Origin of the sequence: Streptomyces sp. NPDC058308 (genome assembly GCF_042880275.1) — a bacterium.
GTDB lineage: Bacteria > Actinomycetota > Actinomycetes > Streptomycetales > Streptomycetaceae > Streptomyces.
Map to the genome: position 1 here is coordinate 167065 of NZ_JBHVZA010000002.1, position 228329 is coordinate 395393.

The following is a 228329-nucleotide window of genomic DNA, read 5'->3' on the forward strand; positions in this document are numbered from 1 at the left end:
AGGCCCGTACCCCCCAGTAGGGGTACGGGCCGCCGGGACCTTGGTCCCGATTACGCACTGTCAGCTGCGCAGATGTGCCAGGGAGGCGCCCATAAGAGCAGCCCTGTCGGCCTTTCCGGGTACGTGCTCGAACCCGAAGCCCAGCAGCACGCTGTCACGCGCTGTGACGGCCGCGTAGGACTTGAAGAGCTCCCCGGTCCGCGCCCAGTCGCCTGTGATAGTGGGGCTTCCGGGCGGGGCGGGCGCGACGGTCCAGGAGCCGAGCGATGTCTCGAATCCCTCGCTCTCCACGACGTTGTCGCCGACGACCAGCTGCGCGTTGTCCGCGAAGAGGCCGCGGCCGCCGGTGGAGGGGTCGGTGACGGCGCTGAGCGACACCTCGATCTTCTTGCCCGCGTAGGCGCTGAGGTCGAAGGCGACGGGCTTCCAGCCGCCGGAGGATCCGGTGAAGCTGTTCCAGGCCCCGCTGGTGCCGGATGCCGTGCAGGCGCCGGCGCCGAGGGTCAGGTAGTGGCGCAGGAAGGGGTGGCCGTTGAGGAGGAAGCCCGCCTCGCACTCGGCGGGCACGGCGGCGGACGAGTTGCCGTTCTTGTCCGGCAGCGTGGTCCAGTCCTCGGCGCCGGTGGTGTGCGCCTCCAGGAGGCCGTGGTCGTAGCCGGTCTCCAGGTTCCAGTTGAGGGCGAGGCGCAGCTCGGGCGCGTCGGCGGCCGTGACGCCGGTCAGGTCGATGGTGTGGGTGAGCCGCTTGTAGTCCTGGTCCGCGTGGGTGGCCGAGGCCATGCCCTGGCCCTCGAAGGGCGCGAACGGGTTGGGCAGGTTGGGGTAGGAGCCCGCTGCCGCGCTCTTGAACTGCGGGAACTTGTCGGCGGGCAGGGTTTCGGAGGTGACGGTGAAGCGGCCCGCCTTGTCGAGCGGGTTGGTGTCGGCGGCGGCGAGCGGCGTGCTCACGCCGTCGAGTGCGCCCGCGCCCTTGAAGCTGCCCGCGCCGGCCGCGGTCAGGCGCTGGTAGGCGCCGAGGTAGTACTGCGCGAAGTCGTCGGTGAGGGCCTCGCCGAGGTCGACGTTGCCACCGGTGCGCTCACCGGACTCGATGAGCTTTCCACCCTCGTTGAGGTAGGCGCGCAGGGCGAGTTGGGTGGGTGCGCCGGGTACCGGGTCGCCGGTGTAGTGGACGACCGCGGAGAAGTGCGACAGGACGCCGAGCGGGTGCGGGGCGCCCTGCTTGGCGACGTCCCAGACGGCGGCGGAGCGGCCGTTGGCCTTCAGCGCGTCGACGTACTTCTGTGTCTGCGTGGCCGTCGCGCCCTCCTCGGCGACGACGAGCGTGTTCGCCTTCGGGCGTTCGGCGACGGTGTACGTGAAGTGCTCGCTCTGGGTGCGGCCCTTCTTCGTACGGCCGGTGAACCACACGTCGACCTTGTCGCCCACGCGCGCGCCCTCGATCCCGGCGCGGTACTGGTCGAAGTGGATGTTGTCCTCGCCGCCGTAGGTCTCGCCGCCCTTCCAGGCCTTGAGCTTCTCGTCGTGCGTACGGCCGCCGTTGATCCGGTAGTTGAGCTTCTTCTCGCGCACCGACTTGCGGACGGTGACGGCGACTTCCTGGTCGCCGCCGCGCGCGTAGGAGGTGGTGAAGGAGTCGGGGGTGAAGTCGGGGGCCTCGATGCCGGTGACGGAGACCGGCTGGTCGGGGTGGAGTGCGGTCTCGGCGACGGCGAGCGCGAAGGGCACGTTCTTCGCGAACTCCTGCTGGATCAGCTTCTCGTCGTCGGGGAAGGTGAAGATGGACGCGCAGTCCTCGGGCTTCCAGGCGTCGTTCGGGTCGATGTTCGACGCTGTCTGGCAGGTGGACATCTCCGGCGTGAACATCGAGATGCCGTTGACGTTGCCCGCGTGGCCGTCGGCCTCGCCGTTGGTGGTGTAGAGCTCGGAGGAGACCTGCGGGTGGTAGCCGGGGACCGCGGGCTTCTCCGGAGTGCCGTTCAGCGCCCTGTAGAGCACGTCGTCCGGGGTCGGCGTGGCGACCTGCCAGCCCACTCCGTAGAGGAGCAGTTCGGCCGCGGAGTGGTAGTTGACCCCGTACGTGAAGCCGATGCGCTTCTCGAAGCTGTCGATCGCCTTGGTCTCCGGCTCGGACATCGGGCCGGTGCCGCGGTAGGTCTCGGAGGAGGAGGCGGGGGACGAGCCCTCGTTGTCGTAGCCCCACTTGTAGGAGAAGTTGCGGTTGAGGTCGACGCCGTCGCCGGAGGCTATCTTGCCGTCGCCGTTGACGTCGCGGAGGTTCTTGCGCCACTGGCGCTCGCCGTCCGCGGCGTGGGTGAAGTCGTATCCGTCGGGGTTGGCGGAGAGCACGAACCACAGCTCGGTGGAGTCCACGAGCTTGGTGATGCGCTTGTCCTTGCCGTAGTTGTCCAGGTAGTGGTGCATCAGGCGGCGGGTCATCTCGGGGGTGATCCACTCGCGCGCGTGCTGGTTGGACATGTAGAGCGTGGCAGGCTTGGCGCCGTCCTTGGTCTTCTTGGCGCCCTTGGAGAGCTTGAGCGCGAGGATGTCCTGGCCCTTGAGGGTCTTGCCGATGGAGACGACCTTGGTCAGGCCGGGGTGGGCCTGCCCGGTTCTGACGATTTCTTCCTTGAGGCCGCCCCGCCCGCCGTACGGCCGGTAGACGCCGTCCCCCGCGGCCTCGAGCCGCTTCTGCGCCGCCGCCGACACCTTGTGCTCGCTGAGCTCGATGCCCTTGCGCTCGACCGCCTTGGCCTGGCCCTTCGTCAGGTACAGCTCGACGCGGCCGGTGCCGTGCTCGGGCGTCTGCCCGGCGAGTTCGTGGGCGTCCTGGCCGGCCTCGACCAGGGTCGGTATCTGTTTCTTGGTGACCTCTGCCTGGTAGACCTGCACGGTCGCCGGGTCGTCGGCGTCGGGTGCCGCGCCCGGCCCGCTGGCCTGAGCCTGCGGCGCGGCGGCGAGACCGCCGATGAGCAGTGCACTGGCCGCGAGAACGGATCTAGCGCTCGCTCTTCGTCTCATGAGCCCCCCTTGCGGTTGTCCGGCACAGATGTGCGGGATGCCAGGCTCGTGACGGTGCATGATCATGTCAATACAGCGGGTGAGGGTGACCGGAGCGGACATACGAAAGCCGCCGACGTCCCGTGGGACACCAGCGGCTTACGGGGTACAGGAGGCCTCTGTGACCTCGGGCGCGGGACCGGGCGTCAGACCGCCATGTTGTCCGCGAGCTCCTCGGTCAGATTGGACTCCGTACCCGGAATGCCCAGATCCTGGGCCCGCTTGTCGGCCATCGCGAGGAGGCGGCGGATGCGGCCCGCGACGGCGTCCTTGGTCAGCGGCGGGTCGGCGAGCGCGCCCAGCTCCTCCAGGGAGGCCTGCTTGTGCTCCATGCGCAGCCGGCCCGCGGCGGCGAGGTGCTCCGGCACCTCGTCGGCGAGGATCTCCAGGGCGCGCTGCACGCGGGCGCCCGCGGCGACGGCCGCGCGGGCCGAGCGGCGCAGGTTCGCGTCGTCGAAGTTGGCCAGGCGGTTGGCGGTGGCCCGCACCTCGCGCCGCATCCGCCGCTCCTCCCAGGCAAGGACCGACTCGTGCGCTCCGAGCCGGGTGAGCAGCGCGCCGATCGCGTCTCCGTCGCGCACGACGACCCGGTCCACGCCGCGCACCTCGCGCGCCTTGCTCGCGATCTGCAGCCGACGCGCCGCGCCGACCAGTGCGAGGGCGGCCTCCGGGCCCGGGCAGGTGACCTCCAGGGAGGAGGAGCGGCCGGGCTCGGTGAGCGAGCCGTGCGCGAGGAAGGCGCCGCGCCAGGCCGCCTCCGCGTCGCAGGTGGCCCCCGAGACCACCTGCGGCGGCAGACCACGGATGGGGCGGCCGCGGCCGTCGACGAGACCCGTCTGGCGGGCCAGCTGATCGCCGCCCGCAACCACCCGTACGACGTAGCGCGAGCCGCGCCGCAGGCCGCCGGGGGCCATCACGATCAGCTCCGAGCTGTGCCCGAAGATCTCCAGGATGTCCCGCTTGAGGCGGCGTGCCGCCATCGCGGTGTCCAGCTCCGCCTCGATCACGATGCGGCCGCTCACCAGGTGAAGGCCGCCCGCGAACCGCAGGATCGCCGAGACCTCTGCTTTTCTGCAGCAGGTCCGGGTGACGGGGAGCCGGGAGATCTCGTCCTTCACCGCTGCCGTCATCGCCATGGGCCGATCCTTCCATGCATCCGAAAAATACGGTCGTACGCGGCTGCCAGGAGCTCCGGGTCGTGCCGCGGAGTTCCGTCGGGCCGGGCCACCGGCGCCAGCTCGACCGTGGCGCCGAACCGCTTGGCGGCATCGGTGAGTGACTCACGGTCGGGCACGGCGGCCTCGTCGGCCAGCACCACGTCCAGGGCGAGTTTAGGGGCGTGTCGGGCCAAAACCTCCAAATGACGCTGCGGAGAGAAGCCTTCGGTTTCTCCCGGTTGCGGGGCGAGGTTGAGCGAGAGCACCTTGCGGGCCTTCGTCCCGGTGAGCGCGTCGAGCAGTTCCGGGACGAGCAGGTGCGGGATCACCGAGGAGAACCAGGAGCCCGGTCCGAGCACCACCCAGTCCGCGTCCAGGACGGCGGCGACCGCCTCCGGGACCGCCGGCGGGTCGTGCGGGACGACGTGCACGGACTGGACCTCGCCGGGCGTGAGCGCGACCGTGGCCTGCCCCCGCACCGTGTCCACGTCGTCGGGCCGGTCCGGGTCGTGGCCCTTGACGAGGGCCTGGAGCTCCAGCGGTACGGCCGACATGGGCAGGACCCTGCCCTGCGCCCCGAGCAGCCGGCCGACCAGGTCGAGTGCCTGGACATGGTCGCCGAGCTGCTCCCACAGGGCGACGATCAGCAGATTGCCGACCGCGTGCTCGTGCAGATCGCCCTTGGACTGGAAACGGTGCTGGATCACGCGCGACCACGTCTGGCCCCATTCGTCGTCGCCGCAGAGCGCGGCGAGGGCCTTGCGCAGGTCGCCGGGCGGCAGCACGCCCAGCTCGTCGCGGAGGCGGCCGCTGGAGCCGCCGTCGTCGGCGACCGTGACGACGGCGGTGAGGTCTCCGGCTCCGGTGATGCGGCGCAGCGCGGCGAGCGAGGCGGACAGGCCCATGCCCCCGCCGAGCGCGACCACCTTCGGCTGGGTGCCCCGCTTGCGGCCCAGTCGGCTCAGGCGGACGGTCCGGCGGTGGGGTTTCACTCGCGCCCCATGTCCCGGTGGACGATGACGGTCTCCACGCCCTCGGACGCCAGGCGCGCCGCGAGCTTCTCCGACATGGCGACGGAGCGGTGCTTGCCGCCCGTGCAGCCGACCGCGATCGTCACGTACCTCTTGCCCTCGCGGCGGTAGCCCGCGGCGATGAGCTGGAGCAGTTCGGCGTACCGGTCGAGGAACTCCTTGGCGCCGGGCTGGTTGAGGACGTACGCCGCGACCTCCTCGTTCTGGCCGGTGTACTGGCGCAGCTCGGGGACCCAGTGGGGGTTCGGCAGGAAGCGCATGTCCACGACCAGGTCGGCGTCGACCGGCAGGCCGTACTTGAAGCCGAAGGACATGACGGTGGCCCGCAGCTCGGGCTCCTCCTCGCCCGCGAACGAGGCGTCCATCTTGGCGCGCAGCTCGTGCACGTTCAGGCTGGAGGTGTCGATCACCAGGTCGGCGTCGCCGCGCAGCTCGCGCAGCAGGTCGCGCTCGGCCGCGATGCCGTCGACGATACGGCCGTCGCCCTGCAGGGGGTGCGGGCGGCGGACCGACTCGAAGCGGCGGACCAGGGCCTCGTCGGAGGACTCCAGGAAGACGATGCGCCGCGTGACGTTCTTCGACTCCAGCTCGGCGAGGGACTCGCGGAGGTTGTCGAAGAAGCGCCGGCCGCGGACGTCGACGACCACCGCGATACGGGCGACGTTGCCCTGCGAGCGGGCGCCGAGCTCCACCATGGTGGGGATCAGCGCGGGCGGCAGGTTGTCGACCACGAACCAGCCGAGGTCCTCCAGACACTTGGCCGCCGTACTGCGGCCGGCGCCCGACATCCCGGAGATGATCACCAGCTCGGGGATCGCGGCGTCCGGCACGCCCGGCGTCTCGGTCGGCGTGCCCGCACTCACTTGCTCTTCACCTTCGTCGTGCTCGCTCATGTCTCCTGCCCCCGTCGTTCTTCCGAGGGGCCCGCGGCCACGGGCTCCTCCTCTTCCATGATCTCTCCGGTCGCCGTGTTCACGGCGGGTGCGGCTGGTGCCGCCTGCGCGAGGGCCACGGCGATGGCCTCGGCCGTCTTGCGGCCCACGCCCGGTACCTCGCAGATCTGGTCGATTGTCGCGGATCGCAGCTTCTTCACCGAACCGAAGTGCTTGATCAGCGTCTGCTTGCGCGCGTCCCCGAGGCCGGGCACGGCGTCCAGCGGCCCCGCGCGAAAGCGCTTGGCCCGCTTGTTGCGCTGGTAGGTGATGGCGAAGCGGTGGGCTTCGTCACGTACCCGCTGAAGGAGGTAGAGACCCTCGCTGGTGCGCGGCAGGATCACCGGGTCGTCCTCACCGGGGACCCAGACCTCCTCCAGGCGCTTGGCCAGGCCGCACACCGCGATGTCGTCGATGCCGAGCTCGTCCAGCGCCCGCTTGGCGGCCGCGACCTGCGGCTGGCCGCCGTCCACGACGACGAGCTGCGGCGGGTACGCGAACCGCTTGGGGCGGCCGTCCTCCTCGGTCGGACCCAGATCGGAGACTTCGCCCGTCTCCTCGTCGACCCATTCACCGGTCCGCTCCTTCTCCGCGAGATAGCGCCTGAAGCGGCGCGTGATCACCTCGTGCATGGAACGGACGTCGTCCTGGCCCTCGAAGCCCTTGATCTGGAAGCGGCGGTACTCGCTCTTGCGGGCGAGGCCGTCCTCGAAGACGACCATCGAGGCGACCACGTCGTCGCCCTGGAGGTGCGAGATGTCGTAGCACTCGACCCGCAGGGGGACGCTGTCCAGCTCCAGGGCGGCGGCGATCTCCTCCAGGGCGCGGGAGCGGGTGGTGAGGTCGGAGGCGCGCTTGGTCTTGTGCAGGACGAGGGACTGCTGCGCGTTGCGCGCGACGGTCTCCATGAGGGCCTTCTTGTCGCCGCGCTGCGGGATGCGCAGCGAGACGTTCGCCCCGCGGCGCTCGGTCAGCCACGCCTGGACCGGCTCTATGGGGTCCGGCAGCGCGGGGACGAGCACCTCCTTGGGCACGGCGTCCCCGCTCTCCTCGCCGTACAGCTGCTGGAGGGCGTGCTCGACGAGGTCGCCGCTGGTGACCGCCTCGACCTTGTCGGTGACCCAGCCGCGCTGTCCGCGCACGCGTCCGCCCCGGACGTGGAAGATCTGGACGGCCGCCTCCAGCTCGTCCTCGGCGAGGGCGATGAGGTCGGCGTCGGTGGCGTCGGCGAGGACGACGGCGCTCTTGGCCATCGCCTTCTTGAGGGCCTCGATGTCGTCGCGCAGGCGGGCCGCGCGCTCGTACTCCATCTCCTCGGCCGCGTCCGCCATCTGACGCTCAAGGCGTCGGATGTACGTGCCGGTACGGCCGGCCATGAAGTCGCAGAAGTCCTCGGCGAGTTCACGGTGGACATCGGCGGTGACGCGCTCCACACAGGGCGCCGAGCACTTGCCGATGTAGCCGAGGAGGCAGGGGCGGCCGGTGCGGGTGGCGTTCTTGAACACGCCCGCGGAGCAGGTGCGCACGGGGAAGGCGCGCAGCAGGAGGTCCACCGTGTCGCGGATCGCCCAGGCGTGGCCGTACGGACCGAAGTAGCGCACGCCCTTCTTCTTCTGGCCGCGCATCACCTGCACGCGCGGGTACTGCTCGTTCATCGTGACCGCGAGGTACGGATAGCTCTTGTCGTCGCGGTACTTGACGTTGAACCGGGGGTCGAACTCCTTGATCCAGGTGTACTCCAGCTGCAGCGCCTCGACCTCGTTGGTGACCACCGTCCACTCGACGGAGGCCGCCGTCGTCACCATGGAACGGGTGCGCGGGTGGAGCCCGGCCAGGTCCTGGAAGTAGTTGGCCAGGCGCTGGCGCAGGCTCTTGGCCTTCCCGACGTAGATCACCCGGCGGTGCTCGTCGCGGAATTTGTAGACCCCCGGGGCGTCGGGGATCTGTCCCGGCTTGGGGCGGTAGCTGGAAGGGTCGGCCATGTCGGACAGCCTACTGGCGGGTGCTGACAGTCCGGCTCCGCGTCCGGGTCCGACGGCCGGGAGCGGCGATCGGGAGCGGCGATCGGGAGCGGTGGCCGGCGTCCCGGCCGCCGCTCCCCCGGGTCAGCCCTGCCGCCGGGCGGTGCGGCGCCGGACGAGCGCCGTACCGGAGAGGCCGAGGGCGACCAGGGCGCCCGCGCCCGCCAGCGAGGAGGCGACCGTCACAGGGCCCTGGGCGGGCGGCGGCGCGGACGCCTGCTCCGACGTCGCGCCGCCCTTCTCGTCCTGCGCCCTGTCCTGCTTCTTGTCCTTCTTCTCGTCCTGCTTCTTGTCCTGGTAGCCGCCTGCCTTGCCCGACTTCTCGTACGCGGAGCCCGGCAGCTTGTCGCCGTAGGCCTTCTGGACGCGCTTGCGGTAGGCGGCGACCGAGGTCCCCTCGGCTCCCACGGCGCGCACCGCGTCCTTGTCGAGGGGCAGCACGCGCGCGTGCTCCTCGTCCTGGACGTACCAGGCGTTGATCTGCGGCTCGTGGAAGACGGTGCCGCCGGGGAGCTTCTCGGCGCCCACGCGCGCGTAGTGGGTCTCGTCGTCCCCGGTGGCGATGTTCACGACCTGCCAGGAGCCGCCCTCGTCGACCATCCAGAGGGAGGCCTCCTGGCCGTCGGAGGAGACCGCCTTGCCGGCGAGGAACTCCACGCGGGCGACGGGCGCGCCCTTCTTGCCCGCGACGAAGTCCGGGGAGAGGTAGCGGACGGGCACGGCCCTGCCCTCGACCCGCGGGTCGGCCGCGGCCACGGTGACCGCCCCCTCCCGCGCGAAGAACCGGGAGAGCGTGTCGAGGGTCTTCGGCGCCTCGGCCGCCCGGAGCGCGGCGGCGCGGGAGGCGGCGGAGGGGGCCGCGGGACCGGGGTCGGCAGAGGCCGCCGGGGCCACGACGCCGAGGACCAGGGTGGCGGCCGCACCCGCGAGCGCGGCCTTGGTCAGGTGCCGGGCGTCCAGGTGGCGGGGAAGGCGGCGAGGAAGGTGACGGGTCATCGCTCTCACGCCCCGATCCGGTAGAGCGAGTGGGTCCAGGAGAAGGTGTTGTTGTCGACGTACCAGGCGTGCGAGGCCCAGTTGTAGCGGTCGTTGGAGGGCCAGGGATCGCCCCAGTAGACCCAGCTGCTGGCGTCGTCGTAGCCGTAGAGGACGTGCATGTGGCCGCCGCCGTTGGACCATTGGATGCGCGTCTCGACCGGGCGGCCCGCGTCGATCTCGGCCTTCACGGTCGGGTAGCGCAGCCAGCCGGTGACGTACGAGCCGGGGTTGATGCCGGCCCAGCGCAGACCGCTCTGCACATTGCCGAGCGTCGCCTGGTTGTTGGGGCACTCGGTGCTCTGGTTGCGGCCGAACGCGGCGTTGCAGAACTGGTTCTGGCTGTAGGTGCGGCCCAGATAGGTCGCGATGGTGTTGCCTCCCGCGGCCCAGCACCAGTTGGTCTTCTGCTGGGACTGCATGGTGATGTTCAGCCGCTTGGCGGCCAGTACGGACGGGTCCGCGGTGGTGGTGCCGCTCGCCGTGCGGGCCTCGGGCGCGGCCGACGCGGCGGGGGCGGAGTCGAGCGGAGCAGCCGTGGCCGTGGCCACGGGTGCGGCGAAGAGTGCTGCCGCGACGACGGCGAGTGCGGAGAGGCGTCTCCGTCTGCCGGCGCTGCTGCTCCTGGAGTGGGGTGGGCGCATCGCGTTCCTCCCGTGCGGGGTGGGGTGTGGAGGAGCGCGTCCGGACGCTGCGATTGAGCATCGAGTGTTGTCGAGTGCAGGTCAACACGCTTCAATGCGGAATTACTTGGGCCGTGAACGGCGGCGTACGGATGTGAACATCGGCCGTACGTCCACCTGGTGGCCCGCCCCCACCGGCGTGAACGCCGGAACGGCAGAAGTGAACGTTCACAGAAGGAGTCCGCCTTGCGGCACGGCACACGACGCGCGGACGAGCGCGACGAACAGCGCGCGGAGCACGGCGAGGCCGAGGACCACGAAGCGCCCGCGGAGCTGGAAGCCGCCCTGCGCACCGGCCCCTTCCACCTCGCGCTGCGCACCGCTATCGCCGCACGGCGCCTCCCTCTGCAGCGCATACGCCACCACCTGACCCAGCGCGGCGTCAACGTCGGTGTGACGAGCCTGAGTTACTGGCAGCAGGGCGCCCGGCGCCCCCAGCGCGCCGAGTCCCTGCGCGCCGTACGCGCCCTGGAGGAGATCCTGCAGCTGCCGGAGGAGTCGCTGGTCCGGCTGCTCGTCCAGCCGAACCAGCGCGCCGACCGGGCGCGGCCCGCCGCCCGCTCGTACCGCTCCCTGGTCGAGGCCTCCGACGTGCTGCGCTCGCTCCTGGCCGAGCTCGGCTCACCCGTCGACGGCGGGCTGCACACCATCGGCCACCACGAGCGGGTGCGGATCGGCGCGCTCCGCGAGATGGTCGGCCGCGAATCGCAGCACATCGTGCGCGCCCACCGGGACGGCGTGGACCGCTACGTGGCCATCCACCACGGGGACCCCGGGTGCGCCCCCGACCGGGTCCGCGTGCGCGCCCTGGAGAACTGCCGCACGGGGCGCGTGCGGTGGCACCAGGGCACGGGGGTGCTGGTCGCCGAGCTGCTCTTCGACGCGCGCCTGCGCGCGGGCGACACCCATCTGTTCGGCTACGGCTTCGAGGACGGCACGGCGGGCCCCGCCACCGAGTACATGCGCGGGTTCACGTACGCGGGCGGCCAGTACGCGCTGCAGATCCGCTACGACGACGCGGCCCTGCCCGTACGCTGCCACCGCTTCACACAGCACTCGGCCGCGGCCCCGCGCGGCGGCCGGCAGGAACTGACGCTGAGCGGCAGCCACCGCTCGGTGCATGTGGTCGAGCCGCAGGTGCGGGCGGGGATCCTGGGGATCGCGTGGGACTGGGAGTGAGCCGGGACGCGTCTCGCACGCCGGGCTCCAGGCCTGCTTCGCCCGACTCCAGGCCTTCTTCGTCGGGCTTCAGGCCTTCTTCGCCGGGCCCACGACGATCTTGCCGTCCGCCACCTTCACCGGCACCTCGGCGAGCGGCTCGACGGCCGGTTCGTGCAGCACCTTGCCGTTCGTGGCGTCGAACTGACTGCCGTGGCACTGGCAGACCAGCTTGTGCCCCTCCAGGTGGTTGATCGGGCAGCGCGCGTGGGTGCAGATCGTGCTGTATGCCTTGTACTCGTTCTCGGAGATCCGGCTGACGACGACGTTCTGGTCCGTGTACAGCTTCGAGGCGCCCACCTTCACGTCGTCGGACTTCCCGAGGTCCACCGGCGCGGTCGGCGCCGAACGGTTCGACCCGTCGCCGGACGAACAGGCGGTGAGCCCGAGCCCGACGGCCGGGGCGAGGGCGGCGGCCCGCAGCACGGTGCGGCGGGCGTGGGGCGTGCCGGACATGGTGTCTCCACAGGTCAGGGGCGTCGGTGACGGATCAGACCCTACCGGCGCGGGACGCCGCGACCGGGTCTGGCACGAGCCCGCCCGAGTGTTGCCCGCATCCGCCCGCCGCCCCGCGCACGGCCTAGCCTGAGCGGGACGCCGAGCCCGATCCGCATCCCGCGCCCGAGAGGAACCGCCCGTGATTGTCGTCGCAGGAGAGGCCCTGATCGACCTCGTGCCGCAGAGGGCGGAAGGTGGCCCCGGGCTGCCCGCGCTCGCACCGCGCCTCGGCGGTGGCCCGTACAACACCGCCGTGGCGCTCGGCCGGCTCGGCTCACCGGTCTCCTTCTGCTCACGCGTCTCGCGCGACGCCTTCGGCGAGGCGCTGCTCGACGGGCTGCGGGCGGCCGGCGTCGACGTCTCGTCCGTGCGGCGCGGCCCGGAGCCGACGACGCTCGCCGTCGCCTCGATCGGCGCGGACGGCTCGGCCGGATACTCCTTCTACGTCGAGGGCACGGCCGACCGGCTCTTCGAGGCTCCCGGGCAACTCCCCGAGGGCGTACGGGCGATGTCGTTCGGCACCTGCTCGCTCGTCCTGGAGCCGGGCGCGAGCGCGTACGAGGAGCTGATGCGCCGGGCGGCGGCGCGCGGGGTCTTCACCACGCTCGACCCGAACGTACGGGCCGGGCTGATCCCCGACGCGGACGCCTATCGCGCGCGGTTCAAGAGCTGGCTGCCCTCCGTCTCGCTGCTCAAGCTGTCGCGGGAGGACGGCGACTGGATCGGGGGCACTCCGCACGAGTGGCTGTCCGCGGGGCCCGCCGCCGTGGTGGTGACCCACGGCGGCGACGGCCTGTCGCTGTACACGCGGGACGGCACGGAACTGCGGGTGCCCGGCGAAACGGTCGACGTGGTGGACACGATCGGCGCGGGCGACACCGTCAACGCGGCGCTGCTGCACGGGCTTTCGGCACGCGACGCGCTGTCGCCCCGGGCACTTCAGGAGCTGGGCGCGCAGGGCTGGAGCGAGGTGCTGCGCTTCGCGGCGCGGGCGGCCGCGCTCACCTGCTCGCGGGCGGGGGCGGAACCGCCGTACGCGGCCGAACTCGCGTAGGGGCGGGCTCTTCGTATCCGCGGTCCGGCCGTTCCCGCCGTTCCGGCCGTTCCCGCCGCCTCAGCGGCCCGTGGACACGCCGTGCCGGCCGGCTCCCGCCGCGAAGCGTGCCGCGCCCGCGGCCGCCTCGGCCAGCGAGTGCAGTCCGTGGCTCAACTCGACCGCCATCGCCTCCTGTTCGGACAGGCCGCCCTGTTCGAGGAGGGCCAGTCGGTCGCGCCGCAGGCAGGTCTGCGGGAAACCGGCGATCTCGGCGGCGAGCTGCTCGGCCGCGGCGCGCGAGGTGCCGGTGGGCACGGTCCGGTTGACCAGGCCCATGCCGAGCGCCTCCGCGGCGCCCACGGGGCGGCCCGTCAGGATCAGGTCCAGGGCGCGGCCCTCGCCGATGAGCCGGGGCAGCCGCACCGTACCGCCGTCGATGAGCGGGACGCCCCAGCGGCGGCAGAACACCCCGAGGACGGCGTCGTCCTCGGCGACCCGCAGGTCGCACCAGAGGGCGAGTTCGAGGCCACCGGCCACGGCGTGGCCGGAGATCGCCGCGATCACCGGCTTGGACAGGCGCATCCGGGTGGGGCCCATGGGGCCGTCCCCGTCCTCGGCCACCACGTTGCCGTCAGGCGTGCCGATGGCCTTGAGGTCCGCGCCCGCGCAGAAGGTGCCGCCCTCGCCCCACAGGACGGCGACGGCGGCGTCCGGGTCGGTGTCGAAGGCGCGGAAGGCGTCGGCGAGGGCACGGGCGGTGTGCCCGTCGACGGCGTTCCGCGCGGCGGGGCGGGACAGCACGACGGTGGTGACGGGGCCTGCGCGTTCGCTGCGTACGGGCATGGGAGCAGCCGACCACGTGAACGGGGCGGCGGGCAAGGGGCATTCGGCCGCCCGGGACCGCCCCTCGGGCAAGGGGAAGCGCCCCGCCCCTGGTGAGGGGTGGGGCGCTTCGATCGGGTCCGCGCGTCGGCCCGAAGGCCGTGCACCGGGTCCCCGGGGGTGGCGGCCGTCAGGCCTTGCGGGCCCGCGTCGTCTTCTTGGCGGCGGCCGACTTCTTCGTGGCGGCAGCCGTCTTCTTCGGAGCGGCGGTCTTCTTCGTGCCGGCCGCCTTCTTGGCAGGGGTGCTCGCCTTGGCGGGCGCGTCCGTCCTGGCCGTGGCCGTCCGCTTCGTGGCCGTGGCGGTCGCCGCCACCGTCTTCTTGGCGGCGGTCTTCCTGGCGAGCGCCTTCTTGGCAGCCGTCTTCTTGGCCGACCGTCCCCGCGAGGGCACCGCATCGCTGATCCGGTCCGCCGAGATGATGTCCCGCAGGAACTTGCCGGTGTGGCTGGCCGGCACTCCCGCGACGTCCTCGGGCGTGCCTTCGGCGACGACCAGGCCGCCGCCGTTGCCACCCTCGGGGCCCATGTCGACGACCCAGTCCGCGGTCTTGATCACGTCGAGGTTGTGCTCGATGACGATGACCGTGTTGCCCTTGTCGACGAGGCCGGAGAGGACCGTGATCAGCTTGCTGATGTCCTCGAAGTGCAGACCGGTGGTCGGCTCGTCCAGGACGTACACGGTCCGGCCCGTGGACCGCTTCTGGAGCTCGGAGGCCAGCTTCACGCGCTGGGCCTCGCCTCCGGAGAGGGTGGGCGCCGACTGGCCGAGGCGTACGTACCCGAGGCCGACGTCGTTGAGGGTCTTCAGGTGCCGGGCGATGGCGGGCACGGCCCCGAAGAAGTCGAGCGCCTCCTCGATCGGCATGTCGAGGACCTCGGCGATGGACTTGCCCTTGTAGTGCACGTCCAGCGTCTCGCGGTTGTACCGCGCGCCGTGGCAGACCTCGCACGGGACGTACACGTCCGGGAGGAAGTTCATCTCGATCTTGATGGTGCCGTCGCCGGAGCAGTTCTCGCAGCGGCCGCCCTTGACGTTGAAGGAGAAGCGGCCGGGCAGATAGCCGCGGACCTTCGCCTCCGTGGTCTCCGCGAAGAGCCTGCGGACGTGGTCGAAGACGCCGGTGTACGTCGCCGGGTTCGAGCGCGGGGTGCGGCCGATGGGCGACTGGTCGACGTGCACGACCTTGTCGACCTGGTCGTCGCCGTCCACGCGCGTGTGGCGGCCCGGGACGGACCGGGCGCCGTTCAGCTCGCGGGCCAGGTGCGTGTACAGGATGTCGTTGACGAGCGTCGACTTGCCCGAACCCGAGACGCCCGTGACGGCCGTGAGGACGCCGAGCGGGAAGGAGACGTCGATGTCCTGCAGGTTGTTCTCACGGGCGCCGTGCACCGTGAGCTGCCGGGAAGGGTCGGCGGGGCGGCGCACGTCCGGGACCGGGATGGCCCGCTTGCCCGACAGATACTGGCCGGTGATCGACTTGTCGTTGGCGAGGAGCTCCTTCATGGAGCCGCTGTGCACGACCTTGCCGCCGTGCTCGCCCGCGCCGGGGCCGATGTCGACGACCCAGTCGGCGACCTTGATGGTGTCCTCGTCGTGCTCGACGACGATGAGCGTGTTGCCCATGTCGCGCAGGCGGACGAGGGTCTCGATCAGGCGGTGGTTGTCGCGCTGGTGGAGGCCGATGGACGGCTCGTCCAGGACGTAGAGCACGCCGACCAGGCCGGAGCCGATCTGGGTGGCCAGGCGGATGCGCTGGGCCTCGCCTCCGGAGAGGGTGCCCGCGGCGCGGTTCAGCGAGAGGTAGTCCAGGCCGACGTCGACCAGGAACCGCAGCCGTTCGTTGACCTCCTTGAGGACCCGCTCGGCGATCTTCTTGTCGCGGGCGCCGAGCTTCAGCATGGCGAGGAAGTCCGCGCAGTCGCTGATGGACATCGCGGAGACCTCGGCGATCGACTTCCCCATGACCGAGACGGCCAGGACGATCGGCTTGAGGCGGGTGCCCTCACAGGTGGGGCAGGGCACCTCGCGCATGTAGCCCTCGAAGCGCTCGCGGCTGGCGTCGCTCTCGGCCTCGCTGTGGCGGCGCTTGACGAAGGGGACGGCACCTTCGAAGGCGGTGGTGTAGACCCGCTCGCGGCCGTACCGGTTGCGGTAGCGCACCTCGATCTGCGTCTTGTGGCCGTTGAGCAGGGCCTTCTTGGCGCGCTGCGGAAGTCCGGCCCAGGGCATCTCGGTGGAGAAGCCGAGCGCGTCGGCGAGGGCGCCCACGAGCCGGCCGAAGTACTCCTTGGTGTGGCCGTGCGACCAGGGGTGGATGGCGCCCTCGTCGAGCGACTTGTCCGGGTCCGGAACGATCAGCTCCGGGTCGACCTCCATGCGCGTGCCGATGCCGGTGCAGTCCGGGCAGGCGCCGAAGGGCGAGTTGAAGGAGAAGGAGCGGGGCTCGAGCTCCTCGAAGGACAGGTCGTCGTACGGGCAGTAGAGGTGCTCCGAGTACATGCGCTCGCGCTCGGGGTCGTCCTCGGGGAGGTCGACGAAGTCGAGCACGACCATGCCCGCGGAGAGGCCGAGCGCGGTCTCCACGGAGTCGGTCAGGCGGCGCTTGGCGGAGTCCTTCACCGTGAGGCGGTCGACGACGACCTCGATGGTGTGCTTCTCCTGCTTCTTGAGCGTCGGCGGCTCGGAGAGCTGGATCGTCTCGCCGTCGACCCGCGCGCGGCTGTAGCCCTTGGTCTGGAGGTCGGCGAAGAGGTCGACGAACTCGCCCTTGCGCTCGCGCACCAGCGGCGACAGGACCTGGAAGCGGCTGCCCTCGGGCAGGTCAAGGACCTTGTCGACGATGGCCTGCGGCGACTGCCGGGAGATGGGGCGCCCGCACTCGGGACAGTGCGGCTTGCCGATGCGCGCGAAGAGCAGGCGCAGGTAGTCGTAGACCTCGGTGATGGTGCCGACCGTCGAGCGCGGGTTGCGCGAGGTCGACTTCTGGTCGATGGAGACCGCGGGCGAGAGGCCCTCGATGAAGTCGACGTCGGGCTTGTCCATCTGGCCGAGGAACTGGCGGGCGTACGAGGAGAGGGACTCCACGTACCGCCGCTGGCCCTCGGCGAAGATCGTGTCGAACGCGAGCGAGGACTTGCCCGACCCGGAGAGTCCGGTGAAGACGATGAGGGAGTCACGCGGGAGGTCGAGCGAGACGTTCTTGAGATTGTGCTCGCGCGCGCCACGGACGATGAGACGGTCGGCCACGCCGGTCCGCACCTTTCTAGAGAGAAGTGACAGGGGGCAGAACCCCCGTCGTTCACAGACTAGGGCGAGCCACTGACAACGCCGGGCCGCTTCCCTGGTTCCGCATGCACAACAAATCCGGACCTTCAAGAATGCCCGATGCCGCCTTCGACCATATAGGACGTACATTCGATTTGCGGCCTGTCCAGGCCTCTTCACCCGAACGTGTGACCCAGCTATCGTCGGCCGCATGATTGATCATGTGCGCGACCTGGCGTCTGTACGTGACGCGACCGATCGACTGCTCACCGCAGCCGCGAAACTGAACAACGATTCGACCGCCGCGCCGTCCCGGCTGCCGGGCTGGACCCGGGGCCACGTCCTCGCCCACCTCGCGCGAAACGCGGACGCGCTGGTGAACGTGCTGGCCGGCCGGCCGATGTACGTCAGCGCCGAGGCGCGGGACGCGGACATCGAGCGGGACGCCCCGCGGCCCCTGACCGAGCAGCTCGGCGACGTCCGGGAGAGCACGGCCCGCTTCGAGGCCCAGGCCGCGCTCCCCGCGGACTGGTCGCGCACCATCACCATGCGCAACGGCGTCACCGACTCCGCCTCCAGGGTGCCGTTTCGCCGGTGGGTCGAAGTGGAACTGCACCACGTCGACCTCGGCATCGGGTACGAACTCGAGGATCTGCCCGCGGAGTTCGTGCAGCGCGAGACCGTGTTCCTGACCGCGCGCTTCACCGGCGCCCCCGGCGTGCCGCCCACCCGGATCACGGACGGCACGCACACGTGGAGCACCGGCGGGGAGGGCACTCCGGAGGTGACCGTCTCCGGCCCGGCGCCGGACGTGGTCGGCTGGCTCTCCGGGCGCCGCGACGGCTCCGCGCTCACCGCCGAAGGCGGCCTGCTGCCCACCCTGCCCCCGCTATAGGCTGGCGTACATGACGTACAGCGGAGCGGTGAAGGTCGGCGGGCCCGCGGATGTGCACGAGCTGCCGGAGCTGATGATTTCGAAGGTCGCGGTCGGGCCGATGGACAACAACGCCTACCTGTTGCGCTGCCGGGCCACCGGCGAGCAGCTGTTGATCGACGCGGCGAACGACGCCGAGACGCTGCTGACGCTGATCGGTGACGACGGCATCGCGTCCGTCGTCACCACGCATCAGCACGGCGACCACTGGCAGGCCCTCGCCGCCGTCGTGGCGGCCACCGGCGCGCGGACGTACGCGGGCCGCGAGGACGCCACGGGCATCCCCGTCCCGACCGACGTCCTGGTCGACGACGGCGACACGGTCACGGTCGGCCGCGTCACGCTGACCGCGCGCCACCTGGTGGGCCACACCCCGGGTTCGATCGCGCTCGTCTACGACGACCCGCACGGCCACCCGCACGTGTTCACCGGCGACTGCCTCTTCCCGGGCGGCGTCGGCAACACGTGGAAGGACCCGAAGGCTTTCGCGAGCCTCATCGACGACGTCGAGACGAAGATCTTCGGGACGCTGCCGGACGAGACGTGGGTCTACCCGGGCCACGGCGGCGACACGACGCTCGGCGCCGAGCGGCCGCATCTCGCCGAGTGGCGCGCACGGGGCTGGTGAGACCCAGAGGTACCAGGGGTACGGGGGTACGCGTCACGCACCGGCGGCGACCAGCGCCGCCACCCGCTCCACCGCGAACGCGTACCCCTGCACCCCGCACCCCGCGATGACACCGTCGGCGCGCTGCGACACGTAGCTGTGGTGCCGGAACGCCTCGCGCTGATGGATGTTGGAGATGTGCACCTCCAACACCGGCATCCCGTCACAGGTGTTGAGGGCGTCCAGGATCGCGACGGACGTGTGCGAGTAGGCCGCGGGGTTGATGACGATGCCCACGTGATGCTCGCGCGCCTCGTGGATCCAGTCCACCAACTCGCCCTCGTGGTTACTCTGCCGCAGGTCCACGGTCCCGCCGTGCGCGGCGGCCGCCTTGGCGCACAGGGCCTCGACGTCGGCGAGGGTGTCGGTGCCGTAGATCTCGGGCTGGCGCCGGCCGAGGAGGTTCAGGTTCGGGCCGTTCAGGATCATGATCGGGGCGGTGGCGAGGCTACGCGTCATACGGGAGGTCTATCACGCCCCCCGCGCGCGGGAGACACCGGAAGAGCGTGATGCGCCGACAGCGGGATACGCCGGCAGCGTGATGCGCCGGAAGCGGGACGCACTCCCCCCAGCACCTCGCACCACCGCACGCCCCCCGCGACCCCACGTAACCGAGTGTCACTGTGGGTAGTTGACGTGGCATGCGCCCCACCGGACCACCCTCACTGCCGCGTCTCGCGGCCGCCTCCCTCGCCGGGACCGCCATCGAGTTCTACGACTTCTTCATCTACGGGACGGCCGCGGCGCTGGTCCTCGGACCGCTGTTCTTCCCCACCTTCTCCCCGCTCGCGGGCACCCTCGCCGCCTTCGCGACCTTCGGAGTGGGGTTCGTCGCGCGGCCCCTCGGCTCCGTCCTGTTCGGGCACATCGGCGACCGGCACGGGCGGCGGCCGGTGCTCGTCGGATCGCTGCTCCTGACCGGCGTCGCCACGGTCGCCGTCGGCTGCGTACCGGCGTACGGATCGATCGGGATCGGCGCCCCCCTGCTGCTCCTGGTGCTGCGGTTCCTGCAGGGACTCGGGCTCGGGGGTGAGTGGGGCGGCGCCGTGCTGCTCACCGCCGAGCACGCGCCGGCCGAGCGGCGCGGGCTGTGGGCGAGTTTCCCCCAGATCGGACCCCCGGTCGGCTTCCTGCTGGCCAACGGCATCATGCTGGCCCTCTCGGCGACGCTCACCGACGCGCAGTTCGCGGCCTGGGGCTGGCGCGTGCCGTTCTGGGCGGCGGGCCTGCTCGTCGCGGTGGGGCTCGCGCTGCGCACCTCGCTCGCGGAGAGCCCGGAATTCCTGCGGGTGCGCGAGCACGCGCGCGTGCCGCTCGTCGAGGTGGCGCGCGGGCACTGGAGGCTGGTGCTCCTGACCGCGGGCGCGCTCGCCTTCGGGTACGCGGTGTTCTACGCCGTGACGACGTGGTCCCTCTCCTACGGAGTGGAGCGGCTCGGCGTGAGCCGCACCGTCATGCTGGCCTGCATCATGGCCGCGGTGGTGGTGAAGGGCGTATTGACGCCGGTGGTGGCCGTGCTCGGCGACCGGTACGGGCGGCGGCCGCTGTGCCTGCTCGGCTGCGCCGCGTCGGCGCTCTGGATGTTCCCGATGATCGCTCTGTTCTCGACCGGGCAGCCGCTGCTGATGTTCCTCGCGTTCCTGGTGGCGATGCTCGCCTTCATCATGGTGTTCGCCGTGGTCGCCGCGTACCTGCCGGAGCTGTACGAGCCCCGGCTGCGCTGCACGGGCGCAGCGGTCGGCTACAACCTCGGCGGGGTCCTCGGGGGCGCACTCACCCCGATCGTGGCGACCGCGCTGGCGGCCGGGGACGGGACACCGTGGGGTGTGGCCGCGTATCTGACGGGCATCGCGCTGCTGAGCCTCGGCTGCTTCGCGCTGCTTCCGGAGACGCGTCCGGTGAAGGTGGCGGACGGCCCAGTGGCCACGGTGGGGTGATGGCTCTGTGAGGTGACGGCTCTGCGGCGTGATGGCTCTGTGGGGTGACGGCCATGACGACGTAATGGATGGATGGCTGGATGGCTGGCTACGGGTTGATCGCCAGCTCCAGGTACGCCGCGAACAGCACCAGATGGACGCCGCCCTGGAGCGGCGTGGCGCGCCCGGGGACGACCGTGAGCGTGCCGACCACCACCGTGAGGGCGAGCAGCACCATGTGCGTCGAGCCGAGTCCGAGCACGAGCGGCCCGGACAGCCACACGGAGGCGACAGCGACGGCCGGGATGGTCAGTCCGATGCTGGCCATCGCCGAACCGAGGGCGAGGTTGAGGCTCGTCTGCACGCGCTCGCGGCGGGTGGCGCGGACGGCCGCGATCGTCTCCGGGAGCAGCACGAGCAGCGCGATGATCACGCCGACGACGGCGTGCGGCATGCCGGCGCTCTCCACTCCCGACTCGATCGTCGGGGAGACGCCCTTGGCGAGGCCGACCACGCCGATCAGTGCGAGGGCGAGCAGCCCGAGGCTGGTCAGCGCCTTCCGGGCGGAGGGGCCCTCGGCGTGGGTGTCGGCGTCGATGACGTCGCCCTGCCGGGTGAGGGGCAGGAAGTAGTCGCGGTGGCGCACGGTCTGGGTCGTCACGAAGAGGCCGTACAGGGTGATCGAGGCGATCGCGGCGAAGGTCAGCTGGGAGGTGGTGAACTCGCCGCCCGGCTTGGTGGTGGTGAAGGTCGGCAGGACCAGGCAGAGCGTGGCCAGGGTGGCGACGGTCGCGAGGGCGGCGCCGGTGCCCTCGGGGTTGAAGACCGCGGTGCGGTGGCGCAGGGCGCCCACCAGGAGACAGAGCCCGACGATGCCGTTGCAGGTGATCATCACGGCGGCGAAGACGGTGTCCCGCGCGAGGGTGGCGCTCTTGTCGCCGCCGTCGGCCATGAGGGTGACGATCAGCGCCACCTCGATGATCGTCACCGCGACCGCGAGGACGAGGGACCCGAAGGGTTCGCCCACCCGGTGCGCGATCACCTCGGCGTGGTGGACGGCGGCGAGCACCGCCCCCGCGAGGATCAGCGTCACCAGGCCGACGACCGGGCCTGGCAGGTCCCGCCCCCAGGTGAACGCGAGGAGGACGATCGCGAGGATCGGCACCACGGCAGTCCACTGCATGCCGAGCGCCCGGAGCCGAGTGACCATGACTCGATGCTGCCCCGGGCGCTCGGGTGCCGCGACTCGGTACCGCCCGCCCGGTGCCGTGCGGGCGGCTCCGGGCGGGCGGCGTGAGAGTCAGGCCTCGATGCTGTCCTTGCGCTCGTCGCTGTCCTTGCGCTCGTCGTCCGCGGCTTCGGCCGCCGCCTGCCGCTCCTGCTTCCTGGTGGCGAGGAGGCTGGTGATCGTCGTGATCACCAGGACACCGCAGATGACGCCGAGCGAGACCGGGATGGAGATCTCGGGTACGTGCACCCCGTTCTCGTGCAGGGCGTGCAGGACGAGCTTCAAGCCGATGAAGCCGAGGATCACCGACAGGCCGTAGCTGAGGTGGACCAGCTTCCTGAGCAGGCCGCCGATGAGGAAGTACAGCTGCCGCAGACCCATCAGGGCGAAGGCGTTGGCGGTGAAGACGATGTACGGGTCCTGGGTGAGGCCGAAGATCGCCGGGATGGAGTCCATCGCGAAGAGCACGTCGGTGGTGCCGATGGCGAGCATGACGACCATGAGCGGCGTCATGATCTTCTTGCCGTTCTTCTTGATGAACAGCTTCGTGCCCTCGTACCGGTCCGAGACGCCGAACTTCTTCTCGATGGACTTCAGGAGGCGGTTCTCCTCCCAGTCCTCTTCCTCCTCGTCGGCGCGGGCCTCCTGGATGAGCTTCCAGGCGGTGTAGATCAGGAACGCGCCGAAGATGTAGAAGACCCACGAGAAGTTGGCGATGACCGCGGCGCCGGCGGCGATGAAGATCGCGCGCAGGACCAGGGCGATCAGCACACCGAACAGCAGCACCCGCTGCTGCAGGTGGGACGGGACCGAGAACTTCGCCATGATCAGGATGAAGACGAAGAGGTTGTCGACGGAGAGCGACTTCTCGGTGATGAAGCCCGCGAAGAACTCGCCGGACGCCTGGCTCTCACCGGCGACCAGCAGGCCGATGCCGAAGAGCGCCGCGAGGACGATCCAGACGACCGTCCATATTCCGGCTTCCTTGATCGACACGTCATGGGGCTTGCGCCCGATGAAGAAGTCGACCGCGATCAGGGCACACAGACCGAGAACGGTCGTCACCCACAGAGTCATTGAAACGTCCACTGCGCCTCCGGCGTCGTACGGCTACTGATCAGCGTCGTCGCTGCCGGAGGTCTCTTCCACCCGAGGCGTCTGCCGCCGTACGGGCCGACGCCCCGGGACCGATGGCGGTCCGTATTGACGGGTACGTCGCAGCCGGGAGTACTCCCCTCCGCAGGTAGAAGCGTACGCGAAGCACCAAGGTTTGGTAAAGGGAATGGTAAACAAGAGCCAAAAGCCCTGGTCAGGGCGGTACAAAAGTCGCTTTGCCGTCACGCTTCGACGTCAACGCCCGCCGTTGCGCCGGGCCGTCGCGACCTGGTCGAGGACCTGCCGCAGGACCTGGCTGCCCTGCGGCATCGCCGGCGGATCGTACGTCCAGGCGTGGCCGACCCAGGGGTCGGCGAGGTGGTCGTCGGGGACCGGCGTCAGCCGCAGCAGCGCGCGCCACAGGGGGTCGAGCAGCGGGCCGTACTCGGCGGCGTCCTCGCGGTCGGCGACCATCATGAGGTGGACGCCGACGGCCGGGCCCTCGTCCGCGAGGTAGCGCAGCCGGGTCACGGCGCGGTCGTCGAAGCCGTGCGGGAAGTCGTTGACGATCAGGAGCTGCTCGGCGGTGTCCACGTCCGGGGGCAGCGCGTCGGCCGCGCCGCCGCGGACCGCCATCTGCACCAGGTCGACGCGCTGGGTGAGCTTGGCGAGCACCTCGCAGACGCCTGCGGCGCCGGAGGCCGGGGGCCCGGCGAGCACACCGGCCGTCACGAGCGGCGCGAGGGCGGGCGCGGCGGCTCCCGCCGCGTCGATCACGTGCACCTGGAACTCGCCCGCCGGATAGGCCGCGAGCAGCCGGGCCGCATGTGCGACCGCGGTGTCGACGGCCAGCCTGCGCAGCTCGGCGGGGTCGGTGAAGGAGTTGGTGAGCGCCTTGCCGCTGTCGATCCACAGGCCGCGCTCCAAGGGCAGCCGGACGAGCATCGGAATCCGCAGGCCGACGCGCTCGGGGAGGTGGAGATCGCCGAGGCGCAGCGCCATCGGGATCTCCATCGGAGCGCGGTAGGCGTGCCAGACGGGGCTGCTCCACGCCGCGTACGCCGGGGGCAGGGCGGGCTCGACGACCTCGGACTCGGCGGCGAGCTGGGCGAGGTCGCGGTCGAGGGCTGCCCTGGCCCGGCCGACGAGGTCCGCGTGCCGGGCGCGGGCGGTCTCCCGCGCGGCGTCGCCCGTGCCGCCGATGCGGCTGCGCGGGTCGGACAGGACCTTGTCGAGCTCCTGCTCCATGCGCGAGTCGGCGAAGTCGACGGCGCTGCGGTACGCCGCGGTGGTGCGGGCCAGGTCCTCGAACATGCCCCACACCTGGTTGTAGAGCCGCTCCTCCATCGACCAGCCGGTGGCGTCGCCCGCGACGGGCCTCGCGGGCTCCCCGGGCCCGGCCGGGGGCGCGGTGGGCGGCGGCGTCGGGGGCGCGGACGTCCGGCGGCTCGGGTGGGTGTAGTCGACGGGGCCGCCGCCGCTCTGCGGGTCCGTGGACGCGGCGCAGGGGGCGGAGGCGGTGGGCGTGACGCCGGTGGCGGTGTCGTCGTCGCCCGGCTGCCGCGGGGGCGGGGCGGACTGCGGCTGACTCTGCGGCTGGCTCTGCGGCTGCCCGTGCGCGGGGGCGGGCAGGCCCTGGGCGGTCCGCCCCTGGGCCGTGGTGCGCACGCGGGTGTCGTCCGCGGTGCGGGGCGGCGGCGCGGCCACGGAGCGGGCCAGGCCCCGGGCCACCGCGTCGTCGATCGCGCGTGCCAGCTCGCGGGCCTCGGGCAGGCCCTGGTCGGTGAGCATCTCGGCGAGGCCGCCCGCGTACCCCTGGCCGACCGCGCGGACCTTCCAGGCACCCTGCCGGCGGTAGAGCTCCAGGGCGACGACCGCCGACTCGGCGTCCAGGTCGGTGATGGTGTAGCTGGCGACCTCGGCGCCGTCGAGCGTGGTGACCGCGACGAAGGGGGCGGCGAGCGCGCGGAAAGCGGCCGGGTCCCCGGCGCCGACGGGCAGCGCGAGCAGCACGCTGACCCGGTGGACGGTGTCCGGCAGGGCGCCGAGGTCCACGGCGAGGCGGTGGTCCGCCGCAGCCTGCTTGGACACTTCAAGGCCCGGCAGGGTGGGCGAGCCGGGATGGGCCACGCACTCCACGCCCCGGACCCGGCCCCGGTCGTCGCCGAGCGTGGCGCCGGCCACGACCGGGTTCCCCGCCGATACGCGGATCTCCAGGCGGGTCCCGGGTAGCGGGTGGTTCTGCCCTCGCACCAGCTCGGCCGTCATCGCGTTCGTTCCCCCTCGGGGGCTCCCGCGAGCCCCGTACCTCGTACGTACTGCGGACCGGCGTGCCGTCAGGCGCGGCCCATGGGCGCACTCACAGGTGCGGCAGGATCGACGGCATCAGGTCCTGGAAGGTGCGGCCGTTGGCGGGGTTGCCGATGGCCGTCATCTGCCAGCCCTTGCCCGCGCGGTGGACCTTCGCCATGATCTGCGCGGTGTACTGGCCGCCGCCGTCCAGGGTGTAGCGGGCGAGCTCCTGGCCGTTGGTCTCGTCGACCAGGCGGCAGAAGGCGTTCTGCACCTCCTGGAAGGTCTGGCCGGTGAAGGAGTTCACCGTGAAGACGATCTGGTCGATGTGTACGGGGACCCGCTGGAGGTCGACGAGGATCGCCTCGTCGTCGCCGCCCTTGCCGACGCCGCCCACGAGGTTGTCGCCGGTGTGCCGCACCGAGCCGTCGTCGCTGACCAGGTGACGGAAGAAGACGACGTCGAGCGGCTGCTTGTCCGCGAACAGCACCGCCGAGGCGTCCAGATCGACCTCGCGGGTGCGCGAGCCGAACAGACCGCGGCGCGGGGCCGCCTGCCACCCCAGTCCCATGCGCACCGCGGTCAGGGCGCCCCCGTCGTCCTTCTGCAGGCTGATGGCCTGACCCTTGGTCATGTTGACCGTCACGCGCTGTCCCCTCTCGAACTGCCTGGGCAGCCGCCTCTTGCGGCTGCCCAGCACCCTATGCAGCGCGACCTGCACAACCGCACTCCGGGCAGCACTTTGTGGCGGCTTTGCAACAGACCGGGCAGTACGCCGTTCCCCCCTGTCCCGAGGGGGTTTCTAGGCCCTGTCGTCAAACTCGCGTCGTTCGCCCGGAGGGCGGTCTCGCGGCGTCTGGTGCGTGCGATCGCAAGGCGGAGGGTCATCCCGGTACTGGGCGTACCGGGATGAGCCCGACAACGCGGCGAGCGTGCGTGCCAGGCGTCGCGAGGCAGACGGGAGTTTGACGACAGGGCCTAGGCCTGCCCCGCCTCCCTCATCTGACGGAGCTCCTTCTTCATCTCGGACACCTCGTCGCGCAGCCGTGCGGCGATCTCGAACTGCAGGTCGGCGGCGGCCGCGCGCATGCGCTCGGTCATCTCCTCGATCTGCCCGGCCAGTTCGGCCGCGGGGCGGTCGGTCGGGACGGTCCCGGCGCCCTTCTTGGCCTTGGCCTTGGTCTTGGCGGGCGCGGCCGCCTTGCCGGCCTTGGCCGTCTCGCCGCCGAGCGAGGGCACGGGGGCCTTGGCGCCCTTGCCCGCCTTCGGCTTGCGGTAGTCGGAGCCGAGGAGCTCCTCGGTGTCGACCTCTTCGCGCGCGATCGCCGACACGATGTCGTTGATCTTCTTACGGAGGGGCTGCGGGTCGATGCCACGCTCCGTGTTGTACGCGATCTGCTTCTCCCGGCGGCGGTTGGTCTCGTCGATGGCCTTCTCCATCGCCGGGGTGATCTTGTCCGCGTACATATGGACCTGGCCGGAGACGTTGCGCGCGGCGCGGCCGATGGTCTGGATCAGGGACGTACCGGAGCGCAGGAAGCCCTCCTTGTCGGCGTCGAGGATCGCCACCAGGGAGACCTCGGGCAGGTCGAGGCCCTCACGGAGGAGGTTGATGCCGACCAGGACGTCGTACTCACCGGCGCGCAGTTCGCGCAGGAGCTCGACGCGGCGCAGGGTGTCGACGTCGCTGTGGAGATAGCGGACCTGGATGCCCAGTTCGAGGAAGTAGTCGGTGAGGTCCTCGGCCATCTTCTTGGTGAGGGTGGTGACCAGGACGCGCTCGTCCTTCTCGGTGCGCGTGCGGATCTCGTGCACCAGGTCGTCGATCTGGCCCTCGGTGGGCTTGACGACGACCTCGGGGTCGATGAGGCCGGTGGGGCGGATGATCTGCTCGACGAAGCCGTCGCCGCGCGAGAGCTCGTACTTCCCCGGGGTCGCCGAGAGGTAGACCGTCTGCCCGATGCGGCCGAGGAACTCCTCCCACTTCAGCGGGCGGTTGTCCAGGGCGGACGGCAGCCGGAAGCCGTGGTCGACGAGGGTGCGCTTGCGGGAGGCGTCGCCCTCGTACATCGCGCCGATCTGGGGGACCGTGACGTGCGACTCGTCCAGGACCAGGAGGAAGTCCTCGGGGAAGTAGTCGATGAGGGTGTGGGGGGCGGTGCCGGGGGCGCGGTCGTCGAAGTGCATCGAGTAGTTCTCGATGCCGGAGCAGGAGCCGATCTGGCGGAGCATCTCCAGGTCGTACGTGGTGCGCATGCGCAGGCGCTGGGCCTCCAGCATCTTGCCCTGCTTCTCCAGCTCCGCGAGGCGCTCGGCGAGCTCCTTCTCGATGCCGTTGATCGCCTTCTCCATGCGCTCCGGGCCCGCCACGTAGTGCGAGGCCGGGAAGACGTACAGGTGGTCGTCGTCGCTGATGACCTCGCCGGTGAGCGGGTGGAGGGTGGAGAGCGCCTCGATCTCGTCACCGAACATCTCGATGCGGACTGCCAGCTCTTCATAGACCGGGAAGATCTCGATGGTGTCGCCGCGGACCCGGAAGGTGCCGCGGGTGAACGCCAGGTCGTTGCGCGTGTACTGGATGTCGACGAAGCGGCGCAGGAGCTGGTCGCGGTCGATCTCCTCACCGACCTTGAGCGACACCATGCGGTCCACGTACTCCTGGGGGGTGCCGAGGCCGTAGATGCAGGAGACGGAGGCGACCACGATCACGTCGCGCCGGGTGAGCAGCGAGTTCGTCGCGGAGTGGCGCAGGCGCTCGACCTCCTCGTTGATCGAGGAGTCCTTCTCGATGTAGGTGTCCGACTGCGGGACGTACGCCTCGGGCTGGTAGTAGTCGTAGTACGAGACGAAGTACTCCACCGCGTTGTTCGGCAGGAGCTCGCGGAACTCGTTCGCCAGCTGGGCGGCCAGCGTCTTGTTCGGCGCCATCACCAGGGTGGGGCGCTGGAGCTTCTCGATCATCCACGCGGTGGTGGCGGACTTGCCGGTGCCGGTCGCGCCGAGGAGGACGACATCCTTCTCACCGGCGCGGATACGTCGCTCCAGCTCGGCGATGGCCGCCGGCTGGTCACCGCTGGGCTGGTACGGACTGACGACCTCGAAGGGTGCCACCGTGCGTTCGATCTTGGATACGGGCCGCATGGAATCCACCGTACGACCCCCCACTGACAACCGGGCCGGATCGGCCGCTCAACGGCCCCCCGTGCCCGGTCCGTGGCTGCTCACCAGTTCTGCGGGGTGCGGGAGCCGGGGCGGGTGCGGGGGCGGGGCCGGCGGCGGGCGGGCGGCACGTGGCGGTCGCCGGAGCGGGGGACGGGGTAGGACTGCCGGGCGCGGGCGCCGTTCGCCGGGTTCCTGACGTCGGCCCGGCCGCCCATCACCATGAGCGGGTCGAACATCACGATCACGCCCGCGAGGAGCAGGAAGGCGAGCGGCCCGATCATCATGGGCGCGAGGATCTCGGCGGGCGAGTCGCCGGGCGGCGCGGCGCCGGACCCGTGCAGGTGGACGCTGAGCCCCGCCATGCCCATGTAGTGCATGCCGCTCACGGCCAGGCCCATGACGAGGCTGGCGCCCAGGCTCCACACGAAGCCCCTGACCTGCCCGGCCGCCCAGAGCGCGGCGGTCGCGGCGACCATGGCGATCACCACGGAGGCGGCGACGGTCAGGGTGTTGTACTCCAGCGTCCCGCGAAGACGCATACCGGCCATTCCCAGGTAGTGCATGGAGGCGACGCCGAGGCCCGTCACCGTTCCGCCGGTGAAGAGGGCGGTGCCCGTCGCGCCCCGGTAGCCGACGATGAAGATGCCGATGCCGACCATGAGGATGGCGACGGCGAGGCTCGCGAAGGTCAGCGCCTTGTCGTAGTGGACGGGGGCTTCCTCCACGGTGAAGCCCATCATCGCCACGAAGTGCATGGTCCAGATTCCGGACCCGATCGCGGCCGAGCCGAGCGCCAGCCAGCCGGGCCGCCAGGAGTGGGCGACGAGCAGCGATCTGGTCGTGCAGCGCAGGCCGAGCGCTCCTCCCAGACAGGCCATGAGGTAGGCCACCACCGGTGTGACGACTCCGTAGCTGAACCCGTCGACCGTGCCCTGCATGCGCGGCAGCCCTTCCGCCCGTTGTGCCCAAAAGCCCTGAAAACGTTCCACACACCCCCTGCTGACGGCCGTCCGAAAGGCCGTCGGCTGAGGCCGAGAGTAAAGCTCACGCCGGAACGCACGAACGATTTTCCGGCAAAGAATCGCGTTCCCCACGCGCGGGGTCCTCGACTTTGATGACTTCGTTCAACCTGTGGCCATCCTGCACCTGTCTCCCGTTGGCCGCTGACTGTCACTCTCGACCGGTCCGCGATCTCACGACGCGAGGAGTACCCGTGTACGCACGCGCTGCCGCCACCACCGTCGCCCTCCTCGGAGCAGGTGCGCTCGCCCTGCCCGCCGCCACCGCCACCGAGCAGCCCGGCGCGGCACCGAGCGCCACCAAGCATCACAGCCCCGTGGTCGTCGCCCACCGCGGCGCCTCCGCCTACGCGCCCGAGAACACGCTCGCGGCGATAGACAAGGCCCGCGACATGGGGTTCCGCTGGGTGGAGAACGACGTCCAGCGGACCAAGGACGGCGAGCTGGTGATCGTGCACGACGACACCCTGAAGCGGACGACGAACGTCGAGGAGGTCTATCCCGACCGGGCTCCCTGGAAGGTCGCGGACTTCACCGCCGCGGAGATCGCGAAGCTCGACGCGGGCAGCTGGTTCAGCCCGAAGTACGCCGGGCAGCGCGTCCCGACCCTGAAGCAGTACATGCGCAGGGTGTCGCACAACCACCAGAAGCTGGTCTTCGAGTTCAAGAAGCCCGAGCTGTACCCGGGCATCGAGAAGCAGGGCCTGCGGGTCCTGCGCGACACGGGCTGGCTCGACAAGCACCACGTCAAGAGCAAGCTGGTCATCCAGAGCTTCAGCGCGGACAGCGTGAAGACGGTGCACGCACTGCGGCCCGATGTGAAGACCGGCTTCCTCGGCACGCCCGCGGTCGCCGAGCTGCCCGCGTACGCGCGGTTCGCCGATCAGATCAACTCCTCGCACACCACCATCTCGGCCGGTTACGTCTCCGCGCTGCACGCCGTGAAGGGTCCGCACGGCAAGCCGCTGGAGATCTTCACGTGGACCGTCAACGACGCCCCGGGCACGGTGCGCGCGGCGGGCTTCGGCGTGGACGGGATCATCACCAACACGCCCGACGTCGTCCGCAAGGCGCTGCGGGACGACTGACGGACCTCCTGCGCGAGAGCACGGCCGGCCGCGTTGTCAGTGGCCGGCCGTACGGTGGTCGGCATGAACGCCACTGCGCAGGACCGGCGTGCCGCCGTGTGGGCCGTCGTCGACAGCGACATCGGGCCGCTGCTGCTCGCCGCGACCGGCGAAGGCCTGGTCACCGTGGTCTTCCACGCCACCGATGCGGTCCGGGTGAAGGCACTGGACCGGCTCGGCTCCCGGCTGGGCGCCGAGCCGGTCCACGCGCCGGACTCGCCCCTGCTCGCCGAGCCGATACGCCAGTTCGCGGAGTACTTCGCGGGCGGGCGGCACGACTTCGAGCTGCCGCTCGACTGGTCCCTGATCTCCGGATTCAACCGTCAGGTGCTGCGCGAGCTCCTCTCCGGCGTGCCGTACGGCTCGGTGGTGGGCTACGGCGACCTGGCCCATCGCGTCGGCCAGCCGGGCGCGGCCCAGGCCGTGGGCCTCGCGATGGGCGCCAACCCTCTGCCGGTCGTGGTGCCCTGCCACCGCGTGGTGGAGCGCGACGGCGGAATCGGCGGCTTCGGGGGCGGTCTGGAGACCAAGCGCCACCTGCTCGCCCTGGAGGGGGTGCTTCCTCAGCCGCTCTTCTGACCCGGCTCCCTGTTCTGACCCGGCTCCCTGTTCCGGGCGCGGACGCCCTGTTCCGCGCGCGGACGCCCTGGCACACTGCGTCAGTGACTTTGACCGTCGACGCTCCTGACATACCCGCGCCGGAGGCGCTGCCCGCCCTGCGACGCCGTACGAACGCGGTACTGATCGCCAGCCAGATACTGGGCGGGCTCGGGGTACCGATCGGCATCGCCCTGGCCCCGATGCTGGCGACCGACGTGAGCGGGACGGAGGCGCTGTCCGGCCTCGCGCCGACCGCTTCCGTGGCGGGCACGGCCCTGCTCTCGCTGCCGCTCGCCGCGCTCATGAACGCGCGCGGACGGCGGGCGGGGCTCGTCCTCGCCTATGTGATCGGCGCACTCGGCGCGGGGCTCGTCGTGCTCGCCTCGGTCGTCGAGAGCTTCGCCCTGCTGCTGCTCGGCATGGCGGCCTTCGGGGCGGGCTCACTGGCCACGCTGCAGGCGCGGTTCGCCGCGGCCGACCTCGTCGAGCCCGACCGGCGCGGCCGGGCCATCTCGCACGTCATCTGGGCCACGACCCTCGGCTCCGTCCTCGGCCCGAACATCTCCGCGCCGGCCAGCCGCGTCTTCACCGGCACCTCCATCCCCGAGGAGGCCGGCCCCTTCCTCTTCGCCGCCGGGATCTTCGCGGTCGCCGCGCTGGTGGTGGCGGTGCTGCTGCGGCCCGACCCGCTGCTCACCGCCCGCGCGCTGGCCCCGCAGGAGAGCGGGTCCGCGCAGAGCCGCTCGCTGAAGGCCGGTGTCGCCGCGGTCGCCGCCTCGCCGATGGCCCGCCTCGCCCTGGTGACGGTGGCCGCCTCGCACACGGTGATGGTCTCGATCATGGTGATGACCCCGGTCGACCTGGGGCACCACGGCGCGAGCCTGCAACTGGTCGGCCTGGTCATCAGCGGCCACATCGCGGGCATGTACGCGTTCTCCCCGGTCATGGGGTGGCTCGCCGACCGGTTCGGCCGGCTCTCGGTGATCGGCCTCGCGGTGGGGCTGCTGTGCTGCGCCGCGCTGCTCGCCGGCACGGCGGGGGCGAGCCACGGCCGGACGGCCGCGGGTCTCTTCCTGCTGGGCCTCGGCTGGTCCGCGGGCCTGGTCTCCGGGTCCGCGCTGCTCACCGACTCGGTGCCGCAGCCCGCGCGCGCCGCCGTGCAGGGCCTGTCGGACCTGACGATGAACGCGGCGGCGGGCATCGGCGGCGCCGCCGCGGGCCTGATCGTGGCGCGGGCGAGCTACGGCTGGCTCAACCTCGCCGGCGTCTGCGTGCTGCTGCCGATGGCCGCGCTCGCGGTCCGCAGGGCCGTCAGGAAGGCGTGAGCCGGACGTCGGCCGCCCGGCCGGGAACATGACACAGGCGCTCAGAGCCTGTCTTTGAACCCCCGTCGTCCGTGCGAAGCGCGGGCGCAGCGGCGGATTGGGGCCTCCCCTGCTCGAGCGGAGCCGAGAGCTTGGGGAAGCGTGCGATTGGTGTGCGGAGTTCCAGGTCATGTGGCGGAGCCACCTGTCCTGGGGTTCCGTGCGCCGAGCGTGCGTGCCGGGCGTCGGGGCGCAGGCGGGGGTTCAAAGACAGGCTCTCAGGGCAGCGTGATGTGGTACGCCTTGCGCAGCGTCTCGTGGACGGTCCAGGTCGTGCGGTCGCCCTCGCGCAGCACGGCGGCGTCGCCCGGACCGATCTCCAGGGTGTCGCCGCCCTCGACCTCGACGGTGGCGCGGCCGCTGACGACCACGAAGAGCTCGTTGGCCTCGGTGTCGGTGACCACCCCCGGCGTGATCTGCCAGATGCCGCGCAGCTGCTTGCCGTCGGCGGACTCCCAGAGCACCTTGCCGGTCACCACCGGGTCACCGGAGACGATCTGCGCCGGGTCGAGCGGCTCGGCCTCCAGCTCAACGTCCGGAATGTGCACGGCAAAAGACGCAACAGTCTGATCATTCGTGGTCATGGCCGGTCACCCTAGCCGGGGGCCGGGCGGCGCCTCGGCGGGGGTCGGGCGCCGCGGCGGCGGGGGTCGGCGTCCGTCTGCGCGCCCTCAGGGGTTTGGCGGGGCATGCGACCCGCCAGGGATGAGGGGGGCGGGGGCCCGAGAGGACCGAAGAGACCCGACAGGCAGGAGGCAGGCCCGTGCTGGTGGTGTCCGACGAGGTGCAGACGGCTGTCGCGGAGCGACGCCCCGTGGTGGCCCTGGAGTCCACGATCATCGCGCACGGCCTTCCGCGCCCGCGCAACCTCCAGGTGGCCGGGGAACTCGAAGCGCTCGTACGGGAGGAGGGCGCCGTACCCGCGACGATCGCCGTCCTGGACGGGCGCCCCCACGTCGGCCTGGACAAGGAGCAGTTGGACCGGGTCGCGAACGAGGACGGCATCCGCAAGCTGGGCCACCGCGACCTGCCGCTCGCCGTCGCGACGGGCGCGAGTGGGGCGACGACGGTCTCGGCGACGGCACTGCTCGCCGCGCGCGCGGGCGTACGGGTCTTCGCCACGGGCGGACTCGGCGGAGTGCACCGGCAGTGGACGCGGGCGCAGGACGAGTCGGCCGACCTGGGGCTGCTCGCCCGCACCAGGATCACGGTGGTCTGCGCGGGCGTGAAGTCGATACTGGACGTGCCGGCGACGCTGGAGCGCCTGGAGACGCTGGGCGTCGCGGTCGCGGGGTTCGGGACCGACCGCTTCCCCGGCTTCTATCTCGCCGACTCAGGCCACCCGGTGGACTGGACGCTGCGCACACCGGGCGAGGCGGCCGAGGTGATGCGCGGTCAGGACGCGCTCGGCGGGCCGGAGTCGGCGCTGATCGTGGCCAACCCGGTCCCCCGGGACGAGCAGCTCGATCCCGCCCTCCACGCGCGCGTGCTCGCCGAGGCGCTCGAGGAGTGCGCGGAGCGGGGCATCACGGGGCAGGCGATCACACCGTTCCTGCTGGAACAGCTGGTCGGGCGCACCGGGGGCGCGTCCCTTGAGGCCAACCTCGCCGCGGTCCGCGGCAACGCGCGCCTCGCTGGACGGATCGCGTCGGCGTGGGCCGCCGGGCGGTGAGGCCGCGGGGCGAGGGCCCGGCCGGGATTACGGGCGGGCGCCCCGGTGCCCTGCTGGTGGTCGGGGACGTCGTGACGGACATCGTGGCCCGGCACCGTAAGGCGCTCACACCCGGCACCGACACGGCCGCTGCCATCCGTACCGTGCCGGGTGGCGCGGGCGCCAACGTCGCCTGCTGGGCGGCGCACCGGGGCCGGGCGGACGTACGTCTCCTCGGCCGGGTCGGCGCCGACGCGGCGGCGTGGCACGAGGCCGCGCTCACGCGCGCGGGTGTGCGGCCGCGCCTCGTCGTCGATGCCGAGGCGCCGACGGGGATGGTGATCTGCCTGGTGGACGAGGGCGCCGGGGCCGAGCGCACGTTCCTCACGGACAGCGGCGCCGCGCTGCGGCTCTCCCCCGCCGACTTCTCGACCGACCTGCTCGACGGCGTGGCCCTGCTGCACCTGTCCGGCTACCTGTTCTTCACCGAGCCGAGCCGGGCGACCGCCCGTGCCGCACTGGCGGCGGCCCGCGCGCGTGGGGTGCCGGTGACCGTGGATCCCGCGTCCGCGGGGTTCCTCGCGGAGACGGGCGTGGAGCGTTTCCTCTCGGCGGTGGACGGGGTGTCCGTGCTGCTGCCGAGCCGGGACGAGGCGGAGCTGCTCACCGGGCTGGCCGACCCGGCGGACGCGGCGTCGAAGCTGAGTCACCGCTTCCCGGCGGTGGTGGTCAAGCTCGGCGCCGAGGGGGCGCTGGTGGCGCGGGACGGCGAGGTGCTCGGCCGGAGCCTCGCGGAGCCCGCGCGGGTGCGTGACTCGACGGGGGCGGGTGACGCGTTCACGGGCGCGTTCCTCGCCGCGCGGCTGGGCGGCGCGGGGCTCTGCGAGGCGGCTGCGCAGGGGTGCGGGGCGGGGGCGCGGGCCGTGGAGCGGATCGGCGGCAGGCCCCCGGACCCGCCCGCGGCGGCGTGACGCCCGCCCCGGCGCCGCCGCGCACCGGAGCTACGCCTTCCTCCCCCACGTGGAGATCAGGGGCGGAGCCGCCAGGTCCAGGGCGCCCGTCGCCGCGTTCGCCACGTGGTGGTCGATGTCCTCGGACGTGGCGAGGCCCGCCGCGACCAGGTCCGGCCTGAGCTCCTTGAGCGTCGCCGTCTCCAGGTCCGCGCAGGCCGGCGACGTGAGTGGGAAGTACACGTCGGACTCCACCCGGCGCAGGCCCGCCTCGCGCAGCAGCCGGGGCACGCTGCGCCCGTACGCGACGTCCGCCCCGCGCTCCGCGAGGAGCGAGCGCACCGCGTGGCGCAGCCGGTTCGCCAACTCCTGGGCCGGACCGTGCTCGTCGGGGCAGGCCAGCGACAGGAGCGCCAGGTCGGGCTCCTCGATGAGCAGTCTGCCGCCGGGCCGCAGCGCCCTGAGCATCGACGCGAGGGCCTGTTCCCGGTCGGACACGTCGGCGAGGACGAGGCGCGCGTGCACGAGGTCGAAGCCTCCGCCGGGGGGCGGCTCGGTGGCGACGTCGTGGATCCGGACTTCGAGGGGCGAGCGCGCGGCCCGCGTCTGCCATGAAATGTCGATGTCGGTCGCCAGGACCCGGCCGGTCGGGCCGACCCGCTTGGCGAGCCAGGAGATCACGGAGGTGCCGCCCGCCCCGACCTCCCAGCAGCGCCAGCCGGGGCCGATGCCGAGGCGTTCGACGTGCCCGAAGGTCGTGGGGTCGAAGAGGGCGGCGAACGCGTCGGAGCGCGATCGCGCCAGGGACTGCCGGGAGTCGGAGAGCTGCCGGTGGTCGGAGAGCTGGCGGGGCCCGGCGTACTGCCGGGGGTCGAGGAGATGACCGTCGATTTGCGTCATGCCCCGATCATCCCAGTTGTCCCGCTTGCTCCCGGGAGGCAGAACCGGGCAATCCGGAACGGAGTTCTCCGTTCCCCCAGGCCTTGGCGGGGCGTGCGAACCTCCTGGCAGACTGGCACGCCACGTCTTCGGTGCGAGGAGCCCCTATGTCGATGGCAGGCAATCTGCGCAAGGTCACAAGCCTGCGCAAGGTCGGTGGCCTGCGCCGGGTCGGCAGTCTGCGCAAGGTCGCCCGCCTGGGCCGCCGCGACACCCGCGTCGACCTGAGCCATCCGGCCCGCTCCCCACTGGGCTCCTCGGTGGTGAACTGCGTGACGTATCGGGAAGGGGTCCGTCAGCCGTCGCACCCCCACCTGGTCGAGGCGGTGGAGCGGGTCCGCAGGAGCGGCGACGGCTTCGTCTGGCTGGGGCTGCACGAGCCGACACAGGACGAGTTCGCCGACGTCGCCGACCTCTTCGGCCTGCACCCCCTCGCGGTGGAGGACGCGGTCCACGCCCACCAGCGCCCGAAGGTGGAGCGGTACGACCAGACGCTGTTCGCCGTGTTCAAGACCGTCTGCTACGTGGAACACGGCGAACTGACCGCGACCAGCGAGGTGGTGGACACCGGCGAGATCATGGTGTTCCTCGGCCGGGAGTTCGTCATCACCGTCCGGCACGGCCGGCACGGCTCGCTCGGCCCGCTGCGCGAGGAGCTGGAGGCGTCGCCCGAGCAGCTCGCCCAGGGCCCCGCCGCGGTGCTGCACGCCATCGCCGACCAGGTGGTCGACGACTATCTCGCGGCGACGGACGCGGTGCAGTCGGACATCGACCAGGTCGAGACCGAGGTGTTCGCCCCGGACGGCGAGCGGACCGACCCGGGCCGCATCTACCAGCTCAAGCGCGAACTCCTCGAACTGAAGCGGGCGGTGGTGCCGCTCGGCCGCCCGCTCCAGGTGCTCGCCACCCAGCCGATGTGGCTCATCGCCCCGCAGATACAGGCCTATTTCCGGGACGTCGACGACCACTTGAAGCGGACCACCGAACAGATCGCCGCCTTCGACGAGTTGCTGAACTCGATCCTCCAGGCGCACCTTGCGCAGGTGACCGTCGCGCAGAACGAGGACATGCGGAAGATCACCGCATGGGCGGCGGTCGTCGCGGTGCCGACGATGGTCTGCGGGATGTACGGCATGAACTTCGACCACATGCCCGAGCTGCACTGGCAGTTCGGCTATCCGATCGTCATGTCCCTGGTCGCGGCAGCCTGTTTCGCCCTGTACCGCGGCTTCCGGCGCAACGGCTGGCTGTGAGCCGTGAAGGCCTGTGGCCCGGCACGCCCGTAGCGCGAGCCTCAGCCCCGGCCCCGGGCGCCCTTGGCATAGACGCTCTCGACCCACCCGGCGAGCTGGTCGTCGGTGAGATGGGTGGCCAGGTCGGCCTCGCTGATCATGCCGACCAGCCGCTTGTTCTCGATCACCGGCAGCCGGCGGATCTGGTGGCCCTGCATCTCCCGCAGCACCTCGCCGACGTCGGCGTCCGCGTCGATCCAGCGCGGGGTGCCCTTGGCCAGGTCGCCCGCGGTGATGTGCGACGGGTCGTGCCCCATGGCCACACAGCCGACGACGATGTCGCGGTCGGTGAGGATGCCGCAGAGCCGTTCGTTCTCGTCGCTGATGGGCAGCGCGCCCACGTCGAGTTCGCGCATCAGCTGGGCGGCGCGGTCCAGGGTCTCGTGCTTGGGGATCCACTGGGCACCCCGGTGCATGATGTCTCCGGCGGTGGTCATCACTACCTCCCGTGGCCGGGCAGTGTCCGGAACGGCGCGGAGGCGCCGCTGGTCCCGGCGCCCCTCATTCTCGCGGCGCCCGCGACGGCACGCATCCGGAAGGCCGCTCCCGACTGTGGCGGGGCGCAGGCGGCGGGGCGCAGGTGGCGCGGAGCAGGGCTCAGCCGCTCCACGCCGGGTGGCGCGGGTCGTCCGCCCGCACCACCACGTCCGCCACGGCCGCGGGATCCACCTCGTCCTCGTAGCGCTCGAACGCCGGCAGGGTCCACCGCTCGCCGTCCGGTGTGCGCCGCCGCAGGGCGCCCGGTGAGAGCCGCACGTGCACGGTCAGGTCGAAAGGGAACCAGTGGCCGAGGAGCAGCGGGCCGTGCAGCAGCAGCGCTCCGCCGGGCGGCAGCTCGACGTACGGGCTGCGGGTCGCGCGGTCGGCCACCGGGTCCCACAGGTCGGGCAGGACCCTCCCCGTGCCGCCGGGGTCGAGCGGCCCGAGGACCTCGCGCCACAGCGCGCCCGTGTCGAACCACCCGCTGTAGTACGCCTCCACGTCCTCGCGGCCGTACTCGAGCCGCAGCGAAGCGGGCCGCAGGAACCCCTCCGTACCGATCACGAGCGCGTCGCGTCCCCGCAGGCGCAGGGCGTCCCCCACCCGGCGCGCCAGCTCGCCGGTGCCGCCGGCCGGCGCCCCGTCGAAGGCCACCCGCGGCCAGGCGCCGCCGTCGCCCGGCTTCAGGTCGAGCAGGCGGTCGGCGAGGGTGTCGGCCAGCCGTTCCCAGGTGATCGGTTCGAGTCGCACGGACCCATGATGCCGGGTGGCGGCCGCGGGCCGAGACGGCGGCGCAGGGGAGGGCGAGCGTCGCGGATGGCTGTCACGGGCCGGTGCGAATTGACTTGTGGTGAGGCGGCGGGGCGCTGCACGATCTATCGCTCGCGGCCCGCTGTCCGCCGCAGCTGTCCGCCACAACCGGCTCAGCCCTCACGGGAGTTGTCATGATCGACGGTCCGTACTTCGTGCTCACCGTGCTCGGGGCGCTGGCCTGCGGCCTCGTCGCCGGGGTGTTCGCCGCGTTCTCGGCCTTCGTCATGAAGGGCCTGGCGGCGCTGCCTCCGGCCCAGGGCATCGCCGCGATGAACCGGATCAACGTCGCGGCGGTCACCCCGGCGTTCATGGCCGTGTTCCTCGGGGCGACGGGGCTCTGTGCGGTGCTCGCCGTGGTGACGTTCGTGCTCTGGCCGCAGGAGGGCACCGCCGAGCTGCTGGTCGGCAGCGCGCTGTATCTCGTCGGCTCGTTCGGGGTGACCGTCGTGGCGAACGTGCCGCGCAACGACGACCTCGCCAAGGTCGATCCGGACAGTGCGGAGGGCGCCGCGTACTGGAATGCGTACGTGCGCCAGTGGACCGCGTGGAACCACGTCCGCGGTGTCGCCTCGCTCGCCGCGACGGCATGCTTCATCCTCGGGCTGACCTGAGCCGACGCCCTCGGGCCGACCCGAGCCCGCCCGCCCCGGGTGCCGGGCGCCGAAACCCGACGTATGGTGACAAAAAGCCTGCGCACGGTCGCAAGGGAGACGGCGATGGCCGACCCCAAGGGCTTCCTCACCACCCCCCGGCAGGACTGGCCGCGCCGCCCCGTCGAGGAGCGGGTACGGGACTGGGACGAGGTGTACGTCCCCGACGCGCTGCTGCCGCTCGCCGAACGGCAGGCGGACCGCTGCATGGACTGCGGGGTCCCGTTCTGCCACGAGGCGTGCCCACTCGGCAATCTGATCCCCGAGTGGAACGAGCTCGTCTCGCGCGCCGACTGGCACGCGGCGGCGGACCGGCTGCACGCCACGAACAACTTCCCGGAGTTCACCGGCCGGCTCTGCCCCGCTCCCTGCGAGGCGGGCTGCGTCCTCGCCATCAACCAGCCCGCCGTGACGATCAAGAACGTCGAGGCCGCCGTCGCCGACCGCATCTGGGCCGACGGCCTCGCCCCGCCGCGGGCCCCGGAGCGCCACTCCGGCAAGAGCGTCGCCGTCGTCGGCTCCGGGCCCGCGGGCCTCGCCGCCGCGCAGCAGCTGACCCGCGCGGGACACACCGTCGCGGTGTACGAGCGGGCGGACCGGCCGGGCGGACTGCTGCGGTACGGGATCCCCGCCTTCAAGATGGAGAAGCACCATCTGGAGCGCAGGCTCGGCCAGTTGACCGCGGAAGGCGTGCGCTTTTGCACGTCGACGGAGGTGGGCCGGGACGTGGGAGCGGCTCAGGTGCGGGCCCGCCACGACGCGGTGGTGCTCGCCGTCGGGGCCACGGCGTGGCGGGAGCTGGACGTGCCGGGGCGGGAGTTGGCCGGCATCGAGCAGGCCATGGCGTATCTGCCGCTCGCCAACCGGGTGTGCGCGGGGGATCTCGACGTCTCGCCGCTGAGCGCCGCGGGCCGGCACGTCGTCATCGTGGGCGGCGGCGACACGGGGGCCGACTGCCTGGGCACGGCGGTCCGCGAAGGGGCGGCGTCCGTCACCCAGCTGGACATCTACGCGCGCCCCGGCGAGGCGCGCGACGAGACGGCGGAGCCGTGGCCGACGTACCCGAAGATCTACCGGCTCACCCCGGCGCACGAGGAGGCCGGGCAGCTGCGGACCGCGCCCGCCGCGGACGCCGACGCACGGCTGTTCGCGGCGTCCACGCTCCGGTTCGGCGGCGACGCGGCGGGACGCGTGAGGGCGCTGCACCTGACGGAGGTCGATGCGGGGCGGCGCCCGGTGCACGGCACGGAACGGATACTTCCGGTCGACCTGGTGCTGCTCGCGCTCGGCTTCTCCGGGCCCGAGCGCCCGCCGGGCGGCCTGCTCGACCAGCTCGGCCTCGATCTCGACGGGCGGGGCGCGCTCGGCCGCGACGCGCGCTTCGCGACGGACACCCCCGGTGTCTTCGCGGCCGGCGACGCCGCGCGCGGCCAGTCGCTCGTCGTCTGGGCCATCGCGGAGGGCCGCGCGTGCGCCGCGGCGGTGGACCGCTGGCTGACCGGCTCCACCCAGCTCCCGTGCCCGATCTCGCCGCACGACCGCCCCATGACGCTGTGACGTCGAGGCGTCACGGTGGACACTCCCCCGTGGCCGGAATGAGAACGCCAACTCACCTGCGTACTACGGGAATACGCACGTCGATGGGATCGTTGGCGGAGATGGCGTGTCACCTGCCGAACCGAACCACGGCCCCGCGGGCGCCCCGCCGAGATCCTTCGTTCCGCCGTCAGGCGCAGGGCCACCCCCGCGCGTCCCCCCTGTAGGCGGCCGGTCCTGGAGGGTGCCCGATGACGACGTTGCATGAACACCCCTCATCCCGCGCCATGCCCCCCGCGCCCGCCCCGCTGCACCTGGACGACCCACGGGCCGCGCTCCCCCACGTCGCCGGCTCCAAGGCCGCGCACCTCGCCCGGGCCACCCGCGCCGGGCTCCCCGTCCTGCCCGGATTCGTCATCCCGTCCGGCTTCACCGCCACCGGCGAGGACGACGCGCTGCGCCGGGCCTGGGGCGAGCTGTCCGCCGAGGGCGCCCTCGCCCTGGTCGTGCGGTCGTCGTCCCCGCAGGAGGACACCCAGGAGTCGTCCCTGGCGGGGCAGTTCGCGTCCGTGCTCGACGTACGGGGCTGGGCGGACTTCCGTACGGCGGTACGCACCGTCCTCGACTCCGCGCGCGGGCCCGACGGCACGACCGCCCCGATGGCCGTCCTCGTCCAGCCGATGCTCGCCGCGCGCGTCGGCGGCGTGCTGTTCGGCGCCGACCCCGTCGAGGGGCGGGCCGACCGGATGCTGGTGAGCGCGGTGCGGGGCGGCCCCGACACGCTCGTCAGCGGCGAACAGCCCGGCACCAACCACACGTTGAGCCGCCGCGGGCGCGTCCTGCGCACCGAGCCGCCCGGCGCCGAGCAGGTCCTGACGGCGGCCGAGCTGCACCGCCTGGCCCGGCTCGCCCGGCGCGCCCGCAAGGTGTTCGGCGGGCCGCAGGACGTCGAGTTCGGGTTCGACGGGGCCGGCGGACGCCTGTGGCTGTTCCAGAGCCGCCCCATCACGGCCATGGCCGCCCGGCCGCGGCGCGGCGCCCGGCTCCTCGGCCCCGGCCCCGTGGCCGAGACGTTGCCCGGCCGGCTACAGCCGCTGGAGGAGGACTTGTGGATCACCCCGATGGCCCGCGGGCTCGCCGCCGCGCTCGACATCGGGGGCGCCGCACCGCGCCGCGTGCTGCGCAGGACGCCGGTGGTCACCGTGGTCGGCGGATACGCGGCGGCGGATCTGCGGCTGCTCGGCGCCGCAGCGCCACCGCACCCCTGGCTCGCGCTGCTCAATCCGGCGCCGAGCGCCCGCAGGCTCGCCGCGGCGTGGCGGATGGGGCGGCTGACCGCGGCCCTGCCGGGCCTCGCGCTCGACCTCGCCGCGGACGTCGACCGCCGCCTCACCGAGACGCCCGCCCCCACCGGGCTCTCCGCGCCCGCCCTCGCCACGACGCTCCGCTGGACCCGCGCCGCCCTCGTCTCCCTGCACGCCCAGGAGGCCCTGTGCGGGGCGCTGCTCCCGGACCCCGGGACCGTCACCGCGGCCGGCTCGGCGCTGGCCGCGCTCGCCCGCGGCCGGGCCGCGGGCCTGTCCGACGAGCGGGTCGTGGCGACGGACCCGGTGGTGCTCGCACTGCTTGTGCCCAGCCTCCACGAGGACGTGCGCCTGCCCGAGGCGGTCACGGCGCACGGCACGCCACCGCCCGCCACGACCGGCGCGCTGGGGCCGCGTGAGGCGCTGCGGCTGCGGATCCGCTGGACGCAGGAGCTGCAGGTACGGCTGGTCCGCGAGGCCGCGCGACGGCTCGTGGAGCAGGGCGCGCCGCTCGGCGACGCGGGCCGGATCGGGCTGCTGCGCTGGGACGAGCTGATGGGCGCGCTGGCCGGCCTGCCGCTCCCCGGTGACGTGGGGGAACGGCTGCCGCGGTCCGCGTCCGCGCCGCTGCCGGACGCGTTCCGGCTCGCGGAGGGCGGCACGGGGAGCGGCGCCGATGGCGGCACGGTGGTGGCCGAACGGCCGCCGCGCCGCCGCCGTTCAGCCAAGGGGGCCACAGGCGGCGAGGCGGCCGCCGGGTGCGGCGGCCGGGGCGTGTCCGGCGGCCGGGCGTCCGGCACCGCGTGGGACGGCACCGGCGTACGGCCCCCGGACGCCGTCCTCGTCGTCCGCACCCTCGACCCCGCACTCGCGCCCCTGCTGCCCGAACTCGCGGGCCTGATAGCACAGACCGGCAGCCCGCTGTCCCATCTGGCGCTGCTGGCAAGGGAGTTCGCCCTCCCCACCGTGGTCGGCGCCACGGACGCGGTACGGCGCATCCCGCCCGGCAGCCGCCTCACCCTCGACGGCACGACGGGCGACGTACGCCTGGCGGACGTCCCGCTGCCCGATGCGTCCGGGACCGGGCCCGAGGTGGCGCGATGAGGCGGCTCGTCTACCTCTTCGGCGGAGCGGCCGCCGCGGGCGCCGCCGTCTATCTGGTCGTCTACCTGTACCGCTGGCAGTGGCAACGGGCCATCCTGTGCGGGGTGCTGCTCCTGGTCGTCGAGGTACTGCTGCTCGGCGTGACCCTGCTCGGGCGCCTGTCGCGCCTGGAGGAGCGCATCGAGGCCCGGCCGTACGACAGCCGCCCGTACGACAGCCGCCCCCGCGAGCCCGGCGCCGACGAGGCGGACCGGCAGCCGCGGCAGGACCTCCTCGTGCGCCTGCGCCAGGACCCGGCCGGGGAGGGGGGCGGGCAGGCGGGCGGCGCCCGGTTCCGCTGGCTGGACGACCCGGGCAGCCGTACGTATGTCTTCGTGCCGGTGCTCATGGTGGCCGGGGTGCTCCTGTCGGGGCTGGCCTGGCTCGTGCAGCGGCTCGCCGCCGCGACCGCGCGGCCCGTCGCCGAACGGCGGCTCGCGGGGCGGCTCGCCGTTCTCGCGGCCCCGCCTCCCGGCACGGGGATCGAGGACCTGCCTCCGGTGCCCGGCGGCGACCGGCGCCGCACGGTCAGGGTCCTCGCCGTCGCCACCGTCGGCGCCGCGCTGCTCGCCGGGCTCGTCGTGGGCCTCGCCGAGCTCACCCAGACCCGCGAGGGCCATGCCGACGAGTCGGCGGCGACGTCCGTGCTCCTGCGCGTCCGGATGCGCGGCGGCGACGCCACGCCCGAGCGCCGCACCCTGGCCGCACACCAACTCTGGGAACGCTGCCGGGACTCCACCTCCGCCCCGCTGCGCCACGCGGCGCTCGGCACCCTGGACGACGACCTTTACGCGGGCGTCGTACGCCCCGCCCTCACCGACCACGACCGCATGCGGCTGCGCGGCTGCCTGGAGGACACGGAACTGGACAAGGCGCACCTGACGGTCCTCGGCATCGGCGACACCGACGCCGATGACGACGACCCCGCCGACAGCTGATCCCGCACCGCCGCGGCGGATCTTCAACTCCCTTTTACCCGGGGCCCGTTACGCTACGAGTACACCCGCCTCCTACCCCCGGGTCTCCCCATGGCTGCATTCCCCACCGCTCCGCCGCCCGCTCCCCCACCGCCGCTCCGGCGCCGTCTGCGCCGCATCTGTTGGCGCGTCCTCGCCGGGTGCGCGCTCGGGTATCTCGCGCTCTGGGCCACCGGGTCCCTCGGGATCCTCGCGCTCTCCGACTGGGCGCGGAGCACCGGCGCCCAGCCGCGCGGCTCGATCCGGGCGGAGGGGATCCACCACTTCCGGCCGGTGGACTCCGGCGGGAGGCTGTGGCGCGGGGCCGTGCCCTCGACCAAGGGGTACCGCAGCCTCGCGCGCCTGCACTTCACGACCGTCGTCGACCTGCGCGCCGAGGACCTGACCCCGGCGCAGCGCGACCAGCCGCGCCGGGCGGGACTGCGCGTCGTACGGCTGCCGATCCGGGACGGACAGACCCCGGAGCCCGCCCAGGTCGGGCGCTTCCTGCGGGTCGTGCGCACGGCGCCGGGGCCGGTGTTCGTGCACTGCGGCGCGGGCGTGGGGCGTACGGGGACGATGGCAGCGGCCTATCTCGTCCGTACGGGTGAGGACTCGTCGAGGGAGGCCGCGCTGCGCAACCTCGCGGTCGGCCCGCCCTCGGTCGAGCAGATCTACTACGCGCTGCGCCTCGACCGCGACCAGGTGCACCGGCCCCCGCTGCCGGTGATCGCGCTCAGCCGCCTCGTGGACGCGCCGCGCAGGATGTGGTCCTGGGTGTGAGCGGGACGTGACCTCGGCCGCAGGAGGGGTCAGGACAGCAGGAAGTCCGCCTCGCCCGCTTTCGCCCCCTGGATGAACGCGGTGATCTCACTACGCGTGTAGATGAGCGCGGGGCCGTCGGGGTCGGTGGACTGGCGCACGGCGACGCGGCCGTCGGCCAGCTTCATGGCCTCCAGACAGTTGCCGCCGTTGCCGCCGCTCCACGGCTTGTACCAGCCTTCGGTGCCGAGGTCGCGGGCGGGCATGCCGTTGTAGATCCGGGATTCCGTACGGGCCTCGCCCCGCGAGTCGGCGCGGCCGCCCGGTGAACGCGGACCGGCAGGGCGCGTTCCGGCTCGATGTCGGTCCATTGTCACTGCTCCTTGCGGAGGTCCCGCAGGATCTCCTTCGTGCGTTGTGCGGTGGCGGCCTGCGCCGCCATGCGGTCCATGACCTCCAGGTGAGTGGCCACCTCTTTGCGCGCGTCCAGGTAGACGGCGCCGGTCAGGTACTCGCTGTAGACCATGTCGGGCAGTTCCGCCATGGCGAAGCGGAAGAGCACGAACGGCCCGTACGTCCCGGGGTGCGGGCCCGCCGCGAAGGTCGCGATCTGCAGGGTGACGTGGGGCATTTCGGCCGTTTCGAGCAGCCGGTCGATCTGATCCCGCATCACCTGGGCGTCACCCACGGGCCTGCGCAGAGCGGTCTCGTCCATCACCACCCACAGCCGGGGCGCGTCCTCACGGGTGAGCAGCGACTGGCGCTCCATGCGCAGCGCCACGTACCGCTCGATGTCGGCGGGCCGGGTCTGGCCGATGGCGCCGGAGTGCATCACGCCGCGCGCGTACTCCTCGGTCTGCAGGAGCCCCGGTACGAAGTGGGGCTCGTACGACCTGATGAGGCTTGCGGCGCCCTCCAGGCTGACGTACATGCTGAACCAGCCCGGCAGGATGTCGTGGAACCGCTGCCACCAGCCAGGCCTGTTGGCCTCCTCGGCGAGCGTCACGAAGGCCTCGGCCTCGTCGTCCGCGACGCCGTAGGACTTCAGGAGCAGCTGGAGGTACGGGATCTTCAGCGCGACCTCGGCCGTCTCCATGCGCCGGACGGTGGCGGGGGCGACACGCAGGATCTTCGCGGCCTCCTCGCGCTTCAGGCCCGCGCTCTCACGCAGGTCCTGCAGGCGACGACCGAGAACGACCTGGCCGACGGTCGGCGCGGACCGCGGTTCGCTCACGTCTGCTACCTCCACCTGACTGGCGCGTTGCCTCGACCCACACCGCACCGCGAGCCGTAGCGAGCAGTGTGCCATGCGCCGTCACGGAGGAACACGCCACTGTGCACATTTCAGAGTGGCCCTTGCCAAGGTGTTCTGGGCGGGGCGATAGTGGAGAGCGTGACTCCGCCCGCGCCGTTACGAACCGAAGCCACCGAAGGCCGTCCTGGCGATCTCGCCGAGGCGTGGCCCGAGGACGCCGAGGTCTGCGTCAGTTTCGCCCTCGCACCACGTCCCGGCTCCGTCGCACAGGCCAGACGCCTGATGCTGGAACAGTTGGACGGGTGGGCGGTGCGCGACGACGACGCCTGCGACGCGGCGGCGCTCGTACTCTCCGAATTGGTCACCAACGCCGTGGTGCACACCGCGAGCAGGCGGATCATCTGCGAGCTCTGCGCAGATCCGGAGAAGCTGCGGATAGCCGTACGTGACGAAGGACGCGGGTCAGGCATGCCGCGTCCGGTGCACAGGGGGGCCGATGAGGAGCACGGGAGGGGACTGCTCCTTGTCGATGCGGTGAGCAGCGCGTGGGGCGTCCACGACGCAGGGCCCGGTATCGGGCTCACGGTGTGGGCGGAGTTGCCGAGGGAGACGTCGGTGTCGACGCCGGCGTGTGCGTAGAACGGAACGAACGAACGTGGCAGTGATGCGGGCGGGGGGCATGTGAGCGCGGGTACGGTACGGCCGTTGGACCTGAACACCTTGGTGCGTCTGTCGCGGCAACGACAGCGCACCGGACGGCCGTCACCGACCTCACCACTCCCGCGGCTCGATCTGCCCGAGGGCATGACCGAGCCGCTCGGCTGCGACGCGGTGGCGGTGCCCGCGGCCTTCGGGCCCCGGGTGATGGCACGGCTGCCCCGGGTCGGCTGCGTGTACGAGGACGAGGCGCGCTGGTGGTGGATCGTGCCCGCGGACTCCGACGTCGCCATGGAGTGGCCCGCTCCGGTCGCCTATTCGGCGGGAGCGGTGGTGCGGGACGCCGACTGTCGTCCGGTGCTGATCAACCGCCCTCCGGACGACGTTCCCTATACTCCGCCGATTCCGCTGTACCTGGCGCTGTGCCGGGTCACGGGGACCACTCCGGAGTGGTCCCGGGCCCTCAGCGCGTAGGCGCTCCGCGGGGGTGTGGGGGCTGGGCGCGCAGTTCCCCGCGCCCCTGGAGGGCCCTGGCGGGCCCTCAGGGGTGGCTCCTCATGCTGCGGTTGGCACGAGAGCGGGGATCGTCACCAAGAAGGTGTCCGAGGCCAAGTCCATGACCACCTCCGCGTCCTGACCCTCCTGGCGGCGGGCCCGCGCGAACTCCTCCGCGGGCCACGATCCGCGCGGCCCGCCCGCGGGAAAACGTTCCAGTACCGTTCGTCCGTTCATCATCGTCCCTGTCCCCCGTGTCGTTCCGTACGCAGTCCGAAGACTCTGTACCGAGGAGAACGCTCGGGACGGGCCTCAGGGATCGCAACGTGACCGAACTGAAACGGAGTTGGGGGATATCCCAGGGTTCTCCCCGGGGGGTGAGGAGAAGGGACGCCGAGCGGGTCAGTCCTCGTACTCGTCGTGGAACCGCACCCGCGCGCTGCCCGCGGGCGCCCCGAACACCGACGCCCGCCCCTCGGGCAGCTCCCACTCCTCCTGCCGGCCGAGCGCGGTGAGGTCGAGGAGGCTGGTGGTGGAGCCGAGGCCGTCCAGGCCGCGGGCGAACGTCGCGTACGTGTGGAAGACGCGGTCGCCGTACCGCAGGAAGCAGTTGACGGCGGGCACGTCGCGGGGCTCCTCGGGGAACGAGGCCAGGAAGTCGTAGTTGAAGTCGCCGCCGTTCGTCGAGTACCAGGGCACGGTCCAGCCCATCCGGGCCTTGAAGGCAAGCAGCTTGGTGAACGGGGCGCGCGACACGGCGACGAAGTTCGTGGCACGGGCCCGCAGGTGCGCGAGGTGCCCGATCTGGTCGAGGAACCCGGAGCAGCTGCGGCACCCCGCGTCCCACTCCGGGGCGAACATGAAGTGGTAGACGATCAGTTGGTCCTTGCCGTCGAAGAGGTCGAGCAAGGTCGCCTTCCCGTCGGAACCGTCGAAGTAGTACTCCTTGTCGACCTCGACCATCGGCATCCTGCGCCGCTCGGCGTTGAGCGCGTCACGGGCGCGGGTGGCGGCTTTCTCCTTGGCCAGCAGTTCCTCACGCGCGGCGAGCCACTCCTCGCGCGTGACGATCTCCGGAAGTCCCATGGCGTGTCTCCTCCACCCTTCGGGCACGTACGTCTGCGAAGGGTGGACCGGTGGGGTTCGCGGAACTCATCGCTCGCGGGCGAAGAACTTTCAGAGAATCACCGGGAGTTCGACGAGCCCCCTGGCCCGGATGGTGGGGCGCCACCTGAGCTCGCTTCGCGGCACGCCGAGCGCGAGGCGCGGAAAACGCTCGACGAGGACGCCGAGCGCGGTCTCCGCCTCAAGGCGGGCGAGGGGTGCGCCGAGGCAGTGGTGGATGCCGCGCCCGAGCGCGAGATGGCCCCCGGCGTCGCGGCCGAGGTCGAGCCGGTCCGGGGCGGGGAAGCGGTGGGGGTCGCGGTTGGCGGAGGCCAGGGAGAGCAGCACGGTCTCGCCGGCGGGAATGGTGACGCCCGCGATCGTGACGTCCCGCAGCGGGAAGCGGCGGATGGCGAGCGGGGCGGGGCCGTCGTAGCGCTGGAACTCCTCGACGGCGGCGGGGAGCAGAGCCGGGTCGGCCCGCAGCGCGGCGAACTGTTCCGGGTGGTCGAGGAGTGCGAGCACGGCGTTGCCGATGAGGTGCACGGCGTTCTCGTACCCGGCGAAGAGGATGAGGAAGGCGAGCGACATCAGCTCGTCCTCGCTGAGCCGGTCCCCCGCGTCCCGCACCGCGATCAGGTCGCAGAGGATGTCGTCGGTGGGGTTCTTCCGCTTGTCGGCGAGCAGCCGGGTGAAGAAGGCGAGCAGGGCGACGACGCCTTCCCGGGCCTTCTCCGGGCGTGCGGGGTCGGGCGCCACCAGGGCGTCGGTCCACTCCCGGAAGTCGGGCCGGGTGTCCTCCGGCACGCCGAGCAGGTCGCAGATGACGGTGATCGGCAGCGGCGCGGCGTACGCGGCGATCAGATCGGCGCGGCCGAGCGGTTCGACGGCGTCGAGGAGGGCTTCGGCGGCGCCGCGGACGGGGGCCCGCAGCTGGTCGACGCGGCGCCGGGTGAAGGCCCGGCCGACCAGGCTCCGGACGCGGGTGTGGTCCGGCGGGTCCATGTTCAGGAGGTTCGCGTCGAGGGCGGGCGGCAGCGTGAAGCCGCGGTAGTTGCCGGGCAGCGCGTGGCTCTTGTCCAGGGAGAGCAGGGGGTTTGCGAGGGCTTCGCGCACGTCGTCGTAGCGGGTGACGAGCCAGGCGGGGTTGCCGTCGGTGCCCGCGACGCGGTGCACGGGCGCGGTCTCGCGCAACCGCGCGTACACGCCGTACGGATCGTCGAGAAGGCCATCGGCGGGGTCCTGGTGCTGGGGGTTTTGGTGCTGGGGGTCCATAGAGGTGGTCGCCATGCTCCAACCCTAGGCAGCGCGTCACGGTGGCCGGGGCGCCGGCCCAGCTCACCCCTCGTACTCCTGGATCCGTCCGCCGTGGCTCCGGTCGGTCAGTTCGGGGAGCAGTTCGCTCAACTCCCCCACGATGTCCGGCACATCGAGGGTCAGCAGCCGCCGGTCGCGCATCAGGACCCGGCCGGCCACGATCGTGGTGCGCACGTCGGCGGAGCGCGCGCTGTGCACGAGTGTGGCGGCGAGGTCGTGCACGGGCTGGGTGTGCGGGCCCGTCACGTCGACGAGGACCAGGTCGGCCCGCCGGCCCGGGGCGAGACTGCCGATCTCGTCCCCGAGCCCGACGGCCCGCGCGCTCTGCAGGGTGGCGTGGTCCAGGGCCTGGCGGGCGGTCAGCCACGTGGGGTCGCGCTCCACGTACTTCTGGACGAGCGCGGTGAGCGTCATGGACTCCCACACGTCGAGGGTGTTGTTGGACGCGGCGCCGTCGGTCGCCAGGCCGACCGGGACGCCGGCCTCGCGCAGCGCCCGTACGGGCGTGGTGTCCCAGCCGAACTTCAGATAGCCGCGGGGCGCGGAGGCGACGGCGACGCGTCCGCGGGCGCGGCGCAGGACAGGCAGGTCGCGGTCGGTGTCGAGGCCGGTGGCGTGGGCGAGAAGCACGTCGGTGTCGAGGAGTCCCGCGCGCTCCAGGATCTCGATGGGGGTACGGCCGTGGCGGGCCAGGCTGTTGTCGGTCTGCTCGCGGTTCTCCGCGGCGTGGATGTGCACCAACAGGCCGTGTTCCATGGCCAGTTCCGCGGTCGCGGCCAGGTCTGCCCCGTCGACGGTGTACGGGGCGTGCGGGGCGAGGCAGGTGGTGATGCGGCCGTCGGCGGCGCCCCGCTGCCGGAGCGCGAAGTCGAGGGAGGCGGCCCGCCCCTCGGGCCCCTGCGAGCTGAAGTAGGCCTGGCCGAGGACGGCGCGCAGGCCGCTCTGCCGGGCGGCCGCGGCCACCTCGTCCATGGCGAAGTAGTGGTCGGCGAAGGTCGTGACGCCCCCGCGGATCATCTCGGCGCAGGCGAGCCGCGCGCCGAGCCCGACGACGCGCCCGGTCAGGTTGGACTCGACGGGCCAGATCCAGTCGTTGAACCACGCATGGGCCGGCAGGTCCTCGGCGAGGCCGCGCAGGGCCACCATCGGGGTGTGCGTATGGCAGTTGACGAGCCCGGGGAGCGCGACCGTGCCGCGGCCGTCGATGCGCTCGGCGGCCGCGGGGATGTGGTCGCCGGTGCCGCCCGCCGTGACCGAGGCGATGACGCCGTCGCGTACGACGACCGTGGCGTCGTCGACGAAGACGATCTCCCCTCGCGCATCGTGGGTCAGTGCCGTGCAGCCGGTCACGACGAGGTCGGCGGGGCCGTGGGTGATGAGTCCGGTGGGGCCGGGCGCGGGAGGCGGCGTCATCTCTTCAAGGTAGTGCGAGTGCGCATCCGGCGGCCCTGTCGCGGGGCCGGTTCTGCGGGCACGCTGACCTCACCCGCCGAGTGGACGGGGCCTACCGGGGATCGGGGCACAGGAGCAGGGCACGCGATCGGGACACGGGATCGGGATACGGGATCGGGACGAGGGAGTCGGTCATGATCATCGGCACGTGGAACCTGGAGAACCTCTACCGGCCCGGCGGAAAGTTCGGCCCCAGGGACAAGTCCGCGTACGAGGCGAAACTGGCCTCGCTCGCGGCGACGGTCAATGAGCTGCGGCCGAGCGTCCTGGGCGTGCAGGAGGTCGGCGACCCGGCCGCCCTGGAGGACCTGGCGGGCCTGCTGGAGGGCAGCTGGCACGTCACGCTCTCGCGGCACGCGGACGACCGCGGCATCCGGGTCGGCTTCCTCACCAGCCTGCCGGTCTCCGTCGTCACCGACGAGGACGGCTTCCCCGAACCGCTGCACCCGGTCCAGACCGACGACACCGGCCGCACGACCGCGCGGACGGGGCGCGGGATCCTCGCGGTGACGGTGTCGACGCGGGCGTTCTTCTTCGACGTGGTCGTCTGCCACCTCAAGTCCAAGCTCCTGTCCTACCCCGGCGGCCGCTTCAAGCCGCTCGACGAGGGCGAGCGGGCGCGGTACGGCGCGTACGCCCTCTACCGCCGCGCGGCCGAGGCGACCGCGGTGCGCGCGCTCGCCGACCGGCTGCTGTGGGGCGACGGCCGCGAGCACCGGGTCGCGGTGCTCGGGGACCTCAACGACGAGGTCGGCGCGGCGACCACGCAGATCCTGCTCGGCCCGCCCGGCTCCGAGATCGGCACGCCCGGCTTCGACCGCCCGGACAAGGGCGACGCGGCACGGCTGTGGGACGTGGCCCCGCTGATCCCACCCGAAGAGCGCTTCTCCCGCATCCACGCCGGCCGCCGCGAACTCATCGACCACGTCCTGGTGAGCCGGGGCCTCCTGGACCAGGTGCGGACGGCGGGCACGGGCGCGCCGGGCGCCGCGGCGGCCGCGCTGCCGTCCGTGGCGGACGAGGACCCGGCGGTACGGCGGGACGCGGCGGGGTCGGACCACGCGCCGGTGTGGATCCGGATCCAGCCCTGAGAGCCTGTGTCATATCCCCGGCCGGGCGGGCGCGGGCGGCGTCAGCCGCGCGGGAGCACGGTGGACAGGACGCCGGGCAGCGGGTACCAGTCGGCGGACACGATGCTGGCGTGCTTGCCCGCGAGCAGCGCGACCCGCTCCCGGGCCTGGGCCTCGGTCGGTCGCGTCCCGTCGATGGCGGGGGCGACGCTGTGGGCGTCGGTCATGACGACGAGGTAGCGCCGGTCGGCGTACCACCGGGTGTCGATGCCACCGCCCGCGTACGCGGAGGCGTCCCCGTCGAACAGCACGAACCACGGCCGGATCGACGCGTCCGCGTACCGCTCGCGCGGGTCACCGGCCTCCGCCCCGAGCACGGCGGGGAAGGCGGCGGCCTCGCCGAGCCGGCCCGCGGCGGCGAGATCGCGCAGGTGGGTGGCGTACTCGCGGTCCGTCCAGAGGGTGTCGGCGGGGTTGCCCTGCTCGACGGTGCCGGGGATCAGCTCGACCACGAACTTCCCCGCGAGCTCGGCGCGTGCGGGCCAGCCCTTCTCCCGTACGGCGTCGTCGAGCCCGGCGTGTCCTGCGGCGAGCCGACCGGGGCGGTAGACGGCGTCGCCGAGCGCGCCGGTGAGGAGCGCGTCGAGGTCGGCGGGCCCGCGCCCGCGCCGGCCCTGGAACCCGTCCTTCAACTCGACCTTCACCAGGATCGGCCGGTGCCCGGGGTGGGCGTCGTGCCAGCTGCGCATGTCCTTCAGGCACCCGGCGAGGCTCTGGTCGCGCGGCTTGGTGCGCAGCTCGGCCGGGCTCTGGGCGTTCTCGCAGTTGTTGTCGTTCCCGACGGGGTTGCTGTGGGACACCCGCCATCCACTGCCGAACGCATTGGTCCACACGTCGAGTTCGAGCATGCCGGCGCCGGAGTCGAGGGCGTCGGCGAAGTACGGGTACTTCGCCTTCTCGTAGGCGTTGTGGACGCCGACGCCGGTCGTGGCGGAATAGGCGGATCCGGGCGCGGATCCGGGCGCGGGACCGGCCGCGCCGCCGGGGTCCGCCGAGGCCTCCGCTCCGGCTCCGGCCCCGCCGAGTGCGCCCCAGCAGACGAGCGCCCCCACCAGCAGACTCCGCACGCCCTTGCGCCCCATCAGGCCCACCGCCTTCTCGTCATGCTCTGAACAAGTCCCGGGAAACGTAAGGGAATCGGGTGACGCTGGGGAAGACGGCGTCTTACGGGGTGCCTTACGGGGGTGTCTTGCGAGAGGGGGCGGGGCCTCTTGCGAGGGGGGGCCGGGCGTCTTACGAGGGGGGGCCGGGGTGCCTGTGCCGTCCGGGCCTCCGGGCGGCGCCCTAAGCTTCCTCCCGGCACCGCACACCGCACGGCACCACCGCGCACCGCCGCACCCCGCCCCAGACCCGCCCCCCCCCGACTCGCCCCGACCCCAGGAGCCCACCCCGTGTTCGACCTCACGCCGGAGCACCAGCTCCCGTACCCCGACAGCCACCACCCGCACGCGGCCCCCGCGCCGCACGCGCTGCTCTCGCCGGTGCTCGGCCTCCTGGGCACCTGGCACGGCCGGGGCCAGGGCGAATACCCGACGCTCCCCGCCGACTTCACCTACGCCCAGGAAGTCACCTTCAGCCACGACGGCCGCCCCTTCCTCCGCTACGAGGCCCGGGCCTGGCTGCTCGACGCCGACGGCGCGCCCCTTCGCCCCGCGGCGCGGGAGAGCGGCTGGTGGCGGTTGCAGCCGGAGGGCCGGGTGGAAGCGCTGGTCACCCAGCCCACCGGCATCGCGGAGATCTCGGTCGGGCACGCGGCCGACGGCACGGTCGATCTCTCCACCCACGAGGTGGCGCTCACCCCCACCGCGAAGGAGGTCACCGCCACCCGTCGCCGCTACACCCTGACCGACGACGGCACGCTCACGTTCACGCACGACCTGGCGGCGGTGGGCCGGCCCCTGCAGCATCACCTCTCGGCACGCCTGCGACGCGAGGACCGGGCCGCGCCCGACGCGTGACGCCATGAGCACCGGAACACGAGAAGTGACAGCACCCCCGGCGGAGGCCATGGCATCCGCGGCGGAGGCCATGACGTCCGCAGCGGACGACGACGCGGCGGGCGACGGCTGGCCGGACCGCCCGGGCGACACGGCCCTGACCATCCGTATCCCCGAGGCGAACTCCCTGGTGAGGGCGGGCTTCCCGGCCCACGTGACGGTGCTCTACCCCTTCCTCAACGCGTCCCGTCTCACCTCGTCCGCCCACGCGGACCTGAGGAACCTCTTCGCCGCCCGGGCCCCGTTCACGCTGACGTTCACGGAATTCCGCCGCTACCCGGGTGTCCTCTATCTCCCACCGACCCCAGACGCCCCCGTACGCGCCCTCACCGAGTCCCTCACGCGCCGCTGGCCCGAAGCCGTCCCCTACCGAGGCATCTTCGACCCGCCCCTGGCGCCCCACCTCACCCTCGCGAACCACGAGGGCCCCGAGACCCACCGTCAGGCCTACGACGCCCTGGAGTCGGAACTCGCCCCGCACCTGCCGCTCACCAGCCACGTGGACACCGTCCATCTGATCGTGACGGACGGGCCGGGAGGCGCCTGGCGGGACCTTGCGGCGTACCGGTTGGGCTGACCGGAACGCGACGACATCCGGTCGCCGCGGTGCGGGTGCCCCTCGCGGAGGAGGCGTGCGTGTCAGTCTCGTCGTGCTGCCGTTAGGGATCTATTAGGGATCTACGGACATGCAGAACCGGCAGAACAAGCAGCCCTGACAGAAAGGGATCCGCCCGTGCCCCGCACGCTTCCCCGCATCTCCAGGCCCCGCGTTTCCAGGACCCGCTTTTCCAGGACCCGCGCCTCCCGCACCCGACTCGCCGTGGCCGGTGCCGTCACCGCCGTGCTGGCCGCGGGGGCTCCTGCCGCGTACGCCTCGCTGGACGACGAGTCGCGACCGGCGCCCGCCACCTCGACGGTCGCCCGCGGCAAGCCCTTCAACGAGACCCGGCTCTTCTTCGGCACCGAACGGCCCGACGGCGGACCCGCCGTGACCGACAAGCAGTTCATGCGCTTCATCGACAAAGAGGTCACGCCGAGCTTCCCCGACGGGCTGACCGTCCAGGACGGGCGCGGGCAGTGGCGCGACTCCAACGGCAAGATCGAGCGCGAGCGTTCGTACGAACTGATCCTGCTGTATCCGACGGACGAGGCGCGCCGGCGGGACGTCCAGATCGAAGAGATCCGCAGCGACTACGAGAAGGCGTTCGCGCAGGACTCGGTGGCGCGGCTCGACGAGCGGACGCGGGTCGACTTCTGAACCCCGGTTCCGGACCTGGGCGGGTGGCGGCCGGGAACCCGGTCGCCACCCGGCCGTACTGCCGCCCCGGCCCCTACCGGTCGGTGCCGTTGTGCACGGTCCCGGCCTGGATCACCGTGGCGTGATACGTGCCGCCGTTGATCGTGTTGTTGTACGTGACACTGCCCGGCTGCGCGTCCGAGGCTGACCCGGGGGCCAACTCGTCCAGCAGGGCGCGCAGTTCGGCAGCGGCCGCCGGGTCCGCCGCGAGCCTGCGCCGAAGCCGTGAACGCCACTCCGTCCGCACCTCGTCCGCGGTGTCCTCGTCCCCGGCGTCGCGCGCGGCGACGAGCTCGGCACGTGCCTCCTCCAGCTCACCGGCGAGGACGTCCTCCGCACCGCCCCGGCCGCGCGAGAAGAACCCGGCGATCCGACCCCGCGCCTGCGTCCACCCGTCGGTCACCATCTGCTGCACGAGCGCCGTCGCCCCCGCCGCCGCGAGTGCCGTCAACTCCGCGTCCACAGGCCTCCCTTTCTCCGCGTATCCCCGCGTACAAGGCCTTCACCGTAGCGCGGCCCACCGACAACCCACCGGCAGTCGGCCCACGGAGCCTGCGAGCTGAACCTCTGGAGATCGGGGTTGCCGCGCGTCCGCTATGCCTCCGTCATGCCCGTCAACGCCCCCACCGGATCCCCGTCCGCCTCCCCCTCGGGCCACCAGTCGCCGCCGCCCGGCTCGCTCAGGTACGGGTACCAGCGGCCGTCTCTGCCGTAGCGGAGCTGGAGCGTTCCCTCCGCGTTCGTGAGGTGGTTGCGGTCGATCGTCATGCGGGGCAGGTCCGCCGCGACCAGGGCTCCCCTGGCCCGGTCGAACGGGCCCGCCGGGGGGTCCCAGGGCGATTCCAGGACCGTCAGGCCCTCCTCGCCGCCCTGGCGCCAGGCCGCGGCCGCCCGGGAGAGGTCCGCCGGGGTGCTCCCCACCGACCTGGCCAGTTCGGCGAATTGGCGGCTGAACGTGCGACGGCCCGTGAGGCCGGGGTGCGAGGCCGCGAGGCGGACCGCGTCGTGCCAGGGCGACGTGGCGGTGAAGGGATCCGTGCCGCTGGTGAGGTAGGCGTGTGCACGCGCTGCCGCGTCCGTGACCAGGAATTCCAGGGCGGTCGGGTCCGGGGCGCCGGGGACGGACGGGAGGACCGGCGGCTCGCCCGGGTGGGGTGGCGGAGACAGCGGGGCGGGGAGCGGGGAGCGGTACTCCGTGGCCAGGGCCTCGCGGGCCAGGACACCGGGGAGGACGGGGCCGTCCTGGGGCGCGGGGCTGGGGGGAGGGGTGGGGCTGGAGAGAGAGGTGGAGTTGTCCGGACGGGTGGGGCTGGCCGGAGGCGTGAGGCTGTCCGAAGACGTGGAGTCATCCGGAGAGGTGGAGTCGTCCGGCGGCACGGTGCCGTCCGGAAGCACGGAGCCGTGTGGTTGGCCGGAGCCGCCCGGTTGCCCGGAGCCGTGCGGGGGCGGAGTCTCACCGGACGACGACTGCCACCGGGCCGCCCGGTGTTCGTCCGCCGCGGCCTCCGCCGCCTCCACCGCCGACTTCTGCGCGTTCCTGCGCGCCAGCTCGTCCAGCAGGTCCTGTTCCTCCCCGCCCCGCAGCAGCAGGAGCACGAAGGGGTCGGCGTCCAGGAGGCGGGCCGTCTGGTAGGCCAGCGCGGCCGCGTGCTTGCAGGGGTGGCCGCGGTCCGGGCAGGTGCAGGAGGGAGCCAGTTCGCGTGCGCCGGGCAGGAGCGGGACGTCCGCCCGGGTCGCCGCGTCGGCCAAGGCGTGCGGCATCTCCTTGTCGAGCAGCGCCGCGATGTGCGCGGGGTCGGTGGCCACCGCGTCCAGGAAGCGGTCCCAGTGTTCGGGGAGCATCGTCCGCAGGCGGATCTCCGCGCGGTAGGGGCGGGGGCGGCTGCCGTGCACGTACGCGACGATGCGGCCCGGCGCGACGGTGATCGTGTCGACCGCGCCCTCGCGCGCGTACGTACGGCCGCGGGCCAGGCGGGCCTGGTCGAGGGCGCTCTCCTCCAGCGCGTCGGTCCAGGCGTTGCCCCACCAGGAGGTGGCGAAGGGGGTGTGGGGGTCGGGGCAGGCCGGCAGTGCGGGGAAGACGCGGCCGCTGCCCATGCGGCTCGTCTCGCTCATGCCACTGGCCCAGCCCAGACCGCCGCCCCGCCTGGGTCCGCCGCCCGCGCCGCCGCCCTGACGGGACCCGCCACCCGGTCCACCACCCCGAGAGGCCCTGCCCGACCCGTCGCTTCGCGTCGCCCCGCCCCGCGCCTTCACGCCATCCTCCTCCTCAGCACCCCGAGGCTTCATGCCGTCCTCCTCAGCGCCACCAGGTCGGCCAGTTCCGCGTCCGACAGTTCCGTGAACGCCGACTCGCCGCCCTCGCCGAGCACCGCGTCGGCCAACGCCTGCTTCGCGGCGAGGAGTTCGGCGATGCGGTCCTCGACGGTGCCCTCGGTGACCAGCCGGTGGACCTGCACCGGCTGCGTCTGGCCGATGCGGTACGCGCGGTCGGTGGCCTGCTCCTCGACCGCCGGGTTCCACCAGCGGTCGTAGTGGATCACGTGGCCCGCGCGGGTCAGGTTCAGGCCCGTGCCCGCCGCCTTCAAGGAGAGGAGGAAGACCGGGATCTCGCCCGACTGGAAGCGGTCCACCATCTCCTCGCGCCGCGGGACCGGCGTGCCGCCGTGCAGGAGCTGGGTCCGGATGCCCCTGGACGACAGGTGCTCCTCCAGGAGGCGGGCCATCTCCACGTACTGCGTGAAGACCAGGACCGCGCCCGCGCTCTCCGACTCCGCGAGGATCGTGTCGAGGAGCTCGTCGAGCAGTTCCAGCTTGCCCGAGCGGGGGCGGCCCGCCCGCGTCGTCAGGGCGCCGTCCTTCAGGTACTGCGCCGGGTGGTTGCAGATCTGCTTCAGCGCCATCAGCAGCTTCATGACCAGGCCGCGGCGGGCCATGCCGTCCGACGCCTCGATGCGGGCCAGCGTCTCGCGCACCACGGCCTCGTAGAGGGAGGTCTGTTCGCGGGTGAGCGTGACGGGGTGGTCCGTCTCCGTCTTCGGCGGGAGTTCGGGGGCGATTCCCGGGTCCGACTTCCTGCGGCGCAGCAGGAAGGGGCGGACCAGTCTGGCCAGCCGGTCGAGGGCCTCGTCGTTCTCGGCCGTCTCGCCGCCCTCCACCAGGCGCGCGTGGCGGGCGCGGAACGCCTTCAGGGGGCCGAGCAGGCCCGGGGTCGTCCAGTCGAGCAGGGCCCACAGCTCGGAGAGGTTGTTCTCCACGGGGGTGCCGGTGAGCGCGACGCGTGCCGGGGACGGGATCGTGCGCAGGGCCTTCGCCGTCGCCGCGTGCGGGTTCTTGACGTGCTGGGCCTCGTCCGCGACGACCAGTCCCCACTGCTGGGCGGCCAGTTCGGGCGCGCTGGTCCGCATCGTGCCGTAGGTGGTGAGGACGAAGCCGCCCTCGTCGTCCAGGCCCGCGAGGGTGCGGCCCGCCCCGTGGAAGCGGCGCACCGGCACGCCGGGGGCGAACCGCTCGATCTCCCGCTGCCAGTTGCCGAGGAGCGAGGCGGGGCAGACCACGAGCGTCGGGGCGGGGTGCGCCCGGTGGAGGTGCAGGGCGATGAGCGTGATCGTCTTGCCGAGGCCCATGTCGTCGGCGAGGCAGCCGCCGAGGCCCAGCGAGGTCATGCGGTCCAGCCAGGCCAGGCCCCTGAGTTGGTAGTCGCGCAGGGTGGCGTGCAGGCCGGGTGGCTGGGCGACCATGTCGAGGTCGCCCGTCACGCGCTCGCGCAGCCGGGCCAGGGCGCCGACGGGGACGGCGGGCACCCGCTCGCCGTCGACCTCCGCCGCGCCGGTGAGCGCGACCGACAGGGCGTCCACCGGGTCGAGCAGACCGAGGTCCCGCTTGCGCGCCTTGCGGACGAGCTCGGGGTCGACCAGGACCCACTGGTCCCGGAGGCGGACGACCGGACGGTGCGCCTCCGCGAGCACGTCGAGCTCCGCGTCGGTCAGCGGCGCGTCCTGGTCGCCGAACGCCACCTGCCAGCGGAACTCCAGGAGTTGCTCGGTCTTGAAGAAGTCGAAGTTGTCGGCCGCGGTGCCGGGGGCCGGGCGGACGACGGCGGTGGCGGTGAGGCCTCGGGTGAGCTCCCTCGGCCAGTGGACGGCGACTCCGGCCGCGGCGAGCCGGCCTGCCGCGGCGCCGAGCAGGTCGTACAACTCCTCCTCGCTCAGCGGCAGCACGTCGGGGCGCGGCCGCTGCAGGAGCCTGCCGAGCGGGGGCCAGACGCGGGCGGCGCGGCGCAGCGCGAGCAGCGTGTCGACGCGGGCGCGCGGCCCGAAGTGGTCGGTGCCCGCCCAGAGGCCGGGCACGTCCGTCACTAGGGCGGGGTCGGCGAGGCTGTGCACCTGGACGACGGCGGCTGCGGGGCTGGCCAGGGCGGAACGGGGGACGACCTCGGCGGAGCCTTCCCCGCTGCCCGCGGAGCCGGAGCCTGAGTCGGAGTCGGAGTCGGCGGAGCATTCCCCGCTGCCCGCCGAGCCGGTGTCGGAGCCTGAGCCTGAGTCGGAGCGTGAGTCGCCGAACCCCTCGCCTGCGTCCCTCTCGCCGCCGTCGAACACCTCGTGCGCCCGCAGGTCGAGCCGCAGGGACACCCGCACCCCGGCATCCATCCCGGCCGCGACCTCGGCCGCCCACTCCCGCGCCCCCGGCAGCCGCTGCGGCTCGCGCGCGGCGAAGGGGGCGCCGACCGCGTGCACGGCGGCCGGGGTACGTGGCAGGGCGTCGACCACCGCGTCGACGAAGGCTCTGACCAGGGCGAACGGCTGCGGCAGGCGCAGCGGCCCGGGGCCGGGCAGCGGTACGGCGTGCGCCTCGGCGGGCAGCGCGGCGGCGATGGCCCGCAGGTGGGCCACGTCGGCCTCGTCCAACGGTCCCGCCCGCCACGCGTCCAGGTCCCCGGTGGTCAGGCCGGGCAGCAGGCTGCCCCGCGCCGCGAGGTGCAGCGCGTGCCGGGCGGCCACGCTCCAGCAGGCCGTGGCGGGGTGTGGGCGGTCGGTGCGCAGCAGCAGCCGCACGGCATCGGCGACCGGCAGGAACAGTGCGGGGACCGGGCGGCCGCGGGCGCCCTCGCCGTGCTTGCGGGCGACGACGAGGTCGCCGCGCACGCCGTCGGGCCCGGCAGGCTCCGGGAGGTCGCCGCCGTCCGGCCGCCAGAAGGCCAGCCTGCCCTGGCGGGGTGGATCGGCGGGGAGGAACACGGCAGCGCAGGAGCGTACGAGGAAGGCGTCACCTGCCTCCGTCCCGCCCGCCGCCCGCGCGCCCGTCTCCGTCGTCACCGCCACCGCCGCCTCACTCAGCCCCAGCTCACGTCACCTGTCCCCGCGCTCGCCACCCTAGGCGAGACCACTGACAACACCGGCGCACCCGCTGCCTCCCCCGCGGCTGCCACCGCATCCCCCCGCGGCCGCCCACCGCACCCGCAGTGGATATCGCGCGGTCGGGATATCGCGCAGTCGCCGCCGCCACGGCAACCGCACCCCCGTACCCACCGCGTGAACACTGGAAGGAAAGTTTCCTAACAATAATTCACCCCACGTTATTGACGCGCACATGCCGCATCGCCAGGATTCCCCCAGACGGCCCGGCACCCCCACGCCAACCGAGGAGACGGACATGTCGCCCACCCCACGCGCCATGAACTCCCGCACCACCAAAGCCAGTAAGACCACCAAGGCCACCAAGGCCCGCATCGGCGTCCCCGTCGCAGCGGGCGCCGCGCTCGCCCTCGTCGGGGGCGTGCTGCTCTGGTCACCGGCCGACGAGGCCGACGCCTCCCCCGCCGCGCCCCGGGCCGGCTTCACCGCCGTCGCCGCGGGCGACATCGCCGAGCAGTGCACCGCGAGCAGCAGCAGCTGCAAGCACCCCAAGACCGCGGCCCTGGTCAAACAGATCAACCCGTCCTTCGTGATGACCATGGGCGACAACCAGTACGACGACGCCCGCCTGAAGGACTTCCAGAGGTACTACGACAAGACGTGGGGCGCCTTCAAGAGCAAGACGCACCCCGTCGCGGGCAACCACGAGACGTACGACCCGGCCGGGTCCCTCGCCGGCTACAAGTCCTACTTCGGGTCCGTCGCCTACCCCGACGGCGAGAGCTACTACAGCTACGACCAGGGCAACTGGCACTTCATCGCGCTCGACTCCAACAGCTTCGACGACGACACGCAGATCGACTGGCTCAAGGACGACCTCGCCGCCAACTCCAAGAAGTGCGTCGCCGCGTACTGGCACCACCCCCTCTTCTCCTCCGGCGAGCACGGCAACGACCCGGTGAGCCGCCCGGTCTGGAAGCTGCTCTACGACAACAAGGCCGAGCTGGTCCTCAACGGCCACGACCACCACTACGAGCGCTTCGCCCCGCAGAACGCGGACGGCAAGGCCGACGCCAACGGCCTCGTCGAACTGCTCGGCGGCATGGGCGGCGCCAACCCGTACAAGATCGAGGACGTCCAGCCCAACAGCCAGAAGCGGATCACCAACACCTTCGGCGTGGTCAAGCTGAACTTCACCGACACCGGCTTCTCGTGGAACCTCCTCGCCACGGACGGTTCGACGAAGGACACCAGCCCGTCCTACTCCTGTCACTGAGCCCGGCGGGAGCCCTGCGATGTACCTCGCCTCCACCGGCGCGGCCACCAAGGGCGACGCGGCCACCGGGACCCCGGAGCGGTCCGGGGCCCGGCGCGGCCGCGTCGCGGGACCCGTCCTCGCGCTGGGCGCGGTCAGCCTGGTCACGGACATCTCCTCCGAGATGGTCACCGCCGTCCTGCCGCTCTACTTCGTCCTCCAACTCGGGCTTTCCCCGCTGCAGTTCGGCTTCCTCGACGGTCTCTACAACGGCGTCACGGCGCTGGTGCGGCTGGCCGGCGGGTATGCCGCCGACCGCGGCGGGCGGCACAAACTGGTCGCGGGCGGCGGCTACGCCCTCTCCGCGCTGTCCCGGCTCGGACTGCTCCTCGCGGGCGGCGCCACCGCCGGGATCGGCGCGGCGCTCGCCGCCGACCGCATCGGCAAGGGCGTGCGCACCGCGCCGCGCGACGCGCTCATCTCGCTGAGCAGCCCGCCCGACGCGCTGGGCCGCGCCTTCGGTGTGCACCGCGCGATGGACACGACGGGCGCGCTGCTCGGGCCGCTCGCCGCGTTCGCGCTGCTGTGGGCGACCGCGGACGCGTACGACGCCGTGTTCGTGGTCAGCTTCTGCTTCGGGCTGCTCGGGGTGCTGATCCTGGTCGCGTTCGTGCCGGGTCACCTGGGTGGCCCCGCGCCCCTGCCAGGACCGCGCTCGGCACCCGCCGCAGGCACGGGCACGGGCACGGGCAAAGACACAGCCACTGCCACTGCCCCAGGCACAGGCACTGCCACTGCCCCAGGCACAGGCACAGGCACAGACACAGGCAGGGCGCTCGGACTCCTCCGGATCCTCGCCTTCCGGCGCGTCCTGGTCGCGGCCGCGCTGCTCGGCGCAGCCACCATCGGCGACTCCTTCCTCTACCTCCTGCTCCAGCGACGGCTCGACTTCGCCATCTCTTGGTTCCCGCTGCTTCCGCTGGGCTCCGCCGCCGTCTACCTGCTGCTCGCGGTTCCGGCGGGACGGCTCGCCGACCGCGCCGGACGGCGCGTGCCGTTCCTCGCCGGGCACGTGGCACTCCTCGGCGGCTACCTCCTCCTGCTCTCCCCCACCGATGGCTGGCCCCTGCTCATCGGCGTACTGCTCCTGCTCGGCATCTTCTACGCAGCCACCGACGGCGTCCTGATGGCCCTCGTCGCCCCGGTCGTCACCGAGAGACGGCGGGCCAGCGGCATGGCGGTCCTGCAGACCGGCCAGGCGCTGGCCCGGCTCCTCGCCGCCGCGGGGTTCGGGGCGGCCTGGACGCTGTGGGGCGTCGGGACCGCGCTGACCTGCGCGGTGCTCGCGCTGACCGTGGCGCTCGCCGGCGCGGCCGTCCTGCTTCCGCCCTCCGAAAGGCGCCCATGACCCCGCCCCCCGAAACCCGCAGCCCCCTCGCCTCCTCCCTCCGCTCCCTCCGCTCCCGGATCGTGGCGGTCTCCGCGGCCGCCGCCGTCCTCGCGGGCGTCGCCGTCACGTACACCCTGCACGCCGCGCAGCGCGCCGAATCGGCCGACGCCACCTCGGAGTTCGGCCTCGATCGGGGGCACCTCTACTTCCGCAGCACGGAGGGCGGCTCGGGCCGGGTCGCCCGCCTGCCCCTCACTGCCGCGGCGTCCCGCGAGCCGTCCCGCACGGCCGCCCGCACCGCCGGCGGCCCCTCCTGCGAGCGGTTCTACGCCGCCGCGGACACCGGCCTGTGCCTGCAGCGCCGCGCGGGGATCCCGCCGAAGTCGTACGCCGTCGTCCTGGACGGCAGGCTCCGCGAGAAGCGCCGCATCGCGCTCACCGGGATCCCCAACCGGGCGCGCGTCTCGGCGTCGGGCCGGATGCTGTCCTGGACGATGTTCGCCACCGGCGACTCCTACGCGGGCTCGTCCTTCTCCACCCGCACCTCGATCCTGGACACCCGCACCGGCTACCTGATCAAGAACATGGAGGAGATCCCCCTCACCATCGACGGCCGCCGCCACCACTCCCCCGACGTCAACTACTGGGGCGTGACCTTCGCGAAGGACGACAACCGCTTCTACGCGACCGTCTCGACCAAGGGCAAGACGTACCTCGTGCGCGGCGACATGAAGAAGTGGGCGGCGACCGCCCTGCGCTCGAACGTCGAGTGCCCCTCCCTCTCCCCCGACAACACCCGCATCGCCTTCAAGAAGCGGGTACGGAAGGGAACTCGGGACCCCTGGCGGCTGTACGTCCTCGACCTCCGCACGATGCGCGAGCACCCCGTCGCCGAACAGCACAGCGTCGACGACCAGGCCGCCTGGCTGGACGACGACACCCTCGCGTACGCCCTCCCGGGCAAGTCAGGCCGCAGACAGAACATCTGGTCCACCCCGGCCAACGGCTCGGCACGCCCCACCTTGCGGATACGGGGCGCAAGTTCCCCGACGGCGGTGCGCTGAGACGGCCCCGGACCGCGCACCGCCGCGCAATAGGGATGCGTACGCGGCCCCGATCCCGCACGCTCACCGCATGACCCCACCGGACCGGGCCTCGGACCTGCACGCGGGCCCGCACACCTCGACACTGCTCGACGCGGCCTGCCTCGGCTACCCCGGCCGGCTCGTGGAGATCACGGCCACCGCGGTCGTCCCCGGCCCGTCCGGGCCGGACGGCGGTCTCCCCCAAGCGACTTGAGAGCCCTGGGCTTCCTGTTGAGAGCCCTGGGCTTCCTGGACCCGCGTCCGACGCGCGAGGTCCAACGCGTATTCCGGCCACCACTGACCCGCCTTCGGCCCCCCGCGACACGTGCCGTCGGATTCGCCGGGGCGTTTGATCCACAGGTAGGCGTCGAGGGTGGGGTCACCGGTTTTGGACGTGGGTGGGCGGCCCAGGGCGCGGCCCGGTGGGTTGCACCAGGGCTGGTCGCCCGCGTAGGGGCCGTTGCCGTTGCGGCTGCTGTCGACGACGAAGTGTTTGTCGCCGCCCAGCGCCTTGGCGAGCCGGTGTCCGTAGGCGGAACTCACCTCGTCCGTATGGTGGTTGGAGACGTTCAGGGCGAAGCCGTCGGCTTCGGCGATGCCGGCGCGGCGCAGCGGGTCGACCAGCCGGCGCTCGTCGGGGATCCAGCCGGCGTTGCCCGCGTCGAGGTACACCTTGGTGTGCGGATTGCGCTTGAGGCGCTGGACCGCGTGGGCGAGCAGCGCGTACCGCTCGGTGGCGTCCGCGCTCGGACAGCCCGCCACCAGCTGGGCGACGGCGTCCGGTTCCACGATCACGTACGCCTCCCCGGTACCGAACTCCGAGGCCAACTCCTCGATCCAGCGGCGGTAGTCGGCGGCGTCGCGCGCGCCGCCCGAGGAGTACGCGCCGCAGTCGCGGTGCGGGATGAAGTAGGCGACGAAGACCGGCGTGCGCCCCGCCTTCGCGGCCGCCTCGACGTGGGTGCGCACGACGGGTCCTGAGCCGTCCCCGAACAGCCAGACGGCTTGCGGCTGCCCGGCGATGCGCTGGATGAGGTGGGCGTCGGCGGTCCGGCCCTCCCGCTGCCACTGCGCGACCTGACGGGCGGCGGCGCTGTCCGGGTCGACCCAGAAGGCGGGGGCGGCCGGGTCCGTGGGCGCCGCGTCGTCCGCCGCCGCGCCGCCCGTCGCCGCCGCGCTCAGCGCGCCCAGGAGGAGGCCGGCGGCAAGAACGGTCCGGGAGAGCGTGCGGCGAGGGCGGGGACGAGGGCCGAGGCTCCGAAGGGCGCGGCGGAAGAGCTGTAAAGACACCGGGCGGCTCCAGTCGTGCGACGTGACGGCGCCGGTGGTCTCCGGCGCGTTCCCGGAAGTGTGCGGTCGTCACGCCATGACGGGGGCCAGTTCCCGTCCAGGGCACGGCGGTTCGCCCGTAAGATCACTCGTACGGCGGTCTCCCGCCTCGTACCAAGATCGTCAAGTACGCGCCTGCCAAAGGGGTTTGACGAACAGGCCGACGTCGAACGCGCCGTGGCCTGATCAGTCCGCCGTCGCGTTCCGCATACGCCCGTACGCGTACACGCACCCCGCGAGCGCCAGGTCGGAGAGGAGCATGAAACCGATCGAGTACGAACCCTTCGCGCTGTAGATCGCGCCCATGACCAGTGGCGGGACGAAGCCGCCGAGACCGCCGACCGCGCCCACGATGCCGGTGACGGAGCCGACCTGCGGCTGCGGGGTGACCTGGGAGACGAGGGCGAAGACGCTGCCGCTCGCGGTGCCGAGGCCCGCCGCCATGGCCAGGAAGCAGAGGGTGCCCGTCGGGTTCAGCGTCGGGTCGAAGGCCTGCACGACGGCGAAGAGCGCGACCACCGCGAGGGCGATCGTGGTGACCGTCGCCGGGTGGATCCGGTCGGAGAGCCAGCCGCCGACGGGCCGGAAGACGACGGTGACCAGCGCGAAGCCGGCCGCCTTGGTCCCGGCGTCGGTGGGCGAGAGGTCGTACCAGGTCTTCAGGTACGTGGGCAGGTACACGCCGAAGGCGACGATCCCGCCGAAGCCGATCGCGTACAGGGCGGACAGCTCCCAGGTGACGCGCAGCCGGCCCGCCTGCCCGAGCCGGGTGGGGAGGGAGCTGGTGGGCACGGGCCGGTCGGGGCGGTCGGTGATGAGGAAGAAGGCGAGCACCGCGAAGGCGGCGAGCGCGCAGGCGACGACGACGAACGGCAGGTCCACGCCGTGCTTGGCGATGCGCGGGGTGAAGTAGCCGGAGAGCGCCACACCGCCCATGCCCATCCCGAAGACGCCGAGCGCGAAGCCCCTGCGGGCGGGCGGGAACCAGGAGTTGACCAGCGGGATGCCGATGGCGAACGTCGTGCCCCCGAGGCCGAGCAGGAAGCCGACCCCGAGCATCGCGAGGTAGCTGTTCCTGGCCGGGATGATCAGCAGTACCGGCACAATCGTGAGCGCCGAGACCAGCGGGAACATCAGCCGCGCGCCATAGCGGTCGGTGAGCGCGCCGACCGGGACGCGGCCCAGCGAGCCCACGATCACGGGCACGGCGACCAGCAGGGACTGCTCGAAGGAGCTGAGCCCGAGGCGGTCCTTGAAGTCGCTGCCGAGCGGGGCGACCAGATCCCAGGCCCAGAAGGTGAGCGTGAAACCGATCGTCGCCACGGCCAGATTGCGGTAAGCGGCGGCGGGCGGCTTGGCTGCGCGAGTCTCGTCCACGACCTCACGCTAGGAATCACCGGCGGGCGCGGCTCACTCAGCTGGGCCGTTCGGGTGCAGCCCCGCCTCGAACGCGGCGGCGCTCAGCACCTCCCGCAGCATCCCGGGCGTCAGCCGTCCCGTGAACGTGTTCCGCTGGCTGACGTGGAAGCAGCCGAAGACGTCGAGCGGCTCCCGGTCCCGGCCGCCCGCCAGGGTCACCCGCGCCCCGTGCCCGAACGCCGGGCGCGGCTTCGGGAGCTGCCAGCCCGTGGCCGCGAAGGCCGGCAGCGCGGCCTGCCAGCCGAAGCCGCCGAGGACGACCACCGACCTGAGCGTCGGGGCGAGCAGGTTCAGTTCGCTCACCAGCCAGGAGCGGCAGGTGTCGCGCTCGCCGACGGTGGGCTTGTTGTCCGGCGGGGCGCAGTGCACGGGCGAGGTGATGCGGGTGCCGTAGAGGGTGAGGCCGTCGTCGGCGCTCTCGGCGGTGGGCCGCGAGGCGAGCCCGACGTCGTACAGCGCCGGGTAGAGGAACTCGCCGGAGCGGTCGCCGGTGAACATCCGTCCCGTGCGGTTGGCGCCGTGCGCGGCGGGCGCGAGGCCGACGATCAGGAGCGCGGCGTCGGGCGGCCCGAAGCCGGGCACGGGCCGCCCCCAGTACTCCCAGTCGGCGAAGGCGGCGCGCTTGGTGCGCGCGACCTCCTCGCGCCACGCGACGAGGCGGGGGCAAGCCCGGCAGCCGGTGATCCGCTCGTCCAGTTCGCTCAGGCCGTCCATGCCCTCCACCGTACGTACGCCTCCGTCCGTGCCGCGTCCGGGGCCCCGGCCCCCGCTCAGGTCAGCACGGCGCCCAGCGCCACGAACCCGCAGATGAGCACCGCCAGGACGGCGAGGAGCGGCCACACGAACCGCAGGTACTTGTCGTAGCCGACCTTCGCGAGCGCCACACCGCCGATGGTCACGGCCGTGGTCGGCACCCACAGGTTCATCCAGCCGCTGGCCGCCTGCCAGGCTGTGACGACCACCGCGCGCGAGACGCCGGCGAAGTCGGCGAGCGGCGCGAGGATCGGCATGGCGAGCGTGGCGTGGCCGGAGGTGGAGGGGATCAGGAAGGCGAGCGGCAGGTTCACGAGGAAGACGATGACCGCGAAGAGCCCGGACGACGTGCCCTTCACGATCCCCTCGATGGAGTGGAGCACGGTGTCCGTGATCTTCGAGTTGTTCATGATCGTCGTGACGCCGCGGGCGAGCAGGATGACCAGGGCGGGCGAGACGAAGTCGGCCGCGCCCTGGATGACCGTCGAGCTGAGCTGCTGCTCGCCCATCCGCGCGACCAGACCGACGAGGACGGCCGCGCACAGGAAGAGGGCGGCCAACTGCGGGAAGGACCAGCCGAGTTCGAATCCGTACGGCTTCGCGTCGGCCTTGCCTGTGAGCGCGCTCGACCAGGGCACCACCGAGAAGATCATGAAGGCGAAGACCAGCGCCGTGGCGACGAGCACCGCCTTGTGCAGCCGGGTCAGCTCGGGCGCCGCACCGGTCTCGGCGGCCTGCTCGCGGTCCCGGTCGCCGGGCAGGAACCCGGACAGGGAGCGCTCCGGGTCTCTCCGTACGCGCTTGGCGTACCGGATGACGTACGCGACCGTGACGCCCGTCAGCACGATCCACATGGCGAAGCGCAGCACGATGCCGTCCCCGAGCGAGATGTCCGCCGCGGACGAGGCGACACCCGTCGCGAAGGGGTTCACGGTCGAGCAGAGCACCCCGACGCCCGCGCCGAGGATGATCGCACCGACGGCGGTCATGCGGTCGTAGCCGAGGGCGAGCATCAGCGGCACGATCAGGCCGTAGAAGCCGAGCGTCTCCTCGGCGAAGCCCTCGACCGTGCCGAGCACCGAGAAGACGACCATGACACCGGCGATGAGCAGCGCGCCCCGCTCGCGCAGCCGGTGGGCGAGCCGCCCGATGCCGCGGTCGAGCGCACCGGTCGCGAAGACGACGGTGATGAAGGCGCCGATGGCGAGCACGAACAGGAACACCCCCGCACTGCCGTACAGCGAGCCGGCGTTGTCGGGCGCGACCAGCGAGGTCTTCTCGTCCTGGATGCCGTAGAGGCCGTTGACGGGCGACAGGAAGAGGTCGTTGAGGCGGTCGACGAAGGACTGTCCGGAGTCGACGCGGTGGTAGGTGCCCTCGACGGGGGCGCCGGAGCCGTTGCGGTCGTACTGCCCCGAGGGGATGAGGAAGGCGAGCAGCCAGACGGCGACGGTGACGATCGCCAGGACGGTCAGGGCGCTGGGGAAGGTGAACTTGCGCTTTCCCGCGGGGTTTTCGGCCGGACTCCCGTTGTCCGCGCCGTCTCCGCCACCCTCACCGGCACCGCTGCCCCCGTTTCCCACGGGCGTCTCGGTCGTGCTCACGCGGCACCGCCACCCGGCCGACCGGAATTCGCCCGCTCGGAGTCCGCCCGCCCGGAGTCCGCCCGCTCGGAGTCCGCCCGCTCGAAGCCGTCGGCGTACTCCCGTACGAACGCGCACAGGGCGACGACCGTGTTGCGCAGCTCCGAGAAGAGGACGCGCTCGTTCGGGGCGTGCAGATTGCACATGCTGTCCTGCGCCCCGAAGAGCAGCACCTCGGCGCCGGGTGCCGCCTTCGCGAGCCCGTTGACCAGCGGAATGGACCCGCCGGTCGCCACGTACGAGGCGTCCCGTCCCCAGCCCTCCCGCAGCGCGTCGAGCGCGGCGCGGTAGGCGGGCCCGCCGGTGGTGGCCTCGTAGCCGGGACCGGTGTCGCCGGGTGTGACGGTGAGCGGGACCCCGAAGGGCCTGAGCGAACGCAGGTGCTCGACGAGCCTGTCCCGCGCCTCCGCCGGGTCCTGCCGCGGATGGAAGCGGAGATTCAACTTGGCCCGGGCGTACGGCACCACGGCGGACGCGGCGTGCTCCACGCTCGGCGCGTCCAGGCCGATGACAGTGATCGCGGGCCCGCTCCACAGCCGCTCGCCCAGGCTGCCGCTGCCGACGAGCGGCACCCCGTCGCGCACGCCGGCGAGGGAGCGGAACTCCTCCTCGGTGTACGACGTGCCGGCCCACTCCTCGCGCCTGAGCCCCTCGACGGCGACGTCCCCGTGGACGTCGTGCAGGGTGGCGAGGGCCTTGAGCAGGACGAGCAGCGCGTCGGGCGCGGCCCCGCCGAACTCCCCGCTGTGGCGCGGCTCGTCGAGGGTGCGGACCTCGACCGTCACCTCCGCCGCGCCGCGCAGACCGGTGGTGAGGGTGGGGGTGCCGGGGCGCAGGTTGCCGAGGTCGGCGATGACCATGGCGTCGCAGGCGAACCGCTCCGGGTCGGTGGGCGGGTAGCCGTCGAAGGCGCTGCCGTACTCCTCCTGCCCCTCGATGACGATCTTCACCCCGACCGGCGGCCGCCCCTCGAACGCCCGCACCATGCCGAGGTGCGCGATGACGTTGGACTTGTCGTCGGCGATGCCGCGGGCGCGCAGACCGCCCTCGACGGGTGTCGGCTCGAAGGGCGGGGACTTCCAGAGGGACTCGTCGCCGGGCGGCTGCACATCGTAGTGACCGTAGAGCAGGACGGTCGGCGCGTTGGGCGAAGGCGGTGGGATCTCGCCGTAGATCACCGGTGCGGTGTCGGGCAGGTCGAGCCGCTCGACGTGCGGCACCCCGGCGTCGCGCAACAGTCCGGCGAGCAGGTCGTGGGCCTCCTCCACCGGCTCGGCGGGGAACCCCGGGAACGCGATCGAGGGGATCGCGGCGAGCCGTTCCAGGTCGGCGCGGAGCCCGTCCATCAGAGCGTCGACGGTGGCTTCGAAAGACGTCATGGGCAGCACTCCTGGGAGTCGCGTGTCATGTCCTCATGTCCGGACCGTTTTATTGAGGTTGGTTTATTGAGGCTGGTTTGTTGTGATCGGTCCGAATTATCGGCGTCCCGGGTTGGCGGATTCCGGACGGCTCGCCGGGAGGCGGGGATGCCGCACCGAAGCCGGACTAAGGTCGATGTATGGCTTCGGAGACTTCAGGGGATGGCGGAACGGGCCGCGCGTCGGACGCCGCGCCGGAAACCGCGCCGGTGGGCAAAGGGACGGCGGGCTCCGGCCCGGTTGGCGGAGGCTCGGCGGGCGGGGGCTCGGCGGGCGGGGACGCGACGGGCGGGGGCTCGGTGCGCGTCGACAGCTGGATCTGGTCGGTGCGCCTCGCCAAGACCCGCTCGGCCGGGTCCGCGGCGTGCAAGGGCGGCCACGTCAGGGTCAACGGCGACCGCGTCAAGGCCGCGCACGGCGTGCACGTGGGCGACGAGGTGCGGGTCCGCCAGCCGGGCGGCCGGGAGCGCGTGGTCATCGTGAAGCGCCTCATCCGCAAGCGCGTCGGCGCACCGGTCGCGGTCGAGTGTTACGTGGACAACTCGCCGCCTCCCCCGCCCCGCGAGGCCGTCGCCCCCGCGGGCATCCGCGACCGGGGCACCGGCCGCCCCACGAAGCGGGACCGCCGCGAGATGGAACGGCTGCGGGGAGCGGAGGGCTAGGACCTCGCGTCTACTGGGCCCGGCGGGCTCGCGGGATACGGAAGAGCCTCAGCAACACGCCCTGGCAGAAGGCGTGTTGCTGAGGCTTTTCCGCGGTCCGCGGTCCGCGGTCGGCGGTCGGCGGTCGGCGGACGACCGGTCCGCCCGGCTGCCCGTCTCACCGCCGGAGGCGGGCGATCAGCTTCGTGGTCTCCGCGCGCCGCGCCCACGCGATCCACGCGAGCGGCAGGATCAGGATCAGCGGCGTGGCCGCGTTCTCACCGCCGAGCGCGGTGACGGTCACGATGAACGCGCCGATCATCAGCCCGATGAACGCCGTGGCGGCGACCGAGGAGAGCAGGGGGAGCAGCAGCGCGATGCCGCCGAGCAGTTCCAGCGCCCCGATGGTGTACATCCCCGGCGCGCCCCACCCGAGCTTGTCGAAGGCTTCGACGGCGGTCGGGTGCGCGATCAGCTTGGGCGCGCCGCTCGCCGCGGCGAAGAACACGCCGAGCAGCACTTGGAGAGCGCGCAGGGTGATCCGTACGCCACGGCGGCGGACGGGGGTGCCAGAGGTGGAGACGGGAGTGGCGGGAGCGGCGGAAGCTACGGCAGGGGCGGAAGGGACGGTGGTGGACATCGTGGTCTCCTCGGTGGGTGCGGCCCGTCAGGCTCCCGGGCCGTTGCGCTGTCACCGATACAGACCGGCCGCCCGCGCGGAACTCATCGCTGCGCACGCCGACTTGCCCGAGGACGTGGCGCGGCTTCGGCCCCTCCCCCGCCGCACCGTCAGCCCACCGGCACCGCCCGCACCCAGATCCCGTCGTCCGTGAGGTACTTGTCGACCTTCAGATCCGCTTCCGCGAGGGCCTCCTCGAACTGCTCCGTGGTGAGCGGCCGGGCCCGGAAGGTCTGGGTCCAGGTGGCGTCGGGGAAGACGTACTCCGCGCGCACCTCGTTCACACCGTCGCCGACCGGCGTCGCCGACACGATCCGGACCGTATAGCCGGCCGGGTCGACACGCTCCCTCGGCAGGTTCGTGTGGTAGTCCGCGCCCTCCCGCTGGATCAGTACGCAGCCGCCGTCCGTGACGTGCTTCCGGCAGGCCCGCAGTATGCCGCGCCGGACCGCCGTGTCGCCGTTGTGCACGAGGAACGACGCGAGCATCACCACGGAGAACTTCTCGTCCAGGTCGAGCTTCTCGATGGAGCTCCGCACCCTGCGCACCCCGCCGTCGAGCGCGGCGACCTTCTCCAGCATCTCCGGGGACTCGTCCACGGCGGTGACCCGGAAGCCCCGCTCGAGGAGCGGGCGCGTCACCCGGCCCGCGCCGCAGCCCAGTTCCAGGATGTGCGCCCCGGCCGGGACAGCGCTCTCGATGATCTCCGGCTCGTCCCCGACGGACAGGCGCGTGTACAGCTCGACCGCGCAGCCGTCCGGCGTGATCGCGCCGGGCCCCGTCCCCTCGTATCCCACACGCATCTCCAGGCTCATGCCCCGCCCAACGAAGCGCGCTCCGGCGCCGTTCCCACCGCCCGCATGGGCCCGCCGTCTACAGCGGGAACCAGCCATGCCCGCCGTACCAGTGGCCGCCCGCCCGCAAATGGTCCCCCACGGCCCTCTCCACCCTGGTCCGCCTGGGCAGCTCGGCCACGGGAAGGTCGCGGGCGCCGAAGACGAAGGCGACGGGGTCGCCATCCTCCGGCCTTCGCCCGTAACCGTCCGCGAGATGGAATCGCTCCTGGAAGCGGACGATGTTCGAGTCCGCGGGCAGCCGGTTTCTCAGCTGCGGATCGAGCAGCCAGGAGTGGCAGACGGCTGTCTCATATCGTTCCTCGGGGAAGTGCCGCGCGAAGAACTCCCGCGCCATGGCGAGGGACCGCTCACAGGCCGTCGGCGTCAACGGCCCTCCGAAGCCGGTGATGTGGAGGTTCAGGCAGGGGTCCCCCGGCCCCGCCGCGTGCCCGGCCGCACGCGTCGCGCCCCCCATGCGCGCGCCGAGCACGGCGCGCTGGAACTGCAGTCGGCCCACCTGGTAGAGCTCGCCCCGGAAGTGCAGACCGGGCCACTCCGGTACGACGAGGCCGCGGTTGCCGTACGCCCTGCGGTGCACCGCCATGTGGCGGCCGAGGTCGGCGAGGGTGCGGCGCGAGACGTCGTCGGGGATGCCGCGGCCGCGGTGGTACGCGCGCACGTGCGGCAACGCCGCCACGTACACGTATACGAAGAAGCAGCGCCCGAGCTCGCCCCACGCCTCGGGCAGCACGGGGGCCCGGCCCCCGCGGCCGACGGCCCCCATGCCGCGCACGACGGCGTCCACGCAGCGGTCGAGCAGCCACCGGGCCTCCGCGTCGGCCCACAGCCGCTCGCGCAGCGCCACGAGGGCGTTGATGTCCTCGTGCGGCACGGCGAGGTCGAGCAGCACCTCCGGAAGCTCGTCGGCGTCCGGCAGCACCGCCCCGGCCTCCGGCTCCCCGGCGTCCTCCAGCTCCCTGAGCCATGCGGCGAGCCGGGCATCGGCCCTGAGCGCTTCCAGCACGTTGCCACCCTCTTTATCCTGAAAGGAAGGAGATGACCTCTCATGATGCGTACAGGCAGTGAACCGCTGACCGCACGCAGTCCGCTGCGCATGCGCTTCTGGTTCAGCGTATGGGGACTGGTCTGGGCGGCCTTCGGCACCGTCGCCTTCGCGCTCGTCGGGCGGGCGGGGTGGGCGGCGGCGTGCGGGGTGCTGCTGGTGGTGGTCGCCGCCGACCTCGCGTGGGTCGCCCACCGCCTGCGCCAGGGCCCGCACTACCAGCCGGGCAAGGACGTCCCGCCGTACGAGCCGCCGGGCGCCCGCTAGCCGGCGGTCTGCCCGTCCTCGCCGTCGAACCGGGCCGCCGCCAGGTACTCCGGCTGCGGGTCCAGGGCGGCCGCGAGGCGGAAGTGACGGCGCGCCTGTTCGGGCTTGGCGGCGCGCTCATAGGTGCGGGCGAGCGCGAAGTGCGCGAAGGCGTTGTCCGGCTCGCGCTCCAGGACGATGCTGAACTCCAGCTCGGCGGCGCGCAGTTGCGCGGCGGCGAAGAAGGCACGCGCCCGCAGCAGACGGGCGGCCGTGTTCTCGGGGTGGGCGGCGATGACGGTGTCGAGCAGCTTCACCGCGCCCCGCGGATCCCGCGCGGCGAGGAGCTGCTCCGCCGCACGGAAATCGATGACATGAGTCTCTGGACTGCTTTCGGGCACACCGGACTCCTTCCCTCGCTCACCCGCCTCAACGCGCGCCACGCCCCCACCTATTCCGAACCCTCACGTGGGACACGACCACGCGCACCGTCCAGGCGCATGCGCAAGGAGCACGACCACGCACACCGTCCAGGCGCTTGTCCATGGGGCACGACCACGCGCATCGTCCAGGCCTATGCCCACGGAGCACGACCATGCGCACCCTCTAAGCGCGTGCCCTGCGCGCGAGCTCCGCCCAGACCTCGCCGACGCGCTCCGCGAGGCCGTCCAGCGGGCCGTCGTTGTCGATCACGATGTCCGCGATCTCCAGGCGCTTCGCGCGGGTGGCCTGCGCGGCCATCCGCGCGCGGGCGTCCTCCTCGCGCATGCCGCGGAGCCGTACCAGGCGGTCCAGCTGGGTCTCGGGGCTCGCGTCGACGACGACCACGAGGTCGTACAGCGGCGCGAGGCCGTTCTCGGCGAGCAGGGGCACGTCGTGGACGACGACCGCGTCGCCGGACGCGGACTCCTCGAGCTCGGCGGAGCGGGCGCCCACCAGGGGGTGCACGATCGAGTTCAGGGCGGCCAGCTTCTCGGCGTCGGCGAAGACGACCGCGCCGAGAGCGGGCCGGTCAAGGGAGCCGTCCGGGGCCAGGATCTCCGGCCCGAAGGCCTCGACGACGGCCGCCAGGCCGGGAGTTCCCGGCTCCACCACCTCACGCGCGATCTTGTCCGCGTCGATCAGGACGGCACCGGACGCGACCAACAGCCGCGAGACTTCACTCTTGCCGGCGCCGATTCCGCCGGTCAGGCCCACCTTCAGCATGACCGGCAGCTTAGGCCCTGTCCGGCGGACCTCGGCATGGTCCGTCGGCATGGCCCTGGTGTTACGCGTCGCCCTCCCGCTCGGCGAGGAAGCGTTCGAAGTCGCGGCCGATCTCGTCGGCGGACGGGATGTCCATCGGCTCGGCGAGCATGTTGCCCCGGTCCTGGGCGCCGGCCGCCGCGTCGTACTGGTGCTCCAGCCCCTGGACCAGCGCGACCAGCTCCTCGTCGCCCTCCTGGATCTGCCGGTCGATCTCTGTCTGGGTGCGGTGCGCCTCGGTGCGCAGGCCGTGCGCGACGCTCGGCAGCACCAGGCCGGTCGCGGCGGTGATCGCCTCCAGGACCGTGAGGGCCGCGTCCGGGTAGGCGGAGCGCGCGATGTAGTGCGGGACGTGCGCGGCCACGCCGAGCACGTCGTGCCCGGCCTCCAGGAGGCGGTACTCGACCAGCGAGGCTGCGCTGCCGGGGACCTGCGCCTCGTCGAAGGGGCTGCGGTGGCCGGGGACGAGGTCGGTGCGGTTGCCGTGCGGCGTGAGGCCCACGGGGCGGGTGTGCGGGACGCCCATGGGGATGCCGTGGAAGTTCACCGACAGGCGCACACCGAGCCGCTCCACGATCTGCTGGACGGCCGCGGCGAAGCGCTCCCACTCGACGTCGGGCTCGGGCCCGGAGAGCAGCAGGAAGGGCGCGCCGGTGGCGTCCTGGAGGAGGCGGACGTCGAGCGTCGGCACCTCGTAGTCGCTCCATCGGTCGCGCCGGAAGGTGAGCAGCGGGCGGCGGGCGCGGTAGTCGACGAGCCGGTCGTGGTCGAATCTCGCCACCACCTGCCCGGGAAGGCCGTCCGTGAGCCGCTCGACGATCTGATCGCCGGTTTCGCCCGCGTCGATGTAACCGTCGAAGTGGTAGAGCATGACCAGTCCGGCCGACTCCTGGGCGAGCGCCATGTCGACCACGGCGAGGCCCTTCGGCTCCCATGCGTACAAACCCTGCGGATCAAGCACTGTGACCGCTCCTCCTCGTGTTCGTAGGGAAGAACACGCGCGGGGACATGTGCATTCCCGGCCACGCCTCCTCGATGACGACTTCTCATCGCTTCCCGACCGCTTCCCGACGCCCTCAGGAGCCGCTGTTCGTATGCGTGAACTCCCGCAAGGGGAAGCCGAGTTGACGGCACCTATGGGCGATGCCCCCCTCAAGAGGCCGGGTCAGGCCTGTCCTGGTCCATACCTTGACGCGCACATGCCCCACCCATACGTTCAGATGCGCACCCGTAGTTCATGTACAGGAACTACAACTCCCTGCACTCCACTCTCCGAACCGACGGGAAGGCCACCCCCACATGCGCACCCGACGAACCCTGCCGACCGCCCTGATCGCCGCGACGGCCGCCTCCGGAGCCCTGACCGCGGCCACGACGGCGACCGCCTCCCCCGCACCCGCCCGCACCATCGAGGTCTCCACGGCCACCGACCTGAAGGCGGCACTCACCGACGCCTCCCCCGGCGACACGATCCACCTCGCCGACGGAACGTACTCCGGGAACTTCAAGGCCACCGTGGCGGCGAGCGCCAACTCCCGCATCACGCTGACCGGTTCCCCGAAGGCGGTGCTCAAGGCCGGCGGCGGCTACGGCCTGCACCTAAACGGCGCCGCCTACTGGACGGTGAAGGGACTCACCGTCACCGGCGGCCAGAAGGGCATCATGATCGATTCGGCGCGGGGCGTCGTCGTGGACACCGTCACGGTCCACGGCCTCGACATGGAGGGCGTCCACTTCCGCACGTCGAGCAGAGACGGCGTGATCAAGAACTCGCGGATCTACGACACCGGGAACGATGACCGCGGCATGGGAGAGGGCGTCTACGTAGGCACCGCTAACACGCTCTCCGACAAGAGCGACAACGTCCAGATCCTCGGCAACACCATCGGCCCCGACGTGGGCGGCGAGGCGATCGACCTCAAGGAGGGCACCACGGGCGGCAAGGTCTCCGGCAACACCTTCGACGGCAAGGGCCTGACCGGCAACCACTTCGACGACTCGTGGATCGACGTGAAGGGCAACGACTACGCCATCGAGAACAACACCGGCAAGAACACCCTGAACAACGGCTACGAGACCCACAGCCAGCAGTCCGGCTGGGGCTGCGGCACGGTCTTCCGCGGCAACAAGTCGACTTTGACGGGCGCGACGGGCGACAGGCAACTCGCCATCAACGTCACGAACCAGAGCGGCAGCTGCAAGACGACGGTGTACGCGGACAACACGGTGACCGGCGGCCGGGGCCTGACCAACATCCCGGTCACACCCTAGGCGCCGGCGCCCCCTCAGGGGCGCGGGGAACTGCGCGATCAGCCCAAAGACATGCCGCAGACGCGACGGGACAGCGACCGGGCAGACGCGTCTGCGGCACTTCCGTGGTTGCTCGCGCAGTTCCCCGCGCCCCTTTACGGGGCCCGCCCCGCGACGGGGGCAGCACAACGGGCCCGCACCCCCGAAGGGATGCGGGCCCGCAGCGTTCAGCTACCGCCTGGAGAGCGACGCGAGGTCAGCTCTGGCCGCCGGCGAGCTTCTCGCGAAGCGCGGCAAGCGCCTCGTCCGAAGCCAGGGCGCCGGAGTTGTCGTCCGACTCCGAGGAGTACGAACCGCCGCCGCCGCCACTGGACGCGGCCGGAGCGGCGCCGGCCGGAGCCGCCGCACCCTCGGCCTCGGCCTGGGCGTCCGCCTCGCGGGACTTGATGACCTGGGCCTGGTGCTGCTCGAAGCGCTGCTGCGCCTCGGCGTACTGACCCTCCCAAGCCTCGCGCTGGGTCTCGAAGCCCTCGAGCCAGTCGTTCGTCTCGGGGTCGAAGCCCTCGGGGTAGATGTAGTTGCCCTGGTCGTCGTAGGACGCGGCCATGCCGTACAGGGTCGGGTCGAACTCGACGGCCGACGGGTCGGCGCCGAAGGACTCGTTGGCCTGCTTCAGCGACAGCGAGATCCGGCGACGCTCAAGGTCGATGTCGATGACCTTGACGAAGATCTCGTCGTTGACCTGGACGACCTGCTCCGGGATCTCCACGTGGCGCTCGGCCAGCTCGGAGATGTGGACCAGGCCCTCGATGCCCTCGTCGACGCGCACGAACGCACCGAACGGAACGAGCTTGGTGACCTTACCGGGAACAACCTGCCCGATCTGGTGCGTGCGGGCGAACTGCTGCCACGGGTCTTCCTGCGTCGCCTTGAGCGACAGGGAGACACGCTCGCGGTCCATGTCCACGTCGAGAACCTCGACGGTGACTTCCTGGCCGACCTCGACAACCTCGGAGGGGTGGTCGATGTGCTTCCAGGAAAGCTCGGACACGTGGACGAGACCGTCGACGCCACCGAGGTCCACGAACGCACCGAAGTTGACGATCGAGGAAACGACGCCGGAGCGGACCTGGCCCTTCTGCAGGGTCGTGAGGAAGGTCTGGCGGACCTCGCTCTGGGTCTGCTCGAGCCAGGCACGGCGGGACAGGACCACGTTGTTGCGGTTCTTGTCCAGCTCGATGATCTTGGCCTCGAGCTCCTTGCCCACGTAGGGCTGAAGGTCGCGGACGCGGCGCATCTCGACGAGGGAGGCCGGAAGGAAGCCACGGAGGCCGATGTCGAGGATGAGTCCACCCTTGACGACCTCGATGACGGTACCGGTGACGATGCCGTCTTCTTCCTTGATCTTCTCGATCGTGCCCCAGGCACGCTCGTACTGAGCGCGCTTCTTGGACAGGATCAGACGGCCTTCCTTGTCCTCCTTCTGGAGAACCAGGGCCTCGATCTCGTCGCCGACCTTGACGACCTCGTTCGGGTCGACGTCGTGCTTGATCGAGAGCTCGCGGCTCGGGATGACGCCTTCGGTCTTGTAACCGATGTCGAGCAGGACCTCGTCCCGGTCGACCTTCACGATGACGCCGTCGACGATGTCGCCGTCGTTGAAATACTTGATCGTCTCGTCGATCGCGGCGAGGAAGGCTTCCTCGTTACCGATGTCGTTGACCGCTACCTGCGGGGTGGTGGCGGTGGTCTCGGTGCTGCTCGTCATGTGGGTTAGGGCTCCGGTACGGACATTGAAGTCGTAGGTACTGCAACGCCGGGAGCCGATTTCGCTCTGCAGAAGCCGGACAGCCTAGGAAGCGCGGCTTCCGGCAAGGGAAGGCGCCTCGACAACCGAGGGGACATACAACAGACGCGAGCGCAGCCTGCTATGTCTGAGGAGCGCAGGCTCGCAGCGCAACTTGTAGCATACGGGGGCAGTCGGACAGGGTCAATGCGCGAAGGCGCACACCCGGGGCGGATCGCCGCATACCCGGCACAAAACCTGTCGCATGAGGCCACACGGGCCGCATCACGCCCCCTCACGGCGGGTTCCGAGGAAGAGAACGACGATGGAGCCGATCATCCAAGAGTCCGAGCTGACCGAGCCGCCCGAGCCCGAGGCCACCAGGCGTGACGCCGACGTGACGGAGAGCAGTCGCGCGAACCGCACCTGGTGGGACCGGAACGCCGACGAGTACCAGATCGAGCATGGCACGTTCCTCGGGGACGACCGCTTCGTGTGGGGTCCCGAGGGGCTCGACGAGGTGGAGGCGGAGCTCCTCGGTCCGCCCGAGGAGCTGAAGGACAAGGACGTCCTGGAGATCGGTGCAGGTGCCGCGCAGTGCTCGCGCTGGCTCCTCTCGCAGGGCGCGCGGCCCGTGGCGCTCGACCTCTCCCACCGCCAGCTCCAGCACGCGCTGCGGATCGGCGGGGACGTACCCCTGGTGCAGGCCGACGCGGGAGTGCTGCCCTTCAAGGGCGGCGCCTTCGACCTCGTCTGCTCCGCCTACGGCGTGATGCCCTTCGTCGCCGACCCCGTCCTCGTCCTCAAGGAGGTGCGCCGCGTGCTGCGGCCCGGCGGCCGGTTCGTCTTCTCCGCGACGCATCCCGTCCGCTGGGCCTTCCCGGACGAGCCGGGTCCGGAGGGCCTCTCCGTAGCGGCCTCCTATTTCGACCGCACTCCTTATGTGGAGCAGGACGAACAGGGCAACGCCGTATATGTGGAGCACCACCGGACGATCGGCGACCGGGTGCGCGACATCGTGGCGGGCGGCTTCCGGCTCGTCGACATCGTGGAGCCGGAGTGGCCCGCCTGGAACACCCAGGAGTGGGGCGGCTGGTCCCCGCTGCGCGGAAACCTGATCCCGGGGACGGCGATCTACGTGTGCGTACGAGACTGAGCATGTGACCGGTCTCCGTAACGACGCCCTGGACCTGCCCGTACGCGACGCGCTGCCCGCCCTCCGGTCCGCTCTGGAGGGGCCGGGCAGCGCCGTGCTGTGCGCCCCGCCCGGAACCGGCAAGACGACGCTGGTGCCGCTGGCCCTCGCGGGCTTCCTCGACGGAGCACACGACGGTGCAGGAACGCACGACGGTGCACGTCGCGTCGTCGTCGCCGAGCCGCGCCGGATCGCCGCACGGGCCGCCGCACGGCGCATGGCGTGGCTGCTCGGCGAGAAGGTGGGCGACAGCGTCGGCTACACGGTGCGCGGGGAGCGTGTCGTGGGGCCGCGCACGCGCGTGGAGGTCGTCACGACGGGCGTCCTGCTGCAGCGGCTGCAGCGCGACCAGGAGCTGGCCGGCGTCGACGTGGTCATCCTCGACGAGTGCCACGAACGGCACCTGGACGCGGACACCGTGGCGGCGTTCCTGGTGGACGTGCGGGCGGCGCTGCGGCCCGAGCTGCGCCTTGTGGCGGCGTCCGCGACGACCGACGCCGAGGGGTGGGCGCGGATTCTCGGGGATGCGCCCGTGGTCGAGGCGCACGGCATCGCGCATCCCGTGGAGGTGGTGTGGGCGCCGCCCGCGCGGGCGGTGCGGCCGCCGCACGGCATGCGGGTGGACCCCGCCCTGCTGGCCCATGTGGCCTCGGTGATCCGGCGGGCGCTGGCCGAGCGCGCGGGGGACGTCCTGTGCTTCCTCCCCGGGGTCGGCGAGATCGCCCGGGTGGCCGGGCAGTTGACGGGGCTCGACGGCGTGGAGGTCCTTCAGGTGCACGGGCGGGCGCCCGCCGCGGTGCAGGACGCGGTGCTCGCCGGGTCGGAGGGCCGGCGGGTGGTGCTTGCCACGTCGGTGGCCGAGTCGTCCCTGACGGTGCCGGGAGTGCGGGTCGTCGTGGACTCGGGCCTCGCGCGGGAGCCGCGGGTGGACCACGCCCGCGGGCTGAGCGCGCTGGCGACCGTACGGGCCTCGCAGGCGGCGGGCAGGCAGCGGGCGGGGCGGGCCGGGCGTGAGGCGCCGGGGGCCGTGTACCGGTGCTGGGCGGAGGCGGAGGACGGGCGTCTGCCGCGCTTTCCCGCGCCGGAGATCAAGGTGGCCGACCTCGCCGCGTTCGCCCTGCAGACGGCGTGCTGGGGCGATCCCGACGCCACCGGGCTTGCACTGCTCGATCCCCCGCCGCGCGGCGCCATGGCGGCGGCGCGGGACGTCCTCGTGGCGGTCGGGGCGGTGGAGGCGGGCAGCGGCCGCGCCACGGAGCGCGGGACGCGGATGTCCCGGGTGGGTCTGCACCCCCGCCTGGCCCGGGCCCTCCTCGACGCGGCGCCGCGCGTCGGCACCCGGCGGGCGGCGGAGGCGGTGGCCCTGCTGAGCGAGGAGCCGCCCCGCGAGTACGGGGACGACCTCGCGGGGGCCTGGCGGTCGGCCCGGCGCGGAGCCGACGCCTATGCGGCGCGGTGGCGGGCCGAGGCCAGGCGCCTCGCCTCTGCGGCGCCCGGCGGCCCCGCGGAGGGGGGCGGCGCAGGCGACGAGTACGTCGCCGGTCTCGTGGCCGCGCTGGCCTTTCCCGAGCGGGTGGCCCGGAGCGTGGGCGACGGGGCGTACCTCATGGCGGGCGGGACCCGGGCCGAGGTGCGGCAGGGGTCCGCGCTCTCCGGGGGCCGCTGGATCGCCGTGGCCGTGGCCGACCGGCCGGTGGGCGCGGGGCACGCGCGCGTGCTGCTCGCCGGGCACATCGACGAGGACGTCGCAAGGGACGCCGCGGCCCCGCTGCACGCCGAGGGCGACGAGGTGGCCTGGAACGGCGGCGAGCTCGTGGCGCGGCATGTGGAGCGGCTGGGCGCCGTGGAGCTGGCGGTGCGCCCGCTGAAGGACCCCGATGCCCGGCTGGTGCGGGAGGCGCTGCTGACGGGGCTGCGGGAGGAGGGGACGGGGCTGTTGAAGTGGTCCCGGGGCGCGCGGGAGCTGCGGGAGCGGCTCGCGTTCCTGCACCGGCACCTCGGGGCGCCCTGGCCCGACGTGGCCGAGGAAGCCCTCCACGCGCGCGTGGAGGAGTGGCTGGAGCCCGAGCTCTCCCGGGCCCGGCGACGGGCCGATCTGGCGAGGATCGACGCCGGGCAGGGCCTCGCCCGGCTGCTGCCGTGGGCGACGGGTGAGGCCGCCCGTCTCGACGAGCTCGCCCCGGAGCGCCTGGAGGTGCCGAGCGGGTCCAGGATCCGGATCGACTACTCCGACCCCGGACAGCCGGTGCTCGCCGTCAAATTGCAGGAGATGTTCGGGCTCGCCGAGACCCCGGCGATCGCGGGCGGCTCCGTACCGGTGGTCGTGCATCTCCTGTCACCCGCGGGCCGCCCCGCCGCCGTCACCGCCGACCTCGCCTCCTTCTGGCGGACCGGCTACCGCGCGGTCCGCGCCGACCTGCGCGGCCGCTACCCCAAGCACCCGTGGCCCGAGGACCCCGCCATGGCCGAGCCGACCCGGTACACGAAGGCCCGGCAGGCGAGCCGGAGCGCGGGGACTTAGAAAGACAGGCTCTCAGGGCCCTGGGAGCCTCAGGCGTTGACCGGCTCCGGTTCGGGGTCGTTCTCCGCGGCCGGTGCCGGGGTGCCCGGCCTGCGGCTGCGGGCCTCCAGCCAGAGCGAGAGGGCGAGCAGGAGGATGCCGAGGGCGAGGAAGCCCCAGGGGAGGTACGAGGTGAGCAGGAGGACCAGGACGCGCTGGGACTTGACCAGGTCGACGGTGTCCTTGATGTAGTCCTCGCGCATCTTCACGTGCCCGGCGAAGACCGTGACCTTGTCGCGGTCGCCCAGGAGGGTGCCGCCGCGCAGTTCGTTCTTCTGGATCTCCTCTCCGTAGACGGGTGCTCCGGTGGTCGGGTCGACCCAGAATTTGCGGACGGTGGTGTACCAGCGGGTCGTTCCGGTCTTGGCGAGGGACTGTGCGGTGATGCCCTTGACCGGCATCGTCTTGGGGAAGGGGACCTTGGTCCAGGGGATGGTCTGCTCGAAGTAGTAGACCTTCAGACCGCGGAAGTCCTGGGTGCCCTTGTAGTGGATGGGCCGGGTGATGCGGGCCTGCGCGTCGAAGTACTCGTAGTCCCGCTTCTCGGTGAGGAAGGGCCACTTGAACTCGATGCCCTCGCGCTTGACCGGGTCCCCGTCGACCATCTCGCCGGTGGCGTGCACCGGTTCCTGGCTGTGTGCGTCGAAGATGTAGCGCTCGGGGATCTTGGAGACCATCTTGCCCTTGTCGTCCTGGACGTAGGAGAGGGCGTCCCAGACCACGACGTCGCGGTCCGCGCTCTTCTCGATCTTCCCGGATGCCTCCACGTTGCCCTTGAGGGTCTGCACGATGGTGACCTTGTCGATCTTCTTGGCCTTCATGGTGCCGTAGTCGATGAGGGTCGGGTTGTCCGCCTCGAGGACCGCCTCCTGGTACTGACTCGGCGGGATCTTCGCGAGCCGCGGGAAGGCGTACCAGCGCATGAGCGGGGACATGGCCGTGCAGAACACGGCGATGGCGAGCAGGACGAGGCTGGCCTTGCGGCGCATCGCGGCGGCCCTCCCTACGTCTATGGGTGCTTGGGGACAGTGGTGAGGAGCGGCTCGGGGGATGTCTCGCCCGGTGGGGCGCCGATCGCCGTGATGGTCAGGACCAGGGCGAGCGCGACGGCGAGACCGGTGGCGGCGGCGATGAGGGCGCGCATGCGGGGCCTCCCGATTCGGCTTGCGGCCGGAACTGATAGGTCGTCAGGCCGGGCACCGTAGCAACGGACGAGCGAGATGAGAACACGTCGCACAACACGGACCGCCCCTCCGCCGTGGTGGGCGGAGGGGCGGTCAGGAGGACTCGCGGCGGCCGGGCGGCCGTAGGGTCAGGCGCTCGGCGTCCCGCTCGGGGAAGCACTCGGCGAGGCGCTCGGGGACGCGCTGGAGGAGTCCGTCGGCGACGGCGTCGCGTCGGGCTCGGCGGCGGCCACCTTCAGTTCGACGGTGAGGGTGGCACCGCCGTCCGTGACGATCCGCAGGAGGTACGTGCCCGCCGCGTCGTCCGCGTACATCTTCGGGAGCTTCAGCCGGCCGTTCGCGTCCGTCCTGAGGCCCGTGAGCGTGCGGACCGGCTTGCCGTCCGCGCCCTTGAAGTAGGGGCCCTTGTCGTTGGCGGTCGCGTCCGTCGCCGACTTGACCATCGTGGCGGTGGCCGCGACGCCGTCGGCCGCCCTGCCCTTGTACGTCGCCTTGACCTCGACCCGGTCGGCGAACTCCTTGCCCGGCTCGCAGACCAGCGGCTTGTCGCCGGTCCTGGCGACCGCGTCGGCCAGACGCGCGGTGACCTCGGCGTCGAACTCGATGCCCGGCAGCGAGCGGCCTATGACGGTGGCAAGGACGGTGAACTTGCCCGCCTTCTCGCCCGCTTCGAGCCCGGGGGCGGTGGCCTTGCCGGTGGCGCCCGTGGTGACGACGACGCTCCTCGCGCCGCCCGCGAAGCGGGTGTCCGTGGCACCGACGACGCGGAACTTCACCTTGACCTTCGGCACGGAGGCACCCGACTCGGACTCCGCCCGCACCGCGACGCGCTCGGTGAAGGCGTCGCCCGTCTTCGCGACGAGGTCACCCGTCCCGGCGTTGGCCAGGACGTCGACCCGCTCGGTCGGCGAAGGGCCGGGCTTCTCGTGGCCGCCCCCGTGCGGCGGCTTGGAGTTGGTGTCGCCGGGGCGGGTGCCGGACTCCTGCCCGCCGGTCTTGTCGTTGCCGGGGTTCGGCTTGGGCTTGGGCGACGGGGAGAGCGGCACCGTCGGGCCCCGGGTGTCGCTGCGGTCGTCCGGCAGGGTGCCCGAACCGTCCGGGATCTCGTGGGTGCCCTTGCGGTAGAACTCCAGCCACGACAGGACCGTGTTCAGGTACTCCGTCGAGTGGTTGTAGCTCAGGATCGCCTGGTGCAGGTCGTCCTCGACGGACAGGTCGCGGTCGCCCCCGCAGAGGTAGTAACCGGCGGCGAGCGCCGCGTCGTAGATGTTGTTGGGGTCCTTCTTGCCGTCGCCGTTGCCGTCCCGGCCCGAGGTCGCCCACGTCGACGGGATGAACTGCATGGGGCCGACCGCGCGGTCGTGCGTGCTGTCCCCGTCGTACGCGCCCTTGTCGGTGTCGGTGATCTTCGCGAAGCCGTTGCCGTTCAGGACCGGACCCAGGATCGGCTTGACCGTGGTGCCGTCCGCGTCGACACGGCCGCCGCGAGCCTGGCCCGACTCGACCTTGCCGATGGCGGCGAGCAGCTGCCAGGGCAGGTTGCAGCCGGGCTTGTCGGCGTGGAGAGCGGCCTCGGCCTTCTTGTACGCGTCGAGCACGGTGGCCGGCAGGCCCGCCTCATGGCCGCCGGTCTTCGGCGGAACGGGGCTCTGCAGCGGTGGCAGGTCGGTGTAGTACGGGGAGTCACCCGTCGCGGAGCCGTCGGGCGACTCCGCGGTGTCCGAAGAGCCCGCCGCCCGCTCACCGCCGCGCGGTACGTCCGTCACGCCCGGAGCCTGCGACGCGGCGAGGGCCGCCACTGCCGCCGCGGCCACCGCTGCGGTCATCGTTCCTCTGCGCAGCCGCCTGCCGAATACCGGCGCCATGACCGAGCCACCCCTCCCCTTGTGGCGGCCGTTGCGCGCCGCCCCCACCTCCGTGCACGCGTTTTCCTGCGTACACGCCTGTTGTCGTAAGCCCGCACATTCCAGTGAGTCGACTCAGGCGACACTACGACAACTTCGGGTGCCCAGACACCCGTTCGTGCCCGGTTTTTACCAGTTGCCGTGTGGCCGCGACAAGTCTGTTACGCGGCGGGTTACGGAGTGGGCTCCCCGCCCTCGCCCTCCGCCGGAGCGGAGCCGTCCGGAACCTCGCTGATCTCGCTCTCCGGGGTGAAACCCTGACTGAGGGCGCGGCCCTTGTTGAGGCCCCGGTGCACCGCCTGGGCGATGCGCTCGATGGTACGCACTCCGTACGACATCGAGGGGTTGTCGTGCGAAAGGACGACGATCCGGTACGTGCGCCCGTCACCGGTGAACGCGCCGACGCTGTGCACGCGCCAGCCGTGCGCGGCCCGGGGCAGCCAGCCGTTCTTGAGATGCGCCCGGATGCCGAGCGGCACGCCCGCGGGCACGCCCCAGCGCTGGTCGCGCCGCACATCGGCCAGCTGCCGCAGCCCGTACGCACGCGAGCCGGGCCCGAGGACACCGCGGGCCTCCGTGAGCGCGCCCAGCAGCCGCAGCTGATCGACCGCGGTGGTGCGGGTCAGCCCCCAACGACCGTACGAACCCAGGGTGGTGGCGGTGGTCCCGACGCGGCGCAGGAACCGGGAGAGACGGGACCGGCCGAGGTCGCTCCAGAGCCGCCCGGTGGCGTTGTTGTCCGACACGGTGATCATCGGGCGGATCTTGCGGCGCTCCCAGTCGGTGAGGCCCCGCCCCCACTCCTGCGCGCGACGCAGGGCGGCCTCCATCACCAGCACCTTGACGACGCTGGCCGAGTCATAACGCCGCCGGCTCGCGAGATCACAGACCAGCCCGGTACGGGTGTCGCGCACGGACACGGAGACGGTGCCCCGCCGGGACGACAGCGCCGCCCGGATGTCCCTGGACATCCGGGCGGCGAGAGCACGGTCACGACCCGCCCTGCAGAGCGCTGCGCCCTGCCGCTGGCCGGCTTCGGCGGCGACGGCCGGTATAGGAGCAAGAAAAGCCGTAGTCAACGCCGCAGCGAGAGCCGCGCGGCACCTACGCAGGTAAGAACCCATACCCACATCCTGTCCCCCGCCTCACGCCGAGGGCCCTCCACCGGGGGCCACGCGAGTGAGACACCGCGACGCAGGGCACATGAGGTAGGGCCGCGCCCCCACAGGGGCGCGGGGAACTGCGCGCGCAACCACACCCAACCCGCAGGTCCGAAGCACCCCGGAAGGGGCGCGAGGAACTGCGCGCGCAACCACCCCCAACCCGCAGAGGCGAAACACCGGAACACCCCCGAAGGGGCGCGGGGAACTGCGCGCCCAGCCACCCCCAACCCGCAGGTCCAAAGCACCTGAACACCCCCGAAGGGGCACAAGGCGGTGGTGGGGCGCACCCCGGCGGGGGCGCACCCCACCCCCCGCTCCCCGGCCCGGGAGGGCTAGTGCGCTGCGGATTCCCAGTCCGCCCCCACCCCCACCGAAACATCCAACGGCGCCCGCAGCTCCACCGCTCCCGCCATCTCCCTGCGGACCAGCTCCTCCACCTTCGCCCGCTCGCCCGGCGCGATCTCCAGGACGATTTCGTCGTGGACCTGCAGCAGCATGCGGGAGTCGAGCTTCGCCGCGGTGAGCGCGCCGTGCACGTTCAGCATGGCGATCTTGACGATGTCCGCGGCCGTGCCCTGGATCGGCGCGTTCAGGGCCATCCGCTCGGCCATCTCGCGGCGCTGGCGGTTGTCGCTGTTGAGGTCGGGGAGGTACCGGCGGCGGCCGAGCATCGTCTCCGTGTAACCCGTCGCGCGGGCTTCGTCGACGGCGCGGCGCAGGTAGTCCCGTACACCGCCGAACCGCTCGAAGTACGTGTCCATCAGGGCGCGGGCCTCGCCCGCGTCGATGTTCAGCTGCTGGGAGAGGCCGAACGCGGACAGACCGTACGCCAAGCCGTACGACATCGCCTTGATCTTGCGGCGCATCTCCGCGTCGACCGCGGAACCGTCGACACCGAACACCTGCGAGGCGACCGTGGTGTGCAGGTCCTCGCCGGACGAGAACGCCTCCAGGAGGCCCTCGTCCTCGGAGAGATGGGCCATCACGCGCAGTTCGATCTGGCTGTAGTCCGCGGTCATGAGCGACTCGAAGCCCTCGCCCACGACGAAGCCGCGGCGGATCGCCCGGCCCTCGTCCGTGCGGACGGGGATGTTCTGCAGGTTCGGCTCCGTGGAGGAGAGCCGGCCCGTCGCCGCCACCGTCTGGTTGAAGGTGGTGTGGATGCGGCCGTCCGTGGCGATCGACTTGATCAGGCCCTCCACGGTGACGCGCAGCTTCGCCTGCTCGCGGTGGCGGAGCATGATGACCGGCAGTTCGTTCTCGGTCTGGGCCGCGAGCCAGGCCAGCGCGTCCGCGTCCGTGGTGTAACCGGTCTTCGTCTTCTTCGTCTTGGGGAGGTTCAGCTCGCCGAAGAGGACTTCCTGGAGCTGCTTGGGCGAGCCGAGGTTGAACTCGTGGCCCGCCGCGGCGTGCGCCTCCTTCACGGCCTGCTGCACCGCGCCCGCGAACTGCTGCTCCATGGCCTCCAGGTGGGCGCGGTCCGCCGCGATGCCGTGCCGCTCCAGGCGGGCCAGGAGCGTGGACGTCGGCAGCTCGATGTCGGCGAGCAGATCGCTCGCGCCGACCTCCGTCAGCTTCTCGCCGAAGGCCGTACCCAGATCGAGGATGGTGCGGGCCTGCGACATCAGGGAGTCGGCCTCGGCCCGGTCGTCCTCCTCCGTACCGAAGGCGAGCTGCCCGTCGGCGGCGGAGGCGGGCGCCAGCTCACGGCCCAGGTACTCCAGGGAGAGCGCGTCGAGGGCGAAGGAGCGCCGGCCCGGCTTCACCAGATACGCGGCGAGAGCCGTGTCCATGGTGACGCCGTCCACGCTCCACCCGTGCTCGGGGAAGACCCGCATCGCGCTCTTGGCGTTGTGCAGGACCTTGGGCTTGGTGGGGTCGCAGATCCAGGCCGCGAAGGCGTTCTCGTCGGCCTCGTCCAGGGTCGACGGGTCGAACCAGGCTGCCGCCCCGCCCGCCGCGGCCAGCGCGATCTCGGTGACCGTGCCCGTGCCGAGCGCCCAGGTGTCGACCGTGGCCAGGCCGAGGACCGCCTTGCCGTGCTCGGCCAGCCACGGGGCCAGCTCGCCCGCGCCGAGCACCGTGCCGTCCAGCTCCACGCCCGGCTCCGCGGGGGTCTGCTCGGCCTCCTCCGCGCCCGGGTCGACGGCGAGGAGCCGCTCCCGCAGCGAGGGGTTACGGATCTCCAGGGTGTCCAGGACCATCGCGAGCGCCGTACGGTCGTACGGAGCGCGCTCCAGGTCGGTGACCGTCTTGGGCAGTTCGACGTCGCGGACCATCTCGGTCAGACGGCGGTTGAGCTTGACCGCGTCCAGATGGTCGCGGAAGTTCTGCCCGGCCTTGCCCTTGACCTCATCGGCGCGCTCGACGAGGTCGGCGAACGAACCGAACTGATTGATCCACTTCGCGGCGGTCTTCTCACCGACACCAGGGATGCCCGGGAGGTTGTCCGACGGGTCGCCGCGCAGCGCCGCGAAGTCGGGGTACTGGGCGGGGGTCAGGCCGTACTTCTCGGTGACCTTCTCCGGGGTGAAGCGCGTCAGCTCCGAGACGCCCTTCGTGGGATACAGCACCGTCACGTGGTCGGTGATCAGCTGGAAGGAGTCACGGTCACCCGTGACGATCAGCACCTCGAAGCCGGCCGCCTCCGCCTGTGTGGCCAGGGTGGCGATGACGTCGTCCGCCTCGAAGCCGTCCACCGCGAAACGCACCGCGTGCATCGCGTCGAGCAGCTCGCCGATCAGCTCGACCTGACCCTTGAACTCGTCCGGGGTCTTGGAGCGGTTCGCCTTGTACTCCGAGAACTCCTCGGAACGCCACGTCTTGCGCGAGACGTCGAACGCCACCGCGAAATGCGTGGGCGCCTCGTCGCGCAGCGTGTTCGCCAGCATCGACGCGAAGCCGTAGATCGCATTCGTCGGCTGGCCCGTCGCGGTCGTGAAATTCTCCGCGGGCAGCGCGAAGAACGCCCGGTACGCCAGGGAGTGCCCGTCCATGAGGAGCAGGCGCGGACGCTGCTCGCCGCCCGCCTTGTGGGCCTTCGTCGCCGCGGTCTCGGACTTCTTCTTCGATGCTGTTTCTGCCACGTCCCCGATCCTGCCACGCCCCACTGACACTCCGGCCCCGTGCCGCCCCTGAGCCCGGCATTGTCACCGTCGCGTGGGAGGATCGAGAGAAGGCTCACGCAGCTGGGAGCCGTAGCCCACGCAGGTCCTCGAAGGGGAGCCGACCATGGCAAGCAAGCCGCCCAAGGGCGATCCGGTCCAGGACGCGCCGCAGGTCGCCGAGGCGCAGCACGCGGCCGCGGGCCTGCCCGCCATCGGTCACACGCTGCGGGTGGCACAGCAGCAGATGGGCGTGCGGCGCACGGCGCTGACGCTGCTGCGCGTCAATCAGAAGGACGGCTTCGACTGCCCCGGCTGCGCCTGGCCCGAGCCGGACCACCGCCACAAGGCGGAGTTCTGCGAGAACGGCGCGAAGGCGGTCGCCGAAGAGGCCACGCTGCGGCGCGTCACGCCCGACTTCTTCACCGCCCACCCGGTGGCGGACCTCGCCACCCGCAGTGGGTACTGGCTGGGACAGCAGGGCCGCCTCACCCACCCCATGTACCTCGCCGAGGGCGCCGAGCGGTACGAGCCCGTCTCCTGGGAGCGGGCCTTCGACATCGTCGCCGAGGAGATCGAGGCACTGGACTCCCCCGACGAGTCCGTCTTCTACACCTCGGGCCGCACCAGCAACGAAGCGGCGTTCCTGTACCAGCTGTTCGCCCGCGAGCTCGGCACGAACAACCTGCCCGACTGCTCGAACATGTGCCACGAGTCGTCGGGCTCCGCGCTCACCGAGACCATCGGCGTCGGCAAGGGCAGCGTCCTCCTGGAGGACCTCTACAAGTCGGACCTGATCATCGTCGCCGGGCAGAACCCGGGCACGAACCACCCGCGCATGCTCTCCGCCCTGGAGAAGGCCAAGAACAACGGCGCGAAGATCATCACGGTCAACCCGCTGCCCGAAGCCGGCCTGGAGCGCTTCAAGAACCCGCAGACCGCACAGGGCATGCTCAAGGGGACCGCCCTCACCGATCTCTTCCTGCAGATCCGCCTCGGCGGCGACCAGGCCCTCTTCCGCCTCCTCAACAAGCTCATCCTGGAGACGGAGGGAGCCGTCGACAAGGACTTCGTCCGCGAACACACCCACGGCTACGAAGAGTTCACCGAAGCCGCGCGGGCCGCCGACTGGGACGACACCCTCACGGCCACCGGCCTGGAGCGCGAGCGCATCGAGGAAGCGCTGCGCATGGTCCTCGCCTCCGAGCGCACCGTCGTGTGCTGGGCGATGGGACTCACCCAGCACAAGCACGCGGTGCCCACCATCCGCGAAATCGTCAACTTCCTCCTGCTGCGCGGCAACATCGGCCGCCCCGGAGCGGGCGTCTGCCCCGTGCGCGGCCACTCGAACGTGCAGGGCGACCGCACGATGGGCATCTTCGAACGCCCGGCCCCCGCCTTCCTCGACGCCCTGGAGAAGGAGTTCGGCTTCGCCCCGCCCCGCCACCACGGCCTGGACGTCGTCCGCGCCATCCGGGCCCTGCGCGACGGCAAGGCGAAGGTGTTCTTCGCGATGGGCGGCAACTTCGTCGCCGCCTCCCCCGACACAGAGGTCACCGAGGCGGCGATGCGCAAGGCCAGGCTCACCGTGCACGTGTCGACGAAACTGAACCGCTCGCACGCGGTCACCGGCGCGCGCGCCCTGATCCTGCCGACGCTGGGCCGCACCGAGCGCGACCTCCAGGGCAGCGGCGAGCAGTTCGTGACCGTCGAGGACTCCATGGGCATGGTGCACGCCTCACGCGGGCGCCTGGAGCCCGCGGGCAAGCACCTCCTGTCCGAGCCCGCCATCGTGTGCCGCCTCGCGCGCCGCGTCCTGGGCAGCGCGTCGCACACGCCCTGGGAGGAGTTCGAGAAGGACTACGCCACCGTGCGCGACCGCATCGCGCGCGTGGTCCCCGGCTTCGAGGACTTCAACGCGAAGGTGGCACACCCCGGCGGCTTCACCCTGCCGCACGCGCCCCGCGACGAGCGCCGCTTCCCCACCGCCACCGGCAAGGCCAACTTCACGGCGTCCCCCGTCGAGTACCCGGCGCTCCCGGAAGGCCGGCTGCTGCTGCAGACCCTGCGCTCCCACGACCAGTACAACACCACGATCTACGGCCTCGACGACCGCTACCGCGGCATCAAGAACGGCCGCCGCGTCGTCCTCGTCAACCCGCGGGACGCGGCCGACCTCGGCCTCGCCGAAGGGTCGTACGCCGACCTCGTCAGCGAGTGGCAGGACGGCGTGGAGCGCCGCGCGCCGGGCTTCCGGATCGTGCACTATCCGACGGCCCGGGGCTGCGCGGCCGCGTACTACCCCGAGACCAACGTCCTGGTGCCGCTGGACGCCACCGCGGACACCAGCAACACCCCTGCCAGCAAGTCCGTCGTCGTACGCCTGGAACAATCGGCGCTCGACTGAGCGTTCGCTCAGCGACAGGTGACGACGAACGGACGGAGCCGGGCCCATGGGCGAGCAGCACAGCGTGAAGTTCCCGCAAGAGGTCATCGACGAGTACGCCGCGCTCGGTGTCGACCTGCCCTCCCTGTTCTCGGCGGGGCACCTCGGCACCCGCATGGGCGTGCAGGTCCTGGAGGCCTCGGCGGAGCGCGTCGTCGGCACGATGCCCGTCGAGGGCAACACCCAGCCGTACGGGCTGCTGCACGGCGGGGCGTCCGCGGTCCTCGCGGAGACCCTCGGCTCGGTGGGCGCGATGCTGCACGGCGGCGTCGACAAGCTCGCCGTCGGCGTCGACCTGAACTGCACGCACCACCGCGGCGCCCGCTCCGGACTGGTCACGGGCGTGGCGACGCCCGTGCACCGGGGCCGCTCGACGGCCACGTACGAGATCGTGATCACCGACGACCAGGGCAAGCGCGTCTGCAGCGCCCGCCTGACCTGCATGCTGCGCGAGGCGACCCCCGAGACGGGCTCGGTCGCCTCGGCCGGCTGACGCCCGACGGAGGGCACGCCCCCCCCGCGACGCGCCCGGACTCGCCGCGGGGCTGCGTGGACAGCATGGGGGGCGACCGGCGCAGGGGGCGGACCGGGGCAGGCGGCAGACCGAAGCAGGAGGCAGGCGGCGGACCGGGGCAGGTGCAGCCCCGCCGCCGGCGGAGCGCAGCCCGGAAGGCCCGCCCAGCTCATTGTCGGAGCGGCCGCCGCGCACTAGCGTCTCCACATGAGGCACCGGATATCGCTCTGTGCGCTCGCCCTCACCGCCGTCCTCGCCGCCGGTTGCGGAAGCTCCGGCGCCGATGGCCCCGACGCGGCCTCCGGCCCCCGCACCTCACCCGCCTCCGCCGGCGCCACGCCTCCCGCCCGCCTCTGCGCCACGGTCATCACCAAGTGGGCCCGGCAGATTTACGACGCGGGCGACACGGGTTACGGCGACTACCAGTCGATGGGGCTGTCCAACGGGCAGTACATGATCCTGCGCGACATCCTGGACGCCGCACGCACCGAGCGGCGGCGTGAATCGAAGGACGCGGGACGGGAGTTGATCGCCCGTCAGGCACGGGAGAAGTGCGCCGCTCGCTATCGGCACGGCGGGCCGAGCGGCGGGCCGTGGGTGTGAACGCCATCGGACCGGTCGAGCCGGGCGAAGACACCTACGACCACGAGCGGGCCCTGCCGCGCCCGGCGGCCCGCACCGCACCGCACCGGCTGCGCCACCGCCGTACCGCACTCGCCGCCTGCGCGGCCGCGCTCGCGGGCGCCGCCGGAGTCACTCTCTACCTGACCCGACCGGAACCGCCGCCCGAACCGCCCCCGCCCTGGCCGTCGCAGAGCGTGGCGGTGACGTACGCGGGCCGGATGTCGCATCCCCGGCCCGGGGACCGGAACTTCACCTTCAGCGTCGCGTTCGCGCAGGAGTCCGGTCCGCCGACGACCGTCCGGCGGGTCTCCCAGCCGTCGGCGGCCCTTTCGGTGAGCACCTCCCCTCCCGCCCCTTTCACGCTCACATCCGGATCGCCCCGGAAGTTGATCATCACGATGCACATTCGCGAATGCGGAGAAGTGCCCCGGAATGCCAGCCTCCCTTTTCTGGAGGTAACGCTGCGTAATACCCGCGCAAACGAGAGGCAGAGTTACATCCTGGGTCCGGAATACGCGAATGATCTTTCCGGGGCTCTCACCGCCGCATGCCCACGAACACCGCTGTCATGAGTAAAAGGACTTTACAGTCCTGCCGGATGCCCTGGAGATTCTCAGCATGCGGATCCGTCGAGATCCACCGAACCAGGCCATATTCAGCCCCAACCGCCCCCCGTGTTCCAGCCCGGAATACTCCGTGGCATAACAAGAGCGTCACAGCCTTGGTCCGACCACTCCACCAGGAACAAAGCGGCCCTTAGAGTCACGGCCAGTCACCGCGCCCACCGGATTCCTGTCAGTTCGGTTCCGCGCTCGACTCGGCATCCCAACAAGGGACAGCCGTGCCAGGGGAAAGGACTGATCGTGCGTCAACGTTCGCTCATAGCCATCACCGCTGCACTCACCGCGGGGGCTCTCACCCTCACCGCCTGTGGCTCGCGCGACGACAAGGACGACGGAGACGAGGCCGGCGGGGGCGGCACCACCGTGGTCATCGGCGTCGACGCGCCACTGACCGGTGAACTCTCCGCACTGGGCCTCGGCATCCGCAACTCCGTCGACCTCGCCACCAAGCAGGCAAATGAGAAGAAGTACGTCGACGGCGTCACGTTCAAGATCCAGGCACTCGACGACCAGGGCCAGCCCTCGTCCGGCCAGACGAACGCCACCAAGTTCGTCGCCGACAAGAGCGTCCTCGGAGCCGTCGGCCCCCTGAACTCCTCCGTCGCCGAATCCATGCAGAAGGTCTTCGACGACGCCAAACTCGTCCAGGTCTCCCCCGCCAACACCAACCCCGCCCTCACCCAGGGCCCGGACTGGAACGGCGGCAAAAAGGCGCGCCCCTACAAGTCCTACTTCCGCACGGCCACCACCGACGCGATCCAAGGACCCTTCGCCGCCCAGTACCTGTACAACAAGGCCAAGAAGAAGAAGGTCTTCGTCGTCGACGACAAGAAGACCTACGGCGCCGGACTCGCCGCCACCTTCAAGGACGAGTTCACCAAGCTCGGCGGCAAAGTCGTCGGCACCGAACACATCAACCCCGACACCAAGGACTTCGGCGCCGTCGCCACCAAGATCCGCAATTCCGACGCGGACCTCGTCTACTACGGCGGCGAATACCCCCAGGCCGGACCCCTCAGCAAGCAGATGAAGCAGGCCGGCTCCAAAGCCCCCCTCGTCGGCGGCGACGGCATCTACAGCGCCGACTTCATCAAGCTCTCCGGCAAGCAGGGAGTCGGCGACTACGCCACCTCCGTCGGCCAGCCCGTCGAAGAACTCCCCTCCGCCAAGGAATTCATCGCCAACTACAAGAAGGCCGGTTTCAAGGAGGCCTACGAAGCCTACGGCGGCTACTCCTACGACAGCGCCTGGGCCATCATCGAAGCCGTCAAGAAGATCGTCGACGACAACGACGGCAAGCTGCCCGACGACGCCCGCACCAAGGTCATCGACGCCATGAAGGACGTCTCCTTCGACGGCGTCACCGGCAAGGTCTCCTTCGACCAGTACGGCGACGCGACCAACAAGCAGCTCACCGTCTACCAGGTCAAGACGACCGACCCCAAGACCGGCTGGAAGCCCGTCGAGTCCGGCACCTACGCCGGGTCCAACTGACGCACGACCCGCAGCCCACGACAGACCGCGCGGGGCGCTCGCACACCAGCGCCCCGCGCGGCGTCGCATCCGTCGCACCCGTCACCAGGAGCGTGCGACCGCGCGCAGGCCGCTGAGCCACCGCGAAACGGTCGTACGACATCGAAAGACTCGGAGGACCTGCGGTGCACGAACTGCCGCAACAGCTGGTCAACGGCCTGCTACTGGGATCCATGTACGGCCTGATCGCCATCGGCTACACAATGGTCTACGGCATCGTCCAGCTCATCAACTTCGCCCACGGCGAGATCTTCATGACCGGCGGATTCGGTGCCCTCACGGTCTGGCTCTGGCTCCCCGACGGCACCAGCATGTGGGCAGCCGTCCCCCTCATGCTCATCGGCGCCATCTTCGTCTCCACCACCATCGCCGTCGGCGCCGAACGCTTCGCCTACCGCCCCCTGCGCGAAGCACCCCGCCTCGCCCCGCTCATCACCGCCATCGGCCTCTCCCTCGCCCTCCAGCAAGCCGTCTGGGCCTGGTACCCCGAAGCCAAATCCGCCCGCTCCTTCCCCGAACTCCCCGGCGGCTCCATCCACATCGGCTCCGTCACCATGCAACCCGGCGACATCTTCCTGCTCGTCGCCGCACCCCTCTGCATGGTCGTCCTCGGCTACTTCGTCATGAAGACCCGCATCGGCCGCGGCATGCAAGCCACCGCACAAGACCCCGACACCGCCAAACTCATGGGGATCAACACCGACCGCGTCATCGTCGTCGCCTTCGCCATCGGCGCCGCCTTCGCCGGCATCGCCGCCGTCGCCCGCGGCCTCAAATACGGCCAGATCGACTTCCGCATGGGCTTCATCCTCGGCCTCAAAGCCTTCACCGCGGCCGTACTCGGCGGCATCGGCAACATCTACGGCGCCATGATCGGCGGCGTCGTCCTCGGCCTCGCCGAATCCATGGCCACCGCCTACATCAACGACGTCCCCGGCATGGACAAACTCGGCGGCCAGTCCTGGGCCGACGTCTGGGCGTTCGTACTCCTCATCATCGTCCTCCTCGTCAGGCCCCAGGGCCTGCTCGGCGAGCGCGTCGCGGACAGGGCGTGACAACCATGACCACACACACCACACCGGCCGACGGCCCCCGCCCGCAGAACCCGACCAAAGAGGCACCCGACACCGGACTCATCCCCCTCCCCGTCGGCCCCGCCCGCGCACTCGCCACCGGCGGCGGCATCCTCACCGTCATCTCCGCGTTCCTCGCCTGGACCTGGACCGCCGCGTTCCCCGGCGACCTCACCGTCTACGGCTACCCCGGCGGCCTCCAATGGCTCGTCCTCATCGCCGGCGCCCTCACCACCCTCTACGGACTCGCCTCCTACGGCACCAAGGGCCTGCGCGCCCTCGCCCCCGCCGGAGCCGACGCCGCCCTCAAATACGCCGCACTCGCCGCCTTCGCCACCGCCTGGTACACGCTCTTCGCCATAGCCAAGAAACTCGGCGGCCTCGCCAACCTCGAACCCGGCGGCTGGATCGCCGCCATCGCCACCCTCGCCGCCCTCACCGGCGCCCTCGCCCTGCCCTTCAAACGACCGCACACCTACCCGGTCGACGACGAAGACACCACCTGGGAACAGTACAAACACCGCGCCCGCAACGGCCGCATCATCATCAAGGGCGCCTTCGCCGCAGACACCCCGGCCCCGCCCCGCAAGCTCAACTCATACCTCGAAATCCTCATCATCATCGCGGCCCTCGCCACCGGCCTGCTCGTCTTCACCTACGGCATCGGCACCGAATACGACGAACTCTTCATCGGATTCCTCATCACCGTCGGCTTCGGCTTCGCCGCACTCACCAAAGCCGGACTCGTCGCACAGATCTCCACCTACACCGCACGCCACCGCAACATCACCCTCATCGGCGCCTTCCTCGCCGCCGCAGCCTTCCCCTTCACCCAGAACGACGACCAATACGCCACCATCGGCGTCTACATCCTCATCTTCGCCACCGTCGCCCTCGGCCTGAACATCGTCGTCGGACTCGCAGGCCTCCTCGACCTCGGATACGTCGCCTTCCTCGGCGTCGGCGCCTACGCCGCATCCATGGTCTCCGGAACCCCCTCCTCCCCCTTCGACATCCACCTCCCCTTCTGGGGAGCCATCCTCGTCGGCGCCGGCGCCTCACTCGTCTTCGGCGTCCTCATCGGCGCCCCCACCCTCCGCCTCCGCGGCGACTACCTCGCCATCGTCACCCTCGGCTTCGGAGAGATCTTCCGCCTCGCCGCCAACAACAGCGACGGCTCCTCCGGACCCGACATCACCAACGGCTCCAACGGAATCTCCTCCATCCCCAACCTCAAGATCCTCGGCTTCGACTTCGGCATCGAACACAGCATCGGCGGCTTCACCATCGGCCGCTTCGCCAACTACTTCTTCCTGATGCTGCTCATCACCCTCGTCGTCGTCCTCGTCTTCCGACGCAGCGGCGACTCCCGCATCGGACGCGCCTGGGTCGCCATCCGCGAAGACGAGACCGCGGCACTCGCCATGGGCATCAACGGCTTCCGCGTCAAACTCACCGCCTTCGCCCTCGGCGCCTCACTCGCCGGCCTCGCCGGCACCGTCCAGGCCCACGTCACCTACACCGTGACACCCGAGCAATACCAATTCGCCAACTCCGTACCACCCAACTCCGCATTCCTGCTCGCAGCCGTCGTCCTCGGCGGCATGGGCACCATCAGCGGACCCCTCGTCGGCGCCTCACTGCTCTACCTCATCCCCAACAAACTCCAATTCCTCGGCGACTACCAACTGTTCGCCTTCGGACTCGCCCTCGCACTCCTCATGCGCTTCCGCCCCGAAGGCCTCATCCCCAACCGCCGCCGCCAACTCGAATTCCACGAAGCCGACCTCAGCCCCGGCGAGACGCCGCCACCCGCAGCCCTCAGCAAGACAGGGGTCTGACCATGACCACCGACATGACCAAAGAGGACCACACCCCCGCCACCCCGGCCGGCCAGACCGTCCTCGACGCCCGCGGCGTCACCATGCGCTTCGGCGGCCTCACCGCCGTACGCTCCGTCGACCTCACCGTCAACAGCGGCGAGATCGTCGGACTCATCGGCCCCAACGGCGCCGGCAAAACCACCTTCTTCAACTGCCTCACCGGGCTCTACACCCCCACCGAAGGCGAAGTCCGCTACAAAGGCCAGATCCTCCCCGCCAAATCCTTCAAAGTCACCGCCGCAGGCATCGCCCGCACCTTCCAGAACATCCGCCTCTTCGCCAACATGACAGTCCTCGAAAACGTCCTCGTCGGCCGCCACACCCGAACCAAAGAAGGCCTCTGGTCGGCACTCCTGCGCGGACCCGGATTCCACAAGGCAGAAGCCGCATCCAAAGCCCGCGCCATGGAACTCCTCGAATTCGTCGGCCTCGCCCCCAAAGCGGACCACCTCTCGCGCAACCTCCCCTACGGAGAACAGCGCAAGCTCGAAATCGCCCGCGCCCTCGCCAGCGAACCCGGCCTGCTACTCCTCGACGAACCCACCGCGGGCATGAACCCCCAGGAAACCCGCGCCACCGAAGAACTCGTCCTCGCCATCCGGGACATGGGCATCGCCGTCCTCGTCATCGAGCACGACATGCGCTTCATCTTCAACCTCTGCGACCGCGTCGCCGTCCTCGTCCAAGGCGAAAAACTCGTCGAAGGCACCAGCGAAACCGTGCAACAGGACGACCGCGTCATCGCCGCATACCTCGGCGAACCCTTCGAGGAGAACAACTCATGACCACACTCCTCGAGGTCGAAGACCTCCGCGTCGCCTACGGCAAGATCGAAGCCGTCAAAGGCATCTCATTCACAGTCGAAGCCGGCGAAGTCGTCACCCTCATCGGCACCAACGGCGCGGGCAAGACCACCACACTGCGCACCCTGTCCGGACTGCTGAAGCCCGTCGGCGGCTCCATCAAGTTCAACGGCAAACCCCTGCGCAAATACCGCGCCGACCAAATCGTCGCCCAAGGCCTCGCCCACTCCCCCGAAGGCCGCCACATCTTCCCCCGCATGACCATCGAGAACAACCTCCGCCTCGGCGCCTATCTCCGCTCCGACAAGGCAGGCATCGAAAAGGACATCAAGCGGGCGTACGAACTCTTCCCCATCCTCGGGGAACGTAAGAAACAGGCCGCGGGCACCCTCTCCGGCGGCGAACAGCAAATGCTCGCCATGGGCCGCGCCCTCATGTCCCAGCCGAAACTGCTCATGCTCGACGAACCCTCCATGGGCCTCTCGCCGATCATGATGCAGAAGATCATGGCGACCATCACCGAGCTCAAGGCGAACGGCACGACGATCCTCCTCGTCGAGCAGAACGCCCAGGCGGCGCTCTCCCTCGCCGACCACGGCCACGTCATGGAAGTCGGCAGGATCGTCCTCTCCGGGACGGGCGGCGACCTGCTCCACGACGAGTCCGTGCGGAAGGCGTACCTGGGCGAGGACTGACCCTCTGCCCCGCATACGAGGAGGCCCGCACCCCGGCTGGGGGTGCGGGCCTCCTCGTATGGCACGTACTCCGGGCCGCTAGCCCTTGGACGCCTTCTTCTCCTCGGCGTCCTCGATGACCGCCTCCGCGACCTGCTGCATCGAAAGACGACGGTCCATCGACGTCTTCTGGATCCAACGGAACGCGGCGGGCTCCGTCAGGCCGTACTCCGTCTGCAGGATCGACTTCGCCCGGTCCACCAGCTTCCGCGTCTCCAGGCGCTGGGAGAGGTCGGCGACCTCCTTCTCCAGCGTCTTCAGCTCCGTGAAGCGCGAGACGGCCATCTCGATCGCCGGGACGACGTCCGTCTTGCTGAAGGGCTTCACGAGGTACGCCATCGCGCCCGCGTCCCTCGCGCGCTCGACGAGATCGCGCTGCGAGAACGCGGTCAGCATGAGCACCGGGGCGATGGACTCCTCGGCGATCTTCTCGGCCGCGGAGATGCCGTCCATGACGGGCATCTTCACGTCCAGGATCACCAGGTCCGGCTTGTGCTCGCGGGCCAGCTCCACGGCCGTCTGGCCGTCACCGGCCTCGCCCACGACGCTGTAGCCCTCTTCCTCGAGCATCTCTTTGAGGTCGAGCCGGATCAGGGCCTCGTCCTCGGCGATGACGACACGGGTCGTCAGCGGAGGCACGTGCGACTTGTCGTCGTCGGACGCGTCGGTGGGCTGGGGCGACTCGGGGGCGGTCACGGGGGGGCTCCTCGTTGCGGGCCGGGCAGGTACTGCTCCCCAGAGCCTACCTAGCTACGGTAAGGTGGTGGCGCGAGGGGCTAGACTACCCTTCCATTCCAAGGCCCCAGTACTCCAACTGGTTAGAGAGGCCGCTCTCAAACAGCGGACAGTGTGGGTTCGAATCCCACCTGGGGCACTTATCCTTCATTTCCAAGGTCGCGCAACAATCGGTCAACACCACTTGATCGTGTAGGCGATGCGCCTTTCTGTCACTAACGGCGGTCCGCCAAAGCATTCTCGTGCCTATGTACGACATGGCTACACGAAAACGAGCGATGGCCCTGGTGGGCGATGGGCGCAGCCTGAACTCCGTCAGCAAAGAGACTGGCGTCTCGCGGTCCGCAATCCACTCCTGGCAGACCTACGCCGACCCGCTCGACTCGGGCCGGGCCCCCTGCCCAAGATGTTGTGACGCCCCGAGCTCGCCCGATAACCCATACGCATACTCGTACTTACTCGGCCTCTACCTCGGCGACGGCTGCATCAGCCTCCAACGGCGCGGGGTCCATTCCCTGCGCATCGCCTGCGCCGATGCTTGGCCCGGCCTCATCGAGGCCTGCGCCGAAGCCATCCTGGCCGTCCGCCCGGACAACAAGGTCTGTCGTGTCCAGCGCGTGGGCTGCCAGTACGTGACTTCCTGGAGCAAGCACTGGCCCTGCCTCTTCCCCCAGCACGGCCCCGGCAAGAAGCACGACCGGAAGATCGCCCTCGAACCCTGGCAGCAGGAGATCGTCGACGCCCACCCGTGGGAGTTCGTCCGCGGGCTCATCCACTCCGACGGCTGCCGCATCACCAACTGGACGACCCGCATCGTCAGCGGCGTACGCAAGCGCTACGAATATCCCCGCTATTTCTTCACCAACAAGTCCGACGACATCAGGGACCTCTTCACCCGCACCCTCGACGCGCTCGGCGTCAGCTGGACGCACTGCACCCGCCACGGCAACCCGTACAACATCTCCGTGGCCCGTAAGGCCGACGTCGCCCTGATGGACGCCCACGTCGGCCCGAAACACTAACCCTCCGGGCTGTCGTCCTCGCCGATGTGGTGGATGCGGACCAGGTTCGTGGAACCGGGCACCCCGGGCGGGGAGCCCGCCGTGATGACGACGATGTCGCCCTTCTCGCAGCGGCCGATCTTGAGGAGGAGCTCGTCGACCTGGTCGACCATCGCGTCGGTGGAGTCGACGTGCGGGCCGAGGAGGGTCTCGACGCCCCAGGTGAGGTTGAGCTGGGAGCGGGTCGCCTTGTCGGGAGTGAAGGCGAGCAGCGGGATGGGTGAGCGGTAGCGGGAGAGTCGGCGGACCGTGTCGCCGGACTGCGTGAAGGCGACGAGGAATTTCGCGCCGAGGAAGTCGCCCATTTCGGCGGCGGCTCGGGCGACGGCGCCGCCCTGGGTGCGGGGCTTGCTGCGTTCGGTGAGCGGCGGCAGGCCCTTTTCGAGGATGTCTTCCTCTGCCGCCTCGACGATGCGGCCCATGGTCTTGACGGTTTCGATGGGGTATTTGCCGACGCTGGTCTCGCCGGAGAGCATGACCGCGTCGGTGCCGTCGATGACGGCGTTGGCGACGTCGCTCGCCTCGGCCCTGGTGGGGCGGGAGTTGTCGATCATCGAGTCGAGCATTTGGGTGGCGACGATGACCGGTTTGGCGTTGCGCTTGGCGAGTTTGATGGCGCGCTTCTGGACGATCGGGACTTGTTCGAGGGGCATTTCGACGCCGAGGTCGCCGCGGGCGACCATGATGCCGTCGAAGGCGGCGACGATGTCCTCGATGTTGTCGACGGCTTGGGGCTTCTCGACTTTGGCGATGACGGGGAGGCGGCGGCTGCCTTCTTCGTCCATGATGCGGTGGACGTCTTCGATGTCGCGTCCGCTGCGTACGAAGGAGAGGGCGATGACGTCGAAGCCTGAATGCAGGGCCCAGCGGAGGTCTGTTTCGTCCTTGTCGCTGAGGGCGGGGACGGAGACGGCGACGCCGGGGAGGTTGAGGCCTTTGTGGTCGGAGACCATGCCGCCTTCGACGACGGTGGTGGTGATGCGGGGGCCTTCGACGGCGGTGACTTCGAGGGTCACCTTGCCGTCGTCGACGAGGATGAGTTCGCCGGTGGTGACGTCGTCGGCGAGGCCGCTGTAGGTGGTGCCGCAGAGTTGGCGGTCACCTTCCACGCCGTCTTCGACGGTGATGGTGAACTCGTCGCCGCGTTCAAGGAGTACGGGTCCTTCGCGGAAGCGGCCGAGGCGGATCTTCGGGCCTTGAAGGTCGGCGAGGATGCCGACGCTGCGGCCGGTCTCTTCGGAGGCCTTTCGCACGCGCTGGTACCGCTCCTCGTGCTCGGCGTGGGTGCCGTGGCTGAGGTTGAAGCGGGCGACGTCCATTCCGGCTTCGACCAGTGCCTTGATCTGGTCGTAGGAGTCGGTGGCGGGTCCCAGGGTGCAGACGATTTTCGCTCGGCGCATGGTTCGACCCTAGGCCTTACCGGTCGGTAGAGAATTGGTCGGGGGTGACTACTCAACAACCTTTGCGTGAAGGGTTATTGACAAGTGTTGAATTGTGCGGGGAGCCGCTCCGATGAGCGGCTCCGGGGGTTTCTTGCGGTTCCAGGGGTGGCTCTGTGCTGATCAGTGGCGGGCGATCTCGTCGAGGCGGGTGTCGAGTTCGGCGAGGCCCGGGTGGTCGAGGAGTTCGTCGAGGGTGCGTTGTCGTATCTCGGCGGAGTAGGCCGCGGTGACCTGCTGGGGGGTTACGTCGAGGATGTGTGCCAGGTGGGCGGCCTGGTCGGGGGTGAGTCCCGCGTCGAGGGCGACGGCGGCGGTGACGACGATGCGGATGTGGGCTTCGGTGTCGTCCGCGTCGTGTCCCGCGAGCCGGTAGTGGCGGAGCAGCCAGCGGGCGAAGCTGCCCCTGGGGTGGCGGTCAGCCATGCTGCTGGATCCAGCGGGCGGCGAGGCTGACGAGGCCGGTGCCGAGGCCGTAGCAGGTGCCGCGCAGGAGGTGGGTGGCGGCGTCGCGGCGGCGGCTCTTGGCCGGTGGAACGCTGTTCGTGCGGGTGAGCTTCGGCTTACGCTTCGGCATGGGTGGCCCTCCTGGGGGCGTGCCTGTCGAGGAGCCTGTCGGCGGTCGGTGGCGTAGGAACCGGAAGGCCGCCGGTCAGGCTCTTTGCTGTGGGTGAGCTGTGGGTGATCAGTGGTCGCTGCACGGCGAGGGTGGGCCGCCGCGGGTCAGTGCTGTTGGGCGCAGTGCTGGAGGCGGTCGGCGATTTCCCGTTCGGGGCGGCAGACGAGTACGGCTTCGGTGTCGTCGCGGGCGGCGAGGCGGGCCACTTCGGCGGTGATGCCGGGTTCGCGGGTGCCGTGGGGCGGTTGGTCGGTGAGGGTGTCGTCGGGGTCGTCGTGGCAGTGCTGGAGCTGGCCGAGCCAGTGGGTGGCTTCGGGGTTTTCGCCGCGTCCGAGGTGGTGGAGGTAGAGGCAGTGGGCGGCGGTGCGGTTTCCGGCGCCGGCGGCGAGTTGCCACCAGAACTGGGCGCTTTCGGGGTGGTCGGCGAGGTGGAGCATGCAGGCGAATACGTGTGCGCCGCCGATGTCGAGGTCTTTGAGGGGTGCGCGGTTGCCGTCGGGGCCGTCTTCGCCGATTTCCTGTGCGAGACGTTCGATGTGGACGGCCGCGCCGGTCTGGTCGAGTGTGCCGCGTACCACTGCGGAGAGTTGTCGGCGGGCTCGTGCGACGGGTGGCATTTCTTTGGTGTGGGGTACGTAGCCGGCGTCCTCGGCGAGGCGGCGGAGTCCGGCTGCTACGTCGAACGGCCGCCGTCGGGTGCGCAGTTCTGTGCCGACCTGTGCCAGTAGTGTCTCCATCTTTGTCATTCCCGGTCCCCCTGGGTCTTGATGTGTGAGGCCACGGCGGGCTCCAGCCGCTCCTTCGCCTTGCGGCAGTGATAGTCGACGGTGCTGGGCGTGACGCCCATGTATCCGCTGATTCTGTTGGTGTCGTACTGCAGGACGTATCGCAGGACGATGACGTCGAACTGGCGTGGCGGCAGGTTGCACATGGCCCGGAAGAGGCCGATGTCGCTGGGCAGGAGTGCGAGGCGGTCGCGGAAGGCCTTGAGGGTCTGTGACATGACGACCCGTCGGAGGATCGCCCACATCTGCTGTTGGACGTCGCTCTCTTCGATCAGTGCGTTCCAGTGCTGCAGGATTTCCAGGAACGCGCGGTGCACCGCGCCTTCGGCAGCGCCGTTGGTGCCGAGTCGCAGCAACGCGTAGGAGTGAAACGCTTCCTGGTTGGTCAGGTAGAGCGTTTCGAATTCCAGCGGCAGTGGCAGCACGGACTCGGCTACCGGGCTGCTGCCGTCCTCCGCGTGGACATCTTCGGTCATGAGTCCTCTTCATGGAGGGCTTGAAGCGAAGGGCGACCGTCAACTTGCGTCCCGTCGCCCACTGGTGAGGGTTACTCAACCGCTCGAAGTGGACGAACACGCATGCGTGGTGGGGCGAATATTACGCAGTGATCATTGAATGCTGCACAACGTCACCACATACCCACGGGTAACGGAGTGTGACCATAGGGTTCACCGTTGCGCCTGGTGCGAGGTCTACGCCAATGCCGGGGGCTCGCGTGACCCAAGTCACACATGACGGCGGCACTTGCGACAGTGGCGACGACCCGTACGGGTGACGCCACTCGAACAAATCCCACTCGAACACCAGGCCAACCTGGTGCGTCAGCCGGGCACGTTCACGGTCTGGGTGCCGACGACCGACAGCAGGCGCATCGCCTCTTCCGACGGCGAGCCGGGCGCCGCGGTGTAGATGACGACGCGCTGGTCCCGGTCGGTGATGTCCAGGACGTCGCAGCGGAGGGTGACCGGGCCGACGAGGGGATGCTCGAAGGTCTTGCACAGGGTGGGCCGGTCGGCGACGTCGTGGGCGGCCCAGAGCCGGGCGAACTCCTCGCTGCCGGTGAGGAGTTCCTCGACGAGGCCGGTCACTTCCGGGTCGTCGGGGTAGCGGGCGGCGGCGCTGCGCAGGTGCTGGGCGGAGGTCCGGGCGAACTCGTCCGCGTCGGTGACGCCGTACAGCCGTCGGCCGTGCCGGTAGGGGGCGAGGAAGGTGCGACGGATGAGGTTGCGGGCCGGCCGCGGCAGGGCGGAGAAGTCCTCCATGAGGGCGGCGGCCAGCGGGTTCCAGGCGATGACCTCGTACGTGGCGGACAGGACGACGGCCGCGGCCGCGGGCAGCCCGTGCAGCAGGTCGACGATGCTCTGCCGTACTTCTCGGGAGGGTCCTGGCGGCGGGCCTGGCGGGAGTCCTGCCAGGTGGTGGAGGTGGTCGCGTTCGACGTCCGACAGGCGCAGGGCGCGGGTGACGTGGGCGAGGACTTCACGGGAGGGGTGCGGGGCGCGGGCCTGTTCCAGGCGGGTGTAGTACTCGGTGGAGATGTAGGCCAGCTGTGCCACTTCTTCGCGGCGCAGGCCGGGGGTGCGGCGGCGCGGTCCCGCGGGCAGTCCCACGTCGGCGGGGGTGATCCGCTCCCGTCGGCTGCGCAGGAAGTCACCGAGTTCTCGTTGCAGACGTCGTTCCACGTGCCCAGTGTGGACGAGCTGACCTGCGCGGACGTGCACCGGGGCGGGCTCAGCCAGGTACTGCTGGTGCCTGGCTGAAGTGGCTGGCGGGGCGCAGGCTCGGCTCCATGAACAACACGACGAACGACATGACGAGCAACACCACGTCCACCACGGGTTCCGGTCTCCTCGCCGGGAAGGTCGCCTTCGTCACGGGTGCCGGTCGTGGCATCGGTGCGGCGGCGGCCCGGCTGTTCGCCGGGGAGGGTGCGCGGGTGCTTCTGGCGGCGCGTACGGAGGGCCAGCTCAAGGCGGTGGCGGAGGAGGTCCGGGCGGGCGGGGGCAGCGCGGAGTACGTGGTGTGCGATCTGGCCGATCCGGTGAGTGTGCGGGCGGCGGTCGAGCGGTGCGTGGAGGTGTACGGCCGGTTGGACGTGGCGTTCAACAACGGTGCGACGGGGCAGTCTCCGGGCCCGATGGATCAGTTGTCGGGGACCGATTTCGACCATGTCTACGCCGTCAATGTGAAGGGGCCGTGGCTGGCGATGGCGGCGCAGGTCGCCGCCATGCGTGCGACGTCCGGGCGCGGGGCCATCGTCAACACGTCCAGTGTCGGCGCTCTGATGGCCAATCCGCAGTTGCCCGCGTACGGGGCGGCGAAGCGGGCGTTGAACAGTCTGACGGCGTCGGCGGCCGCGACGTACGGCCCCGAGGGCATCCGCGTGAACGCGGTGGCGCCCGGGACGACGCTCACCGAGATGCTGCTGGAGTGGGACGAGCGGTCGCCGGGCACCATCGAGCAGCTCAACTCCCGGACGCCGTTGGGCCGTGCCGCCGATCCGCGGGAGATCGCGGAGGCCGCCGCGTGGTTGCTGAGCGACCGTGCTTCCTATGTCACAGGTACGGTGCTGGCGGTCGACGGCGGCATGCTGGCCTGAGAGGGCCACAGCCCACCGGCTACCGCAGTTCCGGCGGCTGCATGGTGAAACGCGCGTTGACCTGCGCGTAGACGTGCTGGCGCTGTGGTTCGAGGTCGAGGGGGGCGGCGTCCTCGGCGAGGTCGGCCGCGCCGCCGTACGCGGCGGAGCGCATGGCTCCTGCGGGGCCGCCGTAGCCGTAGGCGGGGGTGGGGTTGTCGGCTCCGATGTCGGCGAGTTCGACGAGGGCGGCGAGGCCGGTGCCGAGGGCTTCGGCGTATTCGCGGGCGCGTTGCACGGCTTCGCGGACGGCTTGCTGCCGGGCGTCGCGGTGGGTGGGTGAGTCGGGGCGCAGGGCCCACCAGGGGCCTTCGACGCGGGTGAGGTCGAGGTCGGCGAGTCGGGTGGTGAGTTCGCCGAGTGCGGTGAAGTCGGTCAGTTCGGCGGTGAGGTGGACGCGGCCGTGGTAGGCACGGATGCGTTCGCCGCGGCCGTGTCGGGTGAGTTCGGGGCTGATGGAGAAGGTGCCGGTCTCCAGCTTTTCGACGGCGTCGCCGTAGGTCTTGATGAGGTCGAGGGCGGCTGTGTTGCGGCGGGTGAGGTCGGTGAGGGCGTCGCGGCGGTCGGTGCCGCGGGCGCTGACGGTGATGCTGATGCGGGCGATCTCGGGGTCGACTTCGAGGTGTGCTTCGCCGCGGACGGCGAGGCGGGGGGCGTCGGGGGTGGGGGCGGTGTCCATGGGGTCACTGTCGCATCGGGTGGGCGCACCGGACAGTCACCGGATCGAAACCTGGGGGGTCTGTTGCGGGGCCGGTGCCCGGGGTCAGAATCTACGCGCGTTACATCGGTCGACTGAGGAGTACGGAAATGCCGCTGAACCGCCGGAAGTTCCTGGGTACGTCTGCCGCGTCGGGCGTGGGGGTGGCGCTGACGGGTGCGGCCGTGGCGCCCGCCGCGGAGGCGGGTGAGTCCGGGCGGGGCGGTCGGCGCGCGAAGCGGTACTCGTTCACCGTGCTCGGCACGACGGACCTGCACGGCAATGTCTTCAACTGGGACTACTTCACGGACAAGGAGTTCGACGACAAGGACCACAACGACGTGGGCCTGGCGAAGATCTCCACGCTGGTGAACGAGGTGCGGAAGGCGAAGGGCCGCCGCAACACCCTCCTCATCGACGCGGGCGACACGATTCAGGGCACGCAGCTCTCGTACTACTACGCCAAGGTCGATCCGATCACCGCCCAGCACGGTCCGGTGCATCCGATGGCGCAGGCGATGAACGCGATCGGGTACGACGCGGCGGCGCTCGGCAATCACGAGTTCAATTACGGAATTCCGGTGCTGCGCAAGTTCGAGGAGCAGTGCGACTTTCCGCTGCTCGGCGCCAACGCCCTCGACGCGAAGACGCAGAAGCCCGCTTTCCCGCCGTATTTCATGAAGCGGCTTCGCACTCCGCACGGCCGTGATGTGAAGGTGGCGGTGCTCGGTCTGACGAATCCGGGTATCGCGATCTGGGACAAGGCGAACGTGCAGGGCAAGATGACGTTCCCGGGCCTGGAGGAGCAGGCGGCGAAGTGGGTGCCGAGGCTGCGGTCGATGGGCGCGGACGTGGTGATCGTGTCGGCGCACTCGGGGTCCAGCGGCACGTCGTCGTACGGGGATCAGCTGCCGTATGTCGAGAACGCGGCGGGTCTGGTGGCGGAGCAGGTGCCGGGGATCGACGCGATCCTGGTCGGGCACGCGCACACGGAGATCCCCGAGTACTTCGTGGAGAACAAGAAGACGGGGAAGAAGGTCGTGCTTTCCGAGCCGTTGAAGTGGGGGCAGCGTCTGACGCTGTTCGACTTCGATCTGGTGTGGGCGAAGGGCCGTTGGACGGTCGAGAAGGCCGGGGCGAAGGTCCTGAACTCCAATACGGCGGCGGAGGACAGGAAGGTCACGCGGCTGCTCGCGGACGAGCACAAGAAGGTCGTCGCGTACGTCAACCAGGTGATCGGTACGTCGACGGCGGCGATGAGCACGGCCGAGGGCCCGTACAAGGATGTCGCCATCATCGATCTGATCAACCTGGTGCAGACGGAGACGGTGGCGGCGGCGCTGAAGGGCGGCGCGTACGCGGCGCTGCCGGTGCTCTCGCAGGGTTCGTGCTTCTCGCGCACGGCGCAGATCCCGGCGGGCGAGGTGACGATCAGGGATGCGGCGGGCCTCTATCCGTTCGAGAACACGCTGGAGGCGCGGCTGCTCACGGGTGCGCAGCTGAAGGATTATCTGGAGTTCTCGGCGCGGTATTACGTGCGGACGCCGGCCGGTGTCCCGGTCGATCCCGCGAAGCTCACGAATGCCGAGAGCATCCCGGACTACAACTATGACGCGGTGCGGGGTGTGACGTACGAGGTGGATATCGCGAAGCCCGCGGGGTCCCGGATCGTGAAGCTGGCGTTCGAGGGCAAGGCGGTCGATCCGAAGGCGGAGTTCGTCCTCGCGGTGAACAACTACCGGGCGAGTGGTGGCGGGAACTTCCCGCACATCGCGGGTGCCAAGCAGTTGTGGGCGAATTCGGAGGAGATCCGGAACACGATCATCGGCTGGGTGAAGGCGAAGGGGACGGTCGACCCGGGCCAGTTCGCGTCGGTGGACTGGAAGCTGACCCGGGACGGCACGCCGGTGTTCTAGACCTTCTGAAGCCTCTGGAGCTTCAGGGTGGCCAGGTCGACGGCGTCGGCGAGGGCCTGGGCGCCGGCGTCGTTGACGTGGAGGCCGTCGCCGCTGTCGTAGTCGTCGCGGATCCGGTCGGGGTCGGCGGGGTCCGCGACGGCGGCGGCGAAGTCGGCGTAGGCGTCGAAGGGGCTGTCCCCGCTGCGGATCCAGTCGTTGACCTCGCGGGCGACGGCGACGCCTTCGGGGGTGGAGTAGCCCTCGTAGACCGTGTCCTTGTAGGGGCCGACGGTGGTGATGGTGGCGGTGAGGCCTGCCGCGTGGAGGCGGTCGGCGAGGGCGGTGAAGCCCGCGATGAGGTCGGCCGCGGTGGGGATGGGCGCGGGTTCGGGGTAGGCCTCCTGGCCGGGGATGCCGAGGTCGTTGAGGCCGAAGTGGATCAGGACGTGGGTGACGCCGGGCACGTCCAGGGCGTCGCGTTCCAGGCGGGCCAGGGCGCGTTCGCCGATCTCGTCGGTGAGCAGGCGGTTGGCGGACAGGCCCTGGTTGACGACCCAGCCGTCGCTGCCCGCGGCGCGAAGGCGGTCGTTGAGCAGGTCGGGGAAGCGGCGGTCGGTGTCCGTGGTGGTGCCGGTGCCTTCGAACCAGGAGTCCCCGAAGGCGACGGCGACGGGGGTGCCGGTGGGGGCGAGGACGTCGGCGCCGCTGATGAAGTGGCGGGTGACGAGCTCTTCGAGGCCTTCGGTGCCGTCGAGGGTGGGTGCGGTGAGGGCGTTGCCGGGTACGGCGTAGCCGGTGCGCAGGGGGACGGCGGAGTAGGTGGACAGGCCGGTGTCGTCGGGCAGCCAGAGGCTGAGGGCGAGCTCGTCGCCGGCGGTCACGGTGAGGTCGACCGGGTCGCTGACGGCTTCCTCTCCGACAGGGACGGTGAAGTCCTCGGCGCCGCCGAGGCGGACGGCTCTGTCGCTTCCCGCGTCGATGCCGCTTCCTTCGGTGCGTCTGGCGAGGCGGGCGCCGCCGATGTGGAGGGGCTGCTTGCCGTAGCGGTTGCTGAGGCGGATGCGCAGGGCGCTGCCGCCGCCGTCGAGGCGGATGATCTGGCGGACGGTCTGGCCTGCGAAGCCGCGGAGTTCGAAGAGGTCGATGCTCTCGTGAGGGCTGACGACGGCGGAGCGGAAGGCGGCGGCCCAGAAGGCTGTGGTGTCGGTGGTCATGCCCGTCTGAACCGGGCGGGTGGGGCAGGTATTTCGTGGCAGGGCGTTTTTCGCGCAGGAATATTGCGCGGCGCGGGAGCGCTTGGGCGGGGACATTTCCGCCCAAGGACACCGTCCTTGCCGCCGTCCGGACACCGTCCTTGCCGCCGCCGGGGCGCCTGCGGCAGGGAGCCTGCGGCGGGGGACGTCAGCCCTTGAGGCGTACGAGGTTTCCGCGTTGTTCGCCGACGCGGCCGGCGGCGCCGGTGTGCCGTTCGGGGGCCTGGAGTCCGAAGCTGGTGAACGCGGTGCGTTCGGGCAGCGGGTAAGGGGCCCTGCCGGAGAGCGAGTTGAGGATGGTGGCGCTGCGCCAGGCGGCGAGCCCGAGGTCGGGGGCGCCGACGCCGTGGGTGTGGCGCTCGCCGTTCTGTACGTAGACCGAGCCGGTGACGGAGGGGTCGAGGACGAGGCGGTACTGCTCGTCGATGCGGGGGCGGGCGGAGGAGTCCTTGCGGATGTAGGGGTCGAGGCCGGCGAGGAGTTGGTCGACGGGGCGTTCGCGGTAGCCGGTGGCGAGGACGACGGCGTCGGTGGTGAGCCGGGAGCGGGTGCCTTGTTGCAGGTGTTCGAGGTGGAGTTCGACGCGGGTGCTGGCGACGCGGCCCGCGGTGCGTACGGAGACGCCGGGGGTGAGGACGGCGTCGGGCCAGCCGCCGTGCAGGGTGCGCCGGTAGAGCTCGTCGTGGATGGCGGCGATGGTGTCGGCGTCGATGCCCTTGTGGAGCTGCCACTGGTGCGGGACGAGGCCGTCGCGTACGGCTTCGGGCAGGGCGTGGAAGTAGCGGGTGTAGTCGGGGGTGAAGTGTTCCAGGCCGAGTTTGGAGTACTCCATGGGGGCGAAGGCCTCGGTGCGGGCGAGCCAGTGGATCTTCTCGCGGCCGGGCGGGCGGGAGCGCAGCAGGTCGAGGAAGATCTCGGCGCCGGACTGTCCTGAGCCGACGACGGTGATGTGTTCGGCGGAGAGCAGCAGGTCGCGGTGGTGGAGGTAGTCGGCGGAGTGGATGACGGGGACGGTGGGGGCGTCGGCGAGGGGTTTGAGGGGGTCGGGGATGTGGGGGGTGGTGCCGATGCCGAGGGCGATGTTCTTCGTGTAGGCGCGGCCGAGGGCTTCGGCTTCGCCGTCGGTGTCGAGCTGGGTGAAGTCGACTTCGAAGACGCCGCGTTCGGGGTTCCAGCGGACGGCGTCGATCTGGTGTCCGAAGTGGAGTCCGGGCAGGTTCTCGCTGACCCAGCGGCAGTAGGCGTCGTATTCGGCGCGCTGGATGTGGAAGCGCTCGGCGAAGTAGAAGGGGAAGAGCCGTTCGCGTGTCTTGAGCCAGTTGAGGAAGGACCAGGGGCTTGCGGGGTCGGCCAGGGTGACGAGGTCGGCGAGGAAGGGGACTTGGAGGGTGGCGCCTTCGATGAGGAGCCCGGGGTGCCAGTGGAAGTCGGGGCGCTGTTCGTAGAAGGCGGTGTCGAGTTCGCCGAGGGGTTCGGCGAGGGCGGCCAGGGAGAGGTTGAACGGGCCGATGCCGATGCCGACCAGGTCGCGGGGGTCTTCGGGGGTGGTGAGCGGCCGGGGGCCGGGGTGGTCGGGTGTGCCGGTCATCGGGGGGTGGTTCCTTCCGGGTGGTCGGGGGCGGCTCCGGTGGTGGGTGCCGGGTCGGGCTCCTCGACGAGCTTGAGGAGCGCGGCGAGGTCGCCGGGCCGGGTGTGCGGGTTGAGGAGGGTGGCCTTGAGCCATCGGCGGCCGTCGAGGTCGGCGCGGCCGAGCACGGCGGTGCCTTCGGTGAGCAGTCGCCTGCGTACGTGGGCGATGTGGTCGTCGGTGGCGTTCGCGGGGCGGAACAGGACGGTGCTGATGGCGGGGGTGTCGTAGAGCTCGAAGCCGGGGTGTGCGTCGATGAGGCCGGCGAACTCCCGTGCCTGGTCGCAGACTTGGTCGACGAGGGCGCCGAGGCCGGTGCGGCCCAGGGCCTTGAGGGTGACGGCGATCTTGAGTACGTCGGGGCGTCGGGTGGTGCGCAGGGAGCGGCCGAGGAGGTCGGGCAGGCCGGCGTCGGTGTCGTCGTCGGCGTTGAGGTAGTCGGCGCGGTGGGTGAGGGCGTGCAGGTCGCGGGGGTCGCGTACGGCGATGAGGCCTGCTGCGGCGGGTTGCCAGCCGAGTTTGTGCAGGTCGAGGGCGACCGTGTCGGCGCGGTGGATTCCGCGCAGCTGTTCTCTGCGGGTGTCGCTGAAGAGGAGTCCGCCGCCGTACGCGGCGTCGATGTGCAGGCGGGCGCCGTGGGCCGCGCAGAGGTCCGCGATCTCGTCGAGGGGGTCGATGAGTCCGGCGTCGGTGGTGCCCGCGGTGGCGGCGACGAGGAACGTGCCGGGCGGGCCGCCGAGTTCGGTGAGGGCTTCGTCGAGGGCCGCGGGGTCGAGGGTGCCCGCGGGGGCGGGCACGGTGACGGGGTCGGGCAGGCCGAGGAGCCAGGCGGCGCGGGCGAGGGAGTGGTGGGCGTTCTCGCCGACCAGGAGGCGTACGGGGCCGGGGGTGGCCGGGGCCTCGCGGGCGAGGAGGAGGGCGAGCTGGTTGGCCTCGGTGCCGCCGGTGGTGACGAGGGCGTCGCCGCCGTCGTGGATCTCGGCGGCCAGCGCACGGGTGACGAGTGCTTCGAGCGCGGTCGCCGCGGGTGCCTGGTCCCAGGAGTCCATAGAGGGGTTGAGGGCGGAGGCGGCCAGGTCGGCGGCGGCCGCGACGGCGAGCGGCGGGCAGTGCAGGTGGGCGGCGCACAGCGGGTCGGCGGGGTCGGCGGCGCCTTCGGCGAGGGTGTGGACGAGCGTGCGCAGGGCGTCCTCGGGGCCCGCGCCCTGTTGCGGAAGGATCGGTTCGGCGGCGGCGCGGACGCGGTCGGCGACGGCTTCGGGCCCGCCCGCGGGGAGGGGGCCGCAGCGGGCGGCCGCCCCGGTGTACAGCCCTTCGAGGGCGGCGGCGAGCAACGGCCGCAGGGCGTCGGGCCCTTGGGCGCCTCCGGCGAGGGCTGGCGGGGTGCTCATGAGGCGGTCCTCCGGGTGCGCTCGTACAGGAGGACCAGCCTGTACGGCGGGTGGCCCGGTGCGCCCGGATACCGGGGCGAGGGAACCCGAAAGTGGTACTGCCGTGCGGAGAAAACGCGTTGGTGTGGGGTGGGGTGCTAGGCCCTGGCTCGCTGGCGTAGGCACACGTATGCACGGGGCGGGCGGGGCGGGCGGGGCGGGCCGGAGGGGACGCGCGGGCCCGCCGCGGTGCAGGTGCCGGTCCTGATGCCGGGGCCGATCCCGGCCCCGGCCCCGGCCCCGGTCAGGAGCTGAACGCGTCCCTGTGGTCCGTCGCCCACTCCTCGAACGTGCGGGCGGGCTGGCCGGTGACAGCCTTGACGGTGGTGGTGATCTCCGGTTCGACGCCGACCGCCTCGCCCCAGGTGCGGAGGATGGCGGGGAGCATGTGGGGCGGTACGTGCGGGAAGAGCTCGGGCCGCACGTCCTGCGGGGGTACCTCGACGAAGCGCAGGGTGCGGCCGAGCGCTGCGCCGATCGCGTGCACCTGCTCCTCGTTCGTGACCGGGTCGGGCCCGGTGAGGCGGTGGACGGCGCCCTGGTGGCCGTCGTCGAGGAGGGTGCGGACGGCGACCGCGGCGATGTCGGCCTCGTGGATGGGGGCGCTCACGGCGCCCGGGTAGGGGCCGCTGACGGTGTCGCCGGAGCGGATCTGGGGCGCCCACTGGAAGGCGTTGGTGGCGAAGGCGTTGGGCCGCAGGGCAGTCCAGGCGAGTCCACTCTCACGTACGTGGTCCTCCAGCCGGGCGTGCTGGACGTAGATGGGATGGGCGGTGTCGGCGCCGTCCTGGATGATGCCCGAGGAGAGGACGGTGACGTGTCGGACTCCGCGCGCGCGGGCCGCTTCGAGCAGGGCCGCGGTGTGTGCGCCCACGGCCTGAGCGTGCAGGAAGAGAGCGCTCGCGCCGTCGAACAGGGCGCCCAGGTCGGCCGGTTGGGGCAGATCGCCCCCGAGGTCGAGGCGGGCCACGTCCGCCGCGGCGGGAAGCGCCGCGCGTTCGGGATCGCGGGTGAGGGCACGTACGGAGGCGCCCTCGGCGAGGAGTTGGCTGACGAGGGCGCTGCCCACATTTCCGGTGGCACCGGTCACGACGATCACGAGTGGCTCCTTGCTGGCGCGGCCCGGCCGGTCTGTTCCGGTCCTGGTGCCGGGGAGCCGGCCCGGCGGTGCAGGACCGGCTCCGGACCACCCTAGGACGGGTCCGCGGGGCTCCGGGCCGCCGGGGGCCGGGGCCAGGGCCAGGGGCCAGAGCCAGGGCCGAGCCAGGGAGGCGCGGGCGCCGAACCCCGCGCCCCCGTACGCCTCCGTCAGCCCCTCTCCGCTCCTTGCCGCACCCGCAACGCACGCGCCAGGTCGTCGAGTTGGTCGACGAGCTTGCGGCGCAGCGCCGGGGTGGGATCGGCGTCGCTCAGGCACCGCTCCCCCAGCCGGAGCGTCTCCGCGTCCACGAACGGCAGGGGGAAGGCGTACCGTCCCACCGCCTCGGCCATGGCGGGTCCGCGGCGGGCGGCGAGGGCGACCGCGTCCTCGAAGTAGCGCGGGACGTACTCCCGTACGAGGTCGGCCTGTCCGGGCTGCCAGAAGCCCTGGGCGGTGGCGTTGAAGAGGTAGTTCGACAGGTTGTCCGTGGCGAACATGGATTCCCACGCGGCCCGCTTGGCGGCGGCGTCGGGCAGCGCGGCCCGGCAGCGTGCCGCGCCCTCGCGTCCGGTGGCGCTCGGGTCGCGGGCCAGCTCGGCCTCGATGGCGGCCTCGTCGGTCGCGTCGAGCGCGGCGAGCCGGCCGAGGGCGCGCCAGCGCAGCTCCGGATCGAGCTCGGGCCCGCCGGGCACGGTGCCTTCGCTGAGCCAGGCGTGCAGCGGCGCCGCCTGGGTGGCGACGTCGATGGCGCCGCGGACGGCGGTGAGGCGCAGGCCCGGGTCGGAGCCGTCCTCGGTGCGGCGGATCAGGTCGCGGCAGAGCTCGCCGAGGAGGGCGAGGGCGGCGGGGCGCTCGTCGGGAGTGGCGAAGCGGTCGGCGATGTGGGTGGTGGCGAAGGTGAGGACGCCCTGGACGATCGCGAGGTCGCTCTCCTCGGGGAGGTGCGCGCGGGCGGCCTCCAGGTAGGCGGCGCCCGCGAGCTCGCCGTCGCGGACCATGTCGCGCAGGCTGTTCCACAGGACGGCGCGGGTGAGGGCGTCGGGGACGCCGGAGAGGCCGTGCAGGACGGTCTCCAGGGAGGCCTCGTCGAGGCGGATCTTGGCGAAGGTGAGGTCCTGGTCGTTGAGGACGACCAGGGCGGGGCGGCCGCCGTCGCGCGTGATCTCCTCGTCGGCCGGGATGTCCGTCTCGAAGCGCTCGCGCAGGACGAGGCCGCGGCCGCCGGAGAGATCGCGGTCGTAGACGCCGACGGCGATGCGGTGGGGGCGGGCAGTGCTTGCGTGGGGGCGGGCAGTGCTTGCGTGCGGGCGCGCGCCACCGTCCGCGGGGCTTTCGCCGCCCCGGTCGACCGCGAGTGTCCAGGTGCGTCCGCTGTGCGTGACCTTCGAGGTGAGGGTGTCGACGCCCGTGGTGCGCAGCCAGGCCTCGGCCCAGCCGTGCACGTCGCGGTCGGTGGCGTGGGCGAGGGAGTCGATGAAGTCGGTGAGGGTGGCGTTGGCGAACTTGTGCCGCGCGAAGTGGGTGTTGATGCCCGCGAGGAAGTCCTTCTCGCCGAGCCAGGCGACGAGCTGGCGCAGGGCGCTGGCCCCCTTGGCGTACGAGATCCCGTCGAAGTTGAGCATCGCGGACGCCGTGTCGGGGACGGCGTCCGGGTCGGGGGCGACAGGATGGGTGGAGGGGCGCTGGTCGGCGTCGTACCCCCAGGACTTGCGGGCGACGCCGAAGTCGGTCCAGGGGTCCGCGAAGCAGGTGGCTTCGGCGGTGGTCTGGAAACCCATGTACTCGGCGAAGGACTCGTTCAGCCAGATGTCGTCCCACCAGGTGAGGGTGACGAGGTCGCCGAACCACATGTGGGCCATCTCGTGGGCGATGACCATGGCGCGGGTCTGCCGCTCGGTGTCGGTGACGGCGGAGCGGTAGATGAACTCGTCGCGGAAGGTGACGAGCCCGGGGTTCTCCATGGCGCCCGCGTTGAACTCGGGGACGAACGCCTGGTCGTAGGAGTCGAAGGGGTAGGGCTCGTCGAACTTCTCGTGGTAGCGGTCGTAACAGGCGCGCGTGACGTCGAGGATCTCCTCGGCGTCGGCGTCCATGAAGGGGGCGAGCGAACGCCGGCAGTGGAGGGCGAAGGGCAGCCCGCGGTGTTCGGTGCGCACCGAGTGCCAGGGGCCGGCGGCGACGGCGACGAGGTAGGTGGAGACGGGCGGGGTGGCGGCGGCCCGCCACGTCCCGCCGCCGACGTGCTCGGTGATGCCGTTGGCCAGGACGGTCCAGCCCTCGGGGGCGGTGGCGGACAGCTCGAAGACGGCCTTCAGGTCGGGCTGGTCGAAGGCGGCGAAGACGCGCTGCACGTCCTCCATGAAGAGCTGCGTGTAGGTGTACGTCTCACCGTCGCTGGGGTCGGTGAAGCGGTGCATGCCCTCGCCGGTGCGGGAGTAGCGCATCGCGGCGTCCACGCGCAGTTCGTGCTCGCCCGCGGTCAGTCCGTCGAGCGCGAATCGGTTGTCGGCCAGGCCCGTGGGGTCCAGGGGCCGTCCGTCGAGGGTGATGGAGCGCAGTTCGGCGGGCTTGAGCTCGACGAAGGTGGCGCCGTCGGTGCGGGCGCTGAACCGGATGACCGTCCGGGAGTCGAAGGTGTCGCGGGCGGGATCCGCCGCTCGGCTCAGGTCCAGCTCGACCGTGTAGTGGTGGACATCGATGAACTGGGCTCGGGTCTGCGCTTCGTCGCGCGTCAGTACGGGCATGGGCCCATGCTGCCCGATGGCACCGGGAGAGGCGTAGGAGTTGTGCCCGGCGGACCGTGCCGCCACGCCGGTACGCCGGGAGTGGTGGGGTGACCCGCTGAATGGGGGCGCCCCGCGTGCGGCCCGGCGTGCGGGGTCGGTGAATGGAGTGGGAGAACTGACGGAACCGCTTTGTTCAAGGGAGAACCATGCGTACACGTACCACCCTGGCCTGCATCGGTCTGGCCGCCGCCGCTCTCGGGTCGCTCGCGGTGGCGGGTCCCGCCGTCGCCGCGGAGCCGCCCCCGCCCACGGCTCCCACGGCTCCCACGGTTTCAGAAGCCAAGATCCTGGAGACCGTCTGCGCGAGCGTGCAGAAGATCGTCGAGCAGATCAACACGGCTCAGCTCGTCAAGGTCGACGGCCTGAACCTCGCCGCGGTCCACGACCAGTGCGTGCAGTCCGGGAAGGTCTCCCTGGCGGATCCCGCCAAGGAGACCGTGAAGCAGCCGGGGGCCATGTCCGGCCTCGGGAAGACCGCGGGCGGCAGCCTGGCGCCGGGCCTGGGCGGCCTGCACCTGGGCGGTATGGACCTCGGCGGCGTGCGCCTGAGCGACATGACGCTGAGCGACATGGGTCTGAGCAAGCTGAGCGACATGGGTCTGAGCAACGGCTGAGTGATCGACGGCGAGACCCGTCACGGCCGACCCCGGCGCCCGGCACCCGGACGCCCGGCACCCGGACGCCCGTCCGGCAACGGCGGCTGAGGACCCCGTCGGCGCACGGCTGACGGGGCCTTCGCCGGATCGCGCCCGGGCGGCGTTACGCCTTGGGGGCGTCGCCGCCGGTCAGGCTGCTGTCCGCGATGCTCTCGTGGTGGCGGATGACCTCCGCGATGATGAAGTTGAGCAGCTTCTCCGCGAAGGCCGGGTCGAGCTTGGCGCTCTCGGCGAGCTCGCGCAGGCGGGCGATCTGGCGGGATTCGCGGGTCGGATCGGCGGGCGGCAGATGGTGCTGGGCCTTGAGGTGGCCGACCTGCTGCGTGCACTTGAAGCGTTCGGCGAGCATGTGGACGACGGCGGCGTCGATGTTGTCGATGCTGTCGCGCAACCGGGACAGCTCGGTGCGCACGGCCTCGTCCGGGGCGGCGCCGCCCGCGGCCGGGGCGCCGGCCCCGGACGCGCTGTTCTCGTCACTGGTGTGGCTGGTGGTCATGGGGCACGAGCCTACGTTGCCGCTCCGGGGCCGCCACCGGCGGAAGAGCGCAGAACAGGTGGGTGGTCCGGGTCGGGTATCTGGTGCGACCAGCCGCCGGGTACGGCCCTTCCCTGCTGGTCGCGGAAGCGGACGGGGGCCGTACCCACCCGGCGGGTGAAAAGGCGGGAAAAGTACGCGGGGTCGTCGTAGCCGACGCGGCGGGCGACGGCGGCGACGGGCAGTTCGGTGGCGGCGAGGAGTTCCTTGGCGCGGCCGAGGCGGATGCCGAGGAGGTAGTCCTTGGGGCTGCAGCCGGCGCCGCGCCGCACGGCGGTGCGCAGTTCCGCGGGGGTCATGCCGTGCCGTGCGGCGTGCTCGGCGACGGACAGGGGCTGGAAGGCGTCGCGGGCCAGGGCCTGCAGGACGGGGTCGCCGTCGGGGGCGATGTCGGCGCGGGCGCGGCGCAGCGCGACGAGGAGTTCGTGGACGGCGGCGCCGGTCTCGACCTCCAGGAGGGGGTTGCCGCGGCGGGCGGCGCGGGCGATGCGGGCGACGGTGGCGCGGGCGCCCGCGGCGTCGGAGAGCGGGACGACGGGCCGGGTGGGTTCGATGTAGCCGAGTTCGGTGTACGTGGTGGTGGCGGGGCCCGTGAAGTCGACGAAGCACTCGTCCCAGCCGGTGTCGGGGTCGGGCCCGTAGTGGTGGCGCACGCCGGGGGTGAGCCAGATCAGGGCGGGTGCGGTGACGGTGGTCCTGCGCCCGTCGACGCCGCGGAACCAGCCGCCGCCCGAGCTGATGACGACGGCGACGTGGTGGTCGAGGGTGCGCGGGCCCACGGTCGGCAGGAGGCCGTGCTGCAGGCCGACGCCGAGGCAGGCGAGGCCGAGCCGGTGATGGGCCGGGCTCGGGGTGAAATACCGCATCCACGTGTGGTACATCCGCGTGCGTCCCTTCCGGTACGGGCCGGGCCCGACCCCGCTCACTGCCTCCGACCGCGCCGTGCCGCGCCGTCGCGCGCCGCGCCGCGTCTCGCTGCGTCTCGCTGCGTCTCGCTGCGTCCAACCGGACCCGATCTTTGTCCATGGACCCTGCTGCCCGCCAGAGGTGATCGTGGGCGAGCAGTACGTGAGCGAGAGGACACGATGAACGGGTTCAGGGTCGGCGAGGACGATTTCGAGCTGGACGGGCGGCCGGTACGGCTGCTCTCCGGCGCGCTGCACTACTTCCGGGTGCACGAGGCGCAGTGGGGTCACCGGCTTGCGATGCTGCGGGCGATGGGGCTCAACTGCGTGGAGACGTACGTGCCGTGGAACCTGCACGAGCCGCACCCGGGCACGTACCGCGACGTCGGGGCCCTCGGCCGTTTCCTGGACGCGGCGCGCGGCGCGGGCCTGTGGGCGATCGTGCGGCCGGGCCCCTACATCTGCGCGGAGTGGGAGAACGGCGGTCTGCCGCACTGGCTGACGGGCGCGGTGGGGGCACGCGTGCGGACCCGCGACGAGGAGTACCTGGGCCATGTGGAGAGGTGGTTCCGGCGGCTGCTGCCGCAGCTCGTCTCCCGTCAGCACGGGCGGGGCGACGGCGGCCCGGTGATCATGGTGCAGGTCGAGAACGAGTACGGCAGTTACGGCTCGGACCAGGTGTACCTGCGCCACCTGGCGGGCCTGCTGCGCGCCGAGGGCGTCACGGTTCCCCTGTTCACCTCGGACGGGCCGGAGGACCACATGCTGACCGGTGGTTCGATCCCGGGTGTCCTGGCGACGGCCAACTTCGGCTCGGGGGCGCGGGCGGGCTTCGACACGCTGCGCAGGCACCGGCCGACGGGCCCGTTGATGTGCATGGAGTTCTGGTGCGGCTGGTTCGACCACTGGGGCGCGGAGCACGTGGCGCGGGACGCCGGGGACGCGGCGAAGGCGCTGCGCGAGATCCTGGCGTGCGGGGCGTCGGTGAACCTGTACATGGCGCACGGCGGGACGAACTTCGCGGGCTGGGCCGGGGCCAACCGGGGCGGCGGTGCGCTGCACGACGGTGAGCTGCAGCCCGATGTCACGTCGTACGACTACGACGCGCCGGTCGACGAACGCGGCCGGGCCACGCCCAAGTTCTGGGCGTTCCGGGAGGTCCTCGCGGAGTACGCATCGGGCCCGCTGCCGCAGCCGCCTCCGCCGCTCCCCTCGCTCGGCGCCCCCGCCTCGGCGGCTCTCGCGCAGTGGTGCTCGCTGGAGACCGTCCTGGAAGCGCTGGGCACCCCGGAGGCGGAGCACGCCGTGCCGCCCACGTTCGAGGAGCTGGACGTGGACCGCGGCCTGGTGCGCTACGCCCTCACGGTGCCGGGTCCGCGCGAGCCGTACCCACTGAGTGTGCGGGGTCTTCGGGACCGGGCGGTGGTGTACGTCGACGGTGAGCGCGCCGGTGTCCTCACCGAGGGCACCCCGACCCTGGTCGCCCCGGTCGCCGGGCACGCGCGCGTGGAGCTGTGGGTGGAGTCCCTGGGGAGGGTCAACTACGGCCCGCGTACGGGCGAGCCCAAGGGCATCACCGGGGGCGTCCTGCACGAACGGCAGTACCTGCACGGGGTGCGGGCGCGCGGTCTGCGCCTCGACGCGTTCGATGCGCCGTCGGCGGTGCGTTCCCTCCCCGCGACCGGCCCCGGCGAGGGCCGCCCCGGCCTGTACCGGGGCTCGGTCGAGGTCTGCTCCCCCGGCGACGCCCGCCTCGAACTCCCGGGCTGGACGCGGGGGTTCGTGTGGGTGAACGGCTTCAACCTGGGCCGCTACTGGTCGGTGGGCCCGCAGACGGCGCTGTACGTGCCGGGGCCGGTGCTCCGGGACGGGGCGAACGAGGTGTGGGTGCTGGAGCTGGAGCGCGGCGGGGAGCGGGTCGCGCTGGCCTGAGGGCGCCGACGTCGAACGGACCCGCGGGTGACCCGCGGGCCCGCTCGGCGTCGGGTGGTCAGACCTCGCGGACCTCGAACGCGTCGAGCACGAACTCCGCCTTGCCGTCGTCGCCCGTCTTGCGCAGGCCGACCCACGCCTCGCCCTGGGCGGGGGCGGTGAACTCGTAGGTGAGCGTGGTGGGTCCGGTGGCGGCCGGGAGGTCCTTGCGGTCGGTCTCGCGGGGGGCTGGTTCGTCGACCGCGGTGACCCAGGCGTACTGGCCCGCCTTCTCGTTCTCGTAGCGGAAGGAGACGCGGTAGCGCTTGCCCGGCGCGAAGCGGACGGTGTGCGGGACCGTGCGGTACACGAGGCCGGTGTTCTCGCCGCGGGACTTCAGGGAGTTGGTGCCGTCGATGACGTCGTCGATCGCCTTGCCGTGCCAGCCGCGCTGGGTGAACGGGGCGTGGCGCTGGGCGATGTGGGTGCGCGGGTCGGTGACGTCGCCCGCGTCGCCCTTCACGAAGGGGCCCCAGCCCTGCGGGACGTGCTCGAAGTCCTCGTGGACGAGGGTGGCGCGGGGGCGCTTCGCGGGGCGCCCGGTGGCGGCGATCCGTACGTTGTCGAAGCGCACGCGCGCGTGGCCCGCCGCGGCGCGCAGCGTCAGCTCGGCGACGCCGCCGCCCTCGGGGACGGTGAAGTACGTGAACATGCGCTGGAAGCGGGTGCCGTGCTTGCGGTCGGCGGCGACGTAGTTGCCCGCCGTGGACGTCTCGGTGAAGTTGACGGCGGTGACGCCGTCGGCGGTGCGCACCTCCAGGGCCGCCCGGCGCCGCTCGCCCGGCTGTTCGCCGACCTCGACCTGCACGGAGGCGACGTACGTTCCGGCTTTGAGGCGGGCGAGCCGCTGTCCGACGGCTGCCGCGCCGCCCGCGCCGATGACCAGCTCGTGGTCGCCGAGGTCGCTGAGCCGCACGGTGGCGGGTCCGCTGACCTTCCAGCCCTTCAGGGAGCCGGAGTGGAATCCCGGGTCGTGCAGGGGCGTGCCCTGGCCCCACTTCGGGTCGGGCAGGGCCGCGGCGCGCTCGCGGTAGAGGACGTAGGGCTGCTTCGGGTCGGCCTCAAGGGTGACTTTTCCGCCCGCTACGGAGACGTACGACTCGAAGATGCGTCCCTGGTCGGTGAGCCGGTACAGCGCCACGCGGGAGCGCCGTGCCCACGCGCGCGGGAGCTGCCAGGTGCTGGCGCCGCCCGCCGGGTTGTAGTGGTACAGCTTGGCGGGATCGTGTGCCGTGCGGGGCTCCCAGGGCAGGAGGTACCGGCCGTCTTCGTAGACGACGTGTCCGTCGGTGGTGATGCGCCGCTTCCCCGAGGCGTCGGAGACGGTCGTGCCCGGCTTCCCGAAGAAGGCGATCTCGTGCTCGCCCCACGTCTTGACGGGGTACGCCTGGAGGTACTTGGCGGGCAGCGAGTGGGTCCAGATGAGGTCGTAGAAGGCGTGCCAGTCGGTCTTGCCGACCCAGCCCTCGAAGTTGCCCATGCGGGCGACGCCGAGCAGGGTGGGCCACTTGTCGGCGAAGACGTCCTTCTGGTGGTTGCGGACGAAGCGGATCAGCCGGGAGTTGATGCCGCGCGAGGTGTCGCCGCCGTAGTCGGTCTCGGTGGCCCAGTGCGACCAGATCGCGGAGCGTTCGAAGCCGTGGCCCCACTCCGTGGTGAGGGTCCAGCCCTGGTCACGGAGGGCCCGCTGGAGGCGGTCGGAGGTCCAGCCGGACTCGCGGAACACATCGATGTAGAGGGCGTTCAGGCCACGGTCGGTCTGGGCGCGCAGGGCGGCGAAGCGTTCGACGATGTCTCCGGAGACCAAGTCGCGGCGCTGGTCGATGCGGTAGCTCTGGTCGAGCCAGTCCCACTGTTCGTCGTTCTTGTCGACGAGCTTCTCGGAGAAGGCGTGGGCGACGGGGTAGGACTCGGTGGCGTTGACGTGCACGCTGAAGTCGCTGTTCCACTTCTTGCCCTCGTGGACCAGGGTGTTGAGGTCGTCGAGGCCGCCCGCGCGGGTGTTGTAGTTGTCCGCGTAGTCGGGGTGGGCGGAGTCGTGGCCCTCGGACTGATAGCCCTTGAGGAGCGTGTACTGGCGCAGGCCGTCGGTCGCGAGGTGGATCCGCTTGACGTTGTCGAGGGTGGCGAGGAACGGATTGGTGGCCTGCGAGGCGAAGTTGAACGGGATGTGCGGGACGACCCTCAGGTGCGTCTCGTCGGCGCCGAGCGGGGTCACCATGATGTCGCGGAAGGCGATCGCGGCGTCCTGCCAGTCGACCTTGCCGTCGCCGTTGCGGTCACCGGTGATGACGACGGTGGCGTACGGGAGGGGTTCGGTGGCGTGCACGGGCGCGGTCGCGGCGCGGTGCGTCCACTGTCCCGGCGCCAACCGGGCCTCTACGTAGTCTGCGTTCCCGGTGGGCCGCACCGTCTCGCGCCACAGGCGGCCGTTCTCCCAGGTGGTGCCCGCCGCGCTGGTGGGCTTGTCGTAGCCGGTGTTCGTCTCGATCGCGCCGCCGAGTCCGTCGTGCGCCAGGACGGCGTACGCGCATCCGGTGGGCGGCTCGGCGGGGCTGTCGGCGGCGAGGCGGACGAGGGTGTCGCCGCTCTTGGCCTTGTCCAGCTGCACCTTGGCGGCGAGGAGGGCGGCCCCTGGCTGGTCGCTGCGCACGGAGAGCAGGGTGAGGCCGGGGATCCGCAGGGTGCCGACCCGCAGCGCGTCGGTGTCCGCGATCTTCGTGACGCGCCAGTGGACCTGCCGTCCCTCGACCGCGATCTCGACGTCGATGCGGGTGCCGCCGTCGAAGGCGAGCCGGTACGCGATGCGGGTGTCGCCCGCCGTGGCGGTGACCGTGGGCGTGTGCTCGGCCTCGTCGATCAGGACCGTGGTGGCCGCGTCCGCCCGGCCGTGCAGCACGGCGCCGCTCGCCCGGTCCGTGTACGAGACGACGCAGGGGAAGGCGGTGGCGACGCGCACCTCCAGGTCGGCCGAGCGCAGCACCGCCTCGTCCGCCCCGCGCTTTCCGGGGGCGGGAGCGGGCCCTGCGAACGCGCTGCCGCCCGCTCCGAGGGCGACGCCCATTCCGGCGATCGCGCCCGTCGCGACCACGGCTCTGCGGCTCGGTCCGGACGTGTCTGACGGCAGCATGCGGCACCCCTCCATGGGACGGAATTCGTGCCGCTCACGATGCGCCGGGGGTGGCGAACGCGCCCATGGACAAAGGAGGGGCAGGTGTTGGACTAACCGTCGGGTGGCGCCGCGCGGCAGCTGGACGGGAGTGCCCTCATGCCGGGGCGGGGCGCCTGCGACTGCGAGCGCCCCGCCCCAGAACGTACGAAGTGCGGCTCAGTACCTCAGAGCTCCGAAGCCGCCTTCTCTATGTCGGCCGCGAAGGTCGACACCTCGGTGTAGACACCGGGGAACTTCGGCCGCGCGCAGCCGTTGCCCCAGCTGACGATGCCGACCTGGACGTACTCGCCGGCCTCGTCCTTGCGGAACATGGGGCCGCCGGAGTCGCCCTGGCAGGTGTCCGTGCCACCCTCGGCGAGCTTGCCCGCGCAGAGCTCCTCACCAGGGGTGAGGTCGTCGCCGTACGCGGCCTGACAGTCGGCGTCGCTGATGAACGGGACGGTCGCCTTCAGGAGATAGCGCTGCTGGTCGCCGCCTTCCTTGTCGGCGCCCCAGCCGGCGATGGTGAAGTCGCCCTCGTTGTACTTGGTGTCCTTGGCTATCTTCAGCGTGGGCTGGTCGATCGGCTTGGCGAGCTTGATGAGCGCCCAGTCCTTGCCCTTGCCGTTGTAGCCGGGCGCCTGCAGGACCTTGGTGGACTTCACGCTGACCGCGTCGGAGCTCTCCAGGTCCACGACGCCACCGGTGGCGGTGATGCCGGTGTTGTCTCCGGAGCCGTCCACGCAGTGGGCGGCGGTCAGGACGATGTCCTTGGCGTACAGAGCGCCGCCACAGCCCATCGAAAGACGGACCATGAACGGGAATTCGCCCTGCTCGGCGGGGGTTCCGCCGACGACGCGCTCACCCGGCCGGGGGCCCGGGTGGGGTGCCGCGGAGGCGGCCACGGGCTGAAGGCTGACGGCGGCCAGAGCGATCGCACCGAGGGTGGCGGCTCTCTTCACTCCACGCAGCGTGGTCTTCAACTTGCTTCCCTTCGTGGGGGGTTCGTGGGGGGACACGCGTGGCGGGCCCCGGCCGTCCCCACAGGTTGCGCGTGGATGGCATGAGCCCGCCAAAGCGTTGTTGCGGATTATGGAGATCGGTGTCCGCTCAGGACAAGGGGCGGTTTCCGGCCACGGAGTGTCGCGCGGGAGCGTTGCGGAGGCGACTCCCCCCGTACAGTGGTGCTGAGTTGCAGTGCCCGGTGAGTGACGTCAGGGGGTACGCACGTGACGGTCGGCGGCGGTCCAGTCGTGCACGGCTACCCTCATCTGGAGACCGTGCGCGCCGCCCTCACCGCGCTCTACAAACGCCTCTCGTACGACACCGTCCACACCTTCGAGACCAGCGTCGCCCCGGCCGACGTGGCCTTCCACGATCAGGACGACCTGTACCTCGGCGTGCAGCGGGTGGCCCGCGAGATGGTGCGGCATCTGCGCCTCCCCGACGCCCGGATGATCGTCGGCTTCCGCGAGATGGACCATGCCGCGTACGTCGAACTCGCCGCGGGGCCCGAGTACTTCATCGAGCTGAACGACCGCTTCCGCACCCACCGCAGGGACATCGGCGCGGCGCTCGCCCACGAGGTCATGCACGTCTATCTGCACCGACTCGGCCTGTCGTTCCCCGGCACGCGCGACAACGAGATCCTGACCGACACCGCCACCACCTACCTGGGCGCGGGCTGGCTGCTGCTCGACGCCTACCGCGAGGACGGCGCGACCTCGCAGAAGCTCGGCTACCTCACACCGGAGGAGTTCGGATACGTCCTGGCCAAGCGGGCGTCGGCGTTCGGCGAGGCCCCGGAGACCTGGTTCACCAGCGCGCAGGCGTACACGGCGTACACGAAGGGGCTCGCCCATGCCCGCCGCGACGAGCAGCAGCCGCCGCTGACGGCCGCGGGGTGGGCGGGGCGGCGGCGGTACGCGAAGGACCGGCGGTACGCACTGGACCACGGCGGCGCGGTCGCGGCGGGCGGTTCCTACTCCTTCTCCCTCGACCACGGCACCCTGCGGGTGACGTTCCCCTGCCCGACCTGCCACCAGCGGATCCGGGTACCGGCGCGGGGGCGGATGCGGGTGCGGTGCACGCTGTGCCGGACGGTGCTGGAGTGCGACGCGTAGCGGGCGTGGGGGTCAGGCGGCCGACCAGTGGCCGGGGCGGTCGAGGGCGTCGGAGAGCTTGGTGAGGTCGTCGCCCCTGGCCGCGTTCACCTGCGACTGGGTGAGAAAGAGCGCGCCGGTGAGGTCGGCGCCGCGCAGGTCCGCGTCGCGGAAGTCCACGCCGATCAGGTCGGCTCCCCGCAGGTCCGCGTCGCGCAGGTCGGCGCCGATGAGGTAGGCGCCGCGCAGGTCGGCGCCCGAGAGGTCGGCGCCCCTGAGCCGCGCGCCGATGAGGTCGGCGCCCCTGCGGTTCTTCTTGGCACCCTTACCGTTCTTGGCGCCCTTGCCGCCCTTGCCCCCCGCGCCGCGGTACTCGGCACGGACGAGCTCGCTGGCCCGCAGGAGGAGCTGGTTGACGTCCTGACGGTGGGCGGCCACGTCGGTCTCGACGACGGCCTCCGGGGTGCCCCGGGTCAGCCGCTCCGTCGCGGCGAGCGCGCGCTTCAGGTCGGCATGGATCGGCCGGGTCTGCGGGACGGCGAGCGCCTCGGTCACGTACCAGAGCAGCTCGTGGAGCTGCCGCATGACCGGGAACGCCTCGAACATCTGACGCGCGGTGGCCGGATCCTGACGCCAGTCACGCCCCTCGAAGGTGTTCTGCGAGACGTGCTGCCCCGCTCCGAAGCAGTCGTACACGGTGCAGCCCCGGTACCCCTTGTCGCGGAGGTCGCGGTGGATGCCGCACCGGGAGTCCGCCCGCAGGTTGGTGCAGGGCGTGCCCGCGGCCTTGTTCACCGCGAAGTCCGAGGACTTGGCGAAGGTGAGGGCCACACAGCACAGCCCGAAGCAGCTGCCGCAGTCGGCACGCAGGGCCGCGCGGTCGTCGTCGAGCAGGGGCAGGGCGACGGGTTCGCGCTCCGGTGTCATCGGGCGGGCTCCTTCCGGCCGGGCACTACAGGTGGTACGGCGCTACAGGTGGTACGGCACTACAAGTGATACGGCACTGCATTGTTCCGCCCGCAGCCTCGGCAGGGGCTGCGGGCGGAACTGGTACTGGCACTGGCACTGCTGGGAGCGGCGTCGGGCGCGGGGCAGGGGAAACCCGCCCGGGCACGGCGCCGACGTCACGCCGCGGAGCGGCGGCCTCCCTGCGCCCCGCCACCGGCGCGACCGCGGCGGGCACGACCGCCACCGGTGCCACCGGCCCCGGCGGAACCGCTCCTGGCCTGGCCACCCTGGCCGCCCTGACCCTGGCCCTGGCCCTGGCCCTGGCCGCTCTGACGGGGAACCCTGCGCTGCCCCTGACCTTGACTCTGGCCCTGGCCCTGACCGGCGGCGGCGCCTCCGCCGCTACGAGGACGCCGGCGCCGCTGCGCGCCACCCCGTGCGGCGGGCTGCTGCTGCTGCGGCTGCGGCACCTCGATGACCACCGGCACACCGGAGGGCTCCCGCGCCCCGGTGATCCGCGTCAGCTCCTCGTCGGAGGACGAGACGCGTGCCGTGTTCGGACGGATCTCCGCGTCGGACATCAGCCGCGTCATGTCGCGCTTCTCCTCGGGAAGCACGAGGGTGACGACGCTGCCCGACTCCCCCGCCCGCGCGGTGCGCCCGCCCCGGTGGAGGTAGTCCTTGTGGTCGGCGGGCGGGTCGATGTTCACGACGAGGTCGAGGTCGTCGACGTGGATGCCGCGCGCCGCCACGTTCGTCGCGATCAACGCGGTGACCTGGCCGGTCTTGAACTGGTCGAGGGTGCGGTTGCGCTGCGGCTGCGAGCGTCCGCCGTGCAGTCCGGAGGCGCGTACACCGTTGGCGAGCAGCCGCTTGGTGAAGCGGTCCACCGCGCGCTTGGTGTCCAGGAACATGATCACGCGGCCCTCACGGGCGGCGATCCGCATCGCGACGGCCTTCTTGTCCGTCTCGTCGGCGACGTAGAGCACGTGGTGCTCCATCGTCGTGACCGCGCCCGCGGACGGGTCGACGGAGTGCACGACGGGATCCGTGAGGAACATCCGTACGAGACGGTCGATGTTCTTGTCGAGCGTCGCCGAGAACAGCATCGTCTGGCCGCCCTGCGCCACCTGCTTGAGCAGCGCCGTGACCTGCGGCATGAAGCCCATGTCGGCCATCTGGTCGGCCTCGTCGAGGACCGTCGTGCGCACCTGCGACAGATCGCAGTCGCCGCGCTCGATCAGGTCCTTGAGGCGGCCGGGGGTGGCGACCAGGACCTCGGCGCCGCGGCGCAGCGTCCCGGACTGCCGGGTGATCGACATGCCGCCGACGACCGTGGCCATGCGGAGGTTCACCGACGTCGCGTACGGCGTGAGGGCGTCCGTCACCTGCTGGGCCAGCTCGCGCGTGGGGACCAGGACCATGGCGAGCGGGGACTTCGGCTCGGCGCGGTGCCCGGCCGTGCGGGCCAGGAGCGCGAGGCCGAAGGCCAGCGTCTTGCCGGAGCCGGTGCGCCCGCGGCCGAGGATGTCGCGGCCCGCGAGCGAGTTCGGGAGGGTGGCGGCCTGGATCGGGAAGGGCTCGGTGACGCCCTGGGCGGCCAGCGTCTTCAGGAGGGCCTCGGGCATGTCCAGATCAGCGAAGGCCTCGACGGACGGCAGCGCCGGCGTGATGCTCTCGGGCAGCGCGAATTCACCGCCCTGGACCGGCTTCGGCTTGCGGCCTCCGGACTTCTTCGCGGAGTGCGAAGAAGGCGTGGAGCCCTTCGCCTGGCCGTAGGGCCGGCCCTTTCCTGCTGCGTCGGCGGGACGCTTGCGGGCGGGGCGCGCCGGGCGTTCGGAGCGGTTCATGCAGTAGTGCCTTCCTGGTCGCTGGACTTCCGGACCTCTGAGCCGGTGCGGCTCTGGGCCCGGTCGGGCCCGATGACAGCGCAAGCCGAGGCCCGCACCTTCCGGTGCGGGCCTCGGCTCTGAGGTTCGCGCTGCGGCGATCAGGCAGGAACGATGTTCTCGGCCTGCAGGCCCTTCTGGCCCTGGGTCACCTCGAAGGAGACCTTCTGGCCCTCGAGGAGCTCACGGAAGCCCGAGGACGCGATGTTCGAGTAGTGGGCGAAGACGTCGGGGCCGCCGCCGTCCTGCTCGATGAAGCCGAATCCCTTTTCCGAGTTAAACCACTTAACGGTGCCGGTTGCCATGTCAATCTCCTCAACAGGGGCAGTGAATGGAGAATCACCGAATTGTGAATCTCCAGCGCTGCAATGACCCCCATACCGGAGAGAACCGGAAAAACAATTATGCGCCCTCGGAGCATTCCCGTCAGGCGCACATAAAGTTCATGGGTACCAAAACTGCAACACATAACCCTAACACGCTCGCGCGACCCCTTGTTCCCGGCCGGCGGAACCCCAAGCCCTCGACCCCGCGGAACCGCGCGCCCCACCCGTCCCACCTCGCCCCGCACCCCGCGCCCCATGCCCCGCACCCCGTGCCACCGTACGGCGCTCTACAGTTTTGACTTTTCGTCAGCCTTTCGCCCACGCCCCTTCCTCGCTCACCGGCCCCTCGCTACCTTCGCCCTCCAGCCAAACAATCGCTTGGTTGGGTCGAGCACCCCTGCCGATGGGAAGGCGGACCGATGCGCATCTCCCGTACCCGTACCGCGACCGGACTCGTGATCTCCGCGCTCGCCCTGGGCACCCTGCCCGCCTGGGCCGCCCCCGCCGAAACCGTCGCGCCCACGGCGCCCCGGCACGCCTCGCACGCCCCCGCCCACCAGGCCGCCCACCACGCGGCCGACACCGTCCGGCACATCCCGCTGCAGGGCGCGGTCAATGTGCGGGACGTGGGTGGCTACCGCACGTACGACGGCGAGCGCGTCGCCTACGGCCGGGTCTTCCGCGCCGACGCCCTCGGCAAGCTCACCGACGCCGACCTCGGGACGCTCGCCGGGCTCGGCCTGAAGAAGGTCATCGACTTCCGGGTGGCCGCCGAGGTGCAGTACGACGGCGCGGACCGGCTGCCCGCCGGGGCGTCCCCGGTCTCCCGGCCGATCACCGACAACGGCCTGTTCACCCAGCTCCTCACCGCGATCGGCTCGAAGGACCCGGTCAAGCAGGAGGAGATGCTGGGCAACGGCAGGGCGGCCGCGTTCATGCGGGAGGTCTACCGCACCTTCGTCACGGACTCCGTCAACCGCGCGCAGTTCGCGGCCACCCTGCGCGACATCGCGGACAGCCGCTCGCCGCTGCTCTACCACTGCACCGCGGGCAAGGACCGCACCGGCTGGACGACGTATCTCCTGCTGCGCCTGGTCGGCGTGCCGGACCGGACCGCGGTCGGTGACTATCTGGCGTCCAACACCTACCGGGCCGCGTACGACGCGCGGCTGCGCGAGGCGCTCAAGCAGGGCGGGTTCATGCAGAACCCGGACCTGATCATCCCGCTGCAGGAGGTGCGCACCGACTACCTCGGCACGGCGCTCGACGAGGCCGCGAAGCGGTACGGCGGCCTGCAGGGCTATCTGACCAAGGGGCTCGGGCTCGACGCGGGCACGATCCTGAAGCTGCGCGAGAGCCTCGTCGGCTGACCGGGGCCGGTCCCGACGGCAGCCCCTAAGCCACGATCCCGCCCGACCGCGCCGCCGCGAGCCACGCCGGGAACTCCCCCACCAGCCGGTCGTACAGCACGTCGTCCGGCACCGCCCGGGGGTCGTTCCCGGCGTGGAAGAAGCCCGCGTTGTCGACCGGGCGCTTGGCGGGGACGGCGAGTTCGTCGAGCCGCCGGAGGTAGTCGAACTGCTTGCTCGCCGGGTCGCCGAAGCCGATGAACTGCCAGAACAGGGGCAGCTTCGCCGCCTTGCAGAGGTAGCGCTCGGCGGCGAGCTTGTTGATGGGGCCGCCGTCGGTCTGGAAGATCACCAGAGCGGGCGCGGTGGAGCCGCTGTCCACGTAGTGGTCGATGACGGCGTCCATCGCCAGGTGGTAGCTGGTCTTCCCCATGTGTCCGAGGCCGGCCACGATGTCGTCGATCCGGCCGCGGTGGTTGTCGAGGGCGATGTCCGTGACCGCGTCGATGTCCGTGGAGAAGAAGACGGTGGGCACGTTCCCGTCGTCGTCCAGGTGCGCGGAGAGGCCGAGCACGCGGTCGGCGAGGGCCTGCACGCTGCCGTCCTTGTAGTACGGCCGCATGGAACCGGAGTAGTCGACGACGAGGTAGACCGCGGCCCGCGCCCCCGCCAGGCCGTGCTTGCGCAGCGAGACCCCGGCGCTCTTGTAGAGGCTGACCAGCGCGGGCGCCGAGTCCTCCACCTTGCGCAGACTGATGGCAGGTTCCATGCGCCGCTCCGTTCCGTTGGCCGGGCCGCCACCGTGCCGGCCCGTCAGCGGTCGAGGGTACGCGTCGCGCGCACGCCCTTCTCCCGTGCCCATATGACTGCTAGACATATGCCCTCCAGCCATATGACGCCCCGTCACATGACGGCGCGCGGACGGCCGAGGCGTACTGGAGGCGCGGCATGGGCTCCCGGGAGACTCCTTGCGGACTGGACGGCAGGACCGTCCTGATCACCGGTGCGGCCCGCGGTCAGGGGGCGGCGGAGGCACGGCTCTTCGCGGCGGCGGGGGCGCGGGTCGTGGTGACGGACGTGCGCGAGGAGGAGGGCCGCGCGGTCGCCGGGTCCCTGGGCGACCAGGGGCTCTTCGTACGCCATGACGTGACCGACGCGGCGAGCTGGGCGGCGGCCGTGGCGCGCGCCCTCGACGCCTTCGGGCGCCTTGACGCGCTGGTGAACAATGCCGCGCTGTGGCGCACGGCGTCGGTGGAGGACGAGACGTACGAGAACTTCGAGGCCCTGGTCCGGGTCAATCTCCTGGGGCCCTTCCTGGGCATCCAGGCGGTGCTGCCCGCACTGAAGGAGGCGGGCGGCGGTTCGGTGGTGAACGTGTCGTCGACGGCGGGCCTGGTCGGCATCCCCGGGCACGCGGCGTACGGGTCGACGAAGTTCGGGCTGCGGGGCCTGACCCGGTCCGCGGCGCTGGATCTGGCGAAGTACCGGGTGCGGGTCAACTCCGTCCATCCAGGGGCGATCGACACCCCGATGATCTCCGCGGCCTCCGCCGGGCGGGACTTCTCCCACCTGCCGCTCGGCAGGATGGGCCGCCCGGAGGAGGTCGGCTCTCTGGTGCTGTTCCTGGTGTCGGACGCGTCGTCGTACGTCACGGGGGCGGAGTTCAGCGTGGACGGCGGCTCGACGGCGGGGTGAGGACCGTGGGTCAGTGGCGGTCGGTGAAGCGCACCGAGCGGAGCTCCAGGCGATCCGTGGCCGGGCGCCCGTGCGGGCGCAGCATCCAGGAGTCGCCGGTGCAGTCCGGCTCGGTGAACACCCTCACCCAGGTGTCGGTGTCGTTGTGCGGGGCGAACGCGGGCCCGGAGGCGTCCGGGTCCGCGACCTCGGGGAGCGCGGCGCAAGCGGGGCTCTGGGGGTCGTGGAGCGTGGCCGACCGGGGCGAGCCGTCCAGGCCGACGAACTTGTAGGAGAAGTCGCCGGTGGCGGCGCCGGCGGAGGTCGGCAGGGCGACGACGAGGGTGAGCGCGCCGAGGGCGGCGGTGAGGGAGTGGCGCAGACGCATGGGGTCCGTTTCCGTCCGGCGCCGGACGTGGGGGTGTCCGGCGGAAGGGGGTGGCCGGACCCGTCCGGGAGTCGACGGGTCCGGCTGCGCCTTTCCCCGGCCCGCGGCCTCCGGATGCGCGGTGTCACCCGTACGCCGTCGCCGCATCGTTTCTTCGTACGCCGTGCGGGCTACCCTCCGGCCTGGTCCTGGAAGGCGGGCAGGGCGAAGATCCGGGTCTTCGCCGCGTCGTCCATGAGCTCGACGAGCGGCATGACCAGCTCCCAGAGGTCCTGTTTGCCGACCTCCCTGGCGAGCGCGTCCAGGTCGGGCTCGGGCAGCGCCCCCGCGGTGTCGGCGACGGCCTTGCGGGACTGAGCGGGCAGCACGTCCACGAGCGGCAGGAACTCCGCCCACAGCCCAGTGGCCACGACCGCGCGCACGACGCCGCCGAGCACCTCCGCGTCCCGCAGCGAGGGCAGTTCGGCGACGGTGTGCCGCTCGTCCTCGCCGAGGAGCGCGACCAGGGGCAGCAGGGACTCCCACAGGTCCTGTTCCGCCACCGTCGTGACCAGGGAGTCGAGGCGGTGCTGCGGCTGGCCCGCGGCGAGCGAGGCGATGCGGCCGCGCTGCTCCCCCGTCACCATGCCGGCGACGGCGAGCGCCTCGGGCCACAGGCCGTCGGCGGCCGCCGAGCCGATGACGGCCGCGAGGCGTTCGGCGCCCATCAACTCGATGATGTGGCCGAGCCGTTCGGGCACGTCGATCGCGAAGCCCGTCTTCAGGACGGCGGCGTCGTCGACCTGCGGCAGGATGCGGCGCAGCGCGGCGTCGGGCAGGTGGCCGACGAAGCGGCCCATCGTGAGGTGGTCGCCGCGTTCGGCGAGTGCGACGGCGATGCGGACGACCAGGTTCTCGTCGAGGCGGTCGACGATGCCCTTGATCCGGCGCGGGTCGAGGTGGGCGCAGGACTGTGCCGTGAAGGACACCGGCAGCTTCTCGATGATGTCGGCGGCGCGCGCGGGTTCGAGCCGTCCGGCGACGGCGGCGGCCAGGCGCGGGCCGAGGGCTTTCTGGGAGATGGCGGCGGCCACCCCGGCGGGCACGAGTTTGGTGGCGGACGCGATCCGGTCGAGCATGTCGGGCGCCCGGTCGAAGAGCGCCGCGACGCTCTGGGTGCGGAAGCGGCGTACGTCCTCGACGGGCAGGCCCTGGAGGAAGGCGAGCGTGTCCGGTTCGACGTCGAGCAGGTGGGCGATCTTGAGGGTCTCGGCCCTGCCGCGCAGCTTGTCCATGCTGACTCCTCGCTCCACTGGGCTATCGGAAGAGAATCCGGCGGACGGGGCCGCGGGCCAGCGCGGGGACGAGCTTCAGCGCTTCCTCGGCGGCCTCGTTGAGTCCCGCGGCGCGGCTCTCGCGCTGCCGCTCCAGCGCGTCCGCCAGCGCCGTGAGCTGGTCGGATGTCAACTGTCCGAAGGATTCCGGTGGTTGGTCGCGCAGCTCCGCGGCGAGTCGCTCGCGTCGCTCCCGTGTCTCGGTGTCCACGTCGCCTCCCTGGGCCGGCCGCACGGCCGGGTCACGGGACCAGAGACTGGCGCTGAATTGACTTTTAGTCAATAGAGTGGGGCGCGGAAGCCGCCGAGCGGGGACCACAGGACGGCGGGAACCACAGACGGCGGGAACCACAGGACGCCCCGCAAGTCATGCCCACGTAATCTTGGCCGGATGAAACGCGCCGGTCTCCTCCTCCTCGCCGTGGTCCCGCTCGCCGCCACGGCCGCCTGCCTCGCGGGCGGCGCCCCGGGCCGGAGCGACGCAAGCAACGGCGGGCGGGATCCGGGCCTCGCCGCGCCCGCGAAGAAGGAACTCGCGCAGCAGCTGGTGTCGAGCGCGGAGAACTCGACGCTGGACTGGCGCGGCCAGTACGGCTACATCGAGGACATCCACGACGGCCGCGGCTACACCGCGGGCCTCATCGGCTTCTGCACCGGCACGCACGACCTGCTGACCCTCGTCGAGCGCTATACGAAGGACCACCCGGACAACGGCCTGGCCGGCTATCTGCCCGCCCTGCGCGCGGTGGACGGCGGCGACTCACACAAGGGCCTTGGCCCCGGCTTCACCAAGGCCTGGAAGGCGGAGGCGGCCGAGCCCGCGTTCCGCGCGGCCCAGGACCGCGCACGCGACCGCGGCTACTTCGACCCGGCGGTGCGCAGGGCCGAGCGCGACGGCCTCGGCTCGCTCGGCCAGTTCATCTACTACGACGCGATGGTCATGCACGGCCCCGGCACCGGGCCCCGCTCCTTCCACGGCCTGCGCGAGGCGGCCATGAAGCGGGCGGACCCGCCGTCCCGGGGCGGCGGCGAGAAGGCGTACCTCGACGCCTTCCTGGACGTCCGCCGCACGGCGATGAAGCGGGAGACCGCCCACCGCGACACCTCACGCGTGGACACGGCGCAGCGGAGGTTCCTCGACGACGGCAATCTGGCCCTGAATACGCCGCTGACCTGGCAGGTGTACGGGGAGACGTACAAGGTGCCGTGACCCCGTGCACCCGCCGGGCGGCGTCAGCCCTTGACCGCGCCCGCCGCCAGGCCCGAGCCCAGCTTCCGGTGCACGATCACGAAGAAGATCATCACCGGCACCGTGACCAGCGTGGAGCTGGCCATGACCGGGCCCCAGGCCGTGGAGTTCTCCCCGAAGAACTGGTAAATGCCCACGGCCGCCGTGTACTTGTCGCTGCCCTTCATGAAGGTGTAAGCGAAGACGAACTCGTTCCACGCCGTGATGAAGGCGAAGATCGAGGTCGCCACGAGCCCCGGCGCGACCAGCGGGAGCAGCACCGACCAGAACATCCGCGGCCAGGACGCCCCGTCGATGTACGCCGCTTCCTCGACCTCCTTGGGGACGGTGGCGACGAAGCCGCGCAGCGTCCAGATGGCGAACGGGAGCGAGAGGGCGATGTAGACGATGCTCAGCCCGAGCAGCGAGTTGAGCAGGTCGTAGTCCCGCATCTGGATGAAGAGCGGGATGACCAGGGCTTCCAGCGGCACCATCTGCACGACCAGGATCATGATCAGTACGGAGGTGCGGAAGCGGAACTTGAACCGGGCCACCGCGACGGCCGCGAAGAGCGAGAGCAGCGCGGCCGCGACAATCGTGGCGAGGCCGACGAGCGCCGAGTTCAGCAGGTACGTACCGAAGTTGCCCTTGTCGAAGACGAACTCGAAGTGCTCGAAGCTGATGCCGCTCGGCAGCACGTCCGAGCCGCGCAGGGCGGCCTTCGGGTCCAGCGCCGTCGAGACCATCCAGTAGACGGGGAAGAGCGTGAAGAGCAGGAGGCCGACGACCGCGGCCGGCAGTCCGATGCGCGAGGCGAGCGTGGCGCGGCTGCGGGGTTTCCCCTGGTCGAGCGGCGCCGAGAGCTTGGTGGCGGTCACAGGTCCTCCTCCCCCTGCCGGAACAGCGTGCGGATGTAGACGACGGTGATGAGCAGGAGCAGCACGGTCAGCAGGACCGCGGCCGCCGCGCCCGTGCCGTAGTCGTTCTTGGCGAAGGCCTGGATGTAGGAGAAGACGCCGAGGTTGTAGACCTCTTCGTTGGAGCCGTCGCCGCCGGGTTGCAGATAGACCTGGGTGAAGACCTTGAAGTCCCAGATGGTGGAGAGGATGGTCACCACGAGGAAGACGGGCTTGATCGTCGGCACGGTGATGTTCCAGAACCGCTGCCAGGCGTTGGCGCCGTCCAACTCCCCCGCCTCGTACAGCTCCTTGGGGATCGTCATGAGTCCCGCGAGGACGGTGATGGCGACGAAGGGGAAGCCGTGGTGGACGACGTTGAGCGTGGCGATCGCGTAGAACGGGCCGCGCTCGGTGAACCAGTTGGTGGTCTCGGGGTCGATCAGGCCGATCGAGCCCGCGATCTGGCTGGCCATGCCGTCCTGCGGCTGGAAGAGCCAGATCCATACGTACGTGCCCGTGACCGCGGGCATGGCCCAGGCGGCGAGGATCGCGATCGAGCAGATCATCCGCCAGGTGGCGCCGAGCCGGTTGAGCAGCAGCGCCACGAGGGTGCCCAGCGCGACGGTGAGGCCGACGCAGGCGAAGGCGAAGAAGACGGTGTTGGGCAGGACCGTCTTCCACAGCAGACTGCTGGAGAGCAGGTCGCTGTAGTGGTCGAAGCCGGTGAACGTCCCTTTGCCGCCGCCGAACTTGACCTTGTAGTCCTGCAGGGAGAGCTTGCCGACCTGGATCAGCGGCCAGAGCAGCAGCCCCACGAGGACCACGAGGGAGGGGGCGAGCAGGAGCCAGGGACGGGTGAGGGTGGTCAGTTTCTTCCGGCGGCGAGCCGCCTCGGCCGCCCCGTCGTCCCGCGGCAGGGGGCCGGGACGGGCCGGGGACTCCGGCCCGTCGCTGACAAGCGTGTCTTTCACGGTGTCGCGTCCTTCACAGTGCCGAACCCGCCCTTGCCTACTCGTCCTTGGCGAAGATCGCGTCCATGTCCTTGGCCGCCTTGTCGGCCGCTTCCTGCACGGACGACTTGCCGGTGAGGATCGACTGGATCATGCCGGGGATGACCTTGGAGGCCTGGATCTCGCCGTACGACTTCGTCTTGGGGACGGTGGCGCCGGCCTCCAGCATCTGCTTGGCGAACGGCTCGACCAGCGGGTCCTTCTTGGCCTCGATCTTCTTCAGCTCGGAGTTCTGGCCGGGGAAGTAGTTGGTCTGCTCGGCCCACTTGGCGGCGAACTCACCGGTCGTCACGAGCTTCACGAACTCCCAGGCGAGGTCCTTCTTGTCCGTGTCGAACGTCGACAGGTAGGAGCCACCGAGGAAGGACTTGCTCATCCCGCCGGTCTGGCCGGGGATCGGCACGGCGCCGAGCTTGCCCTTGAGACCGGGGTTCTTGTCGATGATCGCCTTCGGGGTCCAGTTGCCGCCGATGGACATCGCGACCTCGCCCTTGTTCCAGGCGTCGCCGACCTCCTTCTCCGTCCAGGTGCTGACCTTGGCCGGGGAGACCTTGTCCTTCGTGGCGAGGCCCGTGTAGTACTCGATGCCCTTGACGGCCTCGGGCGAGTTGACGGCGGACTTCCACTTGCCGCCGGACTCGGTGGCGAGTTCACCGCCGGCGCCCCAGATGAAGGGGGCCGCGAACATCTCCGCGCCGCCCGCCACCGGGAAGGGAAGCATCTTCGGCTCCTTCTCCTTCAGCGCCTTGGCGGTCGCCTCGAGCTCCTTCCACGTGGTCGGGGGCTTGAGGTGGTGCTTCTCGAAGACGTCCTTGCGGTACACGATGGAGCGGACGCCCGCGTACCAGGGCATGCCGTACTGCTTGCCGTCCAGCGTGCCGGCGTCCTTGAGGCCCGCGACGAGGTCGTCGTTCAGGCCCGACTTCTTGACCTCGTCGGTGACGTCGACGAGCGCGTCGGTCTCGGCGAACTGCGGCACCCAGGTGGTGCCGACCTCGGCCACGTCGGGCACCTGGTCCGCGCCGCCCTCGATGGCGGTCGTGAACTTCTTCTGGGCGCTGGCCCACTGCTGGTACTCGACCTTGATCTTGGCGCCGGTCTTCTTGTGGAAGGCCTTCTCGACCTCCGCGAAGAAGGGCCGCGGGTCGGGGTTGGTCCCCTCCATGATCCATACGGTGAGGGTCTTGCCCTTGCCGTCGGTGGCTTTGCCGCCCTCGTCGTCGTCATCGCCACCGCACGCCGTGGCGGTCAGTCCGAGACTCATGGCGATACAACCAGCGGCGATGACACGTCGATTCATGCCGGCCCCCTCCAGGTTCCGATTGGTGGGAGCGATTGTGGTCACACAGGGGGTAGGCGGTCTAGACCCATTGGTATAAGCGGCCGAACCGTAATGAGGGTTGCGGGTGACGCAACATACGCTCATACCATTGCGCCCCATGCAACGCTCTGGTCGCACGACCGGGCCCGGACGCGACGACGCCCGCCCAGGTCCGGTCGGGGACGAGGCGGGCGCCGCTCAGTTCCGTACGCCGTTGTACGGGACGTGCAGGGGGTCGTACGGAAGCAACCGTACGGGCTAGACCGTCAGGGCACGGTCCGTCGGGCGGATCGGGGCGGGCAGATCACTCGCGCCGGTGAGGAAGGTGTCCACGCCGCGCGCCGCCGAGCGGCCCTCGGCGATCGCCCAGACGATGAGCGACTGGCCGCGGCCCGCGTCCCCTGCGACGAAGACGCCGGGCACGTTTGTCTGGAATTCGGCGTCCCGCGCGACGTTGCCGCGCTCGTCGAGCTCCAGGGCGAACTGGTCCACGAGGCCGTTCTCACGGTCCGTGCCCGTGAAGCCCATCGCGAGGGTGACGAGCTGCGCGGGGATCTTCCGCTCGGTGTCGGGCTTCGGGGTCAGCTCGCCCTCGATGAACTCCACCTCGACGAGGTGCAGGAACTGGACGTTGCCGTCCTCGTCGCCCTCGAAGTGCGTGGTGTTGACGGCGTAGACCCGCTCGCCGCCCTCCTCGTGCGCGGAGGTGACCTTGTACAGCATGGGGAAGGTCGGCCACGGCTGGTGCGGGGCACGCTCCTCGCCCGGCTTCGGCATGATCTCCAGCTGCGTCACGGACGCCGCGCCCTGGCGGTGGGCGGTGCCCACGCAGTCAGCGCCGGTGTCGCCGCCGCCGATGACGACGACGTGCTTGCCCTCGGCGGAGACGGGCGTGGTGACGTAGTCGCCCTCCTGGACCTTGTTGGCCAGGGGCAGGTACTCCATCGCCTGGTAGATGCCCTTGAGCTCACGGCCGGGGACGGGCAGGTCGCGGGCGGTGGTGGAGCCGGCGGCGATGACCACCGCGTCGTAGCGCCTGCGCAGCTTCGCCGCGTCGATGTCGCGGCCGATCTCCACGCCGGTGCGGAACTTGGTGCCCTCCGCGCGCATCTGCTCGATGCGGCGGTTGATGTGCCGCTTCTCCATCTTGAACTCGGGGATGCCGTAGCGGAGCAGGCCGCCGATGCGGTCGGCGCGCTCGTAGACGGCGACCGTGTGGCCGGCCCGGGTCAGCTGCTGGGCGGCGGCCAGGCCCGCCGGGCCCGAGCCGATGACGGCGACGGTCTTGCCGGAGAGGCGCTCCGGTGCCTGGGGCGCGACGTCGCCGCGGTCCCAGGCCTGGTCGATGATCGAGACCTCGACGTTCTTGATGGTGACGGCCGGCTGGTTGATGCCGAGCACGCACGCCGACTCGCACGGGGCCGGGCACAGGCGGCCCGTGAACTCCGGGAAGTTGTTGGTGGCGTGCAGCCGCTCCTGCGCGGCGGACCAGTCCTCGCGGTACGCGTAGTCGTTCCACTCGGGGATGAGGTTCCCCAGCGGACAGCCGTTGTGGCAGAACGGGATGCCGCAGTCCATGCAGCGCGAGGCCTGCTTGGAGATGATCGGGAGGAGCGAACCGGGAACGTAGACCTCGTTCCAGTCCTGGACGCGCTCACCGACCGGGCGGGTCTGCGCGACCTCGCGGCCGTGGTTCAGAAAGCCCTTGGGATCAGCCATTGGTCGCCGCCTCCATCATCTTCTCGGTGATCTCGGTCTCGGAGAGACCGGCTCGCTCGGCGGCGTCCTTGGCGGCGAGCACTGCCTTGTACGTGCTGGGGATGATCCTGCTGAAGCGCTCCACGGCCGTGTCCCACTCCGCAAGGAGCTTCTCGGCCACGGTCGAGGCCGTCTCCTCCTGGTGGCGGCGCACGACGTCGTGCAGCCACTGCTTGTCGGAGTCGTCGAGCGGCTCGACGGCGGCCTGGTTTCCGGCGTTGACGTTGTCGCGGTCGAGGTCGATCACGTACGCGATGCCGCCCGACATGCCGGCCGCGAAGTTGCGGCCCGTCTCGCCGAGGACCACCGCGTGACCGCCGGTCATGTACTCGCAGCCGTGGTCGCCCACGCCCTCGGAGACCACCGTCGCGCCGGAGTTGCGGACGCAGAACCGCTCGCCCGTGCGGCCGCGCAGGAACAGCTCGCCGCCGGTCGCGCCGTACGCGATGGTGTTGCCCGCGATCGTCGAGTACTCGGCGAGGTGGTCGGCGCCGCGGTCCGGGCGGACCACGATGCGGCCGCCGGAGAGGCCCTTGCCGACGTAGTCGTTGGCGTCGCCCTCCAGGCGCAGCGTCACACCGCGCGGCACGAAGGCGCCGAAGGACTGGCCCGCCGAGCCCGTGAAGGTGATGTCGATGGTGTCGTCGGGCAGACCCGCGCCGCCGAACTTCTTCGTCACCTCGTGGCCGAGCATGGTGCCGACCGTGCGGTTGATGTTGCGGATGGCGACCTGCGCGCGGACGGGGTGCGCGTCCGTCGCGCTGTTCGCGGCGAGCGCGTCGGCGGCGAGCTTGATCAGCTCGTTGTCGAGCGCCTTCTCCAGGCCGTGGTCCTGGGCGGCGATCTGGTGCCGGACGGCGCCCGCGGGCAGCGCCGGCACGTGGAACAGCGGCTCCAGGTCCAGGCCCTGCGCCTTCCAGTGCCTTACGGCCTTCTCGGTGTCGAGGAGCTCGGCGTGGCCGACGGCCTCCTCGATGGTGCGGAAGCCAAGATCGGCGAGGATCTCGCGGACCTCTTCGGCGATGAACTCGAAGAAGTTGACGATGTACTCGGCCTTGCCGGAGAAGCGCTCGCGCAGCGCCGGGTTCTGCGTGGCGATGCCGACCGGGCAGGTGTCCAGGTGGCAGACGCGCATCATGACGCAGCCGGAGACGACGAGCGGCGCGGTCGCGAAACCGAACTCCTCGGCGCCGAGCAGCGCGGCGATGACGACGTCGCGGCCGGTCTTGAGCTGGCCGTCGGTCTGCACGACGATGCGGTCGCGCAGGCCGTTGAGGAGCAGGGTCTGCTGGGTCTCGGCGAGGCCGAGCTCCCAGGGGCCGCCCGCGTGCTTCAGCGAGGTCAGCGGCGATGCGCCCGTGCCGCCGTCGTGGCCGGAGATGAGGACGACGTCCGCGTGGGCCTTGGAGACACCCGCGGCGACCGTGCCGACACCGACCTCGGAGACCAGCTTCACGTGAATCCGCGCCTGCGGGTTCGCGTTCTTCAGGTCGTGGATCAGCTGGGCCAGGTCCTCGATGGAGTAGATGTCGTGGTGCGGCGGCGGCGAGATGAGGCCGACGCCGGGCGTCGAGTGACGCGTCTTGGCGACCCACGGGTAGACCTTGTGGCCTGGCAGCTGGCCGCCCTCGCCGGGCTTGGCGCCCTGCGCCATCTTGATCTGGATGTCGTCGGCGTTGACGAGGTACTCGCTGGTCACGCCGAAGCGGCCGGAGGCGACCTGCTTGATGGAGGAGCGGCGCGCCGGGTCGTACAGGCGGTCCGCGTCCTCGCCGCCCTCACCGGTGTTGGACTTGCCGCCCAGCTGGTTCATGGCGATGGCGAGGGTCTCGTGCGCCTCGCGGGAGATCGAGCCGTACGACATGGCGCCGGTCGAGAACCGCTTGACGATCTCCGAGACGGGCTCGACCTCGTCGATGGAGATCGAGGGGCGGCCGGACTTGAAGCCGAACAGGCCGCGCAGCGTCATGAGGCGCTCGGACTGCTCGTTCACGCGGCCCGTGTACTGCTTGAAGATGTCGTAGCGGCGCCCGCGCGTGGAGTGCTGGAGGCGGAAGACCGTCTCGGGGTCGAACAGGTGCGGCTCGCCCTCCCGGCGCCACTGGTACTCGCCGCCGATGTCAAGGGCGCGGTGCGCGGAGGGGACGCCGGAGGCCGGGTAGGCCTTGGCGTGCCGGGCGGCGACCTCCTTGGCGATGACGTCGAGTCCGGCGCCGCCGATCTTCGTCGTCGTACCGCTGAAGTACCGCTCCACGAAGGCCGATTCGAGACCGACGGCCTCGAAGACCTGGGCGCCGCGGTAGGAGGCGACGGTGGAGATGCCCATCTTGGACATGACCTTCAGGACGCCCTTGCCAAGCGCGTAGATCAGGTTGCGGATGGCCTGCTCGGCCTCCATACCGGGCAGGAACGTGCCCGCGCGGACGAGGTCCTCGACGGACTCCATCGCCAGGTACGGGTTGACGGCCGCGGCGCCGAAGCCGATGAGGAGGGCCACGTGGTGGACCTCGCGCACGTCGCCCGCCTCGACGAGCAGGCCCACCTGGGTGCGCTGCTTGGTGCGGATGAGGTGGTGGTGGACGGCCGAGGTGAGCAGCAGCGAGGGGATCGGCGCGTGCTCGGCGTCGGAGTGCCGGTCGGAGAGCACGATCAGGCGGGCGCCGGCCTCTATGGCGGCGTCGGCCTCGGAGCAGATCTCCTCGATACGGGCGGCGAGGGCGTCGCCGCCGTCGCCCACGCGGTAGAGACCGGAGAGCGTCGCGGCCTTCATGCCGGGCATGTCGCCGTCGGCGTTGATGTGGATGAGCTTGGCGAGCTCGTCGTTGTCGATCACCGGGAAGGGCAGCGTCACGCTGCGACAGGTCGCGGCGGTCGGCTCCAGGATGTTGCCCTGCGGGCCGAGCGAGGAGTGCAGCGAGGTGACGAGTTCTTCACGGATGGCGTCCAGCGGCGGGTTGGTGACCTGCGCGAACAGCTGCGTGAAGTAGTCGAAGATCAGCCGCGGGCGCTCGGAGAGGGCCGCCATGGGGGTGTCCGTGCCCATGGAGCCGAGCGGCTCGCCGCCGGTCTTGGCCATCGGCGCGAGGATGAGGCGCAGCTCTTCCTCGGTGTAGCCGAAGGTCTGCTGGCGGCGCGTGACGGAGGCGTGCGTGTGCACGATGTGCTCGCGGTCGGGCAGGTCGGACAGCTCGATCTCGCCGGCCTCCAGCCACTCCTGGTACGGCTTCTCGGCGGCCAGCGACGCCTTGATCTCGTCGTCCTCGACGATGCGGTGCTCGGCGGTGTCGACGAGGAACATCCGGCCGGGCTGCAGGCGGCCCTTGCGGACGACCTTCGCGGGGTCGATGTCCAGGACGCCGACCTCGGAGCCGAGGACGACGAGGCCGTCGTCGGTGACCCAGTAGCGGCCCGGGCGCAGGCCGTTGCGGTCGAGGACGGCGCCCACCTGCGTGCCGTCGGTGAAGGTCACACACGCCGGGCCGTCCCAGGGCTCCATCATCGTGGAGTGGAACTGGTAGAAGGCGCGCCGGGCCGGGTCCATGGAGGCGTGGTTCTCCCAGGCCTCCGGGATCATCATCAGCACGGAGTGCGGCAGCGAGCGGCCGCCGAGGTGCAGGAGTTCGAGTACCTCGTCGAAGGAGGCCGAGTCGGAGGCGTCCGGCGTGCAGATCGGGAAGATCCGCTCCAGCTTGTCCGCCTTGCCGGGAGCGCCGAAGAGCTCGGAGGCGAGCTGCGACTCACGGGCCCGCATCCAGTTGCGGTTGCCCTTGACGGTGTTGATCTCACCGTTGTGCGCGACGAAGCGGTACGGGTGCGCGAGCGGCCAGCTCGGGAACGTGTTCGTCGAGAAGCGGGAGTGGACGAGCGCGATGGCCGTCGCGAAGCGGCGGTCGGACAGGTCCGGGAAGAAGGGCTCGAGCTGGCCGGTGGTCAGCATGCCCTTGTAGACGATCGTGCGGGACGAGAGCGAGGGGAAGTACGTCCCGGCCTCGCGCTCGGCGCGCTTGCGCAGCACGAAGGCCTTGCGGTCCAGCTCCAGGCCCTCGGTGTCGCCGTCGGCGACGAAGATCTGGCGGAACACGGGCATGGTCGAGCGGGCGGTGGTGCCGAGCAGCTCGGGGGCGACGGGCACGTCGCGCCAGCCGAGGACCGTCAGGCCCTCCTCGGAGGCGATCGTCTCGATCTGTGAGACGGCGCCCTCGGTCGTACCGGCGGTGTCGACCGGCAGGAAGGCGATGCCGACGGCGTAGGCACCGGCCGCGGGCAGCTGGAATCCGGCCACCTCGCGCAGGAAGGCGTCGGGGACCTGGAGCAGGATGCCCGCACCGTCACCCGAGTCCGGCTCGGAGCCGGTGGCGCCGCGGTGCTCGAGGTTGCGCAGTACGGTCAGCGCCTGTTCGACCAGTTCATGGCTGGCCACACCGGTGAGCGTGGCCACGAACCCGACACCGCAGGCATCGTGTTCGTTACGGGGGTCGTACATCCCCTGGGGGGCGGGGCGACCGTCCATGGGCGACCAGGCGTGGGTACGCATCGGCACTCCCGTCGTCGTCGAGGCAACTACAAAAGGCAAGGGACGACGTTGGCCCTGGCAAAATTTCGTGCAGATTACATGATGGAACGCTTCTCGAAAAGCGGATAGCTCATTCCACCATGTGGACACCGCTCGCTGAGGTGGGGAGCGGTTCGAAGGGGGCCTTTGCGGACAGATCGATGGCCGAAGGCCCAAAGCGACACAGGCCTCATTGCCCGCAGCGCTTACGGCTCATGCCCGGTGTTCCGCGACTCGAAACCGCCAGGTAACGGCTACTTATGCAAAGGCCCGCATAGGCCTGCAGCGGCTCATCCTACGGCCGTACCGAACAGGCTGCCCAGGGCGTACGTCACACCGGCCGCGGCGCCGCCGAGTGCGAGCTGCCGCAGACCGCTGAACCACCAGGACCGGGCGGTGACCTTGGCCACCACCGCGCCGCAGGCGAAGAGCCCGATCAGCGCGAGCAGCAGGGCGGGCCAGAGCACGGTGGCGCCGAGCAGGTACGGCAGGACGGGGAGCAGCGCGCCGAGCGCGAACGAGCCGAAGGACGAGACCGCGGCGACGGTCGGCGAGGGCAGGTCGCCGGGGTCGATGCCGAGCTCCTCGCGGGCGTGGATCTCCAGGGCCTGCTCGGGGTCCTGGGAGAGCTGGCGGGCGACCTCGCGGGCCAGCTCGGGCTCGACGCCGCGCGACGCGTACAGCTCGGCGAGCTCCCGCTCCTCGTCCTTGGGGTGCTTGCGCAACTCACGGCGCTCGACGTCCAGTTCCGCCTGCACGAGCTCGCGCTGCGAGGCCACGGAGGTGTACTCGCCCGCCGCCATGGAGAAGGCGCCTGCCGCGAGGCCCGCCAGGCCGGTGATGACGATGGTGTGCTGCGTGACGGAGCCGCCCGCCACACCGGTCATCAGGGCGAGGTTGGAGACCAGGCCGTCCATCGCCCCGAAGACCGCCGGGCGCAGCCAGCCGCCGTTCACGTCGCGGTGGGTGTGGTTGTCGCGGTGCGCCTCGTGCAGCGTCGCTTCGGTCTCGATGATCGCCATGGTGAGCCCCCTCGTGTGTGCGTGGACGATCTCGAAAGTACGCGCGAAAAAAATCTCCCGCCAGCAAGGAAGGCCGTACTTACCTGCGAAAACGCGCCGCGCGCGGTGGTCGGACGGCCACCGGGAACACCGCACATACGAGGGGGCCGCCGGATCGTCCGATCCGGCGGCCCCCTCGACGTACAGCCGAAGCCTCAGCTCTTGTCGACAGCCTCGGCTTCGCTCTTCGCCCCGCCCTTGCCGTCGGCCTTCGCTTCGGCCTTCGCTCCGGTTTTCGTCTCATCCTTGGCGTCGGCCTTGGTGGCGCCCGTCTCGCCCTCGGCCTTCGCGGGCTCCGCGGAGGGGGCGGCACCGTCGCCGTCCACCTCGCCGGGGTCCCCCGCCTCGACGATCTCCTCCCGCCCGGGGCGGATCTTCGAGGACACCACGAGGTAGACGACCGCCAGGACGAACACCACGACGGCGGTCCACACGTTCAGCCGCACGCCGAGCACGTGGTGCGCGTCGTCGACCCGCATGTACTCGATCCAGCCGCGCCCGGCGCAGTACGAGGCGACGTACAGCGCGAACGCCCGGCCGTGGCCGAGCTTGAAGCGGCGGTCGGCCCAGATGACCAGGAGGGCGACGCCGACGCACCACAGGGACTCGTACAGGAAGGTGGGGTGGTACGTGCCGGGGACCCGGCCGTCGTCGGCCGAAGTGATCTTCAGCGCCCAGGGCAGGTCCGTGGGCTTGCCGTACAGCTCCTGGTTGAACCAGTTGCCCCAGCGGCCGATGGCCTGGGCGAGGGCGATGCCCGGGGCCAGCGCGTCGGCCCAGGCGGGCAGCGGGATGCCGCGGCGGCGGCAGCCGATCCACGCGCCGACCGCGCCGAGCGCGATCGCTCCCCAGATGCCGAGGCCGCCCTCCCAGATCTTGAAGGCGTCCACCCAGTCGCGGCCCTCGCTGAAGTACAGCTGGTAGTCCGTGATCACGTGGTAGAGACGCCCGCCGACGAGCCCGAACGGCACGGCCCACACGGCGATGTCGGCCACGGTGCCGGGCCGGCCCCCGCGGTCGATCCACCGCTTGTTGCCGAGCCAGACGGCCACGAAGACGCCGATGATGATGCAGAACGCATAGCCGCGCAACGGAATGGGTCCGAGTTCGACCACACCGCGCGACGGACTGGGAATGAAGGCAAGGTCCATGACGCGTCCGACGCTACCGTGCCGGGCGTCGGGGGCGGCAACCGGTCCGGCTACGTATCCATAACAGGACCACCGCCCCCGCGCCCGCCGGAGGTCAGCTCCGGTTCGCCTCTTCCACCTTCTGCTTCAGCTTCTGCGGCGACAGCGGGTTGTTCTGGTCCGCGAAGATGTCCTTGCCGTCGAGCCGCACCGTGGGCGTGCCCCGCAGCTTCGCGTCCTGGAACGCCTTGTTGGACTTGTCGACCCAGCTGTCGTGCCTGCCGTCCTCGACGCACTTCTTGAAGGAATCGGTGTCCAGGCCGTCGACCTGCCCGGCGAGCTCGATCAGCTTGCCGTTCTTGCTGAACGCGTCGTCGGTCTCGGCGGGCTGGTTCTTGAAGAGCACGTCGTGGTACGGCGGGAACTTGCCCGCGTCCTGAGCGCAGGCCGCGGCATTGGCCGCGCGCTTGGAGCCGCTGCCGCCCATGTTCCCGTCGATGAGCGTGGCCAGGTGGTACTCGACCTTGAGCCCGCCCTTGTCGGTGAGCTCATGGATCGTCGAGCGATAACCGTCCTCGAATCCCTTGCAGGCCGGGCAGCGGAAGTCCTCCCAGACGGTGAGGGTCGACTTGGCGCTGTCCTTGCCGACGGGGATCGTCGGCCCGTCCTTGTCGCCCGCCCCCTTGGGCGCGACCACCGGGCCCGCCTTGTCGCTCTTGTCATCGCCGGAATTGGCGGCGAGCAGCCCCACCACGGCGGCGAGTCCGAGGACGCCGACCACCGCGGCACCCACGACCAGCGCCCTGCGCTGCTTGTCGCGGGCCTTCTGCCGCTCTCGCTCTTCGGCCATCCGGTCGCGGGCCGATCGTTTTCCCTCACGGTTCTTCTCGCTCACACCCCGCAAACGAACCGGGGAGGCACGAGCGTGCCTCCCCGGTCCGATGTCCACCCGTACGGGTTACGCCTTGCCGCGTACGCCGTTCGCGAGATCACCGGCGAGGGCGCGCACGGCGGCCAGGCCCGCGGCCTCGTCCGGGGCGTCCAGCATCCGCTGCACGAAGGCGGAGCCGACGATCACTCCGTCGGCGAATCCCGCGACCTCGGCGGCCTGGCGGGCGCTGGAGACGCCGAGGCCGACGCAGACCGGCAGTTCGGTGGTGGCCTTGGTGCGCCGCACCAGGTCCTGCGCCTGCTCGCCGACGGACTCGCGGGTGCCCGTGACGCCCATCAGCGACGCCGCGTAGACGAAGCCGGAGCCCGCCGCCGTGATGGTGGCGAGCCGCTCGTCCTTGCTGCTCGGCGCGACGACGAAGACGGTCGCGAGACCGTGCTTGTCGGCGTGCTCCCGCCAGAGCGCGGACTCCTGGACGGGCAGGTCGGGCAGGATGCAGCCCGCGCCGCCCGCCTCGGCGAGCTCGGCGGTGAAGCGCTCCACGCCGTAGCGGTCGATCGGGTTCCAGTACGTCATGACGAGCACCGGTTTGCCGGTCGCCTCGAAGGCCTCGCGGACGGTGCGCATGACGTCGCGGATCTTGAGGCCGCCGCGCAGCGCGATGTCGTCGGCGGTCTGGATGACCGGGCCGTCGAGCACCGGGTCGGAGTGCGGCAGGCCGACCTCGACCACGTCGGCGCCGCCGTCGAAGACGGCCTTGACCGCCGCGATGCCGCCGTCGACGGTCGGGAAACCCGCGGGCAGGTAGGCGATGAGGGCGGCACGGCCCTCGGCCTTCGCGCCCGCCAGGGTGTCTTCCAACAGCCGGATGTTGCCGCTCACTTGGCGTCCCCCTCGATCTCCGCGGTGGCCGCCGCGTCCGCCTCGACGGCGGCGTCCGTGTCGTACAGGCCGAAGTAGCGCGCGGCCGTGTCCATGTCCTTGTCGCCCCGCCCGGAGAGGTTGACGACGATCAGGCCGTCCTTGCCGAGCTCCTTGCCGACGTCGAGCGCCCCGGCGAGGGCGTGGGCGCTCTCGATGGCCGGGATGATGCCCTCGGTGCGCGAGAGCAGGCGCAGGGCCTGCATGGCGGCGTCGTCGGTGACCGCGCGGTACTCGCCGCGGCCGCTGTCCTTGAGGTAGGCGTGCTCGGGGCCGATGCCGGGATAGTCGAGTCCGGCGGAGATCGAGTAGGGCTCGGTGATCTGGCCCTCCTCGTCCTGGAGGACGTAGGAGCGCGAGCCGTGCAGGATGCCGGGCTCGCCCGCGGTCAGCGTGGCCGCGTGCTCGCCGGTCTCGACGCCGTGCCCGGCGGGCTCGCAGCCGATGAGGCGGACGTCCGCGTCCGGGATGAAGGCGTGGAAGAGACCGATGGCGTTGGAGCCGCCGCCGACGCAGGCGACGGCGGCGTCGGGCAGGCGTCCGGCGCGCTCCAGGATCTGCCGCCTGGCCTCGACGCCGATGACGCGGTGGAAGTCGCGGACCATGGCGGGGAAGGGGTGCGGGCCCGCGACGGTGCCGAACAGGTAGTGGGTGCGGTCCACATTGGCGACCCAGTCGCGGAACGCCTCGTTGATGGCGTCCTTGAGGGTGCGGCTGCCGGACTTCACTGCGACGACCTCGGCGCCGAGCATCCGCATCCGCGCCACGTTCAGGGCCTGGCGCTCGGTGTCGATCTCGCCCATGTAGATGGTGCATTCGAGGCCGAAGAGCGCGCACGCGGTGGCCGTCGCGACGCCGTGCTGGCCCGCGCCGGTCTCGGCGATGACACGGGTCTTGCCCATGCGCCTGGTGAGCAAGGCCTGGCCGAGCACGTTGTTGATCTTGTGCGAGCCGGTGTGGTTGAGGTCCTCGCGCTTGAGGAAGACGCGGGCGCCGCCGGCGTGCTCGGCGAACCGGGGGACCTCGGTGAGGCTGCTGGGGCGGCCGGTGTAGTTGACGAGCAGGTCGTCCAGCTCGGCGGCGAAGGCGGGGTCGCTCTTGGCCTTCTCGTACTCGACGGCGACCTCGTCCACGGCGGCGACGAGGGCCTCCGGGATGAATTTCCCGCCGTAGGCGCCGAAGTACCCCTCGGCGCTGGGGATGTGACCCTCCGGGTCGGGGATGAAGTATTCGCTGGGCATGGCAGATCCTTGTCAGAACTGGCGATGACGGCGGGTGCTTGCGCGCCCCTTCAGGGGCGCGGGGAACTGCGCGACAAGCCCACGACGGGCCGCGGTCGCGATGAAACCCTGGCCGGCAACGGCGCGAGGGCTCTTCAGCTCAGGCGCCGCCCTGCCATCGCATCCCGGGGATCTGGCCCGGCTCCGCACCGATGTGGTACCGCACCCGCCTGCCCCGCACGCGCCGCGCGGGCGCCCGGCAGCCGCGGGGGCGGCAGCCGGGTGCGAGGCGGGCGAAGGCGGACATCGGGTGGGGTCAGCTCCGTCCGTGCCGGAGCGCCGGGTGCGTGCCCGCGGCGACGAGGTCGGAGACCGCGGCCTTCGGGTCGCGCCCGGTGACCAGGGACTCGCCCACGAGCACCGCGTCGGCGCCCGCGTTGGCGAAGGCGATCAGGTCGTGCGGCCCGCGCACGCCGGACTCGGCGATCTTGACGACGTCGTCCGGGAGCTCCGGCGCGATGCGCTCGAAGGTGGAGCGGTCGACCTTGAGGGTCTTGAGGTCGCGGTTGTTGACACCGATGACCCGGGCGCCCGCGTCCACGGCGCGCTCGGCCTCGTCCTCGTCGTGCACCTCGACGATCGGTGTGAGGCCGATCGATTCGGCGCGCTCGATGAGGGACTCCAGGGCGGGCTGCTCCAGGGCGGCCACGATCAGCAGGGCGAGGTCGGCGCCGTACGCCCTGGCCTCCCACAGCTGGTAGGAGGTGACGATGAAGTCCTTGCGGAGCACCGGGATGTCGACCTTGGCCCGGACGGCCTCCAGGTCGGCGAGCGAGCCGCCGAAGCGACGCTCCTCGGTGAGCACGGAGATGACGGCGGCGCCGCCCGCCTCGTAGTCGGCGGCGAGGCCTGCCGGGTCGGCGATCGCGGCGAGCGCGCCCTTGGAGGGGCTGGAGCGCTTCACCTCGCAGATGACCTTGACGCCGTCGCCGCGCAGGGCCGCGGCGCCGTCCTTGACCGCGGGAGCCTTGGCCGCGCGCTCCTTGAGCTCGTCGAGGCTGACGCGCGCCTGCCGCTCCGCGAGGTCGGCACGGACTCCGTCGATGATCTCGTCGAGCACACTCACGCGAGCGGCCCCCTTCCCTGACGGTTGAGCTGACGTTCAAGCTGGTCACTGCGATGGTATCCGCAGGAGGGCGAAGCCCCCGCATCCGGTTGACGCCCGTCCCACGACCTGGACAGCTCTCACCCCTGCGGCCTGCGGTTTCAGGGATGCAGCCATGACCCGAACGGCAGATTGCGGACGAGGGTGAAGATCGCTGCCAGAAGGCCCGCTCCCCACAGCTGCACCGGTCCCAGCTCGATCCGCACGGGCCGCCCGCGCACCGTCCTGACCACCCATACGGTCCACAGCGCGGCGAAGAGCACGTACCCGGCGACGGCGAGCGCGTTGGCGCCGAGGGCCGCCGCGAAGTCACCGTGGATGAAGGCGTGGGCGCTGCGCAGGCCGCCGCAGCCCGGGCAGTAGACGCCGGTGAGCCGCAGCAGGGGGCAGGCGGGATAGTGGCCGGGCTCGTTCGGGTCGACGGCGCCGACGTAGGCGAAGGCGGCCGCGACCGAGGCGAGCAGACCGGCCGGTACGAGCAGGCGGGTCAGGACGGCGGGCGCGGCGCTCCCGGGTTCGGCGGTCACCCGTGCATTCTGCCGCGCGCCCGGGCGCGTCGCCCGGCGGCCCGGCCGTGCGCCCGGACCCGGACGCACGAAAAAGAGCCCGGCACACGAAAAGGGCCCGGCATACGAAAGAGGCGGCCCCGGCACCCGCCGGTCCGCCTCTTGTCGTACGTCGAGGTCAGCTCTCGGAGCTCACGGCCCGGCGCGGCGGGCGCTTCTCCGAGCCCAGGCCCGCCATGCGCATGGCACCGCCCACGAGGCCGCCGATGGCGATGACGGCCATGCCGGCCCAGAAGCCGGGGACGTTGGCCATCACCATGAAGGCACCCGCGACGCAGAAGCCGATGAAGGCGATGATGGAACCGGTCCAAGCGGCCGGGGTGTGTCCGTGGCTGCCCGCCATTGATGTGCTCCTCGTTGCTCTGTGCGTGGCGGTGGGTGGGAACCCCGCCACGTGTCCGACGCTCGGTCACATTGTCCCGTACTCACACGGGTGCCCCGAGCGCGGGGGGTCATGTTCCGCGCGTCGGGTCCTCGCCGCGGTCGAGGGCCTTCCACAGCTCCTCGGGCCGCTCCGGGTCGACGGCCCGGCGTGCCTTGCGGGGGCTCGGGGTGCCGTCGCGTTCGTAGCGCCCCGACATGGCGGGCCACGAGCGGCCGTACGTGAGCGCGAGCAGCCCCGCGAGCATGAGCAGCACCCCCGCGGCGGCCGCGGCGTAGGGCCAGCCGGTGTGGCTCAGGTCGCCGACGGTGGCCGCGGTGTTGCCGGCGGCCGTCGCGGCCTTCTCGTCGAGCGCGCCGCTGTCGTCGGCGCCGAGCAGGGCCGCGGCCACGATGCCGGCGCCGCTCAGCGTGAGCAGCAGGGAGACCAGGAAGCGTCCGGCGCGGCGGACCGCGAAGACCGCGACCAGGGCGGCGAGGCCCACTATCGCGAGGGCCGCGGGCACGCCCGTCACGTCGCTGCCCCTTGCGGAAAGCGGCAGCTCGCCACCGGCCACCGACGCGGTGCCGTGGGCCCAGTCCTGGCGGGACGCGAGCAGCGCGAGGGCGGCGCCGACGGCGCCGAGCAGCAGCGCGGCGGCGATACTGCGCCTGCTGCTGCGCTGGGCCGGGCTCTCGGCATCGGCCTCGGTACGGGGCGGAGGTACGGCAGAAGTCACCTGTCCACTATCCCTCACGGCCCGGACTGTCGTGCAGCCGGTTCGCCGTGTGGACGGCGCGCAGCACCGCGGCGGCCTTGTTGCGGCACTCGGTGTCCTCGGCGACGGGATCGGAGTCGGCGACGACCCCGGCTCCCGCCTGCACGTATGCCGTGCCGTCGCGGAGCAGGGCGGTGCGGATGGCGATGGCGGTGTCGGAGTCGCCCGCGAAGTCGAGGTAGCCGACGCAGCCGCCGTACAGGCCGCGGCGGGACGGCTCCAGCTCGTCGATGATCTGCATCGCGCGGGGCTTGGGCGCGCCCGAGAGGGTGCCCGCGGGGAAACACGCGGTGAGCACGTCGAAGGCGGTGCGGTCGTCGGCGACCCGGCCGGTGACCGTCGACACGATGTGCATGACGTGGGAGTACTTCTCGATCGACATGAAGTCGACGACCTCGACCGAGCCGGGTTCGCAGACCCGGCCCAGGTCGTTGCGGCCCAGGTCGACGAGCATCAGGTGCTCGGCGCGCTCCTTGGGGTCGGCGAGCAGTTCCTCGGCGAGCGCCTGGTCCTCCTGCGGGGTGGCGCCGCGGTGCCGGGTCCCGGCGATGGGATGGACCATGGCGCGCCCGTCCTCGACCTTGACGAGGGCCTCGGGGCTGGAACCCGCGACGTCGAACCCGTCGAAGCGGAACAGGTACATGTACGGCGAGGGGTTGGTGGCCCGCAGCACGCGGTAGACGTCGAGCGCGCTCGCCGTGCACGGCGTCTCGAACCGCTGCGAGGGCACCACCTGGAAGGCCTCGCCGGCCCGGATGCGCTCCTTGATGTCCTCGACGGCGTCCTGGTACTGGGGGCCGCCCCACAGGGCGGTGTACTCGGGGAGCTCGGAGGGCGGCAGGGCGGCGGGGGGCTGCGAGACGGGCCGGGAGAGGTCGGCCTCCATGACGTCGAGGCGGGCCACGGCGTCGGCGTAGGCCTCGTCGACGCCGGTGTCGAGGTCGTTGTGGTTGATCGCGTTGGCGATCAGCAGGACCGAGCCGTCCCAGTGGTCGAGGACCGCGAGGTCGCTGGTGAGGAGCATGGTCAGCTCGGGCAGGCGCAGGTCGTCCCGTTCGCCGGGGCCGATCTTCTCCAGGCGGCGCACGATGTCGTAGCCGAGGTAGCCGACCATGCCGCCGGTGAAGGGCGGCAGTCCGGCGGCGCCGGCCACGTCGCGCGGGGTGTGCAGTATGCCGACGGTGGCGCGCAGCGCTTCGAGCGGGTCGCCGGAGGTGGGGACGCCGACGGGCGGGGTGCCCAGCCAGTGGGCCTCGCCGTCGCGGACGGTGAGGGTGGCGGCGCTGCGGACGCCCACGAAGGAGTAGCGGGACCAGGAGTGGCCGTTCTCCGCGGACTCCAGGAGGAAGGTGCCGGGGCGCTCCGCGGCGAGTTTGCGGTAGAGGCCCACGGGGGTGTCGCCGTCCGCGAGGAGCTTGCGGCTGACGGGGATCACGCGGCGGTCGGCCGCCAGCTTGCGGAAGGTCTCGAGATCCATGGCAGCAGACCCTACTGACCGGGCGCGGGCGCGCCGGGCACGGACGTCACGGGCAGCACGTCGGTGTCGAAGCAGGTGCGGGTGCCGGTGTGGCAGGCCGCGCCGACCTGGTCGACCTGGACGAGGACGGTGTCCGCGTCGCAGTCGAGCGCGACCTCCTTGACGTACTGGAAGTGCCCGGAGGTGTCGCCCTTGACCCAGTACTCCTGGCGGCTGCGGGACCAGTAGGTGCAGCGGCCCGTGGTGAGGGTGCGGTGCAGCGCCTCGTCGTCCATCCAGCCGAGCATCAGCACCTCACCTGTGTCGTACTGCTGGGCGATGGCGGGCACGAGGCCGTCGGCGCTGCGCCTGAGGCGCGCGGCGATCTCCGGGTCGAGGTTGCTGCTGGGCGGCGGGACGCTGGTCATGAGCCCATTGTGCCGCCCGTCGGCGGGCCTCCCGACGGCCGTCCACTGGGCGGAAGGGCGGCTCGGCCGTAGGCTGGCTGACATGTCGACCCATGCGAAGCGTGAACGACTTCTCCTCGCCGACCTGTTGGAGGCGGAGGGCCCCGAGGCGCCCACCCTGTGCGAGGGCTGGAAGACCCGTGACCTGGCGGCCCACGTCGTGGTGCGCGAGCGCCGCGCGGACGCGGCGGGCGGGCTCCTGGTCAAGCAGCTTGCGGGGCGCCTGGAGCGGGTGCAGGGCGAGTTCGCCGCGAAGCCGTACGACGAGCTGATCCAGCTCATCAGAACGGGGCCGCCGAGGTTCTCGCCCTTCTCGCTCAAGCAGATCGACGAGGCGTCGAACGTCGTCGAGTTCTACATCCACACCGAGGACGTGCGCCGCGCGCGGCCCGGCTGGACGCCGCGCGAGCTCGACCCGGTCTTCGCGGAGACCCTGTGGTCCCGCCTTGAGCGCACGGCCCGTCTGGTGGGCCGCAAGGCGCCGGTGGGCCTGGTCCTGCGCCGCCCGGACGGCCGGACGGCGGTGGCGCACCGGGGTACGCCGGTGGTGACGGTGACCGGCGAGCCTTCGGAGCTGCTGATGTTCGCGTACAACCGGCAGGACGCCGCCGATGTCGATCTCGAGGGCGACAAGGCGGCGATCGCCACGCTGCACGAGACGAAGCAGCTGGGGCTCTGAACCCGCCCTCGCCCTCGCAGCACGGGAGTTCGACCCCCGAACCCGCCCTCTCAGTACGGGAGTTCGGCGCGGCGCAGGGCGCGTGAGCAGAGGCCGACGACGCCGCCTGCCGCGCTCAGCGCCGCGCAGGCCGTGTACACCGGTTCGACGCCCCACGCGCCGATCGCGGCGCCGACAGCCGGGTAGCAGAGCGGGGCCACGCCCAGGCTGAACAGGCCGGCCACGGAGGTGACGCGGCCCAGGTAGGCGGGGTCCGTGACGGTCTGCGTCAGGGCGCCGATCAGGGCGCCGCCGAGCCCGGTGCACAGGCCGGCGCAGAGCCCGGCGGCGGTGGCCGTCGCCACCGAGGGCGCGTAGCCGATCCCGGCCAGGGCGACCGCGCCGGCCATGACGCCCAGGGCCTGTACCGCCCCGGCCCGCGGTATCCGCCCGCGCACGGCGAGCAGCAGCGCGGAGAGCCCCGCGCCGGTGCCGAAGCCCGCGACGATCCACCCCATGCCGGTGGCGCCCCAGCCGCGCTCGTCGGCGAGCAGCACCAGGCCGATGTTGGCGGGGCCCGCGAAGCCGAGCTCCAGGACCGCCGACACGAGGGTCAGCGGGGCGAGCACGCGGTGGCCGCGGATGTACCGCAGCCCGTCGGCCAGTGGGCGGCAGGGCGGGCCACCGCGCACCGCCTCCGCCTCCGCCGCGGCGGGCAGCGGGCGCAGGCGTACGGCCGTCAGCAGCACCAGGGAGAGGGCGAACAGCGCGCCCGCGGCACCGAACGCGCCCGCCGGGCCGCCGAGCGCCACCGCGAGGCCGCCCAGGGGCGCCGCGACCACCGTGGCGACCCGCTGGGCGAGCGCGCGCATGCCCTGGACCCGGCCCAGCTGACCGCGCCGGGTCAGGCGCGGTGGCAGCGCGCCGACGCTCGGCAGGAAGAGTGCGTCGACGGAGCCGAAGATCAGCGCGAGGGCGGCGAGGAGCCAGACCCCGGGCGCGGTCACGAGCAGCAGCACGGCGGCGGCGAGCATCACCGCGCAGCGCACCGCATCGCTCCCGATGACCACGCGCCGCGGCCCGAAGCGGTCGGCGACGACTCCCCCGCCGAGCATCAGGGCGGCGCGGGGGACGGCTCCGACGGCGAGGACAAGGCCCGCCTGTCCGGGGCTGCCGCTGCGGGCGGCGGCCCAGGAGAGGGCGATGAAGTAGATGCCGTCGCCGACCATGGATGCGGTGTAGGCGCTCAGCCAGCGCAGGACGTTGCCGTCGCGGTGGGCGGGGCGGCCGGTCGCGGGCGGGGCGGATATCGCGGCGGTCACGGGGCCCTCAGAGCCGGAAGGGGAAGCTGGCCAGGTGGAGGGCGACGTTCTCGCGGTCCTCGGTGTCGCCCGCCGCCTCAGCGGCCCTGCCCCGCTCCTCGTACGTCTTGATGAGTGCGTGGATCTCGGCGTTGAGGCGGGTGAGTTCGGCCGGATTCAGCCGGGCGAGGAAGTCCGACTGGTCCGCCGCCGTGCGCCACTGCTCGCCCCATGCCGCCTGCTGGTCGAGGTAGGTCTCGTACTGCTCCCTGCGGTGGGCGATCAGGCCGCGGATGACGGCCGCGTGCGCCGCCGCTCCTTCCGGTGAGTCCTTGAAGTCCTCGTGCCGGAAGCTGAGGGTGTCCTGCGCGGCCCGCCACCAGCGCTCCCGCCCGTCCTCGCGCTGGGCCCGCGCCTCCTCGATGAGGCCGTGCTCCGCGAGCTTGCGCAGGTGGTAGCTGACCAGCGAGACGGCCTCGTCGACCTGCGCGGCGAGCTGCGAAGCGGTCGCGGGGCCGGCCACGCGCAGGGTGCTGTACAGCTTCATGCGCAGCGGGTGCCCGAAGGCCTTGAGGGTGCCGAGATCGGTGATGCGGCGGCGGTTCTCCATGCCTCCACGCTAGGTACGAAGGGAAAGTTGCGCAATATGCGTTGCGCAATTTCTCTTTCGCATCTGGTCAACGGAATGCCGCCACGGCCCGCGGGCCGTGGCGGCAACAGTCGTACTCGTCCTACCTGACCGGGTACCCGGCCTCCCGCAGCGTCCCCTTGACCTCGCCGATCCGCAGATCGCCGAAGTGGAAGACCGAGGCGGCGAGGACCGCGTCCGCGCCCGCCCCGACGGCCGGCGGGAAGTGCTCCAGCCTGCCCGCGCCGCCGGAGGCGATGACCGGGACCGTGACGTGCTCGCGCACCGCTTCGATCATCTCGATGTCGTAGCCGTCCTTCGTGCCGTCGGCGTCCATCGAGTTGAGGAGGATCTCGCCCGCGCCCAGCTCGGCCGCCCGGTGCACCCATTCGACGGCGTCGATCCCGGCGGACCTGCGGCCCCCGTGGGTGGTCACCTCGAAGGAGCCGGACGGGGTGCGCCGCGCGTCGACCGAGAGCACGAGCACCTGGCGGCCGAACCGTTCGGCGATCTCGCGGATCAGCTCGGGGCGGGCGATGGCGGCCGTGTTCACGCCCACCTTGTCCGCGCCGGCCCGAAGCAGCTTGTCGACGTCCTCGGCGGTGCGGACGCCGCCGCCCACCGTGAGCGGGATGAAGACCTGCTCGGCGGTGCGGCGGACCACGTCGTACGTGGTCTCGCGGTCGCCGGACGAGGCGGTGATGTCGAGGAAGGTCAGCTCGTCGGCGCCCTCGGCGTCGTACACCTTGGCCATCTCGACGGGGTCGCCCGCGTCGCGCAGGTTCTGGAAGTTGACGCCCTTGACGACCCTGCCGTTGTCGACGTCCAGGCAGGGGATGACGCGGACCGCGAGGGTCATGCGGCACCTCCCCGGTAGGCCTCGACCTCGACCTCGACGACCAGGCTGGGGTCTATGAAGCCGGAGACGATCAGCATGGAGGCGGCGGGGCGCACGTCGTCGAAGAGCTCCTTGTGGGCGCGGCCCACCTCCTCGACGTCCCGCGCGTGGGTGAGGTACATGCGGGTGCGGACGACGTGCTCGCGGCCGAGGCCCAGCTTCTTGAGGGCGTCGATCGCCGTCCGGAAGGCGTTGATCGCCTGCTCGTACGGGGTGCCCGCGTCGATGACGCCGTTCACCACGGACGTGCAGCCGGAGACCAGGACGAGACCGTTCGGCAGCTCGACGGCGCGGGAGTAGCCGATGGCGTCCTCCCAGGGGCCGCCCGAGCCCACCCTGCGCACGGCGTCACTCATGACGACGCCACCGCCGCGAGGGCCTCTTCGAGGGTGAAGGCCTTGGCGTACAGCGCCTTGCCGACGATCGAGCCCTCGACGCCGAGCGGCCCGAGCTCGGCGATGGCGCGCAGGTCGTCCAGGCTGCTCACGCCGCCGGAGGCGACCACGGGGCGGTCCGTCGCCGCGCAGACGTTGCGCAGGAGCTCCAGGTTCGGGCCCTGCAGCGTGCCGTCCTTGGCGATGTCGGTGACCACGTACCGCGCGCAGCCCTCGGAGTCGAGGCGCTCCAGGGTCTCGTAGAGGTCGCCGCCGTCGCGGGTCCAGCCGCGGCCGCGCAGCGTCGTGCCGCGCACGTCGAGGCCGACCGCGATCCTGTCGCCGTACTCGGCGATGACCTTGGCGACCCACTCCGGGGTCTCCAGGGCGGCCGTGCCGAGGTTGACGCGGGTGCAGCCGGTGGCGAGGGCGGCGGCCAGCGAGGTGTCGTCGCGGATGCCGCCGGACAGCTCGACCTTGATGTCCATCGCGCCCGCGACCTCGGCGATCAGCTCGCGGTTGTCACCGGTGCCGAACGCGGCGTCCAGGTCGACCAGGTGCAGCCACTCGGCGCCCGACCGCTGCCAGGCGAGGGCGGCCTCCAGCGGGGAGCCGTAGGAGGTCTCCGAGCCGGACTCGCCGTGGACGAGGCGTACGGCCTGGCCGTCGCGGACGTCGACGGCGGGAAGGAGTTCGAGGGTGCTCACAGGGTTCCGATCCAGTTGGTGAGGAGCTGGGCGCCGGCGTCGCCGGACTTCTCGGGGTGGAACTGGGTGGCGCTCAGGGGCCCGTTCTCGACGGCCGCGACGAACGGCTCGCCGTGCGTGGACCAGTGCACGTACGGGGCGCGCATCGCGGGGTTGGCCACTTCGAGGGACCAGTCGTGCACGGCGTAGGAGTGCACGAAGTAGAAGCGGGCGTCGTCGTCGAGGCCCTTGAAGAGCGGCGACCCGGCGGATGCCTGCACGGTGTTCCAGCCCATGTGCGGGACGATCTCGGCCTTCAGCGGCTCGACCGTGCCCGGCCACTCGTCCAGGCCCTCGGTCTCGACGCCGTGCTCGATGCCGCGCTCGAAGAGGATCTGCATGCCCACGCAGATGCCCATGACCGGGCGCCCGCCGGCGAGACGCCGTCCGACGATCCAGTCGCCGCGCACCTCCCTGAGCCCCTTCATGCAGGCGGCGAACGCGCCGACGCCGGGTACCAGCAGGCCGTCGGCGTTCATGGCCGTGTCGTAGTCGCGGGTGATCTCCACGTCGGCGCCCGCGCGCGCGAGGGCACGCTCGGCGGAACGGACGTTGCCGAAGCCGTAGTCGAAGACGACGACCTTCTTGGGAGTGCTCATGTCGGTGACGCCTCCCGTCAGTTCCAGTAGTCGAGCCGCATGATGCCCGCCACCAGGCACATCGCGGCTCCGATGGAGAGCAGCGTGATGAGGCTCTTCGGCATGCCCTGCTTGACGAAGGAGATGATGCCGCCGATCAGGAAGAGCCCGACGACGATGAGGATGGTGTTGAGACCGGTCATGGCTTTACAGCGCGCCCTTCGTGGAGGGGAGGATCCCGGCGGCGCGCGGGTCGCGCTCGGAGGCGTAACGCAGCGCGCGGGCCAGGGCCTTGAACTGGCACTCCACGATGTGGTGGGCGTTGCGGCCGTACGGCACGTGGACGTGCAGGGCGATCTGCGCCTGCGCGACGAAGGACTCCAGGATGTGCCGGGTCATCGTCGTGTCGTACGAGCCGATCATCGGCGCCATGTTCTCGGGCTCGGTGTGCACGAGGTACGGGCGGCCGCTCAGGTCGACCGTCACCTGGGCGAGGGACTCGTCGAGCGGGACCGTGCAGTTGCCGAAGCGGTAGATGCCCACCTTGTCGCCGAGCGCCTGCTTGAAGGCGGCGCCGAGCGCGAGCGCCGTGTCCTCGATGGTGTGGTGGGTGTCGATGTGCAGGTCGCCCTCGGTCTTGACCGTGAGGTCGAAGAGGCCGTGGCGCCCGAGCTGGTCGAGCATGTGGTCGTAGAAGCCGACCCCGGTGGATACCGCCACCTCGCCCGTGCCGTCGAGATCGATCTCGACGAGGACCGACGTCTCCTTCGTGGTTCTTTCGACCCGTCCTACGCGGCTCATGCGCCCTGCTCCTTCTTGAGTTCGCGTACCGCATCGAGGAACGCGTCGTTTTCGTCGGGGGTTCCCGCGGAGACCCGCAGCCAGCCCGGTACCCCGTTGTCCCGGACCAGGACGCCCCGGTCGAGGATCCGCTGCCAGACCGCGTGGGCGTCTTCGAATCGCCCGAACTGCACGAAGTTGGCGTCGGAGTCGGTCACTTCGTAGCCGATCGCACGCAGCTCGTTCACCAGCCGGTCGCGCTCCCGCTTCAGCTGCTCCACGTACTTCAGGAGCGTGTCGGTGTGCTCCAGGGCGGCGAGCGCGGTGGCCTGGGTGACGGCCGACAGGTGGTACGGCAGGCGTACGAGCTGCACGGCGTCGACGACCGCGGGGTCGGCGGCGAGGTAGCCGAGGCGGAGCCCGGCCGCTCCGAAGGCCTTCGACATGGTGCGCGAGACGACGAGGTGCGGCCGCCCCTCGAGCAGCGGGAGCAGCGAGTCGCCGTGGCTGAACTCGACGTAGGCCTCGTCGACCACCACCATCGAGGGCTTCGCGGCCTGCGCGGCTTCGTAGAGCGCGAGGACCGTGTCGCCGGAGACGGCGTTGCCCGTGGGGTTGTTGGGCGTGGTGATGAAGACGACGTCGGGCCGGTTCTCGGCGATGGTCTTCGTCGCCGCTTCGACGTCGATCGTGAAGTCCTCGCCGCGCGGACCCGAGATCCAGCCCGTGCCGGTGCCGCGCGCGATGAGGCCGTGCATCGAGTACGAGGGCTCGAAGCCGATGGCCGTACGCCCCGGGCCGCCGAAGGTCTGCAGGAGCTGCTGGATGACTTCGTTCGAGCCGTTGGCCGCCCAGACATTGGCGAGGGTGACCTCGTGGCCGCCGGTGCGGGTGAGGTAGCGCGCGAGCTCGGTGCGCAGCTCGACCGCGTCCCGGTCGGGGTAGCGGTTGAGGTCGCGGGCCGCCTCGCGCACCCGCATGGCGATGCGCTCGACGAGCGGCTCGGGCAGCGGGTAGGGGTTCTCGTTCGTATTCAGGCGTACGGGCACGTCGAGCTGGGGCGCGCCGTAGGGGGACTTGCCGCGCAGTTCGTCGCGTACGGGAAGGTCGTCGATGTTGGTCACTTGCCGGGCACCTTCCACCCGAACCGCGCTTTGACGGCCGCGCCGTGCGCGGGCAGGTCCTCCGCCTCGGCGAGCGTCACCACGTGGTGGGCGACGTCCGCGAGGGCCTCGCGGGAGTAGTCCACGATGTGGATGCCGCGCAGGAAGGACTGGACGCTGAGCCCCGAGGAGTGGCAGGCGCAGCCGCCGGTCGGCAGCACGTGGTTGGAGCCCGCGCAGTAGTCGCCGAGGGAGACCGGGGACCACGGGCCGACGAAGATCGCGCCCGCGTTCTTCACGAGCTGCGCCACGGCGGCGGCGTCGGCGGTCTGGATCTCCAGGTGCTCGGCGCCGTACGCGTCGACGACCTTGAGCCCCTCCGCCAGGCCGTCGACCAGGACGATCGCGGACTGGCGGCCGTTCAGCGCGGGGACGATCCGGTCCTCGACGTGCTTGGTCGCGGCGACCTGCGGCTCCAGCTCCCTGACGACCGCGTCGGCCAGGGCCACGGAGTCGGTGACGAGGACGGCGGCCGCGAGCGGGTCGTGCTCGGCCTGGCTGATCAGGTCGGAGGCGACGTGCGCGGCGTCGGCGGTGTCGTCGGCGAGGACCGCGATCTCGGTCGGGCCCGCCTCGGTGTCGATGCCGATGCGCCCGGTGAAGTACCGCTTGGCGGCGGCGACCCAGATGTTGCCGGGGCCCGTGACCATGTTGGCCGGGGCGCAGGTCTCGGTGCCGTACGCGAACATGGCGACGGCCTGAGCACCGCCGACCGCGTACACCTCGTCGATGCCGAGGAGCGCGCAGGCGGCGAGGATCGTCGGGTGCGGCAGCCCGCCGAAGTCGGCCTGCGGCGGCGACGCGAGCGCCATCGACTCGACGCCCGCTTCCTGCGCCGGGACCGCGTTCATGATCACGGACGAGGGGTAGACCGACCGGCCGCCCGGGGCGTAGAGCCCGACGCGCTCGACGGGCACCCACTTCTCGGTGACCGTGCCGCCCGGCGCGACCTGCGTGGTGTGCGGGGCGCGGCGCTGCTCGCGGTGGACGGCGCGGGCGCGGCGGATCGACTCCTCCAGGGCCTCGCGCACGACCGGGTCGAGCCCGGCGAGGGCCTCGGTGAGGGCGGCCGCGGGGACCCGGACCCGGTCCAGGCGCACGCCGTCGAACTTCTCCGCGTACTCGATCAGCGCCGCGTCGCCACGATGATGCACGTCCTCGCAGATGGGCCGCACCTTCTCCAGGGCGGCCGCGACGTCGAAGTCGGCACGGGGCAGCAGGGCGCGAAGGGCGGACCCCGACGGAAACTCCGTGAGGGCATCGCCGCGCAGATCGATTCGAGAGATCACATGGCCAATTCTCTCAGACCTTCTTTCGGCTCCGGTCGCCCGTATCACTGGCTGATATGAACCCCGGAAGACGGCGTTCACCACTAGCGTTCAGCCGGTCACGGAGCGGGCATGAAACAGGTGTGCGAGGGACGTGCACCCAGATCGGAGGGCGAAAGCAGTGGTCGACGACGCCGGCACCGGGGATCCGCCGGACGGGCTGACCGCCGCGGAGATCGGCATGTGGCAGGCCTTCCGCAACGGCAGCGTCTACGACCTCAGGTCCGGCGATCCCGCCGTCGACGATCCGCACGGCGGGCACCCCTGGGGCCCCGAGCGCAGCGTGCGGGCGCGCATCGTCTGCTGGCTGCTGCTGGACGGGCCGCCCGCGCTTGCGGGCCGGGTCTCCTCGCTGAAGCTCGCGGGCGTGCAGATCACCGATGCGCTCGATCTCGCGGGCGGCACGATCATCCCGTACACCGAGATGAAGCACTGCCGCTTCGAGAAGGAGGTGCTGCTGCCCGAGACCCGCTTCACCACGCTGCGGCTGGTCGACTGCTCGATCCCGCGCGTGGAGGCCGCCCGGCTGCACACCGAGGGCGACCTGCACCTGCCGCGCTGCCGGATCCACAACGGCATCCGCCTGACCGACGCCCACATCGGCACCGACCTGCTCCTGAACCAGGCCGTGGTCTACCGCGACCGGCGCAGCCGCTCCATCACCGGCGACGGCCTCACCGTCGGGCAGGACCTGCAGGCCGAGATGATGGAGTCGCACGGCGAGCTGAGCCTGCGCGGCGCGAAGATCGGCGTCTCGCTCAGCCTGCGCGGCAGCAAGCTCATCAACCAGTACGGGCGGCACGCCCTCAACGCCCCGCAGCTGACCGTCGAGCGCACCCTGTACCTGACCCCGGCGGCCGTCGGCAATCCGCCGCAGACCAGCGGCACGACACCGGCCCGCGGCACCCGCGTGCAGCGCTTCGAGTGCGAGGGCGGCATCCGCCTCGACGACGGCCGCTTCGGCGACGCCATCGACTTCGCGCAGGCCCGCTTCACCCTCCACAGCGACCAGGAGCTCTCGCTGCGCCGCGTCCAGACGCCCGAGCTCCGCTTCCTCGGCGAGGCGCCGCAGCGCGGGAAGGTGGTGCTCTCCGGCTCCAAGGTCGTCAACCTCATCGACCGGGCGTCGAGCTGGCCGGGCCCCGGCGGCCTCCAGATGGGCGGGTTCTCGTACGAGAACCTCGTCCCGCAGGGCACCTTCCCGCTCGCCCGGCGGCTGAGCTGGGTGGCGGCCGCGACGGCCGAGTACAACCCCGAGCCGTACGAGAAACTGGCCGCCGTCCTGCGCAACGGCGGCGAGGACGCGGACGCCCGCGAGGTCCTCCTCGCCAAGCAGCGCCGGCGCCGCGAGACGCTGCCGCTGGCGGCGAAGCTGTGGGGGTACGCCCAGGACTGGACCGTCGCCTACGGCTACCGGCCGGGCCGGGCCGCCGTCTGGATGGCCGTGCTGTGGGCGGTGAGCGCGGTGGCGTTCTCGCGCGCCGAACACCCGGCGATCAAACCGGGCGAGCACCCGAACTGGGACCCCGCCCTGTTCTCCCTCGACCTCCTGCTGCCCGTCATCAACCTCGGCCAGGACACCTACTGGCAGCTGAACGGCGGCTGGCAGTGGTTCTCGACCGTGCTGATCCTGCTCGGCTGGATCCTGGCCACGACCGTGGCGGCGGGCGCCACCCGGCTCCTGCGCCGCAGCTGAGCGCCCGGGCGGCCGAACCGTTACGCGTGGCCGGGCAACCATCCCCGTCCTGCGACCGTCATCCCAGCGACCGACAAACGAGCAACCACGACGGTGACCGGCGAGCCCGCGCGAGCGGCGCCGGTTGAGGCGCAAAGGAGGGCACGGTGCTGCGTGCCTTCATCCGTACCGCCCGCATGGTCCGGCACACCCCGCGGCTCGCCGCCGGGCTGCCGCCGGACGACGAGGTACTCCTCGACGTGCCCGACGAGCGGCTCGCCCCCGCCCTGGTCGCGGCGGGACGCGGCGACTACGGTCCGGCCTCGAAGGTCCTCGCCACCACCCGCGAGGCCGCCGAGTGGGAGAACCGCGACCGCTACACCACCCGGCTCGCCGCGTTCGCCCGCTCCCGCCCCGAGTGGTTCGACGACTGGCTGAACGCCTCCCCGCACGACCCGGACGCCCTGCTCGTCAAGGCCGAGCTCGCGGTCGTGCGCGGCTGGGAATCGCCGGCCCGCGCCGAGCTGCTGCGCGAGATGGGCCCGCTGCTGACCGCCGCCGCCGAGGCCGCCCCGCGCGACCCGGTGCCCTGGCGGATCGCCCTCGACCACGCCCGCGGCACGCACGCCCCGCACACCGTCTTCGAGCAGCTGTGGGAGGAGGCGGTGCGCCGCTCCTCGTACCACTACGGCTGCCACGCCTCCGCCCTGCAGTATTTGTCGGCCGCCTGGTACGGCTCGCATCGCGAGTGCTTCGACTTCGCCGAGCGTGCCGCCGCCGACGCGCTGCCCGGCTCGCTGATCCAGGTCCTGCCGGCGCGGGCCGCCTTCGCCTACCTCACCAGCCCCTCGGGCAAGGTGCCGCGCGAGCGCCTGGACGCGGCGGCGGACCTCGCCATCGCCCTGTCGCACGAGTACGAGGCCGGGGACCCCTGGCCCGCCGAGGTCCGCAACCTCCTCACGTACGTCCTGACCCGCCTGGAGCGCTGGGACGACGCGCTGGCGCAGCTGCGCCTGATCGGGCCGTACGCGACGTCCTTCCCGTGGGACCGGATGTCCGACGATCCGCTGGGACAGTTCCTGGAGCTGCGCGACGGCGTGCGCATCGAAGTGGCGTCGATGACGCCGCTGCGCACTCCGCGCGGACCGAGCCGCTCCGGCGACCATTAGGCTTGCCGGTCGTGACCACCCGGCTTCCGCTCTTTCCGCTCAACTCGGTGCTGTTCCCCGGGCTCGTGCTGCCGCTGAACGTCTTCGAGGAGCGATATCGCGCCATGATGCGCGAGCTGCTCAAGACCCCCGAGGAGGAGCAGCGCCAGTTCGCCGTCGTCGCGATCCGCGACGGCCTGGAGGTGGCGCCGAGCGCGCCCGGCCTCCCCGACCCGACGGCGCTGCCCGAGCACGGCCCCGCCGCGGGCTTCGGCGGCGACCCGCTCAAGGCCTTCCACGCCATGGGCTGTGTGGCGGACGCGGCGACCATCAGGGAGCGCGCCGACGGCGGCTTCGAGGTCCTCGCGACCGGCACCACCCGGGTGCGGATCCACTCCGTCGACGCCTCCGGCGCCTTCCTCACCGCGGAGGTCGAGGAGGTGCCCGAGGAGCTCGGCGACGGCGCGGGCACGCTGGCCGAGGGGGTGCTGCGGGCCTTCCGCTCCTACCAGAAACGGCTGGCCGGGGCGCGCGAGCGCTCGCTGTCGACGGGGGCCGAGCTGCCCGACGACCCGTCCGTCGTGTCGTACCTGGTGGCCGCGGCCGCCGTCCTGGACACCGGCACCAAGCAGCGGCTCCTGGAGGCGCCGGACGCCGTCTCGCGGCTGCGGGACGAGCTGAAACTGCTGCGCTCCGAGACCGCGATCATCCGTAACCTGCCGTCCCTGCCCGCGACGGACCTCACGCGCGGGACGACCAGTCTGAACTGACGTAAGGCACGAGGACCTTGGCGAAGAAACAGAAGAAGCAGCAGGCGGGAGGCACGCCGGCGACGGTGGCGCTCACCGCGGCGGGCACCGCCTTCACCGTGCACGCCTACGAGCACGACCCGGCCCACCCCTCGTACGGCGAGGAGGCCGCCGAGGCCATGGGCGTCCCCCCCGACCGGGTCTTCAAGACGCTGGTCGCCGAGGTCGACGGCGAGCTCACCGTGGCCGTCGTACCCGTCGCGGGCTCCCTCGACCTGAAGGCGCTGGCCGCCGCGGTCTCCGGCAAGCGTGCCGTGATGGCCGACCCGGCGGCCGCCGAGCGCACCACGGGGTACGTGCGGGGCGGCATCTCGCCGCTCGGCCAGCGCAAGAGGCTGCGCACGGTCCTGGACGACTCGGCGTCGGCGCACGCCACGATCTGCGTCTCTGCCGGGCGCCGCGGCCTGGAGGTCGAACTGGCACCGGGCGACCTGGCGGGGCTCACCGGCGCGGTGCTCGCGCCGATCGGCCGGACCTAGGCCCCGCGCCGCTTACGACGCGAAAGTGCCCTCGACACGTGTCCCGCCCGGGACTAGTACCGAGGGCATGTCGAAGAAGACGCGCATGCGGAAATGGCGGGCGAAGAAGCGCAAGGCCAACCACGGGAAGCGCCCCGCGTAGGGGCCCGCCCGGCCGGTCTACGAGCCCGAGCGCGTTCCCTCGGGGTAGTCGTCGTCCCTGGGGCCCGCGTACGCCACCGGCGCCGGATACGGCTCCGGGTCCCGGGGGCCGAACAGCCCGGTGAGGCCGAGGTGCACGGCCAGCGCTGCCACCGGCCAGGCGAGGAGCGTGCCCTTGGCCTTGAGTTCGAGCGGCGCGTCGAAGACCACACCGGTGCCGACGGCCTTGGCGTGCGCCACGACGTCCGTCTCGGGGCCGAGCCAGATGCCGGCCCGCCACGCGAGCAGCGCGCCGAGCAGACTGCCGAGGGCGAGCCCGGCCACCAGGGGGACGCCGCCGCGCCGGTGCAGCAGGAACACGATGACGCCGCAGACGACGCCGAAGCCGAGCGCAAGCAGCGTGAACGTGCCGTCCACGCCCATCGCCTGCTCGCCCTCGGTGTCCTTGAGGTACACCGTCCTGCCGTCCGAGATGAGCGGCACCCGCGGCGCGAGCCACATCCACAGCGCGCCGAGCAGCAGGCCGCTGACGGCCACCGCGACCAGGATCACTGCGGACTGCCGCACTTCGGTCTTCATACCGGGGCCGTCCTCCTCGTACCGTTGAGGAGACGTCGCTCCCGACGGCTGCGCGGCTGCCTGCCAGGGGTCGTGCGGGGGTTGGTGGTGCGGCGGTTGGGAGGGTGTCAGCGGTGCGGTCACCCTCACATCGTGCCAGGCCCACCCGTCTCCCGGCCGCCGCCCCTCACAGAAGCGCCGCGCGCTCCCCCTATTTGTCGGTGCGGCGCGTCACCGGACGGCCGCCCGGCGGAACGCCCACGTCGCCACGGCGAGCGAGACCACGCCGACCCCCGCGCAGACCCCCAGGTCGAGCGCGACCACGGCCCAGTCCGGATCCGGCCCGAACGTACGGGCGAAGGCCTCCACGCCGTACGTCGAGGGCAGCAGGTCCCGCGCCCACTGCAGCACCGTGGGCATCCGGTCGGCGGGGAGCACACCCAGCAGCAGCGCCGCCGACATGCCCATCTGCCCCAGGAGCGTGGCCAGTTCGGGCCGCGGCGCGAGCAGGCCGAGGGCCGCGCCGAGTCCAGCGAGCGCGGCGCCGGCGAGCGGGATCACCGCGACGAGCACCCACAGGTGGGTGAGCGGCAGGCCGAAGAGTCCACAGCCGACGATCGCCGTGACGAAGGTGCCGGGCACCGTGAAGGAGGCGTACGCGGCGGCGGCGCCCAGGACCACGGCGGCGGGCGGCACGGGCAGCGTGGCGTAGTGGTCGAGCCCTCCGTCGGAGCGGAGCTGCCCGAAGTACTGCGCGAGCAGGTTGAGCGCGACGAACGCGACGACGAGCACCGAGGAGCCGGCGACCACGGCCCGCGCCTCACCGCCCCCCTCGACGACGCCACGCATCAGGATCATGATCCCGACGGACTGGAAGGTCGCCACGAACAGCAGCGGTATCCGGGCGACCCGGGCCCGGGACAGCTGGGCCCGGTACACGGCCGAGAGCGCCGGGAACAGCCGCGCCGCAGGGGCGAGGGGCGCGGGCCCGCCGGCCTCCTGCGCCGCCCGGGCGCTCTCGGCCCGCACGGCGGCTTCCAAGGGAACCGCACTCACCGAACGCCCCTCCTGCTCAGATACCTGTCAGCCCTCACGATTTCACCAGCCCCCGCCCGCTCCCGCCCAGCGCGAGATAGACGTCCTCCAGGCTGGGCGTGGCCAGCGTGAAGTCGTCGAGCGCGGCGAAGGCCGCCCCGCCGGTCACCGCGGCGACGGCCGCCCGCGCCGCGTCGGGCGCCAGACGCAGGGACCACCGGCGGCCCGACTCGACGGCGAGCGCGCGGAGCGCGGCCACCTCGGGGACGTTCAGCGGCGCCCGCTCCCGCCAGACGAGCTCCACCCGGACCTCGTCGGCGACCTGCTCCTTGAGCCCGGCCGGGCTGTCGCAGGCGATGACCTTGCCCTGGTCCAGGACGGCGACCCGGTCGAGGACGGTCTCGGCCTCGATGACGTTGTGGGTGACGAGGACGACCGTCGTGCCGTGTTCGGCCCGCCGCCGGTCGATCGCCGCCCAGACGGCACGGCGCGCGACGGGGTCCATTCCGGTGGTCGGCTCGTCCAGGACGAGCAGGGGCCGCTCCCCCACCAGCGCGGTGGCGAAGCAGGCGAGCCGCCGCTGCCCGCCGGAAAGCTTCTTCAGCGGCCGCGAGGCCAGCGCGGTGAGGCCCAGTTCCGCGAGGACCGCGTCCCGCTCGGCCCGTGCCCGCGGCAGGTCGAGGCCGCGCAGCCGGCCCGTCGTCTCGACGGCGAGCGACACGGTCAGCTCGTCGAGGGCGGTGGACTCCTGCCCCAGGTAGGCGAGGATCCGGGCGGCCCGCTCGGGGTGGCGCACGATGTCGTGGCCGAGGATCTCGACGCTCCCGCTGTCGGGCCGCATCAGGCCGGTCAGCTGGCGTACGAGGGTGGACTTGCCCGCGCCGTTGGGGCCGAGCAGGCCGAAGATCTCGCCGCGTTCCACCGTCAGGCGGATGCCGTCGGTGGCGCGGATCTCGGGGGTCGCGGGCCTGCCGCGCCGGGCGCGGGCGGCCGGGTAGGTCTTCACCAGGTCGCGCACCGCGCAGACGGCGTCGCTGCCGTGTTCCTGACGGAGTCCCTGTCGGACTGCCGGTGCCGGGCGCGTACTCACGAAGGACGAGCCTACGGGGTCGGTGGGCGCGCGCGACGTCCGGGGCGCCCCGTACGTCCCGTGTCAGTCACCGGTCCGGTCCCCCGCGGGCGCGTGCTCGGCGGCCGTCCGCACGTCGATCTCGCGCCAGAAGCCCGCCCTGATCGCGTACCGGTCGTGCTCGTCGATCTGGTCGTCCTTGTGGGCGAGCAGCCCGAACCGTGCCGCGTAGCGGAGCAGCTCCCCGTCGACGCGGTGCGGGATGCGCGGGTACATCGTCGACAGCTTCTGCAGGTTGTGCTGTTCCGGGAGCCGCGCCATCCAGCGCCGTGCGAACACCTGGCCCACCTCGAAGGGGTCGCCGCCGACGGTGGTGATGTCCTCCTCGCGGTCGGCCCAGCGCTGCTCGGCGGTCGTCAGCTGGGCGAGGGTGGGCAGGGCGGCGGCCTCGGGGCCCTCGGCCGCGCCGCCGGGGCGCTCGACCCAGCCCTTGTCGGAGGACCAGCGCAGTGTCGCGTTCGTGGGGTGCTGCGCGGCCTGGGTGCCGGGACCGCGCAGGGCGGCCAGGTCCTTGGGGGTGGGCACGCCCTTGGCCGTGGCGATGCGGTGCTCGCCGCCGTCCGGGCGGCCGTTGGCGGCGGGCTCGGCGTGCCGGTCGGGGGCGTCCGTCCCGGCGTGCTGTGCGGCGGCGGCGAGCGCGGACTCCGGCAGCGGCGCGGAGAGGATCGCGGCGATCTCGGGGCGCGGCACGGGCGGCGGGGCGCAGCTGCCGGTGAGCTCCTTGGGGCGGACGGCCTGGGTGATCCAGGCCCGGTCGAGGACGCGCCGCTCGTCGGCCTCGGCGACCAGGTCCTCGGACTGGTTGTAGTCGCCGTCGGCGGCCTGCACGGCCCACAGGTGGACGGCGACGCCGTGCTCCTTGGCGGCCATCATGCCGGGGAGCAGGTCGCCGTCGCCGGTGACGAGCACGACGTCGGAGCAGGCGCGGTTGCGGGCCAGCTCGGTCAGCTCGGCGTGCATCGCGGCGTCCACGCCCTTCTGCGCCCACCGGCCGTCGCTGCGGGTCAGGGCGCCGAGCCGGACCGTCACCCGGGGCATGACGCGCAACCGCCGGTGCTCGGGCTGCGGCACGCGGTCAGGGGCCCCGTCGAACCAGTAGATGCGCAGCAGGGGGCGCTCGGTGTCCGATTCCGCGCGCTCGCGCAGGCCCTGGATCAGGGCGGTGTGATCGACGGTGATCCGGGACCTGGACGGTTCGCCCGCGAGGAGGCTCGCGGCGGCACCCAGCAGATACCCGGCGTCCACCAGGACGATGCAGCGATCCACGCGGTCCACCCTCTTTCCCTGGAGGTTCCCTGGCGTGCCTGGAGGTTCCAGAACAGTGCGACGTGCCTGGTGGTTCCAGAACAGTGCCCGGAGGTCTCTGGACGTTCCCTCGAAGGCCCACGAAGACACCCTGTAAGGGCAACGAATCAGGGGTGCGGGTCCGCGTCGGGTTCCCTTCGAGTCTGCCCGACCGGGCGAAGGTTAACGGCCGGAACTCGATCTTCGGCGTGGCGCATCGGCGGATCGTTCGCCGACAGGCCGTATTACGCACGGTAATTCCCCGAAATGCACACCTTGCCGCCATATGTGAATCTGGTCGCGTCTGGCCCCCCGATCCCCCCAGGAGGAAGATCACTATGGCCAAGAACAAGAATCGCAAGCAGGGCAGCCCGCAGGACCGCGCCTCGCAGGCCGAGCAGGCGCAGGAGCAGGCCAAGTCGACGGCGACGGAGGCCCAGTCGCCGATGCAGTCGCAGGCTCAGGGCAGCCCGGCGGATGTTGCGCGTAAGCACCAGCGTCGCTTCGGCCACAACTGAGGCAACTGACGCGTATTGAGGCACACATGAGGGGCGCACCCGGTGACGGGTGCGCCCCTCATGACACAGGCTCTCAGACCGCCCTGGCGCGTGCGGGCGGACCGGTCCGCGGGCCCGGGCGCCTCACCCCGTGAGGCAGGACGGGCCGAGGAGCACCTTCAGATCGCCGAAGAGCGCCGGGTCCGGCTTCACGCGGTGCCGGTCGAGCCGCAGCACGGTGGTCTTCTGCGCGCCCTGGAGCTTGATCCGCACCTCGCTGTTGCCCCGGTGGTGGCTGAGGACCTCGCCGAGGCGGGTGACCATCGGCGGGCTCACCTTGACGGTCGGAATGGTGATCACCACGGGCGCGTTGGTGCCCGCGTTCGACAGGTCGGGGACCTGCATCTCCATCGCGACGAGCCGCGGCACGTCCTCGCGCTTGTCGAGGCGTCCCTTGACGAACACCACGGCGTCCTCGACCAGCTGGGTCGACACCAGCTGGTAGGTCGCCGGGAAGAACATGCACTCGATGGATCCCGCGAGGTCCTCCACCGTGGCGATCGCCCAGGCGTTGCCCTGCTTGGTCATCTTGCGCTGCAGGCCCGAGATGATGCCGCCGATGGTCACGACCGAGCCGTCGGAGAAGTCACCGCCGGTGAGCTGGCCGATGCCCGCGTCCGCCTTGTCGGAGAGCACGTGCTCCAGGCCGAACAGCGGGTGGTCGGAGACGTACAGGCCGAGCATCTCCCGCTCCTGGGCGAGCAGGTAGGTCTTCTCCCACTCGTCCTCGGAGAACTCCACGTCGAGTCCGAAGCCCGGCTCGTCGCCGCCGGACTCGTCGCCCATCCCTCCGAAGAGGTCGAACTGGCCCTCGGCCTCCTTGCGCTTGACCGCGACGACGTTGTCGATCATCGGCTCGTACTGCGCGGTCAGGCCCTTGCGGGTGTGCCCCATGGTGTCGAAGGCGCCCGCCTTGATCAGCGACTCCGTGGTGCGCTTGTTGCAGGCGGTGGCCTCGACCTTGTCGAGGTAGTCGGGGAAGGAGGTGAACTTCCCCTTCGCCTTGCGCGAGCGGATGATCGACTCCACCACGTTCGTACCGACGTTGCGGACGGCCTCCAGGCCGAACAGGATCACGTCGTCACCCTGGGCGGCGAAGTTGTGCACGGACTCGTTCACGTTCGGCGGGAGGACCTTGATCCCCATGCGGCGGCACTCGTTGAGGTAGACGGCCGACTTGTCCTTGTCGTCCTTGACCGAGGTGAGCAGCGCCGCCATGTACTCGGCCGGGTAGTTCGCCTTCAGGTAGGCGGTCCAGTAGGTGACCAGGCCGTACGCGGAGGAGTGCGCCTTGTTGAACGCGTATCCGGCGAAGGGGACCAGGACGTCCCACAGGGCCTGGATCGCGGCGTCCGAGTAGCCGTTCTTCCGGGCGCCGGCCTGGAAGAGGACGAAGTTCTTCTCCAGCTCCTCGGGCTTCTTCTTGCCCATCACGCGGCGCAGGATGTCGGCTTCACCGAGCGAGTAGCCGGCGATGATCTGCGCGGCCTTCTGCACCTGCTCCTGGTACACGATGAGGCCGTAGGTCAGACCGAGCGTCTCCTTCAGGGGCTCTTCGAGCTCCGGGTGGATCGGCGTGATCTCCTGGCGGCCGTTCTTGCGCTCGGCGTAGTTGATGTGCGAGTTCATGCCCATCGGGCCCGGCCGGTACAGGGCCGAGACGGCGGAAATGTCCTCGAAGTTGTCGGGCTGCATCTGGCGGAGCAGCGAACGCATCGGGCCGCCGTCGAACTGGAAGACGCCGAGCGTCTCACCGCGGCAGAGCAGTTCGAAGGTCTTCGGGTCGTCGAGCGGGAGCGAGAGCATCTCCAGGTCGATGCCCTTGTCGTTGCGCACCATCTTGACGGCGTCGTCCATGATGGTGAGGTTGCGCAGGCCCAGGAAGTCCATCTTGAGCAGGCCGAGCGACTCGCACTGGGGATAGTCCCACTGCGTGATCGTCACGCCGTCGGTGTGCCTCGTCCAGAGCGGGGCGTGGTCCACGATCGGCTCGCTGGACATGATCACGCCGGCCGCGTGCACGCCCATCTGCCGGACCAGGCCCTCGACGCCCTTGGCGGTGTCGATGACCTTCTTCACGTCCGGCTCGTTCTCGTACATCCCCCGGATCTCGCCCGCCTCGCTGTAGCGCGGGTGCTTGGGGTCGGTGATGCCGGAGAGGTCGATGCCCTTGCCGAGGACGTCGGCGGGCATGGCCTTGGTGAGGCGGTCGCCCATCGCGTACGGATATCCGAGCACGCGCGCGGAGTCCTTGATGGCGTTCTTCGCCTTGATCTTGCCGTACGTGCCGATCATGGCGACCTTGTCGGCGCCGTACTTCTCGGTCACGTACCTGATCACCTCGACGCGCCTGCGCTCGTCGAAGTCGATGTCGACGTCGGGCATGGAGACGCGCTCCGGGTTGAGGAACCGCTCGAAGATCAGGCCGTGCGTGATCGGGTCGAGGTCGGTGATGCCCATCGCGTACGCGACGATCGAGCCGGCCGCGGAGCCTCGGCCGGGGCCGACCGCGATGCCGTTGTTCTTGGCCCACATGATGAAGTCGGCGACCACGAGGAAGTACCCGGGGAAGCCCATCTGGATGATGATGTCCATCTCGTACTGGGCCTGCTGCTGGCGGTCCTCCGGGACGCCGCCCGGGTAGCGGCGCTCCATGCCGCGGCGGACCTCCTCCTGGAACCAGGTGACTTCGGTGAAGCCCTCCGGGATCTCGAACTTCGGCATCAGGTCGCGCTTCTCGAACATCCCCGTGGTGTCGATCTGCTCGGCCACCAGGAGCGTGTTCCTGCACCCCTCCTGCCAGGCGTCGGAGGAGTCGATGGCGTACATCTCGTCCGTCGACTTCAGGTAGTAACCGGTGCCGTCGAAGCGGAAGCGGTCCGGGTCGGAGAGGTTCTTGCCGGTCTGGATGCACAGCAGGGCGTCGTGCGCCGTCGACTCGTGCGCGTAGGTGTAGTGCGAGTCGTTGGTGACCAGCGGCGGGATGCCCAGCTTCTTGCCGACCTCCAGGAGACCGTCCCGGACCCGGCGCTCGATCTCGATGCCGTGGTCCATCAGCTCCAGGAAATACCGGTCCTTGCCGAAGATGTCCTGGTAGTCGGAAGCCGCCTGCAACGCCTCGTCGAACTGCCCGAGCCGAAGACGCGTCTGCAGCTCGCCCGAGGGACAGCCGGTCGAGGCGATCAGCCCCTCCGACCACTGGGAGATCGTCTCCTTGTCCATGCGGGGCCACTTCTGCAGCCAGCCCTCGGCATAGGCGTCCGAGGAGAGCTTGAACAGGTTGTGCAGTCCCGTCTGGTTCGCCGCCCAGATCGTTTTGTGCGTATAACCACCCGAACCCGAGACGTCGTCGCGCTTCTGGTGCGGCTGGCCCCACTGGATCTTCCGCTTGTTGCGCCGCGACTCCGGCGCCACATACGCCTCGATCCCGATGATCGGCGTCACGCCCGCCTTCTGCGCCGAGTGGAAGAAGTCGTACGCCCCGTGCAGGTTGCCGTGGTCGGACATCGCGATGTGCGACATGCCCATTTCATTGCACGCGGCGAACATGTCCTTGAGCCGCGCGGCACCGTCCAGAAGCGAGTACTGCGTGTGGACGTGCAGGTGCGTGAAGGGCGGCTTGGTCACGGCGGAAGGCCTCCGGAGAACGCTGGGCGACAGGCTGCGGACAGTCTGGGGGGACAGCGTGGAAGTCTAATCCGGGGCACTGACAGCCGTCGGGCACTCGGGAGTACGGTCAACCGTTGAAGGGGCGGAACATCTGTCCCGCCGGGGGCGGAGCATCCGTCCCCATGTCACGCACCACCCTGTACCAGGAGGCACCCAGCGATGTCGGTCCCGCAGCCCACTGCTGAGCAGCGCGGCGAGCAGATCCTCGCCGTCTTCGACACCGCGTTCGGCGAGCTGCTCGCCGCGGACCCCGCCGCGTTCCGGGTGAAGTTCCGGAAGATGGCCGCCTCCGCCTTCGCGTTCTACCGCGGCACGGCCTGCCTCTTCTACGCCGACCAGGAGCGCGAACAGCACGGCGGTCCCTACCTGGACGAGCGCACCGGCCGGGTGTGGATCCACGGCGACCTGCACGCGGAGAACTTCGGCACGTACATGGACGCCCAGGGCCGCCTGATCTTCAACGTGAACGACTTCGACGAGGCGTACGTCGGCCCCTTCACCTGGGACCTGAAGCGCTTCGCCGCCTCCGTGGCCCTGATCGGCTACACCAAGGCGCTCGGCGACGACCAGATCACCGCCCTCGTGCGGACCTACGCCGCGGCCTACCGGGAGCGGATCCACGACCTGGCGACGGGCGCCAAGAGCGACGAGGTGCCGCCCTTCACGCTGGACACGGCCGAGGGCCCCCTCCTGGACGCGCTGCGCGACGCCCGCTCCCTGACCCGCTTCGGCCTCCTGGACTCGATGACGGAGATCCGTGACTTCGAGCGCCGCTTCGCGCCGGGCGGCGGCTCCATCGAGCTCGACGCCGCCACGCGGTACAAGGTGCTCGCCGCCTTCGACGGCTATCTGGAGACGCTGCCGGAGTCCTCGCTCACCCGCCCCGACTCCTATCGCGTGAAGGACGTCGTCGGCCGGCGCGGCATCGGCATCGGCTCCGCGGGCCTGCCGTCGTACAACATCCTCCTGGAGGGCAACAGCGACGCCCTGGAGAACGACGTCGTGATCTATCTCAAGCAGGCGCAGACCCCCGCCGTCTCGCGCCACATCACGGATCCGGCCATCCGCGGCTACTTCCAGCACGAGGGGCACCGCACGGTCATCTCGCAGCGCGCGCTGCAGGCGCACGCCGACCCGTGGCTGGGCTGGACCGAGCTGAACGGCACCGGCCAGCTGGTCGCCGAAGTGTCCCCGTACGCGGTGGACCTGGACTGGTCGGACATCGACGACCTGGAGGAGATCTCCTCGGTCGTCGCCGACCTCGGCCGCGCCACGGCCACGATGCACGCCGCGGCGGACGACGAGAGCGGCCACTCGGACCTGGTGCCGTTCTCCACCGAGCGCGCCATCGACGCGGCCATCGCGGCCGACGAGGACGGCTTCGGGGAGCTGCTCGTGGACTTCGCGCACACCTACGGGGCACGCGCGCGGGCGGACCACCAGATCTTCGTCGACCTCTTCCGCAACGGCCGGATCCCGGGCCTGTAGACGCCCGGGGGCCATGGGGGCCTGGCCCCCTTCAGGGACCTCCCACAGGAACACATGGCACACTCCTCGGCGATGGACATGTCCGGGATACAGCTCAGAGCCGTGCGCGCGGCACTCTTCACGGCGCTCGTCGTGACGCTCTCCGCCGCGTCCCACGTGCTGCTGTCCCGTGCCCCCTTGCCGCCGGCCACCGTCGCGGCGATCACCGCCGCCGTCTTCGCCGTCGCGTACGCGACGGCGGGGGCGGAGCGCGGCTACGGACGGATCGCCGCCCTGCTCATCCCCCTGGAGCTGGCCGCCGACACGGTCTTCACCGCGGGCCAGCACGTCTGTTACGGCGAGGCCGGCGGCCCCGTCGCGGGCCCGCTGCGCGCCGTCGGCTTCGACGTGCTGTGCGGCGGGGCGCCCGTGGGGACCCCGCTGGCCCGGATGACCGCCGAGGGGCACGGCGCCGCCGCGCTGCTCGCCGACGCGGACCCGGGCGCCGCCTGGCTGCTGCTCGCGGCGCACGTCGGCGTGGGCCTCCTCGCGGCGGCCTGGCTGCGCAGGGGCGAGCGGGCCCTGGCCCAGCTGCTGCGCGCGGTCGGCGCCGCCACGTTCCGGCCCCTGCTGATCGCGGTCGCCGCGGTCACCACGTCCCGGCTGCCCGTACGCCGCCTGTCGCGCCCCGAGCGCCGGGTCCCGGCGGCGCGCACGCGGCTGCTCGTGCACTTCGTGGGGCGGCGTGGACCGCCGTGCTCGGCCGTCCACGCCTGAGCACAGCACCCCCACGCAGTCATCCACACGGAGAAAAGATCATGAGCAAGCGCAACAGCCAGGCCGCCAAGTCCGCCGCCCGCGAGCGGATCCGCGCCCAGCAGGAAGCCGAGCGCAAGCGGGAGAAGCGCAAGCGCGCCGCCATCGTCGGCGCCGCCATCGTCGGTGTCCTCGCGATAGCCGGCGGCGTCGGCTACGCCGTGATGCAGTCCAACAAGCCCGGTTACTGGGAAGAGGCCGCCGACGCGAAGGTGGTCGCCCCGGCCAACTCCTCGGGCAAGGACGGCACCACGGTCACGATCGGCAAGTCCGCCGGCAAGAACACGGTGCACCTGTACGAGGACCCGCGCTGCCCCGGCTGCGCGGCCATGGAGCAGTCCATCGGCAGCGCGGTCGAGAAGGGCATGAAGGACGGCGACTACAAGCTGACCTTCACGATCGGGACGTTCCTCGACAACAACCTCCCGGGCGAAGGCTCGAAGAACGCCCTCAGCGCTCTCGGTGCCGCCCTGGACATCAGCCCCGACGCGTTCCTGGAGTACAAGTCCGCCCTGTACTCGGCGAAGTATCACCCCCAGGAGTCCAACGATGACTTCGCGAAGGACGAGTACCTGATCAAGGTGGCGAACACGGTGGACGCCCTCAAGAACAACAAGAAGTTCCAGAGCGCCGTCAAGAAGGGCACGTTCGACCCCTGGGCCATGAAGATGAGTGACTCCTTCCAGTCGGCCAAGGGCGTGGAGTCCACTCCCACCATCAAGATCAACGACAAGGTGGTCGATACGCCGAAGACCGCCGACGCCTGGAAGGCCGCGCTGAAGAAGGCGGGCGTCACGAAGTAGCGGGCTGATCACCCCGACAGGGGGGGCGGACTTATCGGGTTCGCCCCCCTCGCGCGATTACCGCTCAGTATCGTGATCGCCCGTGACCAGTCGAAACGATCTTCAGTCGTCGCTCAACTCCCCGGCGCCCAGCCGCCGTACGGTCGTCAAGGCCGCGGCCGCCGGCGCCGCGCTCGCCGCGCCGCTCGCCTCCCTACCCGCGCACGCCGCCGACAGACCCGCCTTCCACCACGGAGTCGCCTCGGGCGACCCCCTGCCCGACGGCGTCCTCCTGTGGACCCGCGTGACGCCCACCTCCGAAGCCGCGCCGGGCTCGGGCGAGGGGCCCGACACCGAGGTGAGCTGGGAGATAGCCGAGGACAAGGGCTTCACCCGGGTCGTCGGCCGCGGCAGCACCACCGCGCGGGCGGAGTCGGACCACACCGTCAAGGCCGACGTAAGGGGCCTTCACCAGGCGACCACCTATTACTTCCGCTTCTCCGTAGGGGAGGTGCACTCCCCCGTGGGCCGCACCCGCACCACCCCCGCGCACGACGCCTCCGCGCACGGCGTCCGCTTCGGCGTGGTGTCCTGCGCCAACTGGGAGGCCGGCCACTTCTCCCCCTACCGCCACCTCGCGGCCCGCGCCGAACTCGACGCGGTCCTCCACCTCGGCGACTACATCTACGAGTACCGGAGCGGCGAGTACCCCTCCGCCGAGAACGTCGTACGTCAGCACGAGCCGAAGCACGAGATCAGGACGCTCGCCGACTACCGCACCCGGCACGGCGTCCACAAGACCGACCCGGACGCGCAGGCGATGCACGCCACGCACCCGGTCGTCGCGATCTGGGACGACCACGAGTTCGCCGACAACGCCTGGTCGGGCGGCGCGGTGAACCACTCGCCCGAGACCGAGGGCGACTGGGCCCGGCGCGTGGCCGCGGCGAAGCAGGCGTACTTCGAGTGGATGCCCGTACGCCCCTCGACCGAGGGCACCGTCTACCGCCGCGTCCGCTACGGCAAGCTCGCCGACCTGCACCTGCTCGACCTGCGGTCCTTCCGCTCCGAGCAGGCGGGGTTCGGCAGCGGCGAGGTCGACGACCCGGACCGCACGATCACGGGCCGGGCCCAGCTCGACTGGCTGAAGGCGGGCCTGGCCGCCTCGGACGCGGCCTGGAAGCTGGTCGGCACCTCGGTGATGATCTCGCCGGTCGCCTTCGGCTCGCTGCCCGCCCACCTCCTTGAGCCCCTCGCCGAGCTGCTCGGCCTGCCCAAGGAGGGCCTGGCCATCAACGCGGACCAGTGGGACGGGTACACGGACGACCGCAAGGAACTCATCGCCCACCTGCGCGACAACAAGATCCAGAACACCGTCTTCCTCACCGGCGACATCCACATGGCCTGGGCGAACGACGTGCCGGTCAAGGCCGCCACGTACCCCTTCTCGGCGTCCGCCGCGACCGAGTTCGTCGTCACGTCGGTGAGCTCCGACAACATCGACGACATGCTTCATGTCGCCCCGCACACGGTGTCCCTCGTGGCCGCGGGCGCCATCAAGGCCGCCAACCGCCACGTGAAGTGGCTGGACATGGACTCGCACGGCTACGGGGTCCTCGACGTCACCGCCGAGCGCTCGCAGATGGACTACTACGCGGTCTCCGACCGGACCGACCCCGAGGCGACCTCGTCCTGGCTCCGCTCGTACCGCACCCGCAGCGGCACGCAGAAGACCGAGCGGGCGGACGCCCCGGTCCGCTGACGCGCGGCGACGGCCAGGGCCCTTCTGACGGATCCTAGAGCGTCTCCAGGAAGCCGAGCGCCGTGCGCCACGTCGCCTCCGTGGCCTCGGCGTCGTAGTCGTCGAGGTCCGGGTCGGTGTAGAGGTGCCCGGCGCCCGCGTAGCGGTAGACCTCCACGTCGGCACCGGCCCGGCCCATCCGCAGGTACCAGGCGCTCAGCCAGTCGTCGGACTCGAACGGGTCGGGCTCGGCGACGTGCAGCTGCACCGGCAGCTCGTCCACGGCCGCGTTCTCCGCGATGTCGGAGGTGCCGTGCAGGAGCAGCAGGCCGCGCGCCTTCGCGTCGCCGAGGGCGAGGGTCTGGGCGGTGGCGGCGCCGAGTGCGAAGCCGGCGTAGACCAGACCGCGCTCGGAGTAGGGCGCGGCGGCGAGGATCGCCCGCTTCAGGATCTCGTCCTTGCCGAGCTCCTCCTGGAAGGCCCTTCCTTCCTCGACGTCGTCGAAGACGCGGCCCTCGAAGAGATCGGGGGTCCACACCTCGTGCCCCGCGGCGCGCAGGCGCTCCGCCGCCGCGTGCACCGCGGGCCGCAGCCCGTACGTCGAGTGGAAAAGCATGATGTTCATGGGGCCATCGTGCCATTTGGCGCGTACCCCTACGCTCGGAGGCATGGAGAACGTACTGCGTCCGTTGATCGTGGTCGGCGGCTCGGTCGTGCTCACGGTGATCGTCGGCTGGCTGGTCGACGTCCTGTTGCGCCGGGCCGACGAACGGCACCACGAGACCCCGCTCTGGGGCCTGCTGCGCCGTGGCCGCGTCCCCCTGCAAGTCGTCCTGTGCGCCGCGCTGCTGAGAGGGTCCTATGCCCAGGCAGAGCTCGCCAAGGACCACTCGGCGCTGATCGGCCGGGCCCTCGGCCTCGTCCTCATCGGCTCCACCGCCTGGCTGGTGGTGCGGATCGCGGCGGCCGTCGTCGAGTCGTCCTACGCGCGCTACGCCGCCATGCACCGGGACCCGGCCCGGGTCCGCCGGGTGCGTACGCAGGTGACCCTCATCCAGCGGGTGGTCACCGCGATCGTCGGCGTCGTGGCCGCGGCCGCGATGCTCCTGACCTTCCCCGCCATGCAGGCGGCCGGGGCCTCGCTGCTCGCCTCCGCGGGCATTCTCGGCATCGTCGCCGGTGTCGCCGCCCAGTCCACCCTCGGCAACCTCTTCGCCGGGCTGCAGATCGCCTTCGGCGACATGGTGCGGCTCGGGGACACGGTGGTGGTGGACGGCGAGTGGGGCACGGTCGACGAGATCACCCTGACCTTCCTGACCGTCCGCACCTGGGACGAGCGCCGGATCACCATGCCGGTCTCGTACTTCACCGCGAAGCCGTTCGAGAACTGGTCGCGGGGCGGCGCCGAGATGACCGGCACCGTCTTCTTCCAGCTGGACCACACGGCCCCGATCGCGCTGATGCGCGAACATCTCCACGACATCCTGCGCGACTGCGCGGCGTGGGACGGCCGGGACTGGGGCCTCGCGGTCACGGACACCACGACGAGCACGATCCAGGTCCGTGCCCTGGTCACCGCGAAGGACGCGGACGACATATGGACGGTGCGGGTCACGGTGCGCGAGCAGATGGTCCGCTGGCTCACCGAGCACCATTCCTACGCGCTGCCGCGGGTCACCACCGTCTCGGCCGTCGAACCCCTGAACAACGGCCACCGTCCGCGGCACGATCCGTTCTCGCCGGACGTGCCGCGGACGGGGCGCGGCTGACGTCCGCGGGCCCGCCGCTCACCGCAGGCTGCGTACGTCGAGGTGGCGCAGGACCCGGTCGACGACCTCGGGGTCGGCGCCGGGTTCGCTGCGCGCCGAGAGGACCTCGTGGCGGGCGGCCGACATCATCTCGCGCTGGATGCGCTGGACCGCCTTCAGCCGGTCGACGCGCTTGGCGTACCGTGCGCGCCGCTCGTCGTCGAGGAGATCCGGGCTGATCCTGGCGCCGATGTCGAGCGCGCCGCGCTGCAGCCGCTCGGAGAGGTCCTCCGGGAGCTCCTCGACGTCCTCGATCTCCTTGAGGCGCCGTTTGGCGGCCTTGGCCGCGCGGAGCGCGAGCGTGCGTTCCAGCTCGCGCTCCGCGCCGGCGTCGGCCTGCACGTTGAGCTTGCGCACCAGCCAGGGCAGCGTGAGCCCCTGAACGACGAGGGTCGCCATGATCACGCAGAACGCGATGAAGATGATCTCCTCACGGGCGGGGAACGGAGACCCGTCGTCCGTCTTGAGCGGGATGGCGAGCGCGAGCGCGACCGATGCCACTCCGCGCATCCCCGACCACCACATGACGACGGTCTCGCGCCAGGTGGTCGGGATCTCCTCGTCGACGTCCCGCCGCTTGTGCAGCCGCTTGGCCAGCCAGGTCGCGGGCAGCAGCCAGAGCAGTCGTACGCCGACCACGACGGCGACGATCGCCGCGCCCCAGCCGTACATCTGCCACTGGTGGCCCTTCGCGATGCCGAAGACGTTGTGCAGTTCGAGGCCGATGAGCCCGAACGCGATTCCCGTGACCAGGGTGTCGACGATCTGCCAGAAGGTCTGCCCGGTGATCCGCCCGAGCACGTCGTCGGCGTCGACGGCGTTCTCCGCGAGGTAGAGCGCGGTGGTCAGGACGGCGAGCACGCCGGAGCCGAGCAGCTCCTCGGCGAGCACATAGCTGACGAACGGCACGAGGAGCGTCAGGCCGGTCTGCAGGGTGGCGTCGCCGAGCAGCCCCATGAGCTTGTTGGTGAGCCAGCCGAGCACGAGGCCGACGGCGACGGCGACCACGCCGGACAGCACCAGCAGGCCCGCGGCGGACGGCAGGGAGAAGGTGCCGCTCATCGCCGCCGCGATCGCCACGTGGTAGAGCACGATGGCCGTGACGTCGTTGAAGAGCCCCTCGCCCTCCAGGATCGACACGAGCCTGCGCGGCAGCCCGAGGGATCCGGCGACCGCCGTCGCGGCGACGGGGTCGGGCGGCGCCACCAGCGCCCCCAGCGCCACGGCCGCCGCGATCGGCAGCCCCGGCACTATGGCGTTGGCCATCGCGGCGACCGCCGCCGTGGTGACGAAGACCAGCGCCACGGCGAGCAGGAGGATGGGCCGGATGTTGGCCGTGAACTGCCGCCAGGAGGTGCGCTGCACGGAGGCGTAGAGCAGCGGCGGCAGCACCAGCGGCAGGATGAAGTCGGGCGGGATCTCGACGTTGGGCACGAACGGCAGCAGTGCCATGCCGATCCCCGCCAGCGTCATCAGGACCGGCGCGGGCAGTCCGAGCCGGTCGCCCAGCGGCACGGTGATGACGGCACCGAGCAGCAGGATGAGCACCAGTGCCAGTTGATCCACGGGTTGCGCCCTCCGGCGGTCGAGACTTGAACGATCAAGACCTCAACCCTGCCACGCCTTCCCCGCCAACCGGATCAATGCCTGTCGTCGTCCTGTACGCGGCGGCGCCGGCGCTAGACAGGGCCCTGGCTCACCAGCGGCTTGCGCATGGCCCGGTGCGGGATGCCCGCGTCGGGGAACTCCGGCCCGTACACCTCGTAGCCGAGGCGCTCGTAGAAGCCCAGGGCGTGGGTCTGCGCGTGCAGGTCCACGGCGGTCAGGCCGCGCGCGCGTGCCGCGTCCTCGATGGCCCGGACCAGGCAGGCCCCGACGCCGAGTCCGCGCGCGGCCCGCGTCACCGCGAGCCGGCCGAGCGCGCCCACCGTGGCGTCCCCGCCGTTCTTCACGGCGGCGGCGGCGCCGGTCAGGAGCCGGCCCGTGCCCACGGGGACACCGTCCTCACGCACGGCCAGGACGTGCACCGCCCCCGCGTCGTACGCGTCGTACTCCAGCTCTTCCGGCACCTGCTGCTCGGCCACGAAGACGTCCTTGCGGACCGCGAAACAGGACTCCAGGTCGTCGGTGCTCTCCGCGACCCGGATCGTCACGCCGGTCACACCGGTCACGAGCTCTCCGCCCGCACCCGGTCGAGCGCCTGCTGCAGGTCGTCGGGGTACTGGCTCTCGAACTCCACCCACTGGCCGTCGCCCGGGTGCTCGAAGCCGAGCCGGACGGCGTGCAGCCACTGGCGCGTGAGGCCGAGGCGCTTGGCGAGCGTCGGGTCCGCGCCGTACGTCAGGTCGCCCACGCAGGGGTGGCGGTGCGCCGCCATGTGCACGCGGATCTGGTGCGTGCGGCCCGTCTCCAGCTTGATGTCGAGCAGCGAGGCCGCCCGGAACGCCTCGATGAGGTCGTAGTGCGTGACGGAGGGCTTGCCCTCGGCCGTGACCGCCCACTTGTAGTCGTGGTTCGGGTGGCGGCCGATGGGGGCGTCGATGGTGCCGCTCATCGGGTCGGGGTGGCCCTGCACCAGCGCGTTGTAGCGCTTGTCGACCGTGCGCTCCTTGAACTGACGCTTCAGCGAGGTGTACGCGCGCTCCGACTTGGCGACCGCCATCAGGCCGGACGTGCCCACGTCCAGACGGTGCACGATGCCCTGGCGCTCGGCGGCACCGGAGGTGGAGATGCGGTAACCGGCTGCCGCGAGGCCGCCGATCACGGTCGTCCCGGTCCAGCCCGGGCTCGGGTGCGCGGCGACGCCGACGGGCTTGACGATCACGACGATGTCGTCGTCGTCATGCACGATCTCCATGCCCTCGACGGGCTCGGCGACGATCTGCACCGGAGCGGGCGCCTGCGGCATCTCCACTTCCAGCCAGGCGCCGCCGTGCACCCGCTCGGACTTGCCGACCACCGAGCCGTCGACCGAGACCTTCCCCGCCGCGGCGAGCTCGGCGGCCTTCGTACGGGAGAACCCGAACATGCGCGAGATGGCGGCGTCGACGCGCTCGCCTTCCAGGCCGTCCGGCACGGGCAGGGTTCGGATCTCGGGAATCGTGCTCACCCATTGAGTATGCAGGAGCGCACCGACACTCCCGCACCACAGGCTCCCGCAGGGGGCCCGGACTCCGGGCGCCCCAAGGGATCAGTCCTTGTGGACGGTGCCGTCCGGGTCGAGGCCGCGGAAGGAGAGCAGCACGATCAGGAAGCCGCCGCAGACGATCGCCGAGTCCGCGAGGTTGAAGACCGCGAAGCCCTTCGGGGCGATGAAGTCGACCACCGCACCCTCGAAGACGCCGGGCGCCCGGAACAGGCGGTCGGTGAGGTTGCCCAGCGCGCCGCCGAGCAGCAGGCCGAGCGCGATGGCCCACGGCAGGCTGTACAGCTTGCGGGCGAGGCGGGCGATGACCACGATGACCGCCGCCGCGATACAGGTGAAGATCACCGTGAAGGCCTCGCCGAAGCCGAAGGCGGCGCCGGCGTTCCGGATGGCGGAGAGGCGCAGCCAGTCGCCGACGAGCTCGATCGGCTCGTGGTGCTCCAGCTTCGCCACCACGATCATCTTGCTGATCAGGTCCAGGGCGTACGCGAAGACGGCCACCGCGAAGAGCACGGCGATCCTGCGCCCGCCCTTGGCCTGCTGCCCGTCCTGATCCGCGACGGCACCGGACTCGCCGGGCTTCTCCGCCGCCGCCCCGGAGTCCTCCGGCTCCGCCCCTGCCGCCTCAGGAATGTCCGGCGTACCGATGATGCGCTCCGCCTCTGCCACGTGAGTCCCTCAACCTAGGTACCTGACTGGGGACGAGGGTACGGCACACGTGTACGCCTCCCGGCGCCCAGGCTGTGCTCAGTAGCGCCGTTCCTCCTTCTGCTTGCACTCCACGCACAGCGTCGCGCGCGGGAACGCCTGCATCCGCGCCTTGCCGATCGGATTGCCGCAGTTCTCGCAGAGACCGTACGTCCCCGCGTCCAGGCGCTCCAGGGCGCGCTCGGTCTGCAGGAGCATCTCGCGCGCGTTGGCGGCCAGCGCCATCTCGTGCTCCCGCGTGATGTTCTTCGTGCCGGTGTCCGCGTCGTCGTCGCCCGCACCGTCTCCGGAGTCCCGCATCAGCCCGGCGAGGGAGTCCTCGGAGGCCACGATCTCGCTGCGCAGCCGCAGCACCTCGCTCTGGAGTTCGGTCCGGGCCTCCGCGACCTCCGCGGGGGTCCAGGGGTCCTCGCCGGGCCGCACCGCGAGCTCGCCCGGCGCCGCCGCGTCCGCCCGTGCCTTGGGCACCGCCGTCGGCGTCTTCGCTGCTGTCGCCGTGCCCGGAGTCTTCTTCGCAACCACCGTCGTGGCTCCCGTCGTCTCCGCGGCCTCAGCCGCATCCTCGGCCGCGGACGCGGCCGTCTCCTTGGCCGTGCTCTTCTTGGCCGTGCTCTTCTTGGCCGTGCTCTTCTTCGCCGCGCTCTTCCTGGGGGCCGCCTTCTTGGCCGGGGCGGCCTTCTTGGCAGCGCTCTGAGAGGCCGCGTCGGCGACCTCGGTGTCCACCGCCTCGGCAGCAGCCTCGTGGGCGGCGGCCTTCTTGGCAGTGGTCTTCTTGGTGCTGGTCTTCTTGGCAGTCGCTTTCTTGGCGGTGGTCTTCTTGGCCGGTGGCTTCTTCGCCGCCGCCTTCTTCGCCGCGGCCTTCTTCCCCGCGCCTTCGGGTGCTGCCTCCGCCTCCCCCGCGTCCGCCTTCCCGACGGCCTTCGCCGCCTTCGCCGCCTTCGCCCCGTGCGTGCTCTTCTTTCCGCTCACATCCTTGGCCGTCGCCGCGGCCGCGCCTGTGGATCTGCCGGACGCCGACTGCTGTACGGCGGTCTTCTTCGCCACCATGGCCGCGGCCCCTTCACATATTGTGATCTTGCTCGCGAATCGTGCTGGGACGATAAATCGACTCCAGGCCCGCGGCAACGGGGCACGCCGCCCGATCCGCCCGCCCCGCGGCCACCGCGCGACGAGCATGCATGCGTCTTTCCCAGCTCCCGGCCCGGTAATCCGCCGGGCACGGCGGGCCAGGATCCCGACGCTCCGCATGTCGCCATTCGGGTCAGTCCCCCGTGGCCCCGACGGCACCGGATATGAGCCCGCTCCGAGGCCCGAAACCGGCATAAAATGGTGCGTAATCAAAGAAGGTGCATCATGCGCAAGACAGCCGACTGCCGAGAATTCCCGAGCGAGACCCACTGCACCCTCGCCATCTCCGGAGAAGAGGAGGAAGTGGTCCGCGCCGCCAGCGAGCACGCCGTGTCCGTGCACGGGCACACCGACAGCCCGGAACTGCGGAAGATGGTCCGCGACTCCCTCCGGGACGAGGTCCCCCAGCACGCCTGAGAGCCTGTGTCATATCCCCAGACGACCGGGCCGGGCCCGGATAACCGGTCGGCCGCGTCCGCCCCGGCCCCGTACACTGGGCCCAGCGAGAAGCGTGGATGGGGACGAGTAGCGGCGTACGCGGCCATGAGCGACCCGGGGACGGTGTGAGCCCGGGGGCCAGCGCGACGTGAAGATCACCCCGGAGCCGCCGGAAGAACCACCCGCGGCGGGCCTCGGCCCGGAGCGGACCAGTAGACCCGGCTTCGCAACCCCAATGAGGGGGCTTTCCCGTGCGCCACCCGCGCAGCAGGAAGGCCAAGGAGGGTGGTACCGCGGGAGCGCGACAAGTGGCTCTCGTCCCTCCGACGGAACGGAATCGTCCGCCGGAGGAAGCGCGTTGAACACGCAACCGCAGTACCGCCAGGTGCCCGCCCAGGTCGACCTGCCCGCCCTTGAGCACGCCGTGCTCGACTTCTGGCGCGAGCAGAAGATCTTCGCCAAGAGCCTCGAGCAGTCCGAGGGCCGCCCCGAATGGGTGTTCTACGAGGGACCGCCGACCGCCAACGGCATGCCGGGCGCCCACCACATCGAGGCCCGCGTCTTCAAGGACGTCTTCCCGCGCTTCCGCACCATGCGGGGCTACCACGTCGCCCGCAAGGCCGGCTGGGACTGCCACGGCCTCCCGGTCGAGCTCGCGGTCGAGAAGGAGCTCGGGTTCAACGGCAAGAAGGACATCGAGGCGTACGGCATCGCCGAGTTCAACGCCAAGTGCCGCGAGTCCGTGACCCGGCACACCGACGCCTTCGCCGACCTCACGACCCGCATGGGCTACTGGGTCGACCTCGACGACGCATACCGGACGATGAACCCGGAGTACGTCGATTCGGTCTGGTGGTCCCTGAAGGAGATCTTCAACAAGGACCTCCTCGTCCAGGACCACCGCGTCGCCCCCTGGTGCCCGCGCTGCGGCACGGGCCTCTCCGACCACGAGCTCGCGCAGGGCTACGAGACGGTCGTCGACCCTTCCGTCTACGTCCGTTTCCCGCTCACCGGCGGCCCGCTGGCGGACGAGGCGGCCCTCCTGGTGTGGACGACCACTCCGTGGACCCTCGTCTCCAACACCGCGGTCGCCGCGCACCCCGACGTCACGTACGTCGTCGCGACGAACGGTGAAGAGAAGCTGGTCGTCGCCCAGCCACTCGTCGAGAAGGCACTCGGCGAGGGCTGGGAGGTCACCGGCCAGACGTTCACCGGCGCCGAGATGGAGCGCTGGACCTACCAGCGCCCCTTCGACCTCGTGGAGTTCCCCGCCCCCGCGCACTACGTCGTCAACGCCGACTACGTCACCACCGAGGACGGCACCGGCCTCGTCCACCAGTCCCCCGCCTTCGGTGAGGACGACCTCAAGGTCTGCCGCTCGTACGGCCTGCCGGTGGTGAACCCGGTCCGCCCGGACGGCACCTTCGAAGAGGACGTCCCCCTCGTGGGCGGTGTCTTCTTCAAGAAGGCCGACGAAACGCTCACCAAGGACCTCGACGACCGCGGCCTGCTCTTCCGGCACATCGCGTACGAGCACAGCTACCCGCACTGCTGGCGCTGCCACACGGCGCTCCTCTACTACGCGCAGCCCTCCTGGTACATCCGCACCACGGCCATCAAGGACCGCCTCCTCCAGGAGAACGAGAAGACCAACTGGTTCCCGGACTCGGTCAAGCACGGCCGCTTCGGCGACTGGCTGACCAACAACGTCGACTGGGCGCTCTCCCGCAACCGTTACTGGGGCACCCCGCTGCCCATCTGGCGCTGCGAGGAGGACCACCTCACCTGCGTCGGCTCGCGCGCCGAGCTCTCCGACCTGACGGGCACCGACCAGTCGGACCTCGACCCGCACCGCCCGTTCATCGACGAGGTCACCTTCACCTGCCCGCAGGAGGGCTGCGGATCGACGGCCACGCGCGTGCCGGAGGTCATCGACGCCTGGTACGACTCGGGCTCGATGCCGTTCGCGCAGTGGGGCTACCCGTACAAGAACAAGGAGCTCTTCGAGAGCCGCTACCCGGCGCAGTTCATCTCGGAGGCCATCGACCAGACGCGCGGCTGGTTCTACACGCTGATGGCGGTGGGCACCCTCGTCTTCGACAAGTCGTCCTACGAGAACGTGGTCTGCCTTGGCCACATCCTCGCCGAGGACGGCCGCAAGATGTCCAAGCACCTGGGCAACATCCTCCAGCCCATCCCGCTCATGGACCAGCACGGCGCCGACGCCGTGCGCTGGTTCATGGCAGCCGGCGGCTCCCCCTGGGCGGCCCGGCGCGTGGGCCACGGCACCATCCAGGAGGTCGTCCGCAAGACGCTCCTCACGTACTGGAACACGGTCGCCTTCCAGGCGCTGTACGCCCGTACCGCCGAGTGGGCGCCCAGCGAAGCCGACCCGGCGCCCGCCGACCGCCCGCTCCTGGACCGCTGGCTGCTCAGCGAGCTGCACGCACTGACCGACCAGGTCACCCAGGCCCTGGAGAGCTACGACACCCAGCGCGCGGGCAAGCTCCTTTCGGTCTTCGTGGACAACCTCTCCAACTGGTACGTCCGCCGCTCGCGCCGCCGCTTCTGGCAGGGCGACAAGGCGGCGCTGCGCACCCTGCACGAGGTCGTCGAGACGGTCACGCGCCTGATGGCCCCGCTGACGCCGTTCATCACGGAGCGTGTCTGGCAGGACCTGATCGTGCCCGTCACCCCGGATGCCCCGGAGTCGGTGCACCTGACCTCGTGGCCCGAGGCCGACCTCTCGGCGATCGACCCCGAGCTCTCCAAGCAAATGCTCCTCGTACGCCGCCTGGTCGAGCTCGGCCGTGCCACGCGCGCGGAGTCGGGCGTCAAGACCCGTCAGCCGCTGTCCCGCGCGCTCGTCGCCGCGAGCGGCTTCGAGACGCTCGGTCCCGAGCTGCGCGCGCAGATCACCGAGGAGCTCAACGTCTCCTCGCTGGCGTCACTCTCCGAAGTCGGCGGTTCCCTGGTGGACACGACCGCCAAGGCGAACTTCCGGGCCCTCGGCAAGCGCTTCGGCAAGGGCGTCCAAGCGGTCGCCAAGGCCGTCGCCGAGGCGGACGCGGCCGCGCTGTCCCTGGCCCTGCGCGAGGGCACGGCCTCCGTCGAGGTCGACGGCGAGACGGTGACGCTCGCCCCGGACGAGGTCATCATCACGGAGACCCCGCGCGAGGGCTGGTCGGTGGCGTCCGAGTCCGGTGCCACGGTCGCCCTGGACCTGGAGATCACCGAGGAGCTGCGCCGGGCGGGCCTGGCCCGTGACGCGATCCGGCTCATCCAGGAGGCCCGCAAGAACAGCGGCCTGGACGTCGCGGACCGGATCGTCCTGCGCTGGACCTCCCCGGACGCGGAGGTCGTCACGGCCCTGTCCGACCACTCCGGGCTCATCTCCGATGAAGTCCTCGCCACGGAGTTCGCCTCGGGTGAGGCGGACGACACGTTCGGGGAGCCGTTCACGGACGACTCCCTGAAGCTGACGTTCCGCCTCCGCAAGGCGTAAGCGCTCGCGCGACGGGCCCAGCGCTGCTCGCACGAAAGCCCGTACGAAGGCCCCCGTAAAAAGGCCCGGCCCCGCCAAAGATCTTGGCGGGGCCGGGCCTTCGGCGTTGCGTACCCACGTACAGATGAACGTTTCTGCACCCATGCGCCGGGCGCACAAAGGGCCGGGCCCCCGGAAAGATCCGGGGGCCCGGCCCTGAACGCTGCCGACGCCTATGGCGTGCTCACGCCCGTCAGTTGTCGTCCTCGTCGATGAGGAAGCCGCGCATCGGCGACGGGGCCTGCTGCATCGGCTGCTGGCCCTGCGGCCGCACCGGCGCCATCGGCTGGGTCATCGCCGGGGACATCTGCTGCTGGCCACCGCCGTAGGACGGGCCGCCGCCCTGCTGGTTGCCGCCCATCGACTGGTTGCCGCCGTAGGACGGGGCACCCGCACCGGCCGGAGCCATCGACGGCGCCGGGGACGGCGGCAGCGAGGCGGTGGCCGGAGTGCGCGGCGGAGCCAGCGAGTCGTCGGCCTGGGTCTCCAGCTGGCGCAGCTGCGACTCCAGGTAGGACTTCAGACGCGTGCGGTACTCGCGCTCGAAGCCACGCAGGTCCTCGACCTTGCGCTCCAGCGTGGCGCGAGCGGACTCCAGGGAGCCCATCGCGACGCGGTGCTTCTCCTGCGCGTCCCGCTCCAGGGCGTCGGCCTTGGCACGGGCGTCGCGCTCGAGGCCCTCGGCGCGCGAGCGCGCCTCACCGACGATCTTGTTGGCCTCGGAACGGGCCTCCGCGATCGCCTGGTCAGCGGTCTGCTGCGCGAGGGAGAGGACACGGGCGGCGCTGTCGCCACCGGGGCCCTGACCGGGCTGCGGCATCTGCGGACCGTGGCCGCCCATGGGACCGCCCATGGGGCCGCCCATCGGACCCTGACCCATCGGTCCTGGACCCTGCGGACCGCCCTGCGGGCCGTGCCCGCTGGGGCCTGCGGGCAGCTGCGGCGCACCGCCCGGCAGCTGCGGCGGGCCGCCCATGGGGCCGCCCATCTGCTGCTGCTGCGGCGGGACCGGCTGCGGACCAGATATTGCGGCAGGCACGGGGGCACCCGGACCGCGCTGGTCCTGGGGCCCGTCGGGACCCTTGCGCATTCCGCCCTGCTGCTGGTTCTGCGCGGCGGCACGGGTGGCCGCGGCGAGCTTGGCGCGCAGGTCCTCGTTCTCGCGGAGCAGGCGGGTCAGTTCGGCTTCGACCTCATCGAGGAAGGCATCGACCTCGTCCTCGTCATAGCCTTCTCGGAGGCGGACGGTCGTGAACTGTTTGTTCCGCACGTCCTCGGGGGTCAACGGCATCTCTTCACCTCAACGTAGTCGTCGGCATTCGGCAAGACCGTATTAGACATCGCACTCACAGCTGACTCACGATGTGGATCAGGATGTAGACGATGATCATCAGTACGAAGAAGGACAGGTCGAGCGCCACGCCCCCGAGACGCAGCGGCGGAATGAACCGCCGCAGAAGCTTGAGCGGTGGATCAGTGACAGTGTAGGTGGCCTCCAGAACGACCACCATCGGCTTGCCGGGTTGCCATGAGCGGGCGAACTGGAAGACGTAGTCCATGACCAGCCGGAAGATCAGCACGATGAGGAAGCACATCAGCGCGATGTAAAGCACCTGCACGACCACGCTCATGTTCGCGGTTCCCTCTCCCCTGTTACTCGTACTTCGTCGTTCCGGTACTGCGTCTACGGCAACTACTGCATCACTGCGTCTCAGCTCTGGTTGAAGAACCCGCCCTCTGCGATGCGAGCCTTGTCCTCCGCCGTTACATCGACGTTAGCAGGCGACAACAGGAACACCTTCTGCGTCACTCGTTCAATGCTGCCATGCAGACCGAAGACCAGACCGGCCGCAAAGTCGACAAGTCGCTTCGCGTCCGTGTCGTCCATCTCGGTCAGATTCATGATCACCGGAGTGCCTTCACGGAAGTGTTCCCCGATGGTACGGGCCTCGTTGTAGGTCCGCGGGTGCAATGTGGTGATGCGGTAAGGCTCCCGCTCGGACACGACCTTGGGCATGATCACCGGCGCGTTCTTCTCCAGGCTCTGGCGTTCAGGTGTGATGGATGCCACGGGGGCGATTCGTGCCGGACGTCCGGATTCCGCGGCTAGCGAAGCGGAATGGGGCGCCGGTTCACGCTGGGCGGGTGGCTGCACCACTCGTACCGATTCGTCCCGTTGCGACTGGTGGGACTGGTGCGACTGATGCGACGGTTCGTGCCTTCTGCGGTCGCGCTCGGGCTCCGGCTCGGGCTCGAACTCGTCATCGGGGTCGAACCCCGGACCGTCGTACCCATCGTCCTCCACGAGGCCGAGGTAGACCGCCATCTTGCGCATCGCGCCGGCCATGCTCTGAGTCCTCCGCTCTGTGGTGGATCGGCTGTCGTCACCAACTGCCCGCGATCCACGAGGCCTCCCCGCCCAACAGCGAGAATGACCATATTTTCTGCTGTGGTCCGACTTCTTGGCGACGTTACCCGAGCCCGGGTCGGACTCCGAGTACCGCCGTACCGACGCGCACATGTGTCGCCCCGGCCGAAACGGCCTGCTCGAGGTCCGCACTCATCCCTGCCGACACCATGTTCGCAGCAGGATGAGCCGCGCGCATGAGGGTTGAGAATTCCATCAACCGCTCGAACGCCGCCTGTTGCCGCCCCGCATACGGCCCGGTGAGCGGCGCGACGGTCATCAGACCATCGAGCCGCAGTCCCGGCGCCCCGGCCACGAGACCGGCCAACTCCTCGATTCCGCCGGGGCCCACGCCCCCGCGCTCGCCCCTGCCGTTCTCCTCGGCGTCGAGCGCCACCTGGATGAGGCACCCCAGCTCGCGCTCCGCACCCGCGGCGGCCGCCGAGAGAGCTGTGACGAGCTTGGGACGATCCACCGACTGCACCAGATCGGCATAACCGACCACGGAACGCACCTTGTTGGTCTGCAATTGACCGACGAAGTGCCACGTCAGGGGAAGATCCGCGCATTCCGCCGCCTTCGGCGCCGCGTCCTGGTCGCGGTTCTCCGCGACGTGCCGCACGCCGAGTTCGGACAGGATCCGCACATCGCTCGCGGGATAGGTCTTCGTGACCACGATGAGGGTCACTTCTTCCCGCTTGCGCCCGGCCGCCGCGCACGCCGCGGCGATGCGCTCCTCGACCTTCGCCAGATTTGCCGCGAGTTGAGACTTACGCTCCGTCATGCCCTATCAGTCCAGCCAGACATAGCCCGCGAGACGACCGGTGGTCCGGTCGCGGCGGTACGAGAAGTGGTCACCGGATTCCAGGGTGCACACCGGCGACCGCTCCCGGTCGCGCACCCCGAGCCGCTCCAGCTGGGCGTGCACCCCGGCGCTCACGTCGACCGCGGGCGTGCCCCAGCTCGTTTCGGCGTACGCCGTGGGTTCGACGGCGGCGACATCGGCGCGCATCGCTTCCGGCACTTCGTAGCAGCGCCCGCAGACCGCGGGTCCGGTGCGGGCGACGATGCGGCCGGCGTCCGCGCCGAGCCGCACCATGGCCTCGACGGCGGCGGGAACGACCCCCGCCAGCATGCCGGGCCGGCCCGCGTGCGCCGCGGCCACCACCCCCGCCACCGGATCGGCGAGCAGGACGGGCGTGCAGTCGGCGGTGAGGACCGCGAGGGCGAGACCCTCGCGGGCGGTCACCACCGCGTCGACGGCCGGGATCTCGGCGTCGGCGCCCCAGGGCCCGTCGACCACCGCGACGTCGCGGCCGTGCACCTGGCGCATCCAGACCACCCGGTCCGGGTCGATGTCGAGGGACTTGGCGGCGAGGGCGCGGTTGGTGCGCACGGCCTCCGGGTCGTCGCCGACCGCGCCGCCGAGGTTGAGCTCTTCGTACGGAACGGCGCTCACCCCGCCCCACCTGTCGGTGAAGGCGAAGTGCGCGCCGCTCGCGGTGCTGTGCTCGCTTATCACTTCAAGAAGTCCGGCACGTCCAGCTCTTCGGCCTGGCTGTCCTGGTAGGGACGGGCCGGCGGAACCTGCGGCGGGGCCGAGGGCGCGGAGGGCGTCTCGCTCACCGGGGCCGACTCGGCCGGCTCCGGGGTCGAGGGCTCATCGCGCGAAGTGACGCTGCCGAGGCCGCCGAAGGACGGGCGGGACGATTCAGCGGGACGGGACGGCGCCGGGGACGGCGCCGCGGGCTCCTCGCGCTTGGCGGAGCCGGATGCCGAGCCGAGGACGGTGTCCCGCTTGGACGGTGGCTGTCCGCCGTCGAAGCCCGCCGCGATGACGGTCACCCTGACCTCGTCGCCCAGGGCGTCGTCGATGACGGCGCCGAAGATGATGTTGGCCTCGGGGTGCGCGGCCTCGCTGACCAGCTGGGCCGCTTCGTTGATCTCGAAGAGGCCGAGGTCGGACCCGCCGGAGATGGAGAGCAGCACGCCGCGGGCGCCGTCGATGGACGCCTCGAGCAGCGGCGAGGAGATCGCCATCTCGGCGGCGGCCACCGCGCGGTCGTCGCCGCGGGCCGAGCCGATGCCCATGAGCGCCGAACCGGCCTCGGACATGACCGACTTGACGTCGGCGAAGTCGAGGTTGATCAGGCCGGGCGTGGTGATGAGGTCGGTGATGCCCTGGACACCGGAGAGCAGGACCTGGTCCGCCGACTTGAAGGCGTCGAGGACGGAGACCTGGCGGTCCGAGATGGACAGGAGCCGGTCGTTGGGGATGACGATGAGGGTGTCGACCTCTTCGCGCAGCTCCGCGATGCCGTCCTCGGCCTGGTTGGCGCGACGACGGCCCTCGAAGGTGAACGGCCGGGTGACCACACCGATGGTGAGGGCGCCGAGCGAGCGCGCGATGTTGGCGACGACGGGTGCGCCGCCGGTGCCGGTGCCACCGCCTTCGCCGGCGGTGACGAAGACCATGTCGGCCCCCTTGAGGACCTCCTCGATCTCCTCGCGGTGGTCCTCTGCGGCCTTGCGGCCGACGGCCGGATTGGCGCCGGCGCCGAGGCCGCGGGTGAGTTCACGGCCGACGTCGAGCTTGACGTCGGCGTCGCTCATCAACAGGGCTTGCGCGTCGGTGTTGATGGCGATGAACTCGACGCCCTTGAGACCGACCTCGATCATCCGGTTGATGGCATTGACACCACCGCCGCCGACACCGATGACTTTGATGACTGCGAGGTAGTTCTGCGGTGCTGCCACGTCGAAGGCCTCTCGCCTCGAGTTACGTGTCGCCGTTTCGCATCGATGCGAGGCGGCGACTGATGCCGAATGGGACGGTCCGAACGCCGACCCGAACCCTAACGCTGAAGTTTAGGGTTACCAGTGTGTCTGTTCCCTGGACTCTTCCGAACAGGACACTAAGTCGACAAGTGGCGCACGTTCAACGAACACGCCGAACCTCCCGTTTTTCTTTTCACCCTATGTGATCAGCCGTAGCGCTGCCGAACCAGGGTGCTGGCCTGCGTGGATATGCGTCAACTCGCCGCTGACGCGGGGGCGGTGGGGACACTCACATCGAAGTGCCCTGCCTTGGGCGCCGCTTTCATGAGCGCGGTGAGGGTCCGGGCTTTCGTGTGCCCCTCCTCGCCACTGCCCCAGTCGACGGTGCGGCCGCCGCTCAACTCCAGCGAGATGGAGTCGAACGAGCGGACCTTGACGTTCCGGGTATCGCGGGCGACCGCTTCGGGCAGGTCACCGGCGACCCGCACCGCTTCGCGCAGCAGCCGGCCGGTGCCGAAGCGGCGCAGGCTCGCGGCGCCGCTCTCCCGGTCCGGCGCCAATTCGAAGCGCGGCACCGCCTTCGGCGCCTGCTCGACCGTGGCGAATCGCACTCCTTTGGCGTCCACTTCGACGAACTTTCCGCCCTTTTCGATGAGCAGAACCGGCTTACGTTCCGTCACTTCGAGTCGGATTCCGTGCGGCCAGGACCGGACGACGTCAACCGCGTCAATTCGGGGCAATTTCGAGCGCAGCCGGTCTTCGAGAGCCGCCGTATCGACCGAAATCAGTGGTGCTCCGAGGGGGGCGTCCGCCGCCTCCCGCACCTCTCGCGGCGTCAGCACCCGGGTGCCCGACGTCTGCACGCGCTCCAGCCGGAGCCACTGCGAGCCGTAGAGCACCCAGACGCCACCGGCGCCGAGCAGCACGACGAGGACCAGAATGACAATCAGAGTGCGCGAACGCGGCAGCCTGACGCGGCGGACGCGCGGCGGGCGGGCCGGGCCGGACTTCTTCTGCTGCCGTTCGGCGGTGGTCGGTCCGGCCACGGTCCCCTGCCTTCTCACGCGTTGCGGCGTGACGCAATCGCCTCGTACACCATGCCGACGAGCAGCTCGTCGGCGTCCCTGCGGCCGAACTCCGAGGCGGCGCGGGACATCTCGTACAGCCGGTGCGGATCGGCAAGCACGGGCAGGACATTGGCCTGGACCCACTCGGGGGTCAGTTCCGCGTCGTCGACAAGCAGTCCGCCGCCCGCCTTGACCACCGGCTGGGCGTTCAGCCGCTGTTCGCCGTTGCCGATCGGCAACGGGACGTACGCGGCGGGCAGCCCGACGGCGGAGAGTTCGGCCACGGTCATCGCGCCCGCGCGGCAGAGCATCATGTCCGCCGCGGCGTACGCGAGGTCCATCCGGTCCACGTACGGTACCGGGATGTACGGGGGCATCCCCGGCATCTGCTGCACCTGCGGCAATTCGTTCTTCGGGCCGACCGCGTGCAGGATCTGGATGCCCGCGCGCTGCAGGACCGGAGCGGCCTGCTGGACGACCTCGTTGAGCCGCCGGGCGCCCTGCGAGCCGCCGGAGACCAGCAGCGTCGGCAGGTTGGGGTCGAGACCGAAGGCGGCGCGCGCCTCCGGGCGGACCCGGGCCCGGTCGAGCGTGGCGATGGTGTGCCGCAACGGGATGCCGATGTAGCGGGAGTTGCGCAGCTTGCTGTCGGGGGTGGCGACGGCCACCCCGTGGGCGTACCGCGAGCCGATCTTGTTGGCGAGGCCGGGCCGCGCGTTGGCCTCGTGCACGACGATCGGCGTCCCGGTCCGCTTGGCCGCGAGGTAGCCCGGCAGGGCGACATAGCCGCCGAAGCCGACCACGCAGTCCGCCTTGGTGCGCTCCAGGATCTGCTCGGCCGCCTTGATGGTGCCGCGCAGCCGCCCCGGGACGGTGATCAGCTCAGGGGTGGGCTTGCGCGGCAGGGGTACGGCCGGGATCAGCGCCAGTTCGTAGCCCCGCTCGGGTACGAGTCGGGTCTCGAGTCCGCGCTCCGTGCCCAGGGCCGTGATGCCCACGGTCGGGTCCTGCCTCCGCAGGGCGTCCGCGAGGGCGAGCGCGGGCTCGATGTGGCCGGCGGTCCCCCCACCGGCGAGTACGACATGCACCGAAATTCACCGCTCTCCGGACGAACGCGCCTTGACGCGCCGTCTCATCGTGTTCCATCTCACCCGAGGTTGCCGCATGGCCAGGGCCGCCTTCGCCGCGGGGTCCGATCGCGCGAAGGCGATGAGGAGTCCGATGGCGAACATGGTCGGCAGCAGGGCCGAACCCCCGTAGGAGAACAGCGGGAGCGGGACACCGGCGATCGGCAGCAGACCGAGCACCGCACCGACATTGATCACGGCCTGGGCCGTGATCCAGGTGGTCACGCCTCCCGCGGCATACCTCACGAAGGGGTCCTCCGTGCGTCCGGCCACGCGGATACCCGCATAGCCTAGAGCCGCGAACAGGGCGAGCACCGACAGTGTCCCTGCCAGGCCGAGTTCCTCCCCCGTGATGGCGAAGATGAAGTCGGTGTGCGGTTCGGGCAGTTGACCCCATTTTTCCACACTCGCGCCGAGCCCGGAACCGAAGAGTCCGCCGCTGGCCAGGGCATAGATCCCGTGCACGGCCTGCCAGCACTGGTCGCCGGGCCCGGGATCCGTGGCGCCGATGCAGGCGAGCCTGGCCATGCGGTTGGGGCTGGTCTTGATGAGAATCACACCGAGCACGGCCGCGATGCTGAGCACACCGGCGAAGAGCCGGGTGGGTGCGCCCGCGAGCCACAGCAGTCCGAAAAGGATCGCCGTGAGAATGATCGCCGTGCCCATGTCGCCGCCGAGCATGATGAGTCCGAGCAGCATGAAGGCGACCGGCACGAGCGGCACCAGCATGTGTTTCCACTGGGTCAGGAGCCGCTTGTCGTGCTTGCGTGCGAGCAGGTCGGCGCCCCACAGGACCAGGGCGAGCTTGCCGAACTCACTGGGCTGCAGCTGGAAGGGGCCGCCCAGGTAGATCCAGTTCTGGTTGCCGTTGACGCTGCGCCCTATCCCCGGGATCTGCACGAGGACCATCAGGAAGACGGTCACCGCGAGGATCGGGTAGGCGAGCGCCCGGTGCAGCTTGACGGGCATCCGCATGGCGATCAGCAGCAGGACCGTGCCGAGGACGGCGGCCACGAACTGCTTGCGGAAGAAGTACGAGGCGGGCAGGTTCAGCTGCAGCGCCTGGATCATCGAGGCCGAGTAGACCATCACCAGGCCGAGCACGGTGATCAGCAGGCTGCTGCCGAAGATCAGGTAGTACGCGGTGAGGGGCCGGTCCCACGCCCGGCGGGCCCGGGCGCGCAGCCGCCGGAGCCCGCTCTCGCCCGGAGGGTGGGAGGCTCCTCTGGCGCGTACCGGAGCCGGCCGTCTGGCGACCCGCACGGAAGACCTGGCCACGTTCCCCTCCCAAGGGTGTGCCCGGCGCCCCGCCGGGACAGGGGCCCGGTCAGGCGCGCGCGGAGCCGAGTCCGCGGACGGCGTCCGCGAACGCTTCCCCACGCTTGTTGTAGTTGGTGAACATGTCCATCGACGCACAGGCCGGAGCCATCAGCACGGTGTCCCCCGGCTGAGCCAGCTCCGCCGCCCGCCGTACCGCCTCGGACATCGCCCCAGTGTCGGTCCGGTCGAGGTCGACGACCGGGACCTCGGGGGCGTGTCGCGCGAGGGCTTCGCGGATCAGCTCGCGGTCGGCGCCGATGAGGACGGCACCGCGCAGACGCTTCGCGGCGGCGCCCACGAGCTCGTCGAAGGTGGCCCCCTTGGCGAGGCCGCCGGCGATCCAGACGATCGACTCGTACGCCGCCAACGACGCCTGCGCGGCGTGGGTGTTGGTGGCCTTGGAGTCGTCGACGTAGGCCACGCCGTCGACGTCGGCGACGTGCTCGATGCGGTGGGCGTCCGGGCGGAAGGCGCGCAGCCCGTCGCGCACGGCCGTGGCCTCGACGCCGAAGGCGCGCGCGAGGGCCGCCGCGGCCAGCGCGTTGGCGATGTTGTGCGGCGCGGGCGGCTGGACGTCGGAGATCTCGGCGAGCTCCTGGGCCTGCTTCTGGCGGTCCGGCACGAAGGCACGGTCGACCAGGATGCCGTCCACGACGCCCAGTTGCGAGGGCGCGGGCGCGTTCAGCGTGAAACCGATGGCGCGGCAGCCCTCTTCGACGTCGGCCTCGCGGACCAGGTCCTCGGTGGACGGCTTGTCGCGGGCGTCGGCGTTGTAGACGCAGGCGACCTGATTGCCCTCGTAGACACGGCCCTTGTCGGCGGCGTACGCCGCCATGGAGCCGTGCCAGTCGAGGTGGTCGGGTGCGAGGTTCAGGACGGCCGCGGAGTGGGCGCGCAGCGAGGGCGCCCAGTGCAGCTGGTACGAGGAGAGCTCGACGGCGAACACGTCGTACGCCTCGTCGCCCTCAAGGACCACGTCCACGATCGGGGTGCCGATGTTGCCGACGGCGGCCGTGCGCAGGCCCGCCGCGTGCAGGATCGAGGCGAGCATCTGCGTGGTCGTGGTCTTGCCGTTGGTGCCCGTGACGGCGAGCCAGGGGGCCGCGTCGGGCCCGCGCAGGCGCCAGGCGACCTCGACGTCGCCGATGACGTCCACGCCCGCCTGGGCGGCCGCGGCGAACAGCGGCGACGACGGCTGCCAGCCCGGCGAGGTGACCACCAGGTCGGTGCCCTCGGGCAGCGTCTCGGCGTCTCCCAGGCGTACGGAGACACCCGTGCTCTCCAGAGAGGCGGCACGCTCCTGATGCGCCTGCCCGGAGCCGCCGTCCACGACGGTCACCGACGCGCCGAGGCCGGCCAGGGCGCGGGCGGCACTGATGCCGCTCACGCCGAGACCGGCGACGGTGATGTTCTTGCCCTGCCAGTCGGACGCAGAGGTCACTTTTCGGCTGCCCATCCCGCGTAGAAGAGACCGAGGCCGACGATCACGCACATGCCCTGGATGATCCAGAAGCGGACCACCACAAGGACCTCGGACCACCCCTTGAGTTCGAAGTGGTGCTGCAGCGGAGCCATCTTGAAGACCCGCTTGCCGGTCAGCTTGAAGGAGCCGACCTGGATCACGACGGACATGGTGATCAGGACGAAGAGGCCGCCGAGGAGCGCGATGAGGAGCTCCGTGCGGGAGCAGATCGCGAGACCCGCGAGCGCGCCGCCGAGGGCGAGCGAGCCGGTGTCACCCATGAAGATCTTGGCGGGCGAGGTGTTCCACCACAGGAAGCCGAAGCAGGCGCCCATGAGCGCGGAGGCCACGACCGCGAGGTCGAGCGGGTCTCTGACCTCGAAGCAGGCCTGCGGGTTGGTCAGCGTGACCGCGTTGGCGCAGGACTCCTGGTACTGCCAGACACCGATGAAGGTGTAGGCGCCGAAGACCATCACGGAGGCGCCGGTGGCGAGACCGTCGAGGCCGTCGGTGAGGTTCACGCCGTTCGACATCGCGAGGATCATGAACAGCGCCCAGACCACGAAGAGCACCGGGCCGATCGACCAGCCGAAGTCCGTGACGAACGACAGCTTGGTGGAGGCCGGGGTCTGGTTGCGGTTGTCCGGCCAGTTCAGCGCGAGCACGGCGAAGCCGATGCCGACGATCAGCTGGCCGGCCATCTTCGCCTTGGCGCGCAGACCGAGCGAGCGCTGCTTGACGATCTTGATGTAGTCGTCGAGGAAGCCGACGAGGCCCATGCCCGCCATCAGGAAGAGCACCAGGAGGCCGGAGAGCGTGGTCTCCGTGCCGGTGATGACCTTCGTGAGGAAGTACGCGATGAGCGTGGCCAGGATGAAGGCGATACCGCCCATCGTCGGCGTACCGCGCTTGCTGTGGTGCTCGCGCGGGCCGTCGTCCCGGATGAACTGGCCATAGCCCTTGCGGGCCAGGAGCTTGATCAGCAGCGGGGTGCCGACCAGGGTCAGGAAGAGCCCGATCACACCCGCGAAGAGGATCTGCCTCATCGGCCGGAGACCTGCCCCTCAGAAGACACCGCGGTGTCGTCGAGCAGCGCCGTGGCGACCCGCTCGAGACCCACCGACCTGGACGCCTTCACCAGCACGACGTCTCCCGGGCGCAGCTCGCTGCGCAGCAGGTCGATCGCCGCCTGTGCGTCGGACACGTGCACCGACTCCTCACCCCACGAACCCTCGTTGTATGCGCCCAGTTGGAGCCAGGACGCTTCCCTGCCCCCGACTGCCACGAGCTTGCTCACGTTGAGCCGGACGGCAAGGCGTCCGACCGCGTCGTGCTCGGCGAGACCCTCGTCCCCGAGCTCGGCCATGTGACCGAGCACCGCCCACGTACGACGTCCCTTGCCCATGGCCGCGAGCGCGCGCAGGGCCGCTCGCATGGACTCGGGGTTCGCGTTGTAGGCGTCGTTGACGACCGTCACGCCGTCCGGGCGCTCGGTGACCTCCATCCGCCAGCGGGACAGCGTGCCCGCCTCGGAGAGCGCGAGGGCGATCTCGTCCACGGACATGCCCAGCTCATGGGCGACGGCGGCCGCGGCAAGCGCGTTCGACACGTGGTGCTCACCGTACAGCCGCAAGGTCACGTCGCTGCACCCGGAGGGTGTGTGCAGCGTAAAAGCGGGCTGTCCGTTCTCCGTGAGCCGGACATTTTCCGCGCGTACGTCGGCGTCGTCGGCCTCTCCGAAGAGCAGGACGCGGGCCTTCGTGCGCGAAGCCATCGCGCGGACGAGGGGGTCGTCGGCGTTGAGGACCGCGGCGCCGTCCGCGGGCAGCGACTCGACCAGCTCACCCTTCGCTTGTGCGATCTGCTCGCGGCCGCCGAACTCGCCGATGTGGGCGGTGCCGACGTTCAGGACGAGGCCGATCTTCGGCGGGGTGAGGCCGGTGAGGTACTGGATGTGGCCGATTCCGCGCGCCCCCATCTCCAGGACGAGGAACTTCGTCCCCTCGGTGGCGCTCAGCGCGGTCAGCGGCAGACCGATCTCGTTGTTGAACGAGCCGGGCGTGAAGACCGTGGGCGCCTTGCGCCGCAGCACCTGCGCGAGGAGGTCCTTGGAGCTGGTCTTGCCGACGGATCCGGTCAGCGCCACCAGGGTCGCGCCGAGCCGCTTCACCACGTGGCGGGCGAGGGCGCCGAGGGCCGCCTGGACGTCGTCGACGACGATGGCGGGCACGCCGACGGGCCGCGAGGCGAGCACGGCGACCGCGCCCGCGGCGACCACGTCGGCCGCGTAGTCGTGGCCGTCGACGCGCTCGCCGACGAAGGCGACGAAGAGGCTGCCGGGCTCCACCTCACGGGAGTCCCGGACGACGGGTCCGGTGACCTGGATGGCCGGATCCGGTATGTCGTACGTCTGCCCGCCGATGACGGTGGCGATCTCGGCGAGGGAGAGGGCGATCACAACTTCATCCCTGGGTTTGCTGGATAGCTTCGCGAAGCACCTGGCGGTCGTCGAAGGGACGCACCACCCCGGCGATGTCCTGTCCCTGCTCGTGGCCCTTGCCCGCGACGAGGACGGTGTCGCCCGGCCGCGCGCGGACGACGGCCGCGCGGATGGCGGCGGCCCGGTCCTCGAACACGGCGACGTCGCCGCGCTCGTGGGCCGGTACGTCGGCGGCGCCGGCGAGCATCGTGGCGAGGATCGCGAGGGGGTCCTCGCCACGGGGGTTGTCGGCGGTCAGTACGGCGGTGTCGGCGAGGCGGGCCGCGGCCGCGCCCATCGGCATCCGCTTGGTCTTGTCGCGGTCGCCGCCGCAGCCGAGCACGATGTGCAGCTTGCCCTCGGTGACCTTGCGCAGGGCGCGCAGGACCGATTCGACGGCGTCCGTCTTGTGGGCGTAGTCGACGACGGCGAGGTAGGGCTGGCCCGCGTCGATGCGCTCCAAGCGGCCGGGCACGCCGGGCACCGCGGCGACGCCGTCGGCGGCCTGCTGCGGGTCGATCCCCGCGACGGCCAGCGTGACGATCGCGGCGAGGGTGTTGGCGACGTTGAAGGGGCCCGCGAGCGGCGACTTGGCGGTGATCCGCTCGCCCCGGGGGCCGACCGCGACGAACGTCGAGTCGAGCGGACCGACCTCGACGTCCTCGGCGCGCCAGTCGGCGTCGGGGTGCCCCTCGGCGGAGAAGGTGGTGACGGGCACCTCCGACTCGGTGATGAGCCGGCGCCCGTACTCGTCGTCGAAGTTGACCACGCCGAGCCGGGAGCGCTGCTTGGTGAACAGCTGCGCCTTGGCCTGGAAGTAGTCCTCCATACCGGAGTGGAACTCCATGTGCTCCGGGCTGAGGTTGTTGAAGATGGCGACGTCGAAGACGCAGCCGTCCACCCGCCCAAGGACCAGTGCGTGGCTGGAGACCTCCATGGCGACCGCCTCGACGCCGCGCTCGCGCATCACCGCGAACAGCGCCTGCAGGTCGGTGGCTTCGGGGGTCGTGCGCTCCGACTTGATGCGCTCGTCACCGATGCGCATCTCGACCGTGCCGATGAGACCGGTCGAGCGGACGCCCTTGAGGCCGCCCTCGATCAGGTACGCGGTGGTGGTCTTGCCGGACGTGCCGGTGATACCGATCTGGAGCAGGTCGCGGCCGGGGTGGCCGTAGACCGTCGCGGCCAGTTCGCCCATGCAGGCGCGCGGGCTCTCGACGACCAGGACCGGCAGGCCGGTCGCCTCCGCGCGCTCGGCGCCGGTCGGGTCGGTGAGGATGGCCGCGGCGCCGAGGTCGGCGGCCTGGGCGACGAAGTCGGCGCCGTGCATGCGGGCGCCGGGCAGTGCGGCGTAGATGTCGCCGGGGCGCACCGCGCGGGAGTCGTGCGTGATGCCCGTGATCTCCGTGCTGTCGGCACGTGCCGGGGTGCCCGGGGTTCCCGGGTCCCCTGGTTCGGCGACGCCCAGCTGCGCTGCGAGCTCCGTCAGTGCGGCCGGGGAGACCTGGACGGGCCGCGGCGGTCCCGGATATGTCACGGGAGCGCCTTTCTGGGTGATTGGGGACTGATCAGCGTGTGGCACGGCGGTGAGCGTACCGGGCGCACCCCCCGTGGGGCGAAGTGAGGGGCGTGGCGCGGGGTGGTTCCCCGGGTCCGGGGTGATCGTTGTCACGGGCGGTTCCTGGTCGTTCTGGCGGTCTCAGGGCTTGAAGGTCACCGGGAGGCGGGCCGGGCCGCTTCCGGTGGGCGGGACTTGGAGCGTCTTGAGGGCGAACTCCATGACTTCCTTGTAGATGGGGCCGCAGATCTGGCCGCCGAAGTAACTGCCCTTGGTGGCGTTCTGGATCGCGCAGTAGACCGTGACGCGCGGCTTGTCGGCGGGCGCGAAACCGGCGAAGGACGAGGTGTAGCCCTTGTAGCGGCCGGTCGCAGGGTCGACCCGGTTGGCCGTACCGGTCTTGCCCGCGACGCGGTAGCCGGGGATGCGGGCCTTGGCCCCGGTGCCCTCTTCGTCGTCGACGACGGATTCGAGCATCTGCGACACGGTCTTCGCCGTCTTCTCGCTCACCACCCGGGTCTTCTTCGGCCTGGGCGCGGGCGTGAAGCGGCCGTCGGGGCCCTTGGTGCCGCGCACCAGCGAGGGTTCGATGCGTACGCCGCCGTTGGCGATGGTCGAGTAGACCGAGGCCGCCTGCATGGCGTTGATCGAGAAGCCCTGGCCGAACGGGATGGTGAACTGCTGCGAGGTGGACCACTTGTCGGCGGGCGCGAAGATGCCGGACGTCTCGCCGGGGAAACCGAGCCCGGTCTCCTTGCCGATGCCGAACTTGCGCAGATACGAGTAGAGGACCTGGTTGGCCTCCTTCTGCGTCCTGCCCAGCTCGCCGGTGGCGAGGATCGTGCCGATGTTGGAGGACTTGGCGAGCACGCCGTTGAGCGTCAGCTGCCAGGTCGGGTGGTCGATGTCGTCCTGGAAGAGCCGGTCGCCGCGGTGCAGCCGGTTGGGGACCGTGACGTGGGTGCCCGGGGTGGCCGCGTTCTCCTCAAGGACGGCGGCCATCGACATGACCTTGGCGGTGGAGCCGGGCTCGAAGGCGTCCTGCAGGGAGGCGTTGCCGAGCGCGGCGCCGTTGGCCTGGGAGAGGTCGTTCGGGTCGAAGCCGGGGGCGTTGGCCATCGCCAGGACCTCACCGGTCTGCGTGTCCTGCACTATCACGTAGCCGCGGTCGGCCCTGGACTTCCTGACCTGCTCGGTGATGGCGCTCTGCGCGGCCCACTGGATGTCGCGGTCGATGGTGAGCTCGACGTCGGAGCCGGGCACGGCGGGCGTCTCCGTGGAGCCCGCGGTGGGCACGCGGCGGCCGCCCGACTGGGCGTACTTGATCTTGCCGTCCTCGCCCGCGAGCTGCTTGTCGAGCTGCTGTTCCAGGCCGCCCGCGCCCTTGCCGTCGGCATTGACCCAGCCCAGTATCCCGGCGGCCAGTTCGTCGTTCGGGTAGACCCTCTTGCTGCTCGGGTCCGCGAGGACGCCGGCCAGCACATTCGGGGAGGCAGGATCGGCGGCGGCCCGCTCGGCGAGCGCGCCGCGCAGGTCCTTGATCTGCTTCCACACCTGGGGGGTCTGGCGGCGGGCGAGCAGCACGTACCGCGTGTCCGGCTTCTTGAGCTTCGCGGTCAGCTCGGCGGCGTCCTTGCCGAGGATCGGAGCGAGGAGCGCGGCCGCCTGTTCGGGCGCGTCCTTGGTCTTCATCTCCTTCGGCGTGAACAGCGTGGGGTCCGCCGTGATGTCGTACGCGTCCACGCTGGCGGCCAGTTCGACGCCGCCGCGGTCGGTGACGCGGCCGCGCTCGGCGGCCAGGGTGTGCGTGAAGTAGCGGTTCTTCTCGGCCTTGGCGGCGTACGCGCTCGCGTCGACCGCCTGCACCTGCAGCAGCCGTACGACGAAGGCCAGCATCACCAGGGTCAGGCCGAGGCTGACCATGCGTAGCCGGGGCCGGGGGCTGCCCAGGCGGATGGTGCGGCCCTTGCCCTTGGCCGCGGGGCGGCGGGTGCCGGGGCGGCCGCCCGGCGCGGGGCGGCGGGGTGCGCCGGGGCGTGCGGGGCGCACGGGCCTCGCGGGTCGTGGCACCCGGCGCCGCGGGGGTTCCCTGTCGGACACTTGCGTCACCTGCCGGAGGTCGTCGTGGGGCCGGGGTACGTGGGCTGGGGCGCCGGGGGCGCCGGGGCGGGGGTGGCCCGGACGGGCGGCTGGGCCGTGGGGGCCGCCGCGTCCGGGGCCGGCGTTCCGGGCGGGGGCGTGGCAGGGACGGAGACGGTGGCGGCCGGGGAGGCCACCTCCTGCGGGCGGGGCGCGGGGTAACTCAGCGAGGAGGGCCGGGTCGCGGCGCCCGGCACGCCGCGCACGGCGCCGTCGGGGCCGAGGAAGGCCGGGTCGCCGCCGGGGACCATGCCGAGCTCCCTGGCCCGGCGCTGGAGCGCCTCGGGGGCGGCGTAGCCGTCCACCTCGCGCTGGAGCTCCTGCTCCTCCTCGGTGAGGTCCTTCGTCTCCTTCTTCAGCTCGCTCAGCCGGAACGAGCCTTCGTTGAGGGAGGAGTTCAGGATGAGCAGGGTGATCAGACCGCCGCCGAGGAGCAGCACGACGAGGAGGACGAAGGGGGTGCGCGCGGCCTGGCTCGGACCCTGTGGCAGCAGCCGCGCGAGGCGGGCGGCCCTCCCCCGCAGCTCGGGCTTCTTGGTCATGGAGCCTCCTCGCGGACTCTGATCAGCGGGTTCTGCTCAGCGGGCGATGCTCGGGGGCCGGGTGCGCGGGGACCGGGTGCGCGGGCGAGGCCTCACCCGACGTCCTCGCGGATGCGCTGTGCGCCCCGCAGCCGCGCCGGGGCCGCCCGGCGGTTCTCGGCGATCTCTTCCTCTGTGGGGAGTTCGGCACCGCGCGTCAGGAGCTTGAGCCGCGGCTGGTAGCGCTCGGGGACGACGGGCAGCCCGGGGGGCGCGGTCGTCGCTGCGCCGGCCGCGAGCACCTGCTTGACCAGCCGGTCCTCAAGGGACTGGTACGACAGGACGGCGATCCGCCCGCCGACGGCGAGCGCCCGCACAGCCGCGGGAACGGCCCGCTCCAGGACGCTCAGCTCGCCGTTGACCTCGATGCGCAGGGCCTGGAAGGTGCGCTTGGCGGGGTTGCCGCCGGTGCGCTTGGCGGCCTGCGGCAGGGAGTCGCGGATGAGCTCGACGAGCCGCGCGCTGTTGCTGAACGGCTCCTTCTCGCGCTCGCGCACGACGGCGCCGACGATGCGCTTGGCCTGCTTCTCCTCGCCGTACGCCCGCAGGATCCGCACCAGTTCGCCGGGCGCGTACGTGTTGAGGACCTCGGCCGCGCTGATGCCGGTCGTCTGGTCCATGCGCATGTCCAGGGGGGCGTCCTGGGCGTACGCGAACCCCCGGTCCGCCTCGTCCAGTTGCATGGAGGAGACGCCGAGGTCGAAGAGGACGCCCTGGACGCGCGGGATGCCGAGGCGGTCGAGCACGTCGGGGAGTTCGTCGTAGACCGCGTGCACCAGGGTGGCGCGGTCGCCGTAGGGGGCGAGGCGCTCGCCGGACAGGCGCAGCGCCTCCTTGTCGCGGTCCAGCGCGACGAGGCGGGCGGACGGGAAGGTGGCGAGGAGGGCCTCGCTGTGGCCGCCGAGGCCCAGGGTGCAGTCGACGACGACGGCGCCCGGCTCGGCGAGCGCGGGGGCCAGCATGTCCAGGCACCGCTGGAGCATCACCGGGACGTGTCGGCTGTTGTCGCTCAAGGGGCCCTCTCAGGTCCGGCGCGGCGTGCGTACGCACCGCCGGGTCCCCACCCGCTCCGTGAAGGGGAATGGACTGCTGGCGCCGGGGAAGTGGCGTCAGCCGACCGGGAGCGGGAGGAGGCCGAGCCGTACGTACGCGCCGCGCACGTGGGGAGATCCGGGGAATCTCCGGGATGTGCGGTCCAGCAGGGAGCAGGTCACGTCTCCCGCTTCGCGTCACTTTAGTCCACCGTGTCGCCCGGTCAATCAACCGGCCTGCGCGTCGCGGACCGGCCGCCGACGGTGGCCCGGATCCGCCGGAGTCACCCGTTCAGCCGCAGGCCAGGCACCCTTGTGGGGTAGCTCACAACAAGAGTCTTTGGTGTTCTTTGTCCCTTCTCACAGCGGGCCCGGACGATCAGGGGCCACTAACGTTTTGCCTATGTCGACTTCCGCAGCCTCCTCGGACCGCATTCCCGCCGAGCCCACCGGCGACATAGCCGTCGGTTCGGTCACCGACCGCCTCGTCGAGGCGAACCAGAGGTACGCCTCGACGTTCACCGACCCCGGCATGGACGCCCGCCCCGTTCAGCAGGTCGCCGTCGTGGCCTGTATGGACGCCCGTATCGACCTGCACCGCGCGCTCGGCCTGGAGCTGGGCGACTGCCACACCATCCGCAACGCGGGCGGCGTGGTCACCGACGACGTGATCCGCTCCCTGGCCATCAGCCAGCGGGCGCTCGGCACGCGCCGGGTCGTGCTGATCCATCACACCAACTGCGGCATGGAGACCCTCACCGAAGGCTTCCGGCACGACCTGGAGATGGAGGTCGGCCAGCGCCCGTCGTGGGCGGTGGAGTCCTTCGCCGACGTCGAGCAGGACGTGCGGCAGTCGATGGCGCGCGTGCGGACCTCGCCCTTCCTGCCGCACACCGACGACGTCCGCGGCTTCGTGTTCGACGTGACCTCCGGCCTGCTGCGGGAGATCGACCCTGCGTGACTGACAAAGCGTCGTAAGACCCGACAAATCGGCGCCAGTTATCCACAGGCGAGTGACACGACACGGTATGCCCAACAACAATGCGGGGGTGACATCACGCGGAGGCTTGTCCGCGTGATGTCGATGAATTCGGGGTGTACCGGGCTCGCGCGCGCGTGTCGGTCCGGAAATGGGGAATTCCCCGCTCCGCAGGAGCGTGGGGAAGGGCCGAGGAGGGCCGGGTGACGACCTATGACGATCGAGCGAGCCTCACAGATCTGACCACCACAGCGGAGCGTGTCCGCAGGTCGGTGGAGAGCGTGATCGAGGGCAAGCCAGAGGTCGTACGGCTTTCGCTGACCGTGCTCCTGGCGGAGGGGCATCTGCTCATCGAGGATGTGCCGGGCGTGGGCAAGACCATGCTCGCCAAGGCACTCGCGCGGTCCATCGACTGCTCCGTGCGACGGATCCAGTTCACGCCGGACCTGCTGCCTTCGGACATCACCGGTGTCTCGATCTTCGATCAGCAGCGCAGGGACTTCGAGTTCAAGCCGGGCGCGATCTTCGCGCAGATCGTGATCGGCGACGAGATCAACCGCGCGTCTCCGAAGACGCAGTCCGCGCTGCTCGAGTCCATGGAGGAGCGCCAGGTCACCATCGACGGGCAGACCTACGAACTGCCCAGCCCGTTCATGGTGGTGGCCACCCAGAACCCCGTCGAGATGGAGGGGACCTACCCGCTGCCCGAGGCCCAGCGCGACCGCTTCATGGCGCGGGTCTCGATCGGCTATCCGGGCCCCGAGGCCGAGCTGCAGATGCTCGACATCCACGGCGGCGTCTCCCCCCTGGACGACCTCCAGCCGGTGGCGCACGCCCACGAGATAGTCAAGCTCATCGACGCCGTGCGCACGGTCCACGTCGCCGATCCGGTCCGGCGGTACGCGGTGGACCTGGTCGGCGCCACCCGCAACCACCCCGACCTCAGACTCGGGGCCTCCCCCCGCGCGACCCTGCACCTGCTGCGCGCCGCCAAGGCCTCCGCCGCGCTCAGCGGCCGGGAGTACGCCCTGCCGGACGATGTGCAGGCCCTGGCGGTCACGGTCCTCGCGCACCGCCTGCTGCCCACGGCGCAGGCCCAGTTGAACCGTCGTACGGCCGAATCCGTCGTCCTGGAGATCCTGCAGCGCACCCCGGTGCCCGCCCCGACGCCACCCGGCGCCGGCCCCTACTTCAACCAGCAGCCGCCCGGCGCCCGGAGGCTTTGATGACGGCCGGGGGGCCGCCGGCGGGCCCCGCCGATGACGACAGGGGCGGCCTTCGCACGGCTCTCGCGGGCCTGACCACTCGCGGGCGCTCCTTCCTCGCGGCCGGCGTCGCCGCCGCCATCTGCGCCTATGTCCTGGGCCAGGGCGACCTGCTGCGCGTGGGGTTACTGCTCGCCGTGCTGCCCCTGGTGTGCGCCACCGTCCTGTTCCGCACCCGCTACCGCGTCGCGGGCAGCCGCAGGCTCTCTCCCGCGCGCGTGCCCGCCGGTTCGGAGGCCCGCGTCCACCTGCGGATGGACAACGTCTCGCGGCTGCCCACCGGCCTGCTGATGCTCCAGGACCGGGTGCCGTACGTGCTCGGGCCGCGTCCCCGGTTCGTGCTCGACCGGGTCGAGGCGGGCGGGCGGCGCGAGGTCTCCTACCGCGTCCGCTCCGACCTGCGCGGGCGCTATCCGCTGGGGCCCCTGCAGCTGCGCCTGACCGACCCGTTCGGGATGTGCGAGCTGACCCGCTCCTTCTCGACGTACGACACCCTGACCGTCATCCCGCGCGTGGAGGCGCTGCCCCCGGTGCGGCTCACGGGCGAGGCCAAGGGGTACGGCGACGGCCGCAACCGCTCGCTGGCGCTGGCCGGCGAGGACGACGTCATCCCGCGCGGGTACCGCCACGGCGACGACCTGCGCCGGGTGCACTGGCGCTCCACCGCCCGCTACGGCGAGCTGATGGTGCGCCGCGAGGAGCAGCCGCAGCGGCCCCGCTGCACGGTGCTCCTGGACACCCGGGGCGTCGGCTTCCGTGGCGCCGGGCCGGACTCGGCCTTCGAATGGGCGGTGTCGGGCACGGCGTCCGCCCTGGTGCACATGCTCGAACGGGGCTTCTCGGTGCGCCTGTTGACCGACACCGGCACCTCCTTGCCGGGTGAGGGCCCGGACGGCTTCGCGGGCGCCAGCCATGAGTCGGCTGACGCGGCCGGACTGATGATGGACACCCTCGCGGTGATCGACCACTCGGACGGCACCGACCTCTCCCGGGCGTACGACGTGCTGCGCGGCGGGAACGAAGGCCTTCTCGTCGCCTTCCTCGGCGACCTCGGCGATGAGCAGGCGACGGTGGTCGCCAAGATGCGCCAGCGCAGCGGCTCCGCGGTCGCCTTCGTCCTGGACGGCGACGCCTGGGCGCAGGCGCCCGGCGCCGGGCCCTCCGATGCCGGGGAGGCGCGCGTGCGGATGCTCCGCGAGGCGGGCTGGACGGCGCTCCCGGTGGCTCCGGGGGCGAGCCTGGAGGCGCTGTGGCGGCAGGCGGACCACGCCCGTACGAGCGCGGGCCCGGCGCCCGCCGCGGGCACGACGACCGGGGGATGGGCATGAGCGGGCGGCCCGCGCCGCGGGGACGTACGACGGGGGCGCGTACAGCGGTGGCACGCACGACAGAGGCACGCACGACAGCAGGGGGACGGTCATGAGCGGGCGCGCGCGCCTGGCGGTGTGCGCCACCGCGGCCACACTGATGGCGTCGGGCTCGCTGCTGCCGCTCGTCGACCCCGCGACGTGGTTCCTGCAGGCGGTGATCCTGCTCGTGATCCAGAGCGGGGCGGGCGCGCTGGCCCGGCGGGTGCCGCTGGCCAGGGCGCTCACGGTGGCGGTGCAGGCGCTGGTGACGCTGTTCCTGCTGACGCTGGTCTTCGCCCGCGAGCAGGCCCTCGCGGGGGTCCTGCCGGGGCCCGCGGTGTTCCGCGAGTTCGGCCTGCTCCTGGAGGCGGGCGGCGAGGACGTCAGCCGGTACATGATCCCGGCGCCGCTGAGCGACGGCATCCGGCTGATGCTGGTCGGCGGCGTTCTGATGGTCGGCCTCGTGGTGGACGCGCTTGCGGTCACGTTCCGCACGGCGGCCCCCGCCGGGCTTCCGCTGCTCGCCCTGTACTCGGTCGCGGCCGGGCTCTCCGAGGGCGGCGGCGCCGGCTGGCTCTGGTTCCTGCTGGCCGCCGCCGGCTACCTGCTGCTGCTCCTGGCCGAGGGCCGGGACCGGCTCTCGCAGTGGGGCCGGGTGTTCGGCGGCGCGGCACGCCCGCCCGGCCGGGTCTCCGGCGGCCTGGAGAGCGACGGCGGGGCGCTCGCCCCGGTCCGCACCGGACGGCGCATCGGCGCCCTCGCCCTGGGCATCGCCCTGGTGGTGCCCCTTGCGCTGCCCGCCCTGGACGGCGGCCTCCTGGCCGGCAACGGCGGCACGGGCGGCAACGGCTCCGGTGGCGGTGGCACGATCTCCGCGGTGAATCCGCTGGTCGCGCTCCAGGACAGCCTGAACCAGCCGGAGGACCGCGAGGTCCTGTCGTACCGCACGAACGCGGAGGGCACCGACGACCTGTATCTGCGGATCGTCTCGCTCGACCAGTTCGACGGCACGACGTGGAAGACCACCGTCCGCCGCATCGAGGACGTGCCGTCACCGCTGCCCGACCCCCGGGGGCTGCGCCCCGACGTCCGCAGGACCGAGATCCAGACCAACCTCTCGGCAGCCGAGAACTACGCCCAGAACTGGCTGCCCATGCCCTTCCCCGCCAGCCAGGTGAAGATCGGCGGCCGCTGGCGGTACGAGCCGGTGGGCCGCTCCCTGGTCGGCGACCGGGGCCAGACCACACGGGGCGCGCAGTACCAGGTCAAGAGCCTGGTCGTGGAGCCCACAGCCGAGCAGCTCGCGGCCGCGCCGCCTCCCGACGAGGACCTGCGGCGCGAGTTCACCAAGGTGCCGGGCTCGCTCCCCCGCCTGGTCGGCGACACGGCCCGCCAGGTCACCCGGGGCGCCGCGAACCCGTACGAGCAGGCGGTCAAGCTCCAGGACTACTTCGCCTCGGACGGCGGGTTCACGTACAACACCCAGGTCCGGGCGGGTAGCGGCCCCTCCGCGATCGAACGGTTCCTGAAGCAGAAGGAAGGCTTCTGCGTCCACTTCTCCTTCGCGATGGCCTCCATGGCGCGGACGCTGGGGATACCGGCCCGGGTCGCGGTGGGCTTCACGCCGGGCACCGCGCAGGCGAACGGCAGGATGTCGGTCGGGCTGCGGGACGCGCACGCCTGGCCCGAGCTGTACTTCGAGGGCGTGGGCTGGACCCGTTTCGAGCCGACGCCGAGCCGCGGCACGGTCCCCGAGTACACCCGCTCCGACGTCCCCTCCGGCGGCGCGAGCGACCCGGGCACCCCGGAGCCGTCCGCCTCCTCCGAGCCGTCCACGGCCCCCTCCGCCTCGGACACCTGTCCGCCCGACCAGAAGAAGCAGGGCGGCTGCCACAGCGCGGCTCCGCTGGTCGCGTCCGGTTCGGGCGGCGAAGGACCGCCCGTCGGGATGATCGTGGGCCTCTCCCTGGCGGCGCTGCTCGTCCTCGGGGCGCCCCTCCTCCCCCTGCTCTGGCGGACCCGGGCACGGCGGGTCCGGCTGGTCTTCGGCGGCCGCTCCGACGCCGACGCGGCGGCGCGGACGCTGGCCGTCTGGCTCGAGGTGACCGATACGGCCTGGGACCATGGGATTGCGCCGGACGAGTCACTGACCCCGCGGAACGCCGCGGCGCGGATCGTCCGCGCCGGGCAGCTGGCCGGCAGGCCCGCGGAGGCCGTCCACCGGGTGGCCGCCGCGGTGGAGCAGGTGCTCTATGCCCCGCGCCCGCAGCCCGTGACGGGGCTGCCTGAGGACGTGCGGCGGGTACGGGACGGGCTGAACGCATCGGCGGGCCGGGCCGCCCGGCTGCGGGCGTTGCTCGCGCCGCGTTCGGCCGCGCGGGTGGTGTGGGCGGTCTCGGACCGCTGGGCGGCGTTCGGGTTCGGCGCGCGCTGGCGCGAGCGGGGCGCGAAGCGGTGGGCGACGCTGGCGCGGAAGCTGCCGCGACGGGCCGGCCAGGAGAGCTGAGTTCCACCGGCGCTCCACCGGTTCCCGACCCGCCTTCAGGACCTGTCCCGAAGGAGCCGCGGGCCTTGGCCACCAGGGCCCGCGGACCCCGCGTGAGCGGTGGGCCTGGGCCGCCCCCCCCCTGTGCGGAGCTCATGCTCATGTGCGTACGCGTGAGGGGTGGCCGCCCGCTGGCAGCCACCCCTCACGGATGCATACGTATATTCAGTCAGGCGGCGTGAGCCGCTTCGCTCACTGACCGCCCTGCTGCTCGTCGCGGCGGCGCTGCCACCGCTGCTCGATGCGGTTCATGACGGAGCGCCGCTGCTTCGCCTGCCGACGGGCCGGAGTCCCACCTGGCCCGGCGGCCGCGCCCGTGGGTTGTTCGCCCGGCTTCGGCGCCTTGCGCCAACCGGTGACGGCGAGCACCGCGCACCCCAGCATGACGAGGAACCCCACCACGCTGATCCAGATCTGCTGAGCGACCATTCCGGACATGAGAAGGGCGATGCCCACCAGGAAGCCCGCGACCGCTTGGTAGACCCGCTTCCGGGTGTACGTACGCAGCCCGCTTCCCTCAAGCGCTGTCGCGAACTTGGGATCTTCGGCGTACAGCGCTCGCTCCATCTGCTCGAGCATGCGCTGCTCGTGCTCCGAGAGCGGCACGGAGTCCTCCTCATCGTGCAGTCGCCGGGGCGACCGGGGGTCCCCTTCAGGATAGGCAGGGAATCGCCCCCGTGAAACCCGCCCCTCTGCGCCAACTTCGCCAAACCGGACCCTCACGCCGCCCCGGCTCGCTGAAGCGTGCATTCCCCAGTGGCCGAACCGTCATGCAGAACGGTGTGCCTCGATCATACGGCGCCCGTAGCCCGTTCGGGGGCCTGTGGCGTACTCCATGTGCGGCTGCGCCCCTGATCAGAGGTCGGCCGCGGGAGCAACTCAGGCCCCGTCCGTGCCCCGCGCCTCCCCCAGCACATGCAGCTGGGTGGCGACGGAGTGGAAGGCGGGCAGTTCCGCGGCGGCGGCCTCCAGCCTCAGGAGGGCCTCGAGGGCGCCCGGCTCGGTGTCCACGAGGACGCCGGGGACCAGGTCGGCGAAGACCCGGACGCCGTGCACCGCGTCGACGCGCACGCCCGCGGCCTCGACCAGCTCGGTGAGCTGCTCGGCGGTGAAGCGGCGCGGCACGGGGTCGCCCTCGCCCCAGCGGCCCGCCGGGTCGGTGAGCGCGGTCTGCGCCTCCTTGAAGTGCCCGGCGAGGGCCCGCGCGAGCACCGCGCCGCCGAGTCCGGCACCGAGCAGGCTGAGCACGCCGGAGGGACGCAGGGCGTCGACGGCGAGGCGCACGCCCTCGGCGGGGTCGTCGACATACTCCAGGACGCCGTGGCACAGGACCGCGTCGAAGCCGCCGCGCCCGACGACGTCGAAGAGGCCGAGCACGTCGCCCTGGACGCCGCGCACCCGCTCGGCGACGCCGGCCTCGGCGGCCCGCCGCTCCAGCGCGAACAGGGCGTTCGGGCTGGGGTCGACGACGGTGACGCGGTGGCCGAGGCGGGCGACGGGTACCGCGAAGTTGCCGCTGCCGCCTCCGGTGTCGAGCACATCGAGTTCGGTACGTGACTCCCGGCCGGTGACCTTGACGCGGCGGTCGAGGGCGTCTTTCAGGACGTCCCAGACCACGGCGGTACGGAGAGAAGCGCGGGGGCGCATCGGGTCCGACACGGCAGTTGACTCCTCGGCGCGTGGGGTTGCGATCACCTCCACCCTATTGCCTGCCGCACCGTGCCCCGGCCACCCGTCCCGCCCCGCCCAGCCACCGGTCAGCCCGCGTCCGGCGGCTCCCGGCCCGCGTCCTGGGACTCCTGCCGGGGCTGGGGCAGCACGGGCTGGAGCACCAGCATCCGCTCGACGATGCGCAGGAACATCGCCGCGTCACGGAGCAGGTCGTCGGCGTCGCGGGTGGTGGCGGCGTCCCTCAGGCCCGCCTCTGCGCGGGCCCGGCGGGCGGCGCCGGAGGCGAACAGGGCGCTCCACTCGGTCAGTTCGGGGGCTATCTCGGGGAGGACTTCCCAGGCGCTGCGGATGCGCTGCCTGCGGCGCGGTGTCGTCTCGGGGCGCCCGCGCGCGGCGAGGACTGCGGCGGCGGTGCGCAGGGCGGCGAGGTGGGCGGTGGCATAGCGCTCGTTGGCCGGGGCCAGGCGGGTCGCCTCGTCGATTCCGGCGCGGGCCTGGGCGAGCAGTTCGAGGGCGGCCGGCGGGGCCGTGGCGCGGCGCAGGACGGGGTGGACATCGCTCGCCGGGCCGGTCAGCGCGGCAGCAGGGGCGACGGCGCGGTGCCGACGTGCGGCTGCTGCGGAAGTGCTGGCCATGACGAACCTCCTGTCGTCGTGTGACGGCGCAGTGGCCGTATGTGCCCATCGTGGAGTACGCCACTGACAATCGGCCCTGACCTGGCCCTTTGCCTGGATCGCAGGTTCGGGCTTACTTTTGTACTGACCAGTCAGTTCAAAAGAGGGGCAGGGGAACTGTGGACGGTCCGACCGACGGCGCGCGCGGAGCCGCCGTCACCGCCGAGGGCTTCGGTCTCAAGGGACCGCGGGGCTGGGCGTTCCGCGGCATCGGGATCGAGGCGGAGCCCGGGTCGCTGGTCGCGCTGGAGGGCCCGTCGGGATCGGGGCGCACCTGTCTGTTGCTCGCTCTCACCGGACGTATGCGTGCCACCGAGGGCCACGCGGCCGTGGGCCGCCACCCGCTGCCCAGGCAACTGGCCGCGGTGCGCCGGATCAGCGGGCTCGGCCCGGTGCCCGGGGTGACCGATCTCGACCCCGCCCTGACCGTGGCCGAGCACCTGCGCGAACGGGCGCTCCTGGAGCGGCGGTTCGGCGGCTCGCTGCGCGGGCTCCTGAGGCCGCGCAGCGAGCGCAGGAACGAGCTGCGGCTGCGGGTCGACGCCGCGCTCATGGCCACCGGGCTCGACCTGGAGACCCTGCCCAAGGGGCGCAGGACCGCCGTGCGCGACCTGGACCGGCTGGAGGTCCTGCGGTTCTCCGTGGCCCTGGCCCTGATCGGCGGGCCCCGCGTGCTGGGGGTCGACGACACCGACCTGAAGCTCTCGGACGCCGAACGGGCCGAGGCCTGGGCGATGCTGACGTCCCTCACGGAGCGCGGGACGACCGTGCTCGCGGTGTGCAGCGAGGCGCCCGAGGGCGCGGTCGTGGTCCGCACCGGCACGACCGTGACCCCCGCTGACGACGACAAGGAGACGGCGGATGCGCTCGCCGAAGCTCGCCGCGCTTGAGCTCAGGCGCTTCGGCAGGGGGAAGCTGCCACGCGCCGCACTCGTCGCGCTCCTGCTGCTGCCCCTGCTCTACGGCGCCCTGTACCTGTGGTCCTTCTGGGACCCGTACGGCCATCTCGATCGCATCCCCGTGGCCCTCGTCAACGACGACAAGGGAGCCACCGCGCAGGGCAAGAAGCTCGCGGCGGGCGACAACATCGTCGAAGGGCTGCGGGACAGCAAGACCTTCGAGTGGCACGAGGTGAGCGACGCCGAGGCGCGCAAGGGCGTGGAGGACGGGACGTACTACCTGTCGCTGACGATGCCCACGGACTTCAGCAAGCGCATCGCGTCGAGTGCGGGGTCCTCTCCCCAGACGGGCGCCCTGCGGGTCAAGACGAACGACGCCAACAACTACATCGTCGGGCAGATCTCCCGGACGGTCTTCTCCGAGGTGCGCTCCGCCGCGTCGACGAAGGCGTCGCGCTCGTTCCTCGACAAGATCTTCATCTCGTTCTCCGACATCCACGGAGCGACGCAGAAGGCCGCCGACGGCGCCGACAAGCTGGACAGCGGCATCGGCAAGGCGAAGAAGGGCTCCAAGGACCTCGCGGACGGGCTCAAGGACGCCAAGAACGGCAGCGGCGACCTGGCCGACGGCGTCACGAAGCTGCACACCGGCGCGGGCAGGCTCGCGGACGGCTCGAAGAAGGTCGCGGACGGCACCCAGAAGCTGGCCGACAAGGTCAACGGCACCGCGGACCAGGTGCGGCCCTTCCTCAAGGACAACGGCAAGAGCATCGGCGACACGGCCCAGCTCGTCGCCGACTCCTCCAAGGCGCTCCGCCACCACCTGGACACCTGGGTCAAGCTCGCGCCGGGAGCGGCCAGGGGCGCCGAGGACGGTTCCCGGGCGATCAGCGACTTCTACGCCAAGCGCTGCGAGAAGGCCCCGGTGCCCGACCCCTTCTGCCCCCAGATCAAGGACGCCAGGAAGGCGGCGGCGAACGTGTCGGCCATCGCGGACGACATGAACACCGTGATCAAGGACCAGAAGGGGGGCGTCAAGGAGCTCGACCGGCACCTGGCCGCCCTGCAGAAGAAGTCGCAGGCGCTCGCCGACCGCGCTCCGCACCTCGACGAGGACCTGGAGACGGCCGTCACCCAGATCAACGACCTCAACAAGGGCGCGGGCAAGGTCGCCAAGGGCGCCACGAAGCTGAACACCGGCCTCGGCACCGCCGAGACGGGCGCCACGGACCTCGACACCGGCATCGGCAAGCTGGAGACGGGCGCGGGCGACCTCAAGGGCGGCATGTTCAAGCTGGCCGACGGCTCCGCGAAGCTGTCCGGCGGACTGCACGACGGCGTCAAGAAGATCCCGGACTACGACAAGAAGGACCGCGACGAGCGCACTGGCGTCATGGCCGACCCCGTGCAGCTCGCCTCCCAGTCCCTGCACAAGGCGCCCAACTACGGCACGGGCTTCGCGCCGTACTTCATCCCGCTCTCCCTGTGGGTCGGCGCGATGGTGGCGTACATGCTGATCCAGCCGCTCAACCGGCGCGCGCTCGCCGCGGGCGCCTCCGCCTGGCGCATCACGCTCGCCGGCTGGCTCCCGGTGGCCGCCCTTGGCGTGCTCCAGACCGCGGCCCTGCTGTCGGTCCTGCACTGGGGGCTCGGCCTGCAGATGACCAGAGCGGCCGGGACGGTGGGCTTCCTCTGCCTGGTGACGGCAAGTTTCGCGGCGATCGTGCAGTGGCTGAACGCCCGCTTCGGAGCGGCCGGGCGGATCCTCGTCCTCGCCGCGCTGATGCTGCAGCTGACGTCGGCGGGCGGTACCTACCCCGTCCAGACCAGTCCCGGCTTCTTCAGCGCGATCCATCCCTTCCTGCCGATGAGCTACGTCGTCGAGGCGCTCCGGAGGCTGATCACGGGCGGTGGCCTCGGCCCCGTCTGGCAGGGCTGCGCGGTCCTGACGGCCTTCACCCTGGGAGCCCTCGCGCTCACCGCGCTCACCGCGCACCGCAAGCAGGTGTGGACCCTGGACCGGCTGCACCCGGAGCTGACGCTGTGAGGACGGCCGGGCCGGGACGGGCGGCGGAACCTGTGAGAATCAGGACCATGGACAGCAGTGCAGGCAGCACCCGCCGTGAGGCCACTCGGCAGAAGCTCTACGAGGCCGCGGTCACCCTCATCGCGGAACAGGGGTTCTCGGCCACGACGGTCGACGAGATCGCGGAGCGGGCCGGGGTCGCGAAGGGCACCGTCTACTACAACTTCGCGAGCAAATCAGTCCTCTTCGAAGAGCTGCTGCGGCACGGCGTCGGCCTGCTCACCGCCTCCCTGAAGGCGGCCGCCGACGAGGTGGACGGCGAGGGCGGCAGCAAGGTCGACGCCCTCGACGCGATGATCAGGGCCGGTCTGGTCTTCATCAACCGCTATCCGGCCTTCACCCAGCTGTACGTCGCCGAGCTGTGGCGGACCAACCGGGCCTGGCAGTCCACGCTGCTCGTGGTCAGGCAACAGGCCGTCGCGGTGGTCGAGGACGTGCTGCGGGCCGGGGTCGGCAACGGCGAGCTCAGCGAGGAGATCGACATCCCACTGACGGCCGCCGCGCTCGTCGGCATGGTCCTTGTGGCCGCGCTGGACTGGCAGGCCTTCCAGCCGGAGCGCTCGCTCGACGACGTGCACGCGGCGCTGTCGCGGCTGTTGCAGGGCCGGGTGAGCGGCACGCGCGCGTAGCCACCGCCGATCGCACACATGAAGGACGCCGGTCCGGTGCCCCCCCTGTCCCCGGGCGGCACCGGACCGGCGCTTTTCTCGTGTCCCCCCGTAACCCCCGTTCGACCCCCGTGTGGTCGTCCCCCCGAGTCACCCCCGTACCTCGCTCCCGCCGGGTGGCGGGAGGAGCGGTCGAGGGCGCGGCGCCGTTCCGCCGCCCCGTGTCGGCGGTACCGGCCCCGCGCCCTTCTCCGTGCCCCACACTCTTCCGTCTTCGCAGGTGGAGGCCCATCCGTGCGCGTACTCATCTCACTCACTAGGTACGGATACTCAGGCGCGCGTGCTCAACCCCGGGCCCGGCCGTCCCGGACTGGTTACGATCACGTCCGTGTCCGTACTCCCCCTGGTGTTCACCAGCGGCTGGGCGAGCGGGATCAACGCGTACGCCGTTGTCCTGCTGCTCGGCATCTTCGGGGCGACCGGCGTCAGTGACGAGGTCCCCGAGGCGCTCCAGCGGCCCGACGTCCTGATCGCGGCCGGTGTGCTCTTCGTGTGCGAGGCCGTCGCCGACAAGATCCCCTACGTCGACTCGGTCTGGGACACGGTGCACACCGTGATCCGTCCGGTGTCCGGCGCCGTGGTGGGGGCGCTCCTCGCCGGGCAGAGCGGGTCCCTCCCGGATCTGGCCGCGGGCGCGGTGGGCGGGTCGACCGCGCTGGCCAGCCATGCGGTGAAGGCCGGGACGCGGATGGCGGTCAACACCTCGCCGGAGCCGTTCAGCAACATCGTGATGAGCACCGCCGAGGACCTCGGAGTCGGGGGCATCATCAGCTTCGCGATGTTCTATCCGGAGGCCGCCGCGATCATCGCCGCCGTGCTCCTGCTGCTCGGCCTGTTCCTGTTGTTCTTCCTCGTCTCGCGCATCCGGCGGTTCCTGCGGCGCAGGGCGCAGCGGCGCGAGGAGAAGCGGCTGGCGGGGCGTACGGGGACTCCACCGCCGTGACTGTCAGTGGCTGCCGATAAAGTCCCTGGCATGGCACGGATTGTGGTGATCGGCGCCGGCATGGGCGCGATGACGGCGGCCGCCCGGCTGGCCGTGGCGGGCCACCGGGTGGTGGTGTACGAACGCGGTGAGACCTACGGCGGCGCCCTCGGCAGCTTCGAGCGGGACGGCTTCGTCTTCGACACCGGACCGACGCTGCTCCAGCTCCCCGCGGTCTACCGCGACCTGTTCATCAAGACGGGCAAGGAGCCCCTGGAGAAGTGCGTCGAGCTCTCCCAGGTGGAGCCCGCCGTGCGCCATGTCTTCGCGGACGGCACCGCGGCCGACCTGCCGAACGCCTCCCGCGCGGGCGTGGGCGAAGCGCTGGACGCGGCCCTCGGCGACGGCGCGGGCGCGCGCTGGGCGGCGTTCATGAACCGCGCCAGGGAGGCCTGGGACCGCACCCGCCGCCCCCTCCTTGAAGAGCCCCTGTGGCCGAACTGGGAGGTGCTCGCCGCGCGTGAGCCGTATCCCTCGGTGCCCCGGAAGCGCCTGCTGCGCAAGGAGCGCCGCGCGGCCACCCTCGCCGAGGTCGGCGAGCTCGAACTGGGCGGCGACCCGCGTCTGGTCGCGCTCCTGGAGCAGTTCGCGCTCGCGCACGGCCTGGATCCCCGCACGGCCCCCGCGAGCGCGGCCGTCCTGCCGTATCTGGAGCAGACGTTCGGGGTCTGGTCGGCGCGGGGCGGTCTGCGGGCCCTGGCCCGGGCGGTGTACGAGCGGTGTCGCGCGCGGCGGGTCGAGTTCGTGTTCGGCGCGGCGGTGACGCGGATCGTCGAGAAGGACGGCCGGGCCGCGGGCGTGGAGCTCGCGGACGGCACCACCGCGGACGCGGACTTCGTCGTCGCCGGCGTCGCGCCCGCCGCCCTGGACGGCCTGCTCCCCGGTGTGGGCATACGTGCGCCGGGAGATCCCAAGAGCCCCGCCATGCCCAGCCGGCTGACCGTCCTGCTCGCGCTGCGCGGGCCCCGCCCCGCCAACGCCCCGCACCGGACGGTGGTGCACGCGGCGGACCGCGCGCAGGAGCTGGACGGGCTGTTCGGTGGCGCTTTCGCCCTGGCGGCGCAGCCCACGGTCACGGTGACGCGGCCGGACGACCCGGCGGCGGTGCCGGACAGGGAGCATGAGGCGGTCACGCTGACCGTCACGGTGCCCGCGTGCCGCGACGCGTCCGACCGGACCGCCCGCGAGGGGTTCGACGCCTGCGCCGAGCGCGTGATCGACCGTGCCGGGCGGGCCGTCCCCGACCTGCGCGAGCGCCTCCTGTGGCACGAGGTCCGCACCCCGGCCGACATCGCGGAGGCCACCGGCGCCGAGGGCGGCGCGGTCCCGGCACCGGCGCTCGCCGCGGCCGGCGGCACACTCCTGCACCCGGCCAACAGCACCGGCCTGCCGGGGCTCTTCGCGGTCGGCGGCTGGTCGCATCCCGGCGGGGGCCTGCCCCACGCGGGCATGTCGGGCACGCTGGCCGCGGGCCTGATCGTGGAGGGCCCGGAGTTCCGCGGCTCTCAGTGAGGGCCGCGGTGGACCGCGCCGCGGTTCAGTACCGGCACTGCTGCTCTCAGTACCGGTACTGCTGCTCGTTGTAGCCCGAGCCGTCGTGCCCCCCGGCGTTCCCGTCCTGGGGGTACGGGTAGGGCTGCTCCTGCGGGAGTTCACCGCCGTAGGGCTCGTCGGTGGTGCGCTGCTGCGGCACCCAGACTCCGCCGGGCGGGGTGTCGTTGTACGCCTCGCCGAGGCCGCCGTTGTAGGTGTCGCCGCCGTACGGGGCGTACTGCTGCTGGTCGCCGTAGCTCTCGTAGCTCTGCGTGCCGTAGGTCTGCGTGCCGATGTACGGGTCGGAGTAGGCGGCGTACTGCTGCTGACCCGTCTCGTCGTACCCGTAGCTCTGCTGGTCGTAGCCGGTGAAGGCCGCGGCGTCGTAGCCGTAGGTGTCGCCGCCCGGCTGGGCCTCGCCCGGGGTCGGCGGGGTGTACTCCGAGTCGCTGTACACGCCGTACTGACCGGTGTCGTCGGGCATCGGCTCGGGCGCGTGGACCCCGCCGTCACCGAGGACCTCGGGGCCGTGCTCGGGCGGCGCCGGGACCTGCTCGTACTCCAGGTCGGAGACCTGCAGCGTCGGCTCCGGCGCGGCGGCACCGCGCGAGGGCTTCCTGCGGCGCCTGCTCAGGCCCGGCCGCCCGCCGAGCGCCCAGCCGGTGGAGAAGCCGCGGCGGAACGACAGCGTTACGTACGTCTGGCCCGTGGCGAAGGCGATGGCGCCGATCCCGATGATCCACACCGAGGGGATCACCACACCGATGACGACCCCGAGGAAGCCCACGAAGGCCAGCAGGCGCCAGCGCAGCCTCGCCTTGTACTGCAGCAGCACTTCGCCCAGCAGCCACAGCGCGACGAATCCGAACGCGATGTAGAGGACCGTCCAGCCCATGTACGCCCCTCTCCCCTCGGCCGCGGCCCAGGGGGGTACGACCGTTCAGGCCTGCTCGTGCAGACCCAGATTCTCGTAGATTTCCAGCGTCGCCGTGGAGTTGTTGAGCGTGATGAAGTGCAGTCCCGGCACGCCCTCGGCCAGCAACCGCCGACAGAACTCCGTCGCGAACTCGATGCCAATGGAGCGTACAGCGACGGGATCGTCTTTGACCGAGAGCATCCGCTCTTTCAGCCCGGCCGGGAACACGGCGTTGCTGAGCTCGGGCAGCCGGTGGAGCTGGCGGACGTTGGTGACGGGCATCATCTCAGGGATGATCGGGGTGTCGCACCCGGCCGCCTCGACGCGGTCGCGCAGCCGCAGGTACTCCTCCGGGTCGAAGAACATCTGCGTGATCGCGTAGTCCGCGCCGGCCCGGCACTTGTCGATGAAGTACCGGGTGTCGGAGTCCCAGTCGGGCGAGCGCGGGTGCATCGCGGGGAAGGCCGCGACGCCGACGCAGAAGTCCCCGGACTCCTTGATCAGCTCGACCAGTTCGGCGGCGTACGTGAGGCCCTCGGGGTGCGCGATCCAGTCGCCGAGCGGGTCGCCCGGCGGGTCGCCGCGGACGGCCAGCATGTTCCTGATGCCCGCGTCCGCGTACTGACCGATGATGTTGCGCAGCTCGGCCACGGAGTGGTCGACCGCGGTCAGGTGCGCGACGGGCGTCAGGGTGGTGTCGGCGACGATCTGCTGGGTCTCCTTGACCGTGCCGGTGCGCGTCGAACCGCCCGCGCCGTAGGTCACGGAGACGAAGTCCGGGGCGACCGCCTCGACCCGCCGCAGCGCGTTCCAGAGGTTCCGCTCGCCCTTCGGGGTCTTGGGGGCGGAGAACTCGAACGAAAACGTCGTTTTACCGGTCGCGAGCATGTCGCGCACCGTGCGCGCACGGTCAGTCCTGGTCGAAGCTGTGCCTAGGGCCATACGGGCAGGTTAGCCAGGCCACGGCGGTCCCCCAACCAGAGGCGGGAGATTTGGCCGGTTTGCCGGGTTGCTGTCCACGGATCGGACACTTCCGGGCTGTTGCTCAGACAGACGTACG

General features: G+C 71.5%; 202 protein-coding genes and 1 tRNA gene (1 of these 203 running past the window's edge). 70 read left to right on the forward strand and 133 right to left on the reverse strand.

Annotated elements, in window-relative coordinates; translation table 11 throughout:
* Positions 1-60 precede the first annotated feature (60 nt).
* From ACFVYL_RS03365 to ACFVYL_RS03395, 7 genes are all read right to left on the reverse strand, one after another.
* Positions 61-3021 carry a M14 family zinc carboxypeptidase gene (locus ACFVYL_RS03365; protein WP_389712607.1) on the reverse strand — a complete coding sequence of 987 codons (2961 nt, stop codon included), beginning with the start codon at positions 3019-3021 and terminating at the stop codon, positions 61-63.
* A 185-nt stretch (positions 3022-3206) separates the two neighbouring features.
* Entirely contained in the window at positions 3207-4196 is a 990-nt protein-coding gene (gene whiA / locus ACFVYL_RS03370; RefSeq protein WP_384258708.1) for a DNA-binding protein WhiA, read from the reverse strand.
* Positions 4187-5209 (reverse strand): uridine diphosphate-N-acetylglucosamine-binding protein YvcK, encoded by a 1023-nt coding sequence (gene yvcK / locus ACFVYL_RS03375; protein WP_389712608.1) that lies wholly within the window; start codon positions 5207-5209, stop codon positions 4187-4189. Before yvcK ends, whiA begins: the two co-directional genes overlap by 10 nt.
* Positions 5206-6141, reverse strand: a complete 936-nt coding sequence (gene rapZ, locus ACFVYL_RS03380) for an RNase adapter RapZ (RefSeq protein WP_389712609.1) — start codon at positions 6139-6141, stop codon at positions 5206-5208. The genes yvcK and rapZ overlap by 4 nt, the downstream gene beginning before the upstream one ends.
* Entirely contained in the window at positions 6138-8162 is a 2025-nt protein-coding gene (gene uvrC / locus ACFVYL_RS03385) for an excinuclease ABC subunit UvrC (RefSeq protein WP_389712610.1), read from the reverse strand. The genes rapZ and uvrC overlap by 4 nt, the downstream gene beginning before the upstream one ends.
* A 123-nt stretch (positions 8163-8285) precedes the next feature.
* Positions 8286-9197: a hypothetical protein gene (locus ACFVYL_RS03390; RefSeq protein WP_389712611.1), complete on the reverse strand. Its 912-nt coding sequence runs from the start codon at positions 9195-9197 to the stop codon at positions 8286-8288.
* Between the two features lie 5 nt (positions 9198-9202).
* Positions 9203-9880: a papain-like cysteine protease family protein gene (locus ACFVYL_RS03395; protein ID WP_389712612.1), complete on the reverse strand. Its 678-nt coding sequence runs from the start codon at positions 9878-9880 to the stop codon at positions 9203-9205.
* A 225-nt stretch (positions 9881-10105) separates the two neighbouring features.
* Between ACFVYL_RS03395 and ACFVYL_RS03400 the strand changes: the two genes are divergently transcribed.
* Positions 10106-11098 carry a hypothetical protein gene (locus ACFVYL_RS03400; RefSeq protein ID WP_389712613.1) on the forward strand — a complete coding sequence of 331 codons (993 nt, stop codon included), beginning with the start codon at positions 10106-10108 and terminating at the stop codon, positions 11096-11098.
* A 69-nt stretch (positions 11099-11167) separates the two neighbouring features.
* On the opposite strand, the gene ACFVYL_RS03405 is transcribed toward ACFVYL_RS03400, so the two are convergent.
* Positions 11168-11593, reverse strand: coding sequence for a Rieske 2Fe-2S domain-containing protein (locus tag ACFVYL_RS03405; RefSeq protein WP_389712614.1), 426 nt, complete (start codon positions 11591-11593; stop codon positions 11168-11170).
* A gap of 181 nt (positions 11594-11774) precedes the next feature.
* Between ACFVYL_RS03405 and ACFVYL_RS03410 the strand changes: the two genes are divergently transcribed.
* Positions 11775-12689 carry a carbohydrate kinase gene (locus tag ACFVYL_RS03410; protein ID WP_389712615.1) on the forward strand — a complete coding sequence of 305 codons (915 nt, stop codon included), beginning with the start codon at positions 11775-11777 and terminating at the stop codon, positions 12687-12689.
* A gap of 60 nt (positions 12690-12749) precedes the next feature.
* On the opposite strand, the gene ACFVYL_RS03415 is transcribed toward ACFVYL_RS03410, so the two are convergent.
* Both ACFVYL_RS03415 and uvrA read right to left on the reverse strand, forming a co-directional pair.
* A complete protein-coding gene (locus tag ACFVYL_RS03415) occupies positions 12750-13514 on the reverse strand; it encodes a crotonase/enoyl-CoA hydratase family protein (RefSeq protein WP_389712616.1) in 765 nt (254 codons plus the stop codon).
* Positions 13515-13683: 169 nt separating this feature from the next.
* Positions 13684-16800 (reverse strand): excinuclease ABC subunit UvrA, encoded by a 3117-nt coding sequence (gene uvrA, locus ACFVYL_RS03420; RefSeq protein WP_389712617.1) that lies wholly within the window; start codon positions 16798-16800, stop codon positions 13684-13686.
* 229 nt (positions 16801-17029) lie between these two features.
* Between uvrA and ACFVYL_RS03425 the strand changes: the two genes are divergently transcribed.
* Together ACFVYL_RS03425 and ACFVYL_RS03430 are read left to right on the forward strand one after the other, a co-directional pair.
* Positions 17030-17713, forward strand: coding sequence for a maleylpyruvate isomerase family mycothiol-dependent enzyme (locus tag ACFVYL_RS03425; RefSeq protein WP_389712618.1), 684 nt, complete (start codon positions 17030-17032; stop codon positions 17711-17713).
* Between the two features lie 10 nt (positions 17714-17723).
* A complete protein-coding gene (locus tag ACFVYL_RS03430) occupies positions 17724-18380 on the forward strand; it encodes an MBL fold metallo-hydrolase (protein ID WP_389712619.1) in 657 nt (218 codons plus the stop codon).
* A 33-nt stretch (positions 18381-18413) separates the two neighbouring features.
* On the opposite strand, the gene aroQ is transcribed toward ACFVYL_RS03430, so the two are convergent.
* Positions 18414-18878: a type II 3-dehydroquinate dehydratase gene (aroQ, locus tag ACFVYL_RS03435; RefSeq protein ID WP_389712620.1), complete on the reverse strand. Its 465-nt coding sequence runs from the start codon at positions 18876-18878 to the stop codon at positions 18414-18416.
* 182 nt (positions 18879-19060) lie between these two features.
* Here aroQ and ACFVYL_RS03440 point away from each other — a divergent pair, with 182 nt between their 5' ends.
* A complete protein-coding gene (locus tag ACFVYL_RS03440; protein ID WP_389712621.1) occupies positions 19061-20356 on the forward strand; it encodes an MFS transporter in 1296 nt (431 codons plus the stop codon).
* An 88-nt stretch (positions 20357-20444) separates the two neighbouring features.
* Here ACFVYL_RS03440 and ACFVYL_RS03445 read toward each other — a convergent pair whose 3' ends face one another.
* The 6 genes from ACFVYL_RS03445 to ACFVYL_RS03470 form a co-directional block, all read right to left on the reverse strand.
* Positions 20445-21545 (reverse strand): calcium:proton antiporter, encoded by a 1101-nt coding sequence (locus tag ACFVYL_RS03445; RefSeq protein ID WP_389712622.1) that lies wholly within the window; start codon positions 21543-21545, stop codon positions 20445-20447.
* Between the two features lie 90 nt (positions 21546-21635).
* Entirely contained in the window at positions 21636-22652 is a 1017-nt protein-coding gene (locus tag ACFVYL_RS03450; RefSeq protein ID WP_389712623.1) for a TerC family protein, read from the reverse strand.
* Between the two features lie 261 nt (positions 22653-22913).
* Positions 22914-24926 (reverse strand): TerD family protein, encoded by a 2013-nt coding sequence (locus tag ACFVYL_RS03455; RefSeq protein ID WP_389712624.1) that lies wholly within the window; start codon positions 24924-24926, stop codon positions 22914-22916.
* A gap of 91 nt (positions 24927-25017) precedes the next feature.
* Positions 25018-25596 carry a TerD family protein gene (locus ACFVYL_RS03460; protein WP_361727022.1) on the reverse strand — a complete coding sequence of 193 codons (579 nt, stop codon included), beginning with the start codon at positions 25594-25596 and terminating at the stop codon, positions 25018-25020.
* 332 nt (positions 25597-25928) lie between these two features.
* Positions 25929-28091 carry an excinuclease ABC subunit UvrB gene (gene uvrB, locus ACFVYL_RS03465; RefSeq protein ID WP_389712625.1) on the reverse strand — a complete coding sequence of 721 codons (2163 nt, stop codon included), beginning with the start codon at positions 28089-28091 and terminating at the stop codon, positions 25929-25931.
* A gap of 80 nt (positions 28092-28171) precedes the next feature.
* Complete coding sequence (locus tag ACFVYL_RS03470; protein WP_389712626.1) at positions 28172-29050, reverse strand: MHYT domain-containing protein; 879 nt, start codon at positions 29048-29050, stop codon at positions 28172-28174.
* Between the two features lie 275 nt (positions 29051-29325).
* Between ACFVYL_RS03470 and ACFVYL_RS03475 the strand changes: the two genes are divergently transcribed.
* The 3 genes from ACFVYL_RS03475 to ACFVYL_RS03485 all read left to right on the forward strand — a co-directional run bounded on the left by ACFVYL_RS03475 (position 29326) and on the right by ACFVYL_RS03485 (position 32183).
* On the forward strand, positions 29326-30219 hold the full coding sequence (locus ACFVYL_RS03475; protein WP_389712627.1) for a glycerophosphodiester phosphodiesterase: 894 nt from the start codon (positions 29326-29328) through the stop codon (positions 30217-30219).
* Between the two features lie 63 nt (positions 30220-30282).
* Complete coding sequence (locus ACFVYL_RS03480; RefSeq protein ID WP_389712628.1) at positions 30283-30837, forward strand: methylated-DNA--[protein]-cysteine S-methyltransferase; 555 nt, start codon at positions 30283-30285, stop codon at positions 30835-30837.
* Between the two features lie 83 nt (positions 30838-30920).
* A complete protein-coding gene (locus ACFVYL_RS03485) occupies positions 30921-32183 on the forward strand; it encodes an MFS transporter (RefSeq protein ID WP_389712629.1) in 1263 nt (420 codons plus the stop codon).
* 257 nt (positions 32184-32440) lie between these two features.
* Here ACFVYL_RS03485 and ACFVYL_RS03490 read toward each other — a convergent pair whose 3' ends face one another.
* Positions 32441-32806 carry a cupin domain-containing protein gene (locus ACFVYL_RS03490; RefSeq protein ID WP_389712630.1) on the reverse strand — a complete coding sequence of 122 codons (366 nt, stop codon included), beginning with the start codon at positions 32804-32806 and terminating at the stop codon, positions 32441-32443.
* A 179-nt stretch (positions 32807-32985) separates the two neighbouring features.
* Here ACFVYL_RS03490 and ACFVYL_RS03495 point away from each other — a divergent pair, with 179 nt between their 5' ends.
* Together ACFVYL_RS03495 and ACFVYL_RS03500 are read left to right on the forward strand one after the other, a co-directional pair.
* Positions 32986-33894 carry a pseudouridine-5'-phosphate glycosidase gene (locus ACFVYL_RS03495; RefSeq protein ID WP_389712631.1) on the forward strand — a complete coding sequence of 303 codons (909 nt, stop codon included), beginning with the start codon at positions 32986-32988 and terminating at the stop codon, positions 33892-33894.
* A 26-nt stretch (positions 33895-33920) separates the two neighbouring features.
* A complete protein-coding gene (locus ACFVYL_RS03500) occupies positions 33921-34844 on the forward strand; it encodes a carbohydrate kinase family protein (RefSeq protein ID WP_389712993.1) in 924 nt (307 codons plus the stop codon).
* Positions 34845-34874: 30 nt separating this feature from the next.
* Here ACFVYL_RS03500 and ACFVYL_RS03505 read toward each other — a convergent pair whose 3' ends face one another.
* Positions 34875-35723: a methyltransferase domain-containing protein gene (locus ACFVYL_RS03505; RefSeq protein WP_389712632.1), complete on the reverse strand. Its 849-nt coding sequence runs from the start codon at positions 35721-35723 to the stop codon at positions 34875-34877.
* Between the two features lie 146 nt (positions 35724-35869).
* Between ACFVYL_RS03505 and ACFVYL_RS03510 the strand changes: the two genes are divergently transcribed.
* On the forward strand, positions 35870-37015 hold the full coding sequence (locus ACFVYL_RS03510) for a magnesium and cobalt transport protein CorA (RefSeq protein WP_389712633.1): 1146 nt from the start codon (positions 35870-35872) through the stop codon (positions 37013-37015).
* Positions 37016-37056: 41 nt separating this feature from the next.
* Here ACFVYL_RS03510 and ACFVYL_RS03515 read toward each other — a convergent pair whose 3' ends face one another.
* Entirely contained in the window at positions 37057-37491 is a 435-nt protein-coding gene (locus tag ACFVYL_RS03515; RefSeq protein WP_389712634.1) for a CBS domain-containing protein, read from the reverse strand.
* 160 nt (positions 37492-37651) lie between these two features.
* Positions 37652-38284: a uridine kinase gene (locus ACFVYL_RS03520; protein WP_389712635.1), complete on the reverse strand. Its 633-nt coding sequence runs from the start codon at positions 38282-38284 to the stop codon at positions 37652-37654.
* Between the two features lie 194 nt (positions 38285-38478).
* On the opposite strand from ACFVYL_RS03520, the gene ACFVYL_RS03525 reads away from it, so the two are divergent.
* From ACFVYL_RS03525 to ACFVYL_RS03545, 5 genes are all read left to right on the forward strand, one after another.
* Positions 38479-38958 carry a DUF1772 domain-containing protein gene (locus tag ACFVYL_RS03525; RefSeq protein WP_389712636.1) on the forward strand — a complete coding sequence of 160 codons (480 nt, stop codon included), beginning with the start codon at positions 38479-38481 and terminating at the stop codon, positions 38956-38958.
* A gap of 105 nt (positions 38959-39063) precedes the next feature.
* On the forward strand, positions 39064-40554 hold the full coding sequence (locus ACFVYL_RS03530) for a glutamate synthase subunit beta (protein WP_389712637.1): 1491 nt from the start codon (positions 39064-39066) through the stop codon (positions 40552-40554).
* 230 nt (positions 40555-40784) lie between these two features.
* Positions 40785-42941 carry a PEP/pyruvate-binding domain-containing protein gene (locus ACFVYL_RS03535; protein ID WP_389712638.1) on the forward strand — a complete coding sequence of 719 codons (2157 nt, stop codon included), beginning with the start codon at positions 40785-40787 and terminating at the stop codon, positions 42939-42941.
* The gene (locus tag ACFVYL_RS03540) at positions 42938-43918 is read left to right on the forward strand and encodes a hypothetical protein (protein WP_389712639.1); all 981 of its coding nucleotides are present in this window, start codon (positions 42938-42940) and stop codon (positions 43916-43918) included. The genes ACFVYL_RS03535 and ACFVYL_RS03540 overlap by 4 nt, the downstream gene beginning before the upstream one ends.
* A gap of 90 nt (positions 43919-44008) precedes the next feature.
* The gene (locus ACFVYL_RS03545; RefSeq protein WP_389712640.1) at positions 44009-44719 is read left to right on the forward strand and encodes a dual specificity protein phosphatase family protein; all 711 of its coding nucleotides are present in this window, start codon (positions 44009-44011) and stop codon (positions 44717-44719) included.
* Positions 44720-44748: 29 nt separating this feature from the next.
* Here ACFVYL_RS03545 and ACFVYL_RS03550 read toward each other — a convergent pair whose 3' ends face one another.
* Positions 44749-45069 carry a DUF397 domain-containing protein gene (locus ACFVYL_RS03550; protein ID WP_389712641.1) on the reverse strand — a complete coding sequence of 107 codons (321 nt, stop codon included), beginning with the start codon at positions 45067-45069 and terminating at the stop codon, positions 44749-44751.
* 2 nt (positions 45070-45071) lie between these two features.
* On the reverse strand, positions 45072-45932 hold the full coding sequence (locus ACFVYL_RS03555) for a helix-turn-helix domain-containing protein (protein ID WP_389712642.1): 861 nt from the start codon (positions 45930-45932) through the stop codon (positions 45072-45074).
* 159 nt (positions 45933-46091) lie between these two features.
* Between ACFVYL_RS03555 and ACFVYL_RS03560 the strand changes: the two genes are divergently transcribed.
* Positions 46092-46592 carry an ATP-binding protein gene (locus ACFVYL_RS03560; RefSeq protein WP_389712643.1) on the forward strand — a complete coding sequence of 167 codons (501 nt, stop codon included), beginning with the start codon at positions 46092-46094 and terminating at the stop codon, positions 46590-46592.
* 66 nt (positions 46593-46658) lie between these two features.
* Positions 46659-47084, forward strand: a complete 426-nt coding sequence (locus ACFVYL_RS03565; RefSeq protein WP_389712644.1) for a hypothetical protein — start codon at positions 46659-46661, stop codon at positions 47082-47084.
* Positions 47085-47165: 81 nt separating this feature from the next.
* Here the strand turns inward: ACFVYL_RS03565 and ACFVYL_RS03570 are convergent, their stop codons facing one another.
* The 4 genes from ACFVYL_RS03570 to ACFVYL_RS03585 form a co-directional block, all read right to left on the reverse strand.
* Positions 47166-47345 (reverse strand): hypothetical protein, encoded by a 180-nt coding sequence (locus ACFVYL_RS03570; protein WP_389712645.1) that lies wholly within the window; start codon positions 47343-47345, stop codon positions 47166-47168.
* A gap of 162 nt (positions 47346-47507) precedes the next feature.
* Positions 47508-48191 carry a DUF899 domain-containing protein gene (locus ACFVYL_RS03575; RefSeq protein ID WP_389712646.1) on the reverse strand — a complete coding sequence of 228 codons (684 nt, stop codon included), beginning with the start codon at positions 48189-48191 and terminating at the stop codon, positions 47508-47510.
* Between the two features lie 90 nt (positions 48192-48281).
* The gene (locus tag ACFVYL_RS03580; RefSeq protein WP_389712647.1) at positions 48282-49499 is read right to left on the reverse strand and encodes a cytochrome P450; all 1218 of its coding nucleotides are present in this window, start codon (positions 49497-49499) and stop codon (positions 48282-48284) included.
* A 48-nt stretch (positions 49500-49547) separates the two neighbouring features.
* Entirely contained in the window at positions 49548-50939 is a 1392-nt protein-coding gene (locus ACFVYL_RS03585; RefSeq protein WP_389712648.1) for an amidohydrolase, read from the reverse strand.
* Positions 50940-51112: 173 nt separating this feature from the next.
* Between ACFVYL_RS03585 and ACFVYL_RS03590 the strand changes: the two genes are divergently transcribed.
* Positions 51113-52069: an endonuclease/exonuclease/phosphatase family protein gene (locus tag ACFVYL_RS03590; protein ID WP_389712649.1), complete on the forward strand. Its 957-nt coding sequence runs from the start codon at positions 51113-51115 to the stop codon at positions 52067-52069.
* A 41-nt stretch (positions 52070-52110) separates the two neighbouring features.
* On the opposite strand, the gene ACFVYL_RS03595 is transcribed toward ACFVYL_RS03590, so the two are convergent.
* Complete coding sequence (locus ACFVYL_RS03595; protein ID WP_389712650.1) at positions 52111-53190, reverse strand: phosphatidylinositol-specific phospholipase C domain-containing protein; 1080 nt, start codon at positions 53188-53190, stop codon at positions 52111-52113.
* A gap of 309 nt (positions 53191-53499) precedes the next feature.
* Here ACFVYL_RS03595 and ACFVYL_RS03600 point away from each other — a divergent pair, with 309 nt between their 5' ends.
* The 3 genes from ACFVYL_RS03600 (at position 53500) to ACFVYL_RS03610 (ending at position 55363) form a co-directional block, all read left to right on the forward strand.
* Positions 53500-54066 (forward strand): FABP family protein, encoded by a 567-nt coding sequence (locus ACFVYL_RS03600; RefSeq protein ID WP_389712651.1) that lies wholly within the window; start codon positions 53500-53502, stop codon positions 54064-54066.
* 70 nt (positions 54067-54136) lie between these two features.
* On the forward strand, positions 54137-54682 hold the full coding sequence (locus tag ACFVYL_RS03605) for a 2'-5' RNA ligase family protein (protein ID WP_389712652.1): 546 nt from the start codon (positions 54137-54139) through the stop codon (positions 54680-54682).
* A 243-nt stretch (positions 54683-54925) separates the two neighbouring features.
* Positions 54926-55363 carry a DUF3574 domain-containing protein gene (locus tag ACFVYL_RS03610; RefSeq protein ID WP_389712653.1) on the forward strand — a complete coding sequence of 146 codons (438 nt, stop codon included), beginning with the start codon at positions 54926-54928 and terminating at the stop codon, positions 55361-55363.
* Between the two features lie 73 nt (positions 55364-55436).
* Here the strand turns inward: ACFVYL_RS03610 and ACFVYL_RS03615 are convergent, their stop codons facing one another.
* The 3 genes from ACFVYL_RS03615 to ACFVYL_RS03625 all read right to left on the reverse strand — a co-directional run bounded on the left by ACFVYL_RS03615 (position 55437) and on the right by ACFVYL_RS03625 (position 60717).
* Complete coding sequence (locus tag ACFVYL_RS03615; RefSeq protein WP_389712654.1) at positions 55437-55865, reverse strand: hypothetical protein; 429 nt, start codon at positions 55863-55865, stop codon at positions 55437-55439.
* A 131-nt stretch (positions 55866-55996) separates the two neighbouring features.
* Positions 55997-57517 carry an SWIM zinc finger family protein gene (locus ACFVYL_RS03620; RefSeq protein ID WP_389712655.1) on the reverse strand — a complete coding sequence of 507 codons (1521 nt, stop codon included), beginning with the start codon at positions 57515-57517 and terminating at the stop codon, positions 55997-55999.
* A 170-nt stretch (positions 57518-57687) separates the two neighbouring features.
* A complete protein-coding gene (locus ACFVYL_RS03625; RefSeq protein ID WP_389712656.1) occupies positions 57688-60717 on the reverse strand; it encodes a DEAD/DEAH box helicase in 3030 nt (1009 codons plus the stop codon).
* A gap of 337 nt (positions 60718-61054) precedes the next feature.
* Between ACFVYL_RS03625 and ACFVYL_RS03630 the strand changes: the two genes are divergently transcribed.
* The 3 genes from ACFVYL_RS03630 to ACFVYL_RS03640 are packed head-to-tail and all read left to right on the forward strand — an operon-like array spanning position 61055 to position 64465.
* Entirely contained in the window at positions 61055-62032 is a 978-nt protein-coding gene (locus ACFVYL_RS03630; RefSeq protein WP_389712657.1) for a metallophosphoesterase family protein, read from the forward strand.
* A 19-nt stretch (positions 62033-62051) separates the two neighbouring features.
* On the forward strand, positions 62052-63419 hold the full coding sequence (locus ACFVYL_RS03635) for an MFS transporter (RefSeq protein ID WP_389712658.1): 1368 nt from the start codon (positions 62052-62054) through the stop codon (positions 63417-63419).
* Complete coding sequence (locus ACFVYL_RS03640; protein WP_389712659.1) at positions 63416-64465, forward strand: hypothetical protein; 1050 nt, start codon at positions 63416-63418, stop codon at positions 64463-64465. Before ACFVYL_RS03635 ends, ACFVYL_RS03640 begins: the two co-directional genes overlap by 4 nt.
* Before the next feature lie 147 nt (positions 64466-64612).
* Here ACFVYL_RS03640 and ACFVYL_RS03645 read toward each other — a convergent pair whose 3' ends face one another.
* From ACFVYL_RS03645 to ACFVYL_RS03665, 5 genes are all read right to left on the reverse strand, one after another.
* A complete protein-coding gene (locus ACFVYL_RS03645; RefSeq protein ID WP_389712660.1) occupies positions 64613-65776 on the reverse strand; it encodes a glycoside hydrolase family 6 protein in 1164 nt (387 codons plus the stop codon).
* Between the two features lie 225 nt (positions 65777-66001).
* Entirely contained in the window at positions 66002-67192 is a 1191-nt protein-coding gene (locus ACFVYL_RS03650) for a nitrate/nitrite transporter (protein WP_389712661.1), read from the reverse strand.
* Between the two features lie 33 nt (positions 67193-67225).
* The gene (locus ACFVYL_RS03655) at positions 67226-67948 is read right to left on the reverse strand and encodes a uracil-DNA glycosylase (RefSeq protein WP_389712662.1); all 723 of its coding nucleotides are present in this window, start codon (positions 67946-67948) and stop codon (positions 67226-67228) included.
* 56 nt (positions 67949-68004) lie between these two features.
* Positions 68005-69462 carry a YfcC family protein gene (locus ACFVYL_RS03660; protein ID WP_389712994.1) on the reverse strand — a complete coding sequence of 486 codons (1458 nt, stop codon included), beginning with the start codon at positions 69460-69462 and terminating at the stop codon, positions 68005-68007.
* A gap of 125 nt (positions 69463-69587) precedes the next feature.
* The gene (locus ACFVYL_RS03665; protein ID WP_389712663.1) at positions 69588-71009 is read right to left on the reverse strand and encodes a M20/M25/M40 family metallo-hydrolase; all 1422 of its coding nucleotides are present in this window, start codon (positions 71007-71009) and stop codon (positions 69588-69590) included.
* Positions 71010-71188: 179 nt separating this feature from the next.
* Between ACFVYL_RS03665 and ACFVYL_RS03670 the strand changes: the two genes are divergently transcribed.
* Complete coding sequence (locus ACFVYL_RS03670; RefSeq protein ID WP_389712664.1) at positions 71189-71710, forward strand: RNA-binding S4 domain-containing protein; 522 nt, start codon at positions 71189-71191, stop codon at positions 71708-71710.
* Positions 71711-71867: 157 nt separating this feature from the next.
* Here ACFVYL_RS03670 and ACFVYL_RS03675 read toward each other — a convergent pair whose 3' ends face one another.
* The 3 genes from ACFVYL_RS03675 to ACFVYL_RS03685 form a co-directional block, all read right to left on the reverse strand.
* Positions 71868-72329, reverse strand: coding sequence for a DoxX family protein (locus ACFVYL_RS03675; protein ID WP_389712665.1), 462 nt, complete (start codon positions 72327-72329; stop codon positions 71868-71870).
* Between the two features lie 149 nt (positions 72330-72478).
* The gene (locus ACFVYL_RS03680; protein WP_389712666.1) at positions 72479-73171 is read right to left on the reverse strand and encodes a class I SAM-dependent methyltransferase; all 693 of its coding nucleotides are present in this window, start codon (positions 73169-73171) and stop codon (positions 72479-72481) included.
* Between the two features lie 70 nt (positions 73172-73241).
* Positions 73242-74228 carry an acyltransferase domain-containing protein gene (locus ACFVYL_RS03685; RefSeq protein ID WP_389712667.1) on the reverse strand — a complete coding sequence of 329 codons (987 nt, stop codon included), beginning with the start codon at positions 74226-74228 and terminating at the stop codon, positions 73242-73244.
* A gap of 45 nt (positions 74229-74273) precedes the next feature.
* On the opposite strand from ACFVYL_RS03685, the gene ACFVYL_RS03690 reads away from it, so the two are divergent.
* Complete coding sequence (locus ACFVYL_RS03690) at positions 74274-74534, forward strand: DUF6343 family protein (protein WP_389712995.1); 261 nt, start codon at positions 74274-74276, stop codon at positions 74532-74534.
* On the opposite strand, the gene ACFVYL_RS03695 is transcribed toward ACFVYL_RS03690, so the two are convergent.
* From ACFVYL_RS03695 to ACFVYL_RS03705, 3 genes are all read right to left on the reverse strand, one after another.
* Positions 74531-74914, reverse strand: coding sequence for a tetratricopeptide repeat protein (locus ACFVYL_RS03695; protein WP_389712668.1), 384 nt, complete (start codon positions 74912-74914; stop codon positions 74531-74533). The two genes, ACFVYL_RS03690 and ACFVYL_RS03695, sit on opposite strands and share 4 nt — an antisense overlap.
* 205 nt (positions 74915-75119) lie before the next feature.
* Positions 75120-75719 (reverse strand): dephospho-CoA kinase, encoded by a 600-nt coding sequence (gene coaE, locus ACFVYL_RS03700; RefSeq protein WP_389712669.1) that lies wholly within the window; start codon positions 75717-75719, stop codon positions 75120-75122.
* A gap of 61 nt (positions 75720-75780) precedes the next feature.
* Positions 75781-76719 (reverse strand): PAC2 family protein, encoded by a 939-nt coding sequence (locus ACFVYL_RS03705; RefSeq protein ID WP_389712670.1) that lies wholly within the window; start codon positions 76717-76719, stop codon positions 75781-75783.
* Between the two features lie 338 nt (positions 76720-77057).
* On the opposite strand from ACFVYL_RS03705, the gene ACFVYL_RS03710 reads away from it, so the two are divergent.
* Complete coding sequence (locus ACFVYL_RS03710) at positions 77058-78029, forward strand: sheath polysaccharide-degrading enzyme (RefSeq protein ID WP_389712671.1); 972 nt, start codon at positions 77058-77060, stop codon at positions 78027-78029.
* 235 nt (positions 78030-78264) lie between these two features.
* On the opposite strand, the gene rpsA is transcribed toward ACFVYL_RS03710, so the two are convergent.
* The gene (rpsA, locus tag ACFVYL_RS03715; RefSeq protein ID WP_389712672.1) at positions 78265-79776 is read right to left on the reverse strand and encodes a 30S ribosomal protein S1; all 1512 of its coding nucleotides are present in this window, start codon (positions 79774-79776) and stop codon (positions 78265-78267) included.
* Positions 79777-80119: 343 nt separating this feature from the next.
* On the opposite strand from rpsA, the gene ACFVYL_RS03720 reads away from it, so the two are divergent.
* Positions 80120-80950, forward strand: coding sequence for a class I SAM-dependent methyltransferase (locus ACFVYL_RS03720; protein ID WP_389712673.1), 831 nt, complete (start codon positions 80120-80122; stop codon positions 80948-80950).
* A gap of 4 nt (positions 80951-80954) precedes the next feature.
* Positions 80955-83510 carry an ATP-dependent helicase HrpB gene (gene hrpB, locus ACFVYL_RS03725; protein ID WP_389712674.1) on the forward strand — a complete coding sequence of 852 codons (2556 nt, stop codon included), beginning with the start codon at positions 80955-80957 and terminating at the stop codon, positions 83508-83510.
* A gap of 29 nt (positions 83511-83539) precedes the next feature.
* On the opposite strand, the gene ACFVYL_RS03730 is transcribed toward hrpB, so the two are convergent.
* The 5 genes from ACFVYL_RS03730 to polA all read right to left on the reverse strand — a co-directional run bounded on the left by ACFVYL_RS03730 (position 83540) and on the right by polA (position 90796).
* Positions 83540-84538 carry a DUF3068 domain-containing protein gene (locus tag ACFVYL_RS03730; RefSeq protein ID WP_389712675.1) on the reverse strand — a complete coding sequence of 333 codons (999 nt, stop codon included), beginning with the start codon at positions 84536-84538 and terminating at the stop codon, positions 83540-83542.
* A gap of 20 nt (positions 84539-84558) precedes the next feature.
* Positions 84559-84693 carry an SPW_0924 family protein gene (locus ACFVYL_RS03735; RefSeq protein WP_016639761.1) on the reverse strand — a complete coding sequence of 45 codons (135 nt, stop codon included), beginning with the start codon at positions 84691-84693 and terminating at the stop codon, positions 84559-84561.
* A 168-nt stretch (positions 84694-84861) separates the two neighbouring features.
* Positions 84862-86598: a lytic transglycosylase domain-containing protein gene (locus ACFVYL_RS03740; RefSeq protein ID WP_389712676.1), complete on the reverse strand. Its 1737-nt coding sequence runs from the start codon at positions 86596-86598 to the stop codon at positions 84862-84864.
* 212 nt (positions 86599-86810) lie between these two features.
* Positions 86811-87608, reverse strand: a complete 798-nt coding sequence (locus ACFVYL_RS03745; RefSeq protein ID WP_389712677.1) for a serine hydrolase — start codon at positions 87606-87608, stop codon at positions 86811-86813.
* Positions 87609-88132: 524 nt separating this feature from the next.
* A complete protein-coding gene (gene polA / locus ACFVYL_RS03750) occupies positions 88133-90796 on the reverse strand; it encodes a DNA polymerase I (protein ID WP_389712997.1) in 2664 nt (887 codons plus the stop codon).
* A gap of 235 nt (positions 90797-91031) precedes the next feature.
* Between polA and ACFVYL_RS03755 the strand changes: the two genes are divergently transcribed.
* From ACFVYL_RS03755 to ACFVYL_RS03765, 3 genes are all read left to right on the forward strand, one after another.
* A complete protein-coding gene (locus ACFVYL_RS03755) occupies positions 91032-93311 on the forward strand; it encodes an FdhF/YdeP family oxidoreductase (protein ID WP_389712678.1) in 2280 nt (759 codons plus the stop codon).
* Positions 93312-93357: 46 nt separating this feature from the next.
* Positions 93358-93843 carry a PaaI family thioesterase gene (locus tag ACFVYL_RS03760; protein ID WP_389712679.1) on the forward strand — a complete coding sequence of 162 codons (486 nt, stop codon included), beginning with the start codon at positions 93358-93360 and terminating at the stop codon, positions 93841-93843.
* Between the two features lie 228 nt (positions 93844-94071).
* Complete coding sequence (locus ACFVYL_RS03765; RefSeq protein WP_389712680.1) at positions 94072-94467, forward strand: hypothetical protein; 396 nt, start codon at positions 94072-94074, stop codon at positions 94465-94467.
* Between the two features lie 157 nt (positions 94468-94624).
* Here the strand turns inward: ACFVYL_RS03765 and ACFVYL_RS03770 are convergent, their stop codons facing one another.
* A complete protein-coding gene (locus ACFVYL_RS03770; protein WP_389712681.1) occupies positions 94625-94828 on the reverse strand; it encodes a hypothetical protein in 204 nt (67 codons plus the stop codon).
* Positions 94829-95351: 523 nt separating this feature from the next.
* Between ACFVYL_RS03770 and ACFVYL_RS03775 the strand changes: the two genes are divergently transcribed.
* From ACFVYL_RS03775 to ACFVYL_RS03795, 5 genes are all read left to right on the forward strand, one after another.
* Positions 95352-96605, forward strand: coding sequence for a branched-chain amino acid ABC transporter substrate-binding protein (locus ACFVYL_RS03775; protein WP_389712682.1), 1254 nt, complete (start codon positions 95352-95354; stop codon positions 96603-96605).
* Between the two features lie 164 nt (positions 96606-96769).
* Positions 96770-97699, forward strand: coding sequence for a branched-chain amino acid ABC transporter permease (locus ACFVYL_RS03780; protein WP_389712683.1), 930 nt, complete (start codon positions 96770-96772; stop codon positions 97697-97699).
* A gap of 5 nt (positions 97700-97704) precedes the next feature.
* The gene (locus ACFVYL_RS03785) at positions 97705-99558 is read left to right on the forward strand and encodes a branched-chain amino acid ABC transporter permease (RefSeq protein WP_389712684.1); all 1854 of its coding nucleotides are present in this window, start codon (positions 97705-97707) and stop codon (positions 99556-99558) included.
* Between the two features lie 2 nt (positions 99559-99560).
* Positions 99561-100385 carry an ABC transporter ATP-binding protein gene (locus tag ACFVYL_RS03790; RefSeq protein WP_389712685.1) on the forward strand — a complete coding sequence of 275 codons (825 nt, stop codon included), beginning with the start codon at positions 99561-99563 and terminating at the stop codon, positions 100383-100385.
* The gene (locus ACFVYL_RS03795) at positions 100382-101098 is read left to right on the forward strand and encodes an ABC transporter ATP-binding protein (protein WP_389712686.1); all 717 of its coding nucleotides are present in this window, start codon (positions 100382-100384) and stop codon (positions 101096-101098) included. The genes ACFVYL_RS03790 and ACFVYL_RS03795 overlap by 4 nt, the downstream gene beginning before the upstream one ends.
* 78 nt (positions 101099-101176) lie before the next feature.
* On the opposite strand, the gene ACFVYL_RS03800 is transcribed toward ACFVYL_RS03795, so the two are convergent.
* Positions 101177-101833: an ANTAR domain-containing response regulator gene (locus ACFVYL_RS03800; protein ID WP_384255683.1), complete on the reverse strand. Its 657-nt coding sequence runs from the start codon at positions 101831-101833 to the stop codon at positions 101177-101179.
* Between the two features lie 103 nt (positions 101834-101936).
* Between ACFVYL_RS03800 and ACFVYL_RS03805 the strand changes: the two genes are divergently transcribed.
* Positions 101937-102011: transfer RNA gene (locus ACFVYL_RS03805), tRNA-Leu, on the forward strand.
* 109 nt (positions 102012-102120) lie between these two features.
* Positions 102121-102894: a transcriptional regulator gene (locus tag ACFVYL_RS03810; RefSeq protein WP_389712687.1), complete on the forward strand. Its 774-nt coding sequence runs from the start codon at positions 102121-102123 to the stop codon at positions 102892-102894.
* Here ACFVYL_RS03810 and pyk read toward each other — a convergent pair.
* The 6 genes from pyk to ACFVYL_RS03840 form a co-directional block, all read right to left on the reverse strand.
* Positions 102891-104333, reverse strand: coding sequence for a pyruvate kinase (gene pyk, locus ACFVYL_RS03815; RefSeq protein WP_389712688.1), 1443 nt, complete (start codon positions 104331-104333; stop codon positions 102891-102893). The genes ACFVYL_RS03810 and pyk overlap by 4 nt on opposite strands.
* 162 nt (positions 104334-104495) lie before the next feature.
* Positions 104496-104798 (reverse strand): hypothetical protein, encoded by a 303-nt coding sequence (locus ACFVYL_RS03820; RefSeq protein WP_389712689.1) that lies wholly within the window; start codon positions 104796-104798, stop codon positions 104496-104498.
* A complete protein-coding gene (locus tag ACFVYL_RS03825) occupies positions 104791-104949 on the reverse strand; it encodes a hypothetical protein (protein WP_389712690.1) in 159 nt (52 codons plus the stop codon). The genes ACFVYL_RS03820 and ACFVYL_RS03825 overlap by 8 nt, the downstream gene beginning before the upstream one ends.
* Positions 104950-105095: 146 nt before the next feature.
* Positions 105096-105728, reverse strand: a complete 633-nt coding sequence (locus ACFVYL_RS03830) for a hypothetical protein (protein WP_389712691.1) — start codon at positions 105726-105728, stop codon at positions 105096-105098.
* Positions 105729-105733: 5 nt separating this feature from the next.
* Entirely contained in the window at positions 105734-106252 is a 519-nt protein-coding gene (locus ACFVYL_RS03835; RefSeq protein WP_389712692.1) for an RNA polymerase sigma factor, read from the reverse strand.
* Between the two features lie 345 nt (positions 106253-106597).
* The gene (locus ACFVYL_RS03840; RefSeq protein WP_389712693.1) at positions 106598-107458 is read right to left on the reverse strand and encodes a helix-turn-helix transcriptional regulator; all 861 of its coding nucleotides are present in this window, start codon (positions 107456-107458) and stop codon (positions 106598-106600) included.
* A gap of 107 nt (positions 107459-107565) precedes the next feature.
* Here ACFVYL_RS03840 and ACFVYL_RS03845 point away from each other — a divergent pair, with 107 nt between their 5' ends.
* A complete protein-coding gene (locus tag ACFVYL_RS03845) occupies positions 107566-108375 on the forward strand; it encodes an SDR family NAD(P)-dependent oxidoreductase (RefSeq protein ID WP_389712694.1) in 810 nt (269 codons plus the stop codon).
* A 19-nt stretch (positions 108376-108394) separates the two neighbouring features.
* On the opposite strand, the gene ACFVYL_RS03850 is transcribed toward ACFVYL_RS03845, so the two are convergent.
* The gene (locus ACFVYL_RS03850) at positions 108395-109093 is read right to left on the reverse strand and encodes an SIMPL domain-containing protein (protein WP_389712695.1); all 699 of its coding nucleotides are present in this window, start codon (positions 109091-109093) and stop codon (positions 108395-108397) included.
* Positions 109094-109221: 128 nt separating this feature from the next.
* On the opposite strand from ACFVYL_RS03850, the gene ACFVYL_RS03855 reads away from it, so the two are divergent.
* Positions 109222-111027: a bifunctional metallophosphatase/5'-nucleotidase gene (locus ACFVYL_RS03855; RefSeq protein ID WP_389712696.1), complete on the forward strand. Its 1806-nt coding sequence runs from the start codon at positions 109222-109224 to the stop codon at positions 111025-111027.
* Here the strand turns inward: ACFVYL_RS03855 and ACFVYL_RS03860 are convergent.
* The 5 genes from ACFVYL_RS03860 to pepN form a co-directional block, all read right to left on the reverse strand.
* Positions 111024-112223 (reverse strand): GDSL-type esterase/lipase family protein, encoded by a 1200-nt coding sequence (locus ACFVYL_RS03860; RefSeq protein ID WP_389712697.1) that lies wholly within the window; start codon positions 112221-112223, stop codon positions 111024-111026. The two genes, ACFVYL_RS03855 and ACFVYL_RS03860, sit on opposite strands and share 4 nt — an antisense overlap.
* 187 nt (positions 112224-112410) lie before the next feature.
* On the reverse strand, positions 112411-113850 hold the full coding sequence (locus ACFVYL_RS03865) for a lysine N(6)-hydroxylase/L-ornithine N(5)-oxygenase family protein (RefSeq protein ID WP_389712698.1): 1440 nt from the start codon (positions 113848-113850) through the stop codon (positions 112411-112413).
* Complete coding sequence (locus tag ACFVYL_RS03870; protein WP_389712699.1) at positions 113847-115280, reverse strand: pyridoxal phosphate-dependent decarboxylase family protein; 1434 nt, start codon at positions 115278-115280, stop codon at positions 113847-113849. Before ACFVYL_RS03870 ends, ACFVYL_RS03865 begins: the two co-directional genes overlap by 4 nt.
* Before the next feature lie 283 nt (positions 115281-115563).
* Entirely contained in the window at positions 115564-116418 is an 855-nt protein-coding gene (locus ACFVYL_RS03875; RefSeq protein WP_389712700.1) for an NAD(P)H-binding protein, read from the reverse strand.
* Positions 116419-116627: 209 nt separating this feature from the next.
* Positions 116628-119204 carry an aminopeptidase N gene (gene pepN / locus ACFVYL_RS03880; protein WP_389712701.1) on the reverse strand — a complete coding sequence of 859 codons (2577 nt, stop codon included), beginning with the start codon at positions 119202-119204 and terminating at the stop codon, positions 116628-116630.
* A 188-nt stretch (positions 119205-119392) separates the two neighbouring features.
* Between pepN and ACFVYL_RS03885 the strand changes: the two genes are divergently transcribed.
* Positions 119393-119860, forward strand: a complete 468-nt coding sequence (locus ACFVYL_RS03885) for a hypothetical protein (RefSeq protein WP_389712702.1) — start codon at positions 119393-119395, stop codon at positions 119858-119860.
* A gap of 145 nt (positions 119861-120005) precedes the next feature.
* On the opposite strand, the gene ACFVYL_RS03890 is transcribed toward ACFVYL_RS03885, so the two are convergent.
* Positions 120006-120398: a chorismate mutase gene (locus tag ACFVYL_RS03890; RefSeq protein WP_389712703.1), complete on the reverse strand. Its 393-nt coding sequence runs from the start codon at positions 120396-120398 to the stop codon at positions 120006-120008.
* An 11-nt stretch (positions 120399-120409) separates the two neighbouring features.
* On the reverse strand, positions 120410-121318 hold the full coding sequence (locus tag ACFVYL_RS03895; protein WP_389712704.1) for a helix-turn-helix domain-containing protein: 909 nt from the start codon (positions 121316-121318) through the stop codon (positions 120410-120412).
* A 204-nt stretch (positions 121319-121522) separates the two neighbouring features.
* Here ACFVYL_RS03895 and ACFVYL_RS03900 point away from each other — a divergent pair, with 204 nt between their 5' ends.
* The gene (locus ACFVYL_RS03900; RefSeq protein WP_389712705.1) at positions 121523-123274 is read left to right on the forward strand and encodes a beta-galactosidase family protein; all 1752 of its coding nucleotides are present in this window, start codon (positions 121523-121525) and stop codon (positions 123272-123274) included.
* Positions 123275-123332: 58 nt separating this feature from the next.
* Here the strand turns inward: ACFVYL_RS03900 and ACFVYL_RS03905 are convergent, their stop codons facing one another.
* Both ACFVYL_RS03905 and ACFVYL_RS03910 read right to left on the reverse strand, forming a co-directional pair.
* Entirely contained in the window at positions 123333-126443 is a 3111-nt protein-coding gene (locus tag ACFVYL_RS03905; protein ID WP_389712706.1) for an endo-alpha-N-acetylgalactosaminidase family protein, read from the reverse strand.
* A gap of 206 nt (positions 126444-126649) precedes the next feature.
* Positions 126650-127447, reverse strand: coding sequence for a S1 family peptidase (locus ACFVYL_RS03910; RefSeq protein WP_389712707.1), 798 nt, complete (start codon positions 127445-127447; stop codon positions 126650-126652).
* 270 nt (positions 127448-127717) lie between these two features.
* Between ACFVYL_RS03910 and ACFVYL_RS03915 the strand changes: the two genes are divergently transcribed.
* Complete coding sequence (locus ACFVYL_RS03915) at positions 127718-128587, forward strand: hypothetical protein (RefSeq protein ID WP_389712708.1); 870 nt, start codon at positions 127718-127720, stop codon at positions 128585-128587.
* A gap of 12 nt (positions 128588-128599) precedes the next feature.
* Here the strand turns inward: ACFVYL_RS03915 and ACFVYL_RS03920 are convergent, their stop codons facing one another.
* The 3 genes from ACFVYL_RS03920 to ACFVYL_RS03930 all read right to left on the reverse strand — a co-directional run bounded on the left by ACFVYL_RS03920 (position 128600) and on the right by ACFVYL_RS03930 (position 131708).
* Positions 128600-129493, reverse strand: a complete 894-nt coding sequence (locus tag ACFVYL_RS03920) for a pentapeptide repeat-containing protein (protein WP_389712709.1) — start codon at positions 129491-129493, stop codon at positions 128600-128602.
* 197 nt (positions 129494-129690) lie between these two features.
* Positions 129691-131364: a DEAD/DEAH box helicase gene (locus tag ACFVYL_RS03925; RefSeq protein ID WP_389712710.1), complete on the reverse strand. Its 1674-nt coding sequence runs from the start codon at positions 131362-131364 to the stop codon at positions 129691-129693.
* 140 nt (positions 131365-131504) lie between these two features.
* The gene (locus tag ACFVYL_RS03930) at positions 131505-131708 is read right to left on the reverse strand and encodes a cold-shock protein (protein WP_030362889.1); all 204 of its coding nucleotides are present in this window, start codon (positions 131706-131708) and stop codon (positions 131505-131507) included.
* Positions 131709-132148: 440 nt separating this feature from the next.
* On the opposite strand from ACFVYL_RS03930, the gene ACFVYL_RS03935 reads away from it, so the two are divergent.
* Complete coding sequence (locus ACFVYL_RS03935) at positions 132149-133099, forward strand: tyrosine-protein phosphatase (protein ID WP_389712711.1); 951 nt, start codon at positions 132149-132151, stop codon at positions 133097-133099.
* A 25-nt stretch (positions 133100-133124) separates the two neighbouring features.
* Here ACFVYL_RS03935 and ACFVYL_RS03940 read toward each other — a convergent pair whose 3' ends face one another.
* Positions 133125-133847, reverse strand: a complete 723-nt coding sequence (locus ACFVYL_RS03940) for a VWA domain-containing protein (protein WP_389712712.1) — start codon at positions 133845-133847, stop codon at positions 133125-133127.
* Between the two features lie 179 nt (positions 133848-134026).
* Here ACFVYL_RS03940 and ACFVYL_RS03945 point away from each other — a divergent pair, with 179 nt between their 5' ends.
* On the forward strand, positions 134027-134773 hold the full coding sequence (locus tag ACFVYL_RS03945; protein ID WP_389712713.1) for a glucose 1-dehydrogenase: 747 nt from the start codon (positions 134027-134029) through the stop codon (positions 134771-134773).
* 10 nt (positions 134774-134783) lie between these two features.
* On the opposite strand, the gene ACFVYL_RS03950 is transcribed toward ACFVYL_RS03945, so the two are convergent.
* The 3 genes from ACFVYL_RS03950 to ACFVYL_RS03960 form a co-directional block, all read right to left on the reverse strand.
* Entirely contained in the window at positions 134784-135140 is a 357-nt protein-coding gene (locus ACFVYL_RS03950; RefSeq protein ID WP_389712714.1) for a hypothetical protein, read from the reverse strand.
* A gap of 170 nt (positions 135141-135310) precedes the next feature.
* On the reverse strand, positions 135311-136414 hold the full coding sequence (locus ACFVYL_RS03955; RefSeq protein ID WP_389712715.1) for a hypothetical protein: 1104 nt from the start codon (positions 136412-136414) through the stop codon (positions 135311-135313).
* 22 nt (positions 136415-136436) lie between these two features.
* Positions 136437-136664: a hypothetical protein gene (locus ACFVYL_RS03960; protein WP_389712716.1), complete on the reverse strand. Its 228-nt coding sequence runs from the start codon at positions 136662-136664 to the stop codon at positions 136437-136439.
* 180 nt (positions 136665-136844) lie between these two features.
* On the opposite strand from ACFVYL_RS03960, the gene ACFVYL_RS03965 reads away from it, so the two are divergent.
* On the forward strand, positions 136845-137663 hold the full coding sequence (locus ACFVYL_RS03965) for a chitosanase (protein WP_389712717.1): 819 nt from the start codon (positions 136845-136847) through the stop codon (positions 137661-137663).
* Between the two features lie 23 nt (positions 137664-137686).
* Here the strand turns inward: ACFVYL_RS03965 and ACFVYL_RS03970 are convergent, their stop codons facing one another.
* The 17 genes from ACFVYL_RS03970 to hisI all read right to left on the reverse strand — a co-directional run bounded on the left by ACFVYL_RS03970 (position 137687) and on the right by hisI (position 157199).
* A complete protein-coding gene (locus ACFVYL_RS03970) occupies positions 137687-138559 on the reverse strand; it encodes a carbohydrate ABC transporter permease (RefSeq protein WP_389712718.1) in 873 nt (290 codons plus the stop codon).
* Positions 138556-139551: a carbohydrate ABC transporter permease gene (locus tag ACFVYL_RS03975; protein WP_389712719.1), complete on the reverse strand. Its 996-nt coding sequence runs from the start codon at positions 139549-139551 to the stop codon at positions 138556-138558. The genes ACFVYL_RS03970 and ACFVYL_RS03975 overlap by 4 nt, the downstream gene beginning before the upstream one ends.
* Before the next feature lie 37 nt (positions 139552-139588).
* On the reverse strand, positions 139589-140890 hold the full coding sequence (locus ACFVYL_RS03980; protein ID WP_389712720.1) for a sugar ABC transporter substrate-binding protein: 1302 nt from the start codon (positions 140888-140890) through the stop codon (positions 139589-139591).
* A gap of 279 nt (positions 140891-141169) precedes the next feature.
* A complete protein-coding gene (locus tag ACFVYL_RS03985; protein ID WP_389712721.1) occupies positions 141170-142630 on the reverse strand; it encodes a glutamate synthase subunit beta in 1461 nt (486 codons plus the stop codon).
* Positions 142623-147152 (reverse strand): glutamate synthase large subunit, encoded by a 4530-nt coding sequence (gene gltB, locus ACFVYL_RS03990; RefSeq protein ID WP_389712999.1) that lies wholly within the window; start codon positions 147150-147152, stop codon positions 142623-142625. The genes ACFVYL_RS03985 and gltB overlap by 8 nt, the downstream gene beginning before the upstream one ends.
* A 359-nt stretch (positions 147153-147511) precedes the next feature.
* A complete protein-coding gene (locus ACFVYL_RS03995) occupies positions 147512-148243 on the reverse strand; it encodes a VIT1/CCC1 transporter family protein (RefSeq protein WP_389712722.1) in 732 nt (243 codons plus the stop codon).
* Positions 148244-148437: 194 nt separating this feature from the next.
* The gene (gene lgt / locus ACFVYL_RS04000) at positions 148438-149433 is read right to left on the reverse strand and encodes a prolipoprotein diacylglyceryl transferase (RefSeq protein ID WP_389712723.1); all 996 of its coding nucleotides are present in this window, start codon (positions 149431-149433) and stop codon (positions 148438-148440) included.
* Between the two features lie 94 nt (positions 149434-149527).
* Positions 149528-150307, reverse strand: a complete 780-nt coding sequence (locus tag ACFVYL_RS04005; RefSeq protein WP_389712724.1) for a DsbA family protein — start codon at positions 150305-150307, stop codon at positions 149528-149530.
* A 63-nt stretch (positions 150308-150370) separates the two neighbouring features.
* Positions 150371-151186 (reverse strand): tryptophan synthase subunit alpha, encoded by an 816-nt coding sequence (trpA, locus tag ACFVYL_RS04010; RefSeq protein ID WP_389712725.1) that lies wholly within the window; start codon positions 151184-151186, stop codon positions 150371-150373.
* On the reverse strand, positions 151183-152466 hold the full coding sequence (trpB, locus tag ACFVYL_RS04015) for a tryptophan synthase subunit beta (protein WP_389712726.1): 1284 nt from the start codon (positions 152464-152466) through the stop codon (positions 151183-151185). Before trpB ends, trpA begins: the two co-directional genes overlap by 4 nt.
* A gap of 139 nt (positions 152467-152605) precedes the next feature.
* Positions 152606-152752 (reverse strand): tryptophan biosynthesis modulator TrpM, encoded by a 147-nt coding sequence (gene trpM, locus ACFVYL_RS04020; protein ID WP_389712727.1) that lies wholly within the window; start codon positions 152750-152752, stop codon positions 152606-152608.
* A 9-nt stretch (positions 152753-152761) separates the two neighbouring features.
* On the reverse strand, positions 152762-153571 hold the full coding sequence (trpC, locus tag ACFVYL_RS04025; protein WP_389712728.1) for an indole-3-glycerol phosphate synthase TrpC: 810 nt from the start codon (positions 153569-153571) through the stop codon (positions 152762-152764).
* Positions 153572-153711: 140 nt separating this feature from the next.
* Positions 153712-154137: a DUF2752 domain-containing protein gene (locus tag ACFVYL_RS04030; protein WP_389712729.1), complete on the reverse strand. Its 426-nt coding sequence runs from the start codon at positions 154135-154137 to the stop codon at positions 153712-153714.
* Between the two features lie 157 nt (positions 154138-154294).
* On the reverse strand, positions 154295-154519 hold the full coding sequence (locus ACFVYL_RS04035) for an HGxxPAAW family protein (RefSeq protein ID WP_389712730.1): 225 nt from the start codon (positions 154517-154519) through the stop codon (positions 154295-154297).
* A gap of 109 nt (positions 154520-154628) precedes the next feature.
* Positions 154629-155276 carry a TIGR02234 family membrane protein gene (locus ACFVYL_RS04040; protein WP_389712731.1) on the reverse strand — a complete coding sequence of 216 codons (648 nt, stop codon included), beginning with the start codon at positions 155274-155276 and terminating at the stop codon, positions 154629-154631.
* A gap of 7 nt (positions 155277-155283) precedes the next feature.
* A complete protein-coding gene (locus ACFVYL_RS04045) occupies positions 155284-156792 on the reverse strand; it encodes an anthranilate synthase component I (protein WP_389712732.1) in 1509 nt (502 codons plus the stop codon).
* Between the two features lie 11 nt (positions 156793-156803).
* Positions 156804-157199, reverse strand: coding sequence for a phosphoribosyl-AMP cyclohydrolase (hisI, locus tag ACFVYL_RS04050; protein WP_389712733.1), 396 nt, complete (start codon positions 157197-157199; stop codon positions 156804-156806).
* An 82-nt stretch (positions 157200-157281) separates the two neighbouring features.
* Here hisI and ACFVYL_RS04055 point away from each other — a divergent pair, with 82 nt between their 5' ends.
* On the forward strand, positions 157282-157917 hold the full coding sequence (locus tag ACFVYL_RS04055) for a TIGR03085 family metal-binding protein (protein ID WP_389712734.1): 636 nt from the start codon (positions 157282-157284) through the stop codon (positions 157915-157917).
* Positions 157918-157967: 50 nt separating this feature from the next.
* Here the strand turns inward: ACFVYL_RS04055 and ACFVYL_RS04060 are convergent, their stop codons facing one another.
* From ACFVYL_RS04060 to hisD, 10 genes are all read right to left on the reverse strand, one after another.
* Positions 157968-159218: an MFS transporter gene (locus ACFVYL_RS04060; RefSeq protein ID WP_389712735.1), complete on the reverse strand. Its 1251-nt coding sequence runs from the start codon at positions 159216-159218 to the stop codon at positions 157968-157970.
* 7 nt (positions 159219-159225) lie between these two features.
* The gene (locus tag ACFVYL_RS04065) at positions 159226-159807 is read right to left on the reverse strand and encodes an ArsR/SmtB family transcription factor (protein WP_389712736.1); all 582 of its coding nucleotides are present in this window, start codon (positions 159805-159807) and stop codon (positions 159226-159228) included.
* 121 nt (positions 159808-159928) lie between these two features.
* Positions 159929-160684, reverse strand: a complete 756-nt coding sequence (gene hisF, locus ACFVYL_RS04070) for an imidazole glycerol phosphate synthase subunit HisF (protein ID WP_389712737.1) — start codon at positions 160682-160684, stop codon at positions 159929-159931.
* On the reverse strand, positions 160681-161079 hold the full coding sequence (locus tag ACFVYL_RS04075) for a RidA family protein (RefSeq protein ID WP_389712738.1): 399 nt from the start codon (positions 161077-161079) through the stop codon (positions 160681-160683). The genes hisF and ACFVYL_RS04075 overlap by 4 nt, the downstream gene beginning before the upstream one ends.
* Positions 161076-161804, reverse strand: a complete 729-nt coding sequence (gene priA, locus ACFVYL_RS04080) for a bifunctional 1-(5-phosphoribosyl)-5-((5-phosphoribosylamino)methylideneamino)imidazole-4-carboxamide isomerase/phosphoribosylanthranilate isomerase PriA (protein WP_389712739.1) — start codon at positions 161802-161804, stop codon at positions 161076-161078. The genes ACFVYL_RS04075 and priA overlap by 4 nt, the downstream gene beginning before the upstream one ends.
* On the reverse strand, positions 161801-162442 hold the full coding sequence (gene hisH / locus ACFVYL_RS04085; RefSeq protein WP_389712740.1) for an imidazole glycerol phosphate synthase subunit HisH: 642 nt from the start codon (positions 162440-162442) through the stop codon (positions 161801-161803). Before hisH ends, priA begins: the two co-directional genes overlap by 4 nt.
* Positions 162443-162459: 17 nt before the next feature.
* On the reverse strand, positions 162460-162624 hold the full coding sequence (locus ACFVYL_RS04090) for a hypothetical protein (RefSeq protein ID WP_249590466.1): 165 nt from the start codon (positions 162622-162624) through the stop codon (positions 162460-162462).
* Between the two features lie 4 nt (positions 162625-162628).
* The gene (hisB, locus tag ACFVYL_RS04095) at positions 162629-163222 is read right to left on the reverse strand and encodes an imidazoleglycerol-phosphate dehydratase HisB (protein WP_389712741.1); all 594 of its coding nucleotides are present in this window, start codon (positions 163220-163222) and stop codon (positions 162629-162631) included.
* Positions 163219-164325: a histidinol-phosphate transaminase gene (locus tag ACFVYL_RS04100; RefSeq protein WP_389712742.1), complete on the reverse strand. Its 1107-nt coding sequence runs from the start codon at positions 164323-164325 to the stop codon at positions 163219-163221. The genes hisB and ACFVYL_RS04100 overlap by 4 nt, the downstream gene beginning before the upstream one ends.
* Positions 164322-165653, reverse strand: coding sequence for a histidinol dehydrogenase (hisD, locus tag ACFVYL_RS04105; RefSeq protein ID WP_389712743.1), 1332 nt, complete (start codon positions 165651-165653; stop codon positions 164322-164324). Before hisD ends, ACFVYL_RS04100 begins: the two co-directional genes overlap by 4 nt.
* Before the next feature lie 220 nt (positions 165654-165873).
* Between hisD and ACFVYL_RS04110 the strand changes: the two genes are divergently transcribed.
* The 4 genes from ACFVYL_RS04110 to ybaK all read left to right on the forward strand — a co-directional run bounded on the left by ACFVYL_RS04110 (position 165874) and on the right by ybaK (position 169803).
* Positions 165874-167388: an oxidoreductase gene (locus ACFVYL_RS04110; RefSeq protein WP_389713001.1), complete on the forward strand. Its 1515-nt coding sequence runs from the start codon at positions 165874-165876 to the stop codon at positions 167386-167388.
* 176 nt (positions 167389-167564) lie between these two features.
* On the forward strand, positions 167565-168536 hold the full coding sequence (locus ACFVYL_RS04115; RefSeq protein ID WP_389713003.1) for a hypothetical protein: 972 nt from the start codon (positions 167565-167567) through the stop codon (positions 168534-168536).
* 2 nt (positions 168537-168538) lie between these two features.
* The gene (locus ACFVYL_RS04120) at positions 168539-169285 is read left to right on the forward strand and encodes an LON peptidase substrate-binding domain-containing protein (RefSeq protein ID WP_389712744.1); all 747 of its coding nucleotides are present in this window, start codon (positions 168539-168541) and stop codon (positions 169283-169285) included.
* 17 nt (positions 169286-169302) lie between these two features.
* The gene (gene ybaK / locus ACFVYL_RS04125; protein WP_389712745.1) at positions 169303-169803 is read left to right on the forward strand and encodes a Cys-tRNA(Pro) deacylase; all 501 of its coding nucleotides are present in this window, start codon (positions 169303-169305) and stop codon (positions 169801-169803) included.
* A gap of 159 nt (positions 169804-169962) precedes the next feature.
* On the opposite strand, the gene ACFVYL_RS04130 is transcribed toward ybaK, so the two are convergent.
* The 4 genes from ACFVYL_RS04130 to ACFVYL_RS04145 form a co-directional block, all read right to left on the reverse strand.
* Positions 169963-170646, reverse strand: coding sequence for a DUF2567 domain-containing protein (locus ACFVYL_RS04130; protein ID WP_389712746.1), 684 nt, complete (start codon positions 170644-170646; stop codon positions 169963-169965).
* A gap of 87 nt (positions 170647-170733) precedes the next feature.
* A complete protein-coding gene (locus tag ACFVYL_RS04135; protein WP_389712747.1) occupies positions 170734-171558 on the reverse strand; it encodes an ABC transporter permease in 825 nt (274 codons plus the stop codon).
* Positions 171559-171592: 34 nt separating this feature from the next.
* Entirely contained in the window at positions 171593-172627 is a 1035-nt protein-coding gene (locus tag ACFVYL_RS04140; RefSeq protein WP_389712748.1) for an ABC transporter ATP-binding protein, read from the reverse strand.
* 63 nt (positions 172628-172690) lie between these two features.
* Positions 172691-173932: an NYN domain-containing protein gene (locus ACFVYL_RS04145; protein WP_389712749.1), complete on the reverse strand. Its 1242-nt coding sequence runs from the start codon at positions 173930-173932 to the stop codon at positions 172691-172693.
* Positions 173933-174288: 356 nt separating this feature from the next.
* Here ACFVYL_RS04145 and ACFVYL_RS04150 point away from each other — a divergent pair, with 356 nt between their 5' ends.
* Positions 174289-174468 (forward strand): hypothetical protein, encoded by a 180-nt coding sequence (locus tag ACFVYL_RS04150; RefSeq protein WP_389712750.1) that lies wholly within the window; start codon positions 174289-174291, stop codon positions 174466-174468.
* A 123-nt stretch (positions 174469-174591) separates the two neighbouring features.
* Here ACFVYL_RS04150 and dnaE read toward each other — a convergent pair whose 3' ends face one another.
* A complete protein-coding gene (dnaE, locus tag ACFVYL_RS04155) occupies positions 174592-178134 on the reverse strand; it encodes a DNA polymerase III subunit alpha (RefSeq protein ID WP_389712751.1) in 3543 nt (1180 codons plus the stop codon).
* 201 nt (positions 178135-178335) lie between these two features.
* Between dnaE and ACFVYL_RS04160 the strand changes: the two genes are divergently transcribed.
* From ACFVYL_RS04160 to ACFVYL_RS04175, 4 genes are all read left to right on the forward strand, one after another.
* On the forward strand, positions 178336-179664 hold the full coding sequence (locus ACFVYL_RS04160; protein WP_389712752.1) for a DUF2252 domain-containing protein: 1329 nt from the start codon (positions 178336-178338) through the stop codon (positions 179662-179664).
* A 72-nt stretch (positions 179665-179736) separates the two neighbouring features.
* A complete protein-coding gene (locus ACFVYL_RS04165; RefSeq protein ID WP_389713004.1) occupies positions 179737-180420 on the forward strand; it encodes a hypothetical protein in 684 nt (227 codons plus the stop codon).
* Between the two features lie 41 nt (positions 180421-180461).
* On the forward strand, positions 180462-181262 hold the full coding sequence (locus tag ACFVYL_RS04170; RefSeq protein WP_389712753.1) for a DsbA family protein: 801 nt from the start codon (positions 180462-180464) through the stop codon (positions 181260-181262).
* Positions 181263-181344: 82 nt separating this feature from the next.
* Positions 181345-183003: an alkaline phosphatase D family protein gene (locus tag ACFVYL_RS04175; protein ID WP_389712754.1), complete on the forward strand. Its 1659-nt coding sequence runs from the start codon at positions 181345-181347 to the stop codon at positions 183001-183003.
* Between the two features lie 34 nt (positions 183004-183037).
* Here the strand turns inward: ACFVYL_RS04175 and ACFVYL_RS04180 are convergent, their stop codons facing one another.
* A complete protein-coding gene (locus ACFVYL_RS04180) occupies positions 183038-183607 on the reverse strand; it encodes a dienelactone hydrolase family protein (RefSeq protein WP_389712755.1) in 570 nt (189 codons plus the stop codon).
* A gap of 43 nt (positions 183608-183650) precedes the next feature.
* Between ACFVYL_RS04180 and ACFVYL_RS04185 the strand changes: the two genes are divergently transcribed.
* Complete coding sequence (locus ACFVYL_RS04185) at positions 183651-184751, forward strand: mechanosensitive ion channel family protein (RefSeq protein ID WP_389712756.1); 1101 nt, start codon at positions 183651-183653, stop codon at positions 184749-184751.
* A gap of 18 nt (positions 184752-184769) precedes the next feature.
* On the opposite strand, the gene ACFVYL_RS04190 is transcribed toward ACFVYL_RS04185, so the two are convergent.
* The 5 genes from ACFVYL_RS04190 to ACFVYL_RS04210 all read right to left on the reverse strand — a co-directional run bounded on the left by ACFVYL_RS04190 (position 184770) and on the right by ACFVYL_RS04210 (position 189690).
* Complete coding sequence (locus tag ACFVYL_RS04190; RefSeq protein ID WP_389712757.1) at positions 184770-186356, reverse strand: Na+/H+ antiporter; 1587 nt, start codon at positions 186354-186356, stop codon at positions 184770-184772.
* A 113-nt stretch (positions 186357-186469) separates the two neighbouring features.
* The gene (locus ACFVYL_RS04195; protein ID WP_389712758.1) at positions 186470-186961 is read right to left on the reverse strand and encodes a GNAT family N-acetyltransferase; all 492 of its coding nucleotides are present in this window, start codon (positions 186959-186961) and stop codon (positions 186470-186472) included.
* Positions 186958-187899 carry an RluA family pseudouridine synthase gene (locus ACFVYL_RS04200; protein ID WP_389712759.1) on the reverse strand — a complete coding sequence of 314 codons (942 nt, stop codon included), beginning with the start codon at positions 187897-187899 and terminating at the stop codon, positions 186958-186960. The genes ACFVYL_RS04195 and ACFVYL_RS04200 overlap by 4 nt, the downstream gene beginning before the upstream one ends.
* Before the next feature lie 81 nt (positions 187900-187980).
* Entirely contained in the window at positions 187981-188604 is a 624-nt protein-coding gene (gene lspA / locus ACFVYL_RS04205; RefSeq protein ID WP_389712760.1) for a signal peptidase II, read from the reverse strand.
* A gap of 78 nt (positions 188605-188682) precedes the next feature.
* Positions 188683-189690, reverse strand: a complete 1008-nt coding sequence (locus ACFVYL_RS04210; protein WP_389712761.1) for a TraR/DksA family transcriptional regulator — start codon at positions 189688-189690, stop codon at positions 188683-188685.
* A 306-nt stretch (positions 189691-189996) separates the two neighbouring features.
* Between ACFVYL_RS04210 and ACFVYL_RS04215 the strand changes: the two genes are divergently transcribed.
* Entirely contained in the window at positions 189997-190188 is a 192-nt protein-coding gene (locus tag ACFVYL_RS04215) for a DUF1059 domain-containing protein (RefSeq protein WP_016643644.1), read from the forward strand.
* A gap of 379 nt (positions 190189-190567) precedes the next feature.
* A complete protein-coding gene (gene ileS / locus ACFVYL_RS04220; protein WP_389712762.1) occupies positions 190568-193714 on the forward strand; it encodes an isoleucine--tRNA ligase in 3147 nt (1048 codons plus the stop codon).
* Between the two features lie 232 nt (positions 193715-193946).
* Here ileS and ACFVYL_RS04225 read toward each other — a convergent pair whose 3' ends face one another.
* The 16 genes from ACFVYL_RS04225 to rsmH form a co-directional block, all read right to left on the reverse strand.
* Positions 193947-195044, reverse strand: coding sequence for a DivIVA domain-containing protein (locus tag ACFVYL_RS04225; RefSeq protein WP_389712763.1), 1098 nt, complete (start codon positions 195042-195044; stop codon positions 193947-193949).
* A 55-nt stretch (positions 195045-195099) separates the two neighbouring features.
* Complete coding sequence (locus tag ACFVYL_RS04230) at positions 195100-195384, reverse strand: YggT family protein (protein WP_150166801.1); 285 nt, start codon at positions 195382-195384, stop codon at positions 195100-195102.
* Between the two features lie 80 nt (positions 195385-195464).
* Positions 195465-196100 carry a cell division protein SepF gene (locus tag ACFVYL_RS04235; RefSeq protein ID WP_361729959.1) on the reverse strand — a complete coding sequence of 212 codons (636 nt, stop codon included), beginning with the start codon at positions 196098-196100 and terminating at the stop codon, positions 195465-195467.
* Between the two features lie 124 nt (positions 196101-196224).
* Positions 196225-196944 (reverse strand): YggS family pyridoxal phosphate-dependent enzyme, encoded by a 720-nt coding sequence (locus tag ACFVYL_RS04240; RefSeq protein WP_389712764.1) that lies wholly within the window; start codon positions 196942-196944, stop codon positions 196225-196227.
* Positions 196945-196950: 6 nt separating this feature from the next.
* Complete coding sequence (pgeF, locus tag ACFVYL_RS04245; protein WP_389712765.1) at positions 196951-197682, reverse strand: peptidoglycan editing factor PgeF; 732 nt, start codon at positions 197680-197682, stop codon at positions 196951-196953.
* Complete coding sequence (gene ftsZ, locus ACFVYL_RS04250; RefSeq protein ID WP_389712766.1) at positions 197679-198917, reverse strand: cell division protein FtsZ; 1239 nt, start codon at positions 198915-198917, stop codon at positions 197679-197681. The genes pgeF and ftsZ overlap by 4 nt, the downstream gene beginning before the upstream one ends.
* Before the next feature lie 275 nt (positions 198918-199192).
* Complete coding sequence (locus ACFVYL_RS04255) at positions 199193-199984, reverse strand: cell division protein FtsQ/DivIB (protein ID WP_389712767.1); 792 nt, start codon at positions 199982-199984, stop codon at positions 199193-199195.
* 14 nt (positions 199985-199998) lie between these two features.
* Positions 199999-201093, reverse strand: a complete 1095-nt coding sequence (gene murG, locus ACFVYL_RS04260; protein WP_389712768.1) for an undecaprenyldiphospho-muramoylpentapeptide beta-N-acetylglucosaminyltransferase — start codon at positions 201091-201093, stop codon at positions 199999-200001.
* Between the two features lie 6 nt (positions 201094-201099).
* Positions 201100-202410 (reverse strand): putative lipid II flippase FtsW, encoded by a 1311-nt coding sequence (gene ftsW / locus ACFVYL_RS04265; protein ID WP_389712769.1) that lies wholly within the window; start codon positions 202408-202410, stop codon positions 201100-201102.
* A 49-nt stretch (positions 202411-202459) separates the two neighbouring features.
* The gene (murD, locus tag ACFVYL_RS04270; protein ID WP_389712770.1) at positions 202460-203908 is read right to left on the reverse strand and encodes a UDP-N-acetylmuramoyl-L-alanine--D-glutamate ligase; all 1449 of its coding nucleotides are present in this window, start codon (positions 203906-203908) and stop codon (positions 202460-202462) included.
* Positions 203890-204960, reverse strand: a complete 1071-nt coding sequence (gene mraY, locus ACFVYL_RS04275; protein ID WP_389712771.1) for a phospho-N-acetylmuramoyl-pentapeptide-transferase — start codon at positions 204958-204960, stop codon at positions 203890-203892. The genes murD and mraY overlap by 19 nt, the downstream gene beginning before the upstream one ends.
* Positions 204957-206372 carry a UDP-N-acetylmuramoyl-tripeptide--D-alanyl-D-alanine ligase gene (murF, locus tag ACFVYL_RS04280; protein ID WP_389712772.1) on the reverse strand — a complete coding sequence of 472 codons (1416 nt, stop codon included), beginning with the start codon at positions 206370-206372 and terminating at the stop codon, positions 204957-204959. The genes mraY and murF overlap by 4 nt, the downstream gene beginning before the upstream one ends.
* A gap of 4 nt (positions 206373-206376) precedes the next feature.
* Positions 206377-208065 (reverse strand): UDP-N-acetylmuramoyl-L-alanyl-D-glutamate--2,6-diaminopimelate ligase, encoded by a 1689-nt coding sequence (locus tag ACFVYL_RS04285; protein ID WP_389712773.1) that lies wholly within the window; start codon positions 208063-208065, stop codon positions 206377-206379.
* Between the two features lie 27 nt (positions 208066-208092).
* Positions 208093-210051, reverse strand: a complete 1959-nt coding sequence (locus ACFVYL_RS04290; RefSeq protein WP_389712774.1) for a peptidoglycan D,D-transpeptidase FtsI family protein — start codon at positions 210049-210051, stop codon at positions 208093-208095.
* Between the two features lie 5 nt (positions 210052-210056).
* Positions 210057-210632 (reverse strand): hypothetical protein, encoded by a 576-nt coding sequence (locus tag ACFVYL_RS04295; protein WP_389712775.1) that lies wholly within the window; start codon positions 210630-210632, stop codon positions 210057-210059.
* 92 nt (positions 210633-210724) lie between these two features.
* Positions 210725-211684, reverse strand: a complete 960-nt coding sequence (gene rsmH, locus ACFVYL_RS04300) for a 16S rRNA (cytosine(1402)-N(4))-methyltransferase RsmH (RefSeq protein WP_389712776.1) — start codon at positions 211682-211684, stop codon at positions 210725-210727.
* Between the two features lie 421 nt (positions 211685-212105).
* Here rsmH and ACFVYL_RS04305 point away from each other — a divergent pair, with 421 nt between their 5' ends.
* The 4 genes from ACFVYL_RS04305 to ACFVYL_RS04320 all read left to right on the forward strand — a co-directional run bounded on the left by ACFVYL_RS04305 (position 212106) and on the right by ACFVYL_RS04320 (position 217801).
* On the forward strand, positions 212106-212663 hold the full coding sequence (locus ACFVYL_RS04305; protein WP_389712777.1) for a beta-class carbonic anhydrase: 558 nt from the start codon (positions 212106-212108) through the stop codon (positions 212661-212663).
* A gap of 221 nt (positions 212664-212884) precedes the next feature.
* Positions 212885-213907, forward strand: coding sequence for an AAA family ATPase (locus ACFVYL_RS04310; RefSeq protein ID WP_389712778.1), 1023 nt, complete (start codon positions 212885-212887; stop codon positions 213905-213907).
* Positions 213907-215274, forward strand: a complete 1368-nt coding sequence (locus ACFVYL_RS04315) for a DUF58 domain-containing protein (RefSeq protein WP_389712779.1) — start codon at positions 213907-213909, stop codon at positions 215272-215274. The genes ACFVYL_RS04310 and ACFVYL_RS04315 overlap by 1 nt, the downstream gene beginning before the upstream one ends.
* 91 nt (positions 215275-215365) lie before the next feature.
* Positions 215366-217801, forward strand: a complete 2436-nt coding sequence (locus ACFVYL_RS04320) for a DUF3488 and DUF4129 domain-containing transglutaminase family protein (RefSeq protein ID WP_389712780.1) — start codon at positions 215366-215368, stop codon at positions 217799-217801.
* Positions 217802-218032: 231 nt separating this feature from the next.
* Here the strand turns inward: ACFVYL_RS04320 and ACFVYL_RS04325 are convergent, their stop codons facing one another.
* From ACFVYL_RS04325 to ACFVYL_RS04335, 3 genes are all read right to left on the reverse strand, one after another.
* Positions 218033-218446 (reverse strand): DUF3040 domain-containing protein, encoded by a 414-nt coding sequence (locus ACFVYL_RS04325; protein WP_389712781.1) that lies wholly within the window; start codon positions 218444-218446, stop codon positions 218033-218035.
* 273 nt (positions 218447-218719) lie between these two features.
* Entirely contained in the window at positions 218720-219499 is a 780-nt protein-coding gene (locus ACFVYL_RS04330; protein ID WP_389712782.1) for a class I SAM-dependent methyltransferase, read from the reverse strand.
* Positions 219500-219597: 98 nt separating this feature from the next.
* On the reverse strand, positions 219598-220146 hold the full coding sequence (locus tag ACFVYL_RS04335; RefSeq protein WP_389712783.1) for an SAV_6107 family HEPN domain-containing protein: 549 nt from the start codon (positions 220144-220146) through the stop codon (positions 219598-219600).
* Between the two features lie 158 nt (positions 220147-220304).
* Here ACFVYL_RS04335 and ACFVYL_RS04340 point away from each other — a divergent pair, with 158 nt between their 5' ends.
* The 5 genes from ACFVYL_RS04340 to ACFVYL_RS04360 all read left to right on the forward strand — a co-directional run bounded on the left by ACFVYL_RS04340 (position 220305) and on the right by ACFVYL_RS04360 (position 226332).
* Positions 220305-221075: an ATP-binding cassette domain-containing protein gene (locus tag ACFVYL_RS04340; RefSeq protein ID WP_389712784.1), complete on the forward strand. Its 771-nt coding sequence runs from the start codon at positions 220305-220307 to the stop codon at positions 221073-221075.
* Complete coding sequence (locus ACFVYL_RS04345; RefSeq protein ID WP_389712785.1) at positions 221047-223131, forward strand: YhgE/Pip family protein; 2085 nt, start codon at positions 221047-221049, stop codon at positions 223129-223131. Before ACFVYL_RS04340 ends, ACFVYL_RS04345 begins: the two co-directional genes overlap by 29 nt.
* A gap of 47 nt (positions 223132-223178) precedes the next feature.
* Positions 223179-223799: a TetR/AcrR family transcriptional regulator gene (locus ACFVYL_RS04350; protein WP_389712786.1), complete on the forward strand. Its 621-nt coding sequence runs from the start codon at positions 223179-223181 to the stop codon at positions 223797-223799.
* Between the two features lie 367 nt (positions 223800-224166).
* Complete coding sequence (locus ACFVYL_RS04355; protein ID WP_389712787.1) at positions 224167-224781, forward strand: DUF4126 domain-containing protein; 615 nt, start codon at positions 224167-224169, stop codon at positions 224779-224781.
* Positions 224782-224811: 30 nt separating this feature from the next.
* Complete coding sequence (locus tag ACFVYL_RS04360) at positions 224812-226332, forward strand: phytoene desaturase family protein (protein ID WP_389712788.1); 1521 nt, start codon at positions 224812-224814, stop codon at positions 226330-226332.
* Positions 226333-226378: 46 nt separating this feature from the next.
* Here the strand turns inward: ACFVYL_RS04360 and ACFVYL_RS04365 are convergent, their stop codons facing one another.
* The 3 genes from ACFVYL_RS04365 to thiE all read right to left on the reverse strand — a co-directional run.
* Entirely contained in the window at positions 226379-227248 is an 870-nt protein-coding gene (locus ACFVYL_RS04365) for a hypothetical protein (RefSeq protein WP_389712789.1), read from the reverse strand.
* A gap of 45 nt (positions 227249-227293) precedes the next feature.
* On the reverse strand, positions 227294-228211 hold the full coding sequence (gene metF / locus ACFVYL_RS04370) for a methylenetetrahydrofolate reductase [NAD(P)H] (protein WP_389712790.1): 918 nt from the start codon (positions 228209-228211) through the stop codon (positions 227294-227296).
* Positions 228212-228314: 103 nt separating this feature from the next.
* Positions 228315-228329: the end of a thiamine phosphate synthase gene (thiE, locus tag ACFVYL_RS04375; RefSeq protein ID WP_389712791.1), read on the reverse strand. 645 nt of this gene lie beyond the right edge of the window; 15 of the gene's 660 nt are visible here — the last part of the coding sequence; its start codon lies beyond the right edge, outside the window; the stop codon is at positions 228315-228317.

Excerpts from the sequence above, each read along its gene's own strand:
- ACFVYL_RS04360 (WP_389712788.1), top strand. The coding sequence starts at position 224,812 with ATGGCACGGATTGTGGTGATCGGCGCCGGCATGGGCGCGATGACGGCG.
- ACFVYL_RS04115 (WP_389713003.1), top strand. The coding sequence starts at position 167,565 with ATGGTCCGGCACACCCCGCGGCTCGCCGCCGGGCTGCCGCCGGACGAC.
- polA (WP_389712997.1), bottom strand. The coding sequence starts at position 90,796 with ATGGACGGGCACTCCCTGGCGTACCGGGCGTTCTTCGCGCTGCCCGCG.
- ACFVYL_RS04225 (WP_389712763.1), bottom strand. The coding sequence starts at position 195,044 with ATGCCGTTGACCCCCGAGGACGTGCGGAACAAACAGTTCACGACCGTC.
- ACFVYL_RS04320 (WP_389712780.1), top strand. The coding sequence starts at position 215,366 with ATGAGCGGGCGCGCGCGCCTGGCGGTGTGCGCCACCGCGGCCACACTG.
- ACFVYL_RS03605 (WP_389712652.1), top strand. The coding sequence starts at position 54,137 with ATGACGTCCGCAGCGGACGACGACGCGGCGGGCGACGGCTGGCCGGAC.
- ACFVYL_RS03865 (WP_389712698.1), bottom strand. The coding sequence starts at position 113,850 with ATGACCGGCACACCCGACCACCCCGGCCCCCGGCCGCTCACCACCCCC.
- whiA (WP_384258708.1), bottom strand. The coding sequence starts at position 4,196 with ATGGCGATGACGGCAGCGGTGAAGGACGAGATCTCCCGGCTCCCCGTC.
- ACFVYL_RS03895 (WP_389712704.1), bottom strand. The coding sequence starts at position 121,318 with ATGTACCACACGTGGATGCGGTATTTCACCCCGAGCCCGGCCCATCAC.
- ACFVYL_RS03670 (WP_389712664.1), top strand. The coding sequence starts at position 71,189 with ATGGCTTCGGAGACTTCAGGGGATGGCGGAACGGGCCGCGCGTCGGAC.
- pyk (WP_389712688.1), bottom strand. The coding sequence starts at position 104,333 with ATGCGCCGAGCGAAAATCGTCTGCACCCTGGGACCCGCCACCGACTCC.
- ACFVYL_RS03665 (WP_389712663.1), bottom strand. The coding sequence starts at position 71,009 with ATGACGTCTTTCGAAGCCACCGTCGACGCTCTGATGGACGGGCTCCGC.
- ACFVYL_RS04150 (WP_389712750.1), top strand. The coding sequence starts at position 174,289 with ATGGCCAAGAACAAGAATCGCAAGCAGGGCAGCCCGCAGGACCGCGCC.
- ACFVYL_RS04210 (WP_389712761.1), bottom strand. The coding sequence starts at position 189,690 with ATGGTGGCGAAGAAGACCGCCGTACAGCAGTCGGCGTCCGGCAGATCC.
- ACFVYL_RS04110 (WP_389713001.1), top strand. The coding sequence starts at position 165,874 with ATGTGGCAGGCCTTCCGCAACGGCAGCGTCTACGACCTCAGGTCCGGC.
- ACFVYL_RS04305 (WP_389712777.1), top strand. The coding sequence starts at position 212,106 with ATGTCGACTTCCGCAGCCTCCTCGGACCGCATTCCCGCCGAGCCCACC.
- ACFVYL_RS04090 (WP_249590466.1), bottom strand. The coding sequence starts at position 162,624 with ATGACCGGTCTCAACACCATCCTCATCGTCGTCGGGCTCTTCCTGATC.
- ACFVYL_RS03635 (WP_389712658.1), top strand. The coding sequence starts at position 62,052 with ATGTACCTCGCCTCCACCGGCGCGGCCACCAAGGGCGACGCGGCCACC.
- ACFVYL_RS04165 (WP_389713004.1), top strand. The coding sequence starts at position 179,737 with ATGGACATGTCCGGGATACAGCTCAGAGCCGTGCGCGCGGCACTCTTC.
- rpsA (WP_389712672.1), bottom strand. The coding sequence starts at position 79,776 with ATGACGAGCAGCACCGAGACCACCGCCACCACCCCGCAGGTAGCGGTC.
- ACFVYL_RS03760 (WP_389712679.1), top strand. The coding sequence starts at position 93,358 with ATGGGCGAGCAGCACAGCGTGAAGTTCCCGCAAGAGGTCATCGACGAG.
- ACFVYL_RS03900 (WP_389712705.1), top strand. The coding sequence starts at position 121,523 with ATGAACGGGTTCAGGGTCGGCGAGGACGATTTCGAGCTGGACGGGCGG.
- hisI (WP_389712733.1), bottom strand. The coding sequence starts at position 157,199 with ATGACCAGCGTCCCGCCGCCCAGCAGCAACCTCGACCCGGAGATCGCC.
- ACFVYL_RS03425 (WP_389712618.1), top strand. The coding sequence starts at position 17,030 with ATGATTGATCATGTGCGCGACCTGGCGTCTGTACGTGACGCGACCGAT.
- ACFVYL_RS03440 (WP_389712621.1), top strand. The coding sequence starts at position 19,061 with ATGCGCCCCACCGGACCACCCTCACTGCCGCGTCTCGCGGCCGCCTCC.
- trpB (WP_389712726.1), bottom strand. The coding sequence starts at position 152,466 with ATGCCCAGCGAATACTTCATCCCCGACCCGGAGGGTCACATCCCCAGC.
- ACFVYL_RS03655 (WP_389712662.1), bottom strand. The coding sequence starts at position 67,948 with ATGGACGGCCTGAGCGAACTGGACGAGCGGATCACCGGCTGCCGGGCT.
- ACFVYL_RS04065 (WP_389712736.1), bottom strand. The coding sequence starts at position 159,807 with ATGGAGAACCGCCGCCGCATCACCGATCTCGGCACCCTCAAGGCCTTC.
- ACFVYL_RS03930 (WP_030362889.1), bottom strand. The coding sequence starts at position 131,708 with ATGGCAACCGGCACCGTTAAGTGGTTTAACTCGGAAAAGGGATTCGGC.
- ACFVYL_RS03580 (WP_389712647.1), bottom strand. The coding sequence starts at position 49,499 with ATGGCGACCACCTCTATGGACCCCCAGCACCAAAACCCCCAGCACCAG.
- ACFVYL_RS04055 (WP_389712734.1), top strand. The coding sequence starts at position 157,282 with ATGTCGACCCATGCGAAGCGTGAACGACTTCTCCTCGCCGACCTGTTG.
- ACFVYL_RS03820 (WP_389712689.1), bottom strand. The coding sequence starts at position 104,798 with ATGGCTGACCGCCACCCCAGGGGCAGCTTCGCCCGCTGGCTGCTCCGC.
- ACFVYL_RS04295 (WP_389712775.1), bottom strand. The coding sequence starts at position 210,632 with ATGACCAAGAAGCCCGAGCTGCGGGGGAGGGCCGCCCGCCTCGCGCGG.
- ACFVYL_RS04215 (WP_016643644.1), top strand. The coding sequence starts at position 189,997 with ATGCGCAAGACAGCCGACTGCCGAGAATTCCCGAGCGAGACCCACTGC.
- ACFVYL_RS03680 (WP_389712666.1), bottom strand. The coding sequence starts at position 73,171 with ATGCGTGTGGGATACGAGGGGACGGGGCCCGGCGCGATCACGCCGGAC.
- ACFVYL_RS04350 (WP_389712786.1), top strand. The coding sequence starts at position 223,179 with ATGGACAGCAGTGCAGGCAGCACCCGCCGTGAGGCCACTCGGCAGAAG.
- ACFVYL_RS03955 (WP_389712715.1), bottom strand. The coding sequence starts at position 136,414 with ATGGACAAGCTGCGCGGCAGGGCCGAGACCCTCAAGATCGCCCACCTG.
- ACFVYL_RS03825 (WP_389712690.1), bottom strand. The coding sequence starts at position 104,949 with ATGCCGAAGCGTAAGCCGAAGCTCACCCGCACGAACAGCGTTCCACCG.
- ACFVYL_RS03850 (WP_389712695.1), bottom strand. The coding sequence starts at position 109,093 with ATGGACACCGCCCCCACCCCCGACGCCCCCCGCCTCGCCGTCCGCGGC.
- ACFVYL_RS03595 (WP_389712650.1), bottom strand. The coding sequence starts at position 53,190 with ATGGGGCGCAAGGGCGTGCGGAGTCTGCTGGTGGGGGCGCTCGTCTGC.
- ACFVYL_RS03480 (WP_389712628.1), top strand. The coding sequence starts at position 30,283 with ATGAACGCCACTGCGCAGGACCGGCGTGCCGCCGTGTGGGCCGTCGTC.
- hisH (WP_389712740.1), bottom strand. The coding sequence starts at position 162,442 with ATGAGCACTCCCAAGAAGGTCGTCGTCTTCGACTACGGCTTCGGCAAC.
- ACFVYL_RS03550 (WP_389712641.1), bottom strand. The coding sequence starts at position 45,069 with ATGGACCGACATCGAGCCGGAACGCGCCCTGCCGGTCCGCGTTCACCG.
- ACFVYL_RS03395 (WP_389712612.1), bottom strand. The coding sequence starts at position 9,880 with ATGCGCCCACCCCACTCCAGGAGCAGCAGCGCCGGCAGACGGAGACGC.
- ACFVYL_RS04345 (WP_389712785.1), top strand. The coding sequence starts at position 221,047 with ATGCGCTCGCCGAAGCTCGCCGCGCTTGAGCTCAGGCGCTTCGGCAGG.
- ACFVYL_RS04075 (WP_389712738.1), bottom strand. The coding sequence starts at position 161,079 with ATGAGTGACGCCGTGCGCAGGGTGGGCTCGGGCGGCCCCTGGGAGGAC.
- hisF (WP_389712737.1), bottom strand. The coding sequence starts at position 160,684 with ATGACCCTCGCGGTCCGCGTCATCCCCTGCCTGGACGTCGACAACGGC.
- mraY (WP_389712771.1), bottom strand. The coding sequence starts at position 204,960 with ATGAGGCAGATCCTCTTCGCGGGTGTGATCGGGCTCTTCCTGACCCTG.
- ACFVYL_RS03835 (WP_389712692.1), bottom strand. The coding sequence starts at position 106,252 with ATGACCGAAGATGTCCACGCGGAGGACGGCAGCAGCCCGGTAGCCGAG.
- ACFVYL_RS04035 (WP_389712730.1), bottom strand. The coding sequence starts at position 154,519 with ATGGCGGGCAGCCACGGACACACCCCGGCCGCTTGGACCGGTTCCATC.
- ACFVYL_RS03570 (WP_389712645.1), bottom strand. The coding sequence starts at position 47,345 with ATGATGAACGGACGAACGGTACTGGAACGTTTTCCCGCGGGCGGGCCG.
- ACFVYL_RS03405 (WP_389712614.1), bottom strand. The coding sequence starts at position 11,593 with ATGTCCGGCACGCCCCACGCCCGCCGCACCGTGCTGCGGGCCGCCGCC.
- ACFVYL_RS03855 (WP_389712696.1), top strand. The coding sequence starts at position 109,222 with ATGCCGCTGAACCGCCGGAAGTTCCTGGGTACGTCTGCCGCGTCGGGC.
- ACFVYL_RS03945 (WP_389712713.1), top strand. The coding sequence starts at position 134,027 with ATGGGCTCCCGGGAGACTCCTTGCGGACTGGACGGCAGGACCGTCCTG.
- ACFVYL_RS03585 (WP_389712648.1), bottom strand. The coding sequence starts at position 50,939 with ATGACGCCGCCTCCCGCGCCCGGCCCCACCGGACTCATCACCCACGGC.
- ACFVYL_RS03795 (WP_389712686.1), top strand. The coding sequence starts at position 100,382 with ATGACCACACTCCTCGAGGTCGAAGACCTCCGCGTCGCCTACGGCAAG.
- ACFVYL_RS03730 (WP_389712675.1), bottom strand. The coding sequence starts at position 84,538 with ATGCGCCGCAAGGCCAGCCTCGTCCTGCTCGCCATCGCCGTGTTCTGC.
- ACFVYL_RS03965 (WP_389712717.1), top strand. The coding sequence starts at position 136,845 with ATGAAACGCGCCGGTCTCCTCCTCCTCGCCGTGGTCCCGCTCGCCGCC.
- ACFVYL_RS04315 (WP_389712779.1), top strand. The coding sequence starts at position 213,907 with ATGACGGCCGGGGGGCCGCCGGCGGGCCCCGCCGATGACGACAGGGGC.
- ACFVYL_RS03575 (WP_389712646.1), bottom strand. The coding sequence starts at position 48,191 with ATGGGACTTCCGGAGATCGTCACGCGCGAGGAGTGGCTCGCCGCGCGT.
- ACFVYL_RS03545 (WP_389712640.1), top strand. The coding sequence starts at position 44,009 with ATGGCTGCATTCCCCACCGCTCCGCCGCCCGCTCCCCCACCGCCGCTC.
- ACFVYL_RS03510 (WP_389712633.1), top strand. The coding sequence starts at position 35,870 with ATGTCGATGGCAGGCAATCTGCGCAAGGTCACAAGCCTGCGCAAGGTC.
- ACFVYL_RS03985 (WP_389712721.1), bottom strand. The coding sequence starts at position 142,630 with ATGGCTGATCCCAAGGGCTTTCTGAACCACGGCCGCGAGGTCGCGCAG.
- ACFVYL_RS04045 (WP_389712732.1), bottom strand. The coding sequence starts at position 156,792 with ATGGATCTCGAGACCTTCCGCAAGCTGGCGGCCGACCGCCGCGTGATC.
- ACFVYL_RS03995 (WP_389712722.1), bottom strand. The coding sequence starts at position 148,243 with ATGGCGATCATCGAGACCGAAGCGACGCTGCACGAGGCGCACCGCGAC.
- ACFVYL_RS03710 (WP_389712671.1), top strand. The coding sequence starts at position 77,058 with ATGCGCACCCGACGAACCCTGCCGACCGCCCTGATCGCCGCGACGGCC.
- ACFVYL_RS03765 (WP_389712680.1), top strand. The coding sequence starts at position 94,072 with ATGAGGCACCGGATATCGCTCTGTGCGCTCGCCCTCACCGCCGTCCTC.
- ACFVYL_RS03675 (WP_389712665.1), bottom strand. The coding sequence starts at position 72,329 with ATGTCCACCACCGTCCCTTCCGCCCCTGCCGTAGCTTCCGCCGCTCCC.
- ACFVYL_RS03390 (WP_389712611.1), bottom strand. The coding sequence starts at position 9,197 with ATGACCCGTCACCTTCCTCGCCGCCTTCCCCGCCACCTGGACGCCCGG.
- ACFVYL_RS03630 (WP_389712657.1), top strand. The coding sequence starts at position 61,055 with ATGTCGCCCACCCCACGCGCCATGAACTCCCGCACCACCAAAGCCAGT.
- ACFVYL_RS03415 (WP_389712616.1), bottom strand. The coding sequence starts at position 13,514 with ATGCCCGTACGCAGCGAACGCGCAGGCCCCGTCACCACCGTCGTGCTG.
- uvrC (WP_389712610.1), bottom strand. The coding sequence starts at position 8,162 with ATGGCCGACCCTTCCAGCTACCGCCCCAAGCCGGGACAGATCCCCGAC.
- ACFVYL_RS04185 (WP_389712756.1), top strand. The coding sequence starts at position 183,651 with ATGGAGAACGTACTGCGTCCGTTGATCGTGGTCGGCGGCTCGGTCGTG.
- gltB (WP_389712999.1), bottom strand. The coding sequence starts at position 147,152 with ATGTACGACCCCCGTAACGAACACGATGCCTGCGGTGTCGGGTTCGTG.
- ACFVYL_RS03860 (WP_389712697.1), bottom strand. The coding sequence starts at position 112,223 with ATGACCACCGACACCACAGCCTTCTGGGCCGCCGCCTTCCGCTCCGCC.
- ACFVYL_RS03530 (WP_389712637.1), top strand. The coding sequence starts at position 39,064 with ATGGCCGACCCCAAGGGCTTCCTCACCACCCCCCGGCAGGACTGGCCG.
- ACFVYL_RS03430 (WP_389712619.1), top strand. The coding sequence starts at position 17,724 with ATGACGTACAGCGGAGCGGTGAAGGTCGGCGGGCCCGCGGATGTGCAC.
- ACFVYL_RS03890 (WP_389712703.1), bottom strand. The coding sequence starts at position 120,398 with ATGACCACCAGCCACACCAGTGACGAGAACAGCGCGTCCGGGGCCGGC.
- ACFVYL_RS03935 (WP_389712711.1), top strand. The coding sequence starts at position 132,149 with ATGCGCATCTCCCGTACCCGTACCGCGACCGGACTCGTGATCTCCGCG.
- ACFVYL_RS03885 (WP_389712702.1), top strand. The coding sequence starts at position 119,393 with ATGCGTACACGTACCACCCTGGCCTGCATCGGTCTGGCCGCCGCCGCT.
- ACFVYL_RS03905 (WP_389712706.1), bottom strand. The coding sequence starts at position 126,443 with ATGCTGCCGTCAGACACGTCCGGACCGAGCCGCAGAGCCGTGGTCGCG.
- trpM (WP_389712727.1), bottom strand. The coding sequence starts at position 152,752 with ATGTCCGCCTTCGCCCGCCTCGCACCCGGCTGCCGCCCCCGCGGCTGC.
- ACFVYL_RS03745 (WP_389712677.1), bottom strand. The coding sequence starts at position 87,608 with ATGTCCAGGGACATCCGGGCGGCGCTGTCGTCCCGGCGGGGCACCGTC.
- ACFVYL_RS03535 (WP_389712638.1), top strand. The coding sequence starts at position 40,785 with ATGACGACGTTGCATGAACACCCCTCATCCCGCGCCATGCCCCCCGCG.
- ACFVYL_RS04335 (WP_389712783.1), bottom strand. The coding sequence starts at position 220,146 with ATGGCCAGCACTTCCGCAGCAGCCGCACGTCGGCACCGCGCCGTCGCC.
- ACFVYL_RS04240 (WP_389712764.1), bottom strand. The coding sequence starts at position 196,944 with ATGACGGAGCGTAAGTCTCAACTCGCGGCAAATCTGGCGAAGGTCGAG.
- ACFVYL_RS03620 (WP_389712655.1), bottom strand. The coding sequence starts at position 57,517 with ATGAGCGAGACGAGCCGCATGGGCAGCGGCCGCGTCTTCCCCGCACTG.
- ACFVYL_RS04365 (WP_389712789.1), bottom strand. The coding sequence starts at position 227,248 with ATGGGCTGGACGGTCCTCTACATCGCGTTCGGATTCGTCGCGCTGTGG.
- aroQ (WP_389712620.1), bottom strand. The coding sequence starts at position 18,878 with ATGACGCGTAGCCTCGCCACCGCCCCGATCATGATCCTGAACGGCCCG.
- murD (WP_389712770.1), bottom strand. The coding sequence starts at position 203,908 with ATGGGCAGCCGAAAAGTGACCTCTGCGTCCGACTGGCAGGGCAAGAAC.
- lgt (WP_389712723.1), bottom strand. The coding sequence starts at position 149,433 with ATGGACCTTGCCTTCATTCCCAGTCCGTCGCGCGGTGTGGTCGAACTC.
- ACFVYL_RS03515 (WP_389712634.1), bottom strand. The coding sequence starts at position 37,491 with ATGACCACCGCCGGAGACATCATGCACCGGGGTGCCCAGTGGATCCCC.
- ACFVYL_RS03540 (WP_389712639.1), top strand. The coding sequence starts at position 42,938 with ATGAGGCGGCTCGTCTACCTCTTCGGCGGAGCGGCCGCCGCGGGCGCC.
- ACFVYL_RS03690 (WP_389712995.1), top strand. The coding sequence starts at position 74,274 with ATGCGTACAGGCAGTGAACCGCTGACCGCACGCAGTCCGCTGCGCATG.
- ACFVYL_RS04160 (WP_389712752.1), top strand. The coding sequence starts at position 178,336 with ATGTCGGTCCCGCAGCCCACTGCTGAGCAGCGCGGCGAGCAGATCCTC.
- rapZ (WP_389712609.1), bottom strand. The coding sequence starts at position 6,141 with ATGAGCGAGCACGACGAAGGTGAAGAGCAAGTGAGTGCGGGCACGCCG.
- ACFVYL_RS03740 (WP_389712676.1), bottom strand. The coding sequence starts at position 86,598 with ATGGCGCCGGTATTCGGCAGGCGGCTGCGCAGAGGAACGATGACCGCA.
- ACFVYL_RS03365 (WP_389712607.1), bottom strand. The coding sequence starts at position 3,021 with ATGAGACGAAGAGCGAGCGCTAGATCCGTTCTCGCGGCCAGTGCACTG.
- ACFVYL_RS03505 (WP_389712632.1), bottom strand. The coding sequence starts at position 35,723 with ATGACGCAAATCGACGGTCATCTCCTCGACCCCCGGCAGTACGCCGGG.
- ACFVYL_RS03830 (WP_389712691.1), bottom strand. The coding sequence starts at position 105,728 with ATGGAGACACTACTGGCACAGGTCGGCACAGAACTGCGCACCCGACGG.
- ACFVYL_RS03755 (WP_389712678.1), top strand. The coding sequence starts at position 91,032 with ATGGCAAGCAAGCCGCCCAAGGGCGATCCGGTCCAGGACGCGCCGCAG.
- ACFVYL_RS04180 (WP_389712755.1), bottom strand. The coding sequence starts at position 183,607 with ATGAACATCATGCTTTTCCACTCGACGTACGGGCTGCGGCCCGCGGTG.
- pepN (WP_389712701.1), bottom strand. The coding sequence starts at position 119,204 with ATGCCCGTACTGACGCGCGACGAAGCGCAGACCCGAGCCCAGTTCATC.
- ACFVYL_RS04235 (WP_361729959.1), bottom strand. The coding sequence starts at position 196,100 with ATGGCCGGCGCGATGCGCAAGATGGCGGTCTACCTCGGCCTCGTGGAG.
- ACFVYL_RS03455 (WP_389712624.1), bottom strand. The coding sequence starts at position 24,926 with ATGACGGCCGAGCTGGTGCGAGGGCAGAACCACCCGCTACCCGGGACC.
- coaE (WP_389712669.1), bottom strand. The coding sequence starts at position 75,719 with ATGCTGAAGGTGGGCCTGACCGGCGGAATCGGCGCCGGCAAGAGTGAA.
- ACFVYL_RS03790 (WP_389712685.1), top strand. The coding sequence starts at position 99,561 with ATGACCACCGACATGACCAAAGAGGACCACACCCCCGCCACCCCGGCC.
- ACFVYL_RS03445 (WP_389712622.1), bottom strand. The coding sequence starts at position 21,545 with ATGGTCACTCGGCTCCGGGCGCTCGGCATGCAGTGGACTGCCGTGGTG.
- ACFVYL_RS03470 (WP_389712626.1), bottom strand. The coding sequence starts at position 29,050 with ATGCAGGGCACGGTCGACGGGTTCAGCTACGGAGTCGTCACACCGGTG.
- ACFVYL_RS03785 (WP_389712684.1), top strand. The coding sequence starts at position 97,705 with ATGACCACACACACCACACCGGCCGACGGCCCCCGCCCGCAGAACCCG.
- ACFVYL_RS03590 (WP_389712649.1), top strand. The coding sequence starts at position 51,113 with ATGATCATCGGCACGTGGAACCTGGAGAACCTCTACCGGCCCGGCGGA.
- ACFVYL_RS03870 (WP_389712699.1), bottom strand. The coding sequence starts at position 115,280 with ATGAGCACCCCGCCAGCCCTCGCCGGAGGCGCCCAAGGGCCCGACGCC.
- ACFVYL_RS03810 (WP_389712687.1), top strand. The coding sequence starts at position 102,121 with ATGTACGACATGGCTACACGAAAACGAGCGATGGCCCTGGTGGGCGAT.
- ACFVYL_RS03845 (WP_389712694.1), top strand. The coding sequence starts at position 107,566 with ATGAACAACACGACGAACGACATGACGAGCAACACCACGTCCACCACG.
- metF (WP_389712790.1), bottom strand. The coding sequence starts at position 228,211 with ATGGCCCTAGGCACAGCTTCGACCAGGACTGACCGTGCGCGCACGGTG.
- ACFVYL_RS03920 (WP_389712709.1), bottom strand. The coding sequence starts at position 129,493 with ATGACACCGGAGCGCGAACCCGTCGCCCTGCCCCTGCTCGACGACGAC.
- ACFVYL_RS03950 (WP_389712714.1), bottom strand. The coding sequence starts at position 135,140 with ATGCGTCTGCGCCACTCCCTCACCGCCGCCCTCGGCGCGCTCACCCTC.
- ACFVYL_RS03525 (WP_389712636.1), top strand. The coding sequence starts at position 38,479 with ATGATCGACGGTCCGTACTTCGTGCTCACCGTGCTCGGGGCGCTGGCC.
- ACFVYL_RS04170 (WP_389712753.1), top strand. The coding sequence starts at position 180,462 with ATGAGCAAGCGCAACAGCCAGGCCGCCAAGTCCGCCGCCCGCGAGCGG.
- ACFVYL_RS03940 (WP_389712712.1), bottom strand. The coding sequence starts at position 133,847 with ATGGAACCTGCCATCAGTCTGCGCAAGGTGGAGGACTCGGCGCCCGCG.
- ACFVYL_RS03490 (WP_389712630.1), bottom strand. The coding sequence starts at position 32,806 with ATGACCACGAATGATCAGACTGTTGCGTCTTTTGCCGTGCACATTCCG.
- ACFVYL_RS03980 (WP_389712720.1), bottom strand. The coding sequence starts at position 140,890 with ATGAATCGACGTGTCATCGCCGCTGGTTGTATCGCCATGAGTCTCGGA.
- ACFVYL_RS03925 (WP_389712710.1), bottom strand. The coding sequence starts at position 131,364 with ATGAACCGCTCCGAACGCCCGGCGCGCCCCGCCCGCAAGCGTCCCGCC.
- ACFVYL_RS04230 (WP_150166801.1), bottom strand. The coding sequence starts at position 195,384 with ATGAGCGTGGTCGTGCAGGTGCTTTACATCGCGCTGATGTGCTTCCTC.
- ACFVYL_RS03735 (WP_016639761.1), bottom strand. The coding sequence starts at position 84,693 with ATGCGCGCCCTCATCGCCGCCGCCACCGGTCTCGCCGTCGCGCTCGCC.
- ACFVYL_RS03640 (WP_389712659.1), top strand. The coding sequence starts at position 63,416 with ATGACCCCGCCCCCCGAAACCCGCAGCCCCCTCGCCTCCTCCCTCCGC.
- uvrB (WP_389712625.1), bottom strand. The coding sequence starts at position 28,091 with ATGCGGCCCGTATCCAAGATCGAACGCACGGTGGCACCCTTCGAGGTC.
- hisB (WP_389712741.1), bottom strand. The coding sequence starts at position 163,222 with ATGAGCCGCGTAGGACGGGTCGAAAGAACCACGAAGGAGACGTCGGTC.
- ACFVYL_RS03720 (WP_389712673.1), top strand. The coding sequence starts at position 80,120 with ATGGAGCCGATCATCCAAGAGTCCGAGCTGACCGAGCCGCCCGAGCCC.